This window comes from Geomonas silvestris, from assembly GCF_014193515.1.
In the GTDB taxonomy this organism is placed as follows: domain Bacteria; phylum Desulfobacterota; class Desulfuromonadia; order Geobacterales; family Geobacteraceae; genus Geomonas; species Geomonas silvestris.
Genome location: NZ_BLXX01000001.1, coordinates 576,168 through 806,853, shown reverse-complemented (window position 1 = coordinate 806,853; position 230,686 = coordinate 576,168). Strand labels below are relative to the sequence as shown.

194 protein-coding genes, 3 tRNA genes, 1 pseudogene and 1 riboswitch (2 of these 199 only partly in view) are annotated in these 230,686 nt (G+C 62.7%); of the genes and pseudogenes, 110 read left to right on the top strand and 88 right to left on the bottom strand.

What is annotated here, in order from left to right:
• From GMST_RS03405 to GMST_RS03350, 12 genes are all read right to left on the bottom strand, one after another.
• Positions 1–2,992 carry the 5' portion of a methylmalonyl-CoA mutase family protein gene (locus GMST_RS03405; RefSeq protein ID WP_183353198.1) on the bottom strand. Its footprint begins 152 nt before the window's first position, so 2,992 of the gene's 3,144 nt are visible here — the first part of the coding sequence; it begins with the start codon at positions 2,990–2,992; the stop codon falls past the left edge of the window.
• A gap of 279 nt (positions 2,993–3,271) precedes the next feature.
• A complete protein-coding gene (locus GMST_RS03400; RefSeq protein ID WP_183353197.1) occupies positions 3,272–3,571 on the bottom strand; it encodes a hypothetical protein in 300 nt (99 codons plus the stop codon).
• 96 nt (positions 3,572–3,667) lie between these two features.
• Positions 3,668–3,982 (bottom strand): hypothetical protein, encoded by a 315-nt coding sequence (locus GMST_RS03395; RefSeq protein WP_183353196.1) that lies wholly within the window; start codon positions 3,980–3,982, stop codon positions 3,668–3,670.
• 176 nt (positions 3,983–4,158) lie between these two features.
• Positions 4,159–4,989 carry a DUF5020 family protein gene (locus tag GMST_RS03390; protein ID WP_183353195.1) on the bottom strand — a complete coding sequence of 277 codons (831 nt, stop codon included), beginning with the start codon at positions 4,987–4,989 and terminating at the stop codon, positions 4,159–4,161.
• 542 nt (positions 4,990–5,531) lie between these two features.
• Positions 5,532–6,035 carry a ferritin-like domain-containing protein gene (locus GMST_RS03385; RefSeq protein ID WP_183353194.1) on the bottom strand — a complete coding sequence of 168 codons (504 nt, stop codon included), beginning with the start codon at positions 6,033–6,035 and terminating at the stop codon, positions 5,532–5,534.
• Positions 6,036–6,207: 172 nt separating this feature from the next.
• Complete coding sequence (locus GMST_RS03380) at positions 6,208–6,684, bottom strand: cohesin domain-containing protein (protein WP_183353193.1); 477 nt, start codon at positions 6,682–6,684, stop codon at positions 6,208–6,210.
• A gap of 72 nt (positions 6,685–6,756) precedes the next feature.
• Entirely contained in the window at positions 6,757–7,467 is a 711-nt protein-coding gene (locus GMST_RS03375) for a cytidylate kinase-like family protein (protein ID WP_183353192.1), read from the bottom strand.
• Between the two features lie 316 nt (positions 7,468–7,783).
• The gene (locus GMST_RS03370) at positions 7,784–8,122 is read right to left on the bottom strand and encodes a hypothetical protein (RefSeq protein WP_183353191.1); all 339 of its coding nucleotides are present in this window, start codon (positions 8,120–8,122) and stop codon (positions 7,784–7,786) included.
• Between the two features lie 411 nt (positions 8,123–8,533).
• Complete coding sequence (locus GMST_RS03365; protein ID WP_183353190.1) at positions 8,534–9,214, bottom strand: hypothetical protein; 681 nt, start codon at positions 9,212–9,214, stop codon at positions 8,534–8,536.
• A 66-nt stretch (positions 9,215–9,280) separates the two neighbouring features.
• Positions 9,281–9,913, bottom strand: coding sequence for a DUF1345 domain-containing protein (locus tag GMST_RS03360; RefSeq protein ID WP_183353189.1), 633 nt, complete (start codon positions 9,911–9,913; stop codon positions 9,281–9,283).
• A 102-nt stretch (positions 9,914–10,015) separates the two neighbouring features.
• Positions 10,016–10,492, bottom strand: a complete 477-nt coding sequence (locus tag GMST_RS03355; protein ID WP_183353188.1) for a YybH family protein — start codon at positions 10,490–10,492, stop codon at positions 10,016–10,018.
• A gap of 220 nt (positions 10,493–10,712) precedes the next feature.
• Positions 10,713–11,435 carry a YkgJ family cysteine cluster protein gene (locus tag GMST_RS03350; RefSeq protein ID WP_183353187.1) on the bottom strand — a complete coding sequence of 241 codons (723 nt, stop codon included), beginning with the start codon at positions 11,433–11,435 and terminating at the stop codon, positions 10,713–10,715.
• Between the two features lie 188 nt (positions 11,436–11,623).
• Here GMST_RS03350 and GMST_RS03345 point away from each other — a divergent pair, with 188 nt between their 5' ends.
• Positions 11,624–12,271 (top strand): hypothetical protein, encoded by a 648-nt coding sequence (locus tag GMST_RS03345; protein ID WP_183353186.1) that lies wholly within the window; start codon positions 11,624–11,626, stop codon positions 12,269–12,271.
• A 751-nt stretch (positions 12,272–13,022) separates the two neighbouring features.
• Here GMST_RS03345 and GMST_RS03340 read toward each other — a convergent pair.
• Positions 13,023–14,012, bottom strand: coding sequence for a tetratricopeptide repeat protein (locus tag GMST_RS03340; protein ID WP_183353185.1), 990 nt, complete (start codon positions 14,010–14,012; stop codon positions 13,023–13,025).
• Positions 14,013–14,328: 316 nt separating this feature from the next.
• Between GMST_RS03340 and GMST_RS03335 the strand changes: the two genes are divergently transcribed.
• The 6 genes from GMST_RS03335 (at position 14,329) to GMST_RS03310 (ending at position 22,553) form a co-directional block, all read left to right on the top strand.
• Positions 14,329–16,059 (top strand): transporter substrate-binding domain-containing protein, encoded by a 1,731-nt coding sequence (locus GMST_RS03335; RefSeq protein WP_246399175.1) that lies wholly within the window; start codon positions 14,329–14,331, stop codon positions 16,057–16,059.
• A 160-nt stretch (positions 16,060–16,219) separates the two neighbouring features.
• On the top strand, positions 16,220–17,635 hold the full coding sequence (locus GMST_RS03330; RefSeq protein ID WP_183353271.1) for a sigma-54-dependent transcriptional regulator: 1,416 nt from the start codon (positions 16,220–16,222) through the stop codon (positions 17,633–17,635).
• Between the two features lie 471 nt (positions 17,636–18,106).
• Positions 18,107–18,841, top strand: a complete 735-nt coding sequence (locus tag GMST_RS03325) for an amino acid ABC transporter ATP-binding protein (protein WP_183353184.1) — start codon at positions 18,107–18,109, stop codon at positions 18,839–18,841.
• A gap of 217 nt (positions 18,842–19,058) precedes the next feature.
• A complete protein-coding gene (locus GMST_RS03320) occupies positions 19,059–19,763 on the top strand; it encodes an amino acid ABC transporter permease (protein ID WP_183353183.1) in 705 nt (234 codons plus the stop codon).
• A 120-nt stretch (positions 19,764–19,883) separates the two neighbouring features.
• Positions 19,884–20,579 (top strand): amino acid ABC transporter permease, encoded by a 696-nt coding sequence (locus GMST_RS03315; protein ID WP_183353182.1) that lies wholly within the window; start codon positions 19,884–19,886, stop codon positions 20,577–20,579.
• A gap of 264 nt (positions 20,580–20,843) precedes the next feature.
• Positions 20,844–22,553, top strand: coding sequence for a methyl-accepting chemotaxis protein (locus GMST_RS03310; RefSeq protein WP_183353181.1), 1,710 nt, complete (start codon positions 20,844–20,846; stop codon positions 22,551–22,553).
• Between the two features lie 155 nt (positions 22,554–22,708).
• On the opposite strand, the gene GMST_RS03305 is transcribed toward GMST_RS03310, so the two are convergent.
• Both GMST_RS03305 and GMST_RS03300 read right to left on the bottom strand, forming a co-directional pair.
• A complete protein-coding gene (locus GMST_RS03305; protein ID WP_183353180.1) occupies positions 22,709–23,752 on the bottom strand; it encodes a sensor histidine kinase in 1,044 nt (347 codons plus the stop codon).
• Entirely contained in the window at positions 23,745–24,236 is a 492-nt protein-coding gene (locus GMST_RS03300; RefSeq protein ID WP_183353179.1) for a nucleoside 2-deoxyribosyltransferase, read from the bottom strand. Before GMST_RS03300 ends, GMST_RS03305 begins: the two co-directional genes overlap by 8 nt.
• A gap of 335 nt (positions 24,237–24,571) precedes the next feature.
• On the opposite strand from GMST_RS03300, the gene GMST_RS03295 reads away from it, so the two are divergent.
• The 8 genes from GMST_RS03295 to GMST_RS03260 all read left to right on the top strand — a co-directional run bounded on the left by GMST_RS03295 (position 24,572) and on the right by GMST_RS03260 (position 34,909).
• Positions 24,572–24,835: a hypothetical protein gene (locus GMST_RS03295; RefSeq protein WP_183353178.1), complete on the top strand. Its 264-nt coding sequence runs from the start codon at positions 24,572–24,574 to the stop codon at positions 24,833–24,835.
• 140 nt (positions 24,836–24,975) lie between these two features.
• The gene (locus tag GMST_RS03290) at positions 24,976–25,617 is read left to right on the top strand and encodes a CAP domain-containing protein (protein WP_183353177.1); all 642 of its coding nucleotides are present in this window, start codon (positions 24,976–24,978) and stop codon (positions 25,615–25,617) included.
• A gap of 208 nt (positions 25,618–25,825) precedes the next feature.
• On the top strand, positions 25,826–27,595 hold the full coding sequence (locus GMST_RS03285) for an AAA family ATPase (RefSeq protein WP_183353176.1): 1,770 nt from the start codon (positions 25,826–25,828) through the stop codon (positions 27,593–27,595).
• 3 nt (positions 27,596–27,598) lie between these two features.
• Positions 27,599–28,312: a hypothetical protein gene (locus tag GMST_RS03280; RefSeq protein ID WP_183353175.1), complete on the top strand. Its 714-nt coding sequence runs from the start codon at positions 27,599–27,601 to the stop codon at positions 28,310–28,312.
• A gap of 83 nt (positions 28,313–28,395) precedes the next feature.
• On the top strand, positions 28,396–28,866 hold the full coding sequence (locus GMST_RS03275; RefSeq protein ID WP_183353174.1) for a pyridoxamine 5'-phosphate oxidase family protein: 471 nt from the start codon (positions 28,396–28,398) through the stop codon (positions 28,864–28,866).
• 174 nt (positions 28,867–29,040) lie between these two features.
• The gene (gene gabD / locus GMST_RS03270; RefSeq protein ID WP_183353173.1) at positions 29,041–30,495 is read left to right on the top strand and encodes an NADP-dependent succinate-semialdehyde dehydrogenase; all 1,455 of its coding nucleotides are present in this window, start codon (positions 29,041–29,043) and stop codon (positions 30,493–30,495) included.
• A gap of 139 nt (positions 30,496–30,634) precedes the next feature.
• Positions 30,635–32,815, top strand: coding sequence for an SF1B family DNA helicase RecD2 (gene recD2 / locus GMST_RS03265; RefSeq protein ID WP_183353172.1), 2,181 nt, complete (start codon positions 30,635–30,637; stop codon positions 32,813–32,815).
• 213 nt (positions 32,816–33,028) lie between these two features.
• Complete coding sequence (locus GMST_RS03260) at positions 33,029–34,909, top strand: type IA DNA topoisomerase (protein WP_183353171.1); 1,881 nt, start codon at positions 33,029–33,031, stop codon at positions 34,907–34,909.
• A 25-nt stretch (positions 34,910–34,934) separates the two neighbouring features.
• On the opposite strand, the gene GMST_RS03255 is transcribed toward GMST_RS03260, so the two are convergent.
• On the bottom strand, positions 34,935–36,233 hold the full coding sequence (locus tag GMST_RS03255; protein ID WP_183353170.1) for a 4Fe-4S binding protein: 1,299 nt from the start codon (positions 36,231–36,233) through the stop codon (positions 34,935–34,937).
• 310 nt (positions 36,234–36,543) lie between these two features.
• Between GMST_RS03255 and GMST_RS03250 the strand changes: the two genes are divergently transcribed.
• From GMST_RS03250 to GMST_RS03235, 4 genes are all read left to right on the top strand, one after another.
• Positions 36,544–36,807 carry a hypothetical protein gene (locus tag GMST_RS03250; RefSeq protein ID WP_183353169.1) on the top strand — a complete coding sequence of 88 codons (264 nt, stop codon included), beginning with the start codon at positions 36,544–36,546 and terminating at the stop codon, positions 36,805–36,807.
• Positions 36,808–36,978: 171 nt separating this feature from the next.
• A complete protein-coding gene (locus GMST_RS03245; RefSeq protein WP_183353168.1) occupies positions 36,979–40,425 on the top strand; it encodes a PAS domain S-box protein in 3,447 nt (1,148 codons plus the stop codon).
• Positions 40,426–40,630: 205 nt separating this feature from the next.
• Positions 40,631–44,332, top strand: coding sequence for a PAS domain S-box protein (locus tag GMST_RS03240; protein ID WP_183353167.1), 3,702 nt, complete (start codon positions 40,631–40,633; stop codon positions 44,330–44,332).
• The gene (locus tag GMST_RS03235) at positions 44,329–45,309 is read left to right on the top strand and encodes a diguanylate cyclase (protein WP_183353166.1); all 981 of its coding nucleotides are present in this window, start codon (positions 44,329–44,331) and stop codon (positions 45,307–45,309) included. Before GMST_RS03240 ends, GMST_RS03235 begins: the two co-directional genes overlap by 4 nt.
• Before the next feature lie 112 nt (positions 45,310–45,421).
• Here the strand turns inward: GMST_RS03235 and GMST_RS03230 are convergent, their stop codons facing one another.
• The 9 genes from GMST_RS03230 to GMST_RS03190 all read right to left on the bottom strand — a co-directional run bounded on the left by GMST_RS03230 (position 45,422) and on the right by GMST_RS03190 (position 53,401).
• Positions 45,422–46,093, bottom strand: coding sequence for a sulfite exporter TauE/SafE family protein (locus tag GMST_RS03230; RefSeq protein WP_183353165.1), 672 nt, complete (start codon positions 46,091–46,093; stop codon positions 45,422–45,424).
• 9 nt (positions 46,094–46,102) lie between these two features.
• Positions 46,103–46,252 carry a cbb3-type cytochrome oxidase assembly protein CcoS gene (ccoS, locus tag GMST_RS03225; protein ID WP_183353164.1) on the bottom strand — a complete coding sequence of 50 codons (150 nt, stop codon included), beginning with the start codon at positions 46,250–46,252 and terminating at the stop codon, positions 46,103–46,105.
• Positions 46,245–48,662, bottom strand: coding sequence for a heavy metal translocating P-type ATPase (locus tag GMST_RS03220; RefSeq protein WP_183353163.1), 2,418 nt, complete (start codon positions 48,660–48,662; stop codon positions 46,245–46,247). Before GMST_RS03220 ends, ccoS begins: the two co-directional genes overlap by 8 nt.
• Positions 48,662–49,099, bottom strand: a complete 438-nt coding sequence (locus GMST_RS03215; protein ID WP_183353162.1) for a FixH family protein — start codon at positions 49,097–49,099, stop codon at positions 48,662–48,664. The genes GMST_RS03220 and GMST_RS03215 overlap by 1 nt, the downstream gene beginning before the upstream one ends.
• A gap of 62 nt (positions 49,100–49,161) precedes the next feature.
• Positions 49,162–50,379 (bottom strand): 4Fe-4S dicluster domain-containing protein, encoded by a 1,218-nt coding sequence (locus tag GMST_RS03210; RefSeq protein ID WP_183353161.1) that lies wholly within the window; start codon positions 50,377–50,379, stop codon positions 49,162–49,164.
• Positions 50,379–50,870 (bottom strand): c-type cytochrome, encoded by a 492-nt coding sequence (locus GMST_RS03205; protein ID WP_183353160.1) that lies wholly within the window; start codon positions 50,868–50,870, stop codon positions 50,379–50,381. Before GMST_RS03205 ends, GMST_RS03210 begins: the two co-directional genes overlap by 1 nt.
• Positions 50,871–50,983: 113 nt before the next feature.
• Complete coding sequence (locus GMST_RS03200; protein WP_183353159.1) at positions 50,984–51,124, bottom strand: cbb3-type cytochrome c oxidase subunit 3; 141 nt, start codon at positions 51,122–51,124, stop codon at positions 50,984–50,986.
• Position 51,125: 1 nt separating this feature from the next.
• Positions 51,126–51,989 carry a cytochrome-c oxidase, cbb3-type subunit II gene (gene ccoO / locus GMST_RS03195; RefSeq protein WP_183353158.1) on the bottom strand — a complete coding sequence of 288 codons (864 nt, stop codon included), beginning with the start codon at positions 51,987–51,989 and terminating at the stop codon, positions 51,126–51,128.
• A gap of 11 nt (positions 51,990–52,000) precedes the next feature.
• Entirely contained in the window at positions 52,001–53,401 is a 1,401-nt protein-coding gene (locus tag GMST_RS03190; protein WP_183353157.1) for a cbb3-type cytochrome c oxidase subunit I, read from the bottom strand.
• 337 nt (positions 53,402–53,738) lie between these two features.
• Between GMST_RS03190 and GMST_RS03185 the strand changes: the two genes are divergently transcribed.
• Both GMST_RS03185 and GMST_RS03180 read left to right on the top strand, forming a co-directional pair.
• On the top strand, positions 53,739–54,335 hold the full coding sequence (locus GMST_RS03185) for a DinB family protein (RefSeq protein WP_183353156.1): 597 nt from the start codon (positions 53,739–53,741) through the stop codon (positions 54,333–54,335).
• 188 nt (positions 54,336–54,523) lie between these two features.
• The gene (locus tag GMST_RS03180; RefSeq protein WP_183353155.1) at positions 54,524–54,757 is read left to right on the top strand and encodes a hypothetical protein; all 234 of its coding nucleotides are present in this window, start codon (positions 54,524–54,526) and stop codon (positions 54,755–54,757) included.
• A gap of 108 nt (positions 54,758–54,865) precedes the next feature.
• Here GMST_RS03180 and GMST_RS03175 read toward each other — a convergent pair whose 3' ends face one another.
• The gene (locus GMST_RS03175; RefSeq protein WP_183353154.1) at positions 54,866–55,027 is read right to left on the bottom strand and encodes a hypothetical protein; all 162 of its coding nucleotides are present in this window, start codon (positions 55,025–55,027) and stop codon (positions 54,866–54,868) included.
• Between the two features lie 182 nt (positions 55,028–55,209).
• Here GMST_RS03175 and hcp point away from each other — a divergent pair, with 182 nt between their 5' ends.
• Entirely contained in the window at positions 55,210–56,862 is a 1,653-nt protein-coding gene (gene hcp / locus GMST_RS03170; protein WP_183353153.1) for a hydroxylamine reductase, read from the top strand.
• 115 nt (positions 56,863–56,977) lie between these two features.
• Here the strand turns inward: hcp and GMST_RS03165 are convergent, their stop codons facing one another.
• From GMST_RS03165 to GMST_RS03140, 6 genes are all read right to left on the bottom strand, one after another.
• On the bottom strand, positions 56,978–58,363 hold the full coding sequence (locus tag GMST_RS03165; protein ID WP_183353152.1) for a NarK family nitrate/nitrite MFS transporter: 1,386 nt from the start codon (positions 58,361–58,363) through the stop codon (positions 56,978–56,980).
• 149 nt (positions 58,364–58,512) lie between these two features.
• Entirely contained in the window at positions 58,513–59,178 is a 666-nt protein-coding gene (locus GMST_RS03160; protein ID WP_183353151.1) for a respiratory nitrate reductase subunit gamma, read from the bottom strand.
• Positions 59,172–59,717 (bottom strand): nitrate reductase molybdenum cofactor assembly chaperone, encoded by a 546-nt coding sequence (narJ, locus tag GMST_RS03155; RefSeq protein WP_183353150.1) that lies wholly within the window; start codon positions 59,715–59,717, stop codon positions 59,172–59,174. Before narJ ends, GMST_RS03160 begins: the two co-directional genes overlap by 7 nt.
• Complete coding sequence (gene narH / locus GMST_RS03150; protein ID WP_183353149.1) at positions 59,714–61,165, bottom strand: nitrate reductase subunit beta; 1,452 nt, start codon at positions 61,163–61,165, stop codon at positions 59,714–59,716. Before narH ends, narJ begins: the two co-directional genes overlap by 4 nt.
• A 223-nt stretch (positions 61,166–61,388) precedes the next feature.
• On the bottom strand, positions 61,389–64,958 hold the full coding sequence (locus GMST_RS03145; protein WP_183353148.1) for a nitrate reductase subunit alpha: 3,570 nt from the start codon (positions 64,956–64,958) through the stop codon (positions 61,389–61,391).
• Entirely contained in the window at positions 64,958–65,773 is an 816-nt protein-coding gene (locus tag GMST_RS03140; protein ID WP_183353147.1) for a c-type cytochrome, read from the bottom strand. The genes GMST_RS03145 and GMST_RS03140 overlap by 1 nt, the downstream gene beginning before the upstream one ends.
• 1,060 nt (positions 65,774–66,833) lie before the next feature.
• Here GMST_RS03140 and GMST_RS03135 point away from each other — a divergent pair.
• The 8 genes from GMST_RS03135 to GMST_RS03100 all read left to right on the top strand — a co-directional run bounded on the left by GMST_RS03135 (position 66,834) and on the right by GMST_RS03100 (position 78,146).
• Complete coding sequence (locus GMST_RS03135) at positions 66,834–69,404, top strand: two-component system response regulator (RefSeq protein ID WP_183353146.1); 2,571 nt, start codon at positions 66,834–66,836, stop codon at positions 69,402–69,404.
• Positions 69,405–69,465: 61 nt separating this feature from the next.
• Positions 69,466–69,786 (top strand): carboxymuconolactone decarboxylase family protein, encoded by a 321-nt coding sequence (locus GMST_RS03130; protein WP_183353145.1) that lies wholly within the window; start codon positions 69,466–69,468, stop codon positions 69,784–69,786.
• Positions 69,787–70,043: 257 nt separating this feature from the next.
• Complete coding sequence (locus GMST_RS03125; RefSeq protein ID WP_183353144.1) at positions 70,044–70,832, top strand: SDR family NAD(P)-dependent oxidoreductase; 789 nt, start codon at positions 70,044–70,046, stop codon at positions 70,830–70,832.
• 77 nt (positions 70,833–70,909) lie between these two features.
• Positions 70,910–72,496 carry a putative bifunctional diguanylate cyclase/phosphodiesterase gene (locus GMST_RS03120; RefSeq protein ID WP_183353143.1) on the top strand — a complete coding sequence of 529 codons (1,587 nt, stop codon included), beginning with the start codon at positions 70,910–70,912 and terminating at the stop codon, positions 72,494–72,496.
• A 213-nt stretch (positions 72,497–72,709) separates the two neighbouring features.
• The gene (locus GMST_RS03115) at positions 72,710–73,882 is read left to right on the top strand and encodes a 6-phosphofructokinase (RefSeq protein ID WP_183353142.1); all 1,173 of its coding nucleotides are present in this window, start codon (positions 72,710–72,712) and stop codon (positions 73,880–73,882) included.
• Positions 73,883–74,014: 132 nt separating this feature from the next.
• Positions 74,015–76,300 carry a PAS domain S-box protein gene (locus GMST_RS03110; protein ID WP_183353141.1) on the top strand — a complete coding sequence of 762 codons (2,286 nt, stop codon included), beginning with the start codon at positions 74,015–74,017 and terminating at the stop codon, positions 76,298–76,300.
• Complete coding sequence (locus tag GMST_RS03105) at positions 76,297–77,241, top strand: GGDEF domain-containing response regulator (RefSeq protein ID WP_183353140.1); 945 nt, start codon at positions 76,297–76,299, stop codon at positions 77,239–77,241. The genes GMST_RS03110 and GMST_RS03105 overlap by 4 nt, the downstream gene beginning before the upstream one ends.
• 191 nt (positions 77,242–77,432) lie before the next feature.
• Positions 77,433–78,146, top strand: coding sequence for a cytidylate kinase-like family protein (locus GMST_RS03100; protein ID WP_183353139.1), 714 nt, complete (start codon positions 77,433–77,435; stop codon positions 78,144–78,146).
• A gap of 317 nt (positions 78,147–78,463) precedes the next feature.
• Here GMST_RS03100 and GMST_RS03095 read toward each other — a convergent pair whose 3' ends face one another.
• From GMST_RS03095 to GMST_RS03065, 7 genes are all read right to left on the bottom strand, one after another.
• Entirely contained in the window at positions 78,464–79,084 is a 621-nt protein-coding gene (locus GMST_RS03095; RefSeq protein WP_183353138.1) for a trimeric intracellular cation channel family protein, read from the bottom strand.
• Between the two features lie 16 nt (positions 79,085–79,100).
• Positions 79,101–80,774: a GTPase HflX gene (gene hflX / locus GMST_RS03090; RefSeq protein WP_183353270.1), complete on the bottom strand. Its 1,674-nt coding sequence runs from the start codon at positions 80,772–80,774 to the stop codon at positions 79,101–79,103.
• Between the two features lie 113 nt (positions 80,775–80,887).
• A complete protein-coding gene (locus GMST_RS03085) occupies positions 80,888–81,658 on the bottom strand; it encodes an enoyl-ACP reductase FabI (protein WP_183353137.1) in 771 nt (256 codons plus the stop codon).
• Positions 81,659–82,140: 482 nt separating this feature from the next.
• Complete coding sequence (locus GMST_RS03080) at positions 82,141–82,383, bottom strand: hypothetical protein (RefSeq protein ID WP_183353136.1); 243 nt, start codon at positions 82,381–82,383, stop codon at positions 82,141–82,143.
• A 21-nt stretch (positions 82,384–82,404) separates the two neighbouring features.
• On the bottom strand, positions 82,405–82,644 hold the full coding sequence (locus GMST_RS03075; protein ID WP_183353135.1) for a TIGR03905 family TSCPD domain-containing protein: 240 nt from the start codon (positions 82,642–82,644) through the stop codon (positions 82,405–82,407).
• Positions 82,645–82,751: 107 nt separating this feature from the next.
• On the bottom strand, positions 82,752–83,267 hold the full coding sequence (locus GMST_RS03070) for a YkgJ family cysteine cluster protein (RefSeq protein ID WP_183353134.1): 516 nt from the start codon (positions 83,265–83,267) through the stop codon (positions 82,752–82,754).
• Between the two features lie 5 nt (positions 83,268–83,272).
• Positions 83,273–83,686, bottom strand: a complete 414-nt coding sequence (locus tag GMST_RS03065) for a response regulator (protein WP_183353133.1) — start codon at positions 83,684–83,686, stop codon at positions 83,273–83,275.
• A 142-nt stretch (positions 83,687–83,828) separates the two neighbouring features.
• Here GMST_RS03065 and ybaK point away from each other — a divergent pair, with 142 nt between their 5' ends.
• The 6 genes from ybaK to GMST_RS03035 all read left to right on the top strand — a co-directional run bounded on the left by ybaK (position 83,829) and on the right by GMST_RS03035 (position 89,828).
• Entirely contained in the window at positions 83,829–84,311 is a 483-nt protein-coding gene (gene ybaK, locus GMST_RS03060; RefSeq protein WP_183353132.1) for a Cys-tRNA(Pro) deacylase, read from the top strand.
• A 186-nt stretch (positions 84,312–84,497) separates the two neighbouring features.
• Entirely contained in the window at positions 84,498–85,325 is an 828-nt protein-coding gene (locus GMST_RS03055) for an SIR2 family NAD-dependent protein deacylase (RefSeq protein WP_183353131.1), read from the top strand.
• 174 nt (positions 85,326–85,499) lie between these two features.
• The gene (dusB, locus tag GMST_RS03050; protein ID WP_183353130.1) at positions 85,500–86,465 is read left to right on the top strand and encodes a tRNA dihydrouridine synthase DusB; all 966 of its coding nucleotides are present in this window, start codon (positions 85,500–85,502) and stop codon (positions 86,463–86,465) included.
• The gene (locus GMST_RS03045) at positions 86,458–87,546 is read left to right on the top strand and encodes a two-component system sensor histidine kinase NtrB (RefSeq protein WP_183353129.1); all 1,089 of its coding nucleotides are present in this window, start codon (positions 86,458–86,460) and stop codon (positions 87,544–87,546) included. The genes dusB and GMST_RS03045 overlap by 8 nt, the downstream gene beginning before the upstream one ends.
• A gap of 131 nt (positions 87,547–87,677) precedes the next feature.
• Entirely contained in the window at positions 87,678–89,114 is a 1,437-nt protein-coding gene (locus tag GMST_RS03040; protein ID WP_183353128.1) for a sigma-54-dependent transcriptional regulator, read from the top strand.
• Between the two features lie 150 nt (positions 89,115–89,264).
• A complete protein-coding gene (locus GMST_RS03035) occupies positions 89,265–89,828 on the top strand; it encodes a hydrolase (protein ID WP_183353127.1) in 564 nt (187 codons plus the stop codon).
• Here the strand turns inward: GMST_RS03035 and GMST_RS03030 are convergent.
• The 11 genes from GMST_RS03030 to GMST_RS02980 all read right to left on the bottom strand — a co-directional run bounded on the left by GMST_RS03030 (position 89,821) and on the right by GMST_RS02980 (position 103,151).
• The gene (locus GMST_RS03030; RefSeq protein ID WP_183353126.1) at positions 89,821–90,528 is read right to left on the bottom strand and encodes a response regulator; all 708 of its coding nucleotides are present in this window, start codon (positions 90,526–90,528) and stop codon (positions 89,821–89,823) included. The two genes, GMST_RS03035 and GMST_RS03030, sit on opposite strands and share 8 nt — an antisense overlap.
• A 272-nt stretch (positions 90,529–90,800) precedes the next feature.
• Positions 90,801–92,081 carry an enoyl ACP reductase FabMG family protein gene (locus tag GMST_RS03025; protein ID WP_183353125.1) on the bottom strand — a complete coding sequence of 427 codons (1,281 nt, stop codon included), beginning with the start codon at positions 92,079–92,081 and terminating at the stop codon, positions 90,801–90,803.
• Between the two features lie 69 nt (positions 92,082–92,150).
• Complete coding sequence (gene dnaB, locus GMST_RS03020; RefSeq protein ID WP_183353124.1) at positions 92,151–93,497, bottom strand: replicative DNA helicase; 1,347 nt, start codon at positions 93,495–93,497, stop codon at positions 92,151–92,153.
• A 76-nt stretch (positions 93,498–93,573) separates the two neighbouring features.
• The gene (gene recO, locus GMST_RS03015; protein ID WP_183353123.1) at positions 93,574–94,212 is read right to left on the bottom strand and encodes a DNA repair protein RecO; all 639 of its coding nucleotides are present in this window, start codon (positions 94,210–94,212) and stop codon (positions 93,574–93,576) included.
• 48 nt (positions 94,213–94,260) lie between these two features.
• Positions 94,261–95,181: a dihydrofolate reductase gene (locus GMST_RS03010; RefSeq protein ID WP_183353122.1), complete on the bottom strand. Its 921-nt coding sequence runs from the start codon at positions 95,179–95,181 to the stop codon at positions 94,261–94,263.
• A gap of 182 nt (positions 95,182–95,363) precedes the next feature.
• Positions 95,364–97,697, bottom strand: a complete 2,334-nt coding sequence (locus tag GMST_RS03005) for an endonuclease MutS2 (protein WP_183353121.1) — start codon at positions 97,695–97,697, stop codon at positions 95,364–95,366.
• 199 nt (positions 97,698–97,896) lie between these two features.
• Entirely contained in the window at positions 97,897–99,084 is a 1,188-nt protein-coding gene (locus GMST_RS03000; protein ID WP_183353120.1) for a phospholipase D-like domain-containing protein, read from the bottom strand.
• Between the two features lie 132 nt (positions 99,085–99,216).
• A complete protein-coding gene (locus tag GMST_RS02995) occupies positions 99,217–99,438 on the bottom strand; it encodes a NifU family protein (protein ID WP_183353119.1) in 222 nt (73 codons plus the stop codon).
• Positions 99,439–99,570: 132 nt separating this feature from the next.
• On the bottom strand, positions 99,571–100,968 hold the full coding sequence (locus GMST_RS02990) for an aspartate ammonia-lyase (protein WP_183353118.1): 1,398 nt from the start codon (positions 100,966–100,968) through the stop codon (positions 99,571–99,573).
• 390 nt (positions 100,969–101,358) lie between these two features.
• On the bottom strand, positions 101,359–101,994 hold the full coding sequence (locus GMST_RS02985) for an HAD family hydrolase (protein WP_183353117.1): 636 nt from the start codon (positions 101,992–101,994) through the stop codon (positions 101,359–101,361).
• A complete protein-coding gene (locus tag GMST_RS02980) occupies positions 101,991–103,151 on the bottom strand; it encodes a class I SAM-dependent methyltransferase (RefSeq protein ID WP_183353116.1) in 1,161 nt (386 codons plus the stop codon). The genes GMST_RS02985 and GMST_RS02980 overlap by 4 nt, the downstream gene beginning before the upstream one ends.
• 382 nt (positions 103,152–103,533) lie before the next feature.
• Between GMST_RS02980 and GMST_RS02975 the strand changes: the two genes are divergently transcribed.
• From GMST_RS02975 to GMST_RS02960, 4 genes are read left to right on the top strand one after another with little or no spacing between them, the layout of a single operon-like run.
• Positions 103,534–103,977 (top strand): FecR family protein, encoded by a 444-nt coding sequence (locus GMST_RS02975; RefSeq protein WP_183353115.1) that lies wholly within the window; start codon positions 103,534–103,536, stop codon positions 103,975–103,977.
• A gap of 54 nt (positions 103,978–104,031) precedes the next feature.
• Positions 104,032–104,634, top strand: coding sequence for an OmpA family protein (locus GMST_RS02970; RefSeq protein WP_183353114.1), 603 nt, complete (start codon positions 104,032–104,034; stop codon positions 104,632–104,634).
• Positions 104,635–104,645: 11 nt separating this feature from the next.
• On the top strand, positions 104,646–107,015 hold the full coding sequence (locus GMST_RS02965) for a CHASE2 domain-containing protein (RefSeq protein WP_183353113.1): 2,370 nt from the start codon (positions 104,646–104,648) through the stop codon (positions 107,013–107,015).
• Positions 107,016–107,038: 23 nt separating this feature from the next.
• Positions 107,039–107,557, top strand: a complete 519-nt coding sequence (locus GMST_RS02960) for a response regulator (protein ID WP_183353112.1) — start codon at positions 107,039–107,041, stop codon at positions 107,555–107,557.
• 230 nt (positions 107,558–107,787) lie between these two features.
• Here GMST_RS02960 and GMST_RS02955 read toward each other — a convergent pair whose 3' ends face one another.
• Together GMST_RS02955 and GMST_RS02950 are read right to left on the bottom strand one after the other, a co-directional pair.
• Positions 107,788–108,792, bottom strand: a complete 1,005-nt coding sequence (locus GMST_RS02955) for a helix-turn-helix transcriptional regulator (RefSeq protein ID WP_183353111.1) — start codon at positions 108,790–108,792, stop codon at positions 107,788–107,790.
• The gene (locus tag GMST_RS02950) at positions 108,792–110,222 is read right to left on the bottom strand and encodes a DEAD/DEAH box helicase (RefSeq protein ID WP_183353110.1); all 1,431 of its coding nucleotides are present in this window, start codon (positions 110,220–110,222) and stop codon (positions 108,792–108,794) included. The genes GMST_RS02955 and GMST_RS02950 overlap by 1 nt, the downstream gene beginning before the upstream one ends.
• A 325-nt stretch (positions 110,223–110,547) precedes the next feature.
• Here GMST_RS02950 and trmB point away from each other — a divergent pair, with 325 nt between their 5' ends.
• Complete coding sequence (trmB, locus tag GMST_RS02945) at positions 110,548–111,216, top strand: tRNA (guanosine(46)-N7)-methyltransferase TrmB (protein ID WP_183353109.1); 669 nt, start codon at positions 110,548–110,550, stop codon at positions 111,214–111,216.
• 284 nt (positions 111,217–111,500) lie between these two features.
• Here the strand turns inward: trmB and GMST_RS02940 are convergent, their stop codons facing one another.
• Positions 111,501–114,464 carry an NAD-glutamate dehydrogenase domain-containing protein gene (locus GMST_RS02940; protein ID WP_183353108.1) on the bottom strand — a complete coding sequence of 988 codons (2,964 nt, stop codon included), beginning with the start codon at positions 114,462–114,464 and terminating at the stop codon, positions 111,501–111,503.
• A 467-nt stretch (positions 114,465–114,931) separates the two neighbouring features.
• On the opposite strand from GMST_RS02940, the gene truD reads away from it, so the two are divergent.
• From truD to GMST_RS02920, 4 genes are all read left to right on the top strand, one after another.
• Entirely contained in the window at positions 114,932–116,185 is a 1,254-nt protein-coding gene (gene truD / locus GMST_RS02935; protein WP_183353107.1) for a tRNA pseudouridine(13) synthase TruD, read from the top strand.
• Positions 116,186–116,234: 49 nt separating this feature from the next.
• Complete coding sequence (locus GMST_RS02930) at positions 116,235–117,425, top strand: putative nucleotidyltransferase substrate binding domain-containing protein (RefSeq protein WP_183353106.1); 1,191 nt, start codon at positions 116,235–116,237, stop codon at positions 117,423–117,425.
• Positions 117,426–117,442: 17 nt separating this feature from the next.
• Complete coding sequence (ispE, locus tag GMST_RS02925; protein WP_183353105.1) at positions 117,443–118,285, top strand: 4-(cytidine 5'-diphospho)-2-C-methyl-D-erythritol kinase; 843 nt, start codon at positions 117,443–117,445, stop codon at positions 118,283–118,285.
• An 8-nt stretch (positions 118,286–118,293) separates the two neighbouring features.
• Positions 118,294–118,368: transfer RNA gene (locus GMST_RS02920), tRNA-Gln, on the top strand.
• A 70-nt stretch (positions 118,369–118,438) separates the two neighbouring features.
• Here GMST_RS02920 and otsB read toward each other — a convergent pair.
• On the bottom strand, positions 118,439–119,197 hold the full coding sequence (gene otsB / locus GMST_RS02915) for a trehalose-phosphatase (RefSeq protein WP_183353104.1): 759 nt from the start codon (positions 119,195–119,197) through the stop codon (positions 118,439–118,441).
• Between the two features lie 354 nt (positions 119,198–119,551).
• On the opposite strand from otsB, the gene GMST_RS02910 reads away from it, so the two are divergent.
• Positions 119,552–121,162, top strand: coding sequence for a methyl-accepting chemotaxis protein (locus tag GMST_RS02910; RefSeq protein WP_246399174.1), 1,611 nt, complete (start codon positions 119,552–119,554; stop codon positions 121,160–121,162).
• Between the two features lie 539 nt (positions 121,163–121,701).
• The gene (locus GMST_RS02905; RefSeq protein ID WP_183353103.1) at positions 121,702–124,572 is read left to right on the top strand and encodes a PAS domain-containing protein; all 2,871 of its coding nucleotides are present in this window, start codon (positions 121,702–121,704) and stop codon (positions 124,570–124,572) included.
• A gap of 172 nt (positions 124,573–124,744) precedes the next feature.
• Here the strand turns inward: GMST_RS02905 and GMST_RS02900 are convergent, their stop codons facing one another.
• Positions 124,745–125,023, bottom strand: coding sequence for a YtxH domain-containing protein (locus tag GMST_RS02900; RefSeq protein WP_246399173.1), 279 nt, complete (start codon positions 125,021–125,023; stop codon positions 124,745–124,747).
• A gap of 583 nt (positions 125,024–125,606) precedes the next feature.
• Positions 125,607–126,050 (bottom strand): phage holin family protein, encoded by a 444-nt coding sequence (locus tag GMST_RS02895; protein ID WP_183353102.1) that lies wholly within the window; start codon positions 126,048–126,050, stop codon positions 125,607–125,609.
• A 242-nt stretch (positions 126,051–126,292) separates the two neighbouring features.
• On the opposite strand from GMST_RS02895, the gene GMST_RS02890 reads away from it, so the two are divergent.
• Both GMST_RS02890 and GMST_RS02885 read left to right on the top strand, forming a co-directional pair.
• Positions 126,293–126,733, top strand: coding sequence for an FKBP-type peptidyl-prolyl cis-trans isomerase (locus GMST_RS02890; RefSeq protein WP_183353101.1), 441 nt, complete (start codon positions 126,293–126,295; stop codon positions 126,731–126,733).
• Positions 126,734–126,914: 181 nt separating this feature from the next.
• Entirely contained in the window at positions 126,915–127,364 is a 450-nt protein-coding gene (locus GMST_RS02885; RefSeq protein ID WP_183353100.1) for a ferritin-like domain-containing protein, read from the top strand.
• Positions 127,365–127,643: 279 nt separating this feature from the next.
• Here GMST_RS02885 and GMST_RS02880 read toward each other — a convergent pair whose 3' ends face one another.
• Complete coding sequence (locus tag GMST_RS02880) at positions 127,644–129,446, bottom strand: thiamine pyrophosphate-requiring protein (protein WP_183353099.1); 1,803 nt, start codon at positions 129,444–129,446, stop codon at positions 127,644–127,646.
• A gap of 156 nt (positions 129,447–129,602) precedes the next feature.
• On the opposite strand from GMST_RS02880, the gene GMST_RS02875 reads away from it, so the two are divergent.
• Together GMST_RS02875 and GMST_RS02870 are read left to right on the top strand one after the other, a co-directional pair.
• Complete coding sequence (locus GMST_RS02875; RefSeq protein WP_183353098.1) at positions 129,603–129,776, top strand: hypothetical protein; 174 nt, start codon at positions 129,603–129,605, stop codon at positions 129,774–129,776.
• 153 nt (positions 129,777–129,929) lie between these two features.
• Positions 129,930–130,709 (top strand): DNA-formamidopyrimidine glycosylase family protein, encoded by a 780-nt coding sequence (locus GMST_RS02870; protein WP_183353097.1) that lies wholly within the window; start codon positions 129,930–129,932, stop codon positions 130,707–130,709.
• A gap of 135 nt (positions 130,710–130,844) precedes the next feature.
• On the opposite strand, the gene GMST_RS02865 is transcribed toward GMST_RS02870, so the two are convergent.
• From GMST_RS02865 to GMST_RS02855, 3 genes are all read right to left on the bottom strand, one after another.
• Positions 130,845–131,057: a hypothetical protein gene (locus GMST_RS02865; protein ID WP_183353096.1), complete on the bottom strand. Its 213-nt coding sequence runs from the start codon at positions 131,055–131,057 to the stop codon at positions 130,845–130,847.
• A 131-nt stretch (positions 131,058–131,188) separates the two neighbouring features.
• Positions 131,189–132,715: a phospholipase D-like domain-containing protein gene (locus tag GMST_RS02860; protein WP_183353095.1), complete on the bottom strand. Its 1,527-nt coding sequence runs from the start codon at positions 132,713–132,715 to the stop codon at positions 131,189–131,191.
• Positions 132,712–133,449, bottom strand: a complete 738-nt coding sequence (locus GMST_RS02855; protein ID WP_183353094.1) for an endonuclease/exonuclease/phosphatase family protein — start codon at positions 133,447–133,449, stop codon at positions 132,712–132,714. Before GMST_RS02855 ends, GMST_RS02860 begins: the two co-directional genes overlap by 4 nt.
• A 189-nt stretch (positions 133,450–133,638) precedes the next feature.
• Here GMST_RS02855 and GMST_RS02850 point away from each other — a divergent pair, with 189 nt between their 5' ends.
• Positions 133,639–134,307 carry a TVP38/TMEM64 family protein gene (locus tag GMST_RS02850; RefSeq protein WP_246399172.1) on the top strand — a complete coding sequence of 223 codons (669 nt, stop codon included), beginning with the start codon at positions 133,639–133,641 and terminating at the stop codon, positions 134,305–134,307.
• A 71-nt stretch (positions 134,308–134,378) separates the two neighbouring features.
• Here the strand turns inward: GMST_RS02850 and GMST_RS02845 are convergent, their stop codons facing one another.
• Positions 134,379–135,857 carry a leucyl aminopeptidase gene (locus GMST_RS02845; RefSeq protein WP_183353093.1) on the bottom strand — a complete coding sequence of 493 codons (1,479 nt, stop codon included), beginning with the start codon at positions 135,855–135,857 and terminating at the stop codon, positions 134,379–134,381.
• A 306-nt stretch (positions 135,858–136,163) separates the two neighbouring features.
• On the opposite strand from GMST_RS02845, the gene GMST_RS02840 reads away from it, so the two are divergent.
• Complete coding sequence (locus GMST_RS02840) at positions 136,164–138,014, top strand: sensor histidine kinase (RefSeq protein WP_183353092.1); 1,851 nt, start codon at positions 136,164–136,166, stop codon at positions 138,012–138,014.
• 180 nt (positions 138,015–138,194) lie between these two features.
• Here the strand turns inward: GMST_RS02840 and GMST_RS02835 are convergent, their stop codons facing one another.
• Positions 138,195–138,764, bottom strand: a complete 570-nt coding sequence (locus GMST_RS02835) for a flavodoxin family protein (RefSeq protein ID WP_183353091.1) — start codon at positions 138,762–138,764, stop codon at positions 138,195–138,197.
• A gap of 252 nt (positions 138,765–139,016) precedes the next feature.
• Positions 139,017–140,369, bottom strand: a complete 1,353-nt coding sequence (locus GMST_RS02830) for a class II 3-deoxy-7-phosphoheptulonate synthase (RefSeq protein WP_183353090.1) — start codon at positions 140,367–140,369, stop codon at positions 139,017–139,019.
• A gap of 329 nt (positions 140,370–140,698) precedes the next feature.
• Here GMST_RS02830 and GMST_RS02825 point away from each other — a divergent pair, with 329 nt between their 5' ends.
• Positions 140,699–142,120, top strand: a complete 1,422-nt coding sequence (locus tag GMST_RS02825; RefSeq protein WP_246399171.1) for a C13 family peptidase — start codon at positions 140,699–140,701, stop codon at positions 142,118–142,120.
• 102 nt (positions 142,121–142,222) lie between these two features.
• Here GMST_RS02825 and GMST_RS02820 read toward each other — a convergent pair whose 3' ends face one another.
• Both GMST_RS02820 and GMST_RS02815 read right to left on the bottom strand, forming a co-directional pair.
• Positions 142,223–143,620, bottom strand: a complete 1,398-nt coding sequence (locus tag GMST_RS02820; RefSeq protein WP_183353088.1) for a TldD/PmbA family protein — start codon at positions 143,618–143,620, stop codon at positions 142,223–142,225.
• The gene (locus GMST_RS02815) at positions 143,605–143,868 is read right to left on the bottom strand and encodes a DUF4911 domain-containing protein (protein WP_246399170.1); all 264 of its coding nucleotides are present in this window, start codon (positions 143,866–143,868) and stop codon (positions 143,605–143,607) included. Before GMST_RS02815 ends, GMST_RS02820 begins: the two co-directional genes overlap by 16 nt.
• Positions 143,869–144,085: 217 nt before the next feature.
• On the opposite strand from GMST_RS02815, the gene GMST_RS02810 reads away from it, so the two are divergent.
• From GMST_RS02810 to GMST_RS02785, 6 genes are read left to right on the top strand one after another with little or no spacing between them, the layout of a single operon-like run.
• The gene (locus GMST_RS02810) at positions 144,086–145,018 is read left to right on the top strand and encodes a COG1470 family protein (protein ID WP_183353086.1); all 933 of its coding nucleotides are present in this window, start codon (positions 144,086–144,088) and stop codon (positions 145,016–145,018) included.
• The gene (locus GMST_RS02805) at positions 144,960–145,307 is read left to right on the top strand and encodes a DUF11 domain-containing protein (protein ID WP_183353085.1); all 348 of its coding nucleotides are present in this window, start codon (positions 144,960–144,962) and stop codon (positions 145,305–145,307) included. Before GMST_RS02810 ends, GMST_RS02805 begins: the two co-directional genes overlap by 59 nt.
• A gap of 24 nt (positions 145,308–145,331) precedes the next feature.
• Positions 145,332–150,914 carry an OmpA family protein gene (locus GMST_RS02800; RefSeq protein WP_183353084.1) on the top strand — a complete coding sequence of 1,861 codons (5,583 nt, stop codon included), beginning with the start codon at positions 145,332–145,334 and terminating at the stop codon, positions 150,912–150,914.
• Positions 150,911–152,128, top strand: a complete 1,218-nt coding sequence (locus GMST_RS02795) for a hypothetical protein (protein ID WP_246399169.1) — start codon at positions 150,911–150,913, stop codon at positions 152,126–152,128. The genes GMST_RS02800 and GMST_RS02795 overlap by 4 nt, the downstream gene beginning before the upstream one ends.
• 30 nt (positions 152,129–152,158) lie before the next feature.
• On the top strand, positions 152,159–153,976 hold the full coding sequence (locus tag GMST_RS02790) for a sensor histidine kinase (protein ID WP_183353083.1): 1,818 nt from the start codon (positions 152,159–152,161) through the stop codon (positions 153,974–153,976).
• Positions 153,964–154,908 (top strand): diguanylate cyclase, encoded by a 945-nt coding sequence (locus GMST_RS02785; RefSeq protein WP_183353082.1) that lies wholly within the window; start codon positions 153,964–153,966, stop codon positions 154,906–154,908. Before GMST_RS02790 ends, GMST_RS02785 begins: the two co-directional genes overlap by 13 nt.
• 83 nt (positions 154,909–154,991) lie before the next feature.
• Here GMST_RS02785 and GMST_RS02780 read toward each other — a convergent pair whose 3' ends face one another.
• The 7 genes from GMST_RS02780 to GMST_RS02750 all read right to left on the bottom strand — a co-directional run bounded on the left by GMST_RS02780 (position 154,992) and on the right by GMST_RS02750 (position 163,571).
• Positions 154,992–155,876, bottom strand: a complete 885-nt coding sequence (locus GMST_RS02780) for a 4-deoxy-4-formamido-L-arabinose-phosphoundecaprenol deformylase (protein ID WP_183353081.1) — start codon at positions 155,874–155,876, stop codon at positions 154,992–154,994.
• Positions 155,877–156,165: 289 nt separating this feature from the next.
• Positions 156,166–157,206: a bifunctional UDP-4-keto-pentose/UDP-xylose synthase gene (locus GMST_RS02775; RefSeq protein ID WP_183353080.1), complete on the bottom strand. Its 1,041-nt coding sequence runs from the start codon at positions 157,204–157,206 to the stop codon at positions 156,166–156,168.
• Positions 157,207–157,328: 122 nt separating this feature from the next.
• Complete coding sequence (locus tag GMST_RS02770; RefSeq protein ID WP_183353079.1) at positions 157,329–158,255, bottom strand: formyltransferase; 927 nt, start codon at positions 158,253–158,255, stop codon at positions 157,329–157,331.
• A gap of 141 nt (positions 158,256–158,396) precedes the next feature.
• Positions 158,397–159,329, bottom strand: a complete 933-nt coding sequence (locus tag GMST_RS02765) for a glycosyltransferase (RefSeq protein ID WP_183353078.1) — start codon at positions 159,327–159,329, stop codon at positions 158,397–158,399.
• Between the two features lie 48 nt (positions 159,330–159,377).
• On the bottom strand, positions 159,378–160,541 hold the full coding sequence (locus tag GMST_RS02760; RefSeq protein WP_183353077.1) for a DegT/DnrJ/EryC1/StrS family aminotransferase: 1,164 nt from the start codon (positions 160,539–160,541) through the stop codon (positions 159,378–159,380).
• 112 nt (positions 160,542–160,653) lie between these two features.
• Positions 160,654–162,351, bottom strand: a complete 1,698-nt coding sequence (locus GMST_RS02755; protein ID WP_246399168.1) for a glycosyltransferase family 39 protein — start codon at positions 162,349–162,351, stop codon at positions 160,654–160,656.
• Positions 162,348–163,571 carry a peptidase U32 family protein gene (locus GMST_RS02750; RefSeq protein WP_183353076.1) on the bottom strand — a complete coding sequence of 408 codons (1,224 nt, stop codon included), beginning with the start codon at positions 163,569–163,571 and terminating at the stop codon, positions 162,348–162,350. Before GMST_RS02750 ends, GMST_RS02755 begins: the two co-directional genes overlap by 4 nt.
• Before the next feature lie 378 nt (positions 163,572–163,949).
• On the opposite strand from GMST_RS02750, the gene GMST_RS02745 reads away from it, so the two are divergent.
• From GMST_RS02745 to GMST_RS02710, 8 genes are all read left to right on the top strand, one after another.
• Entirely contained in the window at positions 163,950–164,972 is a 1,023-nt protein-coding gene (locus GMST_RS02745; RefSeq protein WP_183353075.1) for a LysM peptidoglycan-binding domain-containing protein, read from the top strand.
• A gap of 20 nt (positions 164,973–164,992) precedes the next feature.
• Positions 164,993–166,066 (top strand): DNA-processing protein DprA, encoded by a 1,074-nt coding sequence (gene dprA / locus GMST_RS02740; protein WP_183353074.1) that lies wholly within the window; start codon positions 164,993–164,995, stop codon positions 166,064–166,066.
• Between the two features lie 82 nt (positions 166,067–166,148).
• Entirely contained in the window at positions 166,149–168,521 is a 2,373-nt protein-coding gene (gene topA, locus GMST_RS02735; protein WP_183353073.1) for a type I DNA topoisomerase, read from the top strand.
• Positions 168,522–168,676: 155 nt separating this feature from the next.
• Positions 168,677–169,996, top strand: a complete 1,320-nt coding sequence (trmFO, locus tag GMST_RS02730; RefSeq protein WP_183353072.1) for a methylenetetrahydrofolate--tRNA-(uracil(54)-C(5))-methyltransferase (FADH(2)-oxidizing) TrmFO — start codon at positions 168,677–168,679, stop codon at positions 169,994–169,996.
• A 246-nt stretch (positions 169,997–170,242) separates the two neighbouring features.
• Positions 170,243–170,449, top strand: a complete 207-nt coding sequence (locus GMST_RS02725; protein ID WP_183353071.1) for a hypothetical protein — start codon at positions 170,243–170,245, stop codon at positions 170,447–170,449.
• An 11-nt stretch (positions 170,450–170,460) separates the two neighbouring features.
• Positions 170,461–171,039 (top strand): Maf family nucleotide pyrophosphatase, encoded by a 579-nt coding sequence (locus tag GMST_RS02720; RefSeq protein ID WP_183353070.1) that lies wholly within the window; start codon positions 170,461–170,463, stop codon positions 171,037–171,039.
• A gap of 21 nt (positions 171,040–171,060) precedes the next feature.
• On the top strand, positions 171,061–171,750 hold the full coding sequence (locus tag GMST_RS02715; RefSeq protein WP_183353069.1) for a YggS family pyridoxal phosphate-dependent enzyme: 690 nt from the start codon (positions 171,061–171,063) through the stop codon (positions 171,748–171,750).
• A 111-nt stretch (positions 171,751–171,861) separates the two neighbouring features.
• Positions 171,862–172,104, top strand: coding sequence for a hypothetical protein (locus GMST_RS02710; RefSeq protein ID WP_183353068.1), 243 nt, complete (start codon positions 171,862–171,864; stop codon positions 172,102–172,104).
• On the opposite strand, the gene GMST_RS02705 is transcribed toward GMST_RS02710, so the two are convergent.
• Positions 172,095–172,472: a hypothetical protein gene (locus tag GMST_RS02705; protein ID WP_183353067.1), complete on the bottom strand. Its 378-nt coding sequence runs from the start codon at positions 172,470–172,472 to the stop codon at positions 172,095–172,097. The genes GMST_RS02710 and GMST_RS02705 overlap by 10 nt on opposite strands.
• Before the next feature lie 356 nt (positions 172,473–172,828).
• On the opposite strand from GMST_RS02705, the gene GMST_RS02700 reads away from it, so the two are divergent.
• From GMST_RS02700 to GMST_RS02685, 4 genes are all read left to right on the top strand, one after another.
• Complete coding sequence (locus GMST_RS02700; RefSeq protein ID WP_183353066.1) at positions 172,829–174,457, top strand: ABC-F family ATP-binding cassette domain-containing protein; 1,629 nt, start codon at positions 172,829–172,831, stop codon at positions 174,455–174,457.
• 113 nt (positions 174,458–174,570) lie between these two features.
• Positions 174,571–174,954 carry a hypothetical protein gene (locus tag GMST_RS02695; RefSeq protein ID WP_183353065.1) on the top strand — a complete coding sequence of 128 codons (384 nt, stop codon included), beginning with the start codon at positions 174,571–174,573 and terminating at the stop codon, positions 174,952–174,954.
• Between the two features lie 172 nt (positions 174,955–175,126).
• Complete coding sequence (locus tag GMST_RS02690; RefSeq protein WP_183353064.1) at positions 175,127–176,332, top strand: class I SAM-dependent rRNA methyltransferase; 1,206 nt, start codon at positions 175,127–175,129, stop codon at positions 176,330–176,332.
• A 9-nt stretch (positions 176,333–176,341) separates the two neighbouring features.
• Positions 176,342–176,938, top strand: a complete 597-nt coding sequence (locus GMST_RS02685; RefSeq protein ID WP_183353063.1) for a hypothetical protein — start codon at positions 176,342–176,344, stop codon at positions 176,936–176,938.
• 236 nt (positions 176,939–177,174) lie between these two features.
• Here GMST_RS02685 and GMST_RS02680 read toward each other — a convergent pair whose 3' ends face one another.
• Together GMST_RS02680 and GMST_RS02675 are read right to left on the bottom strand one after the other, a co-directional pair.
• On the bottom strand, positions 177,175–177,357 hold the full coding sequence (locus GMST_RS02680) for a hypothetical protein (RefSeq protein WP_183353062.1): 183 nt from the start codon (positions 177,355–177,357) through the stop codon (positions 177,175–177,177).
• 65 nt (positions 177,358–177,422) lie between these two features.
• Positions 177,423–178,247 carry a polysaccharide deacetylase family protein gene (locus GMST_RS02675; protein WP_183353061.1) on the bottom strand — a complete coding sequence of 275 codons (825 nt, stop codon included), beginning with the start codon at positions 178,245–178,247 and terminating at the stop codon, positions 177,423–177,425.
• 221 nt (positions 178,248–178,468) lie between these two features.
• On the opposite strand from GMST_RS02675, the gene GMST_RS02670 reads away from it, so the two are divergent.
• The 5 genes from GMST_RS02670 to GMST_RS02650 all read left to right on the top strand — a co-directional run bounded on the left by GMST_RS02670 (position 178,469) and on the right by GMST_RS02650 (position 183,602).
• The gene (locus GMST_RS02670) at positions 178,469–178,915 is read left to right on the top strand and encodes a thioredoxin family protein (protein WP_183353060.1); all 447 of its coding nucleotides are present in this window, start codon (positions 178,469–178,471) and stop codon (positions 178,913–178,915) included.
• A 501-nt stretch (positions 178,916–179,416) separates the two neighbouring features.
• Entirely contained in the window at positions 179,417–180,796 is a 1,380-nt protein-coding gene (locus tag GMST_RS02665; RefSeq protein WP_183353059.1) for a DUF5666 domain-containing protein, read from the top strand.
• A gap of 262 nt (positions 180,797–181,058) precedes the next feature.
• Positions 181,059–181,134: riboswitch (cyclic di-GMP riboswitch) on the top strand.
• A gap of 246 nt (positions 181,135–181,380) precedes the next feature.
• Positions 181,381–182,241 (top strand): hypothetical protein, encoded by an 861-nt coding sequence (locus GMST_RS02660; protein WP_246399167.1) that lies wholly within the window; start codon positions 181,381–181,383, stop codon positions 182,239–182,241.
• Positions 182,242–182,331: 90 nt separating this feature from the next.
• On the top strand, positions 182,332–182,709 hold the full coding sequence (locus GMST_RS02655; protein WP_183353058.1) for a PH domain-containing protein: 378 nt from the start codon (positions 182,332–182,334) through the stop codon (positions 182,707–182,709).
• 476 nt (positions 182,710–183,185) lie between these two features.
• Positions 183,186–183,602, top strand: coding sequence for a bacteriohemerythrin (locus GMST_RS02650; RefSeq protein ID WP_183353057.1), 417 nt, complete (start codon positions 183,186–183,188; stop codon positions 183,600–183,602).
• A gap of 91 nt (positions 183,603–183,693) precedes the next feature.
• On the opposite strand, the gene GMST_RS02645 is transcribed toward GMST_RS02650, so the two are convergent.
• Together GMST_RS02645 and GMST_RS02640 are read right to left on the bottom strand one after the other, a co-directional pair.
• The gene (locus GMST_RS02645) at positions 183,694–184,122 is read right to left on the bottom strand and encodes a GSU0071 family protein (RefSeq protein ID WP_183353055.1); all 429 of its coding nucleotides are present in this window, start codon (positions 184,120–184,122) and stop codon (positions 183,694–183,696) included.
• A gap of 588 nt (positions 184,123–184,710) precedes the next feature.
• The gene (locus GMST_RS02640) at positions 184,711–187,164 is read right to left on the bottom strand and encodes a bifunctional diguanylate cyclase/phosphodiesterase (protein ID WP_183353054.1); all 2,454 of its coding nucleotides are present in this window, start codon (positions 187,162–187,164) and stop codon (positions 184,711–184,713) included.
• A 281-nt stretch (positions 187,165–187,445) separates the two neighbouring features.
• Between GMST_RS02640 and GMST_RS02635 the strand changes: the two genes are divergently transcribed.
• The 5 genes and pseudogenes from GMST_RS02635 to GMST_RS02615 all read left to right on the top strand — a co-directional run.
• Positions 187,446–187,844, top strand: coding sequence for a hypothetical protein (locus tag GMST_RS02635; RefSeq protein ID WP_183353052.1), 399 nt, complete (start codon positions 187,446–187,448; stop codon positions 187,842–187,844).
• Between the two features lie 288 nt (positions 187,845–188,132).
• Positions 188,133–189,950, top strand: coding sequence for a carbon starvation CstA family protein (locus GMST_RS02630; protein WP_183353051.1), 1,818 nt, complete (start codon positions 188,133–188,135; stop codon positions 189,948–189,950).
• Between the two features lie 150 nt (positions 189,951–190,100).
• Positions 190,101–190,982 carry a fumarylacetoacetate hydrolase family protein gene (locus GMST_RS02625; RefSeq protein ID WP_183353050.1) on the top strand — a complete coding sequence of 294 codons (882 nt, stop codon included), beginning with the start codon at positions 190,101–190,103 and terminating at the stop codon, positions 190,980–190,982.
• A gap of 153 nt (positions 190,983–191,135) precedes the next feature.
• Positions 191,136–191,297: a DUF2442 domain-containing protein gene (locus tag GMST_RS22535; RefSeq protein ID WP_198424528.1), complete on the top strand. Its 162-nt coding sequence runs from the start codon at positions 191,136–191,138 to the stop codon at positions 191,295–191,297.
• A 228-nt stretch (positions 191,298–191,525) separates the two neighbouring features.
• A pseudogene (locus GMST_RS02615) lies at positions 191,526–193,472 on the top strand (AMP-binding protein); the annotation flags it as partial.
• Between the two features lie 54 nt (positions 193,473–193,526).
• Here GMST_RS02615 and GMST_RS02610 read toward each other — a convergent pair.
• A tRNA-Val gene (locus tag GMST_RS02610) sits at positions 193,527–193,601 on the bottom strand.
• A 167-nt stretch (positions 193,602–193,768) separates the two neighbouring features.
• Here GMST_RS02610 and GMST_RS02605 point away from each other — a divergent pair.
• The 16 genes from GMST_RS02605 (at position 193,769) to GMST_RS02530 (ending at position 205,761) form a co-directional block, all read left to right on the top strand.
• A complete protein-coding gene (locus tag GMST_RS02605) occupies positions 193,769–194,521 on the top strand; it encodes an enoyl-CoA hydratase/isomerase family protein (RefSeq protein ID WP_183353047.1) in 753 nt (250 codons plus the stop codon).
• Positions 194,522–194,530: 9 nt separating this feature from the next.
• The gene (cobO, locus tag GMST_RS02600; RefSeq protein ID WP_183353045.1) at positions 194,531–195,061 is read left to right on the top strand and encodes a cob(I)yrinic acid a,c-diamide adenosyltransferase; all 531 of its coding nucleotides are present in this window, start codon (positions 194,531–194,533) and stop codon (positions 195,059–195,061) included.
• Positions 195,062–195,266: 205 nt separating this feature from the next.
• Complete coding sequence (gene icmB, locus GMST_RS02595) at positions 195,267–195,671, top strand: coenzyme B12-dependent isobutyryl CoA mutase small subunit (RefSeq protein ID WP_183353044.1); 405 nt, start codon at positions 195,267–195,269, stop codon at positions 195,669–195,671.
• A 200-nt stretch (positions 195,672–195,871) separates the two neighbouring features.
• Complete coding sequence (locus GMST_RS02590; protein WP_183353043.1) at positions 195,872–196,615, top strand: enoyl-CoA hydratase/isomerase family protein; 744 nt, start codon at positions 195,872–195,874, stop codon at positions 196,613–196,615.
• On the top strand, positions 196,612–197,556 hold the full coding sequence (gene meaB / locus GMST_RS02585; RefSeq protein ID WP_183353042.1) for a methylmalonyl Co-A mutase-associated GTPase MeaB: 945 nt from the start codon (positions 196,612–196,614) through the stop codon (positions 197,554–197,556). The genes GMST_RS02590 and meaB overlap by 4 nt, the downstream gene beginning before the upstream one ends.
• Positions 197,557–197,641: 85 nt before the next feature.
• Positions 197,642–198,490: a L,D-transpeptidase gene (locus tag GMST_RS02580; RefSeq protein ID WP_183353040.1), complete on the top strand. Its 849-nt coding sequence runs from the start codon at positions 197,642–197,644 to the stop codon at positions 198,488–198,490.
• 353 nt (positions 198,491–198,843) lie between these two features.
• The gene (locus GMST_RS02575) at positions 198,844–199,491 is read left to right on the top strand and encodes a DedA family protein (protein WP_183353039.1); all 648 of its coding nucleotides are present in this window, start codon (positions 198,844–198,846) and stop codon (positions 199,489–199,491) included.
• 258 nt (positions 199,492–199,749) lie between these two features.
• Positions 199,750–200,502, top strand: coding sequence for an RNA methyltransferase (locus GMST_RS02570; RefSeq protein WP_183353038.1), 753 nt, complete (start codon positions 199,750–199,752; stop codon positions 200,500–200,502).
• Complete coding sequence (locus tag GMST_RS02565) at positions 200,499–200,771, top strand: SemiSWEET family sugar transporter (protein WP_183353037.1); 273 nt, start codon at positions 200,499–200,501, stop codon at positions 200,769–200,771. The genes GMST_RS02570 and GMST_RS02565 overlap by 4 nt, the downstream gene beginning before the upstream one ends.
• 345 nt (positions 200,772–201,116) lie before the next feature.
• Positions 201,117–201,863 carry a 5'/3'-nucleotidase SurE gene (gene surE, locus GMST_RS02560; protein WP_183353036.1) on the top strand — a complete coding sequence of 249 codons (747 nt, stop codon included), beginning with the start codon at positions 201,117–201,119 and terminating at the stop codon, positions 201,861–201,863.
• A 64-nt stretch (positions 201,864–201,927) separates the two neighbouring features.
• The gene (locus GMST_RS02555; RefSeq protein WP_183353035.1) at positions 201,928–202,575 is read left to right on the top strand and encodes a protein-L-isoaspartate(D-aspartate) O-methyltransferase; all 648 of its coding nucleotides are present in this window, start codon (positions 201,928–201,930) and stop codon (positions 202,573–202,575) included.
• 54 nt (positions 202,576–202,629) lie between these two features.
• The gene (locus GMST_RS02550; RefSeq protein WP_183353034.1) at positions 202,630–203,625 is read left to right on the top strand and encodes a sigma-70 family RNA polymerase sigma factor; all 996 of its coding nucleotides are present in this window, start codon (positions 202,630–202,632) and stop codon (positions 203,623–203,625) included.
• 72 nt (positions 203,626–203,697) lie between these two features.
• Positions 203,698–204,213 (top strand): adenine phosphoribosyltransferase, encoded by a 516-nt coding sequence (locus tag GMST_RS02545; RefSeq protein ID WP_183353033.1) that lies wholly within the window; start codon positions 203,698–203,700, stop codon positions 204,211–204,213.
• Positions 204,214–204,264: 51 nt separating this feature from the next.
• A tRNA-Arg gene (locus GMST_RS02540) sits at positions 204,265–204,341 on the top strand.
• Positions 204,342–204,566: 225 nt separating this feature from the next.
• On the top strand, positions 204,567–205,298 hold the full coding sequence (locus GMST_RS02535) for an SOS response-associated peptidase (RefSeq protein ID WP_183353032.1): 732 nt from the start codon (positions 204,567–204,569) through the stop codon (positions 205,296–205,298).
• Positions 205,285–205,761: a formyltetrahydrofolate deformylase gene (locus GMST_RS02530; protein ID WP_183353030.1), complete on the top strand. Its 477-nt coding sequence runs from the start codon at positions 205,285–205,287 to the stop codon at positions 205,759–205,761. The genes GMST_RS02535 and GMST_RS02530 overlap by 14 nt, the downstream gene beginning before the upstream one ends.
• Positions 205,762–205,763: 2 nt before the next feature.
• Here GMST_RS02530 and GMST_RS02525 read toward each other — a convergent pair whose 3' ends face one another.
• From GMST_RS02525 to GMST_RS22530, 3 genes are all read right to left on the bottom strand, one after another.
• Positions 205,764–206,666, bottom strand: a complete 903-nt coding sequence (locus GMST_RS02525) for a hypothetical protein (RefSeq protein ID WP_183353028.1) — start codon at positions 206,664–206,666, stop codon at positions 205,764–205,766.
• Between the two features lie 206 nt (positions 206,667–206,872).
• Positions 206,873–207,148: a hypothetical protein gene (locus tag GMST_RS02520; protein ID WP_183353027.1), complete on the bottom strand. Its 276-nt coding sequence runs from the start codon at positions 207,146–207,148 to the stop codon at positions 206,873–206,875.
• A 20-nt stretch (positions 207,149–207,168) separates the two neighbouring features.
• Positions 207,169–207,417 carry a DUF4238 domain-containing protein gene (locus tag GMST_RS22530; protein ID WP_183353026.1) on the bottom strand — a complete coding sequence of 83 codons (249 nt, stop codon included), beginning with the start codon at positions 207,415–207,417 and terminating at the stop codon, positions 207,169–207,171.
• Positions 207,418–207,694: 277 nt separating this feature from the next.
• Between GMST_RS22530 and GMST_RS02510 the strand changes: the two genes are divergently transcribed.
• From GMST_RS02510 to GMST_RS02495, 4 genes are all read left to right on the top strand, one after another.
• Positions 207,695–208,435 carry a DUF2726 domain-containing protein gene (locus GMST_RS02510; RefSeq protein ID WP_183353025.1) on the top strand — a complete coding sequence of 247 codons (741 nt, stop codon included), beginning with the start codon at positions 207,695–207,697 and terminating at the stop codon, positions 208,433–208,435.
• Positions 208,436–208,486: 51 nt separating this feature from the next.
• Positions 208,487–209,356 carry an MGMT family protein gene (locus GMST_RS02505; protein ID WP_183353023.1) on the top strand — a complete coding sequence of 290 codons (870 nt, stop codon included), beginning with the start codon at positions 208,487–208,489 and terminating at the stop codon, positions 209,354–209,356.
• 683 nt (positions 209,357–210,039) lie between these two features.
• Complete coding sequence (locus tag GMST_RS22525; protein WP_371873101.1) at positions 210,040–210,747, top strand: HNH endonuclease; 708 nt, start codon at positions 210,040–210,042, stop codon at positions 210,745–210,747.
• A gap of 38 nt (positions 210,748–210,785) precedes the next feature.
• A complete protein-coding gene (locus GMST_RS02495; RefSeq protein ID WP_183353021.1) occupies positions 210,786–211,532 on the top strand; it encodes a hypothetical protein in 747 nt (248 codons plus the stop codon).
• 840 nt (positions 211,533–212,372) lie between these two features.
• On the opposite strand, the gene GMST_RS02490 is transcribed toward GMST_RS02495, so the two are convergent.
• Positions 212,373–213,377: a transposase gene (locus tag GMST_RS02490; protein ID WP_183353020.1), complete on the bottom strand. Its 1,005-nt coding sequence runs from the start codon at positions 213,375–213,377 to the stop codon at positions 212,373–212,375.
• A 785-nt stretch (positions 213,378–214,162) separates the two neighbouring features.
• Between GMST_RS02490 and GMST_RS02485 the strand changes: the two genes are divergently transcribed.
• From GMST_RS02485 to GMST_RS22050, 4 genes are all read left to right on the top strand, one after another.
• Positions 214,163–215,788, top strand: coding sequence for an ABC1 kinase family protein (locus GMST_RS02485; protein ID WP_183353019.1), 1,626 nt, complete (start codon positions 214,163–214,165; stop codon positions 215,786–215,788).
• An 80-nt stretch (positions 215,789–215,868) separates the two neighbouring features.
• The gene (locus GMST_RS02480; RefSeq protein WP_183353018.1) at positions 215,869–217,650 is read left to right on the top strand and encodes a sensor domain-containing diguanylate cyclase; all 1,782 of its coding nucleotides are present in this window, start codon (positions 215,869–215,871) and stop codon (positions 217,648–217,650) included.
• A 665-nt stretch (positions 217,651–218,315) separates the two neighbouring features.
• Positions 218,316–218,945: a PEP-CTERM sorting domain-containing protein gene (locus GMST_RS02475; RefSeq protein WP_183353017.1), complete on the top strand. Its 630-nt coding sequence runs from the start codon at positions 218,316–218,318 to the stop codon at positions 218,943–218,945.
• 29 nt (positions 218,946–218,974) lie between these two features.
• Complete coding sequence (locus GMST_RS22050; protein WP_246399166.1) at positions 218,975–219,193, top strand: PEP-CTERM sorting domain-containing protein; 219 nt, start codon at positions 218,975–218,977, stop codon at positions 219,191–219,193.
• A 218-nt stretch (positions 219,194–219,411) separates the two neighbouring features.
• Here the strand turns inward: GMST_RS22050 and GMST_RS02465 are convergent, their stop codons facing one another.
• Positions 219,412–220,263 (bottom strand): SDR family oxidoreductase, encoded by an 852-nt coding sequence (locus GMST_RS02465; RefSeq protein WP_183353016.1) that lies wholly within the window; start codon positions 220,261–220,263, stop codon positions 219,412–219,414.
• A gap of 87 nt (positions 220,264–220,350) precedes the next feature.
• A complete protein-coding gene (locus tag GMST_RS02460; protein WP_183353014.1) occupies positions 220,351–220,788 on the bottom strand; it encodes a MarR family winged helix-turn-helix transcriptional regulator in 438 nt (145 codons plus the stop codon).
• A gap of 1,021 nt (positions 220,789–221,809) precedes the next feature.
• Here GMST_RS02460 and GMST_RS02455 point away from each other — a divergent pair.
• From GMST_RS02455 to GMST_RS02445, 3 genes are all read left to right on the top strand, one after another.
• The gene (locus GMST_RS02455) at positions 221,810–222,163 is read left to right on the top strand and encodes a hypothetical protein (RefSeq protein WP_183353013.1); all 354 of its coding nucleotides are present in this window, start codon (positions 221,810–221,812) and stop codon (positions 222,161–222,163) included.
• A complete protein-coding gene (locus GMST_RS02450) occupies positions 222,160–222,861 on the top strand; it encodes a CxxxxCH/CxxCH domain-containing protein (protein ID WP_183353012.1) in 702 nt (233 codons plus the stop codon). Before GMST_RS02455 ends, GMST_RS02450 begins: the two co-directional genes overlap by 4 nt.
• Before the next feature lie 62 nt (positions 222,862–222,923).
• Positions 222,924–226,088, top strand: coding sequence for an OmpL47-type beta-barrel domain-containing protein (locus GMST_RS02445; RefSeq protein WP_183353011.1), 3,165 nt, complete (start codon positions 222,924–222,926; stop codon positions 226,086–226,088).
• A gap of 175 nt (positions 226,089–226,263) precedes the next feature.
• On the opposite strand, the gene GMST_RS02440 is transcribed toward GMST_RS02445, so the two are convergent.
• The 4 genes from GMST_RS02440 to GMST_RS02425 form a co-directional block, all read right to left on the bottom strand.
• A complete protein-coding gene (locus GMST_RS02440) occupies positions 226,264–227,196 on the bottom strand; it encodes a bifunctional methionine sulfoxide reductase B/A protein (RefSeq protein ID WP_183353010.1) in 933 nt (310 codons plus the stop codon).
• Positions 227,197–227,399: 203 nt separating this feature from the next.
• On the bottom strand, positions 227,400–228,491 hold the full coding sequence (locus GMST_RS02435; RefSeq protein WP_183353009.1) for a sensor histidine kinase: 1,092 nt from the start codon (positions 228,489–228,491) through the stop codon (positions 227,400–227,402).
• The gene (locus GMST_RS02430) at positions 228,488–229,201 is read right to left on the bottom strand and encodes a response regulator transcription factor (RefSeq protein ID WP_183353008.1); all 714 of its coding nucleotides are present in this window, start codon (positions 229,199–229,201) and stop codon (positions 228,488–228,490) included. The genes GMST_RS02435 and GMST_RS02430 overlap by 4 nt, the downstream gene beginning before the upstream one ends.
• Positions 229,202–229,310: 109 nt before the next feature.
• The gene (locus GMST_RS02425; RefSeq protein WP_183353007.1) at positions 229,311–229,907 is read right to left on the bottom strand and encodes a hypothetical protein; all 597 of its coding nucleotides are present in this window, start codon (positions 229,905–229,907) and stop codon (positions 229,311–229,313) included.
• A 312-nt stretch (positions 229,908–230,219) separates the two neighbouring features.
• Between GMST_RS02425 and GMST_RS02420 the strand changes: the two genes are divergently transcribed.
• On the top strand, positions 230,220–230,686 hold the 5' portion of the coding sequence (locus GMST_RS02420; RefSeq protein ID WP_183353006.1) for a fibronectin type III domain-containing protein. It continues 208 nt past the right edge of the window; only the first 467 of its 675 coding nucleotides appear in the window; it begins with the start codon at positions 230,220–230,222; its stop codon lies beyond the right edge, outside the window.

Here is a 230,686-nt window from a genome sequence, read left to right as displayed (position 1 = left end):
CCTCGCGGTGCCGCTCCTTGAAAGCGGCAAGCCGTTTCAGCTGGCGCTCGGCGTCCTCGGCCCCCGGACGGGCCAGCTCGGCTACCGGAGGGTATTTCCCCGGGTCCCCCGTCGGCAGTTCGAAGGCGTTGTAGCCGATGATGCGGCGCCGTGGGGCGTCCGGGTGGTCGGGGGTCGGCCGCCGGCGCTGTTCCTCGTAGCGCGTGCTCTGTTCGGCGATCATCCGGCGCTGGTAGCCAAGCTCCGTGGCCGGCAGCACCCCCCCCAGCTGGTCTAACCGGTCGAACTCCTGGAGGACCCGGGCCTGCACCTCAGCCATCAGGGCCCTGAAGGCGTAGGAACCGGAGAGCAGGTTCTGGACCAGGAACCCCTCGGCCTCCTCGCGCAGGAAGTTGGGGACCATGGTCGCCTGGCGCACCCACTTCTCCCCCGGCGTCGTCATCGGTTCGTCGGCCGAGTCCACGTGCAGCGAGTTCGTGTTGGCCAAGAGCCCGAGCAGCGCGTGGTAGCCCATGCGCAGCGGGTTCAGGGTGTCCCACTCCTCGGCCTGCAGGGCGCGCCCCGAGGTCTGGGTGTGGAACTTGAAGAGCTGCGAGCGCGCCTGGGCCCCGTAGACGTCGCGCAGCGCAATCGCCCAGATCTTGCGGCAGACCGCGCCGTAGGCGAGCCACTCCGCCTCGTGGGAGACCCGGAAGAAGAAGGAAAAGCTCGGGGCGAAGGCGTCCACCGCCATGCCGCGGGCCAGGAAGTTCTCCAGGTAGGTGAAGCCGTTGGCGAGGGTGAAGGCGATCTCCTGCACCGGGCTCGCCCCCGCCTCCCCGATGTGGTACCCCGAGATGGAGAGCGAGTAGAACTTGCGCACCCCGTTCGCGATGAACCACTCCTGGATGTCGCCCAAAAGCTTGATGGCGAAATCGGGCTGGAAGATGTTCTCGTTTTGGGCCTGCACCTCCTTCAGGATGTCGGCCTGCAGCGTGCCGCGCAGCTCCTTAAGGGTGCGCCGCTTCAGCTCCTCGCGCTCCGCCTCGGCAAGCGGGCGTCCCCCCTCGCGCTCGGCGCGTTCCAGTTCCAGCTCCTGGGCCGCCACGAAGTACATGGCGAGCAGGATCGGCGCCGGGCCGTTGATGGTCATCGAGGTGCTGATCTCGGGGATACTGAACCCCTCGAGCACGAGCTTTAAGTCCTCCCAGCTGTCGATGGCCACCCCGCCTTCGCCGATCTTGCCGATGCTGCCGGGGTCTTCGTCGCTGTCCGCTCCGTAGAGCGTGATGCCGTCGAAGGCTATGGAGAGGCGCGGGCGGGCGACGCCCCGGGCCAGGAAGTGCAGGCGCCGGTTGGTCTCTTCGGGACCGCGCAGCCCGGCGAACTGGCGGGTAGTCTCCCCGGCGCTCGCGGTGCGGTAGGGGAAACACCCGGTCGCAAAGGGAAACGATCCGGGAAGTCCCTCCTCGAGCAGGAAACGCAGCGACTCGGCGCGGTCTTCCGGGTCGGGGAGCGCCACCCGGGGGAGCTTGAGCCCGTTCAACGACTCGACGTAGGGCTCGACCCCCTGCGCCCTGGCAGCCTGGAGCGAAAGCTCCTGCCACTGTTGCGGCCACTCGTTAAGCAGCCGGCCGCACTCCGGGGCCAGCCGGGAGAGGTCGGCCGGGTTTTCCCGCACCAGGCGCAGTTGCTCTTTCGTCCAGCGGTCGTAGGCGCGCACCCGTTCGGCGATCTCGGCCAGGTAGGCCCGGCGCCGGTGCGGCACCAGGACGCGCTGCTTTGCGTAGCTGAAGATGTCGCTCGCGGCAGGCGCCTGCGGGAATTCCCATCCCAGGCGCCTGCAGAGTCCGGCCGCCAGCAGGTCCAGACCGGGATCGCGCGCCGCCTTGGCGGTGGTCGCAAAAAGCGCCGGTCCCTTCCCGAAGCCGGAGAGCACCCCCTGCATCTCGCCGAAGGCCGCCTCGGCACCCTCCAGGTCCGCCTTGTTGAGCACCACCAGGTCGGCGTCGCGCAGAAGCTGGTCCTTTTCGAGCTGCAGTCCGCTGCCGTACTCGCGGGTCTTCAGGTAGATAAGAAGATCGGCATCGAGCGCAGCGAGGTCGAGGCCGGTCTGCCCGGTCCCTGGCGTCTCCACGAGGATCAGGCCGAAGTCGGCGCGGCGCAGCACCTTGAGAAGCGTAGGGAGCGCCGGGCTGAGCGGCGCGTAGGGGCTGCCGGTGGCCACGCTGCGCAGCCAGACCCGATCGTGGTAGATCTGGTTCATGCGCACCCGGTCGGCCAGGAAGGCGCTGGGGGTTCCGTGGCGAGCGGTGGTCGGGTCGTTGGCCAGGATGGCGATGCGCAGGTCCGGGAGGTTTTCCAGCAGGCGGCGGATCAGTTCGTCGATCGTGGTGCTCTTCCCGGCGCCGCCGTCTCCGGCTACCGCCACCACCTTGGCGCTTCCCGCGGGAGTGCCGGCTAACCACTCGGCGACCTGGGGCGGGAGCTCGGGGGACTCGGCCAGGGTCAGCAGGCGGGCGAGGGTCACCGGGTCGATCCCCTGGGCAGCGGGGTCGGGCAGGGGGGGGCTGGGACAATCGTGGTTGTTTCGTGCGGCGATTCGGTTGCAGAGGTCTGCGGCTACCGCGTCGAGCGCCCATCCGGGCCCGTAGATCTTCTCCACCCCGGCCCGCTCCAGGATCTCCGCGTCGGCGGGGAGGATGGTCCCGCCGCCGCCTCCGACCACCAGGGTCTCCGCGATCCCCAGTTCGGCGAGGCGTCGCACCAGGTGCGGGAAGAACTGGAGGTGTCCGCCGTTATAGGAGCTGATCGCGATGGCGTGAACCCCTTCCTGAAGGGCCGCCCCGGCGATCTGCGCACCGGTCATGTTGAAGCCGAGGTAGATCACCTCCACGGGGACCGCACCCGAGAGCAGGGCACGGTTCAGGGCGAGGATCGAGGCGTCGTGGCCATCGTAGGCGGCAACGGCGGTGAGAATGCGGTAAGGTCGGGCTTTGAGGTCAGCTTTCATGGCGACTCACCTGGACTTTCATGTGCGGCGACCGGGGCCAAAGGGGCGCAAACCGGGCAACGAGCCTGAGCCTGTTTCGGCTTTCATTATACCAGCTTGCACCCGGCAAGACGAACCGTCCTCGCCTGCGAGACCTTTAGACCGGTCCGATGAGTGCTATCGGTCAGCATAGTGCGGCTTGCCCTACAGCGGAACCAGGTACAGCGCCACAATCGAAAGCGTGATCCAAAAAACGATGAAGGAGATGAGCGTGCTGCAGATGGGCCCGATGATCTTCACCTAGACCTTCAGGGGGAAGGGGGGGCGGGGGAGCAGCGCGGCCTCCTGCCAGTTCGGCAGCAGTTCGCGGACGATCTCGGCCATGCGCCGGTCGGTATCGACGAGGTAGTCGCGTACCGCGCGGCTCGCCAGGTAGGGAAAAATCAGCTGGACGACGAAGAACAGCGCGATGAAGAGGACGGGGAGGCTCACCTCGAGGGCGCCGGTCAGCATGACGCTGGTGAACCAGCCGATGGCGCCGAAGTTCACGGTGAGAAAGAAGGTGTACCAGCCCAAGAAGAGCTGGAAGTGGCGGCGCACCTAGCTGTTCAGCTCGCCGAGCTCCGCGCGCAGCAGATCGTGGTGATCGAGCACGGTCCCCCCTCGGCAGCACCGGTGGCGCGCCGGCAGAAACGGTTAGCGACGCTCGTGTTCGTATGCCGGACCCCGTCCTGCTTCGCCACGTTGCCGCACCTCGTGCGGCCAGTGCGAGCGCGGGAGTTCATGCCAGGGCCCCTCGCGGTGGCGCGCGTAATGCCAGCGGTCGTTTTCGTAGCGGTAGTGATAATCGCGGTAGTGGTAGTAAGGGCCGCTGTCCAGTTCGACCACCGAGGGGAGGGGAGGCGGAGCCTCTTCGCCGTAGTAGGGGTCGGGCCCCGGGCCGACCACGCAGCCGGCGAGCATGCCGGCCGCCGCGAAAAGGAGCGGGATTCTGCTGCAAAGACCTTTCATTGAGGTGCCTCCTTTGCCGGTATTAAGGCAGGCCGGCCTCTGTTGGACACGCTCCTAGCTTACCATGTTTCCAGATGCCGAGGAAAGAGAGGCGGAAACGCAAAAAGCCCCCGGATGCGGTGGCATCCGGGGGCTTTTACCTTGCAGGCCGGCCTGCGCCGGCCGGGGTGCTCAGGCTAGAGCACCCACTTCACCATGGCCTGCGGCACGAACTCGTTCACGCCTTTGAAGCCGTACTTGTTGTGCCAGATCATTACCTCGGTACCGAAGTACAGGTTGCCCGGCTTGTCCCACACCTTGCCCAGGTCGAGCAGCAGGCGCGGCTGGACGTCGACGTTGAAGGAGAGATCCCCTTCCGGGCCGGCGATGTCTGCGAAGCCTTCGAAGACGAAGTCAGCCTTGCCTACGGCGAAGGGGAGCTGCCAGCAGGGGGTGATCTGGTAGGTCACGCCGGACTGGTTGGTGTCGTTACGCACGTAGACGTTGAGGTCGGCGAAGTTGAACTTCGGCAGGTTGAGGCTGAAGCCCAAACCGTAGAGGTAGTTGTGGAAGCCGCCACCGCCGCCGCCGTCAACTTCGAGGGTGCCCGCCAACAAGACGTCTTTTACGAAGAGGAAGGAGAGGTCCTGGCCGCTGATCTTGCCCAGGCTCAGGCGCGGGGAGAGTTCGCCGTAGATGGAGGTCTTCTTGTCGGTCCCCTTGCGGTTCACCTCGCCGTTGGTGATGTCGAAGAAGACGAAGTTGTCGCCGTACTTCCAGGCGTCAGCATGCTCCACGGTGATGGTCGAGCGGTTGGAGTCCTTGGTTGATGCCATGTGACCGTTTGCGTCGGGTACGAAGCTGGGGTTCCGGTAGCCGCTGCCCCAGATGTACTGGAAGTTGGTGGACTGCCAGAGGGCGGCGCCTGCGTGGGCATTTTCGGCCACGGCAAGCGGCAGCAGCAGGGAAGCTGCCAGGGTGAGGAAGCTCAGGCTGCGGGACAGAGTGCTGCGGGTGAATCTCTTCATCGGTACTCTCCTTTGAATCAAGCTGACTACCTGGTGGTAGGAAAACTCGCCGGCCGCAGCCGTCCCGAGAACCTCGCTGCGTGACGCTGCAGCCGCAAGGCGAACAGGTACTCCCGCGGAAAATACGGTTTCCGTGTCTGGCACTCGAAAAGGGCTGGTTGATTTAGCTTGGGATTGCCTGAAGGCGTAAGGAACTCGGTGCGGCAGCTTGCGTGACCGGGGGGAGGATGAAGCGATCGACCCTGCATCCAAAGGCACTCTCATAACAAGCTCTGCAATGCCGCCATCGAGTGTGCCTTTTGCTGGTTGCGACACACTTTCGGCGTATACGATCACCAAACGACCTTTTGACGCGGGGAAACTAGCACGAAATCGTTTTTGAATCACTCTTTTTATGTTTAATGCGCGTTAAGAGAGGAATTCTCTTGCGGTTTGATAAGGCGAGGCTAATTGAACGGCAAAGGGGCGGCCGGGGCGGGAAGAGTGTCCCTGCTCCAGCCGCCCCCAGGTCGTTACGGGCGGGTGGTTACCGCGTGCGCGGCCTACTCTTTCATCATCTTTACCATCAGCTCGTAATCTTCCAGAAGGGCCTGCAGGTCCTCCTCATGCTCCACCTCCTGCTGCAGGATGGTGAGCACCATGTTGTAGGTGATGGGGTCCTTCTCGCGGGTGATGTCCATGAGCCGCTTGTAGACCCCGATGGCGCACTGCTCCCCCTTGATGTTCTGCTCCAGGAGGGTCTTCACGAACGGGTCGTCCGGCGCGTCGTAGCCGCAGTTGCTGTACTGGTACCACTCGGCGGGCTTGGTGACCGGGGTGCCGCCCAACTGGATGATGCGCAGGGCGACCATGTCCGCATGGGCCAGCTCCTCGGTGGCGTGCTGCAAGAGTTCGGCGCCGACCGCGTCCTTCATCGGGCCTTTGACCACCTTGGCGCCCAGCCAGTACTGGTAGTAAGCCAGCCACTCGTCGCAAAACGCCTTGTTCAATAGGGCCAGCAACTCCTCGACGTCCATACCGATGATTTCACGTCCCTTAGATCCCACAGTCTCTTCCTCCTTTTCGGAAATTCATTCCATGGTTGGTGCTGGCTGGCGGGCACTCGGGTCCGGGCTGGCTAACACGTTTGGCAGTTGTACCATAAGAGCTTCGCTTTTCAACTTGCTGGGTGTCGCAACGGGCTTTGCGCCGCGTGGCGAAAGGTCCGAACCGGTGCAGCTAAGGCTGCGGTCCCCGTCCGTTGGAGCTGTACACGTGAAACAGATCGTCGATGATGCGGACCTTTCCGAAGCTGGGACCGCGGGTCCCGTTGTCGGTGGCAAAGGAAACGGTGGCGAGGTTTCCGCTTCCCGTGACCCCGTTAGCTCCGATCTGCGCTACCGTGATGGTGCCGGGGACGGACAGGTTGGTGATCATTTGGGCACCGGTTATCAGTGGTCCCTTGACGACGCCAGGTGAGGATAGCGCAGCAGGATCGTAGTACACGGTGATGTCTACCGCAGAGATCTTCTGGAACGCGCTCCCCTGGATCTGGTAGTTCCCCTTCGAGCCGACCAGGCTTAAAGCTGCGCCGTTACTGAAGACGACCTGATCCGTGGTGGGCTCGGTGCTGCCGCTGCCACAGCCGTTAAAGGTGGCGGTAAGAAGCAGGAGCAACCCTGCGGCCAAAAATTTGGAGGGGGGGCAAAGTGTCATGTGGGGCTCTCTCTTCTGGCGCCTTCGTCGGCGATTGGTTACGGGTAAGGGTAGACCGGGGAACTGCACCCCTCAGCGGATCTTGCGCAGCACGAATTCGGCGATGGTCGCGGCGATGACCTCCGGCGTGCAGCGGTTATTGTTGAACTGCAGGTCGTAGAGTTGCGGGTCGCGGTTGTCGTGGTTCAGGAAGTCCCTGCTGAAATTGTCGCGCACCTTCTGGCGGTGCCGCATCAACTTCTCGGCCTCTTCCTTGTCGATCTTAAGCCGCGTCGCTATCGAGTTGATGCGGAAGGCTTCCGAGCCGTAGAGCCGGAAATGGAAGGAGTCCTCGATGTGCCGGGTGATGACTGCGCCTCCCATCTCCACGATGATCACGTTCCCCTGCTCGGCCAGGGCGAGGATATGGCTTGCCAGCGGTTTGAAGTAGTCGTAGTTGCTTTTCCAGCGCGGCGAGAAGGTGGCCAGAAACTCGTCCAGGATTCGGTCCTCCTCCCCAAGGGTTTGCAGGATGTCGGTGGAGAGGTTGTGGCGGCTGGCAACCTCGTCGAGGATGGCCTTGTCGATCATGACCCACGGCTCTCCCGTCTGGCGCGTCATGATCTCCAGCAGCGCCTCGGCGACGGGATAACCGGTACAGCCGTACTCTCGGGAAATCGTGATGCAGGGGCGTGCCTTGGGCCGTTTGAAGTGCTGGGCCGCTTTCTCTTTTTGCTTCCGGTTGTACTCCTCCAAAGATCCGATTCTCAGGTCCACTGAAGGTATGAACAGACTATCAGGCATATGGTTCCTCTTGGAGAGGACAGGATGTAATGAAACAGAAAGAAGCTCCTGTGAGGCTCTGAGCGTATCTTTCTTACTGAGTGACACATTGGCTTCAGATTATACAGAGCTTTCTATAACTACACAAGCTCGGCACAGGATGAGTTGTACTATTAGATTACGCTGTGAGAGGAACTTGTGGAGGGAAGCGGATCAAGGAGGGGCGAGGCGGTGCGTTTTGTCGGAATGGCGGAATCCCGTGCGCAGGAGAGCAGAGCACATCGTGCAGACGGGACGATGTGTGCGGGGTACTCGGAGGGGTTCTTACCTTTAGGCGCTACTCTGGCTGCGGCTGAAAGGAGTACTTGTAGAGCGCCACGTATTCCGGAATGAAAATCAGTGCACCCAGAGCCACTTTGGTTACGGTGACCGCAGCATGAGTCGTCAGCAGGAAATTGTAGATGAGGTCCCAGGATATCGCGGTGAAGAGCCAGAACTGCCAGAAGGTACGTGCTCCGATGCGTCGCTTGAAGGCAAAACCGAAGAGGCCTATGAGGGAGATGGTCGAGATGGGGATGTCGATGAGTTCGCGTGAAGAGACCGCTTCGGGCGGCATGGAGGCATAGGACAGGCTGAGGATGCCGGTGAAAATCCAGGAATAAATTTTCCAGATCACTCTAGTCTCCTTTCGAGGGGGGCAGGAAACGATTCCCTCGGGCTGCTTTCACTCACGTGATTACATGGTGGCTCTTCCTTTTCCTCATAGGGGGGTAGGGGGATGCTGGTCAGCCGGTATCTGCCGCTGGCGGTATTGTGTATACCATATTAATTGTACCATTTAAATGACAAAGTACCGCAGCGTCTCATGATTTAATCCTTCAGGAGGGTTTCATGCTGCCATTTTGAGAGTCGCGGCTGTGGAAACGATGGCCCAAAAGACGAAAGCTGAGGAGATCGGAGCGAGCGGAACCGCCAAGTGCCGGGAGGCAGATGGCACTGGGAACTTCTGGGCGAACGGGGAGATGCCAAGCGCGGAAGAGCGGCGGCTTGAGATGGGGATAACGGGGGAAAAGCGGGGGAAAGGGCTCTACGCCCTCCAGAGTTCGTCGGGAAGTCTGCGGGCGCCCAGGAAGTGGTCCACCAGGGCCGGTTCCTCCAAAAAGGCGAGGACGCCGCTCCCCAGTTCGATGCTGCGCGCATCCAGCCAGTACACCTTGAGCAGTTCCGCCAGGGCCCGGAAACTTTCGTCGTAGGCCGCCCTGCGCAGGAGGTCGGTTACCACCAGCTGCGGCTCGTCGGTCAGCACCGGGGCGAGCGCCTCCCGACATGAGGCACGGTCGAGGGAACTCACCCCACGGCAGGCCAGCGGCCGCACGGGGTGGATCAGACAGCTGCCGGCGAGGTCCAGAAAGGGGCAGGTGACCTTCTTGGCGATGCGCTCTTCATCATCCATCCAGCGCCCCCAGCAGCGGTGCAGGGCGAGTGTTTTCTTCAATACGGCGAGTTCGGCGGGGAGCAAGGCATTGTGCAGCCAATCTGCGATGATTATCGCCTCGGGGAGCAAAACGGCTACGTTAAGGACGCAACAGTGCGGGCACCCTGCGCCGCAGGCCATGATCCGACCGTGGCAAAGCGACTCCGCCGCCTCGCAGCACGTTTGGAGGGCCTTACCCAGGTGAGCCTGGCGCGGCCCGCCGGAAAGGAGCGGCTCCAGACGTTCCTTGAGCTGCGCGGCAAAAGCATCGGGGTTCCATCCGGTAGCGTCCATGTCAGCTCCTTAGGTATCTTCGAGGGAACCTCTAACCGCCCGGCCGCCACCCGGAGCAGCAGTTCGCTACAGGATGTTGACTGCCCGCGCGGCGAGCAGGGCGATGACCAGAAGCGAGATGATCGATTGCAGCATCATGAGAAGCTTCGCCCAGCGCGAGAGCACCGGGACGTCGGTGGGGGAGAAGGCGGTCGAGGTATTGAATGCCAAAAAGAGGTAGTCGACGAAGTTCGGGCTCCACTCCTTGATCCCCGCGGCGTGTTTCCTCTCCGGGGGGAGCGTCATCTGGGGGAACAAGAAGGCGCCGCTTGCGTGGTCCCCGCGCTGTGCCCGCTTGTGCGGACCGCCGGCGTCGAGCCTCCAGTACCACGAGGCGAAGACCAGGATGTTGGAGAACCACAAGGACGCGGCGGATTTCAGCAGCTCCTGCGGTTTTTCGAGATGGGCGGGGAGGGCGAGGATCAAGAGGGCCAGCGAGATGACCATCGCCAGGGTCACCAGGGCGTTGAGGATGTAGCCGAGGACCTGGTTCGTGGTGTGGGCCCCGCGAAAGTGCGAGATCAGCATCGGAACCAGCAAAAGCGAGATGAGCAGCAAAAGGAGCCAGCGCGCGCCCCCAAGAACCAGGGACGGAGGGAGGGCAGCGTAGAGTCCCCCCAAGGCCAAAAGTGCGAAGAGCGCAGGCCAACGCGAGTGCATGCGAGGGGACACCGGGTCCCGCGTGCCGGAAGTGCCGTTAGCCGTCATGTTCACCCCGAAACGGCAGCCGGTTCACCTTTTTTTTAAAACTCCCGCCGGGTTTCACCGGGTGTTGCCTCCCCGGACCGCTTGCTGGTAGCGCATGAGGAGATCCGGGTCCTCGATCGAGCCGTGGTGGTGCACCTGGCGCCACTCTCCCTGGGACAGGGTGAAGATCCTGGTCGTCCTGATCGCCATGGCAAGCGTGGCACCGGCTACCGTGAACTCGCCGCGCTCGCGCCCCACCACGTAGAAGATGGCGTCCCGCTCGTGCAGGCTGTAGTCGTAGAACTCGAACCAGTACTGCGAGGGGCTGGCGAACAACCGCTGGTACACGGTTTGGATCTCTTCCCAGCCGCGCTTGATGCCGCCGAGAGGATTGTCCATCGCTGCCTGGTCGCTTTGGAGCCAGTTCTGCGACATAAGCTCGAGGTCGCGGCTGTTAAGGGCGCGGTAAAACGCGGAGAGTGCCGCAAGTTGAGGGGTGAGGTGGGTGGGGTTCTCTCGGCCGGTGACGGGGGTCTGTACCAAGTCCAGCATGGTTCCTCCTTGAGAAGGAGTTGGTTCGAGGGAAGGCAGCTTGATATCGCGCAGTTGCGCCCCACGCAGCATAGCATGTGTCTTAGGCGCCAACAACGAAAAATGTGTCACTTTTGGGACGGCGGCCTGTGAAAGGGGAGACTTTACGGGGCAGGGTCGCATGATCGGGGAGCCCCCTGCGGCTCGGGGCTCGGTCCTGAGGGGGATGCGCTTCGCGAGCTTAGCCGACGGTCAGCAGCAAGGGGTGCTCGAAACCTGCTGCTGCGATGACGGCCTCGACGGTCGCCCTCCCTTCCAGGCACGCCTCGGCAAGTCGGTGCTGGCAGATGAGTTCGAGCAGCACCCCCAGGTTGCCGTAGAGCGAGAACCCGAAGAGCTCGTGCATCCTCCGGTTTTCCACGTCCTCGAGTTCCTGGGCGCTTTCCTGGAGTACGGCGACGTAGTGGCTGGGATAATTGACAACCTGGCGATCCAGGCTGGCTAGATACCCGTCGCGATCCGATGCGGAAACGGTGGCAAAATCGGTGGCGCACCAGCAACTTTCCTTGGTGGAGATGAGTGCGCGGCAGGTAAGGGGACGGACCGGGTAGACGCTGCAGGACCCCGAGGCGTCGAGGAGCGGACAGTAGCCCATTTCCCTGCGGTGCAGACGCAGATACTCGGGAAGTGCCGAGACTCCGCCGACCAGAGCTTTGAGTTTGCTAGCGTAGGCGCTGACCGCCTGCCTCAGATTGTCATCGAGGTAACTGGCAATTGCCAGCGCCTCGGCGAAACCGGTGTGTACCGCCAGGCTGCAGCAGTTGCGGCACCCCTTGGAGCAGAAGATCGAGCCGCCGCTGGCACGGTAGTCGCTCACCCAGGAGCGGGCCAACATCTCCAGGAATGCCTGCTGTTCTTTGACCAACTCAAGGAGCTCTGCGCTGGGTCCGTTGCTCGCGGCCATGGTTCCCCCTCATCCAGTTTGTGGCAATGGCGACGGCGCAGCATAGCACACTGCCGTCCCCAAGTCTGTCCCCGCCCCCCAAAAAAAATCGCGCGTTCGCAAAAAAATGGTGCTCGGCACTTGAAACTTAAAAAACACAAATTAAACTCCTCTGCATATTGCATAGCACGATCTTGCGGAGGGACATCATGTCACAAATCATTGTTGAAACGGTTGAGACGAACATGGCCGGTCTGGCGCCGGTCGAGGTCGTTGTCCGCCTGCGCCTCCATGCAGACAAGGTGGACCACCATCGAGCTTTCCAGGGACAGTTCGGGCCGTACGTCTCAAACTCAGGTAAATTGCGGGAGATCTGCGATGCCGTTGTCGCCGCCCTTGACGCGGCGGAGCGCGAGGGAAACAAGAAGATCGACAATCACCCGATGGTCCTGGCCGGGAAGCAGGCACTCGCCATGAACGCCCATCACGTGAACATGATGGTCACGTATCACAACGACCCAAGCTACGCCGACGACTGCGGCCTTGAGTTGAAGGCAAAACCGCAGGTAAAAGTGGCGCCCAGCCTCATCGACCTACTTCCGGTTGTCAGCGCCAAAAACGCAGGAGAGGAAACGATCGATGTTATCATCAAGCGGGACCGTGCGAGCGCAGTTGTCGAACTCTGGATAAGCGATGAGCCGAAAGTGGAGGCGGGTGCCAGTGCCGGTCTCTACCAGAGGTCCCGTATCCAGTTAAAGAAACTTCAATCAGCCAAACGGATCTATATCTTTGCGCGATACCACGAAGATGGACATGCCGGCAAATGGACCGCACCGATACCGATCGTGGTCACCTGAACTGCACGTCAGTTCAGCGAGACTTTTCCACCATCAAGAAAGGCGGCAGTATCATTCGATACGCCGCCTTTTCATTTATCAAAATCCACCCGCCACAGGATCGATCTGCTCCCTTCCCCCCCAGACGGAGTAACCGCTCCGGCCATACCTCTCGGTTTGCAACTCCCCCTCCCCGACTTTCGTCACGAGATCGTTCGTTTGAAAAAGTACTGAAGATTTTGAATCAAAAAATGGCCCCTTTGAACAAATCTTTCGATTTTTAAATCAAAAATAGATCGATTTGAAAAAGTTCGAGATTTTTTGAATCAGAAAATGGTCGATTTGAACAAACGGAGGATTTTTTGAATGAAAAATCGATCCATTTAAACCAAAAAACGATCCGTTTGAAAAAGTTGGACGTTTTTTAAATCAAAAAACGATCCGTTTGAAAAAGTTGGACGTTTTTTAAATCAAAAATCGATCCGTTTGATAAAGCCCGACGTTTTTTGAATCAAAAATCGATCAGTTTGAAAAAAACGGCGGACTTTTGAATCAGAAATCCACCCGTTTGAAAAAAACGGACCGCTTTTGTATCAAAACGTCGGCCAATCGAATAAAAAGACGCCGGATTACATCGATCGGCCGGGGGGGCCGTAAACACCCGCCCTCGATTTAAAGATCCCGGTACGCCTCTCGTCCTCGGAAGGAACCAGGTCATCGGGCTGGGAAAAAGGTGCCCGCAGGCGCTGCTGCCAGAGGTCCAAACGGGATGCTACTGTTTCTTTTTAAGTGTTTGCAGCTCCTGACTGACCCGGTTCAGCTCATCGCGGTCGCTCTCGTCGCCGAAAAGAGGCGTAACCTCCTTGATCAGGGCCGCGGCTTCATCGGTTCGCTGCAGTTTTATAAGCGTCCGGGCAAGCCCCACCGGGTAAGCGCTTTCCGAGGGATCCAAGGTCATTGCCCGCCGGAAGACGGGGAGCGCTTCGCTAAACTTTCCGTCCCGGTAGTAGGCGGCGGCTTTTACTTGCAGCAGCCGGGCGAGCCCTTCCGAGTAAAAGCGCTTCTCCGGGTCTTCGGACTGCGCCACCCGCGGTTCGAGCACCGCAATCCCCTGGTCCACCTGGTGGTTCTTGCCGTAGGCCTGGGCCAACTGGTCGACGTAAAGGATGGTGAGCGGTGACCCGGAACTCTGTGCGGCTTCTTCGAGGGAGAGAGCCTTTTGGTACAACGGGATAGCCTTCCCGGGCTGCTCTTTCTTCATAAAGCTCAAAGCTTCGCTGCTGAGGGCTTGCGCCTGGTAGCTCTTCTCGGTACGCGTAAGCCACTGCGCCGCGTCTTCATCGGGAAGAGGCGACAGACGGACCTCGCCGACCTCGATGGCGCACCCCTCGGCGTTTTCCACCAGTCCCTTCTCCTGCAAAATCCCAGCTACCGGATCCTTGCCAAGGTCCAACGACAGCGTGTGCCCCTGCGAGAGGACCTTATCCGCGATCGGGTACTCGACCGACAACTGCGCGGCGGAAGCGCCGCTCAGCTTCCCTATCTTTACCCCTTCGATCGAGTAGTAGCCGCTAAACTCACCGTCCCCCTTGCGGTCCAGCGCCAGGTCGATCTGCGGCAACCTTTCGTAGACATCGGATGCGCAGAACTTTCCTGAGACCCGCATCACGCCGATCTCACCGGTGTAGAGAACCGGGGCGGCCGAGGCTGCGGCTGCGGTTACGAGAACCAAACCAAAACCGGCGGCAAAGAAACGCTTCATCTCGTATCTCCTTGGCAAGCTCATACTCCGTGGGATATGTGCTGACAGTTCGCAAAAAGATATCACGCAGCTTAGGCGCCAACAACTAAAATGTTTTAGTGTTGAGCGCCCTTCACGGTCCGGACGGGGCGTGTTATGGCGACACTGCGGTAACTTCTGTTGACTTTGTCAAGCGTTCTATGCCATTAAATTCACACGACTTCGCTACATGGCGACTTTCCACTCTCACGTTACAGGTGCCTTGCACGTGGCTTTTGCCCCCTTTCCCGTTCCTGTCGCTGTCCCGGTCCGAAAATCTTCCGCCGGATCCTGCCGCTTGGGTTGTTTCTCGTTACGAGCTGCAGCCCTGTGGCTGGTGCTGGTGGCGGTCTTCGTTCTCATGGCGGACCGCGGTTCCGCGTCTGCCGAGCGCAACCGCAAGCCGCGGGTCACGGTGGGCGGGGACTTCAACTACCCCCCCTACGAGTTCCTGGACAAGCAGGGTAATCCCGCCGGTTTCAACGTGGAACTTACCCGCGCCATCGCGGAGGTGATGGGGCTCGATGTGGATATCCGCCTGGGACCCTGGAGCGAGATGCGCGAGGGACTGGATAACGGCAAGATCGATATCGTCCAGGGGATGGCCTACTCCTCGGAGCGGACCCAGGAGGTGGATTTCTCCACGCCGCATGCACTTTTGTACCAGTCCATCTGGATCAGGCGCGACGACCGCCGCATCCGTTCCCTGGAGGATCTGCACGGCAAGACGGTCATCGTCATGCGCAACTCGATCATGCAGGACTTCATGGCGAAGTTCGACCCGAGCGCGAAGCTCGTCCTGACCGATACGCTGGCGGACGCGCTGAAGCTTCTCAACGACGGGCGCCACGACTGCGCGCTCGTGTCCAAGCTGACCGGCAAGTACCTGGAAAAGGAGCTGGGGCTCAAACGGATCATCCCGGTGGCCCAGCCGATCATCACCCAGTCCTACGGCTATGCGGTCCGCAAGGGGAACCTGGAACTTCTGGACAAGTTCAACGAAGGGCTTGCGGTCTTGAAGCGCTCGGGGCAGTACCAGGAGATCCGCGGGCGCTGGCTGGGGGTCCTCGAACCGCAGCCGGTCTCCTGGCAGCGGGTCTTCCGTTACGTGGCCCTGGTGGCGCTCCCCCTGGTGCTCATCCTGGTGGGGACGGTGGCCTGGTCCCGTGCCCTGCAGAAACAGGTGGCCGAACGGACCCGGGAACTGGCGCGCGAGGTCGCGGAGAAAGAGCAGGCACTGCGGGAATTGCGCAGGCACCAGGACAAGCTGGTGCAGGCCGACAAGCTCGCCTCGCTGGGGATCCTGGTGGCGGGGGTGGCCCACGAGATCAACAACCCAAACGGACTCATCCTCCTCAACCTGCAGCGCTTCGAGGAGACGCTGCGGCGCTCGCTCCCCATCCTGGAGGAGTACTACCGGGACAACGGCGACTTCAGCCTGGGGCGCCACAGCTACTCGAGGCTGCGCGAAGAGTTGCCGCACATGTTGACCGAGACCCAGGACGCGGCCCGGCGCATCAAGCGGATCGTCTCGGAACTGAAAGACTTCGCCCGCCCCGACACGGCCGACATGTCCGAGTTCTTCGATCTGAACGCGGTGGTGCAGGCGGCGGTGCGCCTGGTCGACAAGTCGATCGTGAAGAGTACCCACCAGTTGGAACTCTGTTACGCGGAGTACCTGCCGCGGGTGCGCGGCAACCGCCAGCGGGTGGAACAGGTCGTGGTCAACCTCTTGGTGAACGCGAGCCAGGCACTGGAAGGGCAGGGGAAGCGGATCGTGGTCACCACGTCATTCGACGCGGCAAACCACGTGGTGCTTTTGGCGGTGCAGGATGAGGGGAGGGGGATCGCCGCGGAGGATCTGCCGCGTCTTACCGACCCGTTCTTCACCACCAAGCGCGAGGTCGGTGGCACGGGACTGGGGTTGTCGGTCTCTGCCGGCATCGTCAAGGAGCACGGCGGCACCCTGGAGTTCGCTTCGGTGCCGGGAGAGGGGACCACGGTTACCCTTGCGCTGCCTACCGGGTGATAAGGATCATTGTTCACGGAGGCACGGAGTTCACGGAGAAAGACCCTAAATTCCTTGCCTGAAGCGGAACAGTTTTTACGACGAAGGCGCGGACTCCGATATCGGGTGCTCCGTGCCTCCGTGCCTGCGCGGTACAAGAACTCGAGGAGTTTTTTAAATGATGAAGGAAGCTCTCTATCCCGCGTTCGGGGTGCTTTTGGTGGACGACGAACCGCCCTGGCTGCGCAGCCTCTCCATGTCGCTTGAGGGACCGGGGGGGATCACCAACATCACCCAGCTAAGCGATAGCCGCCAGGTACTGGCCCTTTTAGAACAGCAGGATTTCGGCCTGGTCCTCTTGGACCTCACCATGCCGTTTCTCTCCGGCGAGGAACTCCTCTCGAAGCTTGCCGAGGAGCATCCCGACCTCTCGGTGCTGGTCATGTCGGGACTGAACCAGGTCGAGACCGCGGTACGCTGCATGCGCCTTGGCGCCTTCGACTACCTGGTGAAGACCGACGACGAGGACCGGATCATCGACGCGGTGCGCCGTGCCATCCGGATGCAGGAGCTGCAGCGCGAGAACAAGGAGATGCGCCGCCGTTTCCTGAACGACCGGCTGGAATGCCCGCAGGCCTTCGCGCAGATCGTCACCCAGAACAAGGCGATGCGCTCCATCTTCCAGTACATCGAGGCGGTCGCCAAGAGCACCCAGCCGATCCTGATCACCGGGGAGAGCGGGGTAGGGAAGGAGCTGGTAGCGCGGGCGGTACACAACCTAAGCCGCAGCGACGGCCCCCTCGTTCCCGTGAACGTGGCGGGACTCGACGACAGCGTCTTCGCCGATACCCTGTTCGGCCACCGCAAGGGGGCCTTCACCGGGGCGGACGAAACCCGCAGCGGGATGGTGGAGCAGGCAGCGGAGGGGACGCTCTTCTTGGACGAGATCGGCGACCTCTCGCTTTCCTGCCAGGTAAAACTTCTGCGCCTGTTGCAGGAGGGGGAGTTCTACCCGCTGGGGAGCGACCTCCCCAAGCAGATGAAGGCCCGCATCGTGGTGGCGACCCACCAGGACCTGGCCCAGAAGCGGGCGGCGGGAAGCTTCCGCAAGGACCTCTACTACCGGCTGCGTGCCCACCACGTCCACATCCCGCCCCTTAGAGAGCGCAAGGACGACATCCCCCTGTTGCTGGATCATTTCCTCGAAGAGGCGGCGCGCCTGTTCGACAAGAAGGTCCCCTCGTATCCCAAGGAACTGGTCACGCTGCTTTCCACCTACAGCTTTCCCGGGAACCTGCGCGAGATGCGCTCCATGGTGTTCGACGCCATGAGCGTGCACAACTCGCGCATGCTCTCCATGAACACCTTTCTCAGCGCCATGGAGGAGCAGGGCGAGCGTCCCGCCCCCAGTGCCGCGGGAAGCGGGGAAAACGTCTTCTACGGCTGCGACGAGTTGCCTACGCTCGGCGAGGCGGTGGAACAGCTGGTAAACGAAGCGATGCGCCGCTCGGAGCACAACCAGAGCATCGCGTCCCGACTCCTGGGGATCTCGCAGCCCGCGCTCAGCAAGAGGCTCAAGCTCTTGCGCAAGGAGTAGCTTGAACTTCCCATCCCCCTTCGGTCCGACTGCCGGAACGCCAGCTCTCTCCCAGGTTATAGGGGTTGGCCGAGGGGGTATAACTTTTGGCAACTCTATAACAATTGTTATACCGGTAGAAACTTCTCGGATTTTCCGGTAGTTACCCCGCCTTGCCGCGCCCCGCTTTCCAAAAGTTATAACCCTTTCCGCCCCGGGCATTTCCTGCAATCACCACCGGTTAGCATAGTTGTAACACTTCTGTCCCGTTGGCACCCGCCTTGCTCTTAGGAAGACTTCTTCCGCCGCGCTCCACGCCGGTTGCCACGGAATTGCTGAACCACCTCCCTTTGCCTGTCAGCATCTCCCCCCAGTACCGGGCGCCCGTCCCTTCAGGCTGCCCCTCGCTCGGAATCGGCCCTCGGCGCAGCCCGTTGGTAGCACCCACGCGATCAATCACCCAAAGAGTCTTCTATGGAAAAGGAGTAGCAGATGATTCAGTTCCAAAACGTCCACAAATGGTTCAAGACCCTCCACGTGCTGAACGACGTCAACCTGCACGTCAAGCAAGGTGAGGTTGTGGTGGTCTGCGGCCCGTCCGGTTCCGGCAAATCCACCCTGATCAGGACCATCAACAAGCTGGAACCGATCAACGAAGGGCGTCTTACCGTGGACGGCATGGATCTCTTGAGCAAGAAGACCGACCTGAACCGGCTGCGCGCCGAGGTGGGCTTCGTGTTCCAGCAGTTCAATCTCTACCCGCACCTCTCGGTGCTTTCCAACATCACCCTGGCTCCCATCAAGATCCGCAACACGCCGAAGAAGGAGGCCGAGGAGCAGGCGATGCAGCTTCTCGAGCGCGTCGGTCTCGCCATGAAGCGCGACGCCTACCCGACCCAGCTCTCCGGCGGCCAGCAGCAGCGCGTCGCCATCGCCCGGGCGCTCGCCATGAAGCCGCGCATCATGCTCTTCGACGAGCCGACCTCGGCCCTGGACCCGGAGATGATCGGCGAGGTACTCGCGGTCATGCAGGACCTGGCCAAGAGCGGCATGACCATGGTGGTGGTCACCCACGAGATGGGCTTTGCCCGCGAGGTGGCAGACCGGGTGGTGTTCATGGACCACGGGGTGATTCTCGAAGAGGCACAGCCGGAAGAGTTTTTCCGCAACCCGCAGCACGACCGCGCCAAGCAGTTCCTGAAACAGCTTCTGTCGCCGATGCACTAAAAGGCGAACGGCTGTTCAAGGTTCTACGTTCTATGTTCTATGTTATAGAAACGGTGGGCGGGAGCGGTGAGCGGCTGTACCTGGTGGGTGTGACTTTACTACGGCACTCCAGGTTCTCGTTGTCAATTGTCAATCGTCAATTGTCAATTCGTGTGTAGATCAACCTTTGCTGGACCGCAGCCCGTAGCGTGCGGTATCCGACCACAGTGAGGCTCGTGTGCTCAAGTATCATTTCGATTGGTCCATTATCACCTCAGGCAAGTATTTCGAGTGGCTGGTCTCCGGCCTGAAGGTCACCCTGGAGCTCTCCGCCGTCGGCATCGTCGGCGCCTTCGTGCTGGGCCTGGTGATCGCCGTCCTTAAGATGAGCAATTTCAAGCCGCTGCGCTGGCTGGCATCGGTGTACCTCGAGTTCTTCAGGAACACGCCGCTTTTGATCCAGATCTTCTTCTGGTACTTCGGCTCGTACAAGGTGCTGCCGACCGCGGTCAACGAGTGGCTCAACAACACCAACTTCGAGTTCGCCGCTGCCGCCATCGCGCTCATCATCTACACCTCGGCCTTCATCGCCGAGGACATCCGCAGCGGCATCCTCTCCATCCCGAAGGAGCAGATGGAAGCCGCACGCAGCGCCGGATTCTCCTTCCTGCGCTCGATGCAGTACATCATCCTGCCGCAGGCGGTGCGCATCACCATCCCGCCGCTGGTGAACCAGTTCCTGAACCTCGCCAAGAACTCGTCGCTCGCCATGACCATCGGCGTCATGGAACTCACCTACCAGGCCCGGCAGGTGGAGAGCTACTCGTTCAAGGGGTTCGAGGCCTTCACCGCGGCTACCGTGGTCTACCTCGCACTTTCGGTCTCCATCACCTTCATCATGGACCTCTACAACAAGAGGGTGCTGAACCCGCAGAGAAGCTAACCGGCGGGGAAAAGGCGTTGAGTGGCAGGGTGGTCGGTCCCTCCCCCTTGGGGAACGGGACGCGCCAGCGCAGGATGAAACGTTAATTCGTAACTTCGCCTCGGGCGAATGGAGAATCTCATGGATCTCGACTTTCAGGTCATAATCGACAACTTCACCTACTTCATGATCGGGCGCTACCCGAACGGTCCTTTGGGCGGGCTCGGGCTCACCATGTACCTCGCGGTGGTCTCCTGCATCCTTTCTTTCTTCGGCGGCCTGATCCTGGGGCTTTTGAGCCTCTCCCGCTACCCGGTGATCCGCTACCCGGTGAACCTGTTCATCAACACGATCCGCGGACTGCCGCTTTTGATGGTCATCTTCTGGATGTACTTCCTTTTGCCGGCGCTCATGGGGAAGACCGTGCCGGAAAGCCAGACCGTCATCATGGGGCTCACCGTGTTCACCTCGGCCTACATGTCCCAGATCGTGCGTGCCGGCATCATGGGGGTCCCCAAGGGACAGACCGAGGCGGCGATCTCCACCGGCCTCAAGGGGTGGCAGACCATGCTCTACATCATCCTCCCCCAGGGTATGCGCAACATGATCCCGTCCTTCGTGAACCAGTTCGTTTCGCTCATCAAGGACACCTCGCTGGCCTTCATCGTCGGCGTCTCCGAACTTACCCATGTCGGCACCCAGGTCAACAACCGGACCATGTCCTACCCGACGGAGATCTTCATCTTCATCGCGGCGGTGTACTTCGTGCTCTGCTTCGCCTTCACGAGCTTCTCGCGCTGGCTCGAACAGCGTCTGGCCTGGCGCAAGTCGATCTAGAGAAGACCGCCCCGACCGATGCACCTGCGCGCCGCCACCTTTTAAGGGGGCGGCGCGTTTTTTTGGGGAAGGCTGCAATTGCCAAGGGACCTCAGGGGCTAAAGAAATTCCGGCCTCGGCTTTCCCTTGTAGGAATCAGTAGAACACCATTCGATTATCCTTGCTTTTTTCCTCTCATTAGGTAAATTCCGCTGAGCGGGCTATGACGGTGCTTTGAGCCCCTGTTGTCCCGTTGCCAATAACGTCGTTCTCCGAGGACTCAGCATGGCAAAAAACAATCTGCGTTTCGGGTATCACTTCATCCGCTATTCTCTCGCGGCGGGGTGTGCGGTCGGGCTGGCGGGGAGCTACTGCGCCTACCAGGTGGTGCATGCCGTGCCGGAAGGGCCGGTGCCTGCCGGGTATGCCTTGGGGACGTTGTGGGCACTGGGCCTCGAAGCCGCGCTTTTCATCGCGGTCTTCGCGGTTTTTGCCGCGCGCAACCTCGCCAAGCGGGTGAAGGTCCTGGCGGACGCCCTGAACCACGGTGCCGACGGCGATCTCACCTGCCGGCTCGATACCGGCTCCGACGACGAGTTCGGCAAGCTGCACCGCAACTTCAACGTGATGATGGAACAGCTGGCGGGGGTGGTGAGCCGGGTCGCCCAGTCGATCAGCGAACTGCAGAAGATCGCCTCGGACATCGACCAGGTTTCCAAGAAGGGGCTCACCTCCGCCGAGCTGCAGTCCGAGGGGGTTGCCGAGGCATCGCAGGCGGTCGGCGAGATCAACCAGTCGGTGCAGCAGATCGCCAAATGGGTGGACGATCTCTCCGGGTCGGCCACCGACAACGCCTCGGCCATCCTCGAGATGTCGGCGAGCATCGAGCAGGTGAACCAGCACGTGGACACCCTCTCCCTGGCGGCGGAGGAGGTGAGCTCCTCGATCATCGAGATGACCGCTGCGGAGAAACAGATCGGTGCCAGTGCCCAAAGCCTCCTCGGTGAGGCGACTACCGCGTCGGCGCTGGTGGCGGAACTGGACGTCTCGATCAAGCAGGTGGGGGAGAACGCCCTGCACGCCGCGAAGATCTCCGACGTCGTCAGGCAGGATGCCCAAAACGGCGCGCAGGCGGTCGAGGCGACCATCTCGGGCATCGGCGAAATCCGCAGTTCCTCGCGCTCCACGGTTAAGGCGATGCAGAACCTCTCGCTGCGCGCGGCGGACATCGGGAAGATCCTCCTGGTGATCGACGAGGTTGCCGAACAGACCAACCTCTTGGCGCTGAACGCCTCGATCATCGCGGCCCAGGCCGGCGAGCAGGGGAAAGGGTTCGCGGTCGTGGCGCACGAGATCAAGGAGCTGGCGCGGCGCACCAGCAGTTCCACCCGCGAGATCTCCGAGATCATCGAGGGGGTAAAGGAGGAGACCACCTCGGTGGTCCAGGCGATCAAGGCTTCCGAGGAGAGGATCGCCGAGGGGGAGCTGCTTTCCCAGCGCTCCGGTGAGGCCCTGCGCAAGATCGTGGACGGCGTGCAGGACTCGGCTCCGCGGGTCAACGAGATCGCGCAGACGACCGAAGAGCAGGCAAAGCTCAGCGAGAACATGCGCCAGGCGATGGACAGGGTGGCTGAAATGGTGGGGCAGATCGTGCGGGCGACCCGGGAGCAGGGGCGCGGCAGCGAGCAGATCGTCTCAGCCGTGGAGCGCATGAAGGACTTCACCGCGCAGGTGCGCAGCACAACGCGCTCCCAGACCGCCACCAGCAGCCACATCGTGCATGCCACCGAGGACATCACCCAGATGATCAGGAACGTGCGTCGGGCCTGCGAGGAGGAGGCGGAGAGCACCAAGCAGATCGTGCGGGCGATGGAGAGCATCCGGGAGTCGTCGCTCACCACCGTTGAGGTGAACCGGATCATGGACGGCGCGGTGACCGGCCTCTCCGAGCAGGTCAAGCTTCTGCAGCAAAAGATGGCGGGTTTGGCGGTTTAGGGAACCGTTCAGCCGCAAAAAGGCACGAAATTCACAAAAAGAAAGCCTTCTTTAAACAGGTCCGGCCTCCTACGACAACGCAGGAGGCCGGACCTGTTGGATTATGGTCAGAGGTTTTTTTGTGTCTTTTATGCCTTTTTGCGGCAAACGTTTTTTTAGATCTCGATCCTGAACTGCGCGCCGCTGCCGGTGTTGCGCACGCTCAAGGTGCCGCGCATGTTGCGCTCGATGATGGTCTTCGACATGTAGAGACCGATGCCGGTCCCCTGCAACCCCTTGGTGGAGAAGTACGGCTCGAAGATGCTGTCGAGGATGCCGGCGGGAACCCCCCCGGCATTGTCGGTGACGGTGACCACGGCCTTGGCCGCGTGGTACTCCATCTGGATGCTGATCCGCGGCTCCGGCACCGGGTTGCTGTCGAAGGCGTCGCGGGCGTTCACCAGGATGTTCAACAAGACCTGGGCGTACTCGTTGGGGTAACCTCTGGCCGTAAGCTCGCGGGCACCGCTCACCTCGATGGCGATGGAGCGCTCCACCAGGCTGTCCCGCAGCAACTCGAGCGCCTTGTGCACCGCCTTGTCGATCCGGAACTCGGTGATCTCCTTGTCCGGACTGAAGAAGTCCCGGAAATCGTCGATGGTGCGCGACATGTGCTTGATGAGCTTCATCGCCTTCCTGATGCTCTCCTCCAGCACCTTTTCGTTTAACTCCCCCAGCTTGTGCAGCAGGGGGAGCTGCTGGATGGTGAGCGCGAGAGCGTTGAGCGGCTGGCGCCACTGGTGCGCGATGTTGCCGATCATCTCCCCCATGGCGGCCTGGCGGCTTTGCTGGGCCAAAAGACGCTCTTTCTCCCGCAACTCCTCCACGACGCGCAGCCGCTCGTCGGTCTGCACCTGCAACTCCGCCAGCGCCTGGGAGAGCGCGTGGGTCCGCTCCTGGACCCGGATCTCCAACTCCTCTGCCTGCTGCCTGAGTAGCGCCTCGGAATCCATCAGTCGCTGGGTCGAGCCCCTGATGAGCCAGTAGAGCAGCAGCGAGGTGACCAGGACGAAGCCCCACCCCTTGAGCTGGGAGACCCAGAGCACGGTTTCCGGGTCCCTGAACAGCGTGATGACCACCCGGTCCGAGAAGAGGATCCAGAGACAGCCGACCACGGCGTACAGCAAGACGATCTTTTCCGGCGTGCGGTGCTCAGGCATGGCTTGCCTCGGAACGTTTCGGGGGAATCAGGATTTCGGCGATGTTGCGAAAGAGCTTGCCGCCGCTGGTCTCCACGAAGTGGAGCAGCTGCAGGTTTACCGGAATGCCCACGAAGTCGCCGCTGTCGCGCAGGTCGGTGCGCAGGGCGTAGCACCTCTTGCCCAGGCCGCAGGCAAAGCCGACCTCGGCTGCGGTTCCTGAATCGACTTCGGCCCCGTCTACCACGGCCAAAAGGCAGTCGGCATCCCGGATCCCCTGCTCGTTTACGGCGCCGATGCGACGGGCCAAAACGGCAAAGGCGGCAACACGCGCTCCGTGGTCTTTTTCCTGGAAGGCCCTCTCGAGCTCCTGGGAGAACTGGGTCTGTGCCCAGGGATCGAATACGGTTATCCCCTGTTCGTCCAGCCGCTCCTTGATGCGGGTGAGATAGTCCCGATGTTCCGGGGAAAAGCCCAGCGGCGAGGCGAGGTACAGCCTGGTCATGGCGGTGCTCCTGGTGGGTATTCGTTTCCATCCGGCCCCGTCGGTTTCCGGATCTAATGAATCAGATTCTCCTATTTTCACGAGTTCTGTCAAGTTAATGCTGTCGTTGTCGCTCTTACAGAGCTCGAGGGATCTTTTGCGACCCCCTTGTTACCTATCGGAACTACTCGGTTTCCGATAAAGGGAAATCTGCTGGCCGGCCGCGACAGGTCGTTACACCGCGGAGCTGGTCGAGCAATGGACGTAAATAATGGACAATTGACAATTTACCATCGACAATGAGAAACGTGCTGTCATGAGGAACGGTTGCCGTATAACGCGAGAAGGGGGACACCATGAACGCCGAGGTGGTTTCGGTACGCTACCGCATTGAGCTGAGCGAGGCGCAGGTTCAGAAACTCAGACGGACCTGGCCCAACGGCGACCCCTTCTACCCGTACGAGAAGATGGAGCGCTACCTTGGGACGCTGCAGGTGGAGGACCTGAACTGGCACCACTACGCAGGCCCTTACCTGTACTTCACCGTGTACGGCGACGACATCGAAGGGACGCTTGCCGAGGCCCTGAAGGTCTTCGAAGTACGGCTGGGGAAGCCCTAGGAACCGTTCACCTTTTGCCGCCGTTGATCTATACTGGCATCCATGGGGATGTGTAGTCGACCTCGCTCTTTTCCCTCCTTTGGAGCGAGGTCTTTTTGTGGCCCGAGACTGCTGCAATCCCGCAGCCCGAGGGGGAAGGTATGAAACGTCTGGCGAGGTTGCTGCTTTTGGTGCTGATGCTTTTTACCGCGACGGATGCCCTGGCCCAGAGCAGGGCAGCCCGGGAGGAGATGGCGCGGCAGATGCTCGCAGAGACCAACGTGGCGCGCAGTTCGCCGCAGCGTTACCTGGGCTACCTCAAGGAGTTGCGCGGTCACTTCGTGGGGAGGGGCTACCTGGTGCCGGGGGCGCCGGCCCTGGTGCTGACCACCGAGGGGGGCGCAGCCCTCGACGAGGCGGTCCGGTTTCTCGAGAGACAAAAACCGCTGCCGCCGCTTGCCTGGTCGCCGGGGCTCGCCCTGGGTGCCGCGGACCTGGTGCGGGACCAGGGACCCAGCGGTGAGATCGGGCATACAGGCAACCGCAGCGGCGACATGCGCGAGCGCATCGAGCGCTACGGCACCTGGCAGGGCCGGATCGCGGAAAACATCGGCTACGGACCCGACACCGCGCGGCAGATGGTGATGCAGCTCATCATCGACGACGGCGTTCCGGAGCGGGGACACCGCAAGAACATCTTCACCTCCGCCTTCAAGGTGGCCGGCGCGGCCTGCGGAGCGCACGCGGTGTACCGCACCATGTGCGCCATGGAATTCGCCGTCGGATTCACCAAAAGCAGGTGAAGAATTGATAATTGACAATTGACAATTGACAATTATCCCCGGTTGCCGTAACTCTGTATTCCGCTGCTCTCATCTATGGTGTTGTCCTTAGTTCTTGCGAGGCGCAACCGCTAAGAGAGAGAAGAACCGTCCAGGTTTGCTGAAGAGGTCTGGCTTTTGTAGTTAATTGTCACGTGTCCACCGTCAATTATCCATTGGTTCTGAGAACATGTACTGGGAATATTTCGGCTTCAAGGAGCCGCCTTTCGCACTCACCCCGAATCCCGCGTTTCTCTTCCTCAGCACCCCGCACCAGGAGGCGTTCGCCCACCTGCTCTTCGCCATCGAAAGCCGCGCCGGGTTCATCGAGCTCTCCGGCGAGGTCGGCACCGGCAAGACCACCATCATCCGTACGCTCTTGAACCAGCTGGAGCACGAGACGCACCGCAGCGCCCTCATCTTCAACCCGACGCTTTCGCCGCTGGGGCTTTCCCGCGAGATCAACACGGAGTTCGGGCTTCCGGCTACCTCGAACGACCTCCAGGAGTTGCACCAGGCGCTCAACGCTTTTCTGCTCGAGGAAAACCGCTCGGGGCGGACCGTGGTGCTGGTGATCGACGAGGCCCAGAACCTCTCGGTGGAGGTGCTGGAACAGCTGCGCCTCATCTCGAACCTGGAGACCGACCGCTCCAAACTGATCCAGATCGTCATGGTGGGGCAGCCCGAACTGCGGGCGCTTTTGGCGCGGCCGGAACTGCGCCAGCTGGACCAGCGCATCACGGTGCGCTACCACCTGAAGCCGATGGGCTTCGCCGATACCTGCGACTACATAAGGCACCGGATCCGCTTTGCGGCGGGAGGGAGCGAGCCCCTGAGCTTCTCGGCCGGCGCCGTCCGCAAGATCTTCGCCTTTTCCGGAGGGCTGCCCCGCCTGGTAAACGTCGCCTGCGACCGCGCCCTGTTGCTTGCCTACACGAGCGAGTCCCGCGAGGTGACCCCCGCCATGGCCGCCGCCTCGCTGAGCGACCTGGGTCGGGACCTGCCGCGCCGGCCGTCTCCCTGGGGAAAGGCAGGCGCAGCCCTGGCACTCGTGGCGCTTCTCGCGGCTGCAGGATGGTCGTTCTTCTCGGATGGCTACCCTGCCGGACAAGGCGCATGGGGACTGAAAAAGGGCACCTGGTCCGGGCCGGGAAAACCGGACGACCTCGCGACCCGGCAGCCGGGGAATGCCGGCGACCGGATCGCCGCCCTTCCCGAGGCCCAAGCCCCGGCAGCGGCCGGAGCGAGCGCGCCTTCCGCTGCGCCGCAGCAGGGGAACTTCTCCAAGGATCGGGCGCTGCGAGCGCTGGCGGCGGTACCCGAGGAAGAGAACCTGCGCGAGGCGCTCAACGCTCTCCTGAAGATCTGGCGGGTTCCGGGATTCGATTCGGAACCGCTCAAAGGGGTGAACTTCGCAGTTTTGGCCAAGACCCGCGGCATGAACGCCACGCGGGTGACCGGAAACCTGGAGGCCCTGGCCAGGCTGGATGCCCCGGCGCTTTTGCAGGTGAGCGTGCCGGGGGGCAGCCGCGTGGTGGCCTTGACGGGGCTGGGACCGGGTACCGTCCAGGTTGCGCCGGCGCTCGACGGCCAGGCGACCCTGAGCCGCGCCGAACTGGGGCAGGTTTGGAACGGCACGGCCTACCTCTTCTGGAAAGATTTCCACGGCATCGCGGCCGGCAAGAAGCCGGCGGATCAGGCGGCGCGCCTTAAGAGTCTGCAGGGTCTTTTGCAGGGGGCCGGAGTCTACCGCGGCGCGCTCGACGGAGTCGCCGGGAGCAAGCTGACCGAGGCGGTCAACGCGTTCCAGCGCCGCGAGGGGTTGGCGGAGGATGGCAAGGCGAAGGGGCTTACGCTCATGCTGTTGTACCGCAGAGCCGGCGGATTCTTCCCCCCCACGCTGCAAAGAGGCGGGGCGGGGGAATCATCGGCCGCTCCGCGCGGCAAAGGGGGGGCCTAAGCCATGAGCCTCATCCTCGATGCCCTGCGCAAGATGGAACAGGACAGAAGCAGCCGGCGCGGTTCGGCCCAGGACCTGCGTCCCGAGGTGCTGCGCTACCGGCGGGCGCCCGTTGCCGAGCGCCGGCTCCCGCTGCGCTGGATAAGCCTCGCAGTCCTATTGGTCGTGGTGGCGCTCGGCGCCGGTTTCCTCACGCTGGGAAGCCTCCGTGGCAAAGAGGTCGCCATCCCCGCATCTCAGGCGCCGGCCGGGGAGGCCCCGGCCGCTGCCGTACCAACGAGCCCGGCTCCTGCCGCGCAGCCTGCGGCGCCCGAGGCGGCTCCCGCCCCGGGCGCCGCTGCCGGGACTGTACCGGAGCCGGCGCGCCCTCCTCTTGCTGCCGGGCTCAAGGAAGTACCGGCTGTAGCGAAGGAGTCCGTACCGGAGCCGCGCCCTGGTAAACCGGAGCGCCCGGTTCAACCGGCCCGGCGTGAGCGCCCGGCGCCTGCCGCGGCCCCGGCGCAGCAACCGGTTATGGTGGGAAGTGGAGATATCACGGTTTCCGGGATCGCCTGGCAGGACGAGCGCAACCTGCGCCGCGCCGTATTGAACGGGACCTTGGTGGGCGAGGGGGCCCAGGTGGCCGGCGCCCGGGTGGTGGAAATCAAGGAGGACCGGGTACGGCTCTCCAGAAACGGCCAGCTTTTCGAGGTGCTGCTCTCCTCGGCGGCGCACTGATTTCGGTGCCCTGGCGGAGGGCGGCCCTCCTGCCACGTATTGATACGTATTCGCGCTGATGACCGGGCGCGACAGGGGGGAGTTTGAGACGCAGCGACAAAGAGATCACCGACCGCGAGGTCATCGACCGGATCATCGCCGACAGCCAGGTTTTAAGGGTGGGGCTCTCGCAGGACGACCAGGCCTACATCGTGCCGCTCTCCTTTGGCTACGACGGCGCGGCCTTTTATTTCCACACCGCCTTGACCGGCCGGAAGGTGGAGATCATCGCGGAAAATCCCCAGGCCTGTTTCGAGCTGGAACACGCGGTGAACCTGGTTACCCATCCAAGCACCCCCTGCGAGTGGACCTTTTCCTACCAGTGCGTCATGGGAACCGGGACGATAACGGAACTGGTCGAGCCGGAGGAGAGAAACGAGGCGCTGGTGAAGGTCATGCTGCAGTACGGTCACGGAGAGTGCCAGTTCACGGAAAAGCAGCTGGCAGGGATCAAAATCTGGAAGCTCGCCATCGACAGCATCACCGGCAAACAGTCCAACGACAAAATCCTCTGATACGGTACACTAGCAAACTGCCGCAAAGAGCGCCGGAGATACTGCATCCCGGTTGCTTTCCAGGTTTCTGTGACAGTGCTGCGACGACCTGGACAGTTTTTCGAACAGGTAACGGAGAAATCAAGACAATGACAGGATCCTGCTGACAGATACGAGATCATCACGGAGGAAGCCATGTTCAAGCTGAACGATCCCTCTCTTTTCCGCCAACAGTGCTACATCAACGGCCAGTGGCTCGACGCCCTCGAAGGGGGCACCATCCCGGTTAACAACCCGGCTACCGGCGAGATCATCGGCACGGTCCCCAAGATGGGGGCGCAGGAGACCCGCTCCGCCATCGATGCCGCCAACGCTGCCTTCCCCGCCTGGCGCGCCAGGACCGCCGGGGAGCGCTCGCAGCTTTTGCGCCGCTGGTTCGAACTCATCATGGCGAACCAGGAGGACCTCGCCATCCTGATGACCGCCGAGCAGGGAAAGCCTCTCGCGGAGTCGCGCGGCGAGGTGGCCTATGCCGCCTCCTTCATCGAGTGGTTCGCGGAGGAGGGGAAACGGGTCTACGGCGACACCATACCGACCTTCCAAGAGGGTAAAAGGATCGTGGTGCTTAAAGAGCCGATCGGCGTCTGCGCGGCCATCACCCCCTGGAACTTCCCGGCGGCGATGATCACCAGGAAGGCGGGGCCGGCGCTTGCCGTCGGCTGCACCATGGTGTTGAAGCCGGCCAGCATGACCCCGTACTCGGCGCTGGCGCTCGCGGTCTTGGCCGAGCGTGCCGGCATCCCGGCCGGCGTCTTCAACGTGGTCTGCGGCGCCTCGGGCGCCATCGGCAACGAACTCACCGGGAACCCCCTCGTGCGCAAGCTGACCTTCACCGGCTCCACCGAGATCGGGAAGCTCCTCATGGCCCAGTGCGCCGGGACCGTGAAGAAGGTGGCCATGGAACTGGGCGGCAACGCCCCCTTCATCGTCTTCGACGACGCCGACCTCGACGCCGCGGTGGAGGGTGCCCTCGCTTCGAAGTACCGCAACACCGGACAGACCTGCGTCTGCACCAACCGTTTCCTGGTGCAAGACGGCGTCTACGACGCGTTCACCGAAAAGCTCTGCAAGGCGGTCTCCAAGATGGTGGTCGGCGACGGCCTCAAGGGTGAGACCCAGCAGGGGCCGCTCATCGACATGAACGCGGTGGAGAAGGTGGAGGAGCACATTAGGGACGCGGTGGCCAAGGGGGCCAAGGTGGTCCTGGGAGGGAAGCGCCACGAACTGGGGGGATCCTTCTTCCAGCCTACCGTTATAACCGAGGTCACCTCCGAGATGCTGGTGGCCAAGGAGGAGACCTTCGGCCCGCTCTCGCCGCTCTTTCGCTTCAAGACGGAGGCGGAGGCGGTCCAGATGGCCAACGACACCGAGTTCGGGCTCGCCTCGTACTTTTACAGCCGGGACATGGGGCGCATCTGGCGGGTCTCCGAGGCGCTCGAGTACGGCATCGTCGGCATCAACACGGGGCTCATCTCCTCGACGGTCGCGCCGTTTGGCGGGGTGAAGGAGTCCGGCGTGGGGCGCGAAGGTTCCAAGTACGGCATCGACGACTTCCTGGAGATCAAGTACCTCTGCATGGGCGGAATATAGAGGCGAAGGCGTTCCAGGTTTTTACGTTCTAGGTTCTACGTTCTTGTGTGCAACGTAGAACCTAGATTTATATTGGGACGAGCCTAACTTAGAACATAGAACCTAGAACCTAGAACATAGAACCTAGAACAATTTTTTTATGAAACAGACCAGTTTTGCAGACGCACCCGTGGAACGCCTGGCCGGCTCCCTGGAAAGGGTCACCTTTCACAGCGAGGAGACCGGCTTTTGCGTCCTGCGGGTGAAGGTGACCGGGCGCCGGGAACTGGTGACGGTGATTGGATCGGCCGTCTCGGTGACGCCGGGAGAGTTCCTGGAATGCACCGGCAGCTGGCACAACGACAAGACGCACGGGCTTCAGTTCAAGGCGAGCCAGTTGAAGGCGGTGCAGCCGACGACGCTGGAGGGGATCGAGAAGTACCTCGGTTCGGGGATGGTGAAGGGGATCGGGCCGCACTTCGCCAAGAAACTGGTGCAGGCCTTCGGCGCCGAGGTCTTCGAGGTGATCGAGGCGAGCCCGCAGCGGCTCCTCGAGCTCCCGGGGATCGGCCCCAAGCGGACCGAAAAGGTGGCCGCGGCCTTTATCGAGCAGAAGGCGGTGCGGGAGATCATGGTCTTCTTGCAGTCGCACGGACTGGGGACCGCCCGCGCCGTGCGCATCTACAAGACCTACGGCAACGAGGCGATCGTCAAGGTGACCGAGAACCCCTATCGCCTCGCCCTGGACATCCACGGCGTCGGCTTTCGGACCGCCGACACCCTGGCGCAAAAACTCGGGATCGCCTCGGACTCGCCCTTGCGGGCCCGGGCTGGGGTACGGCACGTACTGCAGGAGCTCTCCGGAAGCGGCCACTGCGCCGCAGTCCGGGAGGAGCTTGCCGAACATGCGGCCACGCTCTTGGAGATCCCGCGGGCGGTGATCGATGCCGCCATCGATGCCGAGGTGGCCGAGGAGAACCTGGTCGCGGAGCCTATCTCGGGGTGCGACTGCCTGTTCCTGACGCCGCTCTACCGCGCCGAGGTCGGGGTCGCCGCCGGGCTTGCCCGCCTTGCCCCGGGCGCGCCCCCCTGGGGGGAGATCGTCGCGGAGCGCGCGCTCCCCTGGGTGGAAAAGGAGACCGGGCTCACCCTCTCCGGGTCGCAGCGCGAGGCGGTTCGGCTCGCCCTTAAGAGCAAGGTCCTGGTGATCACCGGCGGGCCGGGGGTGGGGAAGACCACCCTGGTGAACAGCATCCTGAGCATCCTCGCCGCACGCCAGCTGCGCATAGCGCTCTGCGCGCCGACCGGTCGGGCCGCGAAGAGGCTCAGCGAATCGACGGGAATCGAGGCGAAGACCATTCATCGCCTGTTGGAGTTCGACCCCCAGCGCTTCGATTTCAAGCGCGGCCGGGAGCATCCGCTGGAGGCCGACCTGGTGGTGCTGGACGAATCCTCGATGGTCGACGTGGTGCTGATGAACAAGCTTTTGCCGGCGATCCCGGACCGCGCCGCGCTCCTCTTGGTGGGGGACGTGGACCAGCTCCCCTCGGTGGGGCCGGGGTGCGTGCTCTCCGACGTCATCGCCTCCAAGGCCATCCCCACCGTGCGGCTCACCGAGATCTTCCGGCAGGCAGCCACCTCGAAGATCATCGTGAACGCGCACCGGATCAACTCGGGGGAACTGCCGCTCAAGGGGGAGGCGCAGGAACTCTCCGATTTCTACCTGATCCCCGCCAACGGCCCCGAAGACCTGCACGCGAAACTCATGCAGGTGGTGACCGAGCGGATACCCAAGCGTTTCGGCCTCGACCCGGTGCGGGACATCCAGGTGCTCACCCCGATGAACCGCGGCGGGCTCGGGGCGCGCTCGCTGAACGCGGAACTGCAGCAGGCCCTAAACGGCAACGCCGAGCCGAAGGTGACCCGCTTCGGCACCAGCTTCGCCCCCGGTGACAAGGTGCTGCAGACGGTGAACAACTACGACAAGGAAGTTTTCAACGGCGACATCGGCAGGATCGTTTCGGTGGACCTGGAAGAGGGGAATCTCGCGGTGGAATTCGAGGAACGCCTGGTCCCCTACGATTTCGGAGAGCTGGACGAGTTGTCGCTGGCCTATGCCACCAGCATCCACAAGAGCCAGGGCTCCGAGTACGGCGCGGTGGTGATCCCGCTCGCCCTGCAGCACTACACCATGCTGGAGCGTAACCTGATCTACACCGCCGTCACACGCGGCAAGAAGCTCGTGGTGCTGATCGCCGAGCCGAAGGCGCTCGCCATGGCGGTCCAAAACCACAAGTCCCAGCGCCGGCTCACCAAGCTCGCCGGGAGGCTGGCTCTTTGAACCGGTTATCCGGGAGGGCAGGCCGCTTCGTTGCGGTGGGGTGAGTGGCTTTAGTAGTGGTAGCGAAGTGGTTTGGGCAAGATTGCTTCGCACCGATGTGTAGGTTATCGAATTCATGTAATACCTCGTTGTTCAGTTGTACAGCTCACTGTACCACAGCCAGCTTCAGCCGATTAAGTTTCCCCGAACGGTCTGTGCACCGCGGAGCCTTCTATGCTCATCATCGTCGAGTCGCCCACCAAGGCGCGCAAGATACAGTCGATCCTGAAGTCGAAGACCATGTCCACGGTCGGCCACTTCAAGGATCTCCCGGAGTCGAGCCTGGGGGTCGACCTCTCAAGCTACCAGCCGAACTTCGTCTACCACGACCGGAAGAAGGATCTCCCCCGCGAGCTGCGCAAGGCGGCGCAGGGGGAGACCGTGATGCTGGCGGGCGACCCCGACCGGGAAGGGTACGCGATCTCGAACCACGTCTTCGAGGAGGTGCACGAGGTCGCCAAGGCCTGCCTGCGCCTGGAGATCTTCGAGGTGACCGAGAAGGGGCTCAAGGAGGCGCTTGCGCGCGCGGTCCCCTTCGAGAAGACCAACGCCGGGCTCTACCACGCCTTTTTAGGTCGCAGGGTGGGGGACCGGCTGGTCGGTTACCTCCTCTCGCCGCAGGCGAGCCGGGACCTGCGCGGCAAGTTCAGCGTGGGGCGGGTTCAGTCGCCAGCGGTTCGCCTGGTGGTGGACCGGGAACGCGAGATCCGCGCCTTCGTGCCGGCCCCCTACTGGGTTCTCTCGATTCTCTTGGATAAGGAGGGGACGCGGTTCAGCGCGCGCCACCTGCGCGGCAAGTTCGAGGTGCAAGAGGAGGCCCAGGCCATCGTCGAGGCGATCAAGGGGGAGCGCTTCGCCCTTGCCGAGAAGGTGCAGCGCCGGGAGACCCGGCAATCGCCCAAGCCCCCGTTCACCACGGTCGACCTGCAGGCTGCCGCCGCGGCCCGCCTGAAGCTCCCCCCCGAACAGACCATGCGGCTTGCCCAGGCGCTCTTCGAGCAGGGGCTCATCACCTACCACCGCACCGACTCGGTGAGGATGGCCGACGAGTTCATCGCCGAGCTGCGCAGCTTCCTGACCGGGACGCTGGGGGCCCGGTACCTGCCGGAGAAACCGAACCGCTTCGCCTCGAAGAACAGCCAGGCCGAGGCCCACGAGGGGATCCGGCCCACCCACATGCATTCTCTTTCCGAGATCGCCACCCTGATCTCCCGCGAGGGGCTCACACCCGAGCACGCGCGGCTCTACGACCTGATCTTCCGGCGCGCGGTGGCGAGCCAGATGGCGCAGGCGGTCTACGACGCGACGACGCTCGTCTTCGACGTGGCCGGGGAGAAGTTCAAGGCGAACGGCCGGGTGCTCAAGTTCGACGGGTTCCTGAAGGTCTACAGCGACTCCGAGGAGGAGAAGGAACCGCGCGGCGAGGAGGATCCGCTGCAGGCGCTCCCCGAGGTGGCGGTAGGCGAGCTGGTGCCCAAGCTCGGGGAGACGCTCGACGAGAAGAAGACCAAGCCCCCCGGGCGCTTCACCTTCGGCTCGCTGGTCAAGGAGCTGGAGCGGCTGGAGATCGGCCGACCCTCGACCTATGCCTCCATCACCAAGAACATCACCGACCGCGGCTACGTGCGCGAGGAGAAGGGGAAGGTGGTCCCGCTGCCGCCGGGGGAGACGCTGGTGGACTACCTCAGGGAGCAGCACCCCTGGGTGATCGACTACGATCTTACCCGCCGCATGGAGGGGTTTCTCGACCTGGTGGTGGAGAACAAGGAGACCTGGCAGCGCTTCTGCAAAGGGGTGCACGCCAAGATGGGGTACGCGAAACCGGTGGAGCGGGGCGAGGGGGGCGGCCCGAGCGAGGGGCAGCTGCGCTACGCCCGGGCGCTTGCCGAGAAGCTCAAGCTGGAACTGCCGGAGAGTGCCCTCAAAAGCGGCCGGGAGATCTCGGCCTGGATCGACGCCGCGAAGAACCCCGCGAAGCCTGAGCCGAAGAAACCCGCTGCCGGGAAAACCGCCGCGAGACCGGCGCGGAAAACGGCACGGGGCAAGAAGAGTTAGCATCGCGCCCCCCGGCGCTGGCGGCTCATTTCGAAAAGTCGGTGATCTCCACGTCCTGCATGATCCGCTCGAGAAAGCGCGACTTGAGCTGCCGGCTGGCCATGAGGCGCTGCACCGGCCCAAGCCTCAGGATCGCCCCGAAGATGGCGGCCATGGCGCGGTGGCTGAAAAGGGCCTGGTTGTCGAAGATGAGGTGCTGCAAGGTACCGCGCTCGATGGCCATCAACACCACCCGGTGCGCCGCGTTCACCGGCGTCACGATCCGCTCCGGCCGCGCCTCAAGGCTCAGGGCCCGGCGCGGACAGTTCCCCACGCATACCCCGCACCCCAGGCAAAGCTCCTTAAAAAGCCGAGCCGCAGCCTTCCCCCCTGTCTGAACCTCCCCCTTTTCAAGCGTGATCGCCTCGACCGGGCAGTACTTAAGGCAGTTGCCGCAGCCGTTACAGCGCGCCGGATCGATCCGGGCCTGGAAGTTGGTGCTGTACTGCTGGTGCGGGATGGCGAGGCGGCGCAGCGCGAGCATCGCCTCGCAGCAGCAGCCGCAGCAGTGGCAGATGAAGTTCACCTCCCGCTGCACGTTGTCGCCGCACTGCACGAGGTTCAGCTGCCGCGCCTGCTGCAATAGGTCGAGCCCCTCGGCTGCCTCCACCTGCCGCGCGCTGCCGTTTTTGATGAGCGAGCGCGCCACCTTGTTGAAGGTCATGCAGTTGTCCAAAGGGGCGCTGCAGCCCCTTCCCAGGTGCGCCATCTTGTTGCGGCAGTAGCAAAGCCCCACGGCGATGTGGCTCGCGCCGCGGATCACCTCGCTGGCACGCTCGTAGTCAAGCACCTGTGCGGTCAGTTCCGGCGCCAGCGCCGTCTCGTTCACGAAGACCCGCCCCAGCTTGGTCTCGCCGCGGGCGAAGAGCTCCTCGATGAACTCCTGCCGCACGTTCAGGTACTCGAAGAAGAGCCGGGAGAGCGCCTCCTGGTCCAGGTCCGGGCGCACCCGCATCAATGAGAACTCGAAGAACCCGGCCATCGGGGGGGGAAGGAAATACCAGGTGTCGCCGTCGTGCTCCAGATCGACCAGGATGGCGCGGGCGGCCAGTTCCTCGAGCTGGCGCCGTGCCTCGGTTTCGCTCACCCGCCAGACTGCTGCGGCTTTGGCCGGCGCAAAGGGGCGCAGCGGCAGTTGGGCGACCAGGGCGGCCTCGCGCTCGCTGAACAGGATGCGCAGGATCCTCTCCAGGAGTTCGCAGGCGGGTGCACCCTGCGGGAAGCGGTTGATCCGCTCGATGAGCTGCTGGTAGGACCGGGATGCGGTCCGGGTCCGCTCGTCCATGGCAACCTCTTTGTAAATTAATAACAGATAATTTACGACTCGGTTGCAGCGCGGGAAACTTGAGCCGTTCTTTTTTGCCGCTGCGCCCGTCGGACCCGGACCTCCCGATCCGGCTGCCACGTCGCCCCTTGGCGCGCTGTGCAAACCTTGAAGCGGCTCTGTGCGCACCCTGCGCAGTTTTCGGGGCGCCGGTCGGGCCGGGAGGGACCTTTGTCACGCATTTTCCGCACCTTAGCCCGGGCCGGCTGCTGGCACGCGGCGTGAAAAGAGTGCTGGCAGATCCTCAGCACGGTTTTCCAGGAGCGACGCCATGTTTGCACTGTTTCACTTCAGCAAGGTCTTTCCGTTCGTGCACCCTTACCTCTTCCCGGTCCAGTCCAAGGAGGCAGCCCCTGCGCAGGGCGACGCGGTCCCCTGCTCCCCCACCTCGTGCGCGCAGGGGCCGGAAAACGGCGCCGCGGCGGGCCTTTTTCTGCAGGGGAGGCGCCTTAAAAGCCTGTACCGGCGCCGCCAGCTGACTCAGCGCCACCACGCGGTAACCCACAGCGGAGCGCTGCGCCCCGCCGGCTGGTAGTGGCGGCAGCGCAGGGGGGACCACGGCGCTGCGGCAGGGACAGCTCCGACTCGCGACCCGTCGGTCGGGGAATACTCCCCGCTTTCAGCTAGTTATCGGATGAAATCCCTTTCCCTTTCCTGCAAGGGCTGGTAGTATAATGAGAAATTTGCCGACCCCTTGCAGGTGCCCATGATCTTTCCCAGCATCCCCCGCCGTTCCTGGCTCCCCTACCTGATAGCCTTGGGCTGTTTCGTCGCGGCCGCGCTGCTGCGCTTTGCCTTTCTCGGTGGGCTTGGCACCCGGGCACCCTACGTCACCTTCTTCCCCGCGGTGATGATCGCCGTCCTCTACGGCGGCGTCACCGGCGGCCTCGTTACCTCCCTCCTCTCCGCACTCTTCTCCCTGTACTTCAGCATGGAACCGCTGGGCAGTTTCGCGGCTCGCGACAGCGCCGACCTGATCGGCCTGGCCCTGTTCCTGGTCACCTGCTTGATGGTCTCGGCGCTCACCGAGCTGGCGCGTCGCGCCCAGCTGCGTGCCGGCGAGGCCGAGGCCCAGATCCGTCTCGCCGTGGAGCGCGAAAAGGCGGGTCTCGCCCTGCGGCAAAGCGAGCTTAAGTTCCGCTCCTACTTCGAGAACTCCCCCGCCGCGGTCTTCGTGGTGGACCGGCAGGGGAACTACGTGGATTGCAACCCCGCCGCGGTCGCCCTGCTCGGCTACCCGCTTGAGGAGCTCAGGGGGATGCGGGTTCCGGCGCTGCACCTCGTGGAGGAACAGCTCCAGGTGCTCGAGACGTTTGGTACGCTCCTCGAGGCGGGAAGGGTCGACCTGGAGACGAGGCTTTTGCGCGCCGACGGCTCCCCGGTCTGGGTCTCTTTGCGCGCGGTGCTGCTCGACGACGGTCACGCCATCGCCTACTGCCAGGACATCACGGAGCAGAAGCAGGCGGTCCAGAGCCTGGGCGAGCGCCTCGCGCTGCGCGAGCAGCTGGCGAGCGTGGCGGCCACCGTCCCCGGGGTGATCTACTCCTACCTGATGCGCCCGGACGGCTCCTCGTGCTTCCTCTACGCGAGCCCGGCGCTCGAGAAGCTCTACGGAGTATCACACGCCGAGGTGACACGCGATGCCCAGGCGGTCCTCGCCCTGATCCACTCCGAGGACGCCGACCGGGTTACGCGGAGCGTCGCGCTTTCGGCCCGCACCCTGAACCCCTGGCAGGAGCAGTTCCGCATCAACCACCCCCGGCGCGGCGTGATCTGGGTCGAGGGGCACTCGGTCCCCCAGCGCGAGCCGGACGGCAGCACCCTGTGGCACGGGTTTCTGCACGACGTTACCCACCGCACCCTCTCCGAGGAGGCACTGCGCGCCTCGAGCCAGTTCCAGCGGCAGATCATCGACTGCGCCGAAGAGGGGATCGTGGTGTTCGGCCTGGACCTGCGCTACCAGGTCTGGAACCCCTACCTGGAGCGCTTCACCGGGCTTGCGGCCGTCGAGGTGCTGGGGCGGCATCCGCGCGAGGTCGGTTCCTTCCTGGGGAGCGTGGAGGTGCTGGGGCACCTGGAGCGGGTGCTCAAGGGGGAGCGGGTCGGGTCGCTGGAGTTCGCCTTCCACTCGGAGCTTAAGGGGAGGACCTGCTGGGTCTCGCAGAGCTTCTCGCCTTTGCGCAGCGCCCAGGGGCGGGTGATCGGCGTCATCGGGGTGGTGCGGGACATCACGGACCGCAGGCTGGTCGAGGAAGAGCTGCGCAGCTCCGAGGCGCGTTTCAGGACGCTCGTGGAACAGGCCGGCGACGCCTTCTTCCTGCACACCCTGGACGGCAGGTTCCTCGATCTGAACCGGCGCGCCTGCGAGTCGCTGGGGTACAGCCGAGAGGAACTGCTCCGGATGAGCGTCTTCGACCTGGAGATGGAGCTGGACCACCAGGAGGCGCTGGGGCACTGGCGGCGGCTTGAGCCCGGCGAGTTCCGCACCGTGCGCGGCCGGCAGCGGCGCAAGGACGGCTCGACCTTCCCGGTGGAGATCCGCGTGGGGCGCCTGCTGGGCGACGCCGAGACCGTCCTGCTCGGGCTGGTGCGCGACATAAGCGACCGCGAGCATCACGACGAACTGTTGCGCGAGGCCTCCCGGCGCATGGAACTCGCCATCAGCGCCGGCGGCTTCGGGATCTGGGACCTGGATGTGGTAAGCGGTGCCCTGGTCTGGAGCGAGCGGATGTTCGAGCTCTACGGGGTGGACCCGGAGGGGTTCGAGGGCACCCGGACCGCCTGGATGCAGTGCCTGCACCCCGAGGACCTGCCGCGCACCCTGGCTGCGGGGGACGCAGCGCTCGAGGGGCGCGCCGAGTTCGACACCGAGTTCCGGGTGGTGCACCCCGACGGCAAGGTGAAGAGCCTCAAGGGGAACGCGGTGGTGGTGCGCGACGCGCAGGGGCGCCCGCTGCGCATGATCGGCCTCAACCGCGACATCACCGAGAGGCGCTCTTTGGAGGCGCAGTTGGTCCAGGCCCAGAAGATGGAGGCGGTGGGGCGGCTGGCGGGCGGGGTGGCCCACGATTTCAACAACAACCTGACCGTCATCCTGGGATACGCCGAACTCTCCCGGCTGGTGGCCATCGGCAGCGAGACCTTCCACGACTACCTGGGGGAGATCATCAAGGCGGCCGAACACTCGCGCGACATCACCCAGCAGCTGCTCGCCTTCTCGCGCAACGAGATCATCGCGCCGCGCCGGGTGGACCTGAACGACCTGATCCGCAGCACCCATAAGACGCTCTTGCGCCTGATCGGAGAAGACATCCGGCTCAAGCTCACCCTCCCCGAGGGGCTCTGGCCGCTGCTCATCGACCCCGCCCAGATCAACCAGATCGTGGTGAACCTCGCGGTGAACGCCCGCGACGCCATGCCCAGCGGCGGGACCCTCTCCCTGGAGACCCGCAACCTCTCCCTGGACGCCGCTTACTGCCAGGCGAACCCGGAGGCGCGCCCCGGCGACTGGGTGCAGCTCACCGTGAGCGACTGCGGCGTCGGGATGAGCCGCGAGATGCTGGGGCACATCTTCGAGCCGTTTTTCACCACCAAGGGGGTGGGGAAGGGGACCGGCCTGGGGCTCGCCACCGTGTACGGCATCATGCGGCAAAACGACGGCTTCATCGAGGTGTTCAGCGAGCCGGGACGCGGGGCGGCCTTCGCCCTGTTCTTCCCGCGCCTGAGCGGCGAGGGGAGCTGCGAGGTGCCGGCGGCCGAGGCGCTCAGCTCGGGCGAGGGGGTGGTGCTCCTGGTCGAGGACGAGGTGAGCGTGCGCCAGATGGCGAGGCTCATGCTCGAGAGCGCCGGCTACTCCGTCCTGGTGGCCGCCACGCCGGCCGAGGCGCTCGAGTTCTGCAGGCGCCCGGAGCAGCGCATCGACTGCCTGTTGACCGACGTGATCATGCCCGGGATGAACGGGGTCGAGCTCACCGACGCGGTCCGCTCCCTGCGCCCCACGGTCGGCATGGTCTACATGTCCGGCTACACCGCCGACATGATCGCCCACCACGGGGTGCTTTCCCAGGGGGTGATCTTCGTGCAGAAGCCCTTCGACGCCAGGACCTTGAGCGCCAAGGTCAAGGAGGCGATCCGGGCCAGGGAGCCCTCCTGACGGCAGGCGCTCCCCCCGGTCCCACGCCTTGGGTCCGCTCCCCTTGCGGCTTGATGCCCACCTGCGCTGTCAGGTTCCCCCTTACCCCGTTTTTCTCATCTCCCATTAAAGACATTCCCGCCTGAACCGATAAGGACCGCAGTAACGCCCCCTGCCCAGGCCGCCCGTGCGGCAGCCGGCGGGGGACTACCCCTGCGAGTCCTTCATGCCCAAGCTGACCCTTACTACCAAAATAAGCGTGATGACCTCCCTCCTGGTCGCCGGGGTGCTCTCGGTCATGGTGTTTTGCACCTACCTGTACCTGGAGCGGCAGTTCATGAACACCACGGCGCGCCAGCAGGACAGCCTGGTGAGCCTGGTGGCCGACGAGATCGACAGCAAGCTGTTGCTGACCCAGCGCCAGCTGGTCGCCCTGGCCGGCACCGTGCGCCCGGAACTCTTCCAGGACCCGGTGCAGGCCGAGCGCTACCTGAGGCTGCAGCCGGACGAATTGGAGACCTTTGATAACGGCCTGTTCCTTCTGGACGCCCAGGGGACGGTGATCGCCAGCAATCCCCCCCGCCCGCAGATAAACGGCGGCAACATGTCCTACCGGGAGTACTTCCAAAAGACGGTTCAAATCCGCAAATCGGTGATATCCGAGCCCTTCCTCTCGCTTAGGCGCAAGCTCCCCATCATCGTGATCACCGCGCCGATCTACACCAAGGACCGGCACCTGGTCGGGATGCTCTGCGGCTCGCTCGACCTCTTGAAGGCCAACTACCTGGGGAAGCTGGCCGAGGCCCGCTTCGGGGAGCGCGGCTACTTTTTCCTCATGAACCAGAACCGGGACCTTTTGGTGCACCCGGACCGCAGCCGGATCCTCAAGCACGACGTGCCACCGGGGGGAAACCGGCTGGTCGACGCCGCGCTCGCCGGGTTCGAGGGGACCTCCGAGACCGTGAACACCCGCGGGGTCCCCCTGATCAGTTCCTGCAAGAGGCTCAAGACCAACGGCTGGATCCTGGTGGGGAACACCCCCCAGGTCGAGGCCTACGCGCCGCTTAACAAGGCGAAGTGGTACCTGTTCTCAGCGCTCGTCTCGGCACTCTGCTTCACCGCCCTGGCGACCCGCTTCGCCATGCGCCAGTTGAGCGCCCCCCTTTTCCGCTTCACCCGGCACGTCGAGGCGATCACCGGGCTGGAGCAGGAGCCCGAGCCGGTGCGCATCGCGAGCGACGACGAGATCGGCACCCTGGCCGCCGCCTTCAACCGGATGGTGCACGAGGTCCACCGCCAGAAACGGGCCGCCCTGGAGCAGGAGGCCTTCCGGGAAAACCTGATCCAGAACTCGTCGGTGGCCACCTACGTCCTGGACCGCGAGCACCGCATCATCATCTGGAACCGGGCCCTGGAGGAGCTGACCGGAGTCTCGGCCGAGCGGATGCTGGGGACCCGCGAGCCCTGGCGCCCGTTCTACCCCGCGGCGCGCCCGGTGCTCGCGAACCTGATCCTGGACGAGACCTTGGGCGAGGTGGACGAGCTGTACGGGGTCTGGGGGAGGTCGCTTTTGAACGCGGAGGGGCTCTACGGCGAGGGGTGGTTCAGAGAGCTCAATGGCCGGGAGCGCTTCTTGTGCTTCGACGCGGCACCCATCCACAACGCGGCCGGCGAGGTCATTGCGGTGATCGAGACGCTGCGCGACATCACCGAGAGAAAACAGGCCGAGGAGTCGCTGCAGAAGCTCTCGCTCGCCGTGGAGCAGATCCCGGTTACCGTCATGATCACCGATCCCCGCGGGGTCATCGAGTACGTGAACCCGAACTTCACCGCCGTGACCGGCTACCGCCCCGAAGAGGTGGTGGGGCGCAACGCGAGCCTGGTGCGCAGCAGCTGGCACTACAACGACTTCTTCAGGGAGCTCTGGCAGACCATCCTCGCCGGCAGGGTCTGGCGCGGCGAGCTGCGCAACAAGAAGAAGAACGGCGAGCTCTACTGGGAGGCCGCCTCGATCACCCCGCTTAAGGGGGAAAAGGGCGAGATCCGGTATTTCGTGGCGGTGAAGGAGGACGTCACCGAGCGCCGGCGCGCCGAGGAGCAGTTGCGTCAGGCGACCGCGGCCGCGGAGGCCGCTACCCGGGCGAAGAGCCAGTTCCTCGCCAACATGAGCCACGAGATCCGCACCCCGATCAACGCCGCCATCGGGATGCTCTACCTCTTGCAGCAGACCGAGCTGAGCGCGGCGCAGAAAGGGTACCTGGAGAAGGCCAAGAGCGCCTCGAACCTCCTGTTGCGGGTGATCAACGACATCCTCGACTTCTCGAAGATCGAGGCGGGGAGGCTCGAATTGGAGTGCGCCCCCTTCAGCCTCGCCTCGGTGCTCCAGGAGCTCTGCCAGGTGGCGAGCGCGACCGTGAAGGAGAAGCCGGTCGAGCTGCGCCTCGCCTGCGGGCCCGAGGTGCCGGAGTTCCTTTCCGGGGACTCGCTCAGGTTGAGCCAGGTCCTCTTGAACCTCATGAGCAACGCGATCAAGTTTACCGAGAAAGGGGTCGTGGAGCTTGCCGTGGATCTTTTAGCGAGCGGCTCCGGCCGGAGCACCCTGCGCTTCACGGTGACCGATACCGGGATCGGGATGACCCCCGAACAGCAGGAGCGGCTTTTCAGCGCCTTCAGCCAGGCCGACGCCTCCACCACCCGCCGCTACGGCGGCACCGGGCTCGGGCTCAGCATCAGCGCCCAGCTCGTGGAGCTCATGGGGGGGGTGATCCGGGTGGGGAGCGAGGCGGGGCAGGGGAGCGCCTTCAGCTTCGTGGCGAGCTTCGCCACCCCCTCGGAGGAGGAGCGCCTGGCCCTGGCGGAGCAGCTCAGGTGCCTCGCGCCGGGGGCTGCCGTGGTGGACGGTTGCCGGGGGATGTGCATCCTTTTGGTGGAGGACAACCCGATCAACCAGGAGGTCGCCTGCGAGCTCTTGGAGCGCCAGGGGGCGCGGGTGGTTGTGGCGGGGAACGGCGCCGAGGCGCTCGAGCGCCTGAGCGAGCCGGGGAGCCTCATCCATGCCGTCCTCATGGACGTGCAGATGCCGGTCATGGACGGCCTGGAGGCAACCCGCCGGATCCGCGAGAACCCGGCCTGGGCGGAGCTCCCGGTGATCGCCATGACGGCGAGCGCGCTTTTGCGGGAGCGCGAGCTCTGCCGCGAGGCGGGGATGAACGACCAGGTGACCAAGCCGATCATCATCAACGAGCTGGTGGCTACCCTTTTGCGCTGGATTCCCGCGGCGCAGCTGCCGGCAGAGCCGGCGCTGCCGGGGGCGGGGACGCAGGAGACGGCGGGGGGGCTTCCGGAGCGGCTCCCGGGGCTCGACCTGCGCCGCGCGCTTGCCACCCTGGAGAGTCCGGCGCTCTTGCGCAAGCTTTTGCAGAGCTTTAGGAAGGAGAACCTCGGCCTTATGGACGACATCGCTGCCGCCCTGGCCGAACAGGACCTTACGCGGGCCCGGCGCCTGGTGCACACCGTCAAGGGGGTGGCGGGGAACCTGGGGGCCCTGGAACTGGCCCGGGCGGCCCGGGAGCTGGAGCCGTTACTGGGGCGCGACGCTGCCGAGCGCGCGGGAGCTCTCGAGCTTTTGCACTCGCGGCTCGAGGAGCTCTTCGCCTCGGCGCTCCTCATCGGTACGGGGGACCCGGCGCAGCAGCCCGCGCCGGCACCCCGGGCGCTCGACCTGGAACAGTTGGGGGAGCTCTGCCGCAGGCTCGCCTCCCTGTTGAAGGCCGACAACCTGAACGCGCTCGGGGTCTGGGAGGAGCTCAAACCGCAGTTGCCGGCCGAAAACGCCGCGCGGCTCGAGGGGCCCCTCGAGGCGCTCGATTTCCAGCTGGCGAGTAAGGTGCTCGACGAGGTCGCCCTCGACCTGGAGGTCGCGCTATGAACCAGCAGAACCGGGAACCCCGGGAGGCGGTGCGGCAGCGGGTGCTCATCGTGGACGACACCCTCGCCAACATCGAGATCCTCTACAAGATCCTGCAGGCCGACTACGACGTCTTCTTCGCCAAGAACGGCCCGGACGGTCTGCGGGTCGTGCAGCGCGAGATGCCGGACCTGGTCCTTTTGGACATCATGATGCCCGAGATGGACGGCTACCAGGTCTGCGCGGCGCTGAAGGCGGACCCGGCGACCGCGGCGATCCCGGTCATCTTCATAACCGCCATGGGGAGCGAGGAGGACGAGACCCGCGGGCTGGAGAGCGGTGCCATCGACTACCTCACCAAGCCGATCTCCCCCCCCATCGTGAAGGCGCGGGTGCGCAACCACCTGGAGCTGAAAAGGAACCGGGACCTCCTGGAGGCGCTGGGGCGGGAGCTTACCGAGAAGAACGAGGCGCTCAAACGGCTCGCGCGCGAGGACGGGCTCACCGCGCTCGCCAACCGGCGGCACTTCGACGAGATGCTCGACCTGGAGCTCAAGCGTGCCTTCCGCAGCCGGCAGCCCCTTTCGCTGTTGCTTTTGGACGTCGACTACTTCAAGCGCTACAACGACCACTACGGCCACGTGGCCGGTGACGGCTGCCTGCGGCTCCTCGGGGCGACCTTGCGCTCCACCTTCATGAGGGCGGGGGACGTCTCGGCCCGCTATGGTGGGGAGGAGTTCGCGGTGATCCTGCCGGAGACCCCGCCCGACAAGGCGCTGCTTTTAGCCGAGAAACTGCGCCAGAAGGTGCTGGACCAGGCGGTGCCCCATGCGGGCTCCGAAGTCGCGCAGGTGGTCTCGGTGAGTATCGGCGTGGTCGGGGCCCAGGTGGAGGGGGAGCGCACCCCCCAGTGGTTCCTGGCCCAGGCGGACCGGGCGCTCTACCTTGCCAAGGAAAAGGGGAGAAACCAGGTGACGCTGGCGGAGTTAAACAATTGACGATTTGGCGATTTGGCGATTTGGCGATTGACGACTTGGCGGGCGACGGAGAGGGGGGACGGCATCGGGAACAAGTGCCGCTCCCTTTTTGCCTTTTGGCTCGAGACCCGTGCTAGCCGCAGCAGCTCGCGGCGAGGGCGCGCCAGAGGCCGGCCGCTCCCATGAGCGCCACGCACAGGCCGGCCAGGCGCAGCATGAGGGCTTTAAGGCCGCCGGAGATGGCGCTGGTCGCGCTGCCGAAGAGAAAGAGGACCGGCAAGGTGCCAAGCCCCAGGGCGGCGAGCTGCAGGGCGCCCTGAAGGGGAGCGGCGCCGGCGGCCGCGCTGATGAGCGGGGCGTAGACCAGCCCGCAGGGGATGAAGCCGAGGACCAGCCCCAAGGGGTAGGCGGCCCAGGCCGAGCCCGAACCGGCGGCCAGGCGCAGCGGGGCGGCGAACCAGCGCGCGCCGCGACCGTCCAGAAGGGCGATGCCGAAGGGGCCGACTCCGAAGAGGGAGCCAAGCCCCACCATGATGACGAAACCGTGGGCGGCGAAGAGGAACCAGCGGGTGAAGGGGCGCAGGGCAGAGAGGTCGAGCGCGGCGCCGAGCCACCCCGCCACTCCCCCCAGGAGCGCGTAGGTCGTGATGCGCCCCAGGTTGTAAAATAGCTGCGTCCCGAGCCGTGCCGAGAGCGGCCGGTCCCCGCGGGTGACCGAGAGGGCGGCCACCACCCCCCCGCACATCCCGATGCAGTGAAAACTCCCGGCCAGGCCAGCCAGGAAGGCAAACCAGATGGTCAGCACGCACTCCTCCTAGGGTTCATCCTCGTCGTCGAGCATCCGGTGCTTGGGGCGCTCGATATCCTCGAACTCGCCTTTTTTTACCGCCCAGAGAAATACCAGCCAACAGCCGCACCCCAGGCAGAGCGACAGCACGATGAGTGCGATGAGCGAGCTATCCATCGTTCCTCCGCAGAAGTCTCAGCGAGTTTCCCACCACGCACAACGAGCTTAGGGCCATGGCGCAGGCGGCGTAGATCGGGGTGAGCCGGCCGGCCATGGCCAGGGGGACCCCGATCAGGTTGTAGAGAAAGGCCCAGGCGAGGTTCTGGCGCACGACGGCCATGGTGCGCCGGGCCAGCCGGTGGGCCAGCACCAGGCGCCCCAGTTCGGGCTTCACCAGCACCAGGTCCGAGGTCTCGATGGCGATGTCGGTCCCGCCGGCGACGGCGCAGCCGACGTCCGCCGTCCCGAGCGCCGGCGCGTCGTTGATCCCGTCGCCGACCATGAGGACCACCCCCCCTTGGCGGCGCAGCTCCTCGAGGCGCTCGGCCTTCTGCGCCGGGGCGAGCTCGCCAAAGGCGCGGGTGAGGCCGACCGCCTGCGCCACCTGGCGGGCGGCCTCCTGGCGGTCGCCGCTTAAGAGCCACCCCTCGATCTGCTGCTCGCTGAAGTAGCGCACCACCTCGGCCGCATCCTCGCGCAGCCGGTCCTTAAAGAGCAGGGTGCCGAGGAGGCGCTCGCCGCAGGAAAGGTGCACCACCAGGGCGCCGGAGGGGTAGACGCGGTCCCGGGGGAGCTCGCGCACGCCGTTTTCTGCGAGGAAACGGGCGCTCCCCACCAAAAGGCGCTCGCCGTCCAGGCGGCCGGTCACCCCGCCGCCGGCCACGGTGAGAAGTCTTTCGGCACGCGGGACGACCAGGCCCCGGCGGGCCGCCTCGGCGCAGATGGCGAGCCCCACCGGGTGCCGGGAACCCGCCTCCAGCGCGGCAGCGAGCGCGATGAGCCGGGCGGGGTCGCAGCCGGGTTCCGCCTCGATGGTTGCGAGTTCCGGCACCCCCTGGGTGAGGGTCCCGGTCTTGTCGAACACCGCGTGGTCCACCCGGCTCAGGCGCTCCAGGATGTCGCCGCCGCGAAACAGGATCCCGGCCGCGGCGGCCGCACCGGTGCCGGCCAGGATGGCGGTTGGGGTGGCGAGCCCCAGGGCGCAGGGGCAGGCGATCAGGAGGACCGCCAGGGCGTTTAAGAGGGCGCTTTCCCAGGTAAGGCCCTGGGCGGCCTGCCAGAAGAGGGTGCCGAGCGCGGCCAGCAAGACCAGGGGGACGAAGAGGGCCGAGACCCGGTCCGCCACCCCCTGGATCGGGGCCCGACGGCTCTGGGCCTCCTCAACCAGGTGAGCCATGCGGGCGATGAAGCTCTCGGCGGCCACCTTTTCGCAGCGCACCGTGAGGGTGCCGGTCAGGTTGCTGCTCCCGGCGATGACGGGATCCCCCGGCCCCTTGGCGACTGGCAGCGACTCGCCGGTGGCCGGCGACTGGTCGACCTCGCTCATCCCGGATTCGACCCGCCCGTCGGTGGGGAAGCGCTCGCCGGCGCCCACCACGATGCGGTCCCCCACCTCGAGCGCGGCAGCCTCGACCGTCTCGAGGGTGTCGCCGGTAAGGCGCCGGGCCTCGCCGGCGGAAAGCCCCAGGAGGAGCTCGATCGAGCTCGAGGCGCGCCGCTTGGCGGCGTTCTCCAGAAGCCGGCCGGCCAGGATGAGGGTGACGATCATCGCCGCGGTCTCGAAGTAGACCTCGCCGCCGGTAAAGCTTGCGTAGGCGCTGTAGCCGTAGGAGGCGAGGGCCCCCAGGGCGATCAGCACCTCCATGTTGGCGGCGCGGTTTTTCAGGGCGCGCCAGGCGCCGGAAAAAAAGGGCCAGCCGCAGTAGAAGATGACCGGGGTGGTGACGGCCAGGGAGAAGAGCTGCAAGAGGTTCTTCATCCCCGCCCCGATCCCCTGGAAGTAACCCGCATAGAGGCCGAAGGCGTAGGCCATGAGCTGCATGGTGAGAAAGACGGCGGTGCCGAAGCGGATCAAGAGGTCGCGCTGCTCCTGCTGCGCCGCCTCTTGCGCGGCCGAGGCGGTGTAGGGGCGCGGGCGGTAGCCCAATTGGGCGATGCGCGAGAAGATGGTGCCGGCGTCGATCCGCTCCGGTGCGAAGCGGACCCGGGCCCGGCCGGTGGCGTAGTTGACCCGGGCTTCCAGGACCCCTTCGAGACCGGTCAGGATCTTCTCGTTGAGCCAGACGCAGGAGGCGCAGCGGATCCCCTCGATGATGATGTCGACCGTGGCGCCGACGGCCTGCTGGCGAACGAAGCGGGCGAGGTAGGCGGCGCTCAGGTTGCTTTGGAAGTCGGAGGCGGCGACGCCGGACTCCTGCCAGTCGCGGCGCCGGTAGAACTCGGCGAGCCCGGCGCCGTTGATCAGCAGGTAGGCTCCGTGGCAGCCGCGGCAGCAAAAGGAGAGGGTGGTCCCGCTGCCGGTCTCGGTGACAAGCTGGCCGGGGAGGATCGGTGAGCCGCAGTGAAAGCAGGTGCCGGGATCGGTCATCAGTCGATGAGTACCACGGGGCGGCTGGCGCTGGCCGAGCCGCGGGTGATGCTGAGGGTGCCGCGCAGTTGGCCGCCTGCGGCTGCCGGGCGCGGTGCGCGGTAGAGGCCCGGATCCCCCTCGGCAAGCGGGAGGACGGGGAGGTTGGGAGCGGTCAGGAGGAGCTTGCCGCCGACAACCGGGGCTCCGGTGCGGTCCTTGACGGCAACCACCAGCGCGCCGGCCTCGAGGTGCGGGGTGATGGTCCAGTCGCGGCCGGGGTTGGCCGCCTGGGCGGCACCGTAGTTGAGGCCGTGGTTGTAGTAGTCGGGGTCGACGACGGGGCTGACCCGGCGGGCCGCGATGCTGAAACTGGCGATGCTGGCGACGACGAAGAGCCCCACCAAAAAGGCGAGCGCCAACTGCCAGCGGGTTGCGGTTTTTTGGGGGGTGGACATCGCGTGGGGCTCCTGTTTTGGTGATCGTCCGATCGCTCGGATCGGTCCGATGAAAAAACTGACTACTGCGCGAGCACCGGCAGGTGCGCCTCGGCCACCGGTTTTCCCTCGCGCAAGAGCTTAAGCTGCACCCGCGCCGCCGCTGCCGGCGCCGGGGTGAGCTTCAGCACCAGGTCGACCCTGCGGTTTTCGTTGGCCGCCAGCTCCAGGCCGCGCACCGGGCCGATGAGTTCCACCCGGTGCCCGGGGAGCGCGCCGGCCTCGAGGTCGTAGCGCGCGGCGCGGGTACCGCGGTTCTCCAGGTAGACCGCGTAGAAGTTCACCACGGCTCCGTCGGGAAGGCGCTTCACCTCGCCGCCGGCCGAGCGCTGCACCTTGAGGGTCGCCTCGCTGCGGTGGCCGACCCCCCAGGCAAAGATCCCGCACAAGAGCGCCAGGACCGCCGCGAAGAGCGCGCTGCGCCGGTTCCAGGGGCGCCCGCCCCCCTGCTCGGCACTGCCGAAGGTGTAGTGGATCAACCCGTCGCGGCCGCGCTTCTCCATGACGCCCCGGCAGGCGTCCAGGCAGCGGCCGCAGTTGATGCACTCGATCTGCAGCCCGTCCCTGATGTCGATCCCGGTCGGGCAGGCCCGCACGCAGGCGCCGCAACGCAGGCACTCCCCCTTGAGCCTGGGATCGAACTCGAGGGTGAGCGTGCTGCGCTCCATGGTGAGGAGCTGGATCCTTCCGTAGGGGCAGACCGTCTTGCAGAAGCTGCGCCGGACCAGGGCGAGGTCAAGATATACCAGCAGCGCGACACTGGCAAGGGAGATCCCGGCCACGGGCCCGAGCCTCCCCGCGGCGAGCCGGGAGACAAACTCGCCGGGGGGGATGAAGTACCAGATGAGATTGGAGGCGACCAGGAGGGAGAGGGCGAGGTAGCTTACCTGGCGCAAGAGCCGGGACAGGACCGGGAGCCCGAGCCGGCCCAGGCGCCGGTCGATCCAGTCGGCCAGGTCCCCCAGGGTGGTCTGGGGGCAGAGCCAGCCGCACCAGACCCTGCCAAAGAGCATGGTGACGAACAAAAAGGCGAAGACGAAGATGAGGACCGCGATGAGGAAGAGGTAGAACTCCTCGATCCTCAGGCTCGCCCCGAAGAAGAGCAGGCTGCGGCTTTGGGCGTCCAGGCGCAAGAGCGACTCGCCACCGACCCTGATGAAGGGAACCACCAGGATGACCAGGGTGGCGAGCCACTGGACGAGCCTCCTTTTGGGCCCGATGCGCTTGGGGGGGGCCGGCATCAAAGCGACAGCAGGTACTGCACCAGCCCCTCGACCTTCTCCTTGGAGAGATCGTTCTTAAAGGACGGCATGCCGCCGGGGCGCCCCTCGGCGATGCTCTGCGCGATCGCATCGGGGGTCCTGCCGTACTTGTACTTCACCTGGGTCAGGTCGGGGCCGATCCCCCCCTTGGCCGACGCGCCGTGGCAGGCGGCGCAGCGCTCGGCAAACTCCTTCTTGCCGGCGGCCATAAGCTCCACCTTCTTCGCCTCGGGGATCGGGGCGGCGGCCTCAGGTGCTACGTCCTTCAGCTGCTGGGCCTTCAGCATCGCCTCTTTGGCCGATTTCTTCTGGGCGTACTCGCCGAGCGAGGTCCACCCCCCGAAGAGGAAGTGCCCCATGAAGGCGATCCCCCAGATGATCAGGCCGGTGAAGAGGAGCTTGAAGACCAGGGGAGGTTTGTCCTGCGGGTTGTAGCTGATGCCGTCGTAATCCTTATGCTCCAAAGCCATGAGGAAGCCTCCTGTAGGTGGTGTGCCTTTCGTGGTCCGGTCCCCGCTCCCCCCCGACCCGCTTCCGCCGGGGGAGGGGAGTGTCGGGCCGGGGGAGCCGGGTGCTGCAGCCGTCAGTCCTCGTCCAGCATCCGGTACTTGGGGGCCTCACCCCGCTCGCGGGCACTTTTCCGGTAGGTGCGCACCACGATCGCCGCGAAGATGCCGAAGAGTGCCAGGGTGACGCCGAGGTAGTAGATGCTGGCCAGGTCCATGTCAGTGCCTTTGCTGGTTCTTTAAGAAGGTGACCAGCTTCCAGGTGCGCTCCTTGCCCAGGGTGTCGCCGAAGGCGGGCATCCCGGCGTTGGGTGAGCCGGAGAAGATGGTGGTGAAGACCTGGGCATCGGGCTTGTCCATGTCGGAGAGCTTCGGCCCCACCTCACCCTGCAGTTTGTCGCCGTGGCACTGGGCGCAGTGTTCCTTGTAGAGCGCCTTCCCCTCCGGGAGCACCGAGAGGTCGTCCTGGAACGGGTTTTTCAGCTCGCCCACGACGGCGGCATTCTTGGCCTGGCGCCAGGGGATGTCGTTACCGAGCTTCTGCATGTAGGCGACCAGCGCCGCAAGCTCGGTCTTCCCCTTGGCCTCGGCCAGGTCCTCCGCGGTGTAGGGGAACTTGAGCGCCTGCATCTTCTTCTCGGTGAGGCTCGTGTCGAGCGGCCGGTCCAGGAAGGCGTACTTGGGCATGTTGGAGCGCGGCACCATGGACTGCGGGTCCTTCATGTGTTTCACGTGCCAGGCGTCCGGGTACTTGCCGCCGATGCGGGCGAGATCCGGTCCGGTGCGCCGCGAGCCCCACAAGAAGGGCTGGTCGTAGGCGAACTCGCCGGTCTTCGAGTACTCGCCGTAGCGCTCGGTGTCGGAGAGAAGCGGCCGCACCGTCTGGGTGTGGCAGTTGTTGCACCCCTCGCGGATGTAGATGTCGCGTCCCTCGAGCTGCAGCGGGGTGTAGGGCTTCACGCTCGCAATGGCGAGTTTCGGGTCGTTGATCCACTTGAAGGGGACCACCATGGTGACCACGGTGCCCACGAGGACGACCACCGTGGCGGAAATGAGGAATACGAGGACGTTTTTCTCGAACATGGGTCTCCTCCCTAGGCGTTCTGTGCCACGGCTTTAGGCGCGCCGGCGATGGTCTTCCCGATGTTGTAGAGGAAGATCAAGAGGCTCACCAGGTAGATGATGCCGCCCAGGGCGCGGCCGTACCAGTACGGGTAGAGCTCGATCAGGGTCTCCATGAAGCTGTAGTGCAGGCTGCCGTCCGGGTTGGAGGCGTTCAGCATGGTGGCCTGCTGCACCCCGGCGATCCACATGGTGATGGAGAAGATGAGCTGGCCGATCACCGCGAGCCAGAAGTGCAGGTTGGCGAGCGGTACGCTGTAGATCTCCCGGCCGTAGAGCTTGGGGACCGTGTAGTAGATGGCGGCGAAGAGCACCAGGGAGACCCACCCGAGGGTCCCCATGTGCACGTGGCCGGGCACCCAGTCGGTGTAGTGGATGAAGGCGGAGAAGGTCCTCACCGACTGCGAGGGGCCCTGCAGGGTCTGCAGGCCATAGAAGGTGATCCCGAAGATGAGGAACTTGGCGAGGTAGTTCTCGCGCATCTGGTGCCACTGGCCGTTCATCGAGAAGTAGCCGTTGAAGACCGCGGCCCAGGAGGGGGCGATCAGCATGACCGAGAAGGCCATGGCGAGGGTCTGGACCCAGTCGGGAACCGGGGTCCACAAAAGGTGGTGCGCGCCGGTCCAAAGGTACATGAAGATGAGGCTCCAAAAGGCGATCACCCCCATGCGGTGGCTGTAGATGGGGACGCCGGTCGCTTTGGGGAGGAAGTAGTAGAAGATGGCCAGGGGGGGAGCTGTGAGCACCATGGCGACCGCGTTGTGCCCGTACCACCACTGCACGTTGGCGTCGTTCGCGCCGGCGTAGGCGGAGTAGCTCTTGGTGAGCGAGACCGGAATCCCTGCGTTGTTCACCAGGTAGAGGATCGCGACACCTACGAGCGCCGCCATGACGTACCAAAGCGAGATGTACATCTGCTCCTCGCGCCTCTTCGCGATGGTCATGATGATGTTCACCGCGAAGACCACCCAGAGCACCACCACCAAGAGCGCCACCGGCCACTCGAGTTCGGCGTACTCCTTGGAGCGGTTCATCCCCAAAAGGAGCGTCACCGCGGCGAGGGTGATCACGATGTTGAAAAGCCAGAGCTGGAAGCGGGCGAGCCCCTCACTCCAGAGCCTCGTCCTGGTGAGCCGTTGGGTGATGTAGATGAAGAAGGCCATGAAACTGCCGATCCCCCAGCCGAAGATCCCGGCGTTGGTGTGGATCGGGCGCAGCCGGCCGTAGGAGAAGTAGGGGGGGAAGTTCAGGTCGGGGAACGCGATCTGCAGCGAGATGAGCACCCCGAGAAGGACCGAGGCGAGCCCCCAGGCCATGCTGGAGATCAGGAACCCTTTGACGACGTCGTCTGCATACCCTTCCGGTTGATTCATGACGGCCTCCTGGTGTTGATGCAGCAAAAAACTGTATGATTCATCAGACAAGTACTATGGGATCGCCACCCTTTGCAGTATTTCAACTGCTGACTTCTTTACCTTTTTGCTAGGCTTCAAGGTGAGGAAAATGGACTGTTGCATTTTGAAAAAAACTCTGTCTGGAGGCCTGGCGGCGTTGGTGTCAAGGGAAGGGCGTTATACAGCGCAGTCGATTAAGCGACAGTCCCCCCTGCTACTACACCTACAGCCGGCACCGCCTGTGAGTGTATGGTATATTTCATATTAATCAAGCCGCGGACAATTATTTTTCAGTGATTACCACAAAGGGATCGCCATGCCGCAAGTAGTGCCAGCACAGGTTGCCGCTGCCCTGAAAGAGGTTTTTGCCGAGGCGGACCGCTACTTCGATGAGTCGCCGGACCGGCTGCGATCCCGGCCGGATTGCCCGGCGGGGTGGAGCGTCGCCGAGCACCTGGAACACCTGCGCCTGGTAAACCACTTTTTGCTGCTGACCATCGGCAAGGGGTGCCAAAAGGCGCTCAAACGGGCGGTCCGGCAGCCGATACCCGAGTTTGAGAGCGACCTCACGGCGCTCGCGCCGATCGCGGACCCTGCCGCCTTCGAATGGCTGCCGCCTAAGCACATGCTCCCGGGACCGGTGGGGGACCTTTGGGAGTTGCGCGCTGCGCTGTACAGCCAACTGGGGCACTGCCTGGAGCTGTTGGAGAGTATTCGGGAGGGGGAAGGGCGCCTTTGCACCATCAGCATGTCGGTGCACCGGCTTGGTCGGCTGGACATGTACCAGTGGCTCTACTTCCTGGCCCAGCACGTGCGCTACCACCTGAACCTGCTGGACCGGCGCCGGAGGGAGGATGAAGCGCCGCGCCGAGGGCGGGAGACCCGGGCGCCGTCTTGGGGGCGTCGCACATGAGAGCCGAGGCGCGAGTTGCCTCATTTGGGGTATGGCTGGCGCATTAGAGGTATGTTTCGTGGGTGGCGAGGCGGCTGGGGCGCCGGGAAAGCCGCGTGGAAACCGGCTTTTCGGGTATTTCAAGTTTTGGCACGGGTGATGCTATAGAGAGGACATAGTAACCATTCACCTTTTTAAGGAGATTCACCATGAAGAAAGTTCTGTCCTCCGTAGTTGCTGCTCTCGTTGCTGTTGCTTTCGCTGGCGTTGTTTTCGCTGCTGACGCTACCCCGGCTCCGGCTGCCGCTCCGGCCGCTGAAGTGAAAAAAGAAGAAAAAGCTCCGGTTAAAAAAGCAAAGAAAGCAAAAAAAGCAAAGAAAGCAAAAAAAGCTGAGAAGAAAGAAGCTGCTCCGGCTGCAGAAGCCGCTCCGGCTGCAAAGTAATTCCACTCTTTCGAGAGTAGGAAAAAAGGCCGCGTCCTCGGATGCGGCCTTTTTTTGTCCTGTTTTTTCCGTCGCCGACCCGGTGTACCTGCGGGGGCCTCCCCGTCGCTAGATCTCCTCCGGCTTGCAGAGGTTTTCTTCCTTTTTGGCGGCTCGCGCACACTTGCGGCAAACGTAGCGCGGTTCCGCGACGATCTTCTTGAGTTCCTTGAAGTTGTCCTTGATTTCATCCTTGTCCCACTTGCAGAGCGTCTTGCTGTCCTTAGCCATAGCACATCACCTTTCCTTCTTTAGTCCTGGTTCATGTCGGAAACCTGCCGACGTCGCAGTATCTACCGTTATTTTTGTGACAGAAAACCGTGTCGGGATACTTGAAACTGGCAAGCGACACGCTATACTAGCCGTCGTTTGAATCAAGCGCTATTTATCAATTATTTCACAGGAGGGAGCTTATGTCTATGTTCTGTCGTCAGTGCGAGCAGGCCGCCAAGGAGACCGGTTGCGAAGTTATGGGGGTGTGCGGCAAGAACCCGGAGGTGGCGGCGCTGTTGGACCTGATGCTCTACGGGCTCAAGGGGCTCGCCATCTACGCCGACAAGGCGCGCGAGTTCGACACCCGTTACGAGGTGGCAGACAAGTTCCTGATCGAGGGGCTCTTCACCACGGTGACCAACGTCGACTTCGACCCGGTCCAGCTGGCAGGGAAGCTCCGCAAGTGCTTCGATCTCAAGGAGAAGGTGAAGGCGCTCTACGAGACGGCCTATCGCGAGAAAAACGGCGGGCACGCCCCGCAGATAAGCGAAGGACCGGCGGCCTGGGTTATCGCAAACGACCTGGAAACACTGGTGGCCCAGGGACGCGAGCACGGGGTGAAGAGCCAGCAGGCGGATCCCGACCTGTTGTCCGCCATCGAGATCATCATCTACGGCCTTAAGGGTATGGCCGCCTACGCCGATCACGCCATGATCCTCGGCAAGACCGACGAGGAGGTCTTCGCCTTCTTCCACCACGCCCTCGCGGCGACCTGTGACCCCTCGAAGGGGCTCATGGACCTGGTGGGGATCGCCATGGAGTGCGGCAAGCTGAACATCAAGGTCATGGCGATGCTCAACGAAGGGCACATCGAGCGCTACGGCAGCCCGACCCCGACCAAGGTGCAGCTCGGCAGCCGCAAGAACAAGGGGATCCTGGTTTCCGGTCACGACCTGCGCATGCTCGAGGAGCTCTTGAAGCAGACCGAGGGGAAGGGGATCGACATCTACACCCACGGCGAGATGCTCCCGGCCCACGGCTATCCGGGGCTCAAGAAGTACGGCCACCTCTACGCCAACTTCGGCGGCGCTTGGCAGGACCAGCACAAGGAGTTCCCGAACTTCCCCGGCGCCATCATCTTCAACACCAACTGCATCCAGCGCCCGGCCGAGAGCTACAAGGACCGCCTCTTCACCTGGGGCGAGGTGGGGTGGCCCGGCGTGAAGCACCTAAGCGGCTGGAACTTCGGCGAGGTGATCAACAAGGCCCTGGAGTGCCCGGACCTCCCCGAGGCACCCGGCAAGGAGATCCTGGTCGGCTTCGGTCACGACGCGGTACTGGGCGTGGCCGACAAGGTGATCGAGGCGGTGAAGTCGGGCGCCATCAAGCACTTCTTCCTGATCGGCGGCTGCGACGGCGCGAAGCCGGGGCGCAACTACTACACCGAGTTCGCCGAGAAGGTCCCCAAGGACGCCGTGATCCTGACGCTCGCCTGCGGCAAGTACCGCTTCAACAAGCTCGACTTCGGCGACATCGGCGGCATCCCGCGCCTTCTGGACGTCGGGCAGTGCAACGACGCCTACTCCGCGGTGCGCATCGCGCTGGCGCTTGCCGGCGCCTTCAACTGCGGTGTGAACGACCTGCCGCTCTCCTTCATCCTCTCCTGGTACGAGCAGAAGGCGCACGTCATCCTCCTGTCGCTTTTGCACCTGGGGATCAAGAACATCAAGCTCGGACCGGCGCTGCCGGCCTACCTCTCCCCGAACGTCCTCAACTTCCTGGTGGAGAACTTCAACATCGGCCGGGTGGGGGACGTCGACGCCGACCTGAAGGTGGCACTGGGCGCCGCCTAAGGGTTAACCGGCAGTAACGCAGAAAAGGGCCAAAACCGGCGCACGGTTTTGGCCCTTTTCTTGTTTTGGCCCCCAGGTCTTTCCCGTTGCCGCGATCTTAAGGGGAAGCAGCTTTCTAGCAGGGCATCCCGGAGTTCTTGCGCGAGTAGCACAACCAGGTGAGCGCGAGGCAGGTGAGGTAGAAGCCGATAAACCCGTAGAGCGCCGCCTGGGGACCTCCGGTGAGGGTCATGGAGCTCCCGAACGCCTTGGGGATGAAGAAGGCGCCGTAGGCCGCGAAGGCGGAGCTGAAGCCGAGCACCGCCGCGGCCTCCTTGGCCGCCTCGGCGCCCGCCTGGCTCTCGGCCTGGGGGCCCCTGCCGGCTGCCGCGCGCTGGCGCTCGGTCAGGAAGATGATCGGGATCATCCGGAAGGTGGAGCCGTTGCCGATGCCGGTGCTGACGAACATCAGGATGAACATGGCGAGGAAACCCCAGAAATTGCCCCCGGTCCCGCCGTGGGGGAGGAAGTGCAGCACCCCGAAGGCGGCGAGCGCCATGGCGGCGAAGTTCCAGAAGGTGACCCGCGCCCCCCCGAGCTTGTCAGCGATCCACCCCCCCAGCGGCCGGCAGAGCGCACCCACCAGGGGGCCCAGGAAGGCGTACTGGGTCGGGTTCACCCCGGGGAACTGGGACTTGATGAGCAGCGGCAGCCCCGCCGAATAGCCGATGAAGGAGCCGAAGGTCCCCAGGTAGAGCCAGCACATGATCCAGTTGTGCTTGCGGCGGAAGATGACCGACTGCTCCCGGAAGGAGGCCTTGGCGTCGGCGATGTCGTTCATGCCGAACCAGGCGGCCAGGGTGGCAAGGACGATGAAGGGGACCCAGACGAAGCCGGCGTTCTGCATCCAGACCGAGGTCCTCAGTCCCTTCACCACGCACATCTGCGGGTCGCCGCACAGCGCCCCGAACATCCCGGTGGTGATAACGAGCGGCACCAGGAACTGCATGGCGCTCACCCCGAGGTTTCCGAGCCCGGCGTTGAGCCCCAGGGCGGTCCCCTTGAGCGACTTCGGGTAGAAGAAGCTTATGTTGGACATGCTGGAGGCGAAGTTGCCGCCCCCCAGGCCGCAGAGGAGCGCCAGGATCAGCATGGTCGTGTAGCTCGTGCCGGGATCGCGCACGGCGAAGCCGATGCCGATGGCCGGGAGCAAAAGCGACGCGGTGCTCAGGGTGGTCCAGGTGCGCCCCCCGAAGATGGGGACCATGAAGGAGTAGAAGATCCTGAGGGTGGCGCCGGAGAGGCCGGGAAGCGCGGCGAGCCAGAAGAGTTTGTCGGCGTCGAAGCCGAAGCCGATCGACTGCAGGTTCACCACCACGACGCTCCAGACCATCCAGACCGCGAAGGAGAGAAAGAGCGACGGGATGGAGATCCAGAGGTTGCGGGTGGCGATGGCGCTGCCGCTCTCCTGCCAGAACCGCTCGTCCTCCGGCATCCAGGTTGTCAGTACGCGTTCGGACATGGGGCTTTCCTCCTTCTCAGGGCGGGTGGTTGTCTCGTGGTGCAGCTTGCGGAAGGAGTATCAGCCGCTCCTTTGCCGCTTCGCCGCCCTCGAGCTTGTGCCGCATCCCGGCTGGTTCGAGCGGCGGCGGCGCCGAGACCGGCTCGGCGCTACTTGGTCCTCCACCGGTAGGGGATGGGCGGGTCCTTCAGGAAGTCAACCGGGAGGTAGAGCAGGTGCACCAGCTTGGTGAACGGGAGCACCGCCACGATCAGGAAGGCCCCGGCCGCGTGCAGCTTGACCGCGAGCGGCAGCTCCGCCACGTACCCCAGCTGCGGGTTGAAGGAGACGACCGACCAGAGGTAGGGGACTGCGGAGTGCAGGTACCACTGGGTCCCCCAGCGCAGGAAGTAGCTGACGTAGATCCCGGTACCGGCCTGGAAGACCAGCAGGAGGAGCACCAGCCAGTCGCTGCCATAGGTGACCCGGGACAGCATCCCGGAGTTCACCCGGCGCAAGAGGAGGATGAGGCACCCCATGAGGGCGAAGAGCCCGAGCCCGAGCCCAAAGCTCTCCACCAGGAGCAGGGTCTGCTGGTTCCCCAAAAAGGGCTTGAAGAGCCCCGGGAAGGCGAACCCCAGGATGTGCGCCGTGAGGATCGGTATGATCCCGTAGTGCCAGGGGTTGATCCCCCAGAAGAGGAACTTCCGCTCCAGGAACTGGGTCGAGTAGGCGCTCCAGGTGAGCCGGTTGGAGAGGAACCGGTAGGGCGTGACCAAAAGGACCAGGGCGAGTGCGGCGTAGGGGAGCGCTATGAAGATCAGGTTGTTCAGCATGTCGATACCTCCCGGCAGTCGTGGCTTACCAAGAGCCCCGCCGCCTCTACCAGGGTGAGCCAGGGGGAGAGCCCGCGCGCCCCGGTCGCTTCGATCAGCTTGTCCAGGCCGGGCTGCACCTCGTGCGCGATGAACTGGCGTCGCAGGGTGTCCTCGCCCAGCCCAGCCAGGTGACCCAGGAAGGCGAGCAGCACCCGCAGGTGGTCCGGGAGCTCGTTTTCGGGGGGTGCGAAGTCGAAGCTGCGGTACTGCTGCTTGACCCGGATCAGGTAGGCCCCCTTTTTCTGGTTGTCGCCGTAGAGGTGGTGCCCCAGGTACGGGGCCTGGGCCGGGTTGAAGTCGAACTGCGCGACGTACTCCTCCTGCAGCTCGGCGAGGCTGGCCTCCTCCAGCAGCTCCCCGAAGGGGGCGGCGGGCGGGGCCATGCCGTATTCGGAGAAGAAGGAAGCCACCAAGCGGTAGCTCTCCGTCAGTTCCTGTTTCCCCTTGGGGTAGTCCAGCAGGCGGGCGAGCGCCTGGTAGCTTTCTTGGATGCTCATCTCCCCCTCCCGGTCTTCTTGAGGATGCCGAAGCCACCCTGTTGCTTGCGCCGCTCGGGGTCCTGCTCCTCGCGCTGCTGCGGCGGGATCACGTTGCGCTCGTCGTAGCTTGCCAGGGTGAAGAGCCGGTAGAGCCTCTTGGCGGCAGCGGCGTCGAGGCCTGCCTCGGCGAGCGCCGCGCTGTCGCTCTCCTTTTTCAGGTTCGCGCTGCGCATGAAGACCCTCAGGGCGATCAGCTTCTTGAGGGCCTCCTCGATCACCTCCCGGTTCCCACCGGAGAGGATGCTCGCCAGGTACCCCACCGGGACCCTGAGGGTTTCCAGGGCCGGGATCATGCCGTGCTCGAGGAGCTTATGGGTGTCGCCCCAGGTGGAGAGAACCGGGGAGAGCGACGGGATGTAGTAGGCCATCGGGACGGTGCGGAACTCCGGGTGCAGCGGGAGCGCCAGGCCGAACTCCTTCACCAGGGTGTAGACCGGGGACTTCTCGGCGGCGTCCAGCCAGCGCTCGGAGATCCCGTTCTTCTTCGCCGCGGCGCGCACCGCCGGGTCGCGCGGGTCGAGGATCAGGTTGCGGTGCGCCTGGACCAGCTCGGCGTCACCCTTGAGCGCCGCCCCCTCCACGCCGTCGGCGTCGTACAAGAGGACCCCGACGTAGCGGATGCGCCCGACGCAGGAGTGGGCGCAGGCGTTGCACTGCCCGCCTTCCACGCGGGGGTAGCAGAAGATGCACTTCTCGGCCTTTCCGGAATCCCAGTTGAAGTAGACCTTCTTGTAGGGGCAGGCGCTGGTGCAGAAGCGCCACCCCTTGCAGACCTCCTGGTCCACCAGGACGATGCCGTCCTCGCCGCGCTTGTAGATGGCGCGCGAGGGGCAGGAGGCGGCGCAGGCCGGGTTGAGGCAGTGGTTGCAGATGCGCGGCAGGTACTGCATGAACATGGAGGCGTAGGAGTCGATCACCTGCTTTTCCTGCAGGTTGGGGTCCTGGGCCGCGTAGATCTGCGAACCGGAGAGGTCGTCGTCCCAGTTGGGGCCCCCCTGGATCTCCTCGATCGGCTTCCCGGAGATCTGGGAGAAGGCCCGGGCGGTCGGCTGGTCGTCGCCCGCCTTGGCCCCGGCCAGGTTCCCGTAGTCGAAGTCGAAGGGCTCGTAGTACTCCTCGATCTTGGGGAGGTTGGGCTGGAAGAACATGTTCAGGAGGGTGGGGCCCTTCCCCATCGCCTTAAGCTTCAGGCTCTTGCCGTCCACCACCCAGCCACCCTTGAAGCGCTCCTGGTTCTCCCAGTGCCTGGGATACCCGACGCCCGGCTTGGTCTCCACGTTGTTCCACCACATGTACTCGGCGCCCTTGCGGTCGGTCCAGATGTTCTTGCAGGAGATGGAGCAGGTGTGGCAGCCGATGCACTTGTCCAGGTTGAACACCATCACGATTTGGGCTCTTACGTCCATATGCGGCTCCTTGTCGCCACCTAATTGAGTTATTCCGGTGCTGCCGTTACCGCCCTTCGAAGGTTCAGCCGGAAATTCCGCGAACCACATCCCCCCTCCCTTGACGGGAGGGGGCCGGGGGGTGGGTGAAGCTGCCAGCTGCGCCGAGGTGGCGCCTTCCCCCTCACCCTGTCCCTCCCGCAGGGGGAGAGGGGACGACGAGTGGGTGGAGGTATCTGACGGTCTACTTGAGCTTCCTGACCACCACGTAGCTGTCGCGGTTCACCCCGGTGGGGCCCCAGTAGTTGAAGTAGTAACTGAACTGGGCGTAGCCTCCGAGCATCAGGGTCGGCTTCAGGCGGATGCGCGAGAGGCTGTTGTGCACCCCGCCTTTCCTGCCGCTTTTCTTGGACTTCTTGATGTTGAGGGTCCGCTCCGGGGCGTGGTACATGATGGCTGCCCCCTGCGGGATGCGGGCGGAGACGATGGTGCGGCAGACCACCACGCCGTTGGCGTTGTACATCTCCACCGTCTCGTTGTCCTCGATCCCGGCGCTCTCGGCGTCCTTGTGGTTCAGCCAGACCGCCTGCCCGCCGCGCGACAGGGTGAGCATCCTCAGGTTGTCGCTGTAGGTGGAGTGGATCCCCCATTTGCCGTGCGGGGTGAGGAAGTTGAGCACCAGCCCGGTCTCCCCCTCGGTCTCGTCCAGTACCCGCGGGTCGAGCTTCCCCTTGAAGGTGGGGAGCCCCTCGTAAAACTCCCGGTAGTAGGGGTGGTCCAGGTAGAGCGACTGCCGCCCGGAGAGGGTGCGCCAGGGGACCAGGTGCTCCACGTTCAAGGTGAAGGGGGAGTAGGGGCGCCCGTCGTTCATGAGCCCGCTCCAGATCGGCGAGCTGATCACCCGGCGCGGTTTCTGGGTCACGTCCTCCCACTTCATGCGGAAGTCGCGATTGCCTGCGGAGATCGAGGCTAGCGGCTTGCCGACACGCTTCTCCAGCTTCTGGAAGGCGCGGTGCGCCAGCTCCCCGTTGGTCTCGGAGGCGAGGGTCAGGATGACGTCCGCGACGGTCTTCTCCTCCTCCAGGTCGACCCGCAGCTTCCCGGCGAACTCCCGGGTCGGGAGGGTGTCGAGGAGCTTCTCCGCCTCGTCGTCGGCGTCGTAGTAGTTGCCGTGCGACCCCAGGTGCCCGATGTCGGGGCCGAGGGAGCGGAAGCGCTGGTAGATGTTCGGGTAGTCGCGCTCCACCACGGCCAGGTTGGGCATGGTCTTGCCGGGGATCGCCTCGCACTCGCCGAGCTTCCAGTCCGCCACCCGGCGCTGGGCGATCTCGCCCGGGGTGTCGTGCAGAAGCGGCGCGGCCACCACGTCCTTCACCGGGGTGGGGAGGTGCTTCTCGGCGAGTTCGCTCACCTTTTTGGCCACCGCGGAGAAGATCTTCCAGTCGCTTCTCGATTCCCAGGAGGGGGGGGCCGCCGCGTCCATGCAGTTCACGAAGGAGTGCATGTCGGTCGTGTTGAGGTCGCTCTTCTCGTACCAGGTGGCGGCAGGCAGTACGATGTCCGAGTAGAGGGTGGAGGTGTCCATCCGGAAGTTCAAGTCGACCACCAGGTCCACCTTCGCCTCGGGCGCCTTCTCGTGCCAGACCAGGTCCTTCACCTGCCCCTTGGCGACCTCCTTCGCGGTGAAGCTCGCGTTGGGGGCCCCCAGGACGTGCTTCAAGAAGAACTCGTGCCCCTTGGCGGAGGAGGAGATCGCGTTGCCGCGCCAGATGAACCAGACCTTGGGGGAGTTCCCCGCACTGTCCGGGTCCTCCACCGCAAAGCGGGTGGTCCCCTTCTTGAGGCGATCCACCAGCCAGGTGCGGATCTCGGCGTCGGACTGGGCCCCTTCCGCCTGGGCCTTTTCCACCAGTTTCAGGGGGTTCTCGTCGAAGTGCGGGGCGAAGGGGAGCCACCCCAGGCGCACCGCCTTGGCGTTGAAGTCGGCCGCGTGCATCGGCATCTTCTCCCCGGTCTCCGGCTTGAAGTAGTCGACGAAGGAGCGGTCGTAGCGCCACTGGTCCGAGTGGATGTACCAGAAGCTCGGGGTGTTCTGCAGCCGCGAGGGCTTCACCCAGTCGTGGGCCATGGCGATGGAGGTCCAGGGGGAGAGCGGCGCCACCTTCTCCTGCCCTACGTAGTGTGCGAGCCCGCCGCCGTTTCTCCCGACGCTGCCGGTCAGGATGAGCGCGGTGATGGCGGCGCGGTAGATGAGGTCGTTGTGGTACCAGTGGTTCACCCCGGCGCCGATGATCACCATGTTGCGCCCGCCGCTCTCTTCGCCGTTTTGCGCCCACTCGCGCGCGATCTTCAGGACGGTCTCGGCGTCGATGCCGGTGTGCTTCTCCTGCCACTTCGGGGTGAAGGGGAGCTCGGAGTCGTAGCCGTGCGGGTAGTCCCCCTTGAGACCTCGCGACACCCCGAACTGCGCCATGAGGAGATCGAAGACCGTGGTGACCGTGATCTCGCCGTCGCGGGTCGCGACCCGGCGCACCGGCACCTCGCGCAGGGCGTCCTTTTCCCCCTCGAAGCGGAAGCGGACCCGCGCCGTCTGCTCCCCCAAAAAGGAGAGCTTGAGGTCGATCTCCGAGCCGTCCACCTGGTCCTTCATGTCCAGGTTCCATTTCCCCTCTTGCTTGCTCCAGCGCGAACCGAGGCTGCCGTTGGGGACCCGCACCTCTCCCGCACGGTCGGCGACGCACAGGGTCCAGTCGGCGTGCTCGAGCGAGGCCGAGCGCTCGAAGCGGTCGGCGCGCACCAGCTCCCCCTGGACCCAGGCCCCGTCCTTCTCGGTGAGCTCCACCAGGAAGGGGAGGTCGGTGTACGTGCGGGCGTAGTCGTCGAAGAAGGGGACGCTACGGTCGGCGTAGCACTCCTTGAGGATCACGTGGTTCACCGCCATCCAGAAGGCGCCGTCGTGCCCCTGCTCGACCGGGAGCCAGGCGTCGGCGAACTTGCTCGCCATGGAGTAGTCGGGCGACATGACCACCACCTTGGTGCCGCGGTAGCGCGCCTCGGAGAGGTAGTGGGCGTCCGGGGTGCGGGTCATCGGGACGTTGGAGCCGCACAGCACGATGTAGGAGGCGTTGTACCAGTCGGCCGACTCGTTCACGTCGGTCTGCTCGCCCCAGACCTGCGGGGAGGCGGGGGGGAGGTCGCAGTACCAGTCGTAGAAGCTCATGGCGACGCCGCCGAACAGCTGCAGGTAGCGGGTGCCGGCCGCGTAGCTGATCATCGACATGGCGGGGATGGGGGAGAAGCCGACGACCCGGTCCGGACCGTGCTTTTTCGCGGTGTAGATGTTGGAGGCGGCGATGATCTCGATGGCGGTTTCCCAGTCGCCGCGCCGAAAGCCCCCCATGCCGCGCCGGCCGGTGTAGGAGGCGCGGGCCTCGGGGTTCTCGACGATGCTGGCCCAGGCCTCGACGGGGTCGTCGAAGCGCCCTTTGGCCTCGGTCCAGCGGTCCAAGAGCGCCCCGCGCAGGTAGGGGTACTTGACCCGCAGCGGGCTGTAGAGGTACCAGGAGTAGCTGATGCCGCGGGGGCAGCCGCGCGGCTCGTGGTTCGGCACGCTGCCGTCGAACTGGGGGTAGTCGTTGGCCTGCAGCTCCCAGCCGACGATGCCGTCCTTCACGTGCACCATCCAGCTGCAGCCGCCGGTGCAGTTGACGCCGTGGGTGGAGCGCACCACCTTGTCGTACTGCCAGCGGTTGCGGTAGAACTCCTCCCAGTTGCGGGACTCCGGCGAACGCTCGTCCTTTATCCGGTTCGACATCAGCGGATCCTCCTCTTGAAGGCGATGGCGCCGGCCAGGCAGAGGGCGAAGAAGCCGAGGCCGGCGGCGGGGTAGGGATCATCCGCCGCCTGCTTCTGCGCGGCCTGGTCCTTGAAGAGCGCGGTGAGGGCGGTGATCTCCTCCTCGCTCAAGGGGCGCTCGGCGTAGATCTTCTTCATGATCGGGAAACTGAGCCCCTTCAGCACCCCCTTGGTCCCGTTCTCGCCCAGCCTGCCGTACATGCCGGAGAGGTCCTTGGCGAGCGAACCCCCGTTGATGCCGGGATAGCTCAGGCGGTGGCAGGAGACGCAGGGGGCGCCCCCCTTGCCGAAGCGCTCCTTGCCGGTGAAGAGCGCGACGCCGGTCGCCAAAAGCTCCTTGGTCACCGGGGCCTCGGCCTTGGCGGCTTCGGGCGCCACGCCGGCCGCGGGCTGCGCCCCGTCGGGGGCACCGGCGGCTTCCTCAGCCGGGGTACCGCCTCCCAGGAAGGCCACGATCTTCTTGGCGTCCTCGCGGCTCACCCCGAGGTTGGGCATCTCCATGCCGAACTTCTTCACGAGCTCCTGCTGCGCGGGGTCCTTCTCCGCCGTCAGCTTGTCCGGCTCGACGATCACCCGCTCCAGCCACGCGGCGGGGTGCTTCGCGGCGACCCCCTTCAAGTCGGGGCCGCCTCCGTCGCCGCCGCCGATCGTGTGGCAGCCGGCGCAGAGTTTCTCGAAGAGCTCCTTTCCGGTGTCGGCCTGGGCGCTCACTGCCGCGCCCAGGACTGCCGACACCAGGAGCAGGGTGCGCAGCGTCTTGGTTCCTTGGACCATCTGGAGCTCCTCCTTGTCGTGGCTTCCCGGCAGGTCGCACCGGTCCGGGAGACCGCGCCCCGGTTGCGGCGCGATTGTTTACGGTGACTGTAGAACAGGATTTTGAAACGGTTCTTGACCTAGGTCAAAAAAGTGCGGGTTTGTTCCGGTTCTCGCGCATGAAAAAAGTCAGATGTAAGCGTGAAACTGCCAATGGAGATGCGGTCTTACTCAATGAGCCCATCTGCCACTGTCACAAGGCCGTTGAGATTCTAGCACCCGAGTAGATTTATGCTTTGCCGGTAGGGAATTTAAACGGCGAGGTAGGAATGCGGGATAGGAGTAAAGCGTTGGAAAATATTTAGAAAACAAAAAAGACTCCCTCTCCGGCCGGAGAGGGAGTCTTCGGGGCCTGGGAGGTGGGTGTTAGGTGAGGCTCGCGATATCGATGGCGAAGCGGAGAGTGGAAAAACCGCTCAACGGGAAGGGGCACGGGCGGCGGCCTGCTTCCGGGGCGCCGCTGCCGCTGCCGCAGCAGGAGGCACCCGGAACGAGCACGTCGACGCTTATTCCTGCGGGGCGTGGCACAGCGGGCAGAGCGACACGGCGGCGGCAAGCATCCAGGTCAGGGCCATTATGATCACGACGAGTTCCATGGTAAACCTCCGGTTATCCGCCCGGGGGCGGAGCTTTTCTCTTTCGCCATCCTAGCACCGGCAGCTTTGGCGGGTATGACCCAGGTCAAGAAAACCGCTTTGCCGTCACCCGCCGCTTCGCTTCCTGGGGCGGCCCGGCCCCCTTCGCGGGATCATCCTCCAAACCGCAGGGCCTTGTCCTGTTCCCGCTGACAGCGCTTTCGGCCCGTTTCCGCTGCCGCTGTGGCGGCCGCTGCGGGCCCGGCGCCGAATCGTCCAATCAAATCAAAATGTTGCATTAAGTCCTACATAATGTGATTGCCTTAAGGTGCAATTTGATTTAAATTACCGCCCCAGTAAGGAACCGTCACCTTGGTACTGTATCTGTTGCGCCTTTTATACAGTTTCTCCGGTAGCTGCTGTTCCGATCTAAGGAGATCCCGTGTATGACGGAAACCAGTCCGAACTACCTGCCGCTCATCCTCATCGTTGACGACGACGATGTGGCCCACGGCATCGTCAGGAGCACCCTGGAAAAAGGGGGCTTCCGGACGGTCCGTGCTCCCGCACAAGGCGACCCGCTCCCCCTTTTCATCGAACGGCAACCGGACCTGGTGCTCCTCGAGCTGAAAGCTCCGGAGTGCGCGGGGCTCGAAAGCTGCCGGCGCATCCGCTCCCTGGTGCTTGGCCGCTACACCCCGATCCTGGCGGTCACCGGCAGCGACGAGGGGGACCTGGTGCACCGCGCCTTCGAGGCGGGCGCGAGCGACTTCGTCGCCAAGAGCGGGAACCCCGAGCTCTTGGTGTACCGGGCGCGCTGCCTGTTGCGCAACGGCCGGCTTCTGAAAAACCTGCAGCAAAGCGAGGACCGGCTGGCGCGGGTGCAGCAGATCGCCCGGCTGGGGGACTGGGAGTGGAGCCCGGAGAGCGGGCGCTTTTGGAAGTCGCAGCAGATGTTCGCCATCTTGGGGACCTCGCAGGACGCCGACAACGGCACCCTGATGGCCTTCCTACAGCAGGTCGCCCCCAAGGACCGCGACCTGGTGCGCGAGCAGTTCGAGCGGGCCCTGGACGACCCGGCGGGGTGCGACTTCGAGTGCCGCATCGTGCGCGGCGACGGCAGCGAGCGCCAGGTCTGGATCTACGGCCGGCGAGAGCCGACCGGCGCGCCGCGCAGCGTGCACCTGGTGGGGACCCTGCAGGACGTGACCGAGGCGCGCCGCAGCGAGGCCCGCAGCCGGATGCTCAAGGAGGCGGTGGACAGCCTGCAGATCGGCATCACCTTCTCCGACGCCAACGGCCGCATCGTCTACCTGAACCCGGCCGAGGCCCGCATGCACGGCTTCGAGGTGGAGGAGCTGATCGGCCGGGAGGCGCGCGCCTTCGCCGCCACCCAGCACCGCCGCCAGACCCCGCCCAACCGGCTCACCGACGGCACCACCTGGCGCCGCGAGAGCGTGAACGTCAGGAAAAGCGGCGAGGAGTTCCCGGTGCTGCTCACCTCGATCCCGGTCCTGGACCGCGAACAGCGCTACCTGGGGATCGTCACCACCTGCGAGGACATCTCGGAACGAAAGGAAAACGAGGAGCGCATCAACCGGCTCGCCTACTACGACAACCTGACCGGGCTTCCCAACCGGAGCATGTTCCTCGAGAGGCTGCACCAGTGCCTGGCCCAGGCAGGCCGGGACGGCGACGCGCTCAGCCTGGTCTTTTTGGACCTGGACAACTTCAAGGACATCAACGACACCCTGGGTCACGGGGCGGGAGACAAGCTCCTCTACGAGGTGGCCTTGAGGCTCAGCGAGTGCATCCGCGAGTCGGACCTTCTGGCGCGCCTTGGGGGGGACGAGTTCGTGGTCCTTTTGACCTCCATCTCCTGCCAGGACCGGGTCGCCGCCGCCGTACAGCGCATGCTGGACATCTTCCAGGACCCCTTCGAGATCGAGGGGCGCACCGTCTACTCCAGCGCGAGCATCGGCATAGCGCTCTTCCCCGACGACAGCCACGACGCCTCGAGCCTGTTCCGGAGCGCCGATACCGCCATGTACCACGCCAAGAGCGAGGGGCGCGGCCGGTTCCGCTTCTTCTCCGAGGAGATGAACCACAAGATCCTGCACCGGGTCGCCCTGGAAAACGCGCTGCGCCAGGGGCTCGAGCGCGGCGAGTTCTTCCTGCACTACCAGCCCCAGTGGGATCTGAGGACCAACAAGATGGTGGGGGCCGAGGTTCTCTTGCGCTGGCAGAGCGCCGACTTCGGGCTCATGCTCCCCTCCGATTTCATCTCGCTCACCGAGGATTCCGGGCTCATCCTGGGGATCGGCGAGTGGGTGCTGCGCTCCGCCTGCCTGCAGGCGCGCCTTTGGGCCGAGCAGGGGCACCCCGAGTTCCGGGTGGCGGTGAACGTCTCGGGCAAGCAGTTGAAGCAGCAGGATTTCGTGGCGATGCTGAACCAGGTGATCTGGGAGACCGGGGTGGATCCCAAGAGCCTCGAGCTGGAATTCACCGAGAGCGTCATCATGGAAAACGCCGATCGGACCATCGAGACCCTGGAGGCCCTGAAGAACATGGGGGTGCAGCTCTCCATCGACGACTTCGGCACCGGTTACTCGTCGCTTAACTACCTAAAGCACTTCCCGGTGGACCGGATCAAGATAGACCGCTCCTTTGTAGCCGACGTAAGCCGCAGCAACGACGACGCGGCCATCGTCGAGGCGATCATCACCATGGCCCAGAGCCTGAGCCTCAAGGTGCTCGCCGAGGGGGTCGAGAACTCGGACCAGCTGCACCACCTAAGCGAGCTGGGGTGCGACGAGGTGCAGGGGTTCTACCTCGCCAAGCCGATGCCCGCCGACGCCCTGGAGGGGAGCCTGGGACGCGAGCACGGCCGGCGCATCGGCAAGCACGAGGTGACCGAGTGGTTCGACAGCCGCTCCGACGGCTCCCCCTGGCCCGCGGCACCCGCCAATCCGGCAAAAAACTCGCGCAGGATTTGCGCCGCACGAGAATCCGGCTAAACTCCTTCCAGCGGCCCATGAGCCCGCATCGGGCGCCGCACTCACGAGGAGGGAGGCAACAATGAGCAGAGAACCGCACGAGCACTACCAACGACTCAAGGCACGCCACGGCGAACTGATCGGCGCAGTCGAGGCGCTGCGCCAGGCGGCAGCGAACTCCGGTCCCCTGGACGCCAAGACCGGTCTTTTGATCCAGCTGGCCGCAGCCGCCGCGATCCGGTCGCACGGTTCGGTGCACAGCCACACCATCCGCGCCCTGGAAGCGGGTGCGACCCCGGAGGAGATCCGCCACGCAGTCACCGTCCTGACCAGCACCATCGGCTTTCCCACCGTCGCCGCCGCCCTCGCCTGGGTGGACGACGTCCTGGAACGCGGCTACTGACCCCGACCCCTGAAAGACCACGACCCCTGGCACCCCGATAACGGCTGCCGGGGGTCTCTTTTTGGTTCATCCGGATTTTCGGGGAAAGCCGTCCAATTAAGTCCCCTCTCCCCTTGCGGGAGAGGGCCAGGGTGAGGGGGAGGGCGCCACTTCATGGTACATGGCAGCTTCACCCACCCCCCTGCCCCCTCCCGTCAAGGGAGGGGGAATGCGGTCTCCACGAAAATTCCCGAAGCACCCACTTTTGGAGGCACTCCATGGATCTGCAACTCACCGACAAGCTCGCCCTGGTCTCCGGCTCCACCAAGGGGATCGGTTTCGCCATTGCCCGGCTCCTGGCCCGGGAAGGGGCGCGGGTCATCGTGAACGGCCGCAGCGAGGAGGCGGTCGGCCACGCCATGAAAGGTATCGCCCAGGAGGTCCCCGGCGCGCGGCTCGAAGCCTTCCCCGCCGATCTCTCGCAGGCCGCCGAGGCCGCGCGGCTCATCGAGCGCTTCCCGGCCGTCGACATCCTGGTCAACAACCTGGGGATCTACCAGCCAAGCCCCTTCGAGGAGATCACCGACGAGCAGTGGCGGCACATCTTCGAGGTGAACGTCCTGAGCGCGGTGCGCCTGTCGCGCCTCTACCTCCCCGCCATGCGCGAGAAGAACTGGGGGCGCCTCATCTTCATCTCCAGCGAAAGCGGGATCCAGATCCCGGTGGAGATGATCCACTACGGGATGACCAAGACCGCGATGCTGGCCGTGTCGCGTGGCATCGCCGAGAGCCTCGCCGGCACCGGGGTGACCAGCAACGCCGTGCTTCCCGGGCCCACCCTCTCGGCCGGCGTCGAGGAATTTGCCACCAAACTAAGCGGCGGGCGTACTCTGGAAGAGTTCGAGAAGGAGTTTTTCCAGACCGTGCGCCCGAGCTCCCTTTTGCAGCGCTTCGCCAGCATCGACGAGGTGGCCAACCTGGTCGCCTACGTGGCGAGCCCGCTCTCCTCGGCGACCAACGGGGCGGCCCTGCGCGTGGACGGCGGGGTAGTGCGCTCCTGCTTCTGACCCTGACCTCCGGTGTGGCGGCGTGAGGCCGCCGCACCGGAACCCTCGAACACCCACCGACGGCTCGCGGAGACTTTATGATCCGTGGCACCTTTTCCCGACTCCTCAGCTGGATCGGCGGTCTGAGCCCTGCCGCGCTCACCGCGATCTTTCTTACCGGCAGCGTCTGCTGGCTTTTCGCCGCCGACCTCGTACTCTTCCGCCTCCTGGCCGGGCGCCCCGAGCAGTGGCCGGGGGCCTCGGCAGTGGTGGACGGGCTCGGGGTCCTCAGCATGGCGGTGATCATCTACCTTTTGAACCGCAAGATCCAGGCGCGCCACCAGGCGAGCGAAGAGCAGATCCGGGAGCAGGCGGCGCACGACGGGCTCACTGGGCTCTACAACCGCCAGGCCTTCGACGAGCTGTTGGCCCAGGCCCTCCAGCATTCCAAGCGGCACAACGAGTCGCTCGCCCTCTTGTTCATGGACCTTGACCGCTTCAAGGCGGTGAACGACCGGCGCGGCCACCTGGCCGGCGACGCCCTCCTGATCGAGACGGCGCGGCGCCTTAAGGAGTGCTGCGCGCTGCGCGGCGAGGACCTGGTGGCCCGGGTGGGGGGGGACGAGTTCGCCGTCCTGATGCGCCAGCCCGAGCTCCCCGACGGGCCGAGCGTGGTGGCCGAGCGCATCCAGAAGGTGGTCGCCCAACCCTACCAGGTGGACGGCTCCCCGCTTAAAACCAGCGCAAGCGTCGGCATCGCGCTCTACCCCTCGGACGGCAGGGAGCCAAAGCAGCTCTACAAGATGGCGGACCTGGCGCTCAACCAGGCCAAGGAGCAGGGGCGGGGTACCATCTGCTTCTACGGCGGCACCTGGCAGAAGGAGCGCGACGAGAGGCTGCAGCTCGAGCAGGGGCTTTTGCGCGCGCTCACCCACGATGAGCTCTTCCTGGTCTACCAGCCCAAGCTGGACACGAGCTGCATGCGGGTCGTCGGGGTCGAGGCCCTGGTGCGCTGGAACCACCCGCACCTCGGGGTGCTGGGGGCGGCGGGGTTCGTCCCGATCGCCGAGAGATCCGGGCTCATCTGGCCGCTCACCGAGTGGGTGCTCAGGGCCGCCTGCCGCCAGGCCGGCACCTGGTACCGCGAGCAGGGGCTCGACGTGAACGTGGCCGTCAACATGCCCCCCTCGGTCTTCGACCACGAGGACCTGGAGCCGGTGATCGTGCGTGCCCTCACCGAGGGGGGCCTTCCGCCCGACCGGCTCACCCTGGAGATCACCGAGCAGTCCCTGATGACCTACGCCTCCGAGCCGCTGGAGGTGCTGGAGCGGCTCCAGGCGATGGGGCTCCAGGTGCAGATCGACGACTTCGGCACCGGCTACTCCTCGCTCTCCTCCTTGAAGCACTACCACTTCCAGGCGCTCAAGATCGACCGCTCCTTCGTAAGCGACGTGGTCACCTCCTCGGAGGACGCCGCCATCGCCACCACCATCATGTTCATGGCCAAGTGCCTCGACATGGAGGCCATCGCCGAAGGGGTGGAAAACGAGGCACAAAAGGAGTTCCTCGCCTCCATCGACTGCCGGCTCATGCAGGGGTTCTACTTCGCCCGCCCCTTGAGCGCCCGCGACGCCAGCGAGTTCATCGCCCGGCTGAACCGGGACAAGGACCCTCTCCCCACCTGATCACGCAATGCCGCTTCCGGCAAACCCACATCTCGCATCCTTTTAATTTCCGTGCTCTCTCAGGCGCGGCTTTCATACTCTCCAGCCGCAGCGGGGCACTCTTTGGCGCAGGCTGACCCGGGCTTCGCGGGGCGCCGTGCCTTTCTTGCCTTGGCAGGGGCGTCCGCTATACTCTCTGAGAATTTTCCAATAAGGCGACACGAGGAGCGACGCATGGCAGAGCGACAAAAGACGGTGGCGGTACTGACCGGCGGCGGCGACGTGCCGGGCCTAAACCCAGCGCTTAAGACACTGGTCTACCGCGCCATTGACAATTCCTACCGGGTGCTCGGCGTTCGGCGCGGCTGGGGCGGGCTCTTGAACCTGGACCGCAGCGACCCCGAGTCGCGGGAGCGCTTCGTGATACCGCTGGATCGGCAGACGGTGCGCACCGTGGACCGCACCGGCGGCACCTTCCTGCACACCAGCCGCACCAACCCCGCCAAGGTGGCCGGCTCCGAGACCCCCGACTTCCTGCGCGAGGCGGGCCCGGGCGCCGACCAGGGGGGGACCTGCGACTACACCCAGCACGTGCTGGCGAACCTCGAGCACCTCGGGGTGGACGCCCTCATCGCCATCGGCGGCGACGACACCCTAAGCTACGCGGAGAGGCTGCACCGCGAGGGGTTCCCGGTGGTGGCGATCCCCAAGACCATGGACAACGACGTCTACGGCACCGACTACTGCATCGGCTTTTCCACCGCGGTGACCCGCAGCGTCAACTTCATCCACAACCTGCGCACCAGCGCCGGCTCCCACGAGCGGATCGCCGTGGTGGAGCTCTTCGGTCGCAACTCGGGGGAGACCTCGCTCATCTCCGCCTACCTCTCCGGGGTGGACCGGGCGCTCATCTCCGAGGTCCCCTTCGACATCGAGAAGCTTGCCCAGCTCCTCATCGAGGACAAGCGCAGCAACCGGAGCAACTACGCCATGGTGACCGTCTCGGAGGGGGCCTCGATGATCGGCGGCCAGATCGAGGAGTACGGCCAGGAGGACGCCTACGGGCACAAGAAGCTCGGGGGGATCGGCGTGGTGGTGAGCGAGGCGGTCAAACGGCTCACCGGGTCGCACATCATCTACCAGCAGCTCTCCTACCTGATGCGCAGCGGCGCCCCCGACTCGCTCGACCTCATGGTCGCCTTCAACTACGCCAACATGGCCATGGACCTGGTGGCCGAGGGGATGAGCGGGCGCATGGTCTGCCTGCAGGGGGGGACCTACCGGCACATCCCGATCTGCTCGATCATGCAGGGGCTCAAAAGGGTCGATGTCCCCGAGCTCTACGACACCCTCGAGTACCGCCCCAAGGTGCGCCACGTCCTAGGCAAGCCGATGTTCCTCTACTAGCGAAAGAGCCATAACGCCCGCCCGCCGGGCTCCGACCGTCCAGCTCCTGTGCAACGGGGCGGCGCTGCTCTCCCGATGATGGTCAGCCGGTGCTCTGCCCGTCCAGCTTTTTCCCATCCCGAGGTAAACGGCATGCCAGCTACCCAACTTCGCATTCTGCTCATCGAGGACAACCCCTCCGACGCGGACCTGATCCGCAGGATGCTCGCCGAAAGCCGGGACCCGGAGTTTGCGGTGCAGGTCGCCGAACTGCTGCGGGACGGCCTGGCGCTCCTGGAGACCCGGCCCTACGACATCGTCCTGGTGGACCTGGGGCTTCCCGACTGCCGGCAGGGGCTCGAGGCGGCCCTCAGGGTACGCACCCAGGTGCCGCTGACCCCGATCATGGTGCTCACCGGTCTCGAGGACGAGGAGATCGCCCTGAAATCGTGGCAGCTCGACATCCAGGACTACCTCATCAAGGGGGAGTTCAACGCCGGGCTTTTGGCCCGCTCGATCCGCAACGCCATCCAGCGCAAGCGGGACATGGAGGTGCTGCGCGAGACGGAAAACCGCTACCGGACCCTCTTCAACGCCCTCGACGACGCCTTCTGCATCATCGAGATGCTCTACGACCAGGCCGGCAACGCGGTGGACTACCGGTTCCTGGAGACCAACGACGCCTTCGACAGGCACTCGGGCCTCCTCGGGGCGCGCGGCAGGCGGATCCGGGAGCTGGTGCCGGACCTGGAACAGCACTGGGTCGATACCTACGCCGCCGTAGCACAGACCGGGGAGCCGATCCGTTTCGAGAACCGCTCCAGGCCGATGGCGCGCTGGTTCTCGGTCTATGCCTTCCGGTTCGGCGCCGCCACGCGCCGGCAGGTCGGCATCCAGTTCACCGACATCACCCAGCGCAAGCTCGCCGACCAAAAGCTGCGCGAGTCCGAGGAGAAGTTCTCCAAGGCCTTCCACGCCGCCCCCACCCTCATCTCCATAACCACCATCCCCGAGGGGCGCTACCTCGACGTGAACGAGGAGTTCCTGCGCACCCTGGGCTTTGAGCGCGAGGAGATCCTGGGGCACACCTCGCAGGAACTCGGGATCTGGGACTCGCCCCGGGACCGGGAGATGCTCCTTGGCAGGCTGCACGACAACCAGATGGTGAGGGACTACCCGGCGCTGCTGCGCGCCAAGGACGGCAGGGGGGTCAACGGGCTCCTCTCCCTGGAGATCATCGAGATCGAGGGGGACGAGTGCCTGCTCACCATCACCCGCAACGTAACGGCACTGAGACGGTCCGAGGAGGAGCGCACCCGGCTGGCCCTTATGGTGGAGTCCTCGGAAGATGCCATCATCGGCAAGACCCTGGACGGCATCATCACCAGTTGGAACCGCGGCGCCGAGAAGATCTACGGCTTCACGGCGGACGAGGTGAAGGGAAAAAACATCTCGTTGCTGACGCCTAAAAACATGCCCGACGAGATCGAAGGGCTCCTGCAGGCGATCCGGCGCGGCGAGACGATCGAGCGCCTGGAGACGGTTAGGATCAGAAAGGACGGCAGCGAGTTCCCGGTGGCACTGACCATCTCGCCGATCCGCGACGAGCTGGGGTGCATCGTGGGCGCCTCTACCATCGCGCGCGACATCAGCGAGCGTAAGGCGGCGGAGCTGGAAATCGTGCGGCTCAACGCCGACCTGGAGACCCGTGCCAGCCAGCTGGAGCTGGCCAACCGCGACCTGGAGGCCTTCAACTACAGCGTGGCCCACGACCTGCGCCAGCCGCTCACCGTGATCAGCAGTTTCTGCCAGGCCATCGACACTTTCTGCGGCGCCCAGCTCCCCGGTGAATGCCGGGAGTTCCTGCAGGCGGCGCTGGACGGGGTGCAGCGCATGAACCGGCTGATCGACGCGCTGCTGGACTTCGCCCGCCTGGCGCATACCGAACTGCGCCGGGAGCCGGTCGATCTCTCGGCGCTGGCAAGCGAGATCCTCCAGGAGATGCAGGTCTCCGAACCGCAACGCCAGGTCGCGGTACAGGTCGCCGAAAAGGCCGTGGCCTACGGGGACGCGAACCTTTTGCGCCTGGTGCTGCTGAACCTCTTGGGCAACGCCTGGAAGTACACCGGGAGCCGGGCGAGCGCCGTCATCGAGTTCGGCTGCCGCGAGTTTGAGGGCGGGGCGGTCTTCTACGTGCGGGATAACGGCCTTGGCTTCGAAAAGGAGCAGGCGGCCAGGATCTTCAACCCCTTCGAGAGGTTGCCGGGAGCCGAGCGCTACCGCGGCTTCGGCATCGGTCTCGCCACGGTGGAGCGGATCATCCGGCGCCACGGCGGCAACATCTGGGCCGAGGGGGAGCCGGAGCGCGGCGCCACCTTCTCGTTCACCCTTCCCGGGGCAGGGGAGCAGGGGACGGGGGACAAGGAGGGGGAACCGTGAGGATACTGATCGCCGAAGACGAACCGGCCTTCCGGCAGATCCTGGAAAAGATCCTGACCGGCTGGGGGTACGAGGTCAGGGTTGCCGAGGACGGCAGCGCGGCGTACCGGATCCTCTCGGGGGAGGACCCGCCGCGGCTCGCCATCCTGGACTGGAAGATGCCGGGGTTGGAAGGGGTGGAGATCTGCCGCAGGCTGCGTGAGGAGAAGCCGGAGCACTACCTGTACATCATCCTGCTCACCTCCCAGCAGCGCGAGGAGGACCTGGTACAGGGGATGGAGGCGGGCGCCGACGACTACCTGATCAAGCCGTTCAAGCTGAACGAGTTGAGGGTCCGGCTCAGGGCGGGGCGGCGCATCATCGAGCTCAACGAGGAGCTCCTGGCGGCCCGGGCCATACTGCAGGAGAAGGCGACCCACGATCCGCTCACCGGGCTTAGAAACCGCGAGGAGATCCTGGACGCGCTGGACAAGGAGTTCGCCCGCGTCGGGCGCGACGGCGGCTGTTTCACCATCATCATGGCCGATCTCGATCACTTCAAGGAGGTAAACGACAGCTACGGCCACCTGGCCGGCGACGAGGTGCTTAGGATCAGCGCGCAGCGCATGCTGAGGCTCATGCGCCCCTACGACGCGGTCGGGCGCTACGGCGGCGAGGAGTTTCTCCTGGTACTTCCGGAATGCTGCGGCGGGTGCGCCCGCGCCTTCGCCGAACGGTTGCGTGCCGGCCTCGCCGAGCGCCCCATGGATACCTCCGAGGGAGCCATCGACGTGACCGTGAGCCTTGGCGTGGCCGCCAGCGGTGCAGCTGCGGGGCGCGAGGGTGCCCGTGGACTCATCAAGGCCGCCGATGACGCACTCTACCGGGCCAAGGCGAACGGCCGCAACCGGGTGGAACTCGCGGAGGGGGCCGCCGTGCGGGGCTGCCCCAACCACGACTGAACCTGCTGAGGCAGTAGGGTGTGGAACCCTCTTTGCTGGCAGAGGCGACATCTTGAAATGCAGATCTTTAGCAGTATAAGAGATACAGCGTATACGATATCTGGCTCAAGACCGGAAACGTTTGACTGACAGGGATGCGGACGGCTGTCTAAATGGACACTGACATTGAGACAATCAACAGGAGGTAACCTATGTCACCGCTTTCACTCGTTGCATCCATTGAAAAGAGACTCGATGCCCTGGTAGAACTCAGTCGCAGAAACCAGCGCATCAACGTTATGACTGACCGGGCTCCCGAACAGCCGACCATCACCATTTCGCGGGAATTCGGCTGCGAGGGGTTGCCCGTTGCCGCACGTGTTCAGATGCTGCTCCAGGAGCGGACCGGCGTAAGCTGGGGGATCCTGGACCGTGCCACCCTGGACAAGATGGCCCAGAACCGGGATGTATCGGAGGAGATCTTCAGGAACCTGGGGGGCAAGAACCGCTTCCTGGACGAGGCGATGTCCACCATCCTCACCGACTGGACCAGCGATAAGGACTACTACCAGCACCTGTGCAACCAGATCATCCCCTTTGCCAGGGCGGGGCACGTGATCATCATCGGGGTGGGGGCCGGCATCCTCACCCAGAAGATGTCCAACTGCCACAAGTTCCGTATCGTGGCCCCCATGGAGTTCAAGGTGAAGTCCTTCGCGCAGCGGCATCACATGAGCGAGGACGAAGCATTCAAGCTGATCGTCAAGCAGCAAAAACAGCGCAACGCCTTCATCACCGACTTCCTGGACCGCGACGTGACCGATCCGACCCTCTACGACGTCATCTTCAACCGCGCCACCAACTCCGTGGACCAGATCGCCGAGATGATCTGCTACCACATCCAGTCCGGCCAGCGGAAAGCGTAGGGGAATCATCCCGCCGATGGGGACTGTCCCCTTTGCCTTGTTGGAGTGATCCCCCTCCCGCAAGGTCCCTAAGCGAATTCGGTGAACGTCGTCCCTTGGGTCCCCTCTCCCCTTGCGGGAGGGACAGGGTGAGGGGGAGGCACCACTTCATTGCCGCTGGCAGCTTCCCCCACCCCCCGACCCCCTCCCGCAAGGGGAGGGGGAGACAGTGGACCTGCCGCACCTTTATCTGCCGGTTCTGCAAAACGAAAAACGCCCACCGATTCAAGATCGGTGGGCGTTTTTCGTTTGTAGAGCAGGTTAGCCGGGTTCTTTCTCTACAGCGCCTTCCCGCGCGGCAATTGCCACCCCTTGAGGATTGCGGCGCACCTGATGGTGATGACCGTGGCGGCTGAGACGGTGAGGTTTATCTCCGAGGGGACCTCGAGCCGGTAGAGAAGGTAGAAGAGCGCCCCACCCACCGCGCAGGCCGAGGCGTAGATCTCGCGCTGCAGGATGAGCGGGATCTCGTTACTGAGCGTGTCGCGGATCAGCCCGCCGCAGGTGGCCGTCATCACCCCCATGATCACCGCACCCATGAACCCCAGGTGGTAGTTGAGCGCCTTCGAGGTCCCGATCACCAGGAAGGTCCCCAGGCCCAGGGCGTCCAAAAGCAGCATGGCGCGGTTCATCCGCTCGAAACTGCGCGGCGTGAGGAACACAACGACCGAGGCGGCCAGCGCCAGGTAGAGGTAGAGCTCGTTTTTAAAGCAGAAGGGGGGGGTATCGCTCAAAAGCAGGTCGCGCACCACCCCGCCGCCGGTTGCGGTGACGATCCCCAGCACCACGACCCCCAAAAGGTCCATGCCGCGACGCACCCCGGCGAGCGCGCCCGAGGCGGCAAAGGCCACGGTCCCCAGGAGGTCCAGGGTGTAGATGATCTCGGATTGGCTGGTCATGGAATCGCGGTCGCTCCTACTCGTCCAGGTCCAGCGGGAAGTCCTGGGCCGACTGGTAGTCGACGACGTCGTGCCAGAAGCGCTGTTGCAGCTCCTTTAAAAGCGGCTCCAGGCTCTTGCGGTCCTGCGCGGAGATGGTGATGGCGTTGTACTTGCGGGTCACCTGGCGTACCTTCATGAAGGCCAGGGGATCGCGCTGCTTCAGGTTGGCGATCAGGTCGATCTTGTTGAAGACCACCAGGCGCGGCTTGTCGGCGAGTTCCAGCTCGGCGAGGATGGCGTCGACGTTTTGGATCTGTTCCTCGAAGCGGGGGTTGGAGCAGTCCACCAGGTGGATCAGCAGGTCGGCGTCCTTCAACTCCTCGAGGGTCGCCTTGAAGGCCCCCATGAGGGACTTGGGGAGGCTGCGGATGAAGCCTACCGTGTCGGTGATGATCACCTCGCGGTCCATCGGGAAGCGCAGCCGCCTGGAGGAGGTGTCCAGGGTGGCGAAGAGCAGGTCCTCGGTGAAAACCTCGCTCTTGGTGAGCGTGTTCAAGAGGGTGGACTTCCCGGCGTTGGTGTACCCCACGATGGAGATGATGGGGATCCCCGCCTTGACGCGTTTCTGGCGGCGCTGGTAGCGTCCGTTGGAGAGCTCTTTCAGCTCGCGCTCCAGGTGGGCGAGCCGGTCCCGGATGCGGCGCCGGTCGATCTCCAGCTTGGTCTCGCCGGGACCGCGCCCGCCGATGCCCCCCATGAGCCGCGACATCTGCACCCCGCGCCCGGTGAGCCGGGGCATCAGGTACTTGAGCTGGGCGAGTTCCACCTGCACCTTGCCGTCCTGGGTTGTGGCGCGCCGGGCGAAGATGTCCAGGATCAGCTGACTGCGGTCGATGACCTTCATCTCGGTGAGCTCGGAGATGGAGCGCACCTGGGCCGGCGAGAGCTCCTGGTCGAAGACCAGCATGGTGGCGCCGAACTGCAGCGCCTTGATCACCACCTCGCGGATCTTTCCCTCTCCCAGGAGGTAGCGCGGGTTGAACTCCTTGGGGCGCTGGATCACGGTGTCGAGGACCCCGACGCCGGCGGTGCGCGCCAGCTCCTTCAGCTCCTCCATGGAGTCCTCGGCCTCCTCATGGGAGGAGCGGGTCACCGAGATGAGGATGCCTCGCTCCTGGTTGCTGGCCACGACCTTACCTTCCTCCAGGCCGCGCTCCAGGGTCTGTTCCAGGATCTCGATGAAGTGCTTGAAGTGCAGGTCGAACTTGGCGAACGGGACCGAGGGCTCCACCTGGTAGGGGCGCGAGCTCGACTCGGGGGGGACCAGTGCCGCGGTCTGGATCGAGAAGCGCTCCGGGCTCTGGGTGAGCTGCAGTGCCGCGATCATGTCCAGGCGCAAAAGGGAGAGGTCGGTCAGGTCGTCGTCGGAGAGCGGCTCACCCTTCAGGTGGGTGTGCACCAGGCGCAGGCCGCGCAGGAGCCGCTTGCCCAACGGGTAGTCCGTGAGGTTGGGGATCATAATGCCGCGCTCGTCGCCCACGATGACGTAGGCGATCTCGCCGATGCGGTTTATGAGGATGCCGAGCTGGCGACGGATATCCAGGGAGATCTCTACCAGCTCGCGCGCCAGCTCCAGCGAGACCAACTCGCCGTGGTTGCTGCGGCGGCGGTACAGCCGCTCGAGCTGCTTGACCTGGTTCGGCTTCAGTCCTGTCAGGTTCCCGTGTAGCTGTTTGATGGCGCTTCCTCCCGAGGTTTGTGAGCGCAGGCCGTGCCGCCGGCTCCTAGCGGCGCCCTGGGCTGCTGCGTTCCGGCTTTCTGCTACAGCCCGATGACGTTGTAGCCCGCGTCGACGAAGTGGATCTCGCCGGTTACCCCGCTGGCCAGCCCGCTTGCGAGGTAGACGGCGGCGCCGGCCACCTCTTCCTGGCTGATGTTGCGGCGCAGCGGCGCCTTGCTGGCCACGTGCCCGGCGATCTGGCCGAAGCCGCCAACCCCCGCTGAGGCGAGGGTACGCAGCGGACCTGCGGAGATGGCGTTCACCCGGATGCCGTCCTCTCCGACCGCTTCTGCCAGGTAGCGCACCGTCATCTCCAGGGCTGCCTTGGCGACCCCCATCACATTGTAATTCGGAAATACCTTTTGCCCACCGTAGTAGGTCATGGCGAGGATGCTGGCGTCTCTCCCCTGCATGAGCGGCGCGGCTTCCTTGGCCATGGCGATGAGCGAATAGGCGCTGATGTCGAGGGCGGTGGCAAAGCCCTCGCGCGTCGTGTTGAGGAAGCTTCCCTTCAACTCCTCCTTGTTGGCGAAGGCGACCGAATGAACCAGGATGTCCAGGCCGCCCCAGCTCTCGCGCACTTTGGCGAAGAGTTCCGCAAGGTCAGCGTCGTTGCGCACGTCGCAGGGGAGCACCAGGTTCGCCCCGATGCTCTCCGCAAGGGGCTGTACCCGCTTGGCCACCGCCTCGCCAGCATAGGCGAGCGCTACTTCGGCACCCTCCCGACGGTAGGCCTCGGCCACTGCCCAGGCGATGCTTTTATCGTTGGCGACTCCGAAGATAAGCGCCTTCTTTCCTTCCAGTAAACCCATGGGTCTCCCTCCTGCCAATCCTGGCAGATTAAAACCTTCTAGTGTGCTGCTGGCGCATAGCAGCAGATAGTAATGAAAAACGTTAACTTTTGCAAGAGTTGGTGACCTTTTACTCAGCGGTCACTCGATGACGCTAAGCTCGCACCACGAGGTGAACCTTCCTGTCCTCGAAATGAAACTTCGCGCCTCGAAGTGAAACCTTTGCACCCTCGAAATGAAGTTTCGCGCGGCGAAGTGAAGCTTTGCACCCTCGAAGTGAAGCTTTGGATCCTCGAAGTGAAGCTTTGCACCACCAAAGTGAAGCTTTGCACCACCAAAGTGAAGCTTTGGATCCCTCGGAGTGAAGCTTTGCTCTGAAGCCAAAACTCTTCGTCGCTGAACGTTCGCCGCTGCCCACAACGCGCAAGGGGCGAATGCCGGATTCGCCCCTTGCGGGCCAAGACGCTCGAGCCGCCTTGGCATTTCTAAGGTAACAGGTCTGCTTACTCTTCCGGTGCAGCAACCTCGGCAGCCGGTATCGGCTGTTCATGCACCGTTGTGGCCTCGCGTGCCTTCAGCGTCGCCTCGATCGCCACCAACCGCTTGTCCATCTCCTCGAGGAGCACCAGGGTCCGCTCCACCCGCCCCTTGATGTTGAAGATCACGAAGGGGAGGATGAACCAGATGACCGTCAGGAAGAACCCGAGGATGGTCAGCATCATCATGAAACCGCCGAAGACTTCCATGTGCCCCTCCGGTTGCCGGTGTTAGAGTGCCTGCTCCAGCGCCCGCGCCAACTGGTCCGGGCAGGAGGTGTCACCCTGGCAGGCGATCCCCTTGAGGCGCGTGATCGCATCGCTAACCTGCATGCCGCGCACCAGGGCGGAGACCGCCTGGGTGTTGCCGGCGCAGCCGTCGATGAATTCGGTGGCGACGATGACGCCGTTATCTACTTCGATCTCGATCCGGGAAGCGCAGCTCCCCGAGGTCTGGTAACTGATGCGCATCTACTTCTCCTTATGGAAAAAAAGTCCTTTGTTTCGGTGCCGGCTGACCTTGGTGGCGGGTTTCGGACCGAAAGCATCTGGTTCTATACCGTTAGTGGGGGCAAAAGTCAATCGGAGTCGGCGAGCAGGGCCTGGGCCAGGGTGAGCCGTTCGGGGCCGGGGAAACTGCGCAGGTACAGGGCGTTTATGGTGGCCAGGGCCTCGTTCAGGCGCTCCAGGTCCAACACCGCGTTACCCGGGATGCTGGTGAGTCCCCGGAAATTCTCGGGGCAGAAGTCGACCCCTTTCGCCCCCTCGCGGATCAGCAAAAGCGGCAGACCGTGGGTGCGGCAGATGATGGGGCGCGCCCGGTACAAAAGGCACAGCCCACCCTTAAGGAGCGGGCAGGGGCCATCTGCAGCAGCTTGGGCCGCGGCGGAGCGGATCTCTTGAGCCTGTTCGACGGGGAGTTCGCGGAGGGCCTGGGTGAGTGCCGCGGCTTCGACGGCGAAGATGGAAAGGTGGCGGCAGCAGGAGTCGCAGCCGGGGCGGCAGACGATCTCTTCGTGGAAACGCTCTGCGGTGGCCCGGCACATCTCGTCGATGCGGGCGAGCAGGGCGCGGTAGTTGTCCAATCCGGGCATGGCCTCTAGTCGGTTCCCTGGAGCGCTTTGCAGAAGGAGTGCATCAGCTCTTTGTTGAGGTAGAAGTAGGGCTTCTCGATGGTGCCGCTGAAGCCGAAGTCCCTGTAGTTCACCATCACCGGATCGTCGGTGCGGCCGCTCGAGACGTACCCCTTGGCGTCCGGGTCGATCTCCAGGAGGCGCTGCATCGCCTCCTCGCCACCCATCCCACCCGGTATGTTCAGGTCGAGGATCACGGCGGCGAAGGGGGCGCCGGACTGGCGGCGTTCCCGGTACAGTTCCACGGCTTCCAGGCCGTCGCTGGCGAACTCTACGGCGAACCCGTAGCGTTTCAGGGTCTCCCCCGCCACGAAGCGGACCATTTCATCGTCATCCATCACCAGGACCTTGGCTGGCGTATCCGGATTGCCACTGACCATAGAGTGGGTACCCCTTTGCGCTGTTGTATGGCTTAAAAAGTCGTGATATGTAGGTATAGCGTTTATGTATCCGGCTGGCAAGCCCATTTTTGGCCCGTTTCGAGGACCGCGGGGTGCCTTGCTGAAAACAAAGGAGCTGCAGATGGCCAAAGTGAAGTCGCCGGTGACGGCGGCGATCCGGGTGCTGCGCCAGGAGAAGGTTTCCTTCGGCGAGCACCCCTATACCTACGAGGAAAAAGGGGGGACCGCGGTGTCGGCGCGCGAGTTGGGCGTTGCCGAACATAGCGTGGTGAAGACCCTGATCATGGAAGACGAGACGAAGGCGCCGCTTATCGTCCTGATGCACGGCGACCGGCAGGTCTCCACCAAGGAGCTGGCCCGCCAGATCGGGGCGAAAAGCGTGGCGCCCTGTACGCCCGACACTGCCAACCGCCACTCCGGATACATGGTCGGCGGCACCTCCCCCTTCGGCACCCGGAAGCAGATGCCGGTGTACCTCGAGGAGGGGATCCTGGAACTCCCGCTCATCTACATAAACGGTGGGAGCCGCGGTTTCCTGGTTTCCCTGACCCCTGCGGAGCTGGTCCGGGTGCTCAAGCCGACCGTAGTCACCGTGGCGATTTAGGGAACCGTGTGCCTGGGATCCCGGGTAACGTCCTGAAAATGCGTCCCCTCTCTCCCTGCGGGAGAGGGCTAGGGTGAGGGGGAGGGTGCCATTTTGTTGCAGCCGGCAGCTTCACCCACCCCCCGACCCCCTCCCGTCGAGGGAGGGGGAGATCTGTTTTCCGGGGATCTAGAAAAGGAGGCTGCGATGGAACTTGCCGAGCGGTTTCGGATGGGGGCAGAGCTGGTGCGCGGGGCGCAGGCCCTGGTTATCACGGCAGGCGCCGGGATGGGGGTCGACTCCGGGCTTCCCGACTTCCGCGGCGACGCCGGGTTCTGGCGCGCCTACCCGCTCTACGCGAGGCTCGGCTTGAGCTTCGTCGATGCCGCAAACCCGGAGCACTTCGAGCGCGACCCGCACTTCGGCTGGGGCTTCTACGGGCACCGCACCAACCTCTACCGCGAGACCGTCCCCCACGACGGGTTCCGGATCCTGCTCTCCTGGATCGCGCGCTTCGGGCTCCCCTTTTTCGTCGCCACCTCCAACGTGGACGGCCAGTTCCAGAAGGCGGGCTTCGCCGAATCCGAGATCCTCGAGTTCCACGGTTCGATCCACCACCTGCAGTGCACCCGCCCCTGCAGCGACCGGATCTGGGAGAACCGGGCGAGCTTTTCGATCGACGAGGAGACCATGCGTGCCGAAGAGGTCCCGACCTGCCCGCGCTGCGGGGCGGTGGCGCGCCCCAACATCCTCATGTTCGGCGATTGGAGCTGGGTGGAAGAGCGCACCCGGCGCCAGTGTGAACGCTTCAACAGCTTCCTCAACGCACAGCATGGCCGCAAGCTCGTGGTGGTGGAGTTGGGCGCCGGGACCGCAATTCCCACCGTGCGGGCCACCAGTGAGCGGTTGGGGGGCTTCCCCGGGGCGCGGGTCGTGCGGATCAACACCCGCGAGCCCCAGATCCCGCCGCCGCACCTCCCGCTCCCCTGCGGCGCGCTCCAGGGGCTCGCCGGTATCGAGGCCGAGCTGTTGTAGGCGCAAGCGCGGGGGTGTCAGAATCCCGACTGCCCACGGGCCCCACCTTTCTCTTTCCTTAAGTCCCCATACCTGCTGTGAAACTTCCTGCAGACCACCCGCAAATAAGCCTTGCCTTTTAATTTGACTGTGCTAGAATGCCCAATTTTTAGGCAGAATAGAAAGAGAACCTGTATGCAGAAATCGGTAGCCATCGGCTCCCTTAGCTTGGCAAATCCGGTGTTTCTCGCCCCGATGGCGGGGATCACCAACCTTCCCATGCGGCTCATGGCCCGCGAATGCGGCGCTTCGCTCACCTTCACCGAGATGGTGAGCGTGAACGGACTTACCCGCGAGGGACGCAAGAGTTTCGAGCTGTTGAAGACGCTCCCCGCCGACCGCCCCATCGGGATGCAGCTTTTCGGCGACGAAGCAGAGATGCTCGCCGAGGCCGCCCGCCTGGTGGAGGAGCACGGCGAATTGATCGACATCAACATGGGGTGCCCGGTCCGCAAGGTGGTGGGGACCGGGGCCGGCAGCGCGCTTATGAAGGATCCCCAGAAGGTCGCCGGGATCATCCGGGCGGTGCGCCGGGCCACGAGCCTCCCCTTTACCGTTAAGTTCCGCACCGGCTGGGCCGCGGGGGACGACACCTTCCTGGAGATCGGCCGCATCGCCCAGGAAGAGGGGTGCGACGCGGTGACCCTGCACCCCAGAAGCCGCTCCCAGATGTTCGACGGCAAGGCGGACTGGTCCCGGATCGCCGAACTGAAACAGGCGCTCAGCATCCCGGTAATCGGCAGCGGCGACCTCTTTACCCCCCAGGACGTCAGCCGCATGCTGGAAGAGACCGGCTGCGACGCCGTGATGATCGCCCGCGGCGCCATGGGGAACCCCTGGATCTTCCGCGAGGCCCTGCAGCTTCTGGCAGGTGAGGACGTGCGGGAACCTACGGTCGAGGAGCGCTACGCCGTCGCGAAGCGGCACCTGGAGCTTTTCACCGAGCTCGAGGGGGAGCGGGTGGCGCTTCTGGAGATGCGCAAGCACCTTTCCTGGTACTCGAAGGGGGTCCCGGGAGCGGCCCAGTTCCGCGCGGCGGTGAACGCGATCGAGACCCTGCCCAAACTCATCGAAACGATGGAGAACTTCTTTCATGGATGAACGGATGGAGGCTTACTACGCAAACGTGGTCGACAGCGTCGGTGACGGTGTCATCGTGCTCGACAACGACGGTGTAGTGACCCTGGTGAACCCGGCGGCCGAGGAGATGGCTGCCGTCTCGCGGCGCCAGGCGCTGGGGAGCCCCTTCCGCGATATCTTCAAGGGCGAGAACGCCTTGAACGAGATGGTGGCGAAGACCGTGGCCACCGGGATGTCGGTTTCGGACCACGAGAACATCGTCCTCAAGCGCGGCGGCAGGCTCACCCCGGTGGGGGCCAGCACCTCGCCCCTTTTAAGCTCCAGCGGCGAGCGGATCGGCACCATCCTCCTCATGCGCGACCTCACCAACGTGCGCGAGCTCGAGGACGCGGTGCGCCAGGCGGACCGGCTCTCTTCGCTGGGGGCCCTGGCCGCGGGGCTTGCCCACGAGATCAAGAACCCTCTCGGGGGGATCAAGGGAGCGGCGCAGCTCTTGGAAATGGAGTTTCCCGACAACGAGGATCTGCGGGAATACATCCGGGTGATGCTCAAGGAGGTGCAGCGGGTGAACCTCATCGTGGAGGAGCTGCTGGCACTGGCCTCGCCGGGTCGGCTCAAGCTCACCAAGGTGAACCTGCACCGGGTGCTCTCCGACATCGTCCTTTTGCAGCGGCGGGCCGCCGAGGATGGCCGCAAGGCCTCCATCCAGCAGTACTTCGACCCGAGCATCCCGCCCATCCTGGCCGACGAGTCGCTCCTGACCCAGCTCTTTTTGAACCTGATCAAGAACGCCCACGAGGCGGTGGGGGAAAACGGCGTGGTGAAGGTGACCAGCCGCGTCTTGTCCGATTACAGCATGAACCAGAAGGGGGAGCGCCGCGCCCGCATGGTGGCCATCGACGTCGCCGACAACGGCCCGGGGATCCCGGCCGAGGTGCTGGAGAACATGTTCACCCCCTTTTTCACCACCAAGTCCAAGGGGACGGGACTTGGCCTCGCTATCTGCCAGAAGATCGTCTCCGAGCACCGGGGTATGATCAAGGTCGATTCCGACCCTTCGCGCGGTACCGTCTTTACCGTGATGCTTCCCCTGATTCACTAGCTGCGTCTTCCGGCCGGGCCGGATTGTATTTCTCTTTGCTTGCCTGCAATGCACCTATCAACCGCAGTCGCCGGACCCAGAGCGGGGATCAACGACGATCCCGATGCTGACCCCGACTCGAGGAGTGTCTCATGCCCATCAACAACATTTTAGTGGCCGACGATGAAGAGAGCATGCGCTGGGTCCTTTCCAAGGCGCTGCGCAAGAAAGGCTTCAACGTCGAACTGGCCCGGGACGGCGAGGAAGCGCTGCGCCTGATCAAGGAGAACGTCTTCGACCTGGCGCTCCTCGACATCAAGATGCCGGGGATGACCGGCCTCGACCTCCTGGACCGCATCAAGGAGGCCTCCAGCGATCTCTTGGTGGTGATCATGACCGCCGAGGCGAGCATGAAGAACGCTGTCGAGGCGATGAAGCGCGGTGCCTACGACTACCTCACCAAGCCGTTCGATCTGGGGGTCATCGACGCCTTGGTCGAGAAGGTGAGCCGGGCGCGCGAGATGACCAGCCAGGTCTCGCTTTTGAAGGAAGAGCTGAAGGACCGCTACCAGCTCGAGAAGACCATCATCGGCAACTCGCCGGCCATGCGCGAGATCTACAAGACCATCGGCAAGGTGGCCCCGAGCGACGTGACCGTGCTGGTGCAGGGGGAGTCGGGGACCGGCAAGGAGCTCATCGCCCGGGCCATCCACTACAACTCCCGGCGGCTGGGTAAGCCCTTCGTGCCGCTCAACTGCGCCGCCATCCCGAGCGAGCTTTTGGAGAGCGAACTGTTCGGTTTCGAGAAGGGGGCCTTCACCGGCGCCACCGAGAGGAAGCTGGGGAAGTTCGAACAGGCCAACGGCGGGACCATCTTCCTTGACGAGATCGGCGACATGCCGTTCGACCTGCAGGCGAAGATTTTGCGCGTCCTGCAGGAGCGCGAGATCACCCGCACCGGTGGCAACCAGAGCATCCCGGTCGACGTGCGCATCGTGGCGGCGACCAACCAGGATCTCGAGGAGAGCGTGCGCAAGCGGCAGTTCCGCGAGGACCTCTACTACCGCCTCAACGTGATCCCGATCCACCTGGTTCCCTTGCGGGAGCGTGCCGAGGACGTGCCGCTTTTGGTCGAGTACTTCCTCTCCAAGATCTGCGGCGAGCTCGACGTGCCGCTCAAGCGCTGCTCGAACGAGGCGTTGAACCTGCTCACCAGCTACAACTGGCCCGGTAACATCCGCGAACTGGAGAACACCATCAAGCGCGCCGTGATCCTCTCGCCCGACCCGCTTCTCGTGGCAGGCGACTTCCCGGGGCTCACCACCCGGCAAGAAGACGGCAAGGGGGAGGAGCTCTCCCTCGAGGGGATCGTGGACGTCAAGTTGCGCGGCAGTTTCAGCAACATGGAGCGCATGGAGAGCGGCGACGTCTATGCCATGGTGCTCGAGCAGGTCGAGCGTCCGCTGATCCGCTTCGTCCTGGAGAAGACCCGCGGCAACCAGGTGCGCGCCGCCGACATCCTGGGGATCAACCGCAACACCCTGCGCAAGAAGATCACCGAGCTGGGGATCGAGCTGCGCAAAGAATAAAACAGGTCAAGGGTAAGGTTGAGAAAAGGCGTCTGCCGCCACACTCACCTTGCTGCTCCCCTAAGACCTGTGCCGCAGACGTTTTTTCTACAGAAGTCATGGAGAACCGATTCTCGACCTCAACCCCAACCTGATTTTTCTGGAGCGTCTATGACCTTGATGGAGAGATTCTTTCTGAATCGCAACAACGCACAGCTCGTGGTGGTCGACGTGCAGGAAAAGCTCTGCCGGGCCATGGACCCCTCGGTGCTGGAACAGCTCACCGGCAATATCGGCATCCTGCTCGACGCGGCCCAGGAACTGGGCGTTCCGGCGATCGTCACCGAACAGTACGTAAAGGGGCTGGGTACGACGATCCCGGCTCTGAAGGAAAAACTGACGACGCCGAGCCTGGAGAAGATGACCTTCAGCTGCTGCGGCGGGGAGGGGTTCCTGGAGACCCTGGAAAAAACGGGGCGGCGTCAGGTGATCCTGACCGGGATGGAGACCCACGTCTGCGTGCTGCAGACGGCTCTGGAGCTCCTGAACGCGGGGTACGTGGTGCACCTGGTCTGCGATGCGGTGATGAGCCGGCGCAAGGCGAACTGGAAGACGGCCCGCAAGACCATGAGCCAGGCGGGAGTGGTGCTCACCTCCACCGAGGCGGTACTCTTCCAGCTCCTCAAGGTGGCGGGAACTGACGAGTTCAAGAAACTCTCGAAACTGGTCAGATGATCCCGGGTTCGCTCTCCACGTAACGCGCCAGATCCTTTAGGGTGTTTTCGTCGGGAGCGAGGAATTCGATGCCGAACCCTTCAGGCATGGTGCTTTTGCGACGGGTCGTTTTGGTGTTGAGCCAGGCGGCCCGTCCGCGCAACTGGATGATGGAACCGTAGGGGTCGGGAAGGGCGAAGATCAGGTCGAGGATGCTGCCGTGTTCGATCTCGTGGTTGGTGGCCAAGTAGGCGCCGTGCTGGCTCAGGTTCAGCACGATGCCCGAAAGGGTGGCCCCGACGGCGCGGTACTTCGCCTTCAGGTGGCAAGCCACCCTCTTGTCGCGCCGGTCGATGGCCGGCAACAGCTTGCGGGCGGTCTCCAAAAAGACGTTGCGGTCCAGCGGCTTGGTGATGAAGTCGTCGCAGCCGGCCTCGAAGCAGATGCGGCGGTCCGCATCCTTACCCTCCGAGGTGATCATGATCACGTTGGTCTCACGCAGCTGAGGATCCTTCTTGATCGCCCTGCAGCACTCCGCGCCGTTCATGATCGGCATGTTCAGGTCCATGCAGACCAGCACGGGGCGCTCCGCCTGGCAGATGGCGAGCGCCTCCTTGCCGTCGCGCGCGGTGAGGATGTCAACCGCCGAGAACTGCAGGTACTCCTTCTGCAGCTCGATGAACATGCTGACGTCGTCGACCAGCAAAACCTTCTTGGCCATGTGCCCCTTCCTTTTTCCGCAGGGAAACCCCGCATATCATGAAGGCCGTTACCGGCCGCTCTCTACCTATCGGTTATTGTGGATAAATCTGTAGCAAGAGCTCGCCAGGGCGGCGTTTGCGCCGGCTCTCTTGCCCCGCGCCGTTTTCTCTGTCGGACGGCTGCCGGCCCCTGGTCTCCGGGGCGTAGGAAACCGCCCGGGAGAGGGGCAGGGAATTTGCCGAGGCGGGCGAAAAAAAAGCTGCCCCGGGTGAGGGGCAGCTTCAAGGTGCCTTAACTCGCCAACCTCTTGGCGATCACGTCGTGGTTCAGCCAGAAAACTGGCGCCTGGGGATCCCAGGACGACTCGAACATGAGCTTGCCCACCCCGCGGAACACGCCCCGCGAGAGCACGGCGCAGATGATCTCTTTGCCTTCTTCGTTCATGCCGATCAGCTGGGCCGAGGAGTTCAGCATGTACTCCTGCTGCGCCGGGCTGTTGTGCTGCGGCCAGGTGTCGTAATCGCGGGTGCTGGTCACCAGCTCGGACGAGAGGTAGGTGTTGGCGCAGGAAAGCAGGTCGTTCAGGGTCACCCCGGCTTTCAAAAGGCCCTGGCACTCGGCGACCACGGTCTTTTCGCCCGCCTGCTGCAGGGAGGCGAGCAGCGGGTAGAGCGAGTTCTCGACACCCAGAAAGAGCGCGCTCGAGTTGGTCTGGATCTCCGGGCAGTTGTACACGGTCGCCTTGATCCCCTGTTCCCAGGCGGCGGTGGCGATGTTCTCCAGGCGGATCTTCGCCCAACCCTGGAGGTACGGGGTGTAGGACTGCCAGGTGTAGCTGCCGTTGATCAGCACCTCGGTGCCGTGGTAGCCGTAGGCGGCGTAGCGGACCGGGCAGCGCTCGCGCAGGCCGGCGGTCGCCTGGATCAGGTAGGAGAAGGTGTCGGCGGTCACCTCGTTGAAGCTCATGTTGCAGAACTGCCCCATGTCGGAGTTCCAGAAGGCCTCCGAGGAGAGGAAGCGGTCGCCCTGGCCCTTGAAGAGCTTGTTCAGGATCGGCATGAAGACGCGGGCGCGCGGGATGCCGCCGGCCATGGTGTGCACGATCACCAGGTTCCCCTTAGCCGGGAGCATGGTTTCGAGCTGGGCGATGACGGCGGCCAGGTTGCTGCGGAAACGCTCGGTGCCGCGCTCCTTCGCGCAGTTTAGCTCGTCCTGGTCCAGGGTCACCTTGCTCCATTCGTCGGGTTTCACCCCCTTTAAGCGGTCCACCGGGGTGACGCCGTCCTTGCCCGGTTCCATGTCGAAACCGGCTTCCAGCGGGATGTTGATGATCGTGCCGCCCAAAATCGCCTCGGCGCTTGCCAGTTCTTCTGCGTTGAGCGGGCGCAGGGTCCCGTCCGTGTCGCGCCGGCCCACGGTGGAGCCGATGATGGTCATCCCCTTGGCCCGGGCCTCGTCGACGATGCCGTTGGCGTAACCGCGGCCGAACAGCTCGCCGCAGAGAAACAGCACGTCCCCTTCCTTGAATCCCGCCGCGGCAGGTACTTCGCGCATCGCATGGTAGCGTGTCATATAAAACTATCCTCTCTTTATACGTGCATGGTATGAGCCGGGTGTTCAGGCTCGAAAAACAGAATGAGACTAGAAGTCGTCGCGCGCCATGTTCTCGAACCGGGTGTACTCGCCGCGGAAGGTGAGGTGCACGGTGCCGGTGGGACCCGCCCTGTGCTTGCCGATGATGACCTCGGCCTTTCCCTTCAGGTCCTCGTTCTCCTTGTCGTAGACCTCCTCGCGGAAGACGAACATGATGATGTCGGCGTCCTGCTCGATTGCGCCGGACTCCCTCAGGTCGCTCATCATCGGGCGCTTGTCGGTGCGCTGCTCGAGGCCGCGGTTTAACTGGGAGAGCGCGATGACCGGGATGCTCAGCTCCTTGGCGAGACCCTTGAGCGACCGGGAGATGTCCGAGATCTCCTGCTGGCGCGATTCCGGGTTGGGGCCGCCGCGCATCAGCTGCAGGTAGTCGATGACGATGATGCCGATGTTGTGCTCGGCCTTAAGGCGCCGCGCCTTGGCGCGCAGCTCCATGATGCTGAGCGACGGGGTGTCGTCGATGAAGATCTTCGAGTCGTGCAGCCTCCCCGCCGCCTTGGTGAGCTTGGGCCAGTCGTTCTCGTTTAGGTGACCGGTGCGCAGCCGGCTCAAGTCGACGCGGGCCAGCGAGCACAAAAGGCGCTCCACCAGCTGCTCCTTGGGCATCTCGAGCGAGAAGATCGCGGCGGGGTAGGGCTTCTCCGAATCGATGGCGGCGTACTCGGCGGCGTTGATGGCGAAGGTGGTCTTGCCCATGGCCGGGCGCCCCGCGATGATCACCAGGTCGCCGGCGTGGAAGCCCGCGGTCATCTTGTCCAGGTCGAGGTAGCCGGTCGGGACCCCGGTCACCAGCTCCTTCTTCTCGTAGAGGAGCTCGATGTTCTTGATGGTGTCCTTGAGGATCTCGCTGACCGGGAAGTAGGCGCGCTGGATCTTGTTCTCGGCGATCTCGAAGATGACCTTCTGGGCGCCGTCCAGGAGCTCCTCGACGTTCACCTTGTCTTCGTACCCCTGGGTGGCGATGTCGGTGGCCGCGCTGATGAGCTTTCTGGTGATGCTCTTTTCTTTGACGATCCTGCAGTAGTAGGCGATGTTCGCCGCCATCGGGACGAAGTCCACCAGGGTGGCCAGGTAGGCGCCGCCGCCCACCTCCTCCAGTTCCCCCTTCTTCTTCAGGATGGTGGTCATGGTGATCAGGTCGCAGGGCTCGCCGCGCTCGTTCAGCTCGATCATCGCCTGCATGATCTTGCGGTGGCTCTCCCGGTAGAAATCGTCCGGCCTGAGGATCTCGAGCGCGCGGTTGATCGCCTCGTTATCAACCAGGACGCCGCCGAGGATGGACATCTCGGCCTCCACGCTCTGCGGTGGCAATTTTCTCAGGTCAGCTTGATTCATGGGGAATGCCTCGGGAAAAAGCGGTGGTGCAAAAGGCGGTATTTTAACCGGAACACCCCGCGGGGTCAACAACTGATTACCCGCCGCAGGCCTGCAAAAAGGCGAGGGATTTCAGGGGGCGGTCCAGGTGCAGATCGATGGCGGGGTTCAAGAGCAGGTCGGCCTCCCTGAGGCACGCGTCGGGGAAGACGATGGAGCCGAACCTGCCGGACTGCATGGCGCGGGAGAGGAGCTCGGCGGTCTGCCCGGAGATGCGGGTCCCGTCGAGTTCGGGCTGGTAGCCCAGGATCTTCAGGAGATTCACCGCGAAGAAACGGCGGTCCGAGGGGGAAGGGGAGGCGCGGTCCAGGTGTTCGAGGTAGCAAAAGAGCAGGCGGAACAGCCGGGGAGCCGGCTCGGCCTCCGGGGTGAGCCGCTCCACCAGCTCGCAGGCGTAGGCGGCGGAGCCGATCCGTTCCAACTCGGTCCTGATCGTTGGGAAGATGCTGCCGATGTCTGCCGATAACAGGGTTGCCATGCCGCTTCCCTGCTGGATCTGCAGCTTCAGGTGGGCGAACGACTCCAGGGCGCCGCCGAAGCGCTTGCGGCTCTTCTTGGCGCCGCGGGCGATTCCGGAGATGCGCCCCTGTTCCAGGGTGAACAGCGTGGCGATGCGGTCGGCCTCACCGTAATCGATGAGCCGCAGCACGATGGCTTCGGTCTGGGATTTCTTCATCGGACCGAAGGTAGCACCGCTTGAGGGGCCCCGTCAACTACCGTGACGTCAGTGGCGGCGCAGCTTGTAGCGCAGCATGCCGAGGTACTTGTTGAGGGGGTGGCTCCTGGGGAGCGAGGGGATCGGAGGCGGCGTGCGGTTTCCCCACTTGGCGAGCTCGGCCTGGAAGTCCTCCGCGCCGCCCAGCTGGATGCCGCGACGCAGCGTGGTGAGGCCGCGCTCCTTGGTGCCGGCCAGGATCTGCACCCGCCCCAGGTTGAGCAGGAAGGTGAGGTTGTGCGGCTCGCTCCCCAGTGCCTTCTCCGCCAGGTGCAGCGCCCGCTTGGTATCGCCGCCGCTTTTGGCGAGGCAGTAGGCGAGGTGCGAGGCGACCTCCGGGGACTCCTGGTGGCTGTAGGCCTCTTCGAAGCAGCTGCGCGCCAGGAAGTAGAGCTTGCGTCCCAGGGCGTCAAACCCCTTGCGGCGCAGGTCCTCCGGGTCGTGGCCGCCGCGGTCCTGGTCCGCCTTCTCGTAGACCAGGAAGCTGAGCGGCGGGTTCGCGTTGGGGCGCTCCTCGCGGTGCACCTCGACGAAGCTTTCGGGGATCTCGGGGAAGTAGACGTCGCCGGGGTAGCCGGCGTGGATCACGGTGAGGTAGATGCGTTGGCTGATGAGCAGCGCCTCGCGGTACAGCTCGGCGCCTCCGCAGATGAAGAGCTCCTCGTCGCCGGTCACCATGGCCACCGCTTCCTTGAGCGACCGGGCCACTTCGCAGCCGTTGAACTTGGCGCCCGAGCGCGAGACGACGATGTTGCGCCGGCCCGGCAGCGGGTGCCCGATGCTGTGAAAGGTCCGGGTCCCCATGGCGACGGTGTGCCCCATGGTGATCTCCTTGAATCGGGTCAGGTCGGAGGGGATGTGCCAGGGGAGCTTGCCTTGGTAGCCGATTACCCTGTTGTCCGACATTGCAGCAATAAGGGAGATGATCATGGGGACCTCGATGAGAAGCAATTTACAATTGGCAACGGGCAATTGACAACGAAACACCAATGACAATCGGCCAATGACAATTGACAACGAATTTTAGCAATTGTCAATGGTCAATTCACTTATCGGCCTGCTGAGCCGTTCATTGAGGAAAACTATGACGGCAGCTAAACCCGCCCATTGCCTTATCTCAGCGTCACCACCGTGACCCCTTCTCCCCCCTCGAAGCGCTCGCCGGGCCTGAAGGAGACCACCAGCGGGTGGCCGTTTAGGTAGCTGCGCACCCCCCGCATCAGGGCGCCGGTCCCCTTGCCGTGCACGATGTGCAGCTCGGGGGTGTGGGAGAGCGAGGCGTGGTTCAGGTAGCGCTCCACCGCATCGAGCGCCTCCTCGACCCGCATCCCCAAAAGGTTGATGGAGTTCGCGGGTTCGGGGCGCTCTTCCTGCTGCTGGTGCCGCTTCTGCTGGACCTTGGCCTCCTTGCCGGTCTTCTTGGCCAGGGCGGTCAGCGCCACCTCGAGCTCCATGCTCCCGGCGCGCACCCGGGCGCGCCCGGCCTTGGCGTCCAGCGAGACGACCAGACCGTCGGTGTTGAGCGGCTTCACGAAGTAGCTCTTCCCCACCTCCACCTGGCCCGGGGGAAGTTCCTCCACCGGGTTCAGCTCGGCGAGCACCTTTTCCACCTGCTCCTCTGCCTGGTCGAGTTGGGCACGCGCCTCGCGGGCCTTGTCCTGGCGCGCCTGCTCTATGATCGCGTTCACCTCGCGCCGCGCCTTGCGGATCACCTCCTGCGCCTCGAGGTACCCCTTCTCCCGCGCCCCCTTTACCAGCTGCTCCGCCTCGCTTTTGCGCGCGGAAAGCTCCCGCTCGCCGCGCTCGATGCGCGACTCGCGCTCGGCGAGATCGTCCAGTTTCCGCTCCAGCTGTGCGCGCTTCTCCTTCAGGTCGCGCAAGAGGGCATGGAAGTCCGCCTCCATGGTCCCGATCATGCCGCGGGCGAAGTTCACCACGTGCTCGGGAAGCCCGTAACGCCGGGCGATCTCGAGGGCGTGCGACTCGCCGGGCTCGCCGACCACCAGGCGGTAGAGCGGCGCCAGGCGTTCGCGGTCAAACGCCATGGCGGCGTTCAGCATCCCCTGTTCGCGCTGCACGAAGCCGATGATCTCGGTGAGGTGGGTGGTGGCCACCACGAGCGCCCCCTGGATCTTCAGTTGCTGGAGCACGGCGCAGGCGATCGCCGCACCCTGTCCCGGTTCGGTCCCGGTCCCCAGCTCGTCCAGAAGCACCAGGGTGCCGCGCCCGGCCAGGGCCATGATCGAGGAGATCTGGGAGATGTGGGCCGAGAAGGTGGAGAGGCTCTCGGCGATGGACTGCTCGTCGCCGATGTCCACCAGGATGTTGTCGACCAGGGGGAGCACCGTCCCGGGCAGGGCCGGCACCGGCATGCCACAGAGCGCCATCACGCTCAAGAGTCCCGCGTTCTTGATGGCGATGGTCTTGCCGCCGGTGTTGGGGCCGGTCACCACCATGACCCGGCTCTCCTCGGAGAGTTCCAGGTCGAGCGGCACCACCTCTTTCCCCATCAGGGTGAGGATCGGGTGGCGCGCCCCCTTGAGGGAGAGCTGCTGGCTCTCGGAGAGCACCGGGGTCTCGCAGCGAAGCTTGTCGCTGAAAAGGGCGATGCAGTTCAGGATGTCCAGGCGCACCAGGGCTTCGAACTGGTCCGAGAGGAGATCGGCGTCCTCGCGTATCCAGTCGCAGATCTGGCGGATCACCCGGATCTCCTCGGCGCGCTCGTCGGCTACCAGGTTTTCCAGTTCGTTCGCCAGGCCGATGATCTCCAGCGGCTCCATGAAGGCGGTCTCGCCGGTGTTGGATACGTCGTGAACCACCCCCGGGACCATCCCTTTCGAGTCCATGCGCACCGGGATCACCCAGCGTCCCGACCTCTGGGTGATGAAGTCGTCCTGCAGGAAGATGGCGGTGTGCCGCTCGCGCACGATCTCCTCGAGCCGCTTCTTGATGCGGGCGGTGAGCCCCTTCTTGCGGCCGCGCAGGTCGGCCAAGAGGCGCGAGGCGGTGTCGAGGATCTCGCCTTCCGCGTTGACCGTGTGTTCCAGGGGATCCAGGAGGTCGGCGAAGCCGGTGATGTGGCCGGCCTCGGCAAGCAGGAGCGGGATGTCGGTGCGGAACTTAAGCTGCGCCGAGACCGCAGCCATGACGCGCAGCGTGGGGATGAAGCGCTGCAGCTCGATGGGGGCGAGCACCGACCCGCGTGGGCGGACCGCGCGGATCAGGCCGCGTATGTCTTCGAAGGAGGCGATCTTGAGCGAGATGCCCAGCCGGGTGAGGGTACGGATCTCCTCGATCAGTCCCAGGCGCAGTTCCATCTGGGACTTCTCGGCAAGCGGGGCGATGTTGAGGACGCCGGTGTGGGAGGCCTCGCAGTGGGCGAATTGGGCGGCGGTTTCCAGGATACGGTCAAACTCGAGGCGCTTCAGGGTTTCCTTGCTGATCATTACTTCTCCAAACTGCAAGAGGCGTTACGGTTGACGCCGCTCTTGCGGGTGAATAGGTGCATCACAGTGAGCATCACAGGGCACTGCGGTGTGTAGGGTAACGTAGAACGTAGAACGTAGAACATAGAACCGATCTTAGGACCTGCCGTGTCTCAACCTCAACCTGTGAGCGTGGCGAACGAAAACCTCAACCTGGTTTTCAGAGGAACCAGCTCACCGGGCTGAAGAGCCGCTCCAGGAAGCGGATCGACCAGCCGCGCCGTTCGTGCTCGTCCAGGACGATGCGGCGCGCCCCCAAGAGGTCGGACTCGAGCATCTCGGCCACCTGGATCCCGAACTCCGGGCTGTCCACCACCACGTTCAGCTCGTAGTTCCTGTGGAAGCTGCGCTGGTCCAGGTTGGCCGAGCCGACCATGACCCAGTTGCCGTCGATGAGGAGCACCTTGGCGTGCAAGACGGCGCTGTCCAGCTCGTAGATCTCGATCCCGTTGCGCATGAGCTGGGCGTAGCAGGTCCGGCTCACCAGGCGCACCAGCGGGACGTCGCTTTTGTGCGGTAGCAGGAGCCTCACCCGCGCACCGCGCCCGGCCGCACGCAGCAGCGAGCGGATCACCCGCGGCCCCGGTATGAAGTAGGGGCTCGCGATGGTGACCGACTCGGAGGCGCCGGCGATGGCCACCCGGAAGGCGCTGCGGATGAAGGAGCGCTCGTGGTGCGGGCCGCCGTTGATGATCATCACCTTGGCGTCCCCCTCGGCGCTGTAGAGGGTCTCCTCGTGGCAGACCGCCGGGGCCTCGCCGTGCTCCTCGCGCCAGAACTGGCAGAATAGCCGCACCAGCTCCTGCACCGCCGGGCCGTCGATGCGGATCCCCACGTCGCGCCAGCTGGTGGGGCCGCTGCCGTACCCCGAATAGACGTTGGCGATGTTGATCCCGCCGGTGAAGGCGCAGCTGCCGTCGATGATCGCCACCTTGCGGTGGTCGCGCTTGTCGAACCAGGCGATCCCCCGGGCAAAGGGGGGCGGGTTGAAGGCGCAGCAGTGCACCCCTTCCTTGGCCATCCGCTTGAAGAAGGCCGTGGGGGTCTCGAAACAGCCGATGTAGTCGTAGAGGAAGTAGACCCTGACCCCGCGCCGGGCCGCATCGATGAGGGCGTCGGCCACCGTGCGCCCGGTCTCGTCGTCCAGGACCGTGTAAAACTCCATGCAGATGCTGGAGCGCGCCTCGCGGATACTTTCCAGAAGTGCCGGAAAGAACTGTGAGCCGTAGCGGTACAGCGTGGCCTGGTTGCCCTGGAACGAGGCTGCGGCGGTGTTGCGGCGGAAGAAGTCGAAAAACTTCGTCGTCCGAAACAGCAGCTTTTTTCGTTTGTGGCGAGCGCTGGTCATGGTCTGCTCGTTACTTGGCGCGGGGGCTGGATCAGGGGGCCTTGGCAAAGCAAAGAAGCGCGGAAATAACGTCGTCAATAGGCATTACTTCCGCGCTTCACAGAGAGCGTTACACGTCGGGTGGGGCGGGTCTTAGACGGAGACTACTTCCTTGACACCCGGGATCTTGTCTTTGAGGGTTCTCTCGATACCCATCTTCAAGGTCATGGTGGACATCGGGCAGTGGCCGCAGGCACCAACCAGGCGTACCTTCACCACACCGTCATCGCCAACTTCTACCAGTTCGACATCGCCGCCGTCAGCCTGCAGCGCGGGCCGAATCTGATCCAATACCGTCTTTACCTCTTCTACCATGGGATCCTCCAGGATGTATTCGGTGTCTGTGCAGTTTCCATCTTAGCATCGCGACTGATGGAAAGTGAACGGAAATAACCTTAGCAACTTTCCCCGGGTTTGCAAAGCATAACTTGCCCTTGGACCCCGCCCTTACTCGCCGTGCACGCCGGGGGTGGTGAGCGGGAAGGGGGCGAGCACCTCGTCGAGCGCCTTCTCGGAGAGGATGCCGCGCTCCAGGATCACCTGGCGGATGCTCTTGCCGCTCTTGGCCGACTCCTTGGCGACCTCGGCCGCCGCGGCGTAGCCGATGCTCGGGGCGAGCACCGTGGCAAGTCCTACCGACTGGTCCAGGTAGCTGCGGCAGCGCTCCTCGTTGACGCCGATCCCCGCCACGCAGAGCGCGGTGAACTGGTGCAGGCAGTTCTTCAGGATCTCCAGGCTGAAGAGGGTGTTGAAGGCGATCACCGGCATCATGACGTTCAACTCCAGCTGCCCCGCTTGCACCGCCATGGTGACCGCGGTCTCGGCCCCCACCACGTGGAAGCAGACCATGTTGGTGACCTCCGCCATCACCGGGTTCACCTTCCCCGGCATGATCGAGGAGCCCGGCTGCATGGCGGGGAGGGTGATCTCGCCCAGGCCCGTGCGCGGCCCCGAGGAGAGGAGCCTCAGGTCGTTGGCGATCCGGATCAGGTTGACCGCAATCCCCTTCAGGCTGCTGCAAAGGGCCAAAAGCGGCTCCATGTTCTGCATCCGCTCCACCAGGTCGCGGCCGCGCGAGAGCTCCTGCCCGGTCACCCGGGAGAGCTTCTCGACGATGAGGTCGATGTAGGCCTCCTCGGCGTTGAGGCCGGTGCCGACCGCGGTCCCGCCGATCCCCAGTTCGCGCAGCCCCGGAAAGCTGCGGGTGAGGCCGGTCAGGTTGTTCTCGATCGCCTGGGCGTAGGCTGCGAACTCCTGCCCGAGCCGGATGGGGACCGCGTCCTGCAGGTGGGTGCGCCCGGACTTGAGGACGCCGTCGAACTCGGTCCCCTTGCGCCTGAGGACCACCACCAGCTCCTGGAGTTCCCGGGCCAGTTGGTCGGCGAGCTCGAGCGCGGCCAGGCGCATGGCGGTGGGGAAGACGTCGTTGGTGGACTGGGCCATGTTGACGTGGTCGTTGGGGTTCACCTTGGCGTAATTCCCCAGCTCGCCCCCCAGAAGTTCGTTGGCCCGGTTGGCCAGCACCTCGTTCACGTTCATGTTGTGCGAGGTTCCGGCGCCGGCCTGGAAGGGATCCACCACGAACTGGTCCGTGAAGTCCCCCTTGAGCGCCTCGTCGGCCGCGCTCACGATGGCATTACCCAACTCGCTGTTGAGCCGCCCCGTCGCCATGTTGGCCTGGGCCGCACATTTCTTGATCTGCACCGTGGCCCTAACCAGCGCCGGGTGGGGCTTTAATCCCGAGATGGGGAAGTTGTCGACCGCCCGCTGGGTCTGGGCGCCGTAGTAGGCTTCCTGCGGGACCTCTACGTTCCCCATGGTGTCTTTCTCGATACGCACTGCCATGATGTCGGCTCCTTTTCAGGGAATAGTTTCTTCCCCCTGTGCTTTTCTGGGTGCGGCCAGGCGTGTAGACCTGCTGTTTCGCTGTCGCGCTGGCGGCCGTTAATAATAATACCACAAAAAGTCCGCCATTAATGTGTGAGAGGAGTCGGAAGGTCTCATAATGACTGAAGAAGCAGAAAAAGGGGAGATGGACAGCGCCAGTATCAAAGGTGATCTCTTACACTGCAAGTGACTCAGGTTCCCCCCTTTGCGAAGGGGGGACGTGGGGCCGCGCGTCGTGCTTAGTAGAGACCTGGTCAAAGCTGCCCCGAAATTGCCGGATGAGCCTCCCGCAAAGGGCGGGACTATATGGGGGGCATGAGGAACAGAGGGGGGTAGGAAGGGGGGCGTTCAGTCGAGCAGCTGACCCAGGGTGAGCAGTTCCTCGACGGTGCGGGTTTCCAGGATGGCGCACCCCAGGGATTGCGGGAGCTCCAGGTCGACTCGGTAGCGGTCCCCCACAAAGAGCGTCTCTTGGGGTCTGCGGCCGATGGTTTCCAGGATGCCGGTCAACACCTCGCGGTCCGGCTTGGGACGCCAGGAGTCTTCGATGGTGAAGATCTTCTTGAAGTAGCCGCCGATCCCCAACTGGGCCATGATCCGGGTGGATAGGGAGCGGTTGTTGTTGGTATAGACGTGCAACTCGTAGCGTTCGCCCAGGCGCTCTAAAAGCCGCTGTACCCGCGGGTCGGGTGCGAGCAGCTCCTCAGGATGGATGTCCTCGCTGAAGCGGTGGTGCAGTTCCTGGAGCGTGCCGCCGAGGGCCTCCACCGCGCGGCTTAAGGTGCCGCCGCTGTCGCTCGAGCAGGAGCGCGCCTCGAGGAGCGCGTCCTGGGCCTGGCGCGGCGAGATCCCCTTGATTTCCGCGACGTAGCGGCAGGCGCTTTGATGCACCTCCTCGCCCAGCCGGTCGTCCACGTAGAGCGTGCCGTCCAGGTCGAACACGACCGCCCGGACCCCCCTTATGTCGAAGTCGAGCGTTTTCACAGTCCCATGCCCCAGTTCCTCATGCAGAGCAGCTGCGGGTTTTCCACCCCCTTGGCCTGGATCAGCACCTTGAAGGTGTCCCCCATTCCCCCCTCGGGAAGCATCAGTTTCTTCAGGTTGAGCCGGTGAGCCAGCCGCTCCTGCTCGCTGGTCGCCGCCGCTTCGAGCCGCATCAGCTCCTCCACGAGGCCCGTTCCCAGCAGGAAGCGGTACTGCTCGCCGTACCAGGCGTTGGTCAGCCCGGCTTGAGCACCGGCCGCCATCAAGTCGCTGAAGTTGATGTGGGTGGTGATGTCCTGCTGCCCCACCAGCTCGAGGGGGTCCTCGCCGGTCTGGTGCTGGTGGTAGCACATAAGCGTCCCGTCCTTGCGCTGCGGTGCGTAGAGCTCCTCGGCGAGGTAGCCGTAGTCGACGGTGAGCACGAAGCCGCGGGTAAGGGTGGCGGCCGCCGAGGCGATCCACTCCGCGGCGAACAGGTTCACCTCGGCGCGCTGGCCGGGAATCAAGGTGACCTGGAATTTCCCGAAGTATTCGCCCAGTCGCGGGTCGGAAAGCGGCCCGAACTTCTCGACGAGCTCGCCGTCCCGCACGCCGACGTAGAGCTCCTTCAGCCCCTCGGCCGTCATCTCGACGATGTGCACCGGCATGGCGTCGAAGAGCTCGTTGGAGATGATGCAACCGGTGAAGGAGAGTTTTCCGGAGGCGAGCTCCTCGGGCGTGCTCCAGGCGAGGTGTTCGCCGTGGCGGGCCAGGAAACCTGCCTGGGCCTGTTTGAGGCTCGGCTCCTTCTCGATGAGCCGGTAGCACACCCCCTGGTAGAGCGGCTGGTTCAACTCGGCCAGGGCGTCCAGGATGTCCAGGGCGAGCTGTCCGCCGCCAGCCCCCGCCTCGGCGATGGTGAAGCTCGCGGGACGCTCCAGAAGCTCCCAGAACCGGGAGATCTCCTTGGCGATCAGCCGGCCGAAGGTGCTGTGCACGTTCATGCTGGTATAGAAATCACCTTCGGCGCCGACTTTGCGCCCCGCCGAGGTGTAGTAACCGAGCCCCGGCTCGTAGAGCGCCGCCTCCATGAACGAGGCGAAGGTGAGATCCCCCCCGGTGGCGATGCGCTGTGCCAGAATCCCGGCGAATTCGGTCTTTTCCACGTTTTCTCCCATGAACCCCTCCAAAGTGTCTACATATAAGGTATGGGGAATTTTTTGTCAACGCGCCTCCCGTAGGCGGTTTTACTGAGCGCCGAAAGGGTGCGAGGCGCAGGTTGGCACCATCGGTCGGCGCTCGATGGCGGTCATGGCGGTAACAACCTTACAGCGGTGCAGGCTTTATTCCCGTGGCACTACACTCTATCGTAGCGCGGACCTCATCTTTGCCGCGAGCAAAAACAGTACAGTTCGCCGGCTTCTGTCAGAGCTTCGATGGTAACTCTGTTGATGCTGTATCATGAATTGTAACTTTCCAACTCTTGACTAAAGGAGCAAACTACCCGATACTGACTCCGCCTCGATCATTCAGAACACCCCGTACGGATGAGGTTAAACGATGAGGACTCCCACACTCTTACTGGCAAGCACCTGCTTGCTGACCGCTTCCGCCTGCTGGGCTGCGGATCATGCCGGCATCGTGAAAACCCTCTCCGGCGAGGTCAGCGTCATCAGGGGGGAAAACTCCCTGAAGGTGGTCCCCAACTTCCGTCTCCAGGAGGGGGACCAGGTACAGACCGGCCCCGGTGGGAAAGCAGGGCTCATTCTCGACGACGATACCGTCATATCCCTGGGGCCCAACAGCCGGGTGGCCCTCACCGGTTTTGCCTTTCACCCCGCCGAGAAGAAGCTCTCCCTGGTGGCCCGCATCTACCGCGGCACGATCTCCTTCCTCTCGGGACAGATCGCCAAACTGGCGCCTCACCAGGTGCGCATCGAGACCCCCGGCGCGACGGTAGGGGTACGCGGCACCCATGTCCTCATCGAGGTGGAGGGAAGCTGAGGGCCGGTGAATCGTCGAGTGGTCGAGTGTTGAAGACTTAGCTTAGGGGGAGTAATGGTGCACGTGCTGCGAGCCGCATTCCTGGTCCTGATCGTTGCCCTTTTCACCGCGTGCGCCGGCAATAAGACGCTGGTGACCCTGGCGCCGGACCCGGACGGCAAGGTCGGGGCGATCGACGTCGGCAACGAGGCGGGGAGCGTAGCCATCGCATCGGCGTACCAGTCGACCACGGTGAGTGATTCGACCAAGCGGCCCGAGGCGCCGGTGCAACTCACCCGCGAGGCGGTGGAAAAGCGCTTTGCGGACGCCCTGTCCATCCAACCCAAGCAGCCGGTTCACTTTCTGCTCTATTTCGACAAGGACACCACGCTGAGCGCCGCCTCCAGCAAGCTTCTTAACGACGTCGTCAAGGCCGTCGGCGAGCGCCAGGCGGAGGACATCTCGGTCATCGGGCACACCGACACCTTGGGGAGCGCCCAGTATAACAACGAGCTCTCCCGGCGGCGCGCCCAGGCGGTACGGGACCTCTTGGTCGAACGCGGCATCCCCGCACACAACATCCGGGTCACCTCGCACGGCAAGGAAAACCCGCTGATCCCCACCTCCGACAACGTCTACGAGCCGAGAAACCGCAGGGTCGAGGTCGACGTCCGCTAAGCGAGAAGGCCATGCCGCTCCCCACCGACCCACAACCGCGCACCACCCGGACCCTGCTTTTCGTGGCGGGAGCCCTCACCCTGCTCCTGGGGATCGCCTACCTGCTTCAACCCCGGCTGATTGCGGCCACCAACAACCGCGCCACCGATCTCGTTCTGAACCTCTCCAAGCCGCGCCCCTCAACCGGAGCCGTGGTCATCGTGGACATCGACGACCAAAGCCTGGCCCGCTATGGCCGCTGGCCTTGGCCGCGGGACCGCATGGCTCGGCTTTTGGAGGCAATCGCCTCCTCGGGTGCCGCGGCCGTCGGGCTGGACCTGATCCTCGCCGAGCCCGAGCCGCGCGCCGCGTCGCCCAGGGCTCTGCCGGGGATGCCGGCACCGGCCGGGGAGGGGGCCGGTTCGTCTGCCTCGGCCACTGCCGACCCCGACGGGACGCTCGCCGCGACCCTAGGGATGGGGCCGTTCGTGTTGGGTTACCAGTTCCTTTTCCAAAACACTCCGCAGCCAAACTCCGGCTGTCAGCTCCACCCCCGCGGTGTGGTCTGGATCGACCGCTCCGAACCTGCCGCGGTGAAGCCCGAATTCTTCGCCGCCCAGGGTGTCGTCTGCAACCAGGCCCCCTTCGCGGACGCCGTCAAGCGCTCCGGTTTTTTGAATGCCGGTGCCGACGAGGACGGGGTGCTGCGCCGCGTGCCGCTGCTCATCGGCTATAGGGGAAACCTCTACCCCTCCTTGAGCCTGGCCCTGCTCATGCAGTACCTGCACAGCGAACAGATCGAGGTGCTGGAGCGCGACATGGGGCGCCTCGATCTGCTGGTGGGGGGGCGCTCCATCCCGATCGATCTGCGGGGAAATCTCCCGGTCCGTTTCCTGGAACCCGGAACCGCAGCAGCGCGTCTTTCCGCGGCCGATCTCCTGGAGCGCAGCCCGGCACGTGCCGAGCTTGCGGGGAAAGTGGTCATCGTCGGCTGCTCGGCGGCCGGACTCGATACCCAGCACCACACCTCTGCAGGGGTCCTCACCAGCCACGCGGAGGTGCACGCCCAGGTGCTGGACAACCTCCTCTCCGGTCGGCCGGTGACCCGCCCCGACAGCTACCTGCTCTGGGAGCTTCTGGCCGGGGTGCTGGCGGCTGCCGCAACAACCTGGGCGGTGCTCCGCCTGGGGGTGGTGAGCGGAGCGGCGGCGGGTGCGGCAGGTATCGCCGGGTGCTGGCTTGCGGCGGTGCTCCTGTTCCAGCAGCGCGCAGCGCTCTTCTCGCCGCTTTTGCCGACCCTGCAGGTATTCGGCAACTACCTGGTACTCACGCTCATCAAGACCCGCCAGGGACAACAGGTGGCCCACCAGGCCGCCAGCAGCACGCTCATACTCCTCAAGTCGAGCGAGAAGAACCTGAACTCGATCATCAACTCGGTGCCGGACATCATCTTCCGGCTGGACGCCGCCGGGCGGGTCATCTTCCTAAGCCCCGCCATCACCCGCTACACCTCCGACCCCACTACGCTCCTCGGCAAGCCGATCCTGGACCTGGTCCCTCCCGAGGAACTTCCCCTGGCGAACCACCGGCTCAACGAGAAACGGACCGGGTCGCGCGCCACCCGTGACCTGGAACTGCACCTGCTCTTGCCGCACGGCGACGGGGGAACCTGGGCGCCGGTGGGTCCCTTCAGCATCTCGGCGGAAGGGATCTACCGGGGCGACGTCCCCAGCCCCGACGAGTTCCTGGGGACCCAGGGGATCATCCGCGACATCGCCGAGCAGAAGATGCTCGAGGAGAAGCTGCTGCAGGCCCAGAAGATGGAGGCGATCGGCCGTCTGGCGGCCGGCATCGCCCACGACCTCAACAACATCCTGGTCGGTCTGGTTGCCTACCCCGATCTGCTGCTCCTGGAGTTGCCGCCGGAGAGTCCCCTGCGCGACAAGCTCTCCCTGATCCAGCGCTCCGGGCAGAAGGCCGCGGCCATCGTCCAGGACCTGCTCACCCTGGGAAGGCGCGGCACCCCGGCGCAGGAAGTGGTGAGCTTGAACCTGCTCATCACCGAGTACCTGGGGACCCTGGAGTTTGCCGCCTGCCTCCGGGAGCATCCGCATATCACACTGGAGAGCGACCTTGCCGAGGACCTGGCCTGCGTGCGCGGCTCGCGGCTGCATCTCGCCAAGGCGCTCATGAACATGGTCAACAACGCCTTCGAGGCGATGCCCGCCGGCGGTGAGGTACGGGTCAGCACCTGCAACCGGTCCCTCGAGCGCAGCTACCGGGGGTACGAGGAGGTGCCGGCGGGGGACTGGGTCTGCGTGTCAGTGCGCGACGAAGGGGTCGGGGTGGCCGAGCGGGACCTGCATCGCATCTTCGAGCCCTTTTCAGCAAGAAGGCGCTGAAACGCAGCGGTTCCGGACTCGGCATGACGGTGATCTGGGCGACCGTGAAGGACCACGGCGGTTATATAGATCTGAAAAGCCGTGAAGGGGAGGGGACCCTGATCGAGGTCTACCTGCCGGCCTGCGGGGAGAGTGTGGAACCGACCGGGCCGGTGGCGCTGGAGAGCTACCTGGGAAGCGAGCGGATACTGGTGGTGGACGATGCCCCCGAGCAGAGCCAGATTGCCGCGAACATGCTCGGCAAGCTGGGGTACCGGGTCAGTACGGTGACCAGCGGCGAGGCAGCCGTCGAGTACCTGAAGCAGGCGGGAGCCGACCTGGTCATCCTGGACATGATCATGCCCGGCGGGATGGACGGCTTGCAGACCTATATTCGGATCCTCGAGGTGGCGCCGGGGCAAAAGGCGATCATCGCCAGCGGTTTTTCGGAGTCGCAGAGGGTGAAGGACCTGCTGGAGCTCGGTGGCGGGGCGTACGTGGGGAAGCCCTACACCCTCGAGCAGATCGGCGTAGCGGTGCGCCGGGAGCTGGACCGGAAGTAGGGAAAACCGGTTTTGCCAGGGAGCCACGCAGGACACGGAGAAAGTCGAAGGCTTGGTAGAGGAACCGACTGCAGAGGTGGAACGAGGACTTCCTATAACGTTTCGGCCTCTCCCGCGAGCGCAGAAGGTCGAACCGTTTGAAAACGTTTTACGCGGTTTTTTCCGGAGTAGCTGTCGTGCAGGAAGCTCGTCGTGCCGAGACACCCTGGTTTTCTCCGTGCTCTCTGTGGCTAAATCGCTTCTCCCTGGTACAGCTTTGCCATCTCCCGTGTTTCTTCTGCCAGTTCCGTGCGCCACTCCGCAGGTGCGAGCAGTTCCGCCTGCGCACCATAGGAACGCAGCCAGGAGAGGATCTCCAGCTTCCCACCCGCCCGGAACGAGAGCAGCACCCCGCCGTCCTCGAGCTCCTCGATCTTCTGCGAGGCGTGCCAGACCCGGTCCCTGATGGTATAGGCGACGTTCTTGCCGAAACGGACCCGCACCTCTTGGGGCGCCTCTGCCACGATCCCGAAGGCGCCTTCCAGGGCCTGTGCCGCGTTGAACCCCTCCGGTATCTCGAAACGCTCCTTTTCCGGTTCGACCGAGACGATCCGCTCCACCGCAAAGGTGCGCAGGGCCTTGCGGTTGTGGGCATAACCCAACAGGTAGATCCCCCCTTTCTGGAAGACAAGGGTGTAGGGGTCGACGCGGTAGCTTTCCGATGCGTCGCGCCCGGAGGAGCGGTAGCTTAGCGTGATCCCCTGCTGGTGCAAAAGGGCGTGGCGGATCAGGGCGAGGGGCTGGGCGGACTTACGGTAGTCGCGCTTTCCCTGCAAGAGCGGGTGGGCGACGTCGGCGATGCGCTCCATGTGCGCGGCGAGGCGCGGCGGGAGCACGGAGTTCACCTTGCGGAAAACGCTCTGCATCTCCTCGAGAAATGGGGTGCCGTTCAAAAGGTCGAGCTGGGAGCGCAACAGGGAAAGGGTCATCAGCTCCTGGAGGGTGAAACTGATGGGGGGGACGTCTTTGAAGCGGGTGAGGAACCGGAAGACCTTGACGCCGTCTTCCCAATCCGAGATGAGCGGGTAACCCGCCTCCTCGATGGCGCCGAGGTCGCGCTGGATGGTGCGCCGGTTGACGTCGGTCTCTTCGGCGAGTTCGTCGAGGGTGATGCCGTGACGTGCCTCGATCAGGCGGATCACATCGTGGATGCGACCCGCCTGCGAGTACTTTTTGGCAGGACGGCCGACTCCCATTACTCGGGTTTCTGCTCCGTGGGCTGGTCTGACTTCGGCTTTGAGGAACGGCGGCGCCGCCGGGTGCGCTTCTGCGCCGCTTCGGCTCCCGCGTCGCCGGACGCGCCGTTTGCGGCCTCGGCCGGACTTGCTCCCTTCTCGGCGGGGGCGGCGGATTTTGCGGCGGGCTTCTCGCTGCGGCTGCGGCCTCTGCCGGCGTCTTTTCCGCCGGACTTGCTTCCCGATCTCCCCCCCTTGTCGCGGGTCGGCTTCTCGCTGGGCGGCGGGCGCTTGGTCCTCTTGTAGTCGTGGACGAACATGTCGTCTTCGGCCCACTCGGTCGGGATCTTCTGCTTGATGAACTCCTGGATCCCCTCCAGGTAGAAGGCCCCGTCCTCATCGGCAAACGAGATCGCCATCCCCTCTGCTCCGGCGCGGGCGGTGCGGCCGATGCGGTGCACGTAGTCCTCGCTGTCCTGCGGGAGGTCGTAGTTGATCACGTGGGTCACACCGTCGATGTGGATGCCGCGGGAGGCGACGTCGGTGGCGATCATGATCGGGAGCGTGCCGGCCTTGAAATCGGCCAGGATCTTCAGGCGCTTTCGCTGCTCGACGTCGCCTGAGATCACCTTGGCGGGGAACTCGTTGGCGTTCAGTCGGTCCTGCAGGTACTCCGCCTCGCGCTTGGTGTTCACGAAGATCATGGTGCGCTCCATCCCCACCTTGCGCAAAAGGCCCAAAAGCAGCGGGAACTTCTCCTTGCGTGCCACGTGGTAGAGCACCTGCTCGACCCGCTCCGCCGTCATCTGCTCCGGGGTAACCGATACCTTCTCCGGCATGTTCATGAACTCGTAGGCGAGTTCCATGACCCGGGTGTTGAGCGTCGCCGAGAAGAGGAGGTTCTGGCGTTTGTCGTAGGTGGGGAGCTTGCGCAGGATGTAGCGCAGGTCGGCGATGAACCCCATGTCGAACATCCGGTCCGCCTCGTCGATGACCAGGGCCTCGATGTCCTTAAGGGAGTAGACCTTCTGCTTCAGGTAGTCGATGAGGCGCCCCGGGGTGCCGATGACCACGTCCGCGCCCGCCTTCAGGGCGTCGCGCTGTTTCATGTAGTCGACGCCGCCGTAGATGGCCTGGATGGTGAAACCGGCGTGACGTCCCAGAGCCTGGGCGTCCTTTTCGATCTGCACCACCAGCTCGCGGGTCGGCGCCAGGATGAGCGCCCGCGGGTGGTGGGCCCCTCCGGTTTTCGGCTGGTTCAAAAGGCGGGTGAACACGGAGATCAGGAAAGCCGCGGTCTTGCCGGTCCCCGTCTGGGCCTGGCCTGCGACGTCCTTGCCGGAGAGCGAGATCGGGAGTGCTTTTTCCTGAATGGGGGTGCAGTCGGTGAACCCGGTATCCTCGATCCCCTTCAGGACCTCGGCCGGAATCGGCAGTTCGATGAATTTCATGGTAGCTGGTTGCCTCATCTTGTCGTTATTTCAAGAGGATATACTTAGCATACAATGCCCGGTATGGCAAGAAAAGCGTGAAATATTAATTAACTTTGCATTTGCGATCGGTGGTGGTCACACATTCGGTGCAGGGTGCATCCCGCTGCCCCGACCCCAAGAGCGGCGCTCAGGGCTCTTCTACCCCTTGCGGGAGGCTCGTCCGGACCTTTCGGGCGAAAGATCGCCTCACTACGGAAATCTGCCTCACATCTGCATTCTTCCCTTCACCGACCGGTACAAGCTGTGCTATGGTGCAGCCCGAAAAAATCAGCACGAGGGACAGATGACGCAATCTTTCATTCAGATCGAATCACCCAACTACCTTAAACTCGAGGATCTCGGAAGCCAGTCGGACTGGGCCGCCATCTTCGGCAACGACCGGCCGCTGGCCCTGGAAATCGGCTGCGGGGTCGGCGATTTCATGCTGCAGACCGCGCTGGAGAAGCCGGAGACCAACTTCATCGCCATCGATTTCTACAACAAGGGGTGCTACAAGACCTGCCGGCGCCTGGACCGGCACGGCGTAACCAACGTGCGCGTGTTGCGCGACGAGGCGCGCGGCTTCATCACCGAGCGGATCGCCAAGGATAGTCTATCCGCCGTGTACATCAACTGCCCGGATCCCTGGCCCAAGAAGCGCCACCGCAAAAGGCGCCTGGTGCAGCAGGAGTTCGTCGAGTTCCTGCTCCCGTACCTCAAGGACGGTGCCGACTTCTACTTCGCGACCGATTTCGTCGACTACGGCGAGGACGTGTCCAACTTCCTCCCCGATGTTGCGGGGCTTAAAAACCAGTTCGCCCCCGACCTGTACCGGCACGACTTCCCCGGGTATCACCGCTCCAAGTACATGCGCAAGTTCATGGCCGAAGGGAAGGAGATCTACTTCGTGCACTACAAGGTGTGCAAGGAGGAGGCTACCGAAACCGGGAACCTCGCGCTGAACGTCGCTTAGAATCCCTCTCACCGCAAAGACGCAAAGAACGCGAAGGAAAGGCAAAGCAACACCACACCTGGAAGGGGAGAATCGGCAAGCCACTTCAGGAATAGGGCAAACCGGACAGCCACGAAACAGCACGAGCGTCGATAAACGAGTTCGGCCTTCTTCCGCAAGCGGTTGAAGGCCGAACCAGTTTCTGTGTCAGTTTTGTGTGTTTTACGTTTTATCGTTTTCTTTGCGTTCTTCGCGTCTTTGCGGTGAACGCTTTTCTTTGCCTTCGCTCTTTGCGGTGAACGTTTTTACTCCGGGAACGTCCTCAGCAGGTGTCCCTTGATCGTCGCCTCGAAGTCCGCCTCTTTGTCGCCGCGGTAGACGAGCGACGAGCCGATCTCCGCCGCCAGGATCGCGAACAGGTACTTGACCGGCAGGTTCTTGATGCGACGCGCAAACCTCTGCTCCTCGCGCAACATCTTGGGGAGGTGCGCCAGGATAGCCCGACGGTAGACCGGCTGCAGGCAGAGCTGCGGACGGTTCTGGAAGAACTTGTAGATCATCGCGTAGTGCTCGTTGATCTCGGTACTGAGCGAATCGGAGATCTCGGTGCACAAAACGCCCGGGTTCTCGCGGCGCCGCTTCAGGATGAGACGCGCCTCGTCGGCGGCCCGCTGCTCCAGGATCTCCAGCACGTCGTTGACGTAGCGCTCCTTCTCGGCCAGGAACTCGTCCTCGGACAAAAGCAGGTTCGCGATGATCTCGTAGGAGGAGGAGATCACCCCGCACTTGTTGGCCGAGGCGTCGCGCATGATGATGACCCCTTTGTTCTGCAGCTGGATGCGCGCCTCCGGGGTGATGAAGGAGTTGGCCCCCTCGATGACGGCCGGCGTGGACGGGGTGCCGTCCGCCTTCAGGTAGTTGCTCCAGTTGTCCTTGTCGATAGTCTCCGGGCGCCCGCCCGCAGGGATGAACAGGTCGGCCTCGACACTGAAGGGGAGGCTCGCATAGGCCCGGGAGAACTCGTCGGTGGAAAGCCACTCCTCGACGATCCCTTTGTCATTGCGGCTCACCTTGCGGTACAGCTCGCGCAGCCCTTCGCGCCTGCTGCCGCTTCGGAAGATCATGAAGCCGCCGGGGTTGAGCGCCTCGGGGTTGAAGGCGTCCAGGTCGGCCTTCAACACCACCTTGGCGAGCTCGCCGCGGTCGGCCCCCTTCGGGTCGTAGAGCGCCGCGGTGCCGTCCAGGATCAGGCGCACCGCAACCTTGGGAGAGCGCTCCAGGAGGATGCGCAGGGCATTCCCCGCCACGTCCCCGTTGGGGCCGCCGGTCAGCTTCAGCGAGAAGGGGTCCTTGTAGATGTCGATCCCCAGCTCCTTCATGGTGATCTCGGCGAACTTGACCACCCCGGCCGAGGTGACCCCGTACTCCTTGTGGTTGATCCCCACCGCCTTGCTGGACATGATGCCGATGCCGAGGATGTAGCCGCGCCGCTTGGAGATGCGGGCGATGTTCTCGATCATGAGGTCGTGCATGTTCTCGTCCGGCCCGAGCTCGATCGGCTCGTCCTCGCGGTAGTAGTCCACCACGTTCGGGTTCTTGGCGACGCCGTCCTGGGTCACGAAGATGTCCAGGAAGGAGTTGGTCACCCCGTGCTGCAGCTTGTACAGGCGCCAGTTCTCCATGTCCCGCTCGCCGCTTCGTTGCAGGTCGGCCGAGTCGAGGATCAGGACCAGTTTGGAGCCCCCCTCGTAGATGTCCTTGTTCTTCAGGTGCTGGGTGTGCGCCAGCACGAAGTTCTCGCGGAAGATCGTGTTCGCGTTGGTGATGAAGTCGTCGGAGTTGCGGGCGATGACGGTGCGCCAACCGCCGCGGGCGATATCGGAGAAGCCGATGTGGTAGCCGAAGCCGAAGCGGCTGAAGAAGAAGGTGACCCGGAAAGGGGTCGCCGGCGGCAGGTCCGAGGTGAACTCAGGGCCCAACTCCTTCAGGTAACCGGGATCCAGCCTGAAGGCGAGCGCCTGTTTTTCCAGGACGAAGAAGTTGGTCTTCAGGGTGTGGGTGATGAAGATCAGGCAGCAGCGGTAGATGGCGCGACGCACCTCGTCCAGGTAGCGGTGCCCCGTGTTGTAGCCGGTGACCGCCTTGGTGGTCTCCTTAAGCGTAGTGCGGTAGACCTCCTCGCGGTTTTTGAGCGCCGGGTCGAAGCGTGCCCGGAAGAGCTTCACCAGTTGCAGGGCCATCTCAGGGTGCAGGTGGAAGGCGTTCTGCACGTCGTCCAGGCCGAAGCGGTCCGGCCGGTTGTGGGCGAGGTTACTGTGGCAAAAGGCGATGAACGCATTGGCGAGGCTCGCCTCCTCGCCGGTCATGACCCCGGTGGTGACGAACTCGCGGTAGGTGTACCCCTTGGTGGCGATGATCTGGGAGTTGTAGAGTTCCTGCTGCAGGCGGGTGTAGAGTTCGGAACCCGGTGCCAGGACCTCGCCGGAGCGGCGCCTGACGTAGAAGGTCCCCAGGAAGTAGGGGTGCACGCCGTTTGAGATGGTGAGGCAGTAGGCGCGGTTCACCCCCAGGTCGAGGCGGTTGAACACCTCCATGAGCTGGAGCAGGAACTCCTTCTGGGGCGGGTTGCCGACCGCGAAGTGCACCCGCGACTCCAAGGGGTTGATGGTCGGTTCCACGTAGAGGTAGATGCCGCCGCTGCGGCCGGCCTTCTGGAACAGTTGCAGCACCTGCGCCACCCTAAGCGGCGAGGAGACCCGTACGTAGTCTTCGTTGTTGAGCCACAGGATGCGCAAAAGCCGGTCCAACTCCTTCATGTCGAACTCGGGGTAGTGCTTCCTGAGGTCTCTCGCCACCTCGCGGGTGATCTTCGCGGGGATCTCGACGTCCTTCCAGCCGAGGATGTCGCCGTTGGATTTGCGGTCGAACTCGAAGCGCTGGATCTCCAGCGAGCGTTCCATCCCCGGCAGTTCCCCCTCCGAGTGCGAGATCATCGCGTAGGAGATTTCCATGTCCGGGAAGTTGCGCAGCGTGTCGTAGAGCGACCCGGGAGCGTTGACCCGGGCGAGCACCAGGGTCTTTTTGCGGTCCGCCAGGATCAGCCGGCGGTTGTACTGCAAGGAGCCGAGTTCGCGCTCCAGGATCTTGAGCGCTTCCGGTTCGTCCTGCATTGCGGTGAAGAAATAGGGATTGAGCTGCTCTTTGAGCCATTTCCGGTTGGCGAGGATTTCGGCGTGTCTGTCTTTACTCGTTGCTGCGGTGCTACCCATGATGTACCCCTTTCCGGTCGTGTTGAGCCGTTCTGCGCGATAGTATAACAGCGCTTTTCGGATTTTGTTTACACGAATTTTACTTACATGGCAAAAAAGTTTACTCAAAGTAAACTCGTCCATCCTGACCCGGCGGCGCAGTACGCGAGGTTGAGACGTCGTACTGAGTGCAGCGGGTTGATTTATGCCACGGAGTCACGGAGTTCACGGAGAAAACCAACTGCAGAGCATTTGGCAATGAGAGTCCCGGCTTCTTGTCTTCATCGTTCCAGCCGTTCTCCGTGACCTCCGTGCCTTCGTGGCTAAAAAAAGGTTTGTCAGCCATTCCCCATCTTTTCGGAGCGTCAGTACGAACCTTGATTGTGTAGACTCTGCCCGGCGTCTGCGCCGAAAGAGTAGTGCTCCGCTCGGCGCCAGGTTTAATAACTCTCAGGAAATCCTTGAAAGAGAGCAGCGTAGCAGGTATGATGCGGCGGTTCAAATCGACGGCAAGGGGAGGGCGGGTGCAGCGATATCTGACCGCGGAGATACCGGGAACCGGTGGGAGCATCAAGGGGAGTCCCGAGGACTTCGAGGTCGAGGAGGTCCCGGCCTACCTTCCCAGCGGGCTGGGCGAACACTGCTTCGCCTGGATCGAGAAGCGCGGCATCACCACCCTGGAAATGCTGCGACGTCTCGCCAAGGCCCTCGGTGTCCAGGAGCGCGACCTGGGCTACGCCGGGATGAAGGACTCCGTCGGCATCACCCGGCAGTTCGTCTCCATCCCGCGGGTGAGCCCGGACAAGGTGCTCGCCCTCGCCATCCCCGGAGTCACGGTGGTAAGCGCCGCCAAACACGGCAACAAGCTGAGGCTTGGACACCTCAAGGGTAACCGCTTCCGGATCCGGGTGCGCGGGGTCGAGCCGGCCGCACTGGAGCGGGCGCAGCAGACCCTCGCCATCCTGGAGAAGCGCGGCGTCCCCAACCGCTTCGGGTCGCAGCGCTACGGCGTCCAGGGAAACTCGCAGGAGATCGGAGCCGCGATGCTGCGCGGCGACTACCGCGGGGCCATCGACGTCCTCATCGGCGACTCCGCCCAGGTGAGCGACGAGCGCTGGCGCGAGGCGATCGAGGCATACCGGCGCGGCGACCTGGCCCAGAGCCTGGAGCTCTTCCCCGGCTACTGCCGGACCGAGCGCGAGATCATCGGCCGGCTGCTGCAGCGCCCCGACGACTTCGCCCGGGCCTTCCACGCGGCGCAGCCCCGGCTGAAGCGCCTCTACCTGTCGGCCTTCCAGTCCTCGCTCTTCGACCGCGTCGTCGAGGCGCGCCTGGATCGGCTGGACACCCTCGAGACGGGGGATATAGCTTTCAAACACGCCAACGGCGCCTGCTTCAAGGTCGAGGATGCCGCAGCCGAGGCGCCGCGCGCCGCCAGCTTCGAGATCTCCTCCACCGGCCCGATGTTCGGCTGCACCATGCTGCAGGCGACCGGGGGACAGGGCGAGCTGGAGCAGGGACTCCTGGCGGCCGAGGTGCTCACCCTGGCAAGCTTCGACCTCTCCGGCGGGCTGCGCATGGAAGGGGAGCGGCGCCCCCTGCGCGTGCCGCTGAGCGGCGTCGAGATCGTCGAGGAGGGAGGCGACCTCGTGGTCTCCTTCGCGCTCCCCCGCGGCTCCTACGCCACCTGCGTCATGAGTGAGATCATGAAGTCCGAGCAGCGTCTCGACCACAGTTCCTAACAATCCACGTTTACCAGGTGTTCATGTGCCGGCCTTTGCAGAGGAAACAATGAGCGACGCGGAACTCGTGATCGGGGCCAAGAAGATCCTCTACGAGCGGAGTCGCCAGTTCACTCCGGAGCAGACCCTCGAGACGATCCAGGATCTCAAGAGCTGGATCGCCGAGGAACTTGCCTTCGAAGAGGGTGCCTCCGCCTCCTTCGGCAGAGTGCTCTCCGAGCTGTGGCACGCCGAGTACCTCGACCAGCTTCCCCCCCTGTTGAACCGCTTCGAGCGCCTGGTTGCCGCCTACTACGTGCGGCGCGGGTCGGTGGCCGCCTTGCAGGGCTTCTGCAACGCCTGGCGCGACGGGGTATTGCGCCGCGTGCTTCAGTTCGCCGAAGAGGGGCCGGAGCTCAACGACGAGGGACACGCTCCGGCCCCCTTTGCGCTTCTCGCCTCGGGAAGCCTCGGGCGCTGCGAGCAGACCCTCGAAGAGAGCGACCGCTGCGTCCTGGTCTGGAAGAGCGAAGAGACAACCGGCTACTTCGAGCCCTTCGCCTACCGGATCATCGCGATCCTGGACCAGTACGGCCTGATCGGCAAAGAGGGAGCATTTCTCGGCAAGGCGCTCTGGCGCGGCTCGCTCGAGAAGTGGGAACACTACCTTAGCGGAGAGGTCCAGCCTCCCGACCAGCCCAACCGGCTGGAGACCGTGGCCGATCTGCGCGTCGTCTGCGGCGACGAGGCCATCGGCGCTGCCGCCCTAAAAAACGCTCGAGACTTCCTCGCCCGCAGCCGCGACGGGCAGGAGCTGCACGACCTGGCGCGCGAGGTGTCCGAACAGCCGGTGGCGCTGCGCATGCTGGGGGGGCTGCGGGTTGAGAAGACCGGCGACCATGCCGGCTGTCTCAATCCGGAAAAGGACGGGCTGCAGCCACTGGTAGGGGCGGTGCGCCTCCTGGCTGCCCAACTTGACCTCGAGACCGGACCGACCCTGGAGCGTATCGCCGCGCTGGCTACCCTGGGGGTATTTACCGGTGGCCAGGCCGAGCGCTTCAGCGCCGCCTACCAGGTGCTGGCGGGATTCAAGGTGCGTCGCGAGATAGCACTTGAGCAGCCTTACCTGAGCCCCGCCGCCCTCGCAGAAGGCGACCGGGAGCGGTTAAAGGAAGCGCTCGAATCGGTGCGGCAGCTGCAGCGCCTTTTGCGCTGCCGGTTCCAGGGTAAAGAACGCACCGGTCAGGGCAGCGGCACATGATGAAAGGGGAGAACAACGTGAAGAAACTGCAGTTAAAGGCCCCCGCCAAGGTGAACTACCGGCTCGACGTCCTTGGCAAGAGACCCGACGGCTACCACGACCTGCGCATGCTGATGCAGCGCGTCGATCTTAACGACGACATCGAGATCGCCCTGAGCGAAACCCCCGGCGTTCGGGTCACCTGCGACGGCGGGGGCGCTCCGGACGGGCCGGGCAACATCGCCTGGCGCGCGGCCGACGCCCTGTTGCAGCTCTCCGGCAAGGAGGTCGGCATCGACATCACCATCGCGAAGCACATCCCGGTCGGGGCCGGGCTGGGCGGCGGCAGCAGCGACGCCGCGAGCGTCCTCATGGGGGTGAACGAGTTGCTGGAGTTGGGATTGAGCGACGAGAAGCTCATGGAGATCGGGGTGAAGCTGGGAGCCGACGTCCCCTTCTTCATCTTCAAGAGACCCGCCCTTGCCGAGGGGATCGGCAACCTGCTCACCGCCTTGGAGCAGGTCCCCGAAGTATGGGTGGTATTGGTGAACCCCGGGATCCACGTCTCCACCGGCTGGGTGTACCAAAATTTGAGATTGACAAACAAAAACGAACCCGCTAAAGTTTCGAGTTCCTACGCCGGCCTCGACGAGATCTGTGCGGTACTTTCCAACGATCTCGAGCCGGTGACCATCGGCAGGTATCCGAGGGTCGGCGAGCTGAAAGAGCTTTTGAGCGCCGCCGGAGCACGGGGCGTGTTGATGTCCGGCAGCGGTTCCACCGTTTTCGGGCTCTTTGCCGACGAGAAGACGGCAAAGCAGGCGGCAGCCGAGCTTGCAGAGGAGCACGGCTGGTTCACCGCCGCCGTACGCAGCATCTAAAAGAGAATAGGGGCGTCGCCAAGCGGTAAGGCACCGGATTTTGATTCCGGCATTCACAGGTTCGATCCCTGTCGCCCCTGCCATAAATATGAAGGGCCAGCTGAAAAGCTGGCCTTTTTCTTTTTTCCTGAATCGCTGAATAGACTACCCCGATCACCCCCCCAATAGCCGCACCACGGTCTGAACCACTGCCGTAATCTCCCCCTGTTCCTTCAGGTAATGCGTTGCGGCAGTCCAGGGTTCGGTGCCTATGTGCACCCCCAAAAGGTTAGGGAGCGCCATCTTGAAGACTTCCTCGTCGGTTACGTCATCACCTATATAGATTGCCTGCCCCGCTCCCACGAACTCCATGGCCTCGACGAGCGCCGTCCCCTTGGTCTCCGCCTCCATCGGAAGCAGGTTCATCACGAACTTGCCGCCGATGACGCGCGGCGCCGGGATGAGCTCTCCTACCAACTTCTCGATGCGCAGCCTCGCCTGGTCAGGGTCCGGCGCACCGCGGTAGTGGATCGCCAGGGTCTCGCCCTTGTACTCGATCTCCACGCCGCGCTCCTCTGTAAATCCCTTCTCCAGAACCGCCCTCCAGCTTCCGGCTTTCTCGATGTACCGCTTGTTTCGGGGCCTAAGCTCCGGCGGCCACTCGCAGCCGTGGTTCCCCAGCACGAGCCGCAGGTCCATGCGCAGGATAGCGAGGGCGTCCTTCCGCGATCGGCCGGTGAGGACGCAGACGTTGGTGAGTTGGTCCAGGCGCTTCAGTGCCTCGAACAGTTCGGGAGCGAGCCGGACCTCGCTGGCGTGCACCTTGATGGGCGCCAGGGTCCCGTCGAGATCGAACGCGAACAAGGTGCCGCGGGTGGTGAACCGGGTGAGATCCTGTAGGCCCTGCTCTTCGAGAAGGTAGGTGGTCGACATCGCTGGCCCTCCTGGGGGTGAGGTGTAGGCTGACTCCACGATGATACTCCTTTTGCGCCTTTCGCGTGAAGGGCAAGGGGACCCGCACTGCGGCTCGTGCGCCACCTCGATTCCCCCTCGCGCAAGGGGCGGGAGGGACAAAATCTCGCGGCAAGGGAGACGGTGGAACTCGAGGTAAGTTTCGCCTGCGCCCTTGTCGGATTTGTCTTATGCCTAGTGATTAAGGATGGTTACGCGCAGGATCCCCCTCAAGTTTTTGCCGTACACGCCGATAGGTTCAAGAAGAGTCAAAACCTTTTCCGGCCTTAACATCGGGACCGTGTCCAGCGGGGAAACCGTCAGGAGTATCTCTTTATGACCATCGCAAGAAAGATGCAGATCATCTTCGCCGCCGTGCTGCTCGGCCTCATCCTGCTGGCGGGTATGAACCAGTTAGAGACCGGGAAGGTCTTCGATGCGGCCAACTACGCCAATACCAACACGGTTCCCAGCCTGGACCATCTCACCAACGCCGTCAACGCGCTCACCACGGTGCGGGTCAGCGTCTGGCAGCACGTCGCTCAGACCGATCCGGCCGAGATGGCCAAGCTGGAGAAAAAGATCACCGAAAACACCAACGCGGTCGACGAAACGCTCAAGAAGTACGAGAAGGAGGACCTCTCCAACGATCAGGACAAACTCCTCCTGGCGGTGGACCGGGACTCGCTCGCCAAGTACGTCGCGGTCCGGGACCAGGTACTCGTCCTCTCCCGGGAGGGAAAAAAGAACGAGGCGCGCGACCTGCTCATGGCCAACCAGCAGATCCTCATGGAGGTCGGCAAGGCCTTCGACAAGCACATCGATTTCAACATCGAGCAGGGACGCACCAAGGCCAAGGAGGCACTGGCGCTGAAGCGGACCGCCATGTTCTTCTCCCTTGCCGGCACCTTCCTCATTGCCTTCGTGGTCGGGGGGATCTGCCTGACGGTGAGCCGCGCGGTGCTCAAGCAGATCAACTATGCCGTCGAGATAGCCAAGGCGGTGGCCTCGGGCGATCTCTCCCGCGAGGTGAAAAGCGACAGCAAGGACGAGGTCGGCATGATCCTCGGCGCCCTCGGCGAGATGGTCGGGAACCTGCGCCAGATGGTTTCCCAGATCATCGACATATCCGGCTCGGTCGCCACGGCTTCGGGACAGCTGCGCTCCACGTCGGACCAGATCGCCACCGGTGCCGAGGAGACCGTCGCCCAGTCCAATACCGTGGCAACCGCCAGCGAAGAGATGGCGGCGACCAGCACCGACATCGCCCGCAACTGCACGGTTGCAGCCGAGGCGTCGGCGCGGTCGGCCCAGGCGGCCCAAGCCGGGGCGGCGATCGTCGAGGAAACCATCGTCGGGATGGGGGTGATCGCCGAGCGGGTACGGGCCACCTCGGTCAGCATCGAGGCGCTCGGCACCCGTTCGGACCAGATCGGCGCCATCGTCGGGACCATCGAAGACATCGCCGACCAAACGAACCTCCTGGCGCTCAACGCGGCCATCGAGGCGGCCAGGGCGGGCGAGCAGGGACGCGGTTTTGCCGTGGTGGCCGACGAGGTCCGCGCCCTTGCCGAGCGCACCACGAGGGCGACCCGCGAGATAGGGGAGATGATCCGGGCCATCCAGGGAGAGACCAGGACGGCGGTATGCGCCATGGAGGAGGGGGTGCAGGAAGTCGAGAAGGGAGCGGCAGCCTCCTCGCGTTCGGAAGAGGCCCTGGAGATGATCCTCAACAGCATCAACGAGGTTTCCCTGCAGGTAAGCCAGATCGCCACGGCAGCCGAGGAACAGACGGCGACCACCGGCGAGGTTACCAGCAATATCCTGCAGATCTCGGAGGTGGTTCAGCAGACCGCCCGCGGCGCCGAAGAAACCGCGGCATCGGCGGGTACCCTCGCAGCCCAGGCGCAGGATCTCAAACAGCTGGTCACCCGGTTCAGGCTGTAGCGAGGTGGAGGCCACGGAGGAGACCTCCCCTCCGTGGTGCCTTGGTGAACTTCGCACCGAGTTGCCGTTGCATCCCTTCTTTTCCCTCTCCAGTATCCCCACCCGTTGGTAGAGCGTCCGCAGGACCTGGTGCACCTTTTCCAGGATGGCCCCTTTTTTTCGTTGCCACGCGGCGGCTGGAGAGGCTCATTGCGGAAGATCCGTCAGGTGCCGGATTCTTAATTCTTTCCCAGATACTGCTCCTAAATCTCGGCTGATGCTGTAGGTCAACGTGGGATTATGTATAAGCCCTGTCGACGCTGCTTCGCTTTACCCTAAGGTAACCACGCCTGTCCCTGTATTTGTAGTTGTCGCTGTTCATGAACCTGTTCACTGTTATTTTTGGCTAAAGTTTCTCTTGAAAAAACCCGATGTTACCGGTGCTTCTGCCGTATACATTTTTCTTGAATCCAGTACAAAAGACAGCTATAGAGCTTGTTGATGCGCGGTGTTCTTGAAATGACGCGGATGTATCGATCTTAATTCAATGCGGAGATGAAATGACGTTCCAACTGCGATATCCGCTGATAAATGCACTCATCGTGGTTATTGCCATAACCTCCTCGACGCTGCTCTTTCTCTCGCAGCTGTACAGCCACGCAGTGACCGATGCGCAGCATGAGCAGGAGGAGCGGCTGAAGGCCTTCCGGGTCATGCTGCTGCAAAAAGGCGACAGCTTCAGCGTCCACGACGGCAAGCTCTGGGTCGGCACTTACCCGTTGACCGGCGACTCTGCGCTTACGGACCGTGTCCGGGAGGTCTTCGGGGGGACGGCGACCATCTTCCAGGGCGATGTCCGGGTCGCCACCAACGTCCCTACTGCCGATGGCCGGCGCGCCCTGGGCACGAGGCTCGTCGGCGCCCCCCGTGAGGCCGTCTTCAATAGGGGGGAGCGCTACCTGGGTGAGGCGCTCCTCTTCGGCGAGCCGTACTATGCGGCCTATGATCCGCTCAAAGATAACCAGGGGCGGGTGGTCGGCGCCATCTACGTCGGTATCAAGAAAAGCGAGATCTTCGAGCTCTACGACAACCTGAAGACCAAGGTCATCGTGAGCTGCGTGCTGCTCAACGTCCTTTTCATCTGCTTCTCGCTGTTCTTCATGCGCTTTCGCAACGAAAGCTTCCGGGCCCTGGAGATCCGCGACCGGAAGATGAAGGCGATCCTCAACAACATCCCCGACATGGCCTGGATCAAGGACCAGGAGAGCCGGTACGTCGCGGTAAACAGGGCCTTCGCCGAGGCCTGCGGCCGCAACCCGGAAGAGCTTGTGGGGCTTACCGATCTGGATATCTGGCCCGGCGCACTGGCCGAGGCCTACCGCGCCGACGACCTCGAGGTAATGAAAACCGGCCGCAGCAAACAGGTCGAAGAAGAGTTGGCCGGCACCGGGGGGCAGGTCTGGCTGGAAACCATCAAGACCCCGATCTTCAGCGCCCGGGGGGAGATCGTCGGCACCACCGGGATCGCGCGCGACATCTCGCAGCGCCGCCTGTCCGAAGAGGAGCTCCGCTTCACCCGCTACAGCGTCGAGTGGTCCCCCGACGGCATCGGTTGGGTGGCGCAGGACGGCAGCTTCGTCTTTGCCAACGAAAGCCTCTGCCGCATCTTTTCCGCGACGCCTGAGGAGTTTGCCACACTCACCATCTTCGACCTGGTGCCGGGGTACACCCCGGAGTACTGGCAACAGCGCTGGAACCTCCTCGAGGACGAGGGGCCCCAGTCCACCGAACTGTTGGCGCTGGACCGCAAGGGGAGGCCCGTCCCGATCGAGGTGAGTTCGAGCCTGCTCATGTACCACGGTACGGGACGGATCTGCTCGTTTGTGAGGGACATCTCGGAGCGTAAGCAGTTCGAGGAGAAGAACCAGCAGACCCTCTCGATCCTCTCTGCGACGCTGGAATCGATCGTCGACGGAATCCTGGTGCTCGACCTCGAGAAGCGGGTGGTGATGTACAACCGGAAGTATCCCCAGATGACCGGGATTCCGGAGTCGGTCATGGCACAGGGGTACCAGGCCATGCTGGATCACGTCATCCAGGAGTTGAAGGACCCGATCGGGTTCCAGCAGCAGCTCAACGAGCAGATGGCGCACCCGGAACAGCTCTCCACCATCCTCATGGAGTTTCTTGACGGCAGGATCGTGGAACGGGTGGCCTGCCCCCATCTGATCGGCGACCGGGTGGCCGGCATCGTGCTGAACTTCCGGGACACCACCATGCAGCGCAGGGTGGAAAACCACCTGCGTAACTCCCAGAAGGTAGAGGCGCTCGCCACCCTCACCGGCGGGATCGCCCACGACTTCAACAACCGGCTCACCGCCATCATTGGCTACGGCAGCCTGATCAAGTCCGAGGCGCAGCTCTCCGAACAGATGAGGGGGTACCTGAACCTCTTGATCACCTCGGCCGAGCGTGCCGCCGATCTGACCCGGGGGCTTTTGGCCTACAGCAGGAAACAGGACCTGAACCCCGTGCTGCTCGACCTGAACCAGCTGGTCAAGGGGGCCCAGAAGTTCTTCCCGCCGATCCTCGGGGAAAACATCGAGCTGCGCCTCGAGCTGGGGCGGGACCCCTCCCTGGTCCAGGCGGATCATGGGCAACTGGAGCAGGTTATCTTCAACCTGGTGGGTAACGCACGAGACGCCATGGCGGGGGAGGGGCGCCTCACCATTGCGACCGGTTCGGCGTCGGTGAGCGAGGAGTTCGTCCAGGCGCAGGGGTACGGGAAAAGCGGCGAGTACGCCATCCTGTCGGTCACCGACAGCGGTTGCGGGATGGATGCCGCCACCCTGGAGAAGATTTTCGAGCCGTTTTTCACCACCAAGGAGGTCGGCAAGGGGACGGGGCTTGGGCTCTCCATCGTGTTCGGCATCGTGAAGCAGCACAACGGGTTCGTCAACGTGATCAGCGAACCGGGGGTGGGGACCACCTTCTGGGTCTACCTCCCGCTGGTGCGCGGCACCGCGCAGCAGGCCGCTCCTCCCAAGGAGAACCTGCACCACGGCAGGGGGGAGACCATCCTTTTGGTCGAGGACGATGCCGAGGTGAGATCGCTGTTCCGCGAGGTCCTGGCGCACCACGGCTACCAGGTCATCGAGGCGGTGGACGGGGCCGACGGGATCCAGAAGTTCCGCGAGCGCGGGGTCTCCATCGACGTCCTGGTGCTCGACGTGATTATGCCGCGCAAGAACGGCTGGGAGGCCTTCAGCGAGATACGCAAGCTGCGCGGCGACGTGAAGGCGCTCTTCATAAGCGGGTACACCTACGACGTCATCAACAAGTCGGGGTTGGCCATCCAGGGGCTGCACCTCATCGAGAAGCCGGTCTCGCCGGCGCTGCTCCTGAAGAAACTGCGGGAGCTTTTGGAGTGATCGTTCGTTCACCCGGAGCAGGACCTCGCGCTCCCCGAAGCCGCATGCCAAGGTTTCGAGCACGAAAAAGCCCGAAGTGCCGCGTTCAGGCGACGCTCCGAGCTTTTTGACAGGCCGACACCGGTAGCGGTTTATGGAATGGCCGGCCGCCTTTCCAGGTTCGGGACTCTACTCAGTGGAGTTGGCCCCTGGTTTCCTCGGCTGTCTCCGCGAATTCCGCAGCCTTTGTCTCGGCATACTGGCGTCCCCGCTGCAGCTTGCTGTTCACCTTCTGCTGTACGTCGGCGGTGAGGTCTTTCATTTTGGTGATGGCCCCGTCGGTAGCATCGGAGACCCGCTCTCTTACTTCGTGCCCCGGCTTAGGGGCGTACAACAGGGCGAGCCCCGCTCCCACTATGGCCCCGGCGGAAAAACTCACCAGCTCGGCAGTAGTGCTTGCGTGTCTTTTCATAATGATCCTCCTTGAACTCTCCGGTTACCTTACCCTTTGCCATCCCTCCGTTTCTACTGGCCCCGCGTTTAGACCCTCTGTCCCCGATGGCTGTACCAGTAGCTCCCCAAGGCGGCTCCCAGCGCCGTTGCGAGCGCACGCCATGCCATCTTTCGCCCTGGTTGGGTGGTGCCCTTTTTCTTGGAAGACCGGGCGCCGCTCAGAAATGCCTTGGTCGCGGTCAATGCCAGTAACACCCCGGAGACTGGCGGCCCGACAGGCACAACCGCGCGGTCTGCCGCCTTGCGCAGCAGCATCCAGAGGCCTCCGGTGGCCCCTGCCATCTTCGCCACCGTGGCGCTTCCGTGCTGTCCCGGGTGCTGCTCCAAGAGGGGCCTGTGGTCCCCCGAAGCGTGCCGCTTGCGGTTTCGCAGCACGAGCAAAAGCGCGCTTCCCGCCACCAGAGACGCCTGGATGGAGGTGTGTTGTGCGACCGCCAGAATCCGTGCGGCCCCTTGCCATAGCAACCGGCCTGCCTTGTGAAGACCACGCCGGCGCAACAATCGCGGCGAGAGCCTTTCTTCCAGGTCCTGCACCGTCTCTGCTATATCGCTTTCCGTGTGTCGTATTTGTTCGCGAAGCGTGTCCGCCGCCGACTGGAGTTCCTTAGTGTTTTCGCCCATTGTACCGTCTCCTTTAGCGTGGCAACTGTCTCTTCGGGCTTCTTGTCCAGCTGCGCGAAGTTCTTGAGCCCCCTCTGCACCAGCACGACCCCCGTACCCAGGAATGCCACGGCAACCAGAAGCGCGGCGCCCCACGCCGGCATAACGGTTGCCAAACCGAGCACGATAGCCGCGATCAGTGCAAAAGCGCCGAAATAGAGAAGCGCAGCACCGAGTCCGACGGCGAGCGTGTCTTTTGCGATATCTGTCACCTTTGCCTTCATCTCGGCCAGGAACAGTTCAAGTTCCTGCCGGAACAGGGTCCGCACTTCCCGGGTCAGCTCGGTAAAGAGTGCGCCGATCGTTTTTTGTTCTCTCTCTGGCATGTCTGCCTCCCTGCCCTGCACTGGTTCATGCTTGTAACTATTGGTACATATTAATGCTATGGAATATCCGACGGCTTTGCAAGGATTCTTTGCGAGCGGAAGGTGGATTCAGCACAACCAGGAACGGATCCGGCGGGTAGAACTCGTGCCGCTCCTCGAAAAGACAATTAGCGTTGACTCATGCAGCGAAGCGTCTATCCTTTCTGTCGTTGCCGACATCTGGAGCTGCCAAGGAGGTCCGTATGGAAGCGGAAGAGGGGAAGAGGGTGACCATAAGTTTCATCTGCAAGCTTGAGGACGGCACGATCTACGATTTCTCGTCCCGTGACCGGCTCGAGTTCGTCATCGGGCAGGGGAACACCCTTCCCACCCTGGAGATGGGTGTCCTGGGAATGAAACCGGGCGATACCCGCACCATCCGGGTCCCGGCGGCGGAGGTCGAGGATTTCCAGTTCGATGTGGACGAGGCGCCGACTGACGAAGGTTTCCCCGCCGGTAGCGCGGGAGGCGGCTACGGCTACGAGTTCGGTCCCGGAGAGGGTGGCGATGACGACGTCTACCTCACCATCCCGGAGGCGCCCATGCGCTCGGTACGCGAGCGACCGCCAGCGGGGTCGGACCTGATCTTCGAGGTGGACCTGGTTGCGGTGGATGATGCCGACCTGGAACTGGGGGAGGACTAAATGTGGAGGTCGTCCCTTTCGCGGCTACTGACTTTGCTTTGTTTCCTCGTCTCTTTACGATGTGACCCTTCAGTCGTAGGTATAACCAGCTAAGTGCCGATTTCGTAGAATCTATTCACGTCATTGCCATCGGCGACTGTCATGCTAGTATTAACGAAACCTAACCAAAAGGAGGTAGCACATGACCCGTGATGAGATCCTGAACCAACTGGAGAAACTGATCCAACTCGATGTCGATGCCACCCATGCCTACGATCAGGCGATCAAGAACGTGGACGATCAACTGATCAAGGACAAACTGATCCAGTTCCAGGGGGACCACCGCAGGCACATCGACCTGCTCTCCGCGAAGGTGCTGGAAATGGGCGGCACCCCGCCGGAACTGACCTCGGACTTCAAAGGCTTCTTCATCTCCGGCTTCACCGCACTGCGCAGCCTGACCGGTACCAAAGGTGCCCTGGAGGCTATGGAGACCAACGAGAAGCTGACCACCTCCAAGTATCAGGATGCCGTGAAGATGGTCTGGCCGACGGACATCTCCTCGATCATCCAGGCGAACCTGGCCGACGAGCAGCGCCATCTCTCGTACGTGCGCGAGGCGGTGCAGACGATTACGGCGAAGAAACGGTAACCATCGCATCACGCTGAGTATTCCGGGTGGGGCGGAGTGTGGGCCGCCCCTTTTTTTGGGCAGAAAGGCGAAGCAAAATCTTTTTCGCCACGGAGCCACGGAGGACACGGAGAAAATCTGAACTTGGGGAAAACGGAAACGGTAAGTCACTTAACCTCACGAAGTCATGAAAACAGCAGCCCAAAACTGGTACGGCCTCCTACGTTAGCGCGGGAGGCCGTACTCGCTTCAAGGTTGTCTTTCTCCGTGTTCTCCGTGTCTCCGTGGCTAACCCGTCTGTTACTTTTCGTGCTTTTCGCTGCGGGTCAGGAAGGAGGACATCATCTGGCGCGCGGACTGGCGCACCATGCCGCCCAGGTTGGGGTCTCCCTTGAAGATGGAGGAGAGATACCCTTTGGCCTGCTCGAAGGTGATGTGCGGGGGTAAGGGCGGCACGTCGGGGTCGCAATGGGCATCGATCACCGCGGGCCGGTCGGCGTTCAGGGCCCGCTCCCAGGCACCGGCGATCTGCTTGGGATCGCTCACCTCGATCCCCATGAGCCCCAGCTGCTCGGCATATCCGGCATAGGAAAACGCCGGAAGGTCCTGGGACGCGTCGAACTTGGGATCGCCGTTCATCACCCGCTGCTCCCAGGTCACCTGGTTCAGGTCCCGGTTGTTGAGCACCAGGATGACCAGGTTCGGGTTGCTCCAGGTCTTCCAGTACTTGGAGATGGTGATGAGTCCCGCGTTCCCCAGCATCTGCATGGCCCCGTCACCGACCAGCGCCAGAACGCTCCGGTTAGGATGGCAGAATTTGGCGGCGACGGCATACGGCACACCGGGGCACATGGTGGCCAGGGTCCCGGAAAGCGAGGCCATCATCCCGGGGCGGACCTTCAGGTCCCGCGCAAACCAGTTGGCGGCGGAACCGGAGTCGCAGGTGATGATGCAGTTCTCGGGAAGACGTGGCGAAAGCTCCCAGAACAGGCGCTGCGGGTTGATCGGCTTGGCCGAGATCATGGCGCGTGCCTCCATGACCTGCCACCACTCGCGCACCTCCTTCTCGATGGTCTCGCGCCACTCCCGTTCTCCCTTCTTCTCCAGGAGCGGGATCAAGGCCCGCAGGGTCAGCGCCGCATCCCCCTGCAGGTTCACCTCCATCGGGTAGCGCAGTCCGAGCATGCGCGGGTTGAGGTCGATCTGCACGCCGCGGGCCGACCCTTCCTTGGGGAGGAACTCGGCATAGGGAAAGCCGCTGCCGATCATCAGGAAGGTGTCGCAGTTCATCATGAGCTCCCAACTCGGCTTGGTCCCCAAGAGTCCGATGCTCCCGGTGACGAAGGGGAGGTGGTCGGGGAGGACCGCCTTGCCGAGCAGCGCCTTGGCCACGCCGGCCCCCAGCCGCTCGGCGGCCTCGGCGACCTCTTCGCCGGCTCCGAGGGCTCCGGCTCCGACCAGGATGGCCACCTTGCTCCCGGCGTTCAGCACCTCTGCCGCCCGGCGCAGGTCGTCCCGGGCCGGAATCACCTCGGGGCGGCTGAAGCCGAGACCGGTGTACGTGGTGCCGTGCTTGCGCTCGGGAGAGGCGACCGCGTCCAGCTCCTGCACGTCGTTGGGGAGGATGATGCAGGTCACGGTCCGCTCGGCCAGCGCGATCCGGATGGCCCGGTCCACCAGGTGACGGATCTGGCTTGCCGAGGTCGCCATGTGCACGTACTGGCCGGCTACGTCCTTGAAGAGCGAGATGAGGTCGACCTCCTGCTGGTAATCGGTTCCCAGTGCGGTGGTGGCCTGCTGGCCGACGATGGCTACCACCGGCTGGTGGTCCAGCTTGGCGTCGTAGAGTCCGTTTAAGAGGTGGATGGCACCGGGGCCGGAGGTGGCGATGCAGACGCCGACCTCGCCGGTGAACTTCGCGTGGGCGCAGGCCATGAAAGCGGCTTCTTCCTCGTGCCGGGTCTGGATGAAGGTGATCTGCTCCTTGCTGCGGTTGAGCGCTCCCATCACACCGTTGATGCCGTCACCGGGATAGCCATATACCCTGCGCACGCCCCAGTCATGGAGACGCTGGACCAGAAAGTCACTCGTGTTGGTAGCCATTGGCTCTCTCCTTTAGATGTGAAAGTGTTAATCCTGGAGAAGTGTAAGAGCCGCGTCCGCATTGTCAACCGGATGGGAGAAGAACCAGTGCCTTTCTTGACATTGCGGGAGCCCCCGGTAATGATGTTAGGGAATTTTCAGCGAAAGGGGGCCGACATGGACGCAGACTACACCGATTATGAGTATCTGCCGGAATGCAAGGACGGCTGCGGAGCACTCCACGATTGGATGCCGAGCAACGAGGCGGCCCACGCGGTCTGCCACAACCATGAAAAACAGACCGGCCACACCTGGCGGGTGCAACAGAGGATGAGGGAAGACCGGCGGTAAGGGCAGGGACTGGGAACTTGGGACTGGCTGCGTAGGTGCCTGTCCCCCTTTGCTGGTGCTGCTAAAGTCGGGGGACGAGAGGGCTGGGCTGGCACTAGGGCAGCAGCTGCTGCCATCGTTGGTGTTGATGAGTTCATGAAAGGGAGGCGGATCATGCCTGAGTTGCCTGATCTGACAGTGTTTGCCGAATCGCTGACGCAGCTGGTGGGGGGCAAGAAGCTGACCGACGCTCGCTACCATCGCCGGTCGCGTCTCAACGTCGAACCCGCCCAGCTGCGCGAGACGCTGGTCGGGCAGCGGGTCGAGGAGGTGCGCCGCGAGGCGAAAGGGCTGTTGTTCGTCCTGGACCGGGGCGACCGGCTCTTCGTGCACCTGATGCTCTCGGGCGGCTTCCAGCGTGCCCAGCCGGGAGAGGAGGTCGCCTTCGCCGTCCTCACCCTCTTGTTTGACCACGGCCAGTCGCTGGTGCTCTTCGATCCGCGCGGCCTCGCTACGGTGACCCTCAACCCCAAGGCAGGAAAGCCGGTGCCCGATGCGCTGCAACTGACCGAGGAGTCCCTGCGGGAGATCCTGCTGAGCAAGCCGAAACTGACGGTGAAGGAGTGCCTGATCGACCAGAGCCTGATCGCGGGAATCGGCAACGCCTACTCGGACGAGGTCCTCTGGCAGGCCCGGGTGGCCCCCAGGTCGCTCGCCGGCCGGCTCCCCGGCCACGCGATCGCCCAGCTGGCCCAGGCGATTCCGAAGGTTCTGAACGAGGCGACCGAGTACCTGCGCCGAGAGCATCCCGGCATGATCGCCGGCGAGTTCAGAGAGCATCTCGCGGTACACAAGCCCAAGGCGCGGCAGGCACCGACCGGCGCCCCCATCAAAAACGAGATGGTGGGACAGAAGAAGACCTATTACACGGAGGAACAGGTGCTGTATGAGTGAGGCAGGGACCGGGACTGGTACTAAACTGAAACTGGGACTGGACCGGCAACTGCGGGGCGACAATCAGCCCCGTTGACACACAAAAGGGAGAGCAGCTTTAGGCTGTTCTCCCTTTCTCGTTGCACCGGGCTGGTGTCAGTACAGATTCGATTCGTCCTCTGCCTTGAGGTGCGGGAAGTGGTCGTGGCCGATCTCGTGGGTCAGTTCCGAAATCTTGCCGCAGCTCACGCAGAGATACTTGTCGCCCTGGGCCCGGTAGTCATGACGTTCGCAGGTGGGACTCCAGATCTTGGTGTCGCAACGCGGTTCTTCGGCTGGCCTCTCGTTACTTTCCTTGTTGAATTCCATGGCCTTACCTCCTTGGTGACAACCCATTATAGCATGTGCGCTCTTACGGGTGTTCCCTGGAATAGGTCTCGGTGCGCCAGGGTCCTGGGCTCTTCGCAAGCGGCCGTGGACGCTCCACCCGCGGGCGCCGGCTACAGGCTGATCAAGATCTGGCTCAGGCGGCGGATACCTTTGGCAAACGAGCTGGTCTCGTAGTTGGTGAGGCTCTCGAAGATGTACTCGCCGTCCACCGGTTGCTGGGGATCGATCAGGCGCGCGATCGGCTCCAGGGTCTTCAGGAGTTCGACGTTTTCATGGGTGGGATCGGCGAGGTAGCGGCAGATGCGCGAGAGTGGATCGTCGGCCAGCTCGTTCAGGTGCTGGACCAGGTTCTCCACCGGGGCGAAACGCTCCTCGGCCCCCTGCCCGAAGAGCCCCGCGTGCTCGGCCAAAAGCGAGGCCCGCACCGCCTGCAGGGCCCGGCCCAGTTCGGGCTCGCCCGGGCCCGCCTCCCAGCTCACGTTCAGTTCGGTGTCGAGACCCATGCTGCGATTGGTGGCGTTGGCGGAGCCGACACTCAAGAAACGGTCGTCAACCAGGAGGAGCTTCGAGTGGATGAAGGTGAGCTTGCGCTGGCCGCCGTCCACGCAGGCGGTGCAGTAGACGGCGAACTCGTGCCCCGTCTTCACCGCCACCTGTGCAAGGGAGGAGAGCATCTTCATCTGGGGGAGTCCCAGGAAAAGCTGCTCGGTGAGCGGCAGGCGGTCCGGCAGCATCAGCACGATCTGGATCCGCCCCCGGTCCGGGAGGGCCATGCGGGAGACCAGCGACCAGTAGATGGCCTGGGAGCTGAAGTACTGGTTCTCGAGGTAGATGAGGCGCTCGGCGGAGAGAATGGCGTCGACGAAGAGGTTGCGGATCTCGAATGCCTGCTTGGGACGCGTCTCGGAGACTCGGGCCAGGGTGCGGCTCACGGCCACCCGGCTGGTGGGGAGAGGCACCCCGCCGGGGATCTCGGGAACTTGGGCCGGTTCGAGGACCGGGAGCTTCAAAGGATCCGCACCGGAGTCGGTCCAGCGTTCGACGAAGAGGGCGAGCAGTTCCCGGACCACGGGGCCGGTGTGGTAGGACTGGATGTCGTGGTAGGAGCCGTAGGGCTTGCCGCTGTCGTCGACCCGCAGCGGGTTCTCGTTGAGATGGCGACGGTCGTCCCAGCGCGAGGCGCAGATGTCCATCCCCCCCACGAAGGCGATGCTCCCGTCGATGATCACGAACTTCTGGTGGTGGGTGGCTCCCGCCGCGTGCTGGTTGTCGAAGCGGAAATGGAGACGGTCGTTGGTGGTCCAGTCGAAGAGCACGTCCTGGAACCATTCGCGCTCGAGGGCGAAAAAGGCGCTGAAATCCCAGGCGAGGATGTAGATCTCCAGGTCGGGGTTGCTGGCGCAGAGCTGGTCCAGGAAGTTGAGCAAAAGCACCTCGCCTCCGGCCTGTTCCGCTTCGCCCCCCCGCACGAGTGCCACCTCGGAATCGAACTGCCACCCCGCCATGAGGATGTAGCGGCGCGCCGTCAGGGCCTGCTGGTAGAAGGCCCGGTAGTAATCGCTGGCGTCGATGAGCAGCCCGGTCTGCTGCGCCGCGAAGATCCCCAGGCAGTTAGTTCCCGGTTTCAGTACGCTCATGGCAGCTCCAGGGTGACCACCAGGGGGAGGTGGTCGGAGGCGAGGCGGGTGAGGGGGGTGCGCGGCACGGCGACCTTACTGACCTGCACTCCCGGGGAGATAAACAGGTGATCGATGCGCATCAGGGGGAGCCGGACCGGGAAGGTTCCCTGGGGGCGGCTCCCCTTCAGCGCGCACTGGGCGTCCCTCAGGCGTCGGGTCAGGCAGCGGTAGGCTGCGGAGCGGGGGAGGGCATTGAAATCGCCGCAGACCACCACCGGGCCACGGCACTCGGGGTGTTCCAGCCACTCCGGGCCGAGAAGGGCCTCCGCCTGGCAGATCCTCTCCCGCCGGTTCAGGCCGAAGTGGGTCGCGATGATCTGCAGTCCCCTCCCTCCCTGTTCCACCTCCACCCACAGGGCGCCGCGCCGCTCAAAGCTGCGGCTTGGGTGCGAGGGGAGCGGACCGGCCTTCACCAGGCGCAGCGGCAACCGGCTCAGGACGGCGTTGCCGTACCCGCCCTCTTCGACCCGAAACGAGGGGTGGAAATGGTAGGTCATCTCCAACTGGTGGGCGATCACGTGCGCCTGGTCCACCAGCGAGGTGCGTGTCAGGCCGCTGTCCAGCTCCTGCAGCGCGACCACGTCCGGAGCGCAGCGCTCGATTACCCCGGCGATGCGCAGCGGCGAGATCTTGCCGTCCATGCCGATGCTGCTGTGCACGTTGTAGGTCATGATGGAGATCGTTGTGGTCATGTGGGGTGGAGGTGGGCGTGGCTGGAAAAATTAAACGGCGTCCTTGCAAGGTTTATTAGAGATGGTACATAAAGCGAGGCGGTTGTCAATGAAGGGGAGTGGCTGCGAAGGCCGCTGCGGTGCGGCATAACCTCACTGGGGCGGATGCCGCGCGGCAGGGGGGCAAGGCAAAGGGCGAGGGTCTTCATTATGACGGCGCACAACCTGAGACTGCTCGTGGCACTGGTGCTGCTGGTAGTGGCGTGCCTTGCCGCCTTTCTGCTACGCGAGGCCCTGAGCCTGGCGGCGCTTAAGGAACATCGGGAACTGCTGCTGGGGTTCATCGAGGAGAACTACCTGGAGGCCGTGCTCTGCTTCGTGGGGCTCTACCTGGCGACGGCCCTCTTCCTGCCGGGCGCCCTGGTACTGACCTTGACTGGCGGGATGTTGTTCGGGCTCCCTGCCGTTTTGTACGTGAACCTGGGCGCCACCTCGGGTGCGGTGCTCGCCTTTCTCGCGGCGCGGTACCTGGTGAGGGACTGGGTGCAGCGCCGCTTCCGCGAACCGCTCGCCCGGTTGAACCGCGAGCTGGCAGAGCGCGGCGGGAGCTACCTGCTCACCCTGCGCATCCTGCCGGTCCTGCCGTTTTTCGCGGTGAACTACTGCGCCGGCATCAGCAGGATCCCGCTGCGCACCTTCATCTGGACCACCTCGTTGGGGATCCTGCCGGGTTCCTGCATCTACACCTACCTGGGGACCCAGCTGAGGCGGGTGAACGAGGTGCGGGACCTGGTATCCGGGCGGATCCTCGCGGGGCTCGGGATGCTGGCGCTCTTGGCCCTGGCGCCGGTGCTGCGCCACCACTTCCTGAAAAAATAAGATCCGGCAGTTCCGGGAGAGCTGCGGGCCGGAACTGCCGGATCTTTAGGTGGCTTTGGGTGAAAGCTGGGTTAGCGGCTTTGCAGGTAGTCGATAAGGAGCCTCACGCCGACGCCGGTGGCGCCCTTGGGGCAGTAGGGGCGCGCTTTGTCGCTCCAGGCGGTGCCTGCTATGTCCAGGTGGGCCCAGGGGGACTCGCCCACGAACTGCTTCAGGAACCACCCCGCCTTGCTGGCTCCGGCGTCCCGGCTGCCCGCGTTCTTCAGGTCGGCGATGTCGCTCTTCATGTTCTCGCCGTACTCCTCGAAAACCGGTAGCTGCCAGAGCCGCTCACCGGTCCGCGCCCCCGAGCTCTTCAGCGCCTCGGCGAGCTGGTCGTCGTTGGCGATGAGGCCGGTTGCCTCGTGCCCCAGCGCCACCACGCAGGCGCCGGTCAGGGTCGCCAGGTCGATGAGGGCGGCCGGCCGGTACTGCTGGGCGAAGTGTAGCGCGTCGCAGAGGATGAGGCGCCCTTCGGCATCGGTGTTGGTGATCTCGATGGTAAGCCCGGAATAGGAGGTCAGAACGTCGCCGGGGCGAAACGACTTGCCGTCCGGCATGTTCTCGGCGGTCGGGATGATGCCGACCAGGTTCACCGGCAGCCTGAGCCCGGCCACCGCCTCCAGGGTCCCGAGCACCGCGGCGCTCCCGGCCATGTCGGTCTTCATCTCCTCCATCCCCGCGCCCGGCTTCAGCGAGATGCCGCCCGAGTCGAAGGTGATCCCCTTGCCGACCAGCACCACCGGGTTCCCCGGTTGCGGTGCCCCCTGGTACTCGACCACGATGAGGCGCGGCGGCTCCACCGACCCCTTGCCGACCGCGATGAGCGCGTTGAGCCCCATCTGGGCCAACTCGTCAAGCTCGTAGACCCGGCAGCTGAGGCCGTGCCGCTCGGCAAGCTTGCGGGCGGTGTCGGCCAGGTAGCCGGTGTTGACCACGTTTCCCGGCTGGGATACCAGGTCCCTCGCGAGGCGCACGCCGCCGCAGAGGGCCTCGCTGTGCCGCAGCCGCTCGCCCGCCGCGTCTTGGTCGGCATCCGCCGGGAGCAACAAGGTCGCCGCCTCGAAGCTGAAGCGCTCCTCCTGGTTCTTGGTCTTGTACTCGTCGAAGCTGTAGCTCCCCAATAGGGTGCCGCTCGCAACGGCCTCCAGTGCCTCCGGGAAGCCGGCGGCGCTGGAAAGGGCGCTGGCGAAGCTGGCGACCCGCGCCCCCTTCAGCGCCTGCATCGCGTTCCCCGCGGCCTGGCGCAGCTTCTCCGGGGTAAGCTCTGCCCGTTTGCCGAGCCCCACCAGCACGAGCCGCTCGGCGGGGAGCCGGCCGAAGCTGTGCAGGAGGCGCGAGCTGCCGGGTTTGCCGGTGAACTCGCGGTTTTCGGTCAGCCGGTCCAGCCAGCCGTCGAGTGCGGTGTTTACCTCGCGGCTGAGTTCGGTCTGGGCGTCCTCGAAGACGCCGACCACCAATGCCGCGCAGCTGAGTTGCAGGGGATTTTCGGAACTGACAGCTATTCTCATGGGAGCCTCCCGGGTGAGGTAGGTTGATTCATTAGACTTACTATAACGGCAAGTGCCGGTTCCGTCCATCGCGTTTTCGGATCTCCCTGCCGCGCCCGGCAAGGGTGGGGCGGCCTGTAGGGAGAACGGGGAGAAATGGGTATTAAGGAGTTGTAATTTAATTGACCGCAGCGTCTTGTCTGGGCGGTGCCGGATGGTAGAGTTTCCCGGTGCGCCCGGAAGCTCGCCGTACCGCCGGGGCGGTCCGTATCGGGCCTCGCCCAGTATAACGCATCCCTGGGGGAAACCATGCCGGAAACCGCTGCAATGAAACCTGCCACTTCGCCCAATCCCTGCAGCATCCGCTTTCACCTGATCCGCCTGGTAATCGCCGCCGTGGCACCGGTCTGGCTCATCGCGAGCCTCCTGGTGTACCACGCCTTCTTGACCAAGCGCGACGAGTTGAACCGGAGCATGCTTGACACCGCACGCTCGCTGACCCGGGTGGTGGACCGCGAGATCGTCAGCATCGAGGCTTCCCTCTCCACCCTGTCCACCTCGCCGAGCTTTGCGGCTGGCGACCTGGCGGCGGTTCACCGGCAGGCCCAGCAGGTGCTGAAATCCTACCCGTCCGCTGACATCCTGTTGGCGGACCGCTACGGTCAGGAGCTGTTGCACACCGCGCGTCCGTTCGGATCGACCCTGCCGCGCCGCAACAACCTGGATGCCGTGCGCCTCATCTTCCAGACCGCCAGACCGACGGTGTCGGGGCTCTACATGGGGGCGGTCAGCCAGCAGTCCCAGGTGAGCGTCGACGTCCCGGTCTTCGTGAACGGCACGGTCAAGTACGACCTGGCGCTTACCCTGCGCTCCGAACCGATGGCGGAGGTCTTGCGTCAGGCGACCCTGCGCCCCGACTGGTACGGACTCATCCTGGATAGCGACCAGATCCTGGTGGCCCGGACCCCGAACTCGGAGCGGAGTATCGGGAGCAAGATACCCGCAGCGTTGGGGGAGGCGGCCCGGGAGGGGACCGTCGAGAGCACCAACCTGGAGGGGGCACCGGTGCTGGCTACCCTGTGTCGCTCGGCGCTCTCCAACTGGTCGGTGCTGATCGAGGTGCCCAAGGGGGCGGTGCTGGCTGCGCTGTACCGCTGGACCGGCTGGACCATCCTGGCTGCGCTGGTGGTGACCGGGTTGGTGCTGGCGCTCATCTTCGGGTACGCCCGCAAGATCGCCCACGCCATCCAGTCGCTGGTGGAGCCCGCGCTCTCCCTGGGGCGGGCCGAGATGGTCCCGGCAGCGGGGAGCTTCGCGGTGAAGGAGACCGCGGAGGTGGCTGCGGCGCTGGAGCAGGCCTACCGGTTGCTGCAGACCCGTGCCGCGCAGCGCGATCAGGCGGAGCGCGAACTTCTGCATACCATCGCCGACCTCGAGAAGCAGACCCGCGAGCGTCTGGACGCCCTGGAGAAGCTGAGCGAGAAGGAGCAGTTACTGGTGCAGCAGGGGCGCCAGGCGGCGATGGGGGAGATGATCGGGAACATCGCCAACCAGTGGCGCAAGCCCCTGAACGATCTGGGGCAGCTGATCCAGCAGGTGCCGGTCACCTTCACCAAGGGGGATCTCACCAAGAAGTATCTGGACGAGGTGGCGCGCAAGGCGGGGAGCCTCATCAACCAGATGTCCTGCACCTTGGACGAGTTCCGCAACTTCTTCAGGACCGACAAGGAGAAGGTGAAGTTCCGGGTCAATGCGGAGGTGCAGCGGACCCTTCTGCTTTTGGAGGGGAGTTTTGCCAAGCACCGGATCGGGGTCGAGGTACAGGGCGGGGACGATCCCTACATCTACGGGTACCCGGCGGAGTTTTCCCAGGTGCTGCTCAACATCCTGATGAACGCACAGGAAGAGTTCGCCAAGAAGACGGTCCCGGACCCGCGGGTGCTGATCACCATGGGGGGAGAAAACGGCAGGACCGTGGTGACCATCGCGGACAACGCGGGGGGGATTCCCGAGGAGATCATGGGGAAGATCTTCGATCCGTATTTCACCACCAAGGAACCGAAGTCCGGGACCGGCGTGGGGCTCTTCATGTCGAAGACGATGGTCGAGAAGCACATGGGGGGGCTTTTGTCGGTGCGCAATAACGACGCGGGGGCCGAGTTCAGCATCGAATTCTGATAAACGGGGTTAGCCACGGAGACACGGAGAAAACCGTAAAACCGGGAAAATCTGGGGAAAACCTGAGAAAATCAAAGCTCTAAAATGTTCGGCCTCCTGCGTCAACGCGGGAGGCCGAACCTGTTTGAAGAAACTCTTTTGTGTCTTGTGGGGAGAAGCTGTGCCGCCTTGCGCTGGGGATCAGGAAACCAGGCGGCGGGCCACTGCTTCGGCCTCGCGCAGCGCCTCTTCGGGGGGGGCGTCGACGCTCCCCGGCCCGATGCCGCAGGCGCGGATCAGGGTCGCTTCGGTAAACCCCGTCCACTTCAGGAAGTGCTCGTACCGCTGGAAGATGTCAGCGAACATCTCCTCGTCGGGATGCCCCTGGGTCTGCACGAAGACGAGCTTCTTCGGCGAGAGCCGGGTGGGGGTGGCACTGGTCCGGTAGTCAGGGACCAGGTAGGAGAAGGTCCGGTCCAAAAAACCCTTGAGCTGGCTGGTGACCTCCCCGTAGTAGACCGGCGAGGCGAGTACCACGAGGTCGGCTTCGGCCACCGCGTCGAGCACCTGGGCCAGGTCGTCCCGCAGCACGCAGTGGTCCAGGGTGGTCTTGCAGACGTAGCACCCCTGGCACCCCCGGTAGTTCAGGCGGTTCAGGGTGAAACAGGTGGTCTCGGCGCCGAGCTCCTGTGCGGTCTTCAGGAACCGGTTGGCAATGGCGGAACTGTTGCTGTTGGGCCGGGGACTCCCCAGCAGACTGACGATCTTCATCTCTCCTCCGGTTCAACATGGACAAAGACTAAACTAACAGGGATGAATAGGATTAACCGGATAAAATTTTGAAACCTGATGAACATAGAGAACAGGGATGAATGGGATAAAGGGGATATAACCTTAAGACCTGATGAACGTAAAGGCAAAAGCCACGCCTTTAGGTTACCCCCTTCAGCCGTTTTGGTCCGGGACGTTATCCCGTTTATCCCATTCATCCCTGTTCGTTTGGTTTTATCCCGTGTATCCCTTTTACTGGTGCGGGTGCAGCAGGTCGGCCAGCTCGAACGCGAGTTCCACCCCCTGCTCGGCGTTGAGGCGCGGGTCGCAGTTGGTCTGGTAGTTCTGGTGCAGGTGCTGGTCCATGAGCTGCCGGCTACCACCGGTACACTCGGTCACGTTGTCGCCGGTCAGCTCCAGGTGCACGCCACCCGGCACGGTCCCCTCGGCCCTGTGGATCTGGTAGAAGGAACGGATCTCCTGCAGGACCACCTCGAAGTTCCTGGTTTTCTGCCCGAACTGGTTCTGGTAGGTGTTGCCGTGCATCGGATCGCAGCTCCAGACCACCTTGTACCCCTCGCGGGTCAGCTCCCGCACCAGGGGCGGCAGGCACTCCTCGATTTTCGCCACCCCGAAGCGGGTGATCAGGGTGAGCCGCCCCGGCTCGTTGTCCGGGCTCAAGCGCTCGATGATCCGCTTGATGTCGTCGATGTCGTACTTGGGACCGATCTTCATCCCCAAGGGGTTCTGGATGCCGCGCAGGAATTCGACGTGGGCGCCGTCCAGCTGCCGGGTCCGGTCGCCGATCCAGAGCATGTGTCCGCTCGTGTCGTACCACCCCCCCGAGATGGAGTCCATGCGGGTGAGGGCCTGCTCGTAGTCGAGCAAGAGCGCCTCGTGGGAGGTGTACAGGGTGACCTGGTTCAGCTGGGGCACGTGCTGCGGGTCGAGACCTATGGCGGACATGAAATTGATGGTCTTCCAGATCTGGCGCACCAGGTCCTCGTACTTCTGCCCTGCCGGGAGGGCGTCCAGCGAGGCGCGGTGCCAGGCCTGGACCCGCTCCAGGGCCGCGTAGCCACCCAGGGTGAAGGAGCGCACCAGGTTTAAGGTGGCCGCGGAGCGGTAGTACCCCTCGAGCATGCGGCGGGGATCCGGGGTGCGCGCCTCGAGGGTCGGCTCGGGACTGTTCACCATGTCGCCGCGATAGCTGGGAAGTTCCAGGCCGTTCACCAGCTCGGTGTCGCTGGAGCGCGGCTTGGCGTACTGCCCGGCGATGCGCCCGATCTTGATCACCTTCTTCTCGCCGGCAAAGGCAAGCACCACCGACATCTGCAGGATGACCTTCAACAGCTCCCGGATGTCCGGCCCGGTGCAGCGCGAGAAGTCCTCGGCGCAGTCGCCGCACTGCAGAACGAAGGCCTTCCCCTCGACCGCCTCGGCAAGGCTCGCCTTCAGCGTCTGGCACTCGCCGGCGAAGACGAGCGGGGGGAGCTGGGAAAGGGTCTTCAGGGTATCGTCGAAGACCGGGCCGGTCGGCCAGTTGGGCTGCTGCTGGGCCACAAAGGAGTGCCAGCTGGATTTTTTCCAGTCATGGGTGGGCATGGTGCTACCTCTCTAAAACGGTGTCGGCAACTTCGCCATGGTATCAGGAATGGCCCCGATTGAAAAAGCGAAATACGTTCAAACTCAACGGTTGCGGGGCTGACAGGCATTGCGCGCGAGATGATGACAGGAAGCTAATAGCAGAATCGAACAAAAACATCAATGAATCCAGAGAAAAAGAATAATGCCGTCTCCCCAAACAGCGAGTGCCGTGGTATTATCCATCAATCATGAGTACCGACCCGCACGATCCCACCACTTCAACTCCCAATGACAGCGCGCCCGACGCTGTGCAGCCATCCGGCACACCCGCCGAAGAGGGCGGGGCTTTGCCTGCCGGCCCGGCCGAAACGGCCGAAATCCCGGTCTCGCGCGGCCCGCTCGGGAACCTGCTCTGCAACCTGAAGGCCGGGCTTCGGCTTTCCCTGCTTCTCCCGGTGGCGCCGCAACGGCTCTGCGTCACCCCGGGTGCGCTCGCGCTTTTGGCGCTGCTCGACTTCCTCTGCAACCTCGGGGTCTCCTACCTCCTGGTGGGGCGCTCCGGCAGCTTCGCCGCGGCGGCTGTCCCGGGGTTCTTCTTCCACCTGCCGCTGGTGCTTTTCGCCGGCTACCTGGCCGCCCGGCTGCTCTCCCGCCCGGTTCTCGGGTGCGGGCTCGCGGTGGCCCTGGTGGCGCTCAGCATCCCCATCGAGCTCACCCACGCACTCCTCGAGCGCCTGGCGCTTTTCAGGTGGCTCGAGTGGCTGCAGCCCTACCTCGACGCGCCGCACTACTACCGGTTCTACGGATGGTGGTGTTTTTGCGGCCTGCTCTTTTTGCTGCGCGTTTCCGGCGCACCGCTTGCCCGACGCGTGCAGAGCGCCCTTTTGCTTTTGCTCGTGGTGTTGGTGCCGCTGTGGTTCTTCTCGCGGGCCGACCTGTGGGTGAGTGCCGGGCAGGGGGGGAGCGAGAGCGGCGAATTGCAACTCAACGAGCGGGTCTTGGCGGCGCAGGGGAGGCTCTTGGACAGCGAGCTTGCCAGCCTGCTCCCCGGGGAGCGCGGCCGGCCGCACCTCTACTTCGTGGGCTTTGCGGGTGACGCCACCCAGGACGTCTTCTTGAAGGAGGTGCTGACGGCGCAGCAGGTCTTCGACAGGCGTTTCCGGACCGCGGGACGCAGCCTGATCCTCGCCAACAACCCGCAGACGGCGACTACGCTCCCCTTTGCCAGTGCGAGCAACCTGGAAAAGGCCCTGGTGCGGCTGGGGGAGGTGATGAACCGCGATAGCGACGTCCTGGTGCTCTTTCTCACCTCGCACGGTTCAAGGGACCACGAGCTTGAGGTGAGCAACCCCCCGCTCGACCTGGACCAGGTGACTCCCGAGATGGTGCGCACCATGCTCGCGAAATCGGGGATCCGCTGGAAGGTGGTGGTGGTCTCCGCCTGCTTCTCGGGGGGCTTCATCGATCCCTTGAAGGGGGAGGACACCCTGGTCATCACGGCGGCCGACGCGAAGAGCGAGTCCTTCGGCTGCGGTTTCGGCGAGAAGTTCACCTGGTTCGGGGAGGCGTTTTTGGACCGCGCTCTGAAATCGACCCACTCCTTCAGCGATGCCTTCGTGAAGGCGCGGGCGATCATCCGCAAGTGGGAAGAGGAACAGGGCGAAACGCCGTCCAACCCGCAGATCTGGGTAGGGCGGGAGATAGGGAGGAAATTGAGACAGCTGGAGCCGGAGCTGGCTGGGAAAACGCAGAAGAAACAACTTCCTTAGAAACTTCAGGGCTGGCCACGGAGGCCCGGAGAACACGGACTAAAACGGCAAAAGCGTTTTTTTTCCCTCAACCTCGACCTGTGAGCGCAGCGCAGGTAAACCTTAACCCGTTTTCTGCGCCTTCCCACCCACGGTGATCCCCGAAATGAGCAGGGTCGGCTGGGCGTCGGCTACCGGCACCCCCTGGCCGTCCTTGCCGCAGGTCCCGATCCCGAAACCCAGGTCGCTGCCGACCATGGTGATGTTCTTCAAGACCTCCGGTCCGTTGCCGGTCAGGGTCGCCCCGCGCACCGGCTCTCCCACCTCGCCGTTCTCGATCAGGTACCCCTCGGTCACCTCGAAGACGAAATCCCCGTTCACGGTATTTACCTGGCCGCCCCCCATCTTCCTGACGAAGAGGCCGCTCCCGGCGGCCCTGACGACCGCCTGCGGGTCGCTCTCGCCCGGTGCTATCAGGGTGTTGGTCATCCGCACGATGGGGCGCATCCGGTAGGACTCGCGCCGGCCGTTACCGGTGGAGACGCAGCCGTCTTTCAGCGCGCTCAGCCGGTCGTAGAGGTACCCCTTCAGGATCCCCTTTTCCACCAGCACCGTGTTCTGGGCCGGCGTCCCCTCGCCGTCGAAGGAGAAGGAACCGCGCGCGTTGGGGATGGTGGCATCGTCGCGCACCGTGACGAGTTCGGAGGCGACCTGCTCGCCGATCTTCCCCCGGTAGACGGAACTCCCCGCCTGGACCAGGTCCGCCTCGAGCCCGTGGCCGATCGCCTCGTGCACCATGGTCCCCCCCGCCTCGGAGGAGAGCACCACCGGCATCACGCCGGCCGGCGAAGGGCGGGCGCCCAGCATGAGGACGGCGCGCCGCGCCGCGGTGAGTGCCACCTCCTCGGGGGAGGCCTGGTCGAACACCTCGTAGCCGTACTGCGCCCCCAGGGGCTCGTACCCCGTCTGGGTGACCGAACCGTCCTGCGCCACCACCTGGGCCATGAAGACCGTGGCCGTGCTGTGGGCCTCGCTGAATTCCCCGAGCGAGTTGGCAACCTGGGTGACCACCCGGGCGTCGCGGTAGACCGCCATCACCTGGCGCACCCGGGGATCAAACCCGCGTGCGGCGCGGTCGGCCCGCTGCACCAGCTGCACCTTGTCGGCGAGCGGGATCTGGTCGGGCTGGATCCGGATCGGGAAACCTGCCCCCACCTTGCGCTCGGTCAGGTTGATCGCGCGCTCGAAGGCGCTCCCCTCGCGCACCCCGCGGCTTACCGCCTCGGCCAGCCGCATGAGCGACGCCGCTGTGACCTCATTGGTGTAGGCGTAGGCGGTGGAGAAGCCTGAGATGACCCGGATCCCCACCCCGCGGTCGAGCGCCGCGAGCACCCGCTCGACCTTGCCGTCCTCGCAGACCACCGCGGTGAAGGAGCCGTCCTCGTAGTAGATGTCGGCGAAGTCCCCCCCCTGGGCGAGGGCGCGGCTCAGGATGGCGGCGACGTCTAGCTCCTGCAGCATGGTTCCCCTCCGGCACCGACTTCGATGAGCGCGATCTCGCCGCAGAGCGCTTCGAGCAGGTCGTGGACGTCCTCGGCGAAGGGGAGTGGATAGTTCACCTTGACGATGCCGCGCTTGCCGTCGACCGTGCTCATGGTGCAGAGCCCCTCGTAGGCCTCGAGAACGAACTTCAGGTACACCAGGTCCTTGCTGGCCAGCTGGAAGTACCGGTCTTCAGTTTCAAGCGCTTTGTCTATCAGTTGTGCCACGGCGGGCTCCTTGGTTATCAGTGCAAGTCTCACAACGTGACTCTGTGGCCACGCTCCTCGGAAGTACATACCATTCCCGTTGTCAAAAGACAAATTTTCTTTAGGCCTTGCCTCTCACCAATCATCTGTTATTTTTTCCGTTATGAAATTAGCGAAAACTAATGCTAGTCTGTCACACCGAGAATCTCTTAAGTGGCTTTGCGCACTGAGCTTGCTGGTGCTTTTGAGTGCAGCCTCGGCCGCCTGGGCGGGGTTCCAGCCCGACCTTATGGTGAAGTTGGCTTCCGAGCCCGACAGCGCCTACTTGGGCACCGGCGTCTTCGAATCGACGGCCCAGCTGCAGTCCACGTCGCAGCCCGCCTTCCCGGGAACTCCGGCACTCTACAGGGTGCTGGTGAAGAATGCCGGCGACCAGCCGGACAGCATCCTATTGCAGGGGACCGGCCTGCTCAGCGGTACCGAGATCCGCCTCATCGACCCCGACGGGGTGGACCGCACCGCCCAGCTGGGTGCCGGCTTTGCCACGCCGCAGCTCGCGCCTGGGGAGTCGGCGAGCTACCTGGTGCAGGTGACCCCGACCCTCTTCCAGCTCGGCGCGAGCTTCCGGGTCTCCGTGCAGGGGACTTCGCTGGGTGACGCAACGAAGCTCGACCAGGTGAAGACCGAGACGGTCGCCTGCAGCAGCACGGCCGCAGTCATCCTCTCCGCCCCCCCCGACGGCTTCGGCCCTCCGGGAACGGTGGTCAACTACCCCTACACCCTCACCAACGTCGGCAACACGGCGAACAGCTTCGCCCTCTCCCTCAGTGCCCCCTCGGGCTGGAGCGGCGCCCTCTACGCCGACGACGGTGCGGGGGGGGGGCGTGGCCGCGGACGCGGTGCGCCAGTCAGGCGAAACCACACCCGTCGCAGCTACCAGAACCCTCTCCCCCGGTGCCTCCTTCCGATTTTTCCTCGCGGTAACCATCCCCCCGGGAAGCAGCGACGGCGCCCACGGCGACATCCAGCTCTTGGCCGCAGGGGTCGGCGCCGGCGCGGCGGATCAGGTCACCACCAGCGCGGTGAATGCCGCCATCCTGGTGAGCGAGGCGGTGCGCAACCTCACCAAGGGGGGCGTCTTCGCCACGAGCGCCAGCGTCCTCCCCGGTGAGCTCCTCGAGTACCGCATGTCCGTCACCAACGCGGGGACCCTTCCCGCCTCCTCGGTAACACTCACCAGCCCCCTCCCCGGCAACAGTAGCACGGTCCCTAGCACCCTCCGCATCTCCACGTCCCCCTCCGGCGACGGCCCCCCCTGCGCCGCGGCGCTCTGCGGCACCTTGCAGGGAGCGGCGGGGAACCTGGTGGCCCGGCTCGGCTCAGGCGCGACGGAGTCAAGCGGCGGAACGCTGCAGCCCGGCAAGACCCTCTACGTATTTTTCAGAGTTAAGGTGGAGTGACACGCGGGACGGAGAAAGCGCGCTATGGCTTCAGGCAAAGACATGGCGGCCAGCGTGGCGCTCTGCCTCGCGTTGCTGGTGTTCCTGGCCCCTGCGGGGGGGCTGGCGCTCACCCCGTCGGGCAGCGTGATCCGGCACGACTTCACGGTGAGCTACTCGGTCCAGGGGAGCGAGCGCAGCGTCGGCTCCAACCAGAGCCTGGTCACCGTGAAGGACCTGAGCGACCCCACCCTGGGGCCGGTGCGCGACTGTGCCACCCAGGCCGGCCGGCCGGCCGGCTTCCAGCACACTGTCAGCAACCGCGGCAATGCTTCCGACCGTTTCCTGCTCAAGGCGTCTCTCTTGCAGCCCCTGCTCCCCGACGGCGGGAGCCCCCCCGAGTTGCGCTTCTTTGCCGCCGACGGCGTGACCCCTTTGCCGAGCGATCCCTCCGGCAGTCAGATCACCCCACTCCTTGCACCGGGCGCCTCCTTCGATTTCCAGCTGCAGGTGACCCCGCCAAGCGGCTCCGCCGGGCGGGTCGCGACCCTGGTGGTCAGCGCCGTCTCGCAGGGGGGTCCCGGACGGGAGGCGAGCCTCAACGACCAACTGGTGGTGCTGGCCCAGGAACTCCAGCAGTCCCCGCAGCTCGTGGTGACCAAGCTGGCCGGCACCCAGCTCGTCGAGGCGGGGGATATCGTGCCGTTCACGGTCCGGGTGGAGAACCGTGGAGTGGCGACCCTGGAGCACGCAACCCTCGTCGACCTGCTGCCGCGCGGCTTTCGCTACCTGAAGGGATCGACCCTCCTGGACGGCTCGACCTATCCGGATCCCACCGGCGGCGGCCAGCAGCTGGTCTGGAACCTGGGGAACCTGGAGGCGGGAAGGGTGCGCACCTTGAGTTACCGCTGCACCGTCTCCGCGGACGCCCCGGTGGGGACGGCGCTGAACCGGGTGAGCGGCAGCGCCACGGCACCTGGCGGCTCCGCGAGCCTCTCGACCGCGACCGCCTCGGTCCGGGTGCGCTCCTCGCTGCTGGCGGACCGGGCCCTCATCCTCGGGCGGCTCTTCGAGGACAAAAACGGCAACGGGATCCCCGACCCGGGCGAGCCGGGGGTGCCGGGGGTGCGCATCTACCTCGAGGACGGCTCCTTCACCTTCAGCGACCCCGACGGCCAGTACTCCTTCACCGGGGTCTCGGCAGGGAACCACGTGGTGAAGATCGACCGGGCCACGCTCTCACTGAGGCTCAAGCCGGTCCCCTTCAACACCGCCTTCGCCGGGGTCGGGTGGTCCCAGTTTGTCACGGTCCCTTTCGGCGGCCCGGCCCGCGCCGACTTCGCGCTGGCCGAGTCCGGGCTCCCCGATAGCAAGGTGTCACTCCCGGTGCCGGATCCTGCGGTGTCGGCCCCCGTTCCACCGCCGGCTCCCCGCCCCCCGGAAGGGAGCGTACCCGTTGAGGTGGCGCGCCTCAGGGTGAGCCCGGAGCGGGTGGATCTCCCCGCCGACGGCACGAGCGTCCTCCCGGTCACCGTCGAGGTGCTGAACGCCCAGGGGCGCCGGGTGGCGGGTGAGCGGATGGTGACGGTCATCCTCGCGCGCGGGGTGATCCTGGAGGAGGACCAGGATCCAAAGACTCCGGGGCACCAGGTGCGGACGAAGGACGGGATCGGGGTCTTCAGGGTGCGGGCGGCAAAGCAGCCGGGTCCGGATCCGATTAGGGTGACCGGCGAGCAGGGGACCCAGGCCCGGGTCGACCTCTACTACAGCGCCCAATTGCGCGACTGGATCGTGGTGGGTCTGGGGAGCCTCGACCTGGGGGCGCGCGCCGTCCAGGGGCACCTCGAGAAGATCGACAAGGAGGACCGCTTCGAGGAGGGGTTCTTCCACGAGGAGCGGCTCGCCTTCTTCGCCCGCGGCAAGATCCTCGGCAAGTACCTGTTGACCGCCGCCTACGACTCCGACAAGGAGCGCCGCGAGGGGGTGTTTCAGTACCTCGACCCGGAGAAGTACTACCCGGTCTACGGCGACGCCTCGGAGATCGGCTACGAGGCGCAGTCGCGCGGCAAGATCTACCTGAAGCTGGAGGCGGGGCGCTCCCACCTTTTGGCAGGCGATTACCGCACCGACCTCTCCGAGAACGAGTTCTCGCGCTACGACCGGGCCTTGAACGGGGTGAGGCTCGAGGTGAACGGCGAGCGCGGCAGCCTGGTCGGCTTCGAAAGCCGCAGCGAGGAGCAGCTCACCCGGGACGAGTTCCCCGGCAACGGCACCTCGGGCTACTACTTCCTCTCCAGGAAACCGGTCTTCGAGAACAGCGAGCGGATCCGCATCGAGGTGCGGGACCGCTACCATTTGGAGCGGGTGCTCTCGGTGGTCCAGAAGCTGCGCTACGCGGACTATTCCATCGACTACGCAGCCGGCGGCATCCTCTTCAAGGAACCGGTCCACTCGCTCGACCAGAACCTCAACCCGGTGACCATCGTGGTCGTCTACCAAAGTCCCGCCGGCGGGGTGGAACGCTACGTCTACGGCGGGCGCGGCGTGTTGCGTGCCGAGAACGGCTCCTATCTGGGGGGGACCGCGGTGGTCGAGGAGGCCCTGCTTCGAAACTCCACCCTCTTCGGCCTGGACGGCGGCTGGCAGCTCGGGGACCGGATCACCCTGAAAGGGGAGGGGGCGGTGAGCGAGAACCTGGAACACGGCAGGGGGAGCGCCTGGAAGATCGGTGTGAACGGCCGGGCGACCGAGGCGCTGGAGGCAAGCGGTTACTACCGGAAGGTGGAGGGCGACTTCTACAACCCGTCGATGACGGGCACCGAGCTCGGGACCGAGAAGTACGGCGGCCGCCTCGACTACCGCGGCCTCACCGTGACCCGGCTCTTTGCCGAGAGCTTCGTGCAGAAGGAGACGCTCGTGGGGAGGCGGATCTTCGGCAACCAGGCGGGGGTGCTGCGCAGGTTCTCGCTCTTCGAGGGTGAGGCGGGGTTCAAGCGGATCGACCAGGAGGGGGCCGGGGTGGAGGACACCTCGAACCTTCTCTATGCCGGGATCCAGGCACCGCTCACCCCCAGGCTCGACCTCACTCTGCGGCGCGACCAGCTCCTCGGCACCTCAAGCGTCGCCGAGTACCAGTCGCGCAGTTTCCTGAAGCTCGACTACCGGGTAAGCGACGCCACCCGCGCCTTTGTCACCGAGGAGTACCAGGAGGGGCACCCCGACCTGCGCCAGTCGACCCGCTTCGGGCTGGAGAGCCGCTTGAACGACCGGATGCGGCTTACTACCGGCTACGCGCTCTCAAACGGCGCCGCAGGCTCCACCCAGCAAAGCAGCGTCGACCTGAACACCAAGCTCTTGGAGCAGGAGCGCTTCACCTTAAGCTCCCGAAGCGGCTACCAATTGGAAAACTCCCTCGCGGGGTCGCGCGGGCAGGCGATCCTCGGGCTCAACTCGCGGCTGCAGGCGGCGCCGGGGCTCTTTTTCGACTCGAGCCTCGAACGGGTGGAAACGGTGCAGGGGAATGCCGGAACCCGCACGGCGTTCACCCTGGCCGCCGAATACCTGCGCCAGAAGGACCTGAAGCTCAGCGGGCGCTACGAGATCCGCACCGGGCCGGGAGAGACCGCGGCGCTCTACGGTGCGGGGGGGGGCTACAAGCTGAACCCGGCGCTCACCCTGCTCGGCAAGTTCACCCTCTGGGACCGGGACCTGGACGCCGGGCACGACCTCATCTTCGACGGCTACCTGGGAAGCTCCTGGCGCCCTCTGGCCGGCAACCCGCTGCAGCTTTTGTCCCTGGTCCGCTACAAGGTGGAGCACCGCGACAGCCTCCCCGGCACGGACAAAAGCCGCAGCCTGATCCTCGCCCTGGAGCCGACCTACCGGCTGGTGAGCACCTGGACGCTCATGGGGAAATACGCCGGCAAGAAGAGCTGGGCAGACGATCCGACGGGGCGCAGCTTCGAGGGGTACAGCGACCTGGTGTTGGCCGGGGTGAGCTACGACCTGACCGAGCGCTGGGAGCTTGCCGGCTACCTCAAGCTCCTGAACCAGTACGACACCGACCAGCGCAGCGTTGGAGGGGTGCTGCGTGCCGGGTACCGGGTCTACCGCAACGTGGTGCTCTCCGCCGGCTACAACTACGCCCGGCTCGACGACCGCGACCTCTCGGGCGAGACGTTCCAGGGGCAGGGACCCTTCGTGGGGGTGAAGGTCAAGTTCGACGAGGATATGTTCGAAGTCGAGAAACGCGAGGTCGCCGCGCTCCCGGCAGCGCCGCCGCCGGCGCCGGCACCGGTAGAGGCGGCAGCGCCGCCGGTCGCCCCCCCCAAGCGTAAGGCCGCCCCTCCGGTTCCGGCGCTCCTGGTGGCAGCGACGCGTCAGGATGAGCCGCTGAGGCTTTCCGGGAGCGCCGAGCTCTTCACCCTGCTCATCAACGGCGAGCGCGCCAAGCTCCCCTCCACCTCGGTGACGGTGAACCGGGAGCGGCTCGGTTCGCTGGAGCTGAGCCGGGGCAAGTTCACCCAGCCGCTCGCCTTCGCCACCAAGGTGGAGCACCCCGAACTGGTGAGCGCCTGGACGCTCAGCATCGTGAACGAGGCCGGCGTGAAGGTCGCGTCCCTGAAGGGGAGCGGGGCGCCGCAGCCGCGGCTTAACTGGGACGGCAGCGCCGGCAGCGGCGGCAAGGGGCTCGTCCCGGGCGGGGTCTACCAGTACCGGCTCGAGGTCAGCTACCGCGACGGCTCGCGCTTTGCCACCGGGCCGGAGCTCTTTGGGGTGAGCCGCAAGGAGGTGGTGCTCCTAACCCTCTCCGGCGGTGCCTTCATCTTCGACTCCGCCCAGCTCACCCCGGAGGCCAAGCGGCTTTTGCGCCAGGCCGCCCAGGAGCTGCGCCGGCACCCCGAGGACAAGGTGGTCCTCGAAGGGCATACCGACTGGGTTGGCTCGGTGCCGTACAACATGGGGCTCTCCAAGCGCCGCTGCGACGCGGCCGCCGACTTCCTGGTACGCGAGGAGAAGATCCCCGCGGGACGGCTGACGCGGCGCTGGTACGGCAAGTCGCGCCCCATCGCCCACAACCGCAGCGCCGAGGGGCGCGAGAAAAACCGCCGGGTGGAGCTGAAGGCCGATTTCCAGCAGTCGATCGCGGCGGCGCAGAAGGAGCGCTACCGCGGCGCCCCCTTCCTCACGGTGAACGAGTCGACCGTGCCGGTGGACCCCCAGGGGCGCTTCGAGACCTCGTTCCTCGCGGAGGTGGGGCGGCTCGCCGTCCAGATGGGGGACTCCTCGGGGCGCTTCCTGGCAACCGAGATCGCGGTGCCCCAGCTGGTCATAGCCGAGCCGGCCGGCTCACAGCTGGTCCGCTTCGGGAGCGAACTGGGCGGGGTCAGACTCGCGCCGGACGGCAGCGGCCGCTGCCGGGTCTCGGGGCGGTGCCCGCCGGGGCATCTCCTGGAGTTCGACGGCAAGCCGGTACCGCTCGACCCCGAGGGGCGCTTTGCGGTGGAGGTGCCGCTCGAGGGGAACCGCCAGGTGCTCGGCCTGGTGCTGCGCGGTCCAGGGTGGGCCAGGCTTTTGAACCTGCGGCTGGACAACACGCTGACCTTTGTGCCGGGAGGCGAACCGTGAGGCTCCGGATGAGGATCAAGAAGCTGCGGCTGGTGGTTTTCGAGGCGGGAGGGGCGCTTGCCATGGTGCTTGCCCTGTTCTGCCTCTTCATCGTGCTCCTCTACGCGCTCTTTCCTACCGGTACCCCGCTGCGCGAGCTCTTCGAGGGTTCTCCCGACCCGTCGGCCGAGGCTCCCGGGCGCAGCGTCGAGGCGACCCTGGCCCAGCTTAAGCGCGACGTCCGCTTCCGGCGCGGCAACTCGATCGCCTGGGCCGGCGCGAGCGAAGGGCTCAAACTCTACAGCCAGGACGCGGTGCAGACCCTGGACCACTCGGGTGCCGTGATCTCCTTCGGGGATCGGGACCGGATCGCCGTGGGGAGCAACTCGCTCGTGGTGGTGACCCGGCTGAACGCCCAGGACGAGGCGGGGCCGCGCAGCTACCGGGTCCAGGTGGAAGGGGAGGTGCGCGGGCACCTCTCCGTCGCCCGAAGACTGAGCCTGGAGCTGGCGGCGGCCGGGCACGTGGCGCGGCTCAAGCCGGGAGCGGCGCGCTTCAAGGTGGTGCACCACGACGACAACTCGGCAAGCCTCACCGTCTTGTCCGGGGAGGTGGACGCCGTGGACGGCAGCGAACTGCACGTCCCGGCGAACCACGCGCTGTTGCTGCGCCAGGGGGTGCCGGTGGGGCCGGCGCGCCCCTTGCCGCCGGCGCCGCAGCTTATCGGGCCGCAGCCGGTGCGCTACCAGTACCGGGTCCTGCCGCCGCGCATCCGGCTCGCCTGGAGCGGCGGTCCCGGCGAGTACCGTTTCCAGCTGGACCGCACCCCGCACTTCGAGAAACCGCTGGTGGACCAGAGGCTTACCGGCACCGAGTACCGCAGCAGCAAGCTGGAGCGCGGCGCTTACTACTGGCGGGTCTGCCGCGTGGAGCTCGGGCACGAGGGGCCTTTCAGCTCGACCGGGCGCCTGGAGCTCACCCAACTCGATAGAGCACCGGGGCTGAGCGTAAGTTTCCCCCCCGAGAGCTCGGTCCCCGGGCCCTATACCCTTTCCGGCGCGGCACAGCCAGGCTCCCGGATCTTCGTGGACGGGGCCGAGGTGGCCGTGAACCGGCGCGGCAGCTTCAGCTACCTGGGGGTGCTGAAGGCCGGGGTCAACCTGATCCGGGTCGAGGCGCTCGACCCCGCCGGCAACGCGAGCTACGCCTCCCGCATCGTCTTCGGCAGGATGTAGCTCGCTCAAAAAGCAGCAAGGAGACCCGCCATGCACGGCAAACTCAAGTTCCCGCTCAGGTTCAAGGTGCTGTTGGCCCAGCTGCTCGGGGTCACCGTGGTACTGAGCCTGATCACCTTCACCATGGCGCGGCTGTTCCACGTCGACAAGACCGCCTATATCCACGACCTCACCTCCACGGTGGTGCTGCACACCGCCCAGGAGGCCAACGCCCTGATGGTCGTCTACCGGGAGCGCCTGCGGCTCTTTGCGCGGGTCGTGGGACGCGACGACCTGCAGGGGCGCCAGGAGGTCTTAAACGGGCTGTTCCAGGAGTTCGGCGAGTTCCTCATGGTAACCAGAAGCGACTTAAACGGCGAGGAGACCGTCTTCGACCAGGCGGCACTTGCCGCGGCGGGGCTTTCCAAGGACGCGCTTTTGGGGTACCGGGCCGCGCACCCGCTCCCCGCCGGGCTCAAGGTGGGGGAACCCTACCTGGAGAACTCCACCGTCTCGGCGAAGCTCCCCACGCTCACCCTGACCGTCACCGAGCCCACCCCGGACGGCGCGCTGAACGTGACCACCTCCGCGGTGATCCGCTTCGACAAGCTTCAGGGGCTGGCGCGCCACTCCCGGGTCTTCGAGACCTTCCTGCTGGACGCTGAGGGGCGCTTTCTCGCCCACTCGGAGCGCTCGCGCATCGGCACCCCGGCGCCGGGCGCCTGGTGGGGGCGGGTCAGGGGGTTGCGCACCCCCGGGATGACCATGGAGTACCAGGAACACGGCAACGGCATGGTGGGGGGCTTCTCTCCGGTGCGCTGCGGCGGGCTGACCGCCGGGGTGCAGATCCGCAAGAGCGCGGCCTACCTCACCTCGCGCGAGCTTCTGGGGGATCTCTTACTCCTGTCGCTCTCCCTTCTCGGGGCGGCGGCGTTATTGAGCCTCTACTGGTCGCACCGGCTGACCCGCCCCATCGAGGAGCTCTCCAAGGCGACCCGCATGGTGGGGCAGGGGCGCTTCGACATCGAGGTCAAGGCCGACACAGGCGACGAGATCGGCGCCCTGGCCGAGTCGTTCACCCGCATGGCGTCCGAGCTGCACACCCGCGAGCGGGCGCTCAAGGACCTCTACGGGCAGCTGGTGCAGTCCGAGAAGATGGCCGCCTTCGGCTCGCTGGGTGCGGGTATCGCCCACGAGGTGAAGAACCCGCTCGCCGGGATCCTCGGGATCACCCAGCTCTCGTTGCGCGGGGTGGAACAGGGGCATCCCCTGCAGAAGAACCTCCTGATCATCGAGAAGGAGACCAAGCGCTGCAAGACCATCATCGAGAACCTGCTCAAGTTCGCCCGGCAGGAACAGGTGGTCTTCGACGACGTGGACATCCCGCAGGTGGTCGCCGATGCCGTCGCCATCGTGGACCACCAGCTCGGCATCCACAGCATCAAGGTGGAACAGGAACTCGGCTGCGACCTCCCGGTCTGCCGGGGGAACGCGAACCAGCTGCAGCAGGTGCTCATGAACCTGATGATCAACGCCCAGCAGGCGATGGCCGGGAGCAGCGGGACGGTGCGCCTGGCGGCACGGAGAACGGACCGGGGCGGGGTGGAACTGCGGGTGGCGGACACCGGCCCCGGCATCCCGGAGGAGATCCAGGCGAGGATCTTCGAGCCCTTCTTCACCACCAAACCGGTGGGGCAGGGGACCGGGCTCGGGCTTTCGGTGAGCTACGGCATCGTCAAGGACCATGGCGGAGAGATCAGGCTGGAGAGTGCAATCGGAGCGGGAACCACCTTCATCATCACGCTTCCCGCAGCAACGGGGGCGGTTTTAGTCACGGCTACGGTCGGGGAGGATCTATGGAACTGTTAGTGGTAGATGACGAGGAAACCTTGAGAAGTGTCGTTTCACAGGTGCTTAGTGCCGACGGGTTCGAAGTGGCGGAGGCTGCCAGCGGCGAAGAGGCCTTGGCGGTCTTCAGGGAGAAATCGCACCCGCTGGTGATCACCGACATCCGGATGGGGGGGATGAGCGGCATCGAGCTCCTAGAGGAGATCAAGCGCCACAACCCGGACACCCAGGTGGTGATCATGACCAGTCACGCCTCGCTCGACACGGCCCTTTCGGCGATGCGCAACGGTGCCTACGACTACCTGGTGAAGCCGTTTGAGAGCCTGGACCTCATCTCCGCAGTGGCCGGGAGGGCGGCGGAGAAGGCCAGGCTGGTGGCGCAGAACCGGGAACTTCTGAACCAGCTGCAGCGTGCCAACAGCGAGCTGCAGGAGGTGAACAGCGTCCTCAAGGAGATGGCGGTGCGCGACGGGCTTACCGCCCTGTACAACCACCGGCACTTCCAGGAGGCGCTGGCCCTGGAGATCGCCCGCACGAACCGCTCCGGCAGGCCCTGCTCCATCGCCTTCATGGACGTCGACAACTTCAAGGCCTACAACGACACGCACGGGCATCCCGACGGGGACAAGCTTTTGCGCAGGCTTTCCGAGCTTTTGGTGTCGCACCTGCGCAGCTCGGACCTGGCGGCGCGCTACGGAGGTGAGGAGTTCGTGCTCTTGCTGCCGGACACCCCCAAGCAGGCGGCGGTCAGGATCGCCGAGGCGTTGAGGGTCAAGGTGGAGCAGGAGCGCTTCCCGGGGCGGGAGCGGCAGCCGCTGGGGCGGGTGACCATCAGCGTCGGGGTCGCCAGCTACCCGGGCGACGGTCCCGATGCCAAGGCTATCCTCGCCTGCGCGGACCAGCGGCTCTACCAGGCCAAACACGGCGGTAGGAACAGGGTGGTTGCGGAGTAGGGGAGGGGGGAAGGAAAAAGAGGAAAAGAGGGACGGAAGGGAAAAGGGGACAGGCACCTGGCGGTGCCTGTCCCTTTTAGCGTTTATCCCTGGATGGCGACCAGGCCGGCGCGCCCCGGGATTTCTCCCATGGAGAGCGGGGCGTCGGGGGCGCTGTCGCGGCAGGCGCGGGCGACCTCGCCCAAGGTGACGAAACGTGCCCCCATGAGCTTGAGGCGTTCGACCAGTTCGATGAACGAGTCGGCCATGACGCCGCCTTCCATCTCGGCATGGATGGTGTGGACGTTCAGGCCGCTTTTCATCTGCGAGAGGTAGAAGTCGTTCACATTGTCGGCGTCGATGCCGTTGGCGCCCAGGATCTCGTCGAGCGTGGGCCAGGTGCTGGGGATCTGCAGGGTGTAGAAGCGCTTGCCGTCGAAAACGGGATAGAACGGGGCGTAGCCTCGGCCGTCGCTGCAGTACTCGAGGTTCATGGAATCCTGCAACTCCAGCGAGGTCGCGGAGACGGTCCAGCCCGGGGCGGCGGTCGAACGTGGTGCGCTGCCGATGATGCGTTGGAAGAGATCCGCAGCGCGCCTGAGCTCGGAGGAGACCTTATCGCGGCTCAAACGGGGGAGGTAGTCGTGCCAGTAGACGTGGTCCCAGCAGTGCACGCCGGTTTCGTGTCCCCGGGCGGCGGTCTGCTTGAGTATCTCCGGGAAAGAGGCGGCGATATCGGGAGCCGGCAGGAGCGTGCCGTAGAGCATGGTGCGCAGGCCGTAGGCACTGGGGGCGCCGGTGCGCAGCATCTTTTGCAAAAACCCTTTGCGGGTGAAGATGCGCCGGATCGCCTTTCCAGAGTTATCCGGTCCCATCGAGAAGTAGAAGGTCGCCTTGATCCCGGCGCGCTCCATGATCTCCAGCAGGCGCGGGACCCCGTCGCGGGTGCCGGCGTAGGTGTCGACGTCAACTTTAAAAGCAATGGACAATGGACAATTGACAATTGACGATTGGGAATCAGTTGACGATTGGGAATCAGTTGACGATTGACGATTGATAATTGACGATGAGTCGGTTGAGCTTCCTGCTTTCTGGTCCTTGGATACTTCGTTGTTGGTTTCGCTCACGGTATTTTACCTGCTGCAAGTTAAAGGGGACGGGCTCCACTGGTGCCTGTCCCCTTTTCTGTGTCATGCTGCCTAATTGTCAATTGTCCATCGTCAATTGTGAATTGATTCAGGTGTTAATTGCCATTGTCCATTGTCAACCGTCAATTGATTACAGCAGATGCTCGATCTTCTCCCTCTGCTCGATGAGGTAGAAGTCGAGGGTCTGCTTCAGAGCGTCGTCGATGCTGGTCTTGGGCTCCCAGCCCAGCTTGTTCTTGGCGTTCTTCACGGACGGCACGCGGGTCAGCATGTCCTGGTACCCCTTGCCGTAGAAGCTGTCCGAGGTGGTCTCGACGATGCTGCAGTTCTCCGCCTTCTCGGCGTAGTCCGGGTACTGCTTCACCATGTCGCGCAGTTTCAAGGCCAGCTCTTTCACCGACAGGTCGTTGGTCGGGTTGCCGATGTTGAAGATGCTCCCGTCGGCGCAGCCGTCGCGGTTCTCGATGATCTTCATGAGGCAGTCGATGCCGTCCTCGATGAAGGTGAAGGAGCGGCGCTGGTTGCCGCCGTCCACCAGGGAGATCGGCTCGCCGGCCAGGATGTTGTAGAGGAACTGGGTGAGGACGCGCGAGCTCCCTTCCTTGGCGGTGGAGATGGAGTCGAGCTTGGGGCCGATCCAGTTGAAGGGGCGGAACAGGGTGTAGCGCAGCCCTTCGTGCTCGCCGTACGCGTAGATGACGCGGTCCAGCATCTGCTTGGCGCAGGAGTAGATCCAGCGCTCCTTGTTGATCGGACCCAGCATGAGCGGGGAGTTCTCCTCGTCGAACTCGGCGTCCGGGCTCATGCCGTAGACTTCCGAGGTGGAGGGGAAGATGACCCGCTTCTTGTATTTCACGCACTGGCGGATGATCTTCAGGTTCTCCTCGAAGTCCAGTTCGAAGACGCGCAGCGGATCCTTCACGTAGGTAACCGGGGTGGCGATGGCCACCAGCGGGAGCACCACGTCGCACTTCTTGATGTTGTACTCGATCCATTCCTTGTTGATGGTGATGTCACCCTCGAGGAAGTTGAAGCGGGGATGTCCCATGGAGTGCTCGAGCTTGTCGCAGCTCATGTCCAGGCCGTAGACTTCCCAGTCGGTGGTATCGAGGATCCTTCTGGTTAGCGCGTTGCCGATGAAGCCGTTGACGCCGAGGATAAGAACTTTCATGTGGTCTCCAATCTAAAAACGTGATTGATATCTGCCGGTTGACCTGAGGCCGGGGCAGGTGGCGTGCCCAAGGCAGGTCCTGCCGGAACACGGGTAGTGCGACTTTGGTGCAGCGCAGAGAATCAGCTCGCGCTGCCGAAACTGCTTCCGGTGAGGTCGGTCTGGACGGCGAAGGCGGTCGCGTCGAGCTCGCCGCTCTCCTCTTCCTGCAAACGCTCGATCTCCAAAAGCCCGGACCCGGTACCGACCAGGAGCGGGGTGCTGCTCACGATCCTGCCCGGTTCGCCCTGGCCCTCGGTGGGGCGTGCGCTCCAGATCAGGACCTTCTTGCCGTTCAGGCAGGTGAAGGCGCCGGGGTAGGGGTGCGTCACCCCGCGGATCAGGTTGTAGATCTCCACCGCGCTTTTTTGCCAGTCGATCCTGCCGTCGGCGGGCTTGCGGCCGCCGAAGTAGCTTCCCGCTGCCAGGTCCATCGGGATGCGCCGTGCGCGCCCTTCGATGAGCGGCTGGTAGGAGCGGGCCAGCACCTTGACCGCGGCCTCGGTCACCTTGTTGAAGACGTCGAACGCGGTGTCGGTGAAGTCGATAGCGACCTTCTCCTGGTCCACGATGTCGCCGGCGTCCGGTTTGGCGACCATGTAGTGCAGCGTGGCGCCGGTCTCGCTCTCGCCGTTGATCACCGCCCAGTTCACCGGGACCCTGCCGCGGTACTTGGGGAGGTAGGAGCCGTGCAGGTTGAGCGCGCCCAGCCGGGGGGTCTCCAGCACTTCCTCGCGGATCATGTTCCGGTAGTAGAAGGAGAGCAAAAGGTCCGGCGCGAGCTCTTTGAGCAGCTCGATGTTCTCCTTCAGGTTGATGTCCGAGGTCATCACCGGGATGCCGTGGCGCTCGGCGAGCTCGCGCACCGAGGCGAACCAGATCTCCTCGCTGGGAGAGTCGTCGTGGGTGAACACCATGGCGACGTCCGCGTCCTGGCGCAAGAGCTCCTCGAGACAGCGGTAGCCGACGTTATGATAGGCACAGACGACGAGCGTCTTCTTCTTTTCCACCAGTACACCTCTTGAGCCCCGGAGCAAAATCTGGGAGAAATGCGGAGAAGTAAAAGCCTTCGGGTTTCCAGCTTAAAAGCCTTTCCTCCGATTTTCTCCGTGTCTCCGTGGCAAGTCCTTAGCTTTTCCGATCTCCCGCGGCTACTGGAAGCCGTGCACCCGGCGCACCACGTAGCGCGGACGCTTGCGGACCTCCTGGTAGATCCTCCCCACGTACTCGCCCACCAGGCCGATGCCGAAGATGACGATCCCGATGAAGAAGAACAGGATGGCGAACAGGGTGAAGACCCCCTCCACCTCGGCGCCGATGATGAAGCGGCGGATCATCAGGAACACTGCGAAACCGACCGAGGCCACCGAGGTCAGGATCCCCATCAGCGCGAAGAGCTGCAGCGGCACCACCGAGAAGCCGGTCATCAGGTCGAAGTTGAGCCGGATCAGCCGGTACAGGGAGTACTTGCTCTCACCTTCGCCGCGCTCGGCGTGCCCCACCTCGATCTCGGTCGGGTTGGCGGCAAAGGTCTGCGCCAGCGCCGGGATGAAGGTGGTGGTCTCCTGGCAGTGGTTGATGTTGTCGACGACGTCGCGGTGGTAGGCGCGCAGCATGCAGCCGTAGTCGCTCATCTTCATGCCGGTCATCTTGTTGGTGGTGATGTTGACGACGCGCGAGGCCGCCTTCCGGAAGAAGGTGTCCTGACGCTTGAGCCGGATGGTCCCGACCACGTCGTGCCCCTTCTCGATCTCGGCGATCAGGCGCGGGATCTCCTCGGGCGGGTTCTGCAGGTCGGCGTCGAGGGTGATCACGATCTCGCCCGAGCTCTTCTCGAAGGCGGCCAGGATGGCCATGTGCTGCCCGAAGTTGCCGTTGAACTCGATGAGCCTCAGTTCCGGGACGCTCGGCAGCATCCCCTTCAGGATGCTCAGGGTGCGGTCGCGGGAGCCGTCGTCGGTGAAGATGATCTCGAACGGCTTGCCGAGACCGCGCATGACCGGAAGCAGGCGCTCCATGAGCGGGTTGAGGTTCCCTTCCTCATTGTAGGCGGGAACGACGATAGAAACGTACGGTTTATCCATGACTGATTCCAGATTCTCCGAGCAGTAGGATTCGGCGCTGGCTCTGGGTCAGCGTCTGTTGCGGGCGATCACCGTCTTCACCGCGGCGACCACGTCCTTGGCGTCTTCCAGCGTCATGAGCGGGAAGAGCGGCAGGGAGAGGATGCGCTCCGAGGCGTAGTCGGCGTTGGGGAGCTCGCCCGGCTGGATCTTCAAGAGATCGCGGTAGTAGGGGTGGTGGTGGATCGCCTTGAAGTGCAGGCCGGTGCCGATGTTTTCGCCTTTGAGCTGCGCCATGAAGGCGTCGCGGTCGATGGTCAGGTCCTCGATCTTGACGAGCGGGGTGTACAGGTGCCAGGCGTGGCGGTGCTCGTAGGGGACTTCCTTGGGCGTCACGATCTCGGGGACCTCGGCGAAGGCCTCGTTGTAGAGGTTCGCGATGATCGTGCGCATCTCGATGAAGCGGTCCAGCTTCTCCAGCTGGTGCAGCCCGAGCGCCGCCTGCAGGTCCATCATGTTGTACTTGAAGCCCGGCATCATGATGTCGTAGTTGGGGGTGCCGCTCGCCTCGTAGCGCTTCCAGGCTTCGCGGTTCATCCCGTGGAACTTCATGAGGGAGATTTCTTCGGCCAGGCGCTCGTCGCGGGTGACGACCATCCCCCCTTCGCCGGTGGTGATGTTCTTGATCGGGTGGAACGAGAAGATCGAGATGCTGTCCAGCGAGCCGATCCGGGCGCCCTTGTACTCGGTGCCGACGGCGTGGGCGGCGTCTTCGATGACGGTCAGGTTGAACTCGCGGGCCAGGGCGAAAATCTCGTCCATGTCGCAGGGCTGGCCGGCGAAGTGCACCGGGATGAGTGCCCGGGTGCGCGGGGTGATCTTGGCGCGCATCGCCTTCACGTCGACGTTGAGCGTCCCCGGCTCGATGTCGGCGAGGATCGGCGTGCCGCCCCCCTGGACGATCATGCTCACCGTGGCGGCGAAGGTCATCGGGGTGGTGATCACCTCGTCCCCCGGCTTCAGGCTCAGCGCCAGGATGGCCAGGTGCAGGCCGGCGGTCGCCGAGGCGAGGGGCACCGCGTAGGGAGCGCCGACGTAGGCCTTGAAGGCCTCCTCGAAGCGCTTCACCTTGGGACCGGTGGTGATCCAGCCGCTTTTAAGGGAGTCGACGACTTCGTTGATCTCTTCTTCGCCGATGGTCGGTATGGAAAACGGGAGAAATTTCTCGCGCATGGGGATCCTCCGGATCACTGGAATTTCAACCTGCCAATATTGCACGAACGGTTCGGGTGGTCAAACAATTTCGGGCAACGTGCCGTAATGAATACGGTATATAAAAGCGGCCCTACTGGTTTGCCGGCACCTGCCCGGTTTCCACCGGCCGGTTGCTCACCAAAAGCCTTCTCCCCACCTTGGTCACGACCGTTATCGGAGTCTTCACGTTAGCCTCAAGCTTCGGGAGGTCGCGCTGCTTTATGGTGGTGAAAAGCGGCGTGCCGGAGTCCCAAAGCTTGTGGAAGGCGTCGAAGTCCAGGAACCACTCCGCATGCCCCCCCTGGTCCCGCCCGAAGGTCAGTTCGTCAGGATCCCCCACCACGATCACCCGGCGGTGGGTGTAGAAGGCGATTCCCTGCTCGTAGCCGCTGTAGCAGGCGATACGCACCTCCTTGCCGGCCTTCTGGTTGATGGCCTGGGAGAACTCCTTGTTGGCGACGTCGGGGACCACACGGGCGTAGATCACCGGAGGGGCGATCAGGCAGAAGAAGTACGCCGTGATGGCCATGGTGGCGAGGAAACGGACCGGCTCTCCCCTAAAACCTGAGATGAGCGCCGCCACCCCCTGGCACAGGAAGAGACCGCCCACCAGCACCCCTTCGGGAAGCCCGATCTCGGGCTTCGGGAAGGTAAGCGGGTAGGCGATGGCCGCAGTTCCCAGCGCGAGGAGCAGGGTCCCGACGCCGACCGCGTGCCAGCGCATGCTCCTGGGCGAGCTGCCGCGCTCGAGCCAGGCGCCGATGAGCAGCGCAAGCGGCGGGAACACCGGCAGGATGTACGGGATCAGCTTCGAACTCGACTTGGAGAAAAAGGCAAAGATCACCACGGCCCAGAGCACCAGGAAGAGGGTGGCTCCGGTGCCGCGGCGCTCGGTCCAGCCACGTTTCAAGGCTGCCGGGATGAGCGGGGACCAGGGGAGCAGGGTCGCCAGGAGCACCGGGACGAAGAACCAAATCGGCTGGTAGCGGTGGTGCACCTTGGTCAGGAAGCGCTGGAAATGCTCGTGGATGAAGAAGAACTGCGGGAACTCCGGGTTTCTCAAGGACACCAGCACGAACCAAGGGGCGCAGACGGCGAAGAAGAGTAACCCGCCGGTAAAAAGGCGCATCTCGGCGAGCAGGCGCCACCTCTTGGTGAAGAGCAGGTACAGGAAGATCACGGCGCCGGGGAGCACGATGCCGATGAGTCCCTTGGCCAGCACCGCAAGCCCCATACTTATATAGAAGAGGTAGTACCAAAGCCCCTTCTGGCGCTCCTCCTCGCGCTGGGCCAGGGCGAAGCAGCCAAAGGCGCAGGTCAAAAGGAAGCTGAGGGTCATGTCGGTGAAGTTGATGCGGGCCTGCACCAGGAAGCCGCCGGTGCTCCCCAGGATGAGCGCGGCGTAGAGCCCGACACGGCGCCCCATGAGCCGGCGCCCCAGGTAGTAGGTGACCAGCACGGTCAAAAGCCCGCACAGGGTGCCGGCGAAGCGCGCGGCGAACTCGTTCTCGCCGAAAAGGGTCAGCGAGAGCGCGTTCAGCCAGTAGTGCAGCGGGGGCTTCTCGAAGTACTTCACCCCGTTCAGCATCGGGGTCACGAAGTCGTGGCGCAAGAGCATCTCGCGCGGGATCTCGATGTAACGCCCCTCGTCGGGGTCGATGAGCGGCAGCGCCCCCAGTCCCTGGAAGAACAGCGTGCCGAAGACGATGGCCAAAAGTCCCAGGTCGCGCATGAGGCTTTCGTTTTCCTGGCGCAGGTAGCGCATCAATCCGTTGAAGGGTGAAATCATGAGGCAACCTCGGCTTTTTTCTCGCGCCTGATCAGGTCGAACTGGCAGGCTTCGGGGATCCCGGGGACGACGATGCGCTGGTTGGCGTGGGCCACCTGCAGCGGCTCCCCGGCCTCGTTGTGCATCGCGGTGAGGGTGAAGGTGGTGAAACTGGCACCCTGGCCTATGAGCTCCAGCCGGTCGCCGACCTCGAGCCGGTTGCGCACCCCGAGCAGGGTCCCCGCCTCGGCCTGCTCCTCGACCGTCGCCACGAACTGGTAGGTGCGCACGTAGTCCGACCAGTACTCGTGGTCCACGTCGCGCGGCTTGCCGAGCAGGAACCCGGTGGTGTAGCCGCGGTGGCTTACCTTGTTCAGCTCGGCGAGCCACTCGCGCTTCAGTTCGTAGCGCTCCGGGTCGGCGCAGTAGCTGTCAAGGGCGGCGCGGTAGATCCGGATCACGCTGGCCGCGTAGTAGATCCCCTTCATGCGCCCCTCGATCTTCAGCGAGTCGACCCCGCTTCGCACCAGCTCGGGGAGCTGTTCGATGAGGCAGAGGTCCTTCGAGTTGAAGATGTAGCTGCCGCTCTCGTCCTCGTGGATCGGGAAATACTCGCCGGGGCGGGTCTCCTCGACGATGGCGTAGTTCCAGCGGCAGGGCTGGGTGCACTCACCCTTGTTGGCGTCGCGGCCGGTCATCGCGCTTGAGAGCAGGCAGCGCCCCGAGTAGGAGATGCACATCGCGCCGTGTATGAACGCCTCGAGCTCCATCGATGAGCGCTCGCGGGTCTCGCGGATCTCCTCGAGCGGCATCTCGCGGGCCAGGTTGACCCGTCGGATCCCCTGTTTCTCCCAGAAACGGACGCTGCGCCAGTTGGTGGTGTTGGCCTGGGTGGAGAGGTGGATGTCGCGTCCGGGGGAGATCTCCTGGATCAGTTCGATGACCCCGGGGTCTGCGGCGATGTAGGCGTCCAGCGGGAGGTGCGCGATATCCCTCAAGTAATCGCCCAATTGGTCGATGCCTTCATTGCCGGGATAGGCGTTGAGGGTGAGGTAGACCTTGACGCCGTGCCGGTGCGCGTAGGCGACGGCCTCGTCAAGCTCGGGGATGGTGAAGTTGTCGGCCAGGTTGCGCAGTCCGAAGGCCTTGCCGCCCAGGTAGACGGCGTCGGCGCCGTAGCGGATGGCGACCTTGAGTTTCTCCATGTTCCCGGCCGGTGCCAGGAGTTCGGGTTTTTTCACGAAGGGTACGACCTTTCAATAGTTCAAATAAGCGCCGGAAACCTGAGGGCAAGCCCTGCAAACCGGAGCGCGATCCTAGCACAGATGGCCCTTATAATGAACCCCCAAAAGGGCGCTTTCTCCTTGACATTGCCATCCAAAAAGCTTTAATTATGTTAAATTTTTGCCCGGGGGAGGCGCTCAAGGCCCGTTTTTACTGGGTTTTTGTCGGTGTGGAAGGCTCGGTTTCGGCCGATTGACGCACCGCTCAACAGCTGCTTCATGAGCCGATGGCTGAAAACCGGGTAACCGCTCGGACTGAAAACTGCGTCTATTGAATGACCTCGTCCATCAGGATGAGGGGAGAGGCCGGGGCGCCCTAAGCCCTACGAGGAGCGTATGAAGAAGCCTGTCTGTTTAGCACTGCTCTTTTTCTGTCTGACGGGGACCCTGGCGCTGGCACAGACCACTAAGGAAGAACCTACCATTTACACGGTGGCGCCGGGCGACACGATGTGGGGACTGTCCAAGCGTTTTCTGAACGACCCCTACTACTGGCCCAATCTCTGGGCGGCGAACCCCACGGTCGGCAACCCCCACTTCATCTACCCCGGCCAGCGCATCAAGGTTTACAGCGACCGGATCGAGATCGAGGAGGCGCCGCGCCCTAACCGGCCGCAAGCGGCGCAGCCTCCCGCCGGGAAGGCCCCGGTCGCGGCAGCTGAGGAGCCGGCCGCAGCGCGCGAGTTCAAGATCACCGGTTCGGAAGGCTTCCTGATGGAGCGCCAGATCGTTCCGGCCGGGGTGATCGTCTCGACCCACCAAAACCGCGCCATCGTCGGCACCGACGACATCGTCTATACCGATGTGGGCCGGGCGAACGGTGCCAACGTCGGCGACCGCTTCACCGTCTATCAGAAAATGGGGGCGGTGAGCCACCCGGTCACCAACGAGATCCTGGGCGAACGCGTCCTGCCGCTCGGCGAATTGCAGCTCTCCGAGGTCGACCCGAAGGTTTCCAAGGCGATCATCACCAAGTCCTACCAGGAAATCAGCGCCGGTGCCTTCTTGCTCCCCTACCAGGAGCGCCGGGTGCACGTCCCGCTCAAGGCTGCGGACCGCGACCTGGTGGGTTACATCGTGGAGAGCCAGACCGGCAACCAGGCCCTCGCGGTAGGGGATGCCGTCTACCTCGACCTGGGTACCGCCCACGGCCTCAAGGCCGGGAACCTGCTCTACATCGTGCGCGACGTGAAGCCGGACCAGCGCTACACCCTGGCGAAGATCGAGCAGCTCCCCGTCGAGGTGATCGGCGCCCTGGTGGTGGTGCGGACCGGCGTCAACACCTCGACCGCCCTCATCGTCAAGTGCGTCGACACCGTCTACCGCGGCGACCGCGTGGAGCTCAAGAAGGCCAGGTAGCCGCCTCCGGGGGGAACCCCATGGATCACTACTACTGGTTCGCCCTGAAGTCGGTGCCCCAGGTGGGCAACGTCACCTTCCTGCGGCTTTTGGCGCACTTCGGTTCCCCGGAGCGCGCACTGAAGGCAACGGCCGCGGAGCTTGCTCAGGTGAAGGGGCTCGGTCCCGCGGCGCGGGAGTCGCTTAGCGCCTTTAACTGGCGCCCGGCTGCCGACAGGGAATGTGAACGTCTCGCGGCCTGCGGGGCCGGCGTGGTCGACATCCTCTCGGAGCGCTACCCGAAGCCCCTCATGGAGATCCCGGACCCCCCTCCGTTTCTCTTCGTTACGGGGGAACTGAAGGGGAGCGAGCCGGCGGTCGCCCTGGTTGGCTCCCGGCGCGCCACGCAGTACGGCCTGTGCACCGCCACCAGACTCGCCAGGGACCTTTCCCGCTGCCAGGTCGCCGTGGTCTCGGGGATGGCGCGCGGCATCGACACCGCGGCGCACTGGGGTGCGGTGAAAGGGGGCGGGCGCAGCATCGCGGTCCTTGGCTGCGGCATCGACGTGGTCTACCCGCCCGAGAACCAGGCGCTCTTTGAAGCGGTGGCAGCAACGGGGGCGCTCATCTCCGAGTTTCCCCTGGGGACCGAGCCGCTGGCCGAAAACTTCCCGCGGCGCAACCGGATCATCTCCGCCATCTCGCGCGGCGTGGTGGTGGAGGCGGGCGAGAAGAGCGGCTCGCTCATCACCGCCCGGTTCGCCCTGGAACAGGGGCGCGAGGTTTTCGCGGTCCCCGGCAACGTCACCCTGAGCGGCAGCCGGGGCGCAAACGGCCTCATCAAGGAAGGGGCCAAGCTCGTGGAGCGGGTGGAGGACATCCTGGAGGAGCTGCGGCTCCCCTGTCCGGATGCCGATCCGGAGAGGCCGCCCGAGTTCTCGCTTACCCCCCGGGAGGCCGAGCTCTACGTGCTCCTTTGCCGCGGGGCGCTGCAGATCGACGAGATCATCGTCCAGAGCGCGCTCACCCCCGGCGAGGTATCCGCCACGCTTTTGAGCCTCGAATTGAAAGGGGCCATCGTGCAGCTCCCCGGCAAGCACTTCAGCGTCACCTGAATAAAAGCTTTTTTGCCTTTTCCCCGAATGGTCATTACACTAGGGGCTTGAACCAGATCAATCCGATAACCCAGGTGGTCACATGTCTCAGCATCTCGTCATCGTAGAGTCTCCCGCCAAGGCGAAGACCATAGAAAAATTTCTCGGGCCCGACTACAAGGTGCTGGCCTCCTTCGGCCACGTGCGCGCGCTCCCCAGCAAGCAGGGTTCGGTGGACATCGACCACGAATTCGAGCCTAAGTACGCGGTGCTGCCGGAGAGCAAGAAGCACATCGACGCCATCAAGAAGGAACTGAAGGGGATCAACTCGCTTTTGCTCGCGACTGACCCCGACCGCGAAGGGGAGGCGATCTCCTGGCACCTTCTGGCAGCGCTTGGGCTCGATAACGGCAAGAAGCCGCCCTTCGACATCAAGCGAGTGGTGTTCCACGAGATCACCAAGGATGCCATCGTCAACGCGGTGCAAAACCCGCGCAACATCGCGCTCGACCTGGTGCACGCCCAGCAGGCCCGTTCCATCCTGGACTACCTGGTCGGCTTCACGCTGTCGCCGTTTCTCTGGAAGAAGATCCGCTACGGGCTCTCCGCCGGGCGCGTTCAGTCGGTGGCGCTCAGGCTGATCTGCGAGCGCGAGAAGGAGATCCAGGCCTTCAAGGAGCGCGAGTACTGGTCCATCTCGGCAAAACTCGAGACCGGCAAGAAGAAGGACCTGAGCGCTTCACTCATCGAGGCCGAAGGCAAGAAGCTCGGCAAGTTCGACATCCCGGACCAGGAGGCGGCCTTCCGGCTCTTCGGCCAGTTGGGTGGGCGGAAGTTCCAGCCGGTGAACGCACGCGAGGGTGAGGAAGGGAGCGCAGGCGAGGCGAAGGCGCTCGGCAGCGCCGGCGAGCCCCGCCTGGTCGAGAAGCCGGTCAATCCGGTCTACCGGGTCGAGAAGATCACCAAGAGCGAGCGCAAGCGCCAGCCTTCGCCGCCGTTCACCACCTCGACGCTGCAGCAGGAGGCGGCCAGAAAGCTCGGTTTCTCCGCCAAGAAGACCATGTCCACCGCGCAGAAACTCTACGAGGGTATCGACATCGGGGAAGGGGCCGTCGGTCTCATCACCTACATGCGTACCGACTCGGTGGCGCTCTCCCAGGTGGCGCTCGACGACGCGAAGGCGCTTATCACCTCGCTCTACGGCAAGGATTACGCGCTCGCCAAGCCGCGCGTCTTCAAGAACAAGTCGAAAAACGCCCAGGAGGCGCACGAGGCGGTGCGGCCGACCTACATCTCCAAGACCCCGATCGAGCTCAAGAAGTACCTCACCTCGGACCAGTTCAAGCTCTACGACCTGATCTGGAAGCGCACTGTGGCCTGCCAGATGGCCGAGGCGCTTTTGGACCAGACCTCGGTGGAGATCTCCGCAGGGGAGGGCTTCCGCTTCCGGACCGCCGGCACCGTGATCCGCTTCGCCGGATTCATGAAGCTCTACATCGAAGGGGTCGACGACGAGGTCGAAGAGAAGGAGGGGATGCTCCCGCCCTTGACCGAGGGCGAAGTGCTCGACCTGAAAGAGCTCCTCCCCGAGCGGCACTTCACCCAGCCGCCGCCGCGCTACACCGAGGCGAGCCTGGTGAAGACCCTGGAGGAGTACGGTATCGGCCGTCCGTCCACCTACGCCTCCATCATGAACACGCTCACCGAGAGGAAGTACGCCCGCCTGGACAAAAAGCGCTTCTTCCCCGAAGACGTCGGCATGGTGGTGTCGGACCTTTTGACCAACCACTTCACCCAGTACGTGGACTACAACTTCACGGCGAACCTCGAGGAAGAGCTCGACATGGTCTCGCGCGGCGAGAAGCAGTGGCGGCCGCTGTTGCACCAGTTCTGGGGACCCTTTATCGACCTCCTGAAGCACAAGGAGTCCGAGCTCAGCAAGTCGGATCTCACCACCGAGGCGACCGACGAGGTCTGCCCCGAGTGCGGCAAGCCCCTGGTGGTGAAGCTCGGCAAGTTCGGTAAGTTCTACGCCTGCTCCGGGTATCCCGAGTGCCGCTACATCAGGGCTCTCGACAAGGAGACCGGTGAGGTGGTCGAGCCGGTCTTGTCCGAGGAGGTCTGTGACAAGTGCGGCAGCCAGATGCTCATCAAGGACGGGCGTTTCGGCAAGTACCTGGCCTGCTCGGCGTACCCCAACTGCAAGAACATCCAGCCCCTGGTGAAGCCCAAGGGGACCGGGATCACCTGTGTCGAGTGCGGCAAAGGTGAGCTGATCGAGAAGAAGTCCCGCTTCGGCAAGCTCTTCTACTCCTGCAACCGCTACCCCGAGTGCAAGTTCGCCGTCTGGGACCAGCCGGTGCAGCAGCCCTGTCCCAAGTGCGGTTTCCCGCTTTTGGTGAAGAAGGTGTACAAGCGCCAGGGCGAGTTCTTGAAGTGCCCCAAAGAGGGGTGCGACTGGAAGAGCACCGACTAGGGGCGCGCCAGCGGCACAGTACGGCGCTTACTGCGCTTTTACGGCGGGGCCTTTGCGGCCCCGCTTGTCGTTTCACCTGCAATTTATTTCATGGGACCGACCAGTCCGATTCGACTGATCGGTCCGATGACAGCGATTATCAGCAAGGAGCATTAATGACGCAAAACGTAACCGTAATCGGCGGTGGCCTGGCAGGCTGCGAAGCCGCCTGGCAGCTCGCTTCCCGCGGGGTGCCGGTGACCCTGTACGAAATGAAACCGGTGCAGTTCAGCCCGGCACACGAGCTTCCCGGGCTGGGCGAACTGGTCTGCTCCAACTCGCTGCGCGGCGACTCGCTGGAGAACGCGGTGGGGCTTTTGAAGGAGGAGCTGCGCCGCCTGGGCTCGCTCTTCATGGAAGCGGCCGAGGCGACCAAGGTGCCGGCCGGCGGCGCGCTCGCCGTGGACCGCGAGCTCTTCTCGGCGTACCTCACCGAAAAGATCGAGGGGCACCCGCTCATCACCGTGGTGCGCGAAGAGGTCAGCGAGATCCCGGCCGAGGGGATCGTGGTGGTCGCCTCCGGGCCGCTCACCTCCGGCGCGCTGGCAGAGGAGATCGGCCGGCTGGCCGGGAACTACCTCTACTTTTACGACGCCATTGCGCCGATCGTCTCGGCCGAATCGATCGACTACGAAAAGGCCTTCCGCGCCTCGCGCTACGGCAAGGGGGACGGCGACGACTACCTGAACTGCCCCATGGACCAGGAGCAGTACCAGAATTTCGTGACCGAGTTACTGAACGCCGAGAAGGTGGAGCCCAAGAGCTTCGAGAAGGTGGTGCACTTCGAAGGGTGCATGCCGATCGAGGAGATGGCGAGCCGCGGCCCGGAGACCCTGCGCTTTGGTCCCATGAAGCCGGTGGGGCTCGTAGATCCGCGGGTGGGGGTCGAACCGCACGCCGTGATCCAGTTGCGCCAGGAAAATCGCGAGGCGAGCATGTACAACCTGGTCGGCTTCCAGACCAAGCTCACCTGGCCCGAACAAAAGCGCATCTTCCGGATGATCCCCGGGCTTGAGAACGCCGAGTTCGTGCGCCTTGGTTCCATGCACCGCAACACCTTCATCAACGCCCCGACGCTTCTGGAGCCGACCTGCCGCCTGAAGAGCGATCCGCGCCTCTTCTTCGCCGGCCAGATCACCGGCGTCGAGGGGTACGTCGAGTCCGCCTCGAGCGGCTTCGTGGCCGGCGTCAACGCCGCCCGGCAAGCCCTGGGCGAGCCGCTTACCGTACCGCCGGCCGAGACCGCAATCGGCGCCCTGGCGGTGCACATCACCAACGCCGAGGCGGCCCACTTCCAGCCGATGAACGTGAACTACGGCCTCTTCCCGCCGCTCCCCGGCCGGGTGAAGAAGAAGGAAAAACGAGGACTCTTGGCCCAGCGCGGCCTGGAAGCCCTGGAACCGTGGAAACTGCAGGTTGAGGTTAAGGTTAAGTAGCGGCGAGATACAAACCCTGAAGCTCCCCGCCCCTTGTGGGAGGTTTATCCGGAAATTTGGGGAAAGCCGTCCAATTAGGTCCCCTCTCCCCTTGCGGGACAGGGTGAGGGGGAAGACAGGTCACACATCATTGCCGATGGCAGCTTCACCCACCCCCCCGCCCCCTCCCGTCAAGGGAGGGGGGTGCGGTAGCCGATTTGGTCGCAGGTTTTGCTCAACCTCAACCTGTCTCTCTGGAGGTGTCCTATGCCGGGCAACAAGGAACATCAGGAGATCTGCGTGGTGGGGCGACTCTTTTCATTGGAGGCGCTCGTTGTTATCATGGGAGTGGTGTCGCTGATTTACGGCTTGGCAACGGGTAAGGTGATTAGCGTCATCATTGGAGCGGCGGTGCTGGCGGCGATCTGGGTCCTGGCGCGCTGGTGTCGCCGCAACCAGGCAAAACAGCAGTAAAGGAGTTGGTAATGAACAGTAGACCGATTGTGCTCGCCTCGGCATCGCCCCGCCGCAGCGAGCTTCTGGAATCCGCGGGCATCACGTTCGTGGTGGCCCCAGCCGACATTGACGAGACCCCGCTTCCCGGTGAGGAACCGGTGGACCACGTCTTGCGTTTGGCCGAAGAAAAGGCCCGCGCCGCGGCCTCCCGCACCGAGGGGCGTTTCTTCGTCGGTGCCGATACCATCGTTTTGTGCGACGGAGAGATCATGGGGAAACCCAAGGATGCCGCCGATGCCGACCGGATGCTCAAGAAACTTTCGGGAGTCCCCCACGAGGTGGTGACCGGCTATGCCGTGTACGACCGGGAGCGCGATGCTGCGCTGAGCCAGGCGGTGCGCACCAAGGTTTTCTTCAAAAGTCTGCGGCAAGAGGAGATCGACGCCTACATCGCCACCGGCTGCCCGTTCGACAAGGCGGGTGCCTACGCCATCCAGGGGGGCGCGGCCCACATGGTGCAGAAGATCGACGGATCCTACAGCAACGTGGTCGGTCTGCCCTTGTGCGAGGTCGTAGAAACGCTGCGCACCATGGGCGCGCTCGATTAGCAGGTTTTTGAGGAGGGGACTGTGACGATAGCAGAGAACTTCGAGGAGATCCGCAGGCGCATCGCCGAAGCCGCCCGTCGTGCCGGCCGCGACCCCGATTCGGTGCGCCTGGTTGCGGTCAGCAAGACCAAGCCGGCCTCAGCCATCGCCGAAGCCAGGGACGCCTGCGGGCAGCTCATCTTCGGCGAAAACTACGTCCAGGAACTGGTCCCCAAGGTGAAGGAACTTTCCTCTGACATCTCCTGGCACTTCATCGGCAGCCTGCAGAGCAACAAGGTGCGCCAGATCGCCGGGATGGTGGATCTGATCCATTCGGTGGACCGCATCTCGCTCGCGCGCGAGATCGACCGGCAGTGGGGCGAAATCGGCAAGGTCTGCGACATCCTGGTCCAGGTGAACATCGCGCAGGAGGCCACCAAGAGCGGCACGAGCTGCGAGGAGCTCATCGACCTGGTGCGGGAGATCGCCCAACTCCCCAACCTGCGCATCAAGGGGCTCATGACCATGCCGCCGTTCTTCGACGACCCCGAGGCGGCGCGCCCTTACTTCCGCCGTCTGAAGGAACTCGCCGGGGAGATCGAGGGAGCCGCCATCCCGGGAGTGGCAATGCAGGAACTCTCCATGGGGATGTCCGGGGATTTCGAGGCCGCCATCGCCGAAGGGGCCACCCTGGTCCGGGTCGGCTCGGCACTCTTCGGCTCAAGAGGATAAAGGCAGGGTCTGGGGACTAGGGGCTAGAGGCTAGGGACCGGGGAATAGGGAACAGGGACCTGCGGATTCGTTCAGGGATTAGCCCTGAGCGGGCAGGCTGGTAATCGCACAATGCAGAATGACAAGAAACCGATATCCCCGCTCAGGCGGCCTTTTGTAGCGGCGGGCGGGCTGGTGGGGGTAGCCCTGAGCGTCTGGTACCTGGTCGCGAACCTGAAGAGGACGACGCTGGTGCCGGATCCCATCTGGACCCGGTTCGTCAACGTCGCCCTCATCATGTTCGTCTCCATCTACCTGGCGAACCTCTTGCGGCGCCTGGTCGAGTTCCTGCTCAAGAGGAAGGCTCAGCGCTGATCGCGCTTGGACACTTTTACCGGGACCAGGGACAGGTACCGGTGGATCCTGAACCAGATCAGACACTCGAGCGCCGCGAAGACCAGGCAGCACCCGGCGTAGACGCCGACGGCGACGGTCACCCGGTGCGAAATTTCCAGGGCCGGTCTCGCTTCCACGATCCAGAGCAGAATGACGGCGGCCGTACCGCAGCTGAAGTGGCGCAGCAGCCAGGAGTTGCGCTCGTGCTGCAGCTCGTGCAGGGCCTCCAGGTCGTGATGCTGCCAGGATTCCTCCACCTTGAGATAGGCCCAGATGATGCGCGGCAGGATGGTCAGCGCCAGCATCAGGATGATAGTCAGCATGAAGCCCTCGAACACGTTTGTCATGACAGCCCTCCTCATGAGACAGTTGCCTGCGAGAACTTCCCCAGCATAAAGAACGCCGAAACATCTCTCCTACAAGATTATTTCACGTCAATAGTTTCCTGTACTGAATTCAATAGGTTATGGCGCGACCGGTTGCCCCGCCGGCACGCTGCCAGCTAACCGCTCAGCGGCGGCTGCACAACTCTTGCACAGGGCGCTGTGTGCCGTTCGCACCTTCTCCCTGATAGGGCGAAGTTCTCCCAGTCTTCGCCCCGCCCGTAGCTCGTAAAACCCTGTGCAAAAATTAAGTTGTAAGCTTCGGGCGGTTCATGCTAACGCTGAACGCTTGTGACTTAGCCAAGGTAGGAGACCCGTTCATGATTCATCTGTCCAACATCACCAAGCAGTACGGCTCGCAGGTCCTGTTCCGCGAAGCCAGCTTCCAGATTCTTCCCGGCACCCGCACCGGGCTGGTCGGCCCCAACGGCGCGGGGAAGACCTCGCTGTTCCGCATCATCACCGGCGAGGAGGAGGTCGATGCCGGTGATATCACCCTCGCCAAGAAGACCAGCGTCGGCTACTTCTCCCAGACCGTTGGGGAGATGAAGGGGCGTTCGGCGCTCGAGGAGGTGATGGCGGTATCGGCCGAGACGGTGCGCCTGGCCGGCGAGCTGAAGAAGATGGAGGAGCAGATGGGCGAGCCGATGTCCGACGACGACATGGCTGCGCTTTTGGAGCGCTACGGCGTCGCCATGGAGGAGTTCGAGCACCGCGGCGGCTACGACCTCGACTCGCGCGCCCAAGAAGTGCTGACCGGCCTGGGGATCGGCCCGGACCGCTTCCACAACCCGGTGGAATCCTTCTCGGGCGGCTGGCGCATGAGGATAGCCCTAGCCGGGATCCTCACCCTCTGTCCCGACGTGCTCCTCTTGGACGAGCCGACCAACCACCTGGACGTGGAGTCGATCATCTGGCTCGAGGAGTGGATCGCCAGCGAGTTCAAGGGGGCGCTCCTGATGACCAGCCATGACCGCGATTTCATGAACCGGGTCGTCGGGCGCATCATCGAGGTGGCCAACAAGACCATCACCACCTACGGCGGGAACTACGACTTCTACGAGAAGGAGCGCGACATCCGCCGCGAGCAGCTTTTGGCGAGCTACAAGCGCCAGCAGGAGATGCTTGCCAAGGAAGAGGATTTCATCGCCCGTTTCGCCGCCCGCGCCTCGCACGCGGCCCAGGTGCAGTCCCGGGTGAAGAAGATCGACAAGATCGAGCGCATCGAGATCCCGCCCGAAGAGAAGGTGGTCCGCTTCGTCTTCAACGAGCCGCCCCGAAGCGGCGACGACGTGGTGGCCATGGATAAGCTGGCCAAGAGCTGGCAGAACCCGGACGGTAGCGAGCACCCGATCTTCTCGGGGGTAACCGGCGTCATCAAGCGCCTGAGCAAGATCGCCGTGGTCGGGGTGAACGGTGCGGGCAAGTCCACCTTCCTCAAGGTACTGGCCGGGCAGACCGAGCCGACCGCGGGGAACGTCACCTTGGGCGCCAACGTGGAGCTCGGCTACTTCAGCCAGCACGCCATGGAAGTTCTCGACCCGAAGAAGACCATCTTCGAGACCCTGCAGGACGTGATGCCCACTGCGACCATCGGGGTGATCCGCAACTTGCTGGGATCCTTCCTGTTCCAGGGCGACGACGTGGACAAGCGGGTCGAGATGCTCTCCGGCGGGGAGAAAAGCCGCGTGGTCCTGGCGACCCTTTTGGCCCGGCCGGTCAACTTCCTGGTGCTGGACGAGCCGACCAACCACCTGGATATCCGCAGCCGCGAGATCCTCCTGGACGCCCTGGCCAACTTCTCGGGAACCGTCATCCTGGTGAGCCACGACCGGCACTTCCTGCGCCTTTTGGTCGATCGGGTCATCGAGGTGGACCACGGCGAGATGCGGCTCTACGAGGGGAACTACGACTACTACCTCTCCAAGACCCATCACACGGTGCACTGATTTTTGATCAAGCTTTCACTAACATTTATATAAATCCCCGTTTGCCTTGAACCCGCCTCCATGCTATAAGGCATGGGTTGCGAATTTACGTTTATGGAAAAGGAGAGCGAACCATGTCGAACAACAAGCCGGAGATGACCTTTAAATACGTCTTCACCTACGACTACAGTCCGACCTACGTCAACGGGGCCCACGGTGGTCTTTCGCCGCGCGGCGAACTGGTGATGAACTTCTACCTCGAGCGCCAGCCGCTCCCCAATTCCATCTCGCACCAGATCACCCCGGCCGGCACCATCGGTCCGGAGACCGAGGTTGAGCCGGAAGATCTGGGCCGCAGCCTGGTGCGTCACGTCACCACCGGCGTCGTGCTCAACTACCAGACCGCACGCGAGCTGCACTACTGGCTGGGCGAGCAGCTCAAGCAGATGGAAGCGATGGATCAGGCCCGTCAGGAGCTGGCGGCGGAGCAGGGCGGCAAGTCGCAGGCCACCCACTAGGCACCCGAGCAGCAAAGACACGGGGGCGGGGTTTTCGGCTCTTCGGGACATCCCGGAGTACCCAAAGCCGCCGCCCCTTTATTTATGGACTTAGGACGCAACAGGCGAAACACACGATCATCACCCCTTCGGGCGGGTGAACTGCAACGCAACGATAAAAGGAACTGGTTTTATGGCACCAAGCTTCGTCGTCGGCTCCGAATCGGTCCGGATGCTGGAACTCGGCCACCCCTGGATCATCGCCGACGCCTACACCAAGAAATGGCCGGCAGGGCAGGCGGGTGACCTGATCGAGCTGACCGACCCCTCCGGGCGTTTTCTGGCCACGGCGCTCCTTGATCCCGGCGAGCGGATCGTGGCGCGGGTCCTGGCGCGCCAGCGCATGACCCTCGACCGCGGCTGGATCAAGACGCGGCTGCAGGCGGCCATCGCCCTGCGCCTGAACCACGCCCAGCTCGAGGAAACCACGGCCTACCGCCTCGTCAATGCCGAAGGTGACGGGCTCCCGGGGTTCACCGTGGACCGCTACGGCGAGTACCTCATGGTGCAGCTTTACTGCGGCGCCTGGCGCAGGCACCTGAAGCTCATCACCCAGGCGCTCCAGGAGCTTCTCGACCCGGCGGGGATCTACGAGAAGGCCCGGCCCCAGAAGACCCGGGAACTGGAGGCGGAGAGCGATTCCAAGAAGTACGGGCGCCTCTTGGCGGGGAGCGCCGCGCCCGAGCCGCTCACGGTAAAGGAAAACGGCCTGAACTTCCAGGTGAGCCTGGAACGCGGCCTGAACACGGGGCTTTTTCTGGACCAGCGCAACAACCGTCGCGACCTGATGGCGCGCGTGGCGGGGAAGCGGGTCTTGAACCTCTTCTGCTACACCGGCGCCTTTTCGGTGGCCGCCGCGTCCGCCGGTGCGAGCCAGGTGACCAGCGTCGACGCCTCCCCGAGCTATCTCGATATAGCCCGCAGCAACTTCAGCGTGAACCACATGAACCCCAAGCGCCACGAGTTCCTGCAGGGGGACTGCCTGGCGGTGCTCGAGGAGCTTGGGCGCACCAAGCGGGTCTTCGACGTCATCGTCATGGACCCTCCTTCGTTTTCCACCACCTCGAAGAGCCGCTTCACGACCCGCGGCGGCACCTCGGACCTGGTGGCGGCAGCGCTGAAACTGCTCAAGGAGGGCGGGCTGCTGATCACCTGCTCCAATCACCAGAAGGTCGACCTGGCTGACTACCTTAAGGAACTGCGCCGCGGCGCACTCCAGGCGGGGCACTCACTTCAGGTGGTCCAGCTCTTCGGACAGCCGGAAGATTTCCCCTATCCGGTGACCTTCCCGGAGGGGCGCTACCTGAAATACGCGATCTCGGTGAAAGGGACGCTGTAGGGGGACGCGATGTGGGGAAAACGGGATACCGCGCGGGAAGTGGCCTGCCAGCAGATCCTCGAGCCGGATGCCTCGGTCTATTCGGTGCAGTGGCTGGTGCTGCCGGATCCCCTGCTGTGTCCGGTGACCCCCCGCTTGCTGTTCGAACGCTATCTGCGCCTGGTGCAGGACTGGACCTTCTCGCTGATCCGACCGGCGCAGAACGAGGAGGGCGTCCAGTTCCGGCTCTTCGGGAGCAGGATTGCGCTCCTGAGTTTCCAGCCCCCCGAGTACCCGAAGGGGGAAGGGGTGGGTGAGGTGCACTTGCGCATCAACGGCGGGATCCTGGTGCAGCCCAAGGAGTGCGATCGCGGCCTCTTCTCGCTCTTCGCCGAGCCCGAGCCGGGTGGCGTGCGGGTCGTCGTGCAGCTTTCCGACTACTGTCCGCTGCTATTGGGAAGTGCGCGCCCCTCGCTGTTGCGCCGGCAACTCTACCGGCTCACCCAGGCCTATCTGCACAAGATCGTCACCGTGCGCTACCTGGCCGAGCTGTACCGGGAGCTGACCGGAGAAAAGGTGCGCCTCAAGGTGCAGAAGGTGCGGGTGCGACAGGGGAAGGAGACTTAAGAAGGGCGTTGCCTGAAAGGAATGCTTCGCGTAAAGGTTCCTTTGCAATCACTGAGGAGTGACTTTAGTCGGCGAAGGGGCTGTTCTCTCGCTCCCCCCTTTTGCAAAGTGGGGGACGCGAGTTCTGCTGCTGCGCTTCGTGGAACTACTTTCCACGTTCAAACTCATGCGAGGCCAATAAAAAAAGGAGACGCCGGCGGTGCCGGGCGTCTCCTTTTTTCGTTCCTGCGATTATCTTACTCTTTGGGCTTTTGCGGCTGGTTCAGCTTCTCGTACAGCTCAATCTGTTCGGCCTGAGAGAGCTTGCGGGGGCACTTGGCCCCGCTGCGGCACTTCCTGCAGCGGTCGTCCGAGCACCACTGGCAGAAGGTGCAGTCAGGGCAAGGGTACTTCTTGTTCTCGTGCAGCTCGCTTGCCATCTCAGAAGCTCTCCACCGGTTCTACAGGTTCTGCCTTTCTTAACCTTAACCTCAACCCGTCTCTCTTAGTAGACCACGTTGCGTTTGGGCGCGGACCCTTCCAGGATGCGTGCGAAGTTTTTCCCCTGGTCGGCGTTGATCAACAGGTAGCGCGGCAGCTTCATCACGTTGTCGCGCGGCGAGGCGTGGTGTGCCTCGATGGTGAAGGTCGCCTTGTAGCCTACCTCGCCGGCGCGCTTCAAGAGGTAGTCGTCGTAGATCCCGAACGGCCAGGCCAAAAGATCCACCGTACCGCCCAGTTCCTTCTCCAGGCGCTCCTTGGATTTCTTCAGCTGCGTGGTGACGGACTTCTCGTACTCGGCCGGGGTCATCTTCTTCTTGTCGCGCTTGAAGTTGGGGTGCCAGAAGGTGTGCGACTGGATGTCGAAGCCGTTTTTCTTCAGGGTGCGCAACTGGTCGTAGGTCATGGCGTACTTCGCGTTGGAGATCGCGGACGGGTACACGAAAACGGTGACCGGCACGTTGTACTTCTTCGCCAGCGGGAGCATGTCGCTGTAGACCGATTTGTGCGCGTCGTCCTCGACGATCACAACCGATTTCGGTGCCGGCGCCGGGCCCTTCTTCAGGTAGTAATCCACCAGGGTGCGCAGCGGAATCACCTTGTAGCCATTGTCCCTGAGGTACTTCAGGTGCTCCTCGAAGACGGAGGTCTTGATGGTCATGCCGTCGGCGACGGTGGGGCCGAAACGATGGTACAGCAGTATCGGAACGCTCACCTCCTGGCTGGCCGCAGGAGCGCCGGCTTTGGCGGGGGTGGGGGCAGCCTGGGCGCAGGTGAGCGCCAGCAGGAACGCGCAGAGTACAAGGAGCAGGGTTCGGCATCTAAACATTGATTGAAAACCTCCGGACTTTCCGTTAATTAGCCTCGCCGGGCGAAGCAATTTCCTACCATAACAGAAAAGCAAAAAATGTGAAACGCCGAATCGCCCTTGCCAAGGTAAAGTGCCGGCCCTGCCGGAAAGGGATGGGAGCGCTGCTCGTGCGGTTCCCGGAAAACTGGTACAATGGCTGACAGCCCAGGGTCCGAAACCCTTTGACAAGGAGATATGCCATGTCCAGCTATCTGATCACCTGCAGGTCCTGCGGCAGCGCGAACCGGGTCCCCGGCGAGAAACAGGGGATTGCCGGGCACTGCGGCAACTGCCGCGCCACGCTCCCGCCGCTTTATTTCGAGCCGCAGCAGGTAAACGACGAAAACTTCGATGCCTTCCTCGCCGGTTACAGCGGTCCCATCATCGCCGAGTTCTGGGCCCCTTGGTGACCGCACTGCACCTCATTCGCACCGGCGGTGCGAAAAGCTGCCGAACTGCTGGCCGGCAAGGCTGCGGTCCTGCAAATAAATACCGATACCAGTCCCGGACTTGCCTCCCGCTTCGCGGTGCGCGGCATCCCGGTCTTGCACCTTTTGCAGCACGGCAAGTCCGAAGCCCAGCTCGCCGGTTCCCGCTCGGCCGAAGCGGTAGTCGCCTGGTTCCGTGACATGACGGGCGAGCACTGATTCCCCGGGGGCGGCTGATCTCTTACGGGTCAGCCGCCACCAGGCGGGATTCGACTTTGTCCTTCGCACGTACGCCTTGGCCATCAAAAGCGGGAAGAGTTTAAAATCCCCTCTGTCTCCCCTTCGCAAAGGTGAGGACGTCATGCCACCAGCAGTGCTGCTGAACTCCTTTTCATCCCTGGCAAATCCCCTGAAGAACCTTTTAAAAAGCCAAAATCTTGGAACCTCCCTCGATTTCTTGGCAGCCTCCTACCCCCTCATGAAATATCCTCCTCTTCAGTAACTACCCGAGAATACAAAAACTTTGCGGATCGTTTACATTTGGCGCGCCGGTTGCTCTAGGTTCGACAGCTACCGGAACTCCCGGTGTGAAATCCATTACCTTGGGAGTAAGTGACGTTACCCCGCGAACGGATTTCGCCGGCCGATTCGGTAACCCCGTCGGCCAGCAAACTTGATTTCAGCGAAAACTACAATTCCATGGGAAAAAGGAGACACGTCATGAATACTCTCGTTCGCCTGTCGCTTCTCTTAAGTTCTGTCCTGTTGGTCTCAGCCTGCGGTGGTGGGTCCGGCTCCAGTGCACCCGCCCAAGGGGTCAGCAAGGGGGTGATCACCGCCCTTGGCAGCGTCATAGTCAACGGTATCGAGTACAACATAGACAATGCGGCCATCAAGATCGACGACAACCCGGGTACCCCAAGCCAGCTCAAGGTCGGCATGGTGGTGAAGGTGCGCGGCAGCGCCGATAACAGCACCCGCCTCGGCGTGGCGCGTGAGGTCGAGGCGCACGACGTGCTTGAAGGTAACATAAGCGCCCTTGGTGCCAACACCATCACCGTCATGGGGCAGACCGTGCACATCGAGGACAACGTCACAAGGCTCAACGACGACAACACCGTCAAGGTCTTCTCCGCCGCCAATTTCCAGATCGGGGACCGGGTCGAGGTGCACGGCTTCCCGGACGACCAGGGGGGCCTCAGGGCGACCAGGGTCGCTAAAATCACCTCCAGCAACGACTTCGAGATCAAGGGGTACGTGCTGGCTCTCGGGAGCGGCAGCTTCGGCCTCAGCCTCACTCCGGGAGGTGCCGCCATCCTGACCGTTACCGGGTCTCTTCCCGCCGGCGCCGGCATCGGATCGCTGGTCGAGGTGCGCTCCAACGCGGCGCCGGTCGCCGGCGCCCTCACCGCCACCCTGGTGAAACTGGAAGACAGGTTGGCCGGTGCCGGCGAAAAGGTCGAGGTGGAAGGTATCGTCACCTCCGGCAGCGTCGACGACTTCGTCATCAACGGTCAAGAGGTACTGACCAGCAGCTCCACCATCTTTGAAGGGGGGCTCAAGACCGACTTCGCCGTCGGCGTGCAGCTGGAGGCCGAAGGGACGCTCAACGGCAGCGGGGCCCTGGTCACCAGCAAAATCTCGTTCCGCAGCAACATCAAAATCGAGGCGGATCTCTCCGCTTTGAGCTCCACCAGCTTCTCGGTGGTGGGGAAAACCGTCACCATCAACGCATTCACCCGGATCGACGGCGGGCCGCTCGCTAACGGCCAGCACGTTGAGGTTCGCGCCATCGCCGATCGCGACGGCAACCTGGTCGCCCGGCGCATCGTGGTCAAGGGCGCCAGCTCGCAGACCTTCATCCAGGGACCGGTGAGCGCGAAGGATGCCGCAGCCGGAACCTTGAGCATCCTCGGTCTCTCCGTGCTGACCACTTCAGGGACCGAGTTCAGGATCAGCACCGACTCGGCCGAGCAGGCCGTCGGCCAGAGCGCCTTCTTCGCGCAGGTTACCCTGGGGGTCACCATCGTGAAGGCGCGCTGGAACTCGAGCAACACCTTAGCCGCTGCCCAACAGGTGGAGATAGAACTGGGCAAATAGGCTTCACATAGACCCCGGAAGGGGAGCCTGCGCTCCTTTCCGGGAGCTGCCGGGGGCCGGAATCATTGGAGGGAGACCCGCTGCGGGTCTGTTCCGGCCGCCCCGGCAGGCAGCATGGGAGTTAATGACGCTTCTCAGAGAAAGATAGGGTAAACTGTTGTGATTACACTTAGTTGCAGTGTGTGTAACGTACATTTAACTTGACAGCTAGATTGGTTTCCGCTATTTTTCCCGGAACAACGCAACAAAAGCGCAGCACGATAGACGACAATACTAAACCATCCGCGAGGGTGGGACGGAAAGCCTAAGGGTCTCTTCGAGATAGCCGGGTCGCCGAAATGTCCACATTCATTTCGGGACCCGGCTATTTTTTTTCCTGGTGTAGATCATCTTCCGGCAACTACGCCGCAACGCACTTTCCCCGGCCCTCGGCAAGCCCGGGAGAGTCGCACCGATGCCGCAGCCAAGGTTGTCCATCTCGCAATTCCCAACTGGTGCGCCAAGCACCGATTCCCAACGTCAAATTTTTCCGGTCGCGCCGCTGGCGGCGGCCGGACATGCAGTTGCCCACAAGAGGAGGTTTCATGACCAACATGAATAAAAAGATTCACGATATGGCGGTATTCATCGAGTTTTTGGCGGGCTCCGGCCTGGCCATCTTCTTCCACATGGTGCTGCACAACGAGATGGCAGCCTACCTCACCTTCGGGATCGGGATCCTGCTCTCCCTGGTGACCTACCTGGTGCGCGAGGACATCGGTAAGACCAAGGCGGAACTCTTCACCCAGTACCAGCAGGTGCACGCCATCCCCTTTGCGCTGGCCCAGATAAGCGATCCGGAGTGCCAGGCTAAGGCCCAAGAGCTGGTCGCCGGGACGCTGAAAAATATTGCGCTGTTGCAGCAGGGCTTCATCCCGCTGGACGAGATGGACTTCTACCTCGAGGGGGCGCGGCTCGCCGACCAGGCCCTGCACCGGATCAAGGCGGTGGACCCGCTCTCCCCGGGGTGGCTCAGCCGCGGCTCGCTCATCAACTTCTACCAGGCCAACCTGCGTGCCGTGACCCGCGGCATCGAAATCACCCGCATTTTCATCACCAGCCGCGAAGACCTGGGCGATCCCGAGGTCCAAAAGGTGCTGCTGGCCCAGTACCGGGACAACATCGACGTCCGGCTCGCCTTCCGCGACGAACTCCCCTCCACCATCGACATCGGTGGCTCCGAGGTAAACAGCTCCTTCGATTTTGCCATCTACGACGAGCGCGCCGTCACCGCCGTCTTCGTCCAGACCGGCAAGTACCACGGCCGCAAAACCGGGCAGGCCGGCGAGGTCGCCAAGTACTTGCACCTCTACGAGCGCCTGGAACACAGCGCGCACCCGGTGGCCCTGGAGAACGAACGGATCGTGCTGGCAAGCGAGGTACAGGCGGTGGCGCTCGCCTCGTGAACCCGCGCCGAGGACCGGGGCTAAAGTTTTCCGGGCCGCGCGCCGATACGCTCGACAGCACGTCATCTTGAGGTCGGGAGCACGAGCCGTATGGGAATTTTTTCAGGGGTGGACAAGAATACGGGATCAGCGGAAACCAAGAAGTTTCACAACACCTATGGACCGCTGTTGGCAGACGGGGAGATCATCGAGGTCGGCTTTGTGGTGTTTCGGGACACGTTCCTGTTCACCAACAAGCGCCTGATTCTGGTGGACGTCCAGGGGATCTCGGGGCGGCAGCTGGAGTACCTCTCCATCCCCTACAGTAAGATCACCAAGTTTGGCGTGCGCACCGGCGGCGCCTTCGAACCGGAGGCGGAGCTGCGCATCTGGATCGGCAGCGACAGCATCCCCATTGAGAAGAAGTTCACCAAGGAGGTGAACGTCTACGAAGTACAGAAGGTACTGGCAAGCCGGGTGCTGAAGTAAAGGCCGGCGCCGATTGCCTCTAAAGCGGGACCCGGTACTCCATTCCGGGCCCGCTTTTTTCCTGCCCGTTTCAAGAAGAGGCGGTACTGTCAAGAGTGCCGACGCTTACCTGTAAGGATAGCCGACACCCGTTTTGGGTAAGACGCCTCCCCGCCAATCATTACCGGTTATTCTGGGTCGTAACTGTCCGAATCTGCGGCATTATTGTCGTGCCCCCTGACTTATGAATCTGAATCGGCATTGGAACAACTTTTGTATTAGCTCTGTCTCGGGGAGGTGGTGCGGACGGAAGCTTTCCTTGTTTCAAAGGTTGTAACAGTGGGTGGCACAGTTTGAACAGTTGCGTACTGAGTCTGAGCACGAGGGCTCTTTCCCGGGCCTCGACTGCTGTGTTTTACCGTACTTAGCGTTGGCATACTCCAAGCAGCAATAACCCTGGAAAAACCTGATCACTTGTGCCGCAACAGGAGGATGACATGCCGATACTGGAATGGAAAGAGTGCTTCACCCTGGGAATTGAGCAGTTCGACAATCATCATCGGCACCTGGTGGACCTGCTGAACCGCGCTCACGACGACTATCTTGCCGACGCCGACGTGGTGAGGCTTACCGCCACCCTGCACGAGTTCTTCGACTACGCCATGTACCACTTCAAGATCGAGGAGCAGTACATGGAGGAGATCGGCTACGCGGGGTACGCGGAGCACCTGGAATACCACAGGAACTTCTCCGGGCAGGTGGCCGCTATGGAGCACGACCTCACCCAGGTCTGGAGGAACCTCCCCATGGAGATGCTGAGCTTCCTGCAGAACTGGCTCACCTACGACATCACCATCGCCGACGCCGACTACGTCCGTTTCAGTGCCGGCAACAACCTCAAAGAGTGCGCCTGAGGAACCGGCGACCAGCACAAAAAGAAAAGGCCGCGTCAAACGACGTGGCCTTTTTCTTTTCCCTCTGCGACCCTAACGGAGCGCCTGCTCCTTACAGCGTCGGCTCATCCAACAGTTCGGTAAGTTCCCGGAACACCGCTTCGCGTACCGAGTACTCCTGCCAGTACTGGGAGAGTTTCTTCAGGCACTGCAGCATTCCCACCATACCCGCCGAGGCGCCCAGCGCCACCAGCGTCCCCAACTCGCCGCTGAAGAGCATCGCGAAGCTCGCCAGGAGCAGCACCAGCCCGGACAGAAACAGGGGGGTCTCGATGTGCATCACCGGGGACCTCAGGACGTGGTTCAGGCTCGAGTAAGCGGCCGCGTGCGCCTTTACCCGGTCCAGGTACCGCTCCAGTTCCGTACCGCTCCAGCGTGCCACCGCGCGCAGGTAGAAGCGTCGGCCGGCCTCCCTGCTGGACATCTCCATGCGGTCGTCATAGTAGTGTTCGAGTTCAACGTCGATAGTGAAGGTATCCATGGTGTCACTTCCTTGTCAAATTTCACCTGGGACAGGTCTCGTTTTTGTGCAATGCCGGTTACCTAGCAGAATTCGTACCAGCTCCGGAGTGATCTCCAACTCCCCGAAGTTACTGCAGCGAGGGGGGAGGGGAACTTGGTCAAAAGTGCTCAGGTACCGCGCAGATGGTTACTTTTGCGCCACTTTTTGCGCTCGCAGCGAGCCGGGGGCGCTGCCGCCGCACCGGTCGCGCCCGCACGGGCCGCAGAGGTGTGGAGCGACAATTTCGCTGAGCTGCAAAGAACGATTTGCAGATTTGCAACGCTGCGTGTCAGTTCCGACACAGTGCCCGCTTCTGGGCCGGGCCGGCTGAAGCCCTCCGTACGGGAAAGCGTTTAGGACGAAACAGGGGAGATGCCGTTCGTTCCGGCATCTCCCCTGGTAACTGCCACCGCGTGTTGGTCAGGGCCGGTGTGCCCAGTCCTCTCAGTCCTGCCCCGCCTGCCCGTACATTGTCAATCGACAATGTCGTCAATCGTCAACGGTCAACTGTCAATTTTCAATCCTCAATTGTCAATCGTCCATTGGTTCATTGGTTCATTGTTGCTTTCAGTTGTTCATCATCAATGGTTCATCGCTTCCCTGGTTTCTGGCCCGCACGATTGCCGGGATCTCCTCGGGCGGGACCGGTTCGCAGTGCAGGTACCCCTGCACGAAGTTGCAGCCGATTTCCTCCAGCACGGTTTGCTGGTGCTGGTGCTCCACCCCCTCGGCCACCGTCACCATGTCCAGGTTGTTGGCCAGGTTCACCACCGACTGCGCGATGGCCCGGTCACTGGAGTTGCTGGTCAGGTCTTTCACGAACGAGCGGTCGATCTTCAGTACCGTCACCGGGAAATTCTTCAGGTAGCTCAGCGAGGAGTAGCCGGTGCCGAAGTCGTCGATGGCGATGTTGCAGCGCAGCTCGCGCAGTTTCTCCAGGATCTTGATCACCTCGTCGGGGCGGTCGACCAGGCAGCTCTCGGTCAGCTCCAGCTCAAGCTGCTCAGCTTCGATGCCGGTCTCCTCGATGGCGCTCGCTATGGTCTCAATCAGCCCCGGCGATTTGAGCTGCACCGCCGAGATGTTCACCGCCATCGACAGGTCGCAGCCGACCCGCTTCCAGGCTACCTGCTGGCTACAGGCGGTCCGGATCACCCACTCGCCGATCGGGATGATCAGCCGGCTCTCCTCTGCCAGCGGGATGAAGCGGTCCGGTGGGATGCTCCCCAGGTCGGCGCTGTTCCAGCGCAAAAGCGCCTCGACGCCGGTCACCCTGCCGGTGCTGTTGTCGATCTTGGGCTGATAGTGCAGGAAAAGTTCGTTGCGGTCCTGGGCGTGCTGCAGGGCGTGGATCAGGTTGATCCGCTCGCGCGAGGACCGGGTGAGCTCCTCGCAGAACATCCGGAAGGTGTTCTTCCCCTCGTCCTTCGCGTGGTAGAGGGCGATGTCGGCGTCCTTCTCGAGGGTTGCGGTGTCCTCGGCGTCTTTGGGATAGAAGGCGACGCCGATGCTGGCAGTGATCAACAGTTCGCGCCCCTCGATCTCCATCGGGGCGGAACTCGCCTCCAGCAGCTTCTGGATCACGCTGCTTGCCGCGCTCTCCTGCTGGATGTCGTGCAGGATCACGGCGAACTCGTCGCCTCCCAGGCGGCAGACGAAGTCGTCCTCGCGCAGCGCGGCCAGGTAGCGCGCCGCCACGATCTTCAGGAGCTGGTCGCCCGCCTGGTGCCCGAGGCTGTCGTTTATGTGCTTGAAGTTGTCGATGTCCAGGTAGGCCAGGGCGAAGCCGGTGTTCTGGCGCCGGCTGCGCACCATGGCGATCTGCAGCCGGTCGCGCAACAGGCGCCGGTTCGGCAGCTCGGTGAGGGGGTCGTAGAAGGCCAGGCGATGCTTCTCGGATTCGGCGCGGCTGATCTGCCGGATGCGTTGGTCCAGTGAGGCTGCCATGTCGTCGAACGAGCGGGCCAGCTGTCCCAGTTCGTCGCTTGAGTAGGGGAGGCCGCTGCGGGCGGTGAGATCCCCCTCCTGCACCGACCTGGAAGCGCTCACCAGGCGCCGGACCGGGCCCACGATGTAGTGGCCGGCGATGACCCGGGTCAGGAAGTAGGTGACCACCGCCGCGATCGCGAAGAGCGCCAGGGAGATCGCGAATGCTTTCCTGGTGTTGGAGGTGGCAACCTGCTCGGGGATGGAGACCCGGATGTAGAGGTAGGGGGGCTCGTTGGGGTTCAGGCGCAGCCGCTTGAAGCCGAAATGCCGCTTGGCGCCATCGAGGCCGACCCCGGACAGGACCCCCTCTTCGGCCCGGCCGGTCATATGCTGGCGCAGGTCCGGGTGGTCCGTTGTCCCCACCAGATCGCTTACCCCCAGGCGCGAATAGCGGTAGAGCACGGTCCCCCGGTGGTCGGTCAGGTTGATGATGGCGCCGGGGGGGAGTCCCTGGGCGTCGAAGATCCTGCCGAAACTGTTCAGGTCGTAGGCCGCGTAGAGTACCAGGTCCGGCGTCCCCTTAGGCCCTGCGACCGGGAGGGCGAAGTGCAGGGTCGGGGTTGGCTTTTTCAGCGCGGCGCGGCTCACGGTGTACTCGCCTGCGGTGAACGTGCCGGTCCTCAGCGCATCGCGGAAGTACTTGCGGTCGCCGACGCGGTACTTGATGGGGAGCGGTTGCTTGAGCCCGGTGGCGATGACCCTGCCGTCGGCATCGGCGACGCCGACGTTGAGGCTGGTCGGGCTCTTCTCCAGGATCAGGTTCAGGATCCGCGCGCAACCGGCCTCGTTCTTCAGGCGGATGTCCGGGTACTGCGACAGGGCGATCAGCAGGCTGCGGATCCCCTCCACCTGGGCCACGTGCTCGAAGGCGATGGACTGCACCGCCGAGAGTACCTCGCGCTCCGACTGCTTGCGCTTGTCCAGGTATTGGTTGACGACGAAGTAGGTGAAGACAAAAAGGACCGGAACGCTGCACACCAGCATGATGGCCAGCAGTTTCGATCGTATGGAGGCATTTCGGAAAAACGGCATGAGGTCTCCGGAAGGGTTGCGCAGCGGACCACAGCCTTGCACCATTTGCACGCCGTTGGCAAGTAGATTCCGCAGGGTTTTCGCCGCAAAAGACGCTCGCGGTGCGCCGAAGCAGCTTTCCTTTTGAGCGTTATCGTCACGGTAGGACGAAACATTAACTGAAAGCGCTCATGAGGAGGACGTTGACGCCGGGCCTCCGCCGGATCGATAATTGATTAGTGGTGCTTAATGCGCTGCGCGGCAGGCGCTTTTCGGCGACTGCGCGCCAAGAGGTGGCAGGTATGGGAAAAACAGCACGGCAAGAAACCGACACGCGGCAGCCGGCCTCCGGCCAGGGGGACTTGAGCGACCGCCCACTCAACTTTTACGATGACCAGTTGCCGGACATCGGTTCCAAGCTGCGGCGTCTGAACCTCAGGTGGGGTGCGCGTCAGATCCTGACCAGGGTACCGACCGCGGCGCTTTTGGGAGCACTGTTCAGGAGCCTGCTGCGCCGCAAGTTCCTGCATGCCTCCTTTTATGCCGCGGGTTTAGTGCTCCAGCGCGCGCTGCTGCGCAAGCTCGGACAGGAGGGGGAGGGCGGCAGTGGAAAAAAACGCAGCAATACCGAGATCGAGCGGTATGCGCTGAAGGCGCAACGCGGCGACTACGGCAAGCTTGAAGTCATAGCCTTCAAGTGACCTTTGGCTGGAAGCTACGCCACCGAGGCACGGAAGCATGCAGAAGCGGCAAAGCGCAGAGCTTTGCTCTGCTCTCCAGGTCTGAGAAGTTCTCTGTGTGCTCCGTGCCTTCGTGGCAGAATCCCTCCAGCTATTTCAGCTCATCAAACATCTCTTCACCTTGTATACTGCATAGCTTTTTGCAAGTTTTTGTTGGTATTGTATAATGCGAAGGGTTTCTGAACACTGTGGTGCCGCGGTGCTGGCATAGCCCTTGTGTCACAGTGACAATTTCTCAGGGGGGAAGAGATGAATGCATTGACGTTGATCTTTGTGGCATTGTGTGTGTTCGCGCTGGCCTACAGGTACTATGGTCTTTTCCTGGCCGACAAGGTGATGGGTCTCAACGACGACCGGCAGACGCCGGCAGTCACCATGGCCGACGGACACGACTACGTGGAGACGAACAAGTACGTCTTGTTCGGGCACCACTTCGCCGCCATCGCGGCGGCCGGGCCGCTTTTGGGGCCGGTGCTGGCAGCCCAGTTCGGTTTCCTCCCCGGTGCGCTCTGGATCATCGTGGGCGCCGTGATGGCGGGCGCCGTGCACGACGCCATCGTGCTCTTCGCGTCGGTGCGCCACAAGGGCAAAAGCCTCTCGCTCATCGCCGAAGCGGAAATCGGGAAGGTCGCCGGCAAGGTCGCCTCGGTGGCCATCATCTTCATCCTCATCCTCACCCTGGCAGGCCTCTCCATCGCCGTCGTGAACGCCATGTTCAACAGCCCCTGGGGTACCTACACGGTGTTCTGCACCATCCCGATCGCCATGGTCATGGGGCTCTACATGCAGAAGGTGCGCCCCGGCGACGTGAAGGGGGGGAGCTTGATCGGCGTGGTGCTTCTCTTCCTGGCGCTGGCGACCGGCCCCTACATCGCCGCCAACCCGGACATCGCCCCGTACTTCACCTTCTCCAAGAAGCAGATCGCGCTCTTCATTCCGATCTACGGCTTCTTCGCCTCGGTGCTTCCGGTCTGGTTCCTTTTGGTGCCGCGCGACTACCTCTCCACCTACCTGAAGATCGGCACCATCGGGCTTCTGGCCTTGGGGATCGTGGTGGTGCATCCGCAGCTGCAGATGCCGGCGCTTACCCCCTACATCGCCGGCGGCGGGCCGATCATCCCGGGTGCGGTCTTCCCCTTCATCTTCATCACCATCGCCTGCGGCGCACTCTCCGGGTTCCACGCCATCATCGGCACCGGGACCACCCCGAAGATGGTGGCCCACGAGCGGGACATCCTCTTCGTCGGCTACGGCGCTATGCTCACCGAAGGGTTCGTGGCCATCATGGCGCTCATCGCGGCCTGCGTGCTGGTGCCGGCCGACTACTTCGCCATCAACGCTGCGCCCAAGGCATTCCAGGCCCTGCACATGGTGCCGGTGAACCTCCCCGAACTCTCCCGCGAGGTAGGTGAACAGGTGCAGGGGCGTCCCGGCGGCGCCGTTTCGCTCGCCGTCGGCATGGCCTACATCTTCTCCACGATTCCCGTCATGAAGGGGATGATGGCCTACTGGTACCACTTCGCCATCATGTTCGAGGCGGTCTTCATCCTGACCGCCGTCGACGCCGGCACCCGCGTCGGTCGTTACCTCCTGCAGGAGATGCTCGGCAAGCTCTCGCCCAAGTTCCTGGACAACAAGTGGACCCCCGGCATCATCGTCACGAGCCTCATCTTCACCTCGGCCTGGGGCTACCTGGTCTACACCGGCGACATCACCACCATCTGGCCCCTGTTCGGCATGAGTAACCAGCTTTTGGCCACCTGCGCCCTCATCGTCGGCACCACCATGCTGATCCGCCTGGGCAAGGCGAAGTATGCCTGGATCACCGCGGTCCCCGGCGTCTTCATGATCCCGGTTACCATGAGTGCGGGCTACCTGAACGTCACCAAGAACTTCCTTCCCAAGGGGCTTTTGCTCCTGGTGGCGCTCTCCATCGTCCTCATGGTGCTCATGGCGGTGGTCTTCGCGGCCGCCTTCCTGCGCTGGCGGCAGCTGCTGCAGATCACCGAGCGCGTCGAGGACCGCTATGGCGATCTCGTGGTGGAGACCGTCGAGGAAGTACGCTAAAAGATTGACGGTATGACAGGTTTGCGGTAAACTGGCAGGGGCGGGAAGCCGGGGTGCACGAGACGGAACGGGGCGAAGAGAGCCGGTTCCGGAAGTCGCTCCCGCAACCGCCCCTGTTTTTTTGTTATTCCCACTTCAGGAGGAACAACCGTGAAAATCGTCACCTTCGCCTTTCAAGGCCTGCGCCGGGTGGGCCGCATCTCCGAAGACGGCAGCCACGTCGTCCCCTTCGACCTCGCGAGGGGCGTGGCGGATCTGGGCGCGCTCGCCCTCGTTGAAAGCCTGGCGGGCGGAGAGCCGCTACCCGCCGAGCAGGCGCCGGTCCCTCTTGACCAGGTGAGGCTGGAGGCGCCGCTTCCCAGGCCGCGCCGCAACATCTTCTGCGTCGGCAAGAACTACCACGAGCATGCCCGCGAGTTCGCCAAAAGCGGCTTCGACAACAGCGCCAAGGGTGGCGACGACATCCCGGAGTACCCGATCATCTTCTCTAAGGTCCCCGAGTCGGTGGTCGGGCCCGGCGCGGCCATCAGGATCCCGGCCGGGATCTCCGAGTCCATCGATTACGAGGCGGAGCTCGCCGTGGTGATCGGCAAGGGGGGGAGGGGAATCAAGAAAGAGCGGGCGCTGGAGCACGTCTTCGGCTACACCATCGTGAACGACGTCACCGCCCGCGATTGGCAGCAGCGCCACAAGCAGTGGCACCTGGGGAAGTCCTTCGACACCTTCTGTCCCATGGGCCCCTGCATCGCAACCGCCGGCGAGTTCGACGGCACCGACACCCGGGTGCGCTGCTGGGTGAACGACGAGCTGCGTCAGGACAGCCGCACGAGCGCACTCATCTTTTCGATTCCCACCCTCATCGAGACCATTTCGGCCGGCATCAGCCTCCACCCCGGCGACATCATCGCCACCGGCACCCCGGTCGGCGTCGGCATCGGCTTCCAGCCGCCCAGGTTTCTAAAAGCGGGCGACCGCGTCAGGATCGAGATCGAGGGGATAGGGGTGCTGGAGAACCCGGTAGAGCAGGGATAGCGTGTAGTGCATTGAGGTTGTTCTAGGAATTGGGAGGGAACTCAGAGCAGCTCTCCACGCAGCGCTGCGGCTGATCTCAGGTTCCCCACTTGGGAAAAGGGGGGACAGGGGGATTCGCCTTTCCTGCTGCTGGTAATTACGCATAGCATCTCGGTGCCGCTGGTCTGGTATCCGCGCCTGGCCCGGGCGTCCCGCAGAGAGCGAGAGAACTGGCAAACCAGTGGCGGCGGATACGGGATCCACTGGCCCGATCTCGACGAGGATCTTAGTACCGAGGGTATGCTGCTTGGCGCGCCGGCGCCGATGAGAGAGTAGCCGGCAGAGCCGGAGCAGAACAGGAAATTTATTTAGGCATCTCTTTTAAGAACAAGAAGGGCCGAGTCTTTGACTTGGCCCTTCGTTTATCGTTTCAAGCGTCCGATGTCTGCTGTCGCTTCCCAAAGTGCTATGCGTCATGTTATGACAGAACCCAGCCGTTGCGATCCCGAGAATGAACAAACAGTAGAACACAGGAGCTAAAAGATGACCATCCTGGGCGGGCACCTGGCCACCCTCAAGGTACGTCCCGACGTGCTGCTCCGCTTCCTCGCCTGGGCCGCCATGCGGATCTGCTACCGCCTCGAGATGATCGGCAAAGAGCAGGTTCCCCGAAAAGGCGGGGCACTTTTGGTTGCCAATCATGTCTCCTGGCTCGATGCCCTGCTCCTGATCGCCACCCAAAAGCGGCGCATCCGGTTCGTCATGGAGCGCGAGATCTACGACACCCCGCTTTTGAAGCAGCTCTGCAAGCTCATGCAGGTGATCCCGGTCTCCGCCAAGGACGGCAAGAAGGGACTCCTCGAGTTCATCGCCACCTCGCGCCAGGCCTTAGAGGACGGTTACCTGGTCTGCATCTTCGCCGAGGGGGAGATCACCCGCAACGGTATGCTGAACCGTTTCAAGGGGGGCTTCGAGCGCATCGTCCGCGGCACCGACATGCCGATCATTCCGGTCTACATCGGCGGTGCCTGGGGGAGCATCCTCTCCTATGCCCACGGAAAACTCCTCTCGCGCTTCCCGTCACTCATGCCATACCGGGTGACGGTGCTTTTCGGCGAGCCGCTCAAGGCCGGTTGCTCCGCACACGAGGTACGCCGGGCGGTCATGGAGCTCTCCTGCGCCTGGTTCGATGCCCGGAAAAAGACGCGGCGCTCGCTGGGGGAACTCTTCGCGCGCACCGCGCGGGAAAACTGGAACCGGGTCGCCATGAGCGATAGCGGCGGGCGGGAGCTGAGCTACGGCAAGGCGCTGGTTGGCGCGCTCGCCCTGGCGCGCAAGCTTAAGCCCGTGACCGTGGAGCACAAGATGGTCGGCGTCTGCCTCCCGCCGACCGTTGCCGGGGCGCTGGTCAACATCGCGCTCACCCTCAACGGCAGCGTACCGGTGAACCTCAACTACACCGGCTCCCAGGACGGCATCCGCTCGGCTCTAGCACAATGCGGCATCACGACCGTGATCACCTCCCGCCAGTTCCAGGAGAAGCTCGGCACCCTGCCGGAGTTCCCCGGCTCCCTCTTCGTGGAGGATCTGCTGGCCTCCCTCACCGCGGCGGAAAAGCGTAACGCCTTCCTGGCCGCACGGCTGCTCCCGGTGCGCTTCTTCGCCCGTCCGGCGGGTTTCGACGCAGACCGCCTGGCAACCGTCGTCTTCTCCTCAGGCAGGACCGGTGAGCCCAAGGGGGTGATGCTCACCCACCACAACATCCTCTCCAACCTGGAGGCGCTCAGGATGGTGTTCCGGGCCACCCGGCGCGACAACATCTGCTCCGCGCTCCCCTTCTTCCATTCCCTCGGGCTCACCGGCACCTTGTGGCTTCCCCTGGTCTCGGGATTTTCCGCCGCCTACCACCGTGATCCCTTGGATGGCGCGGCCATCGCGCAACTGGTGCGGGAGCGGCGCTCCACCCTGCTTATCGCCACCCCCCGCTTCCTCATGGCGTACCTCAGGCGTGCCACAGCCGAAGATTTCCAGAGCCTCAGGCTGGTCATGACCGGCGCGGAGAAACTCAAACCGAAACTGGCCGATACCTTCCAGGAGAAGTTCGCTATCCGTCCCCTGGAGGGGTATGGTGCGACCGAGTTGTCGCCGGTCATCTCCCTGAGCCTTCCCGACGTGGAGATCGACGGTGTGCGGCAGGCCGGGTTCCGCGAGGGGAGCGTGGGGATGCCGGTCCCCGGTGTCGTGGTGAAGATCGTGGATCCCGAGAGCGGCAGCGCCCTTCCCGAAGGGGAGTGCGGGCTCATCATGGTGAAGGGGCCAAACGTCATGGCCGGTTACCTGGGAAAGCCGGAGAAGACCGCCGAGGTAATGCAGGATGGTTGGTACCTGACGGGTGACTTCGGGTATCTGGACGACCTGGCTTTCTTGCACATCACCGATCGTCTTTCCCGTTTTCACAAGATAGCAGGTGAGGTCGTACGTGAGAGTGTGCCCGGTACGGCATCTGGGTAGCTGGAAAAACAAAAAAGGACCAAGTCAGTGACTTGGCCCTTCGTCTTTTTGTCATGGTGGGCGATACTGGGTTCGAACCAGTGACCCCTGCCGTGTGAAGGCAGTGCTCTCCCGCTGAGCTAATCGCCCATGTCCCCAAGTAAATAACAGAACGATTTCTGTGTGTCAAGCCTAAGTTAATTTTACTGTGACATTCGCCTTCCGGGATGTGCCATAAACGTCGTTTTAATTACTGCCGATTCGCCTTGACACGCTCCGTTAGCAGTTGCTATATTGCAAATTTCTTAGGGGGGCCGATGTACAAGAAAAGCGAGCTGATCGATCTCCAGGTAGCAGAGGGAATCGCCACACTCTCCTTGAAGGGGAGCCGCTTCGACGGCGAGTTTCTCAAGCTATTGTTTTCCGCCTTCACCGGGCTCAAGAGCGACCCCGAAGTGGCGGGTCTCCTGATAACCGGGCTCGACGGTGCTGCCGAGGCAAGCGGTGCGACCCCCATGGAAGTGGCGGCCTACTCGGCGCTCGGCCAGCGGGTGATGTTCGCCCTGGACGCCCTGGGCAAACCGGTCATCGCCGCAGCCGCCGGCGCCGTGTGCGGACCCGGTGTCGAACTCGCCCTTTCCTGCGATTTCATCGTGGCCGGCCGCTCGGCCAGCTTCGCCTTTCCCGGCATCCTTTCCGGTGCGATCCCCTGTTTCGGCGGCACCCAGCGCCTGACCCGCGCCATCGGCAAGGCGCGCGCCAAGGAACTCTTCTTCACCGGCCGCGCGGTGAGCGCCGACGAGGCGCAAGCCATGGGACTGGTAAACCGCGTCTATGAAGACGCCGAGCTTCTGGCGAGCGCGCAGGAGCTTTTGTTCGGGATTTGCCGCCAGGGGACCCTCGCCATCCGGATGGCAAAAGAGATCGTCGATGCCGGGCAGGGGATCGATCTGAAGACCGCCTGCCTCATGGAGCGCGACGCCTTCGCCCTGTGCTTCGCCACCCTGGACCAGCGCGAGGGGATGGGGTCCTTCCTCGAGCGCCGACCCGCCAATTTCAAGGGAAGATAAGGAAATAGTATGAAACTGGAACAGGGTCTCATTCAGGTGTATACCGGCAACGGGAAGGGGAAGACCACCGCCTCGCTGGGTCTTGCCTTCCGTGCCGTCGGTCGCGAACTGAAAGTCTGCATGATCCAGTTCATGAAGGGTGGCGGTCCCTACGGCGAGCAGATGGCCGCCGAGAAACTGGCGCCATACCTCACCATCATCCAGACCGGCCGTCCCGGTTGGGTCAACAAGGAGAACCCGGCGCAAGAGGACAAGGACCTGGCCGCCGAGGCGCTCAAGCTCGCCAAGGGGAAGCTGCAAAGCGGCGAGTACGACCTGGTCATCCTCGACGAGGTGAACGGCGCGGTCTCCATGGGGCTCTTGCCGGTCGAGGATCTGCTGGAGCTGATGGCCGGCAAGCCCGCGCAGGTCGAGCTGGTTCTCACCGGGAGAAACGCCCACGAAAAGGTCATCGAAGCCGCCGACCTCGTCACCGAGATGCGCGAGGTGAAGCACTACTACAAGGCGGGAGTGAAATCGCGCACCGGGATCGAGATGTAACGGACGAGAGGTCGCCACGGAGACACGGAGCACACGGAGAACCTCAACGGCAAAGGGGAACAGGAAATCCCTTTAGGCTTTTGGATCATCCCGGTGGGCTTTCCGTTGTCACCTCCGTGCCCTCCGTGCCTCCGGGGCAAAGAACAGGTTTTTTCACCTTTAGGTTTTCCAACGACACATCTTATTAGATACAGGAGGGAGTGCCATGGCTGAGAGAAGACTGCGTGTGCTGGTGGGGAAGCCGGGATTGGACGGTCATGACCGTGGGGCGAAGATCATCGCCCGTGCCTTTCGCGACGCCGGATTCGAGGTGATCTACACCGGTCTGCACCAGACCCCGGAGCAGATCGTAGCCGCGTCGATCCAGGAGGACGTCGATCTGATCGCGCTCTCCATCCTTTCCGGTGCCCACAACACCCTGTTGCCGGCAGTCTACAGCACCCTCAAGGAGAAAGGTGCCGAGGACATCATGCTCATGGCCGGTGGCGTGATTCCCGAAGACGACATCCCGGGCCTCAAGGCCGCCGGGGTAGCCGAGATATTCACCCCGGGCACCTCCACCGAAGTGATCGTGGACTGGGTCCGCAGCAACGTCCATCCCCGGGCCTAACAACCAAAAATCGGTTCTACGTTCTATGTTCTAAGCAAAAGGCAAAAACGTTCTAGGTTCTATGTTCTACGTTTAGGTAAAACTGGATAGTGCCGAGAAACGTTCTGAGTACCAGGATTACCATGCACGCAAACCGCTTCTTGCCGTATCACCTAGAACGCAGAACATAGAACCTAGAACTTCTTCGTGCAGGTTTTCAAATGGTGTACACCAAGCTTTCCATAACCATCGGGAACCGCGTCGGCTACCTCATGCTCGACTCCGGTTCCCGCTTCAACACCCTCTCCCTCGAGACCTTGGGCGAGCTGAGCCACGCCTTCGCCCACCTGGCCCTGCACCCCGAGGTCGCCGTCATCGTCGTCTCCGGCTACCCCGGCGATTCCTTCGCCGTCGGCGCCAACATAGCCGAGATGCTCGAGTTCTCCTCCTCGGACGCGCTCGCCTTCGGTGAGGCCGGCCAGGCGCTCTTCGAGATGATGGAAGACTGCGACAAGCCGGTCATCGCCGCCTTAAACGGCATCACCATGGGTGGCGGCTGCGACCTTTCCCTTGCCTGCGACCTGCGCATCGCCTCCGATACCCTCAAGTTCGCCCACCCCGGCGCGCGCCTGGGGATCCTCACCGGCTTCTGCGGCACCCAGAAACTCCCCAGGCTCATCGGCCGCAACCGCGCCCTCGAGATCTTCATGACCGCCCAGACCTACACCGCGCAGGACGGCCTCGCCATGGGGTACCTAAACCGCGTGGTGTCGGCCGAGCGCTTCTGGGACGAGGTGCGCGCCTACGCCGAGGCGATCGCCGAGAAACCCGCGGCAGCCCTTGCCGCCCTGAAGCGCCTGGTGAACAGCGCAGAAGAGGTCGACCTGAAAAACGGCTGTGCACTCGAGCGCGGCTTCCAGGCGACCGTGAACCAGACCACCTCTTATTCCGGGAGCTGTGCATGACACTTGCCGAACGCGTGCTGGACGGCGACATCCGTGCCGCCGCGCGCCTTATGCGCGACATCGACGACCGTATGAAGAGCGCGGTAAACGAGCTGAAGGCGCTCTACCCGCACACCGGCAACGCCTACATCCTGGGGCTCACCGGTCCTCCCGGCGCCGGCAAGTCGACCCTGGTGGACCAGATCGTGGCGGCCTACCGGAAAAAGGACCTCCTGGTCGGCGTCGTCGCCATCGATCCCACCAGCCCCTTCACCGGCGGCGCCATCCTGGGGGATAGAATCCGCATGAACCGCCACGCCGAGGATTCCGGCGTCTTCATCCGCAGCCTCGCCACCCGCGGCGCCCTAGGCGGCATGTCCCGCTCCACCATGGACGTGGTGAACGTCATGGACGCCATGGGGATGGACGTCATCGTGGTCGAGACCGTCGGGGTAGGGCAGGACGAGGTCGACATCGTGAGCACCGCGCACACCACGGCGGTCGTCATGGTTCCGGGACTGGGCGACGACATCCAGGCGATCAAGGCCGGGATCCTGGAAATCGGCGACGTCTTCGTGGTCAACAAGGCCGACCGCGACGGGGCCGACCGCACCGCCCGCGAGCTCACCACCATGCTCGAGATGCAGCACCCCGAGCCGGGCGCCTGGCTCCCCCACGTGGTGAAGACCGAAGGGGCGCGCGGCGTCGGCATCGAGGCACTCGTCGAGGAGTTCGAGGCGCACCGCGAGTACCTGAAGAACTCGGGCCACCTGCAGCGCCTCATCGAGGAGAGAAACGCGAAGCTCTTCGCCGACACCCTGCGCGACGAGCTCTTCGACACCGTTTTCGGGGCGATCCGGGAGAGCGGTCGCTACCAGCAGATCCTCGACGGCTTACGCGAGCGGAGCACCGACCCCTACAGCGCGGTAGAGCAAGTGCTGGCTGCACATGCTTTTTCTTGACCCCCCGTTCTAATGATGCTAAGTAGGGGAGTCAAATGGGGCCCACGGCCCCATTAGCTGTTTGAAGCAAGGGAGTGCCCCGAAGATGTTAGCAAAGGTAGTACGCAAGCTGCCCCACCTGTTGGTCATCGTCCTTTTCGGTCTCATCGTGGTCTACGAACCTAAGAGCACCTCGGTGGCCGGTCCCAACCCGAAAGATCCGGCCCGCGAAGACCTCACCCGCGTCGAGTATCCAAGCCACGCCAAAATCGCCTGGAAGCCGCATTTCATCCGTCCCGAAGAGGATCTTGAGACCCTCTTTGGCAAGGACTGGGTCTACGTGGCGCGTTTCAACCGGATCGACCGGCGTCACGTCTATCCCGGGATGACCATCAAGGTGCCGGTCGACATGGCGGCCTGCCGCAGTTACTGTCCGCTCCCCGCCGAATACGAGCCGGCCAAGCGCTACGAGAAGTACATCCTCATCGACCTCACCGAGCAGTGGATCGCCGGCTACGAGCACGGCAAGCTGAAGCTTTCGGCACCGGCTGCGACCGGGGCGGCCGGGCACGAGACGCCGATCGGTCTTTTTCAGATCGATGCCCGCGACCTGGCCCACTGCTCCTCCCTGTACAAGACCGAGGACCAGACCGCGCAGTACCCGATGGACAACGCCATGCGGTTCCACGTGGGATCCGACGACGTGGCCTACTGGATCCACGCCCGCGACCTTCCCGGCAAGCCCGCCTCCCACGGCTGCGTCGGCCTCTACGACGAAGAGATGCAGAACCGGGTCTACGGTTCGCCCAAGGACCCCGTCATGCTCGATTCCCAGCGTTTTTACGAGTGGGCGGTAGGGGAGGAGGAGTACGAGGACGATCCCGGTTCGGCCGAGCTCCTCGAGGACGCCCCGATGGTAGAGGTGAGGGGGAGCCTGCCGGTGTATAGAAAATAACGGGTCCAACGGTCCAAAACCCAGAATCTTTTGTCGCCGCAAAGACGCAAAGAACGCAAAGAAGTCTTTTAAACTAAATCCTGAAAACTGGTTCGGCCTCAGGCGTGAGCGGTTCAGGCCGTGTAGCCGGACAAGTCTTTGCTTTTAGAGGTTCAGCCTTACGGTTTACCTTCGCGTCCTTTGCGTCTTTGCGTCTTTGCGTCTTTGCGGTGAGACTTGTTTGGTTTGCTGGACCGGTAGCTCGATCTGGTATACTCTGAATCCTTGTAAACTGAGAGTTTCCGTTTTTCTCTAACCTCAACCTGTGAGTGCAGCGAACGAAAACCTTAACCTGATTTTCCTCGGGGTCTCGAGTGCAGCAGTTTCTCAGGGAATATCTGCAGGTTCATGGCTACTGGGTCCTCTTCGTCGGGACCTTTCTGGAAGGCGAGGCGATCCTGATCTTCGCCGGTTTCCTGGCCTTCCAGGGGTACCTCAGCATCTACGGCGTCATCCTGTCGGCCTTTGCCGGCTCCTTCCTGGGTGACCAGTTCTACTTTCACATAGGGCGCATCAAGGGGCCCGCCCTGTTGCGGCTCTTCAGCACCATCGCGCGCAAGTTCCGCAAGGGGTTGAAGCTCATCGAGCGCTACGGCTCCTTCGTCGCCTTCGTTTCCCGCTACACCTACGGCTTCCGGATCCTGCTCCCCATCATCCTGGGGATGACCAACCTCTCCGCGCGGCGCTTTTTGGTGTTGAACCTTTTGAGCGCGCTATCCTGGGCGATCGTCTTCTCCCTGGCGGGGTACCTGTTCGGCAAGGGGGCCGAGCTTTTCTTCGACGACCTCGAGCGCTACGAGCCCTACCTGTTGTTGGCGCTTGCCGGGCTTACCGGGTGCATGTGGTTGAGCCACTTCTTCGCCCACCGCTGGCGCCGCCGCCGCGCGAGGGCCCGCCTGAAAAGGATGCGCGCCTGGAGGGCCGAGAAAGAGAACCAGGAAAACGAAGACGACATCGATTAGCCACGGAGTCACGGAGAAAATCTGAGGAAAAGCGGATACCTTCAACTGTTTCGGCCTTGGGCGCCAACGAAAGAGACCGCACCAGATGCTGAGAAGTTGTGCCTCAAGATTTGGCAGTGGTTCAGAGTTTCAGATTTTCTCCCGGTTCCGGTTTTGGTCATTCCCTCAGATTTTAGGGTTTTCTCCGTGTCCTCCGTGCCTCCGTGGCAACAATGCTTTTAGTTTTTACTGTTTTGATTACTGATTTAAGGAAGCTGCATGGATCTCAAAGAAAGAATCTCCGTCGTCCTCGTTGGTACCCAGAGCCCCGGCAACATCGGCATGGTCTGCCGGGCCATGAAGAACATGGGCCTTTACGACCTCCGGCTCGTGAACCCCTGCCAGGTCGATCACCCCGAAGCCCAGAAGTTTGCCGTCTCCGCCAAAGACGTCCTCGAACAGGCGAAGATCTACACCTCTCTGGAAGACGCCCTCGCCGACTGCGAGTTCACCGTCGCCACCACCCGGCGCCACGGCAAATACCGTAACGAGATCTGGACCCCCGACGAAGTCGTCTCCCGCTTCGATGCCTGTCCGCCGCAAAGCCGGCTCGGTCTCGTCTTCGGCCGCGAGGACAGCGGGCTCACCACCGACGAAGTCGCCGTCTGCCGCTGGCAGTCCACCATCCCCACCGCCGACGAGTACGGTTCCTTGAACCTCTCCCAGGCCGTGCTCATCTTCTGCTACGAGTTCCTGAAAGGGGCCAAAGAGTCCGCACCCGCTGCAGACGAGGAAAAGACCGTGCGCGAGGTCGCCGGCACCGCCTCGCTTGAGCCGCTCTACGCCCACATGGAGAAGACCCTCTTGCGTATCGGGTACTTGAACCCGCAAAACCCCGAGCACATGATGCGCACCATGCGCCGCATCTACGCGAGAGCCGAACTCGACGAGCGCGAGGTCGCCTCCCTGCGCGGCATGCTGAGCCAGATCGACTGGGCCTGTGCCGAGTTCAAGGGTAAGAAGGGCGCATGATCGCGTTGACCCCCTACATCGGGCTCGTTGCCGGTTTTCTGACCAGCGCCGCGGCCATACCGCAGGTGATCAAGACCTACCGGACCAAGCACGCCCGCGACCTCTCCATGTGGCAGCTCGTGATGCTCGATGTAGGGATGCTCCTATGGCTCATTTACGGTTGGCAGATAGGCGACCGGCCCCTCATCTGGGCGAACACCTTCTCCATAGCCTGCTACACCGGTCTTATAGCGATGAAGCTGAGCTACGCAAGGAGAGGCAGGGATTAGAGGCAGGGACTAGGGACGACTAGAGGCAGGGGCTAGGTTTCGTTCACAGGCTCTCGCATCGCCCCCCACTCGAGCTCTCTTTCTCCTTGCCTCCTTTCGTCCCATGTGTCCCTTTCGTCCATTACGTCCTCTGCCACTGCCAGTACCAGCAACTCTAATGTTAAAAACCGCTCCACTGAATTAAATTATGTTAAAGTAACCGCTGGCCCGGCCGAAAGGTTGTCTCATGGGAAAAAGGTCCAGCCTGAATCGTCGCCAGCGCCTTAACGGGTGAGGCGCCCGCGACCCTTCAAGCAACCTTTCCCATATACGGCCGACACCCGGGCAGGTAACGAGGTGTGTCTGGTGAAGGTTCTCATTACCAACGACGACGGGGTCCACGCTCCGGGACTTACCGCTCTGGCCAAACGCATGGCCGAAATGGCAGAAGTGGTTGTAGTCGCACCGGATAGGGAGCGCAGCGCGGTGGGGCACGCGCTCACGCTGCACCATCCGCTGCGCGCCGCACGCATCGCCGACAACATCTACTCGGTGGACGGCACACCCACCGACTGCGTCAACTTAGGCATCCACAGCCTCCTAAGTTTCCGCCCCGACCTGGTGGTTTCTGGAATCAACCGCGGCGCGAACGTGGGCGATGACGTCACCTATTCGGGAACCGTGGCCGCCGCCTTCGAGGCGACCCTCATGGGGATCCCGGCCATCGCCGTGTCGCTCGTGACCCGCGAGGCCGGTACCAACTATGAGGCCGCAGCCGGTTGCGCCGCCCGCATCGCGGAACATGTCCTGCAAAAAGGGTTGCCTCCCGACACCTTTTTGAACGTGAACGTCCCGGACCTGCCGGCGGAACTTTTGAAGGTGCCGCTTATCACCCACCAGGGGAAGAGGAGCTACAAGGGGACCATCGTCGACAAGGTCGACCCGCGCGGCCGCAGCTATTACTGGATCGGCACCGTGGACCTAAGCTTCGAGGACATCCCCGGCAGCGACTACCACGCGGTGAGCCGCGGACACGTCTCCATCACGCCGCTGCACATCGACCTCACCAACTACGCCTCCATCGACGCCCTGAAGGCGTGGGAAGTGCGCTGAAGCTGGACATTGCGCCCGCCATTTGCTATATTTCGCCCCTCTAATGGAATTGAGGGGGCGGTAATTGAATTTTGAGGTTTCACGCAAGAGAATGGTTGCCGAGCTGGTGAAGCGCGGCATCACCGACCAGCGCGTTTTGGGCGCCATGCAGTCGATACCGCGGCACATCTTCGTAGAAGAGGCGATGGCCGCCCAGGCCTACAGCGACAGCTCGCTTCCCATCGGCGAGAAACAGACCATCTCCCAGCCCTACACCGTGGCGAAGATGACGGAGATGCTGAAGCTCACCGGCCGCGAACGGGTCCTCGAACTCGGAACCGGCTCCGGGTACCAGGCCGCGGTACTTGCCACGCTGGCCGACAAGGTCTGCACGGTGGAGAGGATCCGTCCCCTGGCTTTGAAGGCGCGCCGCGCGCTCGATTCCTTAAGGCTTTTGAACGTCAACCTGAAGATCGGTGACGGCACCGAGGGGTGGCCCGAAGAAGGCCCCTTCGACGCGATTTTGGTCACCGCGGGATCGCCCCAGGTCCCGCAGTGCCTGATAGACCAGCTGGCCCCCGGCGGGCGGCTGGTGATCCCGGTGGGCGACCGCCAGGATCAGACCCTCACCCTGGTCGTCAAGGACCAGGATGGGCAGGTAACCCGGCAGGAGACCGAGGATTGCCGTTTCGTGAAGCTGATCGGCAGGCACGGCTGGAGCGACGAGGCCTGACCGGCGGCACCTGGCCACCACTGAACCCGCTTGTTGTTTCGATAGGAGTCTTGCATGGAAAACGAAGAAACGTTGGAAGAGAAAGACCCGATTTTCCTTGATACCGAGCAGGACCCGGACGCCCTCGAGCTCGAGGACGTCGAGGCAGAGGTGGAGCCGGAGGTCGAGGAGGAAGAGATCAAGGCGGCGGTCGTGGAGCACTTCGACGACGCCATCAAGCTCTACCTGCGCGAGATCCAGAAGACCAAGCTTTTGACCGCCGATGAGGAGAAGGAACTGGCGGCGAAGATAGACCTGGGCGACAAGGCGGCCCGGGACCGGATGATCGTCTCCAACCTGCGCCTCGTGGTGAAGATAGCCAAGCGCTACATAAACCGCGGGCTCCCCTTCTTGGACCTCATCGAAGAGGGGAACATGGGGCTCATCAAGGCGGTGGAGCGCTTCAAGCTCTCCAAGGAGTGCCGCTTCTCCACCTACGCCACCTGGTGGATCCGCCAGTCCATCGAGCGCGCCCTCGTGAACCAGTCGCGCACCATCCGGCTTCCGGTTCACGTCTCCGACGACATCAACAAGATGCTTCGGGTGACCCGCGAGTTGGTGCAGAAGATGAACCGCGAGCCGAGCATCAAGGAAGTGGCCGACGCCCTCGACGTGAACATCACCTACGTTAGGCGGCTCATGGTGCTTTTGAAGAAGACCTACTCCATCGAGCGCCCCATGGGGGAGAACAACGACTACTTCCTCATCGACACCATCGAGGACACCTCCACCGTGTCGCCGGCCGTACTTTTGGAGGACCTCAACAAGTACGAGCTGGTCAGCAAGTGGTTCGAGACCCTCTCCGACGGCGAGAAGAAGATCCTCACCCTGCGCTTTGGCCTGGACGACAAGGATCCCCAGACCCTCGACACCATCGGGCGCAGCTTCGGCGTGACCCGTGAGCGCATCCGGCAGATCGAGGCGAAGAGCCTGGAGAAGTTGAGGAAGATCGTGGAGGCGACCGACATCATGGGGCAGCCCATGGTCGGCCCGATACCCCCCCCAGAGTAAGGGCGCTGTACGGCAACTGTAATGAACGGCTGAATGTGTATTTCAATAGGACCAAAGGAGCGACCGGCGAGCATGGAAGATTTAAAGAGCATCATCCGCAACATCCCCGACTTCCCCAAAAAAGGGATCCTTTTCAAGGACATCACGACACTTTTGGCTGATGCCAAATCCTTCCAGCGCATGGTCGACCTCTTGTCGCACCGCTACATCGGCGAGAAGATCGACAAGGTAGTAGGCGTCGAGGCGCGCGGCTTCATCATCGGCGCCGCCCTCGCGTACAAGCTTGGTGCCGGCATCGTCCTGGTGAGAAAGCCCGGCAAGCTCCCCTCCGAGACCTTCAAGAAGACCTACGACCTCGAGTACGGCACCGACACCCTCGAGATCCACACCGACGCCATCAAGAAGGGCGAGCGGATCCTGATTGCCGACGACCTTTTGGCGACCGGTGGGACCATGGGCGCCGTGGTCGACATGGTGAAAGAGTTAGGCGGAGAGATCGTCGACTGCTGCTTCATGGCCGAGCTCGAGTTCCTGGAAGGGAAGAAGAAGCTGCCCGAAGGTAAATGCTTCTCGTTGCTCAAGTTTTAAGAAAATTTCTTGCAAAACCCGGGCGGTTAGGATATAAAGATCGTCTGTTTTGTCCCCGTAGCTCAGCAGGATAGAGCACTTCCCTCCTAAGGAAGGGGTCGGACGTTCGAATCGTCTCGGGGACGCCAAAAGAATCAAGCACTTAGCTGGAATTAGCTAAGTGCTTTTTTGTATTTTGTGGACCATAGGGTCAATATAGGGTCAGTCGTTGATGGATCGATGGAATTCGTGGAAGGGTGCATCTACCACCGCCAATCCTCACGTTATGCTCCCGAAGGCAAGTCCGCTTTACATTGCTCTGACCTTCCGGCTATCATCTGGAAATCACCACCATAGTCTGGAGCCGAATCGACATGTGCGGACGATTCACCTTTGACATCCCCCCTGAACTCCTCGTCGGGATCTTCGGACTTGCCGAGGCTCCGGTCACCACTCCCCGCTTCAATATTGCCCCGACCCAGATTGTCCCAGTCATCCGCCAGTATGCAGACGGCCAGAACCACCTCGACCACCTCCGATGGGGTTTGATCCCGTCGTGGGCGCAGGATGTATCCATCGGCAGTAAAATGATCAATGCTCGATCTGAAACCGTTACCGAGAAACCTGCATTCAAGAGGGCTGTCCGGTATCGGCGTTGTGTTGTACCTAGCTCGGGATTTTACGAATGGTTGACGGAGGGGAAGGTGAAGACGCCATGGTACATCCGGCTCAAGGACGGATCACCCATGGTGTTCGCAGGACTGTGGGAGACGTGGAAATCGCCGGAAGGGGACGTAGAGTCGTTCACCATACTCACAACCGCCGCAAATGGGCTTGTTGAGCCACTACATGGTCGGATGCCGGTCATGCTGTCTGGTGATGGGTTATTGACGTGGCTGGACCGGAATACGACGAATCCTGCTGGTCTGGTACATCTGTTCAAGCCGTATCCGGTGGATCTCATGGAGATGTGGCCGGTGTCGTCGATGGTTAATAATGTCAGGAACGATTCGGCGGAGTTGGTGGTGTCGCTCCGTGGTGATCCGACTCTTGAAATTGGACGGGACATGGCATCACGGAGAGGCAAGCACTATGGCATTGATTGATCAGAAAAACCCGCACGACAACTGGTTCGAGGCTCTCGGGCTGTGGAATCGGCTTGCCAACTGGAGTCACTATCGAACCTCGGAGCTTGAGTTCAAGCACCAACTCAAATCCATGTTGATATATCTGTGGAACGAGAAGGATTGGCTGGTTGCGCAGTACCCTTCAAGGAAGGTAGAGATCGAGAATAACATCAGCGAGTCGAATCACCTAAGCATTGTTGGCGATTTGGCCAACACCGTCAAACACCGTCGTCTGTCAAGAAAGGCTAGGTCAGATGCAGCACAGACCGATTTCTTCGGGAGGGTCACAGTAAACCGAGGGCAGGAGCGTCGATTGTATTTCATCCTCCTCGGAAACGGTCAGTGTGAGGAGATCATGTCAATCCTTCGCAAGGCACTTGATGAACTGACGGAGCTTAGGCACTTACTGATGTCCGATGTAAAAGATGTGGATCAAGGGTAGGATCACGCATACGTCGTTCCTGTCGGAGCCCCGGCGACGATCCCCTGCTTGTTTTCCTCGGCGGTTTCCACCAATTTCTTCATTTCAGCGAGAAAATTCTCCCCGTCATCAAGCTCTCGGCGGAAATGCCTGTGACGTTTCGGCTTTGTCGAGGTCATAAGTTTTCGCTTGGTATCCCGGAAAATGAGCCGGTATATTGCCGCTTCTTGTTTTGTTTCCTTCCATACCTCAGCAGAATCACCTTGGGAGTAGGTTGCCACTGTAAGTGGATCCCGCGAAACAATGCTTGTTTTCTTAGAGAAGACTATGTAGTTCTCCGCAATCGGAAGCGGAGGAGGGCAAACACTCAATGAGTGTGCAGCCTGCGCAATCACACTGTCTCGATAATTGCGAGCCAGCTCATTCTTTTTACAAATTCTCCTGACCCAGTCGTCATGCCATTCTTTAGGATGAAGAGCAGGTTCGTAGTGCTCCCATCCTTGATCTGTTTTTCTTATAAGCAAATTCAAATATTTGCGAAAGATTGTTGGCGTTTTATCACGGCCGGCATCCTCTTTTGTGGTTTCTGCCCATATATCCGTCTGGGATATTACGCATTCAGCTTCCAAAGCTGCTACAAATTTATATTCCCCCCTTCCTTCTGAGAAAAAAGCTACAATATCACCGGGGTTGAGCCTGCCACGAACATCTGGACGACACACGCCCCATGTAATGGGACCTGCGAATTTAGAGGCTGAGAAGAAAGAGGGGTCATCCCCACCATCATAAGGGAACTCCCTTCTGGAAAGACTGGCGTGGAACTCGCCTACGGGCGATGTCTGCTCTAACTTTTCCGGCTGTTTGACTGATCGGTTGAGGTATGTGACGGCATAAAGCGACCGTTTTTGGATAGCCTTTTTTGCCATGAGAAGCGTCTCCAGTCCGCATAATGTCAGAAATGCTCAAGCCTAGTCAGTACCTACAGTTACGCTTTCAGTCGTGCTTTGTGCGATCCGCTACGCGTAGGGAAATCCGTACGGTTTGCTACCTTATAAATGATGTCTGTTTTGGTCACGACTGCCACCCTCCGAGATGAAACGAACTGATCTGGTCGGTGATTTGACTGGGGAATTTAATAATCAGCGTATGATGCCATCTCGCTCTTCTGGTCCAATACGGAGATCCCCATACTCCCAGCATTCATGACCTCAGCAAATGCACTGACGTAAGGAAGAGACTTCGCGGGAGCAGTTACTTTTTCACCTCGTGCTTTTGCAGCCTCAAGCACACGAACCGTCTCTTGTAGGGTTTCCTCCAATAGCTTTGGCATCGCCTCTTGCCAATGCTTGAGATGTTTTAGCAATCGAGATGGTGTGCGCACGTCTTGTGCTGCTACAAACCTGATCAATCTACTCCAGTCCTCCGGCGTCAAACGGGAATCGGAAATCGCCTTCTGGATCGGTTCCTCTGCGGTGACTCGAAATCATTATCTAGCCACCTTTCTATTTCATCGTTCTCCTGACCGGCTGCAATGCGGGTATAAAGGTGGGCATGGTAGGCAATCCCCTTTGTGGAGTGTTCTTGCCACACAGGGACCCTTTCGTGCGGGGCAAGTATGCGATAAGTCCATACCTGATTGGAAGATGACCCCCAGCTTTTGAGATAAAGGCGTGGCACGTAGTGGTTGTCGCGGTGGAAGTCTTAACGATCTTTGGCTGCCATTATAGAACCCGTGAGCAGGTGACAAAATGGAATTTGTAGGGGGATCGTACAGCTTCCTTTGAGGAAAATCAATTGCATTATAGCGGGTTAGGCAAGGGGAGGACGATCCATTTACTGCGATACCATACAAGGTTTCTCTCGGGGGTGATAGCGATATGATTATGAAACCATTTCAATCTTGACTCGTTTATGATAGCTTCTAACGGTACTTTTTCCATTCGGAGTGACCCAAGTGAACCTTGTCGTAATTTTTGTTATCCTTATCCTCCTCGCGGGATTGATGGCAGCGTTAAAAGCCAAAGCGCCAAAAAACGGCTCGCTTCCCTTTGACAGCAGGGAAACCTTATTCTCTCCAGCCGAGCGGTCATTCCTCGGGGTGCTCGAACAGGCTCTGGCCAACAACTACCGGGTCTTTGGAAAGGTCCGTCTCGGCGATCTCGTCAAACCGGCGAAGGGGTTGTCCAACAGTAGGCGTGCCAGCGCCTTGAACAAGGTGAACCAGAAGCACGTTGACTTTGTGGTATGTTCTGCCACCGACCTTGCTGTCCTCGGAGTGGTGGAACTGGATGACCAGTCCCATGGACGGGAAGATCGAGCCGAGAGGGATGTCTTTGTTGATCATGCCTTGAACCGTGCGGGGATTCCGATTGCTCGATTCTCCGCAAAGAAGGGATACCAGATTCAGGAGGTAAGGGACAAGCTGGTCGAGACGTTTAAGTTGGCCGCGAACGCACCCACAACCACGCAACCCAAAAATCAGGAATCTGCTCCATCGCAACCGGCGTCAATCAGCGAGGCGAAACCGACACTGGCAGTCGCGCAGTCAGAAGCCACTCAGATGCCGATGTGCGAAAAATGTGGTGCGACCATGGTCAAGCGGCAAGCCAAGAGTGGGCCACATGCTGGTAAGTTCTTCTGGGCATGTTCGACATTCCCGAAGTGTCGTCAGGCGGTGGCCATATCGGAAGGGTGAAATCCTGCACGTTTGTCCTGAGCCAACAAAATTATGTGAGAGGTAGATGCAATGGAAATGTTGCATTCATCTGAGATTCAAGGACTGTCAATCGCTGAACGGTACTTCTCCTTAGCGCATGGTTTCCTCGAAGGCAGTAGGGTCCTGTGCGACGCGTTACTCCAAGACGCATATTCACCGCGATACGATAGCACTCGGGTGATTCTTCACCTTTGCCGTCATGCCGTTGAGCTGTTTCTCAAAGGAGCAATTTCCCTAGCAACGAATAGTCAGCCACCCAAGACCCACCATCTCGCCAAACTCGTTTCAATGTACGAAAAAGTCCTCCCGGCCCCTCGGTTTCGTTTCGTAGTGCCTTTCGGTATTGAAGCGGTCGGATCACCGGGCCAGCATTTCCCCGAAATTGTTGACCGCCATCACAAGACTCTCGACCAACGATACCGCTATCCGACAGACCAGAACGGAAAACAATTTTCTGATCCAGAAGGGTTCATTCCTCTTATGTTCCTGTCCGATCTTGAGGACTTGTCTAATGCATTCAAGCAGGTTGAGTTGCACCTCAAAGAGACCTCAGAGTGTCCTCAGGGAGAAATGGTGAACTGGAAAGACCTTGTAGGTGTTCTGCAACGGCAGGTGCCTTCCGGCAGTGTAACGACATACTCCGAAGTTAGCATGTGGGCGTATGGAGTACCGAATAGGAATCAACCGGTGCGCTCGCTGCTGGTCGGTGCACGTAACCATGGTTACAAGATGCTGACGAACCGTGTGGTGGGTGCCGATGGTAAGTTCGCCGAACTGCCCGACGGAACTGATCAGCAGCGAAACCAGCTTCTGAACGAGGGGATCTCGTTTGATGAAAAAGGTCGAGTCGATCTCGCTGTGAGTCCACCCGTAATTCTCACAAACAGATTCGTCACATGATCGGTGATTCTTTTCAGGTGCGCCAAGGAGGTCTCTAATGCCAGATCAACTACTGGAGTGGATACCATGTACTACCCTAAGCAAGCTGGTCAAAGATGGTCAACCTGTCGCTCAAGATTTTAAGTGGTGTGCTGGTTCGGAGGGGACGATTCATATTAAGTGCAAGCTAACCACCCAATCGTTCAGTCGAGAGGACTACCAAGCCGTGATCTCCCATGTATCGTCTCATCGAGACGGAGTGCCACTTGGGGCGCGACACAATGGCTCAGTCCCAATGCACAGTGTTGGTGCACTGATGGAGATCAGAAGAGGCACCCAGAGCATCAGAGGTTGGTGTTCACATCTTGCGGCAATCGCGGTGCAACGAAATGAGATCGGATTCGCTGATCTGGGACGTGGTACCGGTCGTGGTATACGCCTATATCCCAAGAAGTAGAGACTCTGGGACGTTCAACTTCACCAAGGCTGCCGGAATAAACGCTGAGAACCTGTTGGTGACTATAGCGCAACGGATCGCTCGGGACCCGAAATCCCCCCGGCACATCCCAGATCCCATCATTCGGGGAGTGAACTTTACCCCGGAGATCAATGGCGCTGACCGCCTCGGTCGATTTCCTCAGCTTCGAGCATAGTTGACGGCATTCCTGCCAAGGGAAAGAAACAGAATTAGAGGTCTGATCGCAATGCCATTTCCAAATAGTGTACGTGAAGAATCTCTGGTTAAATCACACCGACGGTGTTGCGTCTGCCATGAATTTGCTGGCCGGAGTGCCAATGTTCACCATATCAATCAAGAAGCAGATGGCGGAGCCAATGTCTTGGAGAACTCCATCGCTTTGTGTCTCCGGTGCCATGCTGAAGCAGGTCACTATAATCCCAGACACCCCATGGGTACAAAATACTCACCAAGCGAGCTGAGACTGCACCGGGATCAATGGTGGGATCATTGCCCCAAAACCCCAGAGGAACCAATCGGTTGTGGACTTGAGATCAGCTACAAGCGAGATCCTTCAAGCGACGGGGACCTCCATACCTATTGGCTGCTCATCAGCTTCACAAATACATCAATGACTAAGCAGACCGGCTTTACTTTGGACCTTTTCTTTCCCCCGAAGATTCCCATTATTCAAACTGGCAGCGAACAGCCAGTAGATTTTTTGGAAGATGGAGCAAGGTGCCAGAAGGTCGTTGCCAAGTCTGATGAAACGATATATAGGGACCAGACCATCCAACTTGTCGGCAAAGATCTCCGTTCAGTTCGATACCAGATGAACCACGAACTGTACGACGAACCAAGGGCTAGTACTTGGCGAATGCTATTCAATCTCTATATGGGTGATCTTCCGGTTGTCCGGGAACAACGGGACTGGATCGATATGCACTGTTTCTGAGAACGCGAATAACAACTACGGTGCGAGTAGGAGACATTGTGCCAGATAAAGACCGAGAACGATATTGCCTTTCCCAACTCCGAAAATGCCTGTCCGCTATTCCGGCAGTCGAGCCGTTCGAGCCGGAGCCACCTGACTTTCTTTTTCGAACCGACGATGGAAATCTGGGAATCGAACTGACATCGTTCTTTTACCCTCCTGATCCGAGCGAACAGCCCCAGCAACAGCTCCAAAGCCTTCGAAAGTACATCACCAAAAAAGCTGAGGAGTTTCATGCCGAGGCCGGTGGTCCAGCACTATACGTTTCGGTCTACTTCAACGACCATTACCAGCTAAGGAATAAGGATGTAGCTCGCATCGCTGGCCAGCTTGCAAACTCCGTACTTGCTGCCTCGGTGCCGAGAGTCCTTCAAGCTCAAAACGTCTACCTCAGCAGCAGCATGGAGCTACCACCAGAGATAATTGATGTCCGGGTAAATGGCAGCGTAGATGGCACGGATCGGCTTTGGTATGCAACCTCCTCTGGTTGGGTCGCTCCCATCAGCCCTGATCATGTCCAGTTGGAAATCAATCGAAAACTGCCTAAGGCAGTTGCAGCAAGAAAGCTCTGCGATGAATTCTGGTTGGTCATTGTGAACGATGCATTCGAAAAAGGAGCACCAGCCGAGCTTACCGACGCTGCACGAACGCACACTTACACCCACACCTTTGACCGCCTTCTGTGGCTAGAACCTCACATACCACGGGTTCTTGATCTCAGGTGCAGCCCAGACCTAGCCCCCTGAAGGTTACCCCGCCTCCACACACCCCAGCTCCCATGTGAACTCTTTGGTATTGAGCGCCAACACGTAACTGCTTGCCCCGTCACCGCGAAGTTAATGATTTTTCCGGCCCCTTCATGGTGCGGCCAGATCGAGCAGATCTGCTTGACGAAGATTCGGTCACAGCTTGACCTGCCGATCTCCTCAAACCAGACGGGTTTGAGTCTGCCGGATTCGATCACCAGTGCAACTCGGATGGGCATCGGGGATAGTTTTGTCTGCACGCAGGTTGCCATGAATTGGAAGTTATCAAATGACAATCAAGGCAAGTCAAGGGGAAATCGCGGTCCGAGTCGGTGTTTCTATGCGGTAATTCAACTTGCGTTTCGAACCATACAAGTGTAAACCCGTTAACAATAGGACAAGAGGCCTGTGCCGAAGTTGCTGTAACACCCCGACCATAGAAAGGTATCCTGAGGTGTGAGGAAATGGTTGAGCCAACCGAAGAAGATATCGAGTTTTTCCCGCCGGTCAAGCAGGTTTACCTCGTCAGGAAGGCCATTCGGTATACCAACAAGGTTAGGCTGTACGATATAGGGCCACTGAGGGGGACGCCCCTGTAATCCTGTAATTCTGTTCTTGCTGTTGGCGGTGTCTTACTGGTCAAGATAAAGTTTTCTGGCAACCGCGAGTGCCTGGCCACGTTGTGCCGCACGAACGACCGCCGCTGCCGTTATGCCAACTGATTTGCTTACTGCTTCCGCCGTCATTCCGAGTTCAGATGGGGGCCCGGGGCCTTCCGAGGGGGACGCCCCTGTAATCCTGTAATTCTTGTTTAATTCAGTTCTTGCTGTTGGCGGTGTCTTACTGGTCAAGATAAAGTTTTCTGGAAGCCGCGAGTGCCTGGCCACGTTGTGCCGCACGAACGACCGCCGCTGCCGTTATGCCAACTGATTTGCTTACAGCTTCAGCTGTCATTCCGAGTTCAGATGTGGCCCAATGACACAAAAGGCTTCTGCCCATAACAGTAACTGGTTTCTTCCCTCCTCTCCAAATCTCGTCGACCTTGATTCCCAGAACTTCAGCCACCTTTTGCGCCAAAGTATCAATATTCATTCCTTTGCTGCGCAGACGTTCGGTCTTTTCCAACTGCTCGCTTGCAAGCCCTAGTACCTGTTCGACGAAGTCACTGTCTCCGAGAATCCGCTCATCACTTTTCAAATGTTCGCCGTATTTGCTCGCCAATCTGACCTGTTCCCAGCCACCTGCGCTGCGCAGGAGCCCTCCGCCTATCAGGTCTGGTCGATTGCCTAACATCAGGCCATCTGCCACGTATGCGACATACCGCTGCTGAGCCAGTCCTAGGTCTTCCGTGAACCTCGCCAATACTTCCATTATTTCTTGCCAGGACGTAGTGCACTTGCCAAGGAGGGCGCGGTGGCCGGAATAGCGATAAGTCTCCAGGTCCGTTAGCGTGTTCACCAGCCCAGCACGAAATGGATTCAGGTGGATATAGCGAACCAGTTCCAGCAGGTACGGTTCGGTCTGGCAAAAGATCGACTTGTAGCGGTTTTGAAAGAGGTGGCCGTGACGGTCATGCCGGTGGTTGAAATGGATGGCATATCCGGTGAGTAATCGCTCCATTACTGTGGCAATGGGGGTGGTACCTGTGCGTAGAAGAAGATGAAAGTGATTCGGAATTAGGGCCCAGGCAAAGCATCGGGTGTGGGTCATGAGAAGAAGCTGGCCGAGACGCTCAAGAAAATCATCCCGGTCCTGATCATCGAGGAATATTTGTTTTCGCTCGATCCCTCTACAGATGATGTGATGCAGAGCGCCTGGCGCGTCTATGCGGGATTGACGTGGCATGGGGGAAATGGTGCCACAGGGCCCCTCTTTTCGCAACTCCAGCGATCCCGGGAATTACAGTATTACAGGGGCGTCCCCCTTAGGGCCCCCGGCATTTTGCCCTGTTGAGCGCTCTCCCCAGCTACAGGACAAATTCCCGGTAGCTCCTTCCTGAAAACCCGATAATCACTTCGCTAAATTCTTAACGATATACGGACAGACACTCATTTATAACATTATTCTTATGGTTTAAAATGCGTGCTGACAAAAGTCCATACGCCGGACATGTGGCGTTAGCAATACGTAAGACCAATTAAGCTTGCCGACGTATTATCCATGTTAAAAGTGGTGGTCAGATAGCAATTAAACTGTATTTAAGCCCAAGTAAATAATTAATTAGTGTTTATTTTTTAGGTGAGGTGAATCGTATGTCTGTCGCTAACTATTGTCACAGGACAAACACACTGCACCGACGCTCGGTCACTGGTCACACTATCCTCGTCGCGTTTTGCCTCAGTCGGAAATGGACGGAAAAGACGCAGCCCAGCAGCTAATTGAGATAGACCCTTTTGCTAGATTGATTGTATCGAGCGGTTACTCGGATGACCCGGTCATAGCCAACCACATTAGTTTCGGATTTTGTTTGTCGTTACCAAAGCCTTACAGATTATCCGATCTGACTAAGGTACTAACTTCCTTGCAATCGTTGTTACCCTGTGCCTGTTTAATATCGTACTCATAGTCGGGCCACCTGGCCGGCGTGCCGGACAGGCACAAATTTCACACCTACAGTAGGGAGGGTGCGTATGCCAGCAATGATCCAACTGGAAAAGAGCAGGTTGTTGCACGCCGCGCCCAGGCTGATGCAAATCCTTCGGGTGTTAATCAAACATAAATTCCTGAGAGCCCTGCGGGGCAAGAACCATTGGCCACCACCTAACGAGGTGCGTGAAACATTTGAGGAGTTGGGGCTCACCTTTCTCAAGCTAGGACAGGTGCTAGCGATGCGCCGAGACCTGCTGTCGGATGCCTACATTGATGAGTTGGAGCAGTTGCATGACCAGTTACCGGCAATGGGGATAGATACGGTGCGTATGACCATTGAGACTGAACTGGGGATCGCACTAACTGAGGTATTCGCATCTTTTAGTGAAACACCGCTGGCGGCCGCAACTATCGCCCAGGTGCACGAGGCGACCCTGCTGGACGGGCGGCACGTTGCCGTTAAGATTCAACGACCAGGTCTTGAGAAGATCATTTCCACTGATATCGCGGCACTCACGTATCTGGTCAAAGTGGGTGAGACCCTTTTCCCTCACCTTCGTGCCTTAGACCTGCCGGTTTTGATTCGAGAATTTGCCAACAGCTTGAACAGTGAAACCGATTTCAGTCGCGAGGCCGATTCCATTAGGCTCGTCCGCACCGCAGTGGCGGAAATTCCCAATCTTTGGATCCCTGATGTTGTGGCAGGGTGTTCAGGCAAAACAATGCTCACGCTCGATTTTTGTGATTGCGAACGGATAGATTTTTACGTAAAGCGGCATCCAGAGACAACTTCAAGATTAATCAATACCTTAGTGAGAGTCATGCTGCAAACGATCTTCGAAAATGGATTATTCCATGCCGACCCACATCCCGGCAATGTACGGGTCCATATCGATGGTAAGCTCTCGATTCTTGATTTTGGTATGATTGGCGAACTTGACGAACAGATGCGCGAATCGCTGACCGATCTGCTTGCCGCTGTCGTGAAGGGTGATGCGCGTCAAGCCACAGACGCCTATCTCGGGCTGGCAATGGCAAGCGAGAGTGTCAACCGTGCTGCCCTCACGCTGGATATCAAGGCGGTGCTCTATGAAATTCACCGGAGCACTCTCTCGGACGTTTCCATCGGGGATGCCTTTGCCTTGCTACTGCGCGCCGGCTGCCGACACAGGGTCCATAACCCGGCCGATTTTTTTCATTTGACTAGAGCCTTCGTTATCATGGAGTCAATGATCCGCCAACTCGATCCGAATTTTGATTACATTGGAGCGTTTCACGAGCAGATTTCACGCCTCACCGCGCAGCGCTTCTCACTTGATGAGGTCAAGGAAAAGACCGGCAGGGTTGTACTCGACCTGGAACGTTTGATGATAGATGCTCCAGGTGATACAAGACGTATCTTGCGACGTCTTGCAGAGGGCAACCTTGGACGTGTGCACGCACCTGTTATGGAAAATCTTGGAGGCCGCGCCACCCGCTATCTCGGTCGTCTTCCCGTTGTCCTTAACACATCGGCTATTCTCGTCACCGGAGGCCTTATGATTACGGCTCCGAGGGACGTCGGGATGTGGCATCATTATACGGGAGAAGTAATGGTTACTGCGGGAATCATCAGCACAATCATCATTTCTCTCAAAGCACTGAGTCGTAACCGTGGACGTGGTTGATGTTGCCTGACCGTCAGGCCGTCAATGAACCAGGTTGAACCAAAAAGAGACGCAATATCCTGTTTGGGCAGGAGGGCACTATGGCTACCCACGAAGACAAGTACCGGTTCAATGCAGCTGACGACCTTCGCCTACTCGCAGAAAAGCGATTACGGGCCAAGGCGTCAAAAGGGCACCCCCGCGCCAACAAAGAGCTCCAGAGGCTCGTCCATGAGCTGGAAGTTCACCAAATTGAATTGGAACTGCAAAACGAGGAACTCGGCAAAGCACGGGTCAAGCTGGAGGCGGCGTTGGGAGCCTGTACAGACCTCTACGATTTCGCGCCCGTCGGGTATCTTACCCTCAACCGTGACGGTAAAATCATTTCCGTAAACCTTCTGGGCACACGGCTGCTACAGGTAGAGCGCTCGCGTTTGATCGGACGGCATCTGGAACATTTCGTTGCTGCAACTGATCGTGACAACTTCACCGCCTTCTTTAACAGGATCTTTACTTCTCAAGCCAAGGAGGCGTGCGAAGTGACACTCCAGAAGGGGGAGCCGCCGCTTGTCTTGCAAATCGAGGCCATGCCGGGCGTTTCGGGGCAAACCTGCCTCCTCGCCCTGATCGATATAACTGAGCGCAAACAACTCGAAATCGCCTTGCGAGAGAGCGAGGATCGGATGTACAAGCTGGCGAAGATGGCTGCCGATGCCATTGTAATGCTGGATGACAATGGGAGGGTTACCTTCGCCAATGCCGCGGCAGAAGTTATGTTTGGCTGTCCTGGCGGCGAGATTACCGGCGGGAATTTCCACACCCTTTTCCTTGCCGATCACATCAGGCCCATCGCAGAAAAGGGGTATTCCAGCTTTAGAAAGCAGGGTACCGGACCGTTACTTGGCCGGACCACAGAAGTCGTAGCACTTCGGAAGGACGGCTCGGAATTCCCGGTGGAGCTTTCCGTCTCGGCTTTGGATATCAAGGGGACCTGGCACTCCATCGCAATTATGCGAGATGTCACCGAACGCAAGTCGGTGCAAGAGAAGATCAACAAGGTCGTCAGGCAACAGCAGGCGATACTTGATAATATTCCCAACATAGCCTGGCTTAAAGATACGGAAGGAAGGTACGTGGCGGTAAACGAAGCGTTCAGTCGTACGGTGGGCCTGCATCCCCAAGAACTGGTCGGAAAGTACGATCATGAGATATATCCTCCGGAGCGAGCTGCGAAACATGCGAATGACACCAGAAATGTCATGTCCAGCAGTATGCGGACCTATTTCGAAGAATCCAATGTAGACCGGCAAGGAAATGTCCAGCATGTCGAGAAGATTGAAACACCCATCTTTAATGACAATGGAAAGGTAATAGGAGTTATCGGCATAACGCACGACATAACGAGCCGGAAGGAATTGGAACTCGATTTGCGCCACGATAGCACTCACGACACGCTAACTAGTCTCTATAATCGTGCGTTTTTCGAAGAAGAGCTGAAGAGGTTTTCCCATGGCAGAATGCTTCCCCTGAGTATCGTAATGGGGGATGTAAATGGGCTTAAAAGAGTCAATGACACCCAAGGGCATGCCGCAGGCGACGAATTAATTCGGTTGGCCGCGCGGATTATCCTGGAAGCATTTCGAGCTGAGGACATAGTCGCGCGTATCGGCGGAGACGAATTTGCGGTCCTCTTGCCGGGTGCGGGCAGGTTAGTCGCGGCAGAGGCTGTCGAGAGGATTATGAGCTGTCCTGAGATCATCACCGGCCAAGTGAGCATCGCTTTTGGCATTGCAACCGCGGAATCCAATGATCAGATTGCGGAAGCGTTACGGCTCAGCGACGAGAGGATGTATCAGCATAAAACCGAACTGAAGAGCCCGTAAATTATCCTGATTTGAGTCACAGCAGGATACTGGCTGCCGAGCGGTCCTGTAAATTGGCAGGGCGGATCGGTGCTGAATGGTGGCTTGTCAGATGTATACGTCACGGGGCACCCCGCAGGGGGATGCGGAAAACGGAAGGGCGCCCGATGCCCTGGCGGTTGCAGTGAGGCAGACTTCCCCTCTTGTCGCTTTCGCTTGACACAGGCGCCCTTGAGGGTCGCTTCAGGTTGTGCTAGATCACTTATCCCGGTTTAGGGGACTGGTAACTGCAATTGCCTGTCCACGTTGTGCCGCACGAACGAGCGCCGCTGCCGTTAAACGGTGGTGTCAGCGGGTTTTGTTCACGATTTTGATCCTATTTCTGCATTTTCTATCCAAGACCGGCGTCAGGGTTGAAATACGTAAAGGTTCTCGGCCCTCAATACCTCAATGAGACAATTGCTGAACCTTAGAAGTGTGGGACGGCCAACCCAACCTGTAAATTTTCCCGACAAAGGTGTCGATTTAGTTTACGTAATTTAATCAGTTTTCATACTTTTTGTGCCTTCTTCACGCTATACCCACAATTTAGTCTCTGGTGCGTATTTTGCAGAACTCGAATGAGTTTTACGGGGGTTCTCCGTAATAGCCCAAGAACTTCTGACGGGTATCATAGGAGGAAATAAATGAGAATGGACGCATTTTTTAATCTCCTCGCAAAGGCCTTTACGCTTATCCTTCTCATGCTGGCAATACATCCAACTACTTCATCTGCCTTGCAATATAACTATGACTATAGCTACAAGGGAGGGAACTTCGCTGAAATCAAGTGGTATGGTGAGCCGTGGGGCGATGATTGGATTAACACATCAGATTCTATCACAATCGAAATTAGATCCGAAGCGCCTCTGCCGAGTTCCCTTAACTACAACCAAATCCAGTCTGACGTGCACTTTTTTTCCATTAGAGGGGGGGCACTCAGGTACGAGACCGACCCTAGAGATAGTGTTGGAAGGGGCCCCTGGGGGTGGAGCATAACCCTCGACCCAATATCCGGGCTACCAATAAATTGGAATATACAGTTCGGTTCTAACTATACCATTTGGTCATCAAGCAACTTCGATTATGTATCTTGCCGTGGCGAGCATGGAGATGGATATATGGGGTGGGCTCAATCAGGTTCTTGGTCATTGGAAATCACGACAGACCCACCCGCCGTACCTGAGCCCTCGACTTTATTCCTCCTTGGCACTGGCCTTGTTGGCCTCATCTTTATCCGGAGGCGGGGTTTTCCCCGGGGACACACTACCTATTAAGCCTTGACACATTAGATGCTCGTCGTATCGTGAAGGTATGGCGCGCCTTTCTCGGGCCTGGTACCCAGACATCCTCACCACATCACGCAGCGTGGAGTCCGGTCGGTGGATGCCATGGTGGCTTTGCTTTCCTCGATGGGATTGGCACCACGTATGAGCCGCCGGCGGTTCCCGAACCGTCGACCTTCATCCTGCTCGGCGCGGGTCTGGGGGGCTTGGCCCTTTGGAGAAGGAAGCAGCGCAAGTAACCTGTCGGTTCCCTTTACACAAAACGGGGATGACAATGACGTCATCCCCGTTTTTTTTTTCAACTGCTCTATTTATTCATCCAGGTAGCACATTAAAGGTTCGCCGTATCGTGCGGGTAGGGCGGAAGGGCAGGGGAGACCTGCTCTCTACGTTGCCCTTCCCGCCCACGTCCCTGGCTAACACCAGTGCCATGTTAGGCACTTACGAGCCTAGTGGGCTAATGCAGCGTGTACTTGAGCATGGTTGCGAGCGTGGTGGTTTCGCGACCGATCAAGGTGCTTAAGGAACGGTCCTCGCTGTAGAGACCGCCCCGTGCAGCGCCGGCGTCGGAGTTGGCCAGGAGCTCGGCGAACGCCTCGGGGAGGCCGGCGCCCAAGAGGGCCCCTTTGTACTCCGCCTCGGGCAGGTTGACGTACGGGATCTGCCTTCCGGTCTGCCGGCTCAGTTCGGCGGCGAATTCGGCAAGGGAGTAGGACTCGTCGCCTGCCAACTCGTAGATCTTCCCCGCCTGGTCCGCTGCGGTCAAAACGACCGCGGCAGCTTCGGCGTAGTCGGCGCGGGCCGCCGAGGAGATCCTCCCCTCACCGACACTGCCGATGAACGCACCGTGCTGCAGGGCTGCAGGAACGCTCGCCAGGTAGTTCTCGGTGTACCAGCCGTTACGCAGTACCGCGAAGGGAACCCCCGAATTCTTCAGATACTGCTCGGTTGCCAGGTGCTCCCCGCCCAAGGCCAAGGGTGTGCTGTCCGCTCTGAGGAGGCTCGTGTAGACGAGCAGCTCGATGCCGGCCTTTTGCGCCGCGTCGATCACCGTCTTGTGCTGGGCTTCGCGCTGGCCGATCTCGTTCGAGGAGATCAGCAGCAGCTTCTTGGCCCCTGCCAGGACTTTTTCCCAGCTCTCGGGCTCGGTGTAGTCGGCTTGGCGCACCTGGACACCCCGTGCCGCAAGGTCCTTGGCCTTCTCCGGATTCCTGACGGCGGCAACGATCCGGTCTGCCGGAACTTTCTTCAGAAGCGATGCGATAACCAGGCGGCCCAGTTGGCCGGTTGCACCCGTAATGACAATCATGACGATCTCCCTTTTGTGAACGGTGTTGAGGTTTAGTGCCAAATGTCCAAGTAGTTCGTAGGCGAACTATATGGGCGTGCGAAAATATTAGTCGAGGTTCTTCTCGATCACCGCGAGCAGTTCCAGAAGGCGCTGCCGGTCTTCGGGGGGCATCGAGCCGAAGACCTTGTTCTCGAGAGTTTCCGAGACGTCTTCGAAGTCCTGTTGGATCGCCTTGCCTTTTTCGGTAAGCCCGATGAGCGTCGAGCGTGCATCGTCCGGGCACTCTATCTTGTACAGGTAGCCGTGCTTCTCCAGCGTATTGACCATGCCCGTCACCGTCGATTTGACCCGGCCGGACTCCTGGACCAGGGCCTTGATGGGGATGGGTTCGTCCTGGCGGAAAAGAAAGCAGAACACCAGGCCGTGAGCCGGCACGATGCCTTTCAGGTCGCGCGCCAAGAGCTCCTTCTCGAGCAAAAGGTTGGCGGACTCGCGGATCTTGGCGATCTGGGCGATGATGGGGCTCGGGGTGCGTTTGAACATGGAGGGAGGATAGTTCGTGTGCGAACTAAAGTCAAGGGAAGTTTTTGGACGGCCCGCGAGGATGACGCCGTCTTCGCCGCACATCTCCCCAAAGTCGACGTTAATTCACAATGCGTGTCCCACTTGGGGCAACCGTCACGATCCAACCCTTCGCACTGCAGATGTTCGGTTTTTTTTATCTGCTCGTAATGCTCTGGCCACTCTCCGGGCAAGGGGCGGGCCCTTTCCTGTTGTGAATCCCGACACTTTTGTCGAAACCTTTTACATGTCTGGCTGCCGCGCCACCTGTCACCTCCGCTACAATCCGCATGTTTCAGCAGGTTACCGCCCGGCATGGTCCGTGCTGATTAGCTGCAACGGTTTCTATTCAATGTGCAATCTTACCGTTATATGAAGAAGAAAGAGCACTGCTTATAGATAGTAAGGTTATACCCTACTGAAGCAGATGAAACCTAGGTTCTCAAGCACGTACCTCAGTGTTGCCCTTTTATTGCTGTGCAAACTGAAATAGGCAACCATGTCAGGGGACTTTACACATAGCCCAGACCCCAAGGACCCTGAACCTGACAGCCTGGCTGCCGGATGAAATGAATGAAGGGAACTCCCTTGCACCATTTCTATTCCCACTATCGAATAATTCTCTTTTTACCGCTCCTCATACTGGACTTGCTGTTTAGTATCACCTTGTCACATCCTAATTTCGCCAATTCCTGGTACGACTCTGCTGATCCAATCCATCAAATCCACACCGACATACCTGAAAAAACGGAACTATCCGATAATCCGGGTATTCAGACGCCTGATTATCATGTCCTGCCGATAGCGGTTGCCAACCTCATAGAGCCGATCCTCATAGCTTCTAAATCGCAAATACCAGCTCCACTGCGGCAACCTGACAGTCTGAATAGGGACTACTTTCCCAACAAAGCCTCACCTGCCTAAACACGGACAGTTATCTCACCTCGGATCAAGATCATTGCCAGTATGTATTGCCATTTTTAGAATAAGGAGGCTTCAGTTCATGAGATCACTAAAATTGATGGAGTTCCGGAATACCCACCTGCGGCAACTTGTTAACAACAACGTAGTACTCATTATTGCACTGCTGTTGGTCTGTTTATTCTCCTTCCCACCTGCTTTTGCTGTGGCCAAAGAAGTACAGCGGTTACCCCATGAACCGAACAACCCTAAAATCATGCAGGTTTATTTCAACACTTCTGATAACCGCGAATATATCTACAACGGCCAAGAGTGGGTTCCACACGATGCATCGGTCGACACCTACGAACTTAAGCACTACAAGAAGGCGAAAGATAAAAAGACCACCGACAGCAATGGTACCAGTACTTCTAACTCTCAAGGAGTCTCCAAATGAACCGTCTGCTTACTATGGCACTCAGCCTGGCGTTACTCACCGTGGCCCTGTTCAGTACCGTGGCCAGCGGTGCGAACACCTATTGTTATGACTCCAAGAACAACCAGCTCTGTCCCGACTCCATTCATCTCAAGCACCAGGCATACATGAAAGACTGCACCACCTGCCACAATCTGAACTTCTCATTCAACGCACCGAAATCTTTTTTCAGGGACAGCTCGATGGGAGCGTTTTATCCTGGCGGTCCTGCCCCGGTCTTCGCCAAATCGGGCAGTTGGACCTTTCCCAAAACCAACACCGCCGCCACCTGCTCGAACATCGCGTGTCACAGCATTCCGGCTGGCACGTACACCTACTACGTCTATGACTGGGGTGCTGACGAACTTGTCCCCATTGATTACAACTACGGCGGCATGAGCAGTGCCACAGCCCAGTGGCAGGATAGCCCCAATACCAACTGCAACAGTTGCCACAAAATACCTCCCTATTCGAAGAATGTGTGGCACAGCGGCACGCATACCAATAATACGATTCCGGGTGGTAACAACTGCGAGCTCTGCCATCCCGATGCAAAATCGAATGTGGGACCGGACGGCAAAACCATCGTCTCAAACTATTTGACGGCTCCGAGCCAGCACGCAAACGGCACGCTTGACGTTGTAGCCAAGTTCACCTCCAAGTGTTTCGGCTGCCACTGATAACGCGCCGGAAGGAAACGTACTTACCTGCAGTGTTACGTTGCAGCTCAAGGAGCCCCGCCATGAAAAAACTGTTTTCCATAATCCTCGGCTTCGCCGTGCTTGCCCTCGTCACGCCCTTTAACGCATGGGCCATGGACGGCCCCCATGCAGACCCGACCAAAGTAGCGAATGCCTCCTGCACAAGCTGTCATAACGAGGACGTGCCTTCGAACGGCTCGGTTTTTAACAGCAACTGCCTTTCCTGCCATAATGATTTCTCTACCGGCACGAACAGCGCTGCACAGCAGACCTCGCACAAATGGACCGGGAATGTTGTTGCGCCGTCCGCCGGGGCCCAAGCACCCACCACCGGTGCGTTGACACTGGTACAGAACTACACCGGCAGCGAGCTGGCCTGCGTGCTCTGCCATAACCCCCACGACGACAGCAACGATAAATACCGGCGCATCGCCAATGGGAGTGATCAACTCTGTCTTGATTGCCACCGGTCCCGCGACGTAAAGAGCCATCGCGTCGATCCGACCAGGTACCCGGCGAGCCACCCGGTGAACGTTAGCTATGCTGATGCCGTGGCGGCCAACTCGGCCGGGTATAACGCCCCCCCGGTCAATGCCAACCCCAGCAATCCGGGCTCCGATCTCGGTGCCAGGTTGTCCGCATCCAGTGGTGTGGTGCTCTGCAGCACCTGCCACTCCGTTCACAACGCCACCTCGCAAAGCGCCAACCCGCCGGTGGCCGACAGCAACGGCAAACTCGGCGACGGCAACCTGTTACGCACCAACCCCCGCGGCGAAAACGTGGCTTCCGGAACGGCTGATGCCCTCAATATCTGCACCAACTGCCATGCCGGCAAATTCAACCACAACGCCGGGGGCCAGAACATCCAGTGCCTTGACTGCCATGCTGCCCACGTGGAGTACGATCCGAACGACCCGAACAATACCAAAGGGACAAACATCAACCTGATCAGGAGAAATGTGACCGATAACGGTGCGCCCAGCCAGATATTCTATCGCTATACCGGAGCACGCAGGGAATACAAGAATGCCGACGGCAACGGTGTCTGCCAGGGCTGCCATGCCCTTCCGAACAGCATCGCCGACCACGCCAGCAACGACCCAAGGGTCTGCAACAATTGCCACACCCATGGGGATGCCAAAGGGTCGTTTACTGCGAAAATGCCCGACCACAAGGCAGTTCTGGGCGCCGGAGATATCGTGATGTTCACCGCCGACAGTAACCACGATATCACTCCGTTAAGCATCACTGAAAATTGCGCACTGTGTCACTACGAGAGTCTTGTCCAGCAACATGGCGGCAGATGTTCCTTGTGCCATGGAGGAACCAACCCCCCGAGGAATTCCTTTGCCGGTGCATGGAACAAGACCTGTTCGGCAGGGTCGTGCCACCCGGCAATTCATACAAAGATGACCGGCAATCACAATGGAATCTACAACGGTTCTTCTTCCAGTTGTGACAGATGTCACGACACCAGCGGCGGATACCCGGGACCTGGCGACAACTGTGCACGCTGCCACACCCCGGACATGACGGCCGCAGCAGTCGGAGATGATCTTGCTCCGGTAACGATCTCGGACACACTAAGTACCTATACAGGAGCAGCCACTATCCACCTGATGGCGATCGATCAAGGGAGTTCCGGTCTTTCTTACACCCGCTATATGCTCGATGGCCGCAAATGGATCGAAGTGGCAGCTTCGGCAGATGTTTTTGTCCAAGCACCGACTTCGGGATCTAAAATTCATACGCTCCAGTTCTACTCAGCCGACCACGCCATGAATATCGAGGCCGTGCATACTGTCACCTTTACCGTATCAGCCGTTCCGTTACCCGACACCACCGCACCCACAACGACCTCGAGCTTCAACCCGGCTGCTGGGGCAAGTCTCAAGGCGAGCCAGGCGGTAACTCTCTTTGCCGTAGACAACAGCGGCGGCTCCGGAGTCAAGGCTACCTACTACAAGATCGATTCGGGGGCCTTCAGCGCAGGTACCTCCTTCACCATCTCCGGTGATGGTCTCCATACCTTCAGCTACTACTCGGTGGATAATGCCAACAACGCCGAAACCGTCCGCGTCTCCAATCAATTCAGAATCGATACCGTTGCACCGGTGACGACAAACAGTGCTGTGGCTGGAACCAGCTACGCCGGCACCCAGACCTTCACCCTTTCTGCTTCGGATACCGGCGGTTCAGGCGTAGCCGGCACCATGTACAAGCTGGACGCTGGCGCTTTCACCTCCGGCACCTCTGTCGTTGTGGCCGCACCATCCTCGGGTAGCGCATCGCACACGATCTCCTGGTACTCAACCGACGCCGCAGGCAACCAGGAAGCGACCAAGTCGGTTACCTTCACCGTCCAGGCACTGGCCGATGCTACTCCGCCGGTTACCACATCGAGCTTCAACCCGGCGGCAAATGCCATCTACAAGACCGGTCAAACCGTGACCCTTACCGCTAGCGATGCCGGTTCCGGTGTCAAAACTACCTACTACAGGCTGGATGCGGGCGCCTTCACCGCAGGGACCTCCTTTACCATTACCGATGGCCTGCACACCTTTAGCTACTACTCGGTGGACAACGCCAACAACTCTGAGACACCCCACGTTTCAAACTCGTTCCGTATCGATACCGTAGCGCCGGTCACGACAAACAGCGCCCAGGCAGGGACCACCTATACGGGGAACCAAACCTTTACCCTCAGCGCAACAGACAGTGGCTCCGGTGTGGCAAGTACCTGGTACAAACTCGACGGGGCGGCTTCGTTTACCCAGGGCACCTTGGTCGCTGTTGCCGCCCCAACTTCCGGAAGCGCATCGCACACGATTTCCTGGTATGCGATCGATGCAGCCGGCAACCAGGAAGCCACGAAATCGGTGACCTTCACCGTGGTACCAACGGCTACCGGAGGAGGGACGACGACACTGGTAGGAGACAACAATTCCTCTGCCAACCACCCCTACACGCATTTCTGGTTGATGGATGCAAGCGATACGACAACCATCGCTGACGGCGGATGGTCTTCCGATGAACATCATACCTGGGCGCAATTCGTCGTCCCGTCAGGTGTGGGCTACGTCATGCACGTCGAATGGGAGTATCCCGATTACGAAGGAGGCGGTACGGGCGCCGACTTCCGGGTGTTCACTGCGGCGGAAGTTTCTCCGGGAGCCACCGTCACCTGGCAGCTCAACCTCCCCTAAAGGGGCGGCGGTTGCCTGTTGAGGGATGTTGCAGATTAGTGGAAGAACAAACGGGGCGGCCAAATGGCCGCCCCGTTTTGTGTAGGAAATCATGGGGGCAGAGCTCCACAGTTCACATTGCGTAGCGTGGAACTCTGACTCCATGCCGCTTTGGCTTCAGGAGGTATGTTGATCCTTACTCCCTCACCCAATGGCAGGTGTACCCTCCCGGATTTTTCACCAGGTAGTCCTGGTGGTAGTCCTCGGCCCGCCACCAGGGACCCGCTGCGGTGATCTCGGTGACTACCGGCTTGGGCCATTTGCCGCTGGCATTTACCTCTGCCTTTACCCGCTCGGCAACCCGCTTCTGCTCTTCGTCGTGGTAAAAGATGGCGCTGCGGTAGCTGGAGCCGACATCGTTTCCCTGGCGGTTAAAGGTTGTCGGGTCGTGCATCCGGAAGAAGAAGCGCAAGAGCGCCTCGTAGCTGGTCTTGGTCGGGTCGAACTCGATGCGCACCGCCTCGGCATGCCCCGCGTGGTTTTGGTAGGTCGCGTTCGCTACCTCACCCCCGGTATAACCGACTTCGGTCGTAAGTACCCCGGGCTGCCGGCGCAAAAGGTCCTGCATCCCCCAGAAGCACCCCCCTGCCAGGGTTGCCACCTGCTTGGCCGGAGCTGCCGGGGCAGGTCTGCCGAAAAGCGGCAGGTACTTGCCATAGCCGGACTTTTCCAGGTCATCCACGGGGACGAAACGCAGGGCCGCGGAGTTGATGCAGTAGCGCAGCCCTCCCTTGTCCCGGGGACCGTCTTCGAAGACATGCCCCAGGTGCGAATCCGCCTCTTTGGAACGCACCTCGGTCCGGATGGAACCAAAACCGAGATCCCGCTTCTCGAGAAGGCTCGCCCCCTCGACCGGTCTGGTGAAGCTGGGCCAGCCGGTGCCGGAATCGAACTTGTCTTTCGACGAGAAGAGCGGCTCACCGCTTACGACGTCGACGTAGAGCCCGTCGCGATGCTCGTTCCAGAATTCGTTGTTAAAGGGGGGCTCGGTACCTTCCTTCTGGGTCACGCTGTACTGAAGCGGAGTCAGTCGTTTCTTCAAATCTTCCTCCGAATATTTCCGTGTCATGCCGGTCTCCTTTCCTGCCTGCTGGGTGCCCTGAGATCCCTGGTACCTCATTGCCAACACGGCCGTGGCCGCGAGAACCACTACCACGACTACTAGTAGATAACTAAAACGACCGCTGATCATGTGAAAATCCCCCTTTCCACGTTTTGCCTGCCTCATGTGTGCATGGTAGCAAGGATGTGTGAAGGGATTATTTTGTTACCTTAAAGTTTTGGTAAAGAGGGGGCACGGCTCGGCAGGGTGAACCAGACGCGGGTCCACTCCTGGTCGCTCTCTGCCCCGAGCTGGCCGCCGTGTGCTTCGATCAGCTCCTTCACGATGGCGAGCCCGATCCCGGCGCCGCCGACCTGGCGCGACCGGGAGCGTTCGGCACGGAAAAAACGCTCGAAAATGAAGGGGAGGTTCGCCTGGTCGATTCCCTCTCCCTGGTTGGCCAACTCTGTCTTGACCCCCTCCGCGGTCAGCCTGGTCGAGATCACCAGGGTCCCCTGGGGGCGCGAGTACTTCCAGGCGTTGTCCACCAGGTTGCGGATCGCCTGCAACAGCTTGTCACGGTCTGCGTAGACCGTCTCGGTTCCGGGCTCCAGCTGCCAGGTAACCTGCACCCCCTTCTCCTGGAGGTTGAACCGGTAGAGCTCCACGATCTGGTGCAACTGTTCGTGCAGGGACAAGGTCTCCCGGTGCAAAAACGCCTTGGCCGCGTCGGCGCGCGCCAGCTGCTGGAGGTCTTCCACCAGGCGGACCAGGCGCAGCGTCTCCTTTTCCAGGGTGGCGAAGGTCTCCCGCGAGACCGGTACCACCCCGTCCGCCAGGGCCTCCAGGCAGCCGCGCAGGTTGGTGAGGGGGGTCCTCAGTTCGTGCGCCATGTCTGCGACCATGTTCCGGCGCAACTTCTCCAGCTTCTCCAGGCTCTCCGCCATCTGGTTGAACGACTGGGCCAGTTCGCCGACTTCGTCGCAGGTGACGACATCCGCCCGCTCCGTGTAGTTGCCGTTGGCGATCTGGCGCGTGATGGCGGTCATCTGGAAGAGCGGGCGCAAAAGCTTGCGGGTCATGAGGTAGTTAAGGATGAAGGCAAGCGCGAGGGCTACGAGCGAGGCGCTGATCAGGTAGCGGTGGATCGCCGTCAGGAACATCCGGTGGGAGTCGATGGGATCGATGTGGTACTGCTTCATGAGCGATGCGAAGTAGTCGGCTGCCAACCGGTCGACGAACAGCCAGACCAACAAGACGATGACCGCGATGACGGGGATGATGTTGCCGAGGAGGAGTTTCCAGAGAAGTTTCCGTTTCATCCTGCCCCCTCGACATCACTGCCGTCGCCGAACCGGTACCCGAACCCCCTTATGGTGTGGATGTAGCGCGGGGCGGACGGGGTCTTTTCTATTTTCTGGCGCAGCTTGCTGATGTGGACGTCGATCACCCGGTCGACCACCTCGATGTCCCCCTGGTAGCAGGTATCGAGGAGTTCGGCCCGGGAAAAGGCCCGACCCGGCGCTGCCATGAAGGTGTTGAGGAGGGAGTATTCGAGCGCGGTGAGCGAGAGCGGCTCTCCGTCCAGTGTTACCGTGCGCCTGACGGGATCGAGCTTGAGGGTGCCGCAACTGAGCACCTCCGGGACGGGGAGCGGGGATGCCGGCCGGGTCCGGCGCAGGATGGCCTTCACCCTTTCCACGAGTTCCCTGATGCTGAAAGGCTTCACCACGTAGTCGTCGGCCCCCATCGCGAGCCCCGCCACCCGGTCGATCTCCTCGATACGTGCCGTGAGCATGATGATGGGAACGTCCGAGCTCTTGCGGATGGTTCGGCAGATGTCCCAGCCATCGATTCCGGGGAGCATGATATCCAGGATCACCAATAGGGGGGCGTGCGTCTGGAACTCGCGCAGGGCCGCCTCGCCGTCCGCTGCGATCACCGCTGCAAAATTGTCCCGTTCCAGGTAGGCTGCGATCAACGAGGCGGTGGTGTCATCGTCTTCGGCTATGAGTACGGTTTTCTTGCTCATGCAAGCAATACTACCATCGCACTCAGTATCTGCCAGAGAGCTTAGGGCAGGCTCGAAGATGGGCGGGCCTATTGGGCAGTGATGGCTTTGTGGAAAGAATAGGGGAGGGCTACCGAGTTGTTACTCGGGGGGGAGGAGATGATGAGTCCAATTCGGCCATGGCCATAGCATAACATTCTGGACAAAGGCCATGGGTGATCTGTGGCATCTTGACGGTGGTGAACAGGCCCAGATGAGCGATAGCGGCCTCAACCTCAACCCAATGATGGTCCGACAGCGCAACCCTTTTGCATATGCTGCACACCCGGATATGCTCGTTACTCCGATCAAAGCTCGGATCGAATAAATCGACCGTATCCCGGCACTCCTCTTGTAATAAGTAGCTGTAAAAATCGATACTGCCATTGAGTCTGGCTGAGAGGTGGAGTTCCAGGGTGCGTCTTACCGTCGGTGAGTCGCATCGGTAGGGAATCACGATCGAGGAGTTGTGCTTTCTTATTCTGTTGAAAATAACCTTGTATAAAAGGCTCGTTTCAGCACCATCAATAAAATCCCAGACCGGCAGGCCGATGATGCCGGCCGACAGGAACCTGCCGGAATCCTGAGCGGCCGTTTCGAAGGAATCCCAATTGGTACTGACCTTGGCAATCTGGTCCTGATTGTCGATGGTGTACTCATAAAGGGCGAGGTAATCAGTTCTGGACATGCGCTGCCTCTGAAGGTGGAATAGGGATTCGTAGTATACAACACATTTCGGTCAAAAGGCCTCACATTTAAAAGGAAAATTATCTCATGGGTGTCGAGCGGCACCAACGGCATTCTGTGCAACCGTCGGCGCTTCCGCCTAGGCAGGTTCAACATTCGAAGGTGGGCAAGGGATGGAAAGTGGCAGGGGTGTCGGGTTTGTAAATTTTTTTTCATCTCCCCCCTTTACAAGCTGAAGCCGGTCGTTTATAAATTAGATCCAGTTAACTAAGTCTCCTGCCAGGTGCTGAGCCTCGCAGGGAAGGAGGAAAACATGGTGAATAAGCTGTTTGATAAGATCGAGCCAACCTGGCGGTTGCTCACCAACCTGGATTACGGTTACTGGATGGTGCGCTTCGGCGAGTCCCTGGAGTCGCACGAGGACCACAAAGGTGACGCGATCCCGCCACCGCTCGCCAATGGGGTTAGAATCAGCGCGGAAGGGAAGCATATGATCAACCTGTCGCTGGCAGCAGAAGGCGGCGACAAATTCAGGATGGCCGAGTTAGAGACTTTCCGCCCCCAGGCCGATGTATTGGTGGAGGCCACCGTCAACTGGGTGGTGATTAAGTCGGTCGTGGAGAACAGAACTTCCATCAGGGAGAATCTGCCCCTCGAAGAGAAGAAAGAGAAGAAGCAGGTCAGGGCAAGCGGGGCAGGTTCGGTCAAGATGCCGACCAAGGTACGAGTCACACGCAGCGATCTGCACTCCGGCACAGTCTTCATAAATATCGGAAGGGA

Bases quoted from the DNA above. Each gene is read 5' to 3' on its own strand.
- GMST_RS03395 (WP_183353196.1), bottom strand. From the start codon at position 3,982: ATGAAAGGTCTTTGCAGCAGAATCCCGCTCCTTTTCGCGGCGGCCGGC.
- GMST_RS03390 (WP_183353195.1), bottom strand. From the start codon at position 4,989: ATGAAGAGATTCACCCGCAGCACTCTGTCCCGCAGCCTGAGCTTCCTC.
- GMST_RS03380 (WP_183353193.1), bottom strand. From the start codon at position 6,684: ATGACACTTTGCCCCCCCTCCAAATTTTTGGCCGCAGGGTTGCTCCTG.
- GMST_RS03375 (WP_183353192.1), bottom strand. From the start codon at position 7,467: ATGCCTGATAGTCTGTTCATACCTTCAGTGGACCTGAGAATCGGATCT.
- GMST_RS03365 (WP_183353190.1), bottom strand. From the start codon at position 9,214: ATGGACGCTACCGGATGGAACCCCGATGCTTTTGCCGCGCAGCTCAAG.
- GMST_RS03360 (WP_183353189.1), bottom strand. From the start codon at position 9,913: ATGCACTCGCGTTGGCCTGCGCTCTTCGCACTTTTGGCCTTGGGGGGA.
- GMST_RS03355 (WP_183353188.1), bottom strand. From the start codon at position 10,492: ATGCTGGACTTGGTACAGACCCCCGTCACCGGCCGAGAGAACCCCACC.
- GMST_RS03350 (WP_183353187.1), bottom strand. From the start codon at position 11,435: ATGGCCGCGAGCAACGGACCCAGCGCAGAGCTCCTTGAGTTGGTCAAA.
- GMST_RS03345 (WP_183353186.1), top strand. From the start codon at position 11,624: ATGTCACAAATCATTGTTGAAACGGTTGAGACGAACATGGCCGGTCTG.
- GMST_RS03340 (WP_183353185.1), bottom strand. From the start codon at position 14,012: ATGAAGCGTTTCTTTGCCGCCGGTTTTGGTTTGGTTCTCGTAACCGCA.
- GMST_RS03330 (WP_183353271.1), top strand. From the start codon at position 16,220: ATGAAGGAAGCTCTCTATCCCGCGTTCGGGGTGCTTTTGGTGGACGAC.
- GMST_RS03325 (WP_183353184.1), top strand. From the start codon at position 18,107: ATGATTCAGTTCCAAAACGTCCACAAATGGTTCAAGACCCTCCACGTG.
- GMST_RS03315 (WP_183353182.1), top strand. From the start codon at position 19,884: ATGGATCTCGACTTTCAGGTCATAATCGACAACTTCACCTACTTCATG.
- GMST_RS03310 (WP_183353181.1), top strand. From the start codon at position 20,844: ATGGCAAAAAACAATCTGCGTTTCGGGTATCACTTCATCCGCTATTCT.
- GMST_RS03305 (WP_183353180.1), bottom strand. From the start codon at position 23,752: ATGCCTGAGCACCGCACGCCGGAAAAGATCGTCTTGCTGTACGCCGTG.
- GMST_RS03300 (WP_183353179.1), bottom strand. From the start codon at position 24,236: ATGACCAGGCTGTACCTCGCCTCGCCGCTGGGCTTTTCCCCGGAACAT.
- GMST_RS03295 (WP_183353178.1), top strand. From the start codon at position 24,572: ATGAACGCCGAGGTGGTTTCGGTACGCTACCGCATTGAGCTGAGCGAG.
- GMST_RS03290 (WP_183353177.1), top strand. From the start codon at position 24,976: ATGAAACGTCTGGCGAGGTTGCTGCTTTTGGTGCTGATGCTTTTTACC.
- GMST_RS03285 (WP_183353176.1), top strand. From the start codon at position 25,826: ATGTACTGGGAATATTTCGGCTTCAAGGAGCCGCCTTTCGCACTCACC.
- GMST_RS03280 (WP_183353175.1), top strand. From the start codon at position 27,599: ATGAGCCTCATCCTCGATGCCCTGCGCAAGATGGAACAGGACAGAAGC.
- gabD (WP_183353173.1), top strand. From the start codon at position 29,041: ATGTTCAAGCTGAACGATCCCTCTCTTTTCCGCCAACAGTGCTACATC.
- recD2 (WP_183353172.1), top strand. From the start codon at position 30,635: ATGAAACAGACCAGTTTTGCAGACGCACCCGTGGAACGCCTGGCCGGC.
- GMST_RS03260 (WP_183353171.1), top strand. From the start codon at position 33,029: ATGCTCATCATCGTCGAGTCGCCCACCAAGGCGCGCAAGATACAGTCG.
- GMST_RS03255 (WP_183353170.1), bottom strand. From the start codon at position 36,233: ATGGACGAGCGGACCCGGACCGCATCCCGGTCCTACCAGCAGCTCATC.
- GMST_RS03250 (WP_183353169.1), top strand. From the start codon at position 36,544: ATGTTTGCACTGTTTCACTTCAGCAAGGTCTTTCCGTTCGTGCACCCT.
- GMST_RS03245 (WP_183353168.1), top strand. From the start codon at position 36,979: ATGATCTTTCCCAGCATCCCCCGCCGTTCCTGGCTCCCCTACCTGATA.
- GMST_RS03240 (WP_183353167.1), top strand. From the start codon at position 40,631: ATGCCCAAGCTGACCCTTACTACCAAAATAAGCGTGATGACCTCCCTC.
- GMST_RS03235 (WP_183353166.1), top strand. From the start codon at position 44,329: ATGAACCAGCAGAACCGGGAACCCCGGGAGGCGGTGCGGCAGCGGGTG.
- ccoS (WP_183353164.1), bottom strand. From the start codon at position 46,252: ATGGATAGCTCGCTCATCGCACTCATCGTGCTGTCGCTCTGCCTGGGG.
- GMST_RS03220 (WP_183353163.1), bottom strand. From the start codon at position 48,662: ATGACCGATCCCGGCACCTGCTTTCACTGCGGCTCACCGATCCTCCCC.
- GMST_RS03215 (WP_183353162.1), bottom strand. From the start codon at position 49,099: ATGTCCACCCCCCAAAAAACCGCAACCCGCTGGCAGTTGGCGCTCGCC.
- GMST_RS03210 (WP_183353161.1), bottom strand. From the start codon at position 50,379: ATGCCGGCCCCCCCCAAGCGCATCGGGCCCAAAAGGAGGCTCGTCCAG.
- GMST_RS03205 (WP_183353160.1), bottom strand. From the start codon at position 50,870: ATGGCTTTGGAGCATAAGGATTACGACGGCATCAGCTACAACCCGCAG.
- GMST_RS03200 (WP_183353159.1), bottom strand. From the start codon at position 51,124: ATGGACCTGGCCAGCATCTACTACCTCGGCGTCACCCTGGCACTCTTC.
- ccoO (WP_183353158.1), bottom strand. From the start codon at position 51,989: ATGTTCGAGAAAAACGTCCTCGTATTCCTCATTTCCGCCACGGTGGTC.
- GMST_RS03190 (WP_183353157.1), bottom strand. From the start codon at position 53,401: ATGAATCAACCGGAAGGGTATGCAGACGACGTCGTCAAAGGGTTCCTG.
- GMST_RS03185 (WP_183353156.1), top strand. From the start codon at position 53,739: ATGCCGCAAGTAGTGCCAGCACAGGTTGCCGCTGCCCTGAAAGAGGTT.
- GMST_RS03180 (WP_183353155.1), top strand. From the start codon at position 54,524: ATGAAGAAAGTTCTGTCCTCCGTAGTTGCTGCTCTCGTTGCTGTTGCT.
- GMST_RS03175 (WP_183353154.1), bottom strand. From the start codon at position 55,027: ATGGCTAAGGACAGCAAGACGCTCTGCAAGTGGGACAAGGATGAAATC.
- hcp (WP_183353153.1), top strand. From the start codon at position 55,210: ATGTCTATGTTCTGTCGTCAGTGCGAGCAGGCCGCCAAGGAGACCGGT.
- GMST_RS03165 (WP_183353152.1), bottom strand. From the start codon at position 58,363: ATGTCCGAACGCGTACTGACAACCTGGATGCCGGAGGACGAGCGGTTC.
- GMST_RS03160 (WP_183353151.1), bottom strand. From the start codon at position 59,178: ATGCTGAACAACCTGATCTTCATAGCGCTCCCCTACGCCGCACTCGCC.
- narJ (WP_183353150.1), bottom strand. From the start codon at position 59,717: ATGAGCATCCAAGAAAGCTACCAGGCGCTCGCCCGCCTGCTGGACTAC.
- narH (WP_183353149.1), bottom strand. From the start codon at position 61,165: ATGGACGTAAGAGCCCAAATCGTGATGGTGTTCAACCTGGACAAGTGC.
- GMST_RS03145 (WP_183353148.1), bottom strand. From the start codon at position 64,958: ATGTCGAACCGGATAAAGGACGAGCGTTCGCCGGAGTCCCGCAACTGG.
- GMST_RS03140 (WP_183353147.1), bottom strand. From the start codon at position 65,773: ATGGTCCAAGGAACCAAGACGCTGCGCACCCTGCTCCTGGTGTCGGCA.
- GMST_RS03135 (WP_183353146.1), top strand. From the start codon at position 66,834: ATGACGGAAACCAGTCCGAACTACCTGCCGCTCATCCTCATCGTTGAC.
- GMST_RS03130 (WP_183353145.1), top strand. From the start codon at position 69,466: ATGAGCAGAGAACCGCACGAGCACTACCAACGACTCAAGGCACGCCAC.
- GMST_RS03125 (WP_183353144.1), top strand. From the start codon at position 70,044: ATGGATCTGCAACTCACCGACAAGCTCGCCCTGGTCTCCGGCTCCACC.
- GMST_RS03120 (WP_183353143.1), top strand. From the start codon at position 70,910: ATGATCCGTGGCACCTTTTCCCGACTCCTCAGCTGGATCGGCGGTCTG.
- GMST_RS03115 (WP_183353142.1), top strand. From the start codon at position 72,710: ATGGCAGAGCGACAAAAGACGGTGGCGGTACTGACCGGCGGCGGCGAC.
- GMST_RS03110 (WP_183353141.1), top strand. From the start codon at position 74,015: ATGCCAGCTACCCAACTTCGCATTCTGCTCATCGAGGACAACCCCTCC.
- GMST_RS03100 (WP_183353139.1), top strand. From the start codon at position 77,433: ATGTCACCGCTTTCACTCGTTGCATCCATTGAAAAGAGACTCGATGCC.
- GMST_RS03095 (WP_183353138.1), bottom strand. From the start codon at position 79,084: ATGACCAGCCAATCCGAGATCATCTACACCCTGGACCTCCTGGGGACC.
- GMST_RS03085 (WP_183353137.1), bottom strand. From the start codon at position 81,658: ATGGGTTTACTGGAAGGAAAGAAGGCGCTTATCTTCGGAGTCGCCAAC.
- GMST_RS03080 (WP_183353136.1), bottom strand. From the start codon at position 82,383: ATGGAAGTCTTCGGCGGTTTCATGATGATGCTGACCATCCTCGGGTTC.
- GMST_RS03075 (WP_183353135.1), bottom strand. From the start codon at position 82,644: ATGCGCATCAGTTACCAGACCTCGGGGAGCTGCGCTTCCCGGATCGAG.
- GMST_RS03070 (WP_183353134.1), bottom strand. From the start codon at position 83,267: ATGCCCGGATTGGACAACTACCGCGCCCTGCTCGCCCGCATCGACGAG.
- GMST_RS03065 (WP_183353133.1), bottom strand. From the start codon at position 83,686: ATGGTCAGTGGCAATCCGGATACGCCAGCCAAGGTCCTGGTGATGGAT.
- ybaK (WP_183353132.1), top strand. From the start codon at position 83,829: ATGGCCAAAGTGAAGTCGCCGGTGACGGCGGCGATCCGGGTGCTGCGC.
- GMST_RS03055 (WP_183353131.1), top strand. From the start codon at position 84,498: ATGGAACTTGCCGAGCGGTTTCGGATGGGGGCAGAGCTGGTGCGCGGG.
- dusB (WP_183353130.1), top strand. From the start codon at position 85,500: ATGCAGAAATCGGTAGCCATCGGCTCCCTTAGCTTGGCAAATCCGGTG.
- GMST_RS03045 (WP_183353129.1), top strand. From the start codon at position 86,458: ATGGATGAACGGATGGAGGCTTACTACGCAAACGTGGTCGACAGCGTC.
- GMST_RS03040 (WP_183353128.1), top strand. From the start codon at position 87,678: ATGCCCATCAACAACATTTTAGTGGCCGACGATGAAGAGAGCATGCGC.
- GMST_RS03035 (WP_183353127.1), top strand. From the start codon at position 89,265: ATGACCTTGATGGAGAGATTCTTTCTGAATCGCAACAACGCACAGCTC.
- GMST_RS03030 (WP_183353126.1), bottom strand. From the start codon at position 90,528: ATGGCCAAGAAGGTTTTGCTGGTCGACGACGTCAGCATGTTCATCGAG.
- GMST_RS03025 (WP_183353125.1), bottom strand. From the start codon at position 92,081: ATGACACGCTACCATGCGATGCGCGAAGTACCTGCCGCGGCGGGATTC.
- dnaB (WP_183353124.1), bottom strand. From the start codon at position 93,497: ATGAATCAAGCTGACCTGAGAAAATTGCCACCGCAGAGCGTGGAGGCC.
- recO (WP_183353123.1), bottom strand. From the start codon at position 94,212: ATGAAGAAATCCCAGACCGAAGCCATCGTGCTGCGGCTCATCGATTAC.
- GMST_RS03010 (WP_183353122.1), bottom strand. From the start codon at position 95,181: ATGATCATCTCCCTTATTGCTGCAATGTCGGACAACAGGGTAATCGGC.
- GMST_RS03005 (WP_183353121.1), bottom strand. From the start codon at position 97,697: ATGATCAGCAAGGAAACCCTGAAGCGCCTCGAGTTTGACCGTATCCTG.
- GMST_RS03000 (WP_183353120.1), bottom strand. From the start codon at position 99,084: ATGACCAGCGCTCGCCACAAACGAAAAAAGCTGCTGTTTCGGACGACG.
- GMST_RS02995 (WP_183353119.1), bottom strand. From the start codon at position 99,438: ATGGTAGAAGAGGTAAAGACGGTATTGGATCAGATTCGGCCCGCGCTG.
- GMST_RS02990 (WP_183353118.1), bottom strand. From the start codon at position 100,968: ATGGCAGTGCGTATCGAGAAAGACACCATGGGGAACGTAGAGGTCCCG.
- GMST_RS02980 (WP_183353116.1), bottom strand. From the start codon at position 103,151: ATGGGAGAAAACGTGGAAAAGACCGAATTCGCCGGGATTCTGGCACAG.
- GMST_RS02975 (WP_183353115.1), top strand. From the start codon at position 103,534: ATGAGGACTCCCACACTCTTACTGGCAAGCACCTGCTTGCTGACCGCT.
- GMST_RS02970 (WP_183353114.1), top strand. From the start codon at position 104,032: ATGGTGCACGTGCTGCGAGCCGCATTCCTGGTCCTGATCGTTGCCCTT.
- GMST_RS02965 (WP_183353113.1), top strand. From the start codon at position 104,646: ATGCCGCTCCCCACCGACCCACAACCGCGCACCACCCGGACCCTGCTT.
- GMST_RS02960 (WP_183353112.1), top strand. From the start codon at position 107,039: ATGACGGTGATCTGGGCGACCGTGAAGGACCACGGCGGTTATATAGAT.
- GMST_RS02955 (WP_183353111.1), bottom strand. From the start codon at position 108,792: ATGGGAGTCGGCCGTCCTGCCAAAAAGTACTCGCAGGCGGGTCGCATC.
- GMST_RS02950 (WP_183353110.1), bottom strand. From the start codon at position 110,222: ATGAAATTCATCGAACTGCCGATTCCGGCCGAGGTCCTGAAGGGGATC.
- trmB (WP_183353109.1), top strand. From the start codon at position 110,548: ATGACGCAATCTTTCATTCAGATCGAATCACCCAACTACCTTAAACTC.
- GMST_RS02940 (WP_183353108.1), bottom strand. From the start codon at position 114,464: ATGGGTAGCACCGCAGCAACGAGTAAAGACAGACACGCCGAAATCCTC.
- truD (WP_183353107.1), top strand. From the start codon at position 114,932: ATGCGGCGGTTCAAATCGACGGCAAGGGGAGGGCGGGTGCAGCGATAT.
- GMST_RS02930 (WP_183353106.1), top strand. From the start codon at position 116,235: ATGAGCGACGCGGAACTCGTGATCGGGGCCAAGAAGATCCTCTACGAG.
- otsB (WP_183353104.1), bottom strand. From the start codon at position 119,197: ATGTCGACCACCTACCTTCTCGAAGAGCAGGGCCTACAGGATCTCACC.
- GMST_RS02910 (WP_246399174.1), top strand. From the start codon at position 119,552: ATGACCATCGCAAGAAAGATGCAGATCATCTTCGCCGCCGTGCTGCTC.
- GMST_RS02905 (WP_183353103.1), top strand. From the start codon at position 121,702: ATGACGTTCCAACTGCGATATCCGCTGATAAATGCACTCATCGTGGTT.
- GMST_RS02900 (WP_246399173.1), bottom strand. From the start codon at position 125,023: ATGAAAAGACACGCAAGCACTACTGCCGAGCTGGTGAGTTTTTCCGCC.
- GMST_RS02895 (WP_183353102.1), bottom strand. From the start codon at position 126,050: ATGCCAGAGAGAGAACAAAAAACGATCGGCGCACTCTTTACCGAGCTG.
- GMST_RS02890 (WP_183353101.1), top strand. From the start codon at position 126,293: ATGGAAGCGGAAGAGGGGAAGAGGGTGACCATAAGTTTCATCTGCAAG.
- GMST_RS02885 (WP_183353100.1), top strand. From the start codon at position 126,915: ATGACCCGTGATGAGATCCTGAACCAACTGGAGAAACTGATCCAACTC.
- GMST_RS02880 (WP_183353099.1), bottom strand. From the start codon at position 129,446: ATGGCTACCAACACGAGTGACTTTCTGGTCCAGCGTCTCCATGACTGG.
- GMST_RS02875 (WP_183353098.1), top strand. From the start codon at position 129,603: ATGGACGCAGACTACACCGATTATGAGTATCTGCCGGAATGCAAGGAC.
- GMST_RS02870 (WP_183353097.1), top strand. From the start codon at position 129,930: ATGCCTGAGTTGCCTGATCTGACAGTGTTTGCCGAATCGCTGACGCAG.
- GMST_RS02865 (WP_183353096.1), bottom strand. From the start codon at position 131,057: ATGGAATTCAACAAGGAAAGTAACGAGAGGCCAGCCGAAGAACCGCGT.
- GMST_RS02860 (WP_183353095.1), bottom strand. From the start codon at position 132,715: ATGAGCGTACTGAAACCGGGAACTAACTGCCTGGGGATCTTCGCGGCG.
- GMST_RS02855 (WP_183353094.1), bottom strand. From the start codon at position 133,449: ATGACCACAACGATCTCCATCATGACCTACAACGTGCACAGCAGCATC.
- GMST_RS02850 (WP_246399172.1), top strand. From the start codon at position 133,639: ATGACGGCGCACAACCTGAGACTGCTCGTGGCACTGGTGCTGCTGGTA.
- GMST_RS02845 (WP_183353093.1), bottom strand. From the start codon at position 135,857: ATGAGAATAGCTGTCAGTTCCGAAAATCCCCTGCAACTCAGCTGCGCG.
- GMST_RS02840 (WP_183353092.1), top strand. From the start codon at position 136,164: ATGAAACCTGCCACTTCGCCCAATCCCTGCAGCATCCGCTTTCACCTG.
- GMST_RS02835 (WP_183353091.1), bottom strand. From the start codon at position 138,764: ATGAAGATCGTCAGTCTGCTGGGGAGTCCCCGGCCCAACAGCAACAGT.
- GMST_RS02830 (WP_183353090.1), bottom strand. From the start codon at position 140,369: ATGCCCACCCATGACTGGAAAAAATCCAGCTGGCACTCCTTTGTGGCC.
- GMST_RS02820 (WP_183353088.1), bottom strand. From the start codon at position 143,620: ATGCTGCAGGAGCTAGACGTCGCCGCCATCCTGAGCCGCGCCCTCGCC.
- GMST_RS02800 (WP_183353084.1), top strand. From the start codon at position 145,332: ATGGCTTCAGGCAAAGACATGGCGGCCAGCGTGGCGCTCTGCCTCGCG.
- GMST_RS02790 (WP_183353083.1), top strand. From the start codon at position 152,159: ATGCACGGCAAACTCAAGTTCCCGCTCAGGTTCAAGGTGCTGTTGGCC.
- GMST_RS02785 (WP_183353082.1), top strand. From the start codon at position 153,964: ATGGAACTGTTAGTGGTAGATGACGAGGAAACCTTGAGAAGTGTCGTT.
- GMST_RS02775 (WP_183353080.1), bottom strand. From the start codon at position 157,206: ATGAAAGTTCTTATCCTCGGCGTCAACGGCTTCATCGGCAACGCGCTA.
- GMST_RS02765 (WP_183353078.1), bottom strand. From the start codon at position 159,329: ATGGATAAACCGTACGTTTCTATCGTCGTTCCCGCCTACAATGAGGAA.
- GMST_RS02760 (WP_183353077.1), bottom strand. From the start codon at position 160,541: ATGCGCGAGAAATTTCTCCCGTTTTCCATACCGACCATCGGCGAAGAA.
- GMST_RS02755 (WP_246399168.1), bottom strand. From the start codon at position 162,351: ATGATTTCACCCTTCAACGGATTGATGCGCTACCTGCGCCAGGAAAAC.
- GMST_RS02745 (WP_183353075.1), top strand. From the start codon at position 163,950: ATGAAGAAGCCTGTCTGTTTAGCACTGCTCTTTTTCTGTCTGACGGGG.
- dprA (WP_183353074.1), top strand. From the start codon at position 164,993: ATGGATCACTACTACTGGTTCGCCCTGAAGTCGGTGCCCCAGGTGGGC.
- topA (WP_183353073.1), top strand. From the start codon at position 166,149: ATGTCTCAGCATCTCGTCATCGTAGAGTCTCCCGCCAAGGCGAAGACC.
- trmFO (WP_183353072.1), top strand. From the start codon at position 168,677: ATGACGCAAAACGTAACCGTAATCGGCGGTGGCCTGGCAGGCTGCGAA.
- GMST_RS02725 (WP_183353071.1), top strand. From the start codon at position 170,243: ATGCCGGGCAACAAGGAACATCAGGAGATCTGCGTGGTGGGGCGACTC.
- GMST_RS02720 (WP_183353070.1), top strand. From the start codon at position 170,461: ATGAACAGTAGACCGATTGTGCTCGCCTCGGCATCGCCCCGCCGCAGC.
- GMST_RS02710 (WP_183353068.1), top strand. From the start codon at position 171,862: ATGCAGAATGACAAGAAACCGATATCCCCGCTCAGGCGGCCTTTTGTA.
- GMST_RS02705 (WP_183353067.1), bottom strand. From the start codon at position 172,472: ATGACAAACGTGTTCGAGGGCTTCATGCTGACTATCATCCTGATGCTG.
- GMST_RS02700 (WP_183353066.1), top strand. From the start codon at position 172,829: ATGATTCATCTGTCCAACATCACCAAGCAGTACGGCTCGCAGGTCCTG.
- GMST_RS02695 (WP_183353065.1), top strand. From the start codon at position 174,571: ATGTCGAACAACAAGCCGGAGATGACCTTTAAATACGTCTTCACCTAC.
- GMST_RS02690 (WP_183353064.1), top strand. From the start codon at position 175,127: ATGGCACCAAGCTTCGTCGTCGGCTCCGAATCGGTCCGGATGCTGGAA.
- GMST_RS02685 (WP_183353063.1), top strand. From the start codon at position 176,342: ATGTGGGGAAAACGGGATACCGCGCGGGAAGTGGCCTGCCAGCAGATC.
- GMST_RS02680 (WP_183353062.1), bottom strand. From the start codon at position 177,357: ATGGCAAGCGAGCTGCACGAGAACAAGAAGTACCCTTGCCCTGACTGC.
- GMST_RS02675 (WP_183353061.1), bottom strand. From the start codon at position 178,247: ATGTTTAGATGCCGAACCCTGCTCCTTGTACTCTGCGCGTTCCTGCTG.
- GMST_RS02665 (WP_183353059.1), top strand. From the start codon at position 179,417: ATGAATACTCTCGTTCGCCTGTCGCTTCTCTTAAGTTCTGTCCTGTTG.
- GMST_RS02660 (WP_246399167.1), top strand. From the start codon at position 181,381: ATGACCAACATGAATAAAAAGATTCACGATATGGCGGTATTCATCGAG.
- GMST_RS02655 (WP_183353058.1), top strand. From the start codon at position 182,332: ATGGGAATTTTTTCAGGGGTGGACAAGAATACGGGATCAGCGGAAACC.
- GMST_RS02650 (WP_183353057.1), top strand. From the start codon at position 183,186: ATGCCGATACTGGAATGGAAAGAGTGCTTCACCCTGGGAATTGAGCAG.
- GMST_RS02645 (WP_183353055.1), bottom strand. From the start codon at position 184,122: ATGGATACCTTCACTATCGACGTTGAACTCGAACACTACTATGACGAC.
- GMST_RS02640 (WP_183353054.1), bottom strand. From the start codon at position 187,164: ATGCCGTTTTTCCGAAATGCCTCCATACGATCGAAACTGCTGGCCATC.
- GMST_RS02635 (WP_183353052.1), top strand. From the start codon at position 187,446: ATGGGAAAAACAGCACGGCAAGAAACCGACACGCGGCAGCCGGCCTCC.
- GMST_RS02630 (WP_183353051.1), top strand. From the start codon at position 188,133: ATGAATGCATTGACGTTGATCTTTGTGGCATTGTGTGTGTTCGCGCTG.
- GMST_RS02605 (WP_183353047.1), top strand. From the start codon at position 193,769: ATGTACAAGAAAAGCGAGCTGATCGATCTCCAGGTAGCAGAGGGAATC.
- cobO (WP_183353045.1), top strand. From the start codon at position 194,531: ATGAAACTGGAACAGGGTCTCATTCAGGTGTATACCGGCAACGGGAAG.
- icmB (WP_183353044.1), top strand. From the start codon at position 195,267: ATGGCTGAGAGAAGACTGCGTGTGCTGGTGGGGAAGCCGGGATTGGAC.
- GMST_RS02590 (WP_183353043.1), top strand. From the start codon at position 195,872: ATGGTGTACACCAAGCTTTCCATAACCATCGGGAACCGCGTCGGCTAC.
- meaB (WP_183353042.1), top strand. From the start codon at position 196,612: ATGACACTTGCCGAACGCGTGCTGGACGGCGACATCCGTGCCGCCGCG.
- GMST_RS02580 (WP_183353040.1), top strand. From the start codon at position 197,642: ATGTTAGCAAAGGTAGTACGCAAGCTGCCCCACCTGTTGGTCATCGTC.
- GMST_RS02570 (WP_183353038.1), top strand. From the start codon at position 199,750: ATGGATCTCAAAGAAAGAATCTCCGTCGTCCTCGTTGGTACCCAGAGC.
- GMST_RS02565 (WP_183353037.1), top strand. From the start codon at position 200,499: ATGATCGCGTTGACCCCCTACATCGGGCTCGTTGCCGGTTTTCTGACC.
- GMST_RS02550 (WP_183353034.1), top strand. From the start codon at position 202,630: ATGGAAAACGAAGAAACGTTGGAAGAGAAAGACCCGATTTTCCTTGAT.
- GMST_RS02545 (WP_183353033.1), top strand. From the start codon at position 203,698: ATGGAAGATTTAAAGAGCATCATCCGCAACATCCCCGACTTCCCCAAA.
- GMST_RS02535 (WP_183353032.1), top strand. From the start codon at position 204,567: ATGTGCGGACGATTCACCTTTGACATCCCCCCTGAACTCCTCGTCGGG.
- GMST_RS02530 (WP_183353030.1), top strand. From the start codon at position 205,285: ATGGCATTGATTGATCAGAAAAACCCGCACGACAACTGGTTCGAGGCT.
- GMST_RS02525 (WP_183353028.1), bottom strand. From the start codon at position 206,666: ATGGCAAAAAAGGCTATCCAAAAACGGTCGCTTTATGCCGTCACATAC.
- GMST_RS02505 (WP_183353023.1), top strand. From the start codon at position 208,487: ATGGAAATGTTGCATTCATCTGAGATTCAAGGACTGTCAATCGCTGAA.
- GMST_RS22525 (WP_371873101.1), top strand. From the start codon at position 210,040: ATGCCATTTCCAAATAGTGTACGTGAAGAATCTCTGGTTAAATCACAC.
- GMST_RS02490 (WP_183353020.1), bottom strand. From the start codon at position 213,377: ATGCCACGTCAATCCCGCATAGACGCGCCAGGCGCTCTGCATCACATC.
- GMST_RS02485 (WP_183353019.1), top strand. From the start codon at position 214,163: ATGCCAGCAATGATCCAACTGGAAAAGAGCAGGTTGTTGCACGCCGCG.
- GMST_RS02480 (WP_183353018.1), top strand. From the start codon at position 215,869: ATGGCTACCCACGAAGACAAGTACCGGTTCAATGCAGCTGACGACCTT.
- GMST_RS02475 (WP_183353017.1), top strand. From the start codon at position 218,316: ATGAGAATGGACGCATTTTTTAATCTCCTCGCAAAGGCCTTTACGCTT.
- GMST_RS02465 (WP_183353016.1), bottom strand. From the start codon at position 220,263: ATGATTGTCATTACGGGTGCAACCGGCCAACTGGGCCGCCTGGTTATC.
- GMST_RS02460 (WP_183353014.1), bottom strand. From the start codon at position 220,788: ATGTTCAAACGCACCCCGAGCCCCATCATCGCCCAGATCGCCAAGATC.
- GMST_RS02455 (WP_183353013.1), top strand. From the start codon at position 221,810: ATGAGATCACTAAAATTGATGGAGTTCCGGAATACCCACCTGCGGCAA.
- GMST_RS02450 (WP_183353012.1), top strand. From the start codon at position 222,160: ATGAACCGTCTGCTTACTATGGCACTCAGCCTGGCGTTACTCACCGTG.
- GMST_RS02445 (WP_183353011.1), top strand. From the start codon at position 222,924: ATGAAAAAACTGTTTTCCATAATCCTCGGCTTCGCCGTGCTTGCCCTC.
- GMST_RS02440 (WP_183353010.1), bottom strand. From the start codon at position 227,196: ATGACACGGAAATATTCGGAGGAAGATTTGAAGAAACGACTGACTCCG.
- GMST_RS02435 (WP_183353009.1), bottom strand. From the start codon at position 228,491: ATGAAACGGAAACTTCTCTGGAAACTCCTCCTCGGCAACATCATCCCC.
- GMST_RS02430 (WP_183353008.1), bottom strand. From the start codon at position 229,201: ATGAGCAAGAAAACCGTACTCATAGCCGAAGACGATGACACCACCGCC.
- GMST_RS02425 (WP_183353007.1), bottom strand. From the start codon at position 229,907: ATGTCCAGAACTGATTACCTCGCCCTTTATGAGTACACCATCGACAAT.